The organism is Polyangiaceae bacterium (assembly GCA_016715885.1).
In the GTDB taxonomy this organism is placed as follows: Bacteria; Myxococcota_A; Polyangia; order Polyangiales; family Polyangiaceae; genus Polyangium.
In genome coordinates this window covers 1-230,686 of the sequence record JADJXL010000026.1, presented here as the reverse complement: position 1 = coordinate 230,686, position 230,686 = coordinate 1, and the positions used below count along the sequence as shown (strand labels likewise).

General features: G+C 60.5%; 188 protein-coding genes and 8 pseudogenes (1 of these 196 cut by a window edge). 91 read left to right on the top strand and 105 right to left on the bottom strand.

The annotated features are described in order from the left end of the window. The 8 genes from IPM54_40815 to IPM54_40780 all read right to left on the bottom strand — a co-directional run. On the bottom strand, positions 1-407 hold the 5' portion of the coding sequence (locus IPM54_40815) for a response regulator (protein ID MBK9266117.1). It extends 31 nt beyond the left edge of the window; only the first 407 of its 438 coding nucleotides appear in the window; its start codon is at positions 405-407; its stop codon lies off the left edge, out of view. An 89-nt stretch (positions 408-496) separates the two neighbouring features. Next, the gene (locus IPM54_40810; protein MBK9266116.1) at positions 497-1,843 is read right to left on the bottom strand and encodes a hypothetical protein; all 1,347 of its coding nucleotides are present in this window, start codon (positions 1,841-1,843) and stop codon (positions 497-499) included. A gap of 31 nt (positions 1,844-1,874) precedes the next feature. Next, positions 1,875-2,111, bottom strand: coding sequence for a hypothetical protein (locus IPM54_40805; GenBank protein MBK9266115.1), 237 nt, complete (start codon positions 2,109-2,111; stop codon positions 1,875-1,877). Between the two features lie 2 nt (positions 2,112-2,113). Continuing rightward, positions 2,114-2,971, bottom strand: a complete 858-nt coding sequence (locus tag IPM54_40800; protein MBK9266114.1) for a hypothetical protein — start codon at positions 2,969-2,971, stop codon at positions 2,114-2,116. Between the two features lie 61 nt (positions 2,972-3,032). Continuing rightward, complete coding sequence (locus tag IPM54_40795; GenBank protein ID MBK9266113.1) at positions 3,033-3,932, bottom strand: hypothetical protein; 900 nt, start codon at positions 3,930-3,932, stop codon at positions 3,033-3,035. 47 nt (positions 3,933-3,979) lie between these two features. After that, positions 3,980-5,938 carry a hypothetical protein gene (locus IPM54_40790; GenBank protein MBK9266112.1) on the bottom strand — a complete coding sequence of 653 codons (1,959 nt, stop codon included), beginning with the start codon at positions 5,936-5,938 and terminating at the stop codon, positions 3,980-3,982. Between the two features lie 282 nt (positions 5,939-6,220). Continuing rightward, on the bottom strand, positions 6,221-6,457 hold the full coding sequence (locus IPM54_40785; GenBank protein ID MBK9266111.1) for a hypothetical protein: 237 nt from the start codon (positions 6,455-6,457) through the stop codon (positions 6,221-6,223). A 2-nt stretch (positions 6,458-6,459) separates the two neighbouring features. After that, entirely contained in the window at positions 6,460-6,912 is a 453-nt protein-coding gene (locus IPM54_40780) for a hypothetical protein (protein MBK9266110.1), read from the bottom strand. A gap of 66 nt (positions 6,913-6,978) precedes the next feature. On the opposite strand from IPM54_40780, the gene IPM54_40775 reads away from it, so the two are divergent. The 3 genes from IPM54_40775 to IPM54_40765 all read left to right on the top strand — a co-directional run bounded on the left by IPM54_40775 (position 6,979) and on the right by IPM54_40765 (position 9,036). Beyond that, positions 6,979-7,965: an HNH endonuclease gene (locus IPM54_40775; GenBank protein MBK9266109.1), complete on the top strand. Its 987-nt coding sequence runs from the start codon at positions 6,979-6,981 to the stop codon at positions 7,963-7,965. Between the two features lie 10 nt (positions 7,966-7,975). Next, the gene (locus IPM54_40770; GenBank protein ID MBK9266108.1) at positions 7,976-8,476 is read left to right on the top strand and encodes an SMI1/KNR4 family protein; all 501 of its coding nucleotides are present in this window, start codon (positions 7,976-7,978) and stop codon (positions 8,474-8,476) included. 62 nt (positions 8,477-8,538) lie between these two features. Continuing rightward, a complete protein-coding gene (locus IPM54_40765) occupies positions 8,539-9,036 on the top strand; it encodes an SMI1/KNR4 family protein (protein MBK9266107.1) in 498 nt (165 codons plus the stop codon). 267 nt (positions 9,037-9,303) lie between these two features. Here IPM54_40765 and IPM54_40760 read toward each other — a convergent pair whose 3' ends face one another. Then, positions 9,304-9,789 (bottom strand): hypothetical protein, encoded by a 486-nt coding sequence (locus IPM54_40760; GenBank protein ID MBK9266106.1) that lies wholly within the window; start codon positions 9,787-9,789, stop codon positions 9,304-9,306. Positions 9,790-10,400: 611 nt separating this feature from the next. Between IPM54_40760 and IPM54_40755 the strand changes: the two genes are divergently transcribed. Next, on the top strand, positions 10,401-11,408 hold the full coding sequence (locus IPM54_40755; GenBank protein ID MBK9266105.1) for an HNH endonuclease: 1,008 nt from the start codon (positions 10,401-10,403) through the stop codon (positions 11,406-11,408). 13 nt (positions 11,409-11,421) lie between these two features. Then, entirely contained in the window at positions 11,422-11,922 is a 501-nt protein-coding gene (locus IPM54_40750; protein ID MBK9266104.1) for an SMI1/KNR4 family protein, read from the top strand. Between the two features lie 520 nt (positions 11,923-12,442). Here the strand turns inward: IPM54_40750 and radC are convergent. The 4 genes from radC to IPM54_40730 all read right to left on the bottom strand — a co-directional run bounded on the left by radC (position 12,443) and on the right by IPM54_40730 (position 16,856). Continuing rightward, positions 12,443-13,192, bottom strand: coding sequence for a DNA repair protein RadC (gene radC, locus IPM54_40745; GenBank protein MBK9266103.1), 750 nt, complete (start codon positions 13,190-13,192; stop codon positions 12,443-12,445). A gap of 506 nt (positions 13,193-13,698) precedes the next feature. Continuing rightward, a complete protein-coding gene (locus IPM54_40740) occupies positions 13,699-14,427 on the bottom strand; it encodes a competence/damage-inducible protein A (protein MBK9266102.1) in 729 nt (242 codons plus the stop codon). A 15-nt stretch (positions 14,428-14,442) separates the two neighbouring features. After that, positions 14,443-14,709: an exodeoxyribonuclease VII small subunit gene (gene xseB, locus IPM54_40735; GenBank protein MBK9266101.1), complete on the bottom strand. Its 267-nt coding sequence runs from the start codon at positions 14,707-14,709 to the stop codon at positions 14,443-14,445. Further along, a complete protein-coding gene (locus IPM54_40730; protein ID MBK9266100.1) occupies positions 14,706-16,856 on the bottom strand; it encodes a HEAT repeat domain-containing protein in 2,151 nt (716 codons plus the stop codon). Before IPM54_40730 ends, xseB begins: the two co-directional genes overlap by 4 nt. Positions 16,857-16,994: 138 nt before the next feature. Between IPM54_40730 and IPM54_40725 the strand changes: the two genes are divergently transcribed. The 3 genes from IPM54_40725 to IPM54_40715 all read left to right on the top strand — a co-directional run bounded on the left by IPM54_40725 (position 16,995) and on the right by IPM54_40715 (position 20,909). Next, positions 16,995-18,893 (top strand): radical SAM protein, encoded by a 1,899-nt coding sequence (locus IPM54_40725; GenBank protein ID MBK9266099.1) that lies wholly within the window; start codon positions 16,995-16,997, stop codon positions 18,891-18,893. 316 nt (positions 18,894-19,209) lie between these two features. Further along, a complete protein-coding gene (locus IPM54_40720; protein ID MBK9266098.1) occupies positions 19,210-20,361 on the top strand; it encodes an ImmA/IrrE family metallo-endopeptidase in 1,152 nt (383 codons plus the stop codon). 95 nt (positions 20,362-20,456) lie between these two features. After that, entirely contained in the window at positions 20,457-20,909 is a 453-nt protein-coding gene (locus tag IPM54_40715; protein MBK9266097.1) for a hypothetical protein, read from the top strand. An 82-nt stretch (positions 20,910-20,991) separates the two neighbouring features. On the opposite strand, the gene IPM54_40710 is transcribed toward IPM54_40715, so the two are convergent. Beyond that, positions 20,992-22,203: a thrombospondin type 3 repeat-containing protein gene (locus IPM54_40710; GenBank protein MBK9266096.1), complete on the bottom strand. Its 1,212-nt coding sequence runs from the start codon at positions 22,201-22,203 to the stop codon at positions 20,992-20,994. A 209-nt stretch (positions 22,204-22,412) separates the two neighbouring features. Here IPM54_40710 and murA point away from each other — a divergent pair, with 209 nt between their 5' ends. Together murA and IPM54_40700 are read left to right on the top strand one after the other, a co-directional pair. Continuing rightward, positions 22,413-23,684, top strand: coding sequence for a UDP-N-acetylglucosamine 1-carboxyvinyltransferase (murA, locus tag IPM54_40705; GenBank protein ID MBK9266095.1), 1,272 nt, complete (start codon positions 22,413-22,415; stop codon positions 23,682-23,684). 17 nt (positions 23,685-23,701) lie between these two features. After that, positions 23,702-24,310, top strand: a complete 609-nt coding sequence (locus IPM54_40700) for an ATP phosphoribosyltransferase (protein ID MBK9266094.1) — start codon at positions 23,702-23,704, stop codon at positions 24,308-24,310. A 3-nt stretch (positions 24,311-24,313) separates the two neighbouring features. Here the strand turns inward: IPM54_40700 and IPM54_40695 are convergent, their stop codons facing one another. The 7 genes from IPM54_40695 to IPM54_40665 all read right to left on the bottom strand — a co-directional run bounded on the left by IPM54_40695 (position 24,314) and on the right by IPM54_40665 (position 30,777). Continuing rightward, positions 24,314-24,589 (bottom strand): hypothetical protein, encoded by a 276-nt coding sequence (locus IPM54_40695; GenBank protein ID MBK9266093.1) that lies wholly within the window; start codon positions 24,587-24,589, stop codon positions 24,314-24,316. 393 nt (positions 24,590-24,982) lie between these two features. Further along, positions 24,983-26,212 (bottom strand): AAA family ATPase, encoded by a 1,230-nt coding sequence (locus IPM54_40690; GenBank protein MBK9266092.1) that lies wholly within the window; start codon positions 26,210-26,212, stop codon positions 24,983-24,985. Between the two features lie 72 nt (positions 26,213-26,284). Continuing rightward, complete coding sequence (locus IPM54_40685; protein ID MBK9266091.1) at positions 26,285-27,322, bottom strand: hypothetical protein; 1,038 nt, start codon at positions 27,320-27,322, stop codon at positions 26,285-26,287. Then, complete coding sequence (locus IPM54_40680; protein MBK9266090.1) at positions 27,319-28,200, bottom strand: cytochrome c; 882 nt, start codon at positions 28,198-28,200, stop codon at positions 27,319-27,321. The genes IPM54_40685 and IPM54_40680 overlap by 4 nt, the downstream gene beginning before the upstream one ends. Further along, on the bottom strand, positions 28,197-28,868 hold the full coding sequence (locus IPM54_40675) for a hypothetical protein (protein MBK9266089.1): 672 nt from the start codon (positions 28,866-28,868) through the stop codon (positions 28,197-28,199). The genes IPM54_40680 and IPM54_40675 overlap by 4 nt, the downstream gene beginning before the upstream one ends. A gap of 61 nt (positions 28,869-28,929) precedes the next feature. Continuing rightward, positions 28,930-29,889: a hypothetical protein gene (locus IPM54_40670; GenBank protein ID MBK9266088.1), complete on the bottom strand. Its 960-nt coding sequence runs from the start codon at positions 29,887-29,889 to the stop codon at positions 28,930-28,932. Positions 29,890-29,892: 3 nt separating this feature from the next. Then, positions 29,893-30,777: an SPFH domain-containing protein gene (locus IPM54_40665; GenBank protein ID MBK9266087.1), complete on the bottom strand. Its 885-nt coding sequence runs from the start codon at positions 30,775-30,777 to the stop codon at positions 29,893-29,895. Positions 30,778-31,173: 396 nt separating this feature from the next. On the opposite strand from IPM54_40665, the gene IPM54_40660 reads away from it, so the two are divergent. Together IPM54_40660 and IPM54_40655 are read left to right on the top strand one after the other, a co-directional pair. Further along, positions 31,174-33,939, top strand: coding sequence for a CHAT domain-containing protein (locus IPM54_40660; GenBank protein ID MBK9266086.1), 2,766 nt, complete (start codon positions 31,174-31,176; stop codon positions 33,937-33,939). Next, entirely contained in the window at positions 33,936-35,201 is a 1,266-nt protein-coding gene (locus tag IPM54_40655) for a metallophosphoesterase (GenBank protein ID MBK9266085.1), read from the top strand. Before IPM54_40660 ends, IPM54_40655 begins: the two co-directional genes overlap by 4 nt. Positions 35,202-35,209: 8 nt before the next feature. On the opposite strand, the gene IPM54_40650 is transcribed toward IPM54_40655, so the two are convergent. Together IPM54_40650 and IPM54_40645 are read right to left on the bottom strand one after the other, a co-directional pair. After that, a complete protein-coding gene (locus IPM54_40650) occupies positions 35,210-37,222 on the bottom strand; it encodes a hypothetical protein (protein ID MBK9266084.1) in 2,013 nt (670 codons plus the stop codon). A 237-nt stretch (positions 37,223-37,459) separates the two neighbouring features. Further along, on the bottom strand, positions 37,460-38,686 hold the full coding sequence (locus IPM54_40645; protein ID MBK9266083.1) for a cytochrome P450: 1,227 nt from the start codon (positions 38,684-38,686) through the stop codon (positions 37,460-37,462). A gap of 439 nt (positions 38,687-39,125) precedes the next feature. On the opposite strand from IPM54_40645, the gene IPM54_40640 reads away from it, so the two are divergent. Next, positions 39,126-40,985, top strand: coding sequence for a beta-lactamase family protein (locus tag IPM54_40640; GenBank protein ID MBK9266082.1), 1,860 nt, complete (start codon positions 39,126-39,128; stop codon positions 40,983-40,985). 102 nt (positions 40,986-41,087) lie between these two features. On the opposite strand, the gene IPM54_40635 is transcribed toward IPM54_40640, so the two are convergent. Continuing rightward, the gene (locus IPM54_40635; protein MBK9266081.1) at positions 41,088-44,075 is read right to left on the bottom strand and encodes a DNRLRE domain-containing protein; all 2,988 of its coding nucleotides are present in this window, start codon (positions 44,073-44,075) and stop codon (positions 41,088-41,090) included. 590 nt (positions 44,076-44,665) lie between these two features. Between IPM54_40635 and IPM54_40630 the strand changes: the two genes are divergently transcribed. The 4 genes from IPM54_40630 to IPM54_40615 all read left to right on the top strand — a co-directional run bounded on the left by IPM54_40630 (position 44,666) and on the right by IPM54_40615 (position 48,747). Continuing rightward, positions 44,666-45,970: a hypothetical protein gene (locus tag IPM54_40630; GenBank protein ID MBK9266080.1), complete on the top strand. Its 1,305-nt coding sequence runs from the start codon at positions 44,666-44,668 to the stop codon at positions 45,968-45,970. Continuing rightward, complete coding sequence (locus IPM54_40625) at positions 45,967-46,740, top strand: hypothetical protein (GenBank protein ID MBK9266079.1); 774 nt, start codon at positions 45,967-45,969, stop codon at positions 46,738-46,740. Before IPM54_40630 ends, IPM54_40625 begins: the two co-directional genes overlap by 4 nt. A gap of 40 nt (positions 46,741-46,780) precedes the next feature. Then, positions 46,781-47,599, top strand: coding sequence for a hypothetical protein (locus tag IPM54_40620; GenBank protein MBK9266078.1), 819 nt, complete (start codon positions 46,781-46,783; stop codon positions 47,597-47,599). Positions 47,600-48,018: 419 nt separating this feature from the next. Further along, positions 48,019-48,747: a hypothetical protein gene (locus IPM54_40615; protein ID MBK9266077.1), complete on the top strand. Its 729-nt coding sequence runs from the start codon at positions 48,019-48,021 to the stop codon at positions 48,745-48,747. A 15-nt stretch (positions 48,748-48,762) separates the two neighbouring features. On the opposite strand, the gene IPM54_40610 is transcribed toward IPM54_40615, so the two are convergent. Then, positions 48,763-49,347, bottom strand: a complete 585-nt coding sequence (locus tag IPM54_40610; protein MBK9266076.1) for a hypothetical protein — start codon at positions 49,345-49,347, stop codon at positions 48,763-48,765. 3 nt (positions 49,348-49,350) lie between these two features. Here IPM54_40610 and IPM54_40605 point away from each other — a divergent pair, with 3 nt between their 5' ends. Continuing rightward, the gene (locus IPM54_40605; GenBank protein MBK9266075.1) at positions 49,351-49,728 is read left to right on the top strand and encodes a VOC family protein; all 378 of its coding nucleotides are present in this window, start codon (positions 49,351-49,353) and stop codon (positions 49,726-49,728) included. Between the two features lie 19 nt (positions 49,729-49,747). Here IPM54_40605 and IPM54_40600 read toward each other — a convergent pair whose 3' ends face one another. The 7 genes from IPM54_40600 to IPM54_40570 form a co-directional block, all read right to left on the bottom strand. Beyond that, positions 49,748-50,968 (bottom strand): exo-alpha-sialidase, encoded by a 1,221-nt coding sequence (locus IPM54_40600; protein MBK9266074.1) that lies wholly within the window; start codon positions 50,966-50,968, stop codon positions 49,748-49,750. Further along, complete coding sequence (locus IPM54_40595; protein ID MBK9266073.1) at positions 50,965-52,848, bottom strand: hypothetical protein; 1,884 nt, start codon at positions 52,846-52,848, stop codon at positions 50,965-50,967. The genes IPM54_40600 and IPM54_40595 overlap by 4 nt, the downstream gene beginning before the upstream one ends. A 274-nt stretch (positions 52,849-53,122) precedes the next feature. Continuing rightward, on the bottom strand, positions 53,123-54,739 hold the full coding sequence (locus tag IPM54_40590) for a response regulator (protein MBK9266072.1): 1,617 nt from the start codon (positions 54,737-54,739) through the stop codon (positions 53,123-53,125). Beyond that, positions 54,714-56,216: a circadian clock protein KaiC gene (locus IPM54_40585; protein ID MBK9266071.1), complete on the bottom strand. Its 1,503-nt coding sequence runs from the start codon at positions 56,214-56,216 to the stop codon at positions 54,714-54,716. The genes IPM54_40590 and IPM54_40585 overlap by 26 nt, the downstream gene beginning before the upstream one ends. 232 nt (positions 56,217-56,448) lie before the next feature. Beyond that, a complete protein-coding gene (locus tag IPM54_40580) occupies positions 56,449-56,832 on the bottom strand; it encodes a hypothetical protein (protein ID MBK9266070.1) in 384 nt (127 codons plus the stop codon). A gap of 360 nt (positions 56,833-57,192) precedes the next feature. Beyond that, positions 57,193-57,348 (bottom strand): hypothetical protein, encoded by a 156-nt coding sequence (locus tag IPM54_40575; GenBank protein ID MBK9266069.1) that lies wholly within the window; start codon positions 57,346-57,348, stop codon positions 57,193-57,195. Positions 57,349-57,731: 383 nt separating this feature from the next. Further along, positions 57,732-58,979 carry a sigma-70 family RNA polymerase sigma factor gene (locus IPM54_40570; protein ID MBK9266068.1) on the bottom strand — a complete coding sequence of 416 codons (1,248 nt, stop codon included), beginning with the start codon at positions 58,977-58,979 and terminating at the stop codon, positions 57,732-57,734. A 126-nt stretch (positions 58,980-59,105) separates the two neighbouring features. Here IPM54_40570 and IPM54_40565 point away from each other — a divergent pair, with 126 nt between their 5' ends. Continuing rightward, the gene (locus IPM54_40565; GenBank protein ID MBK9266067.1) at positions 59,106-60,023 is read left to right on the top strand and encodes a hypothetical protein; all 918 of its coding nucleotides are present in this window, start codon (positions 59,106-59,108) and stop codon (positions 60,021-60,023) included. A 669-nt stretch (positions 60,024-60,692) separates the two neighbouring features. Next, positions 60,693-61,367, top strand: a complete 675-nt coding sequence (locus IPM54_40560) for a hypothetical protein (protein ID MBK9266066.1) — start codon at positions 60,693-60,695, stop codon at positions 61,365-61,367. 154 nt (positions 61,368-61,521) lie between these two features. On the opposite strand, the gene IPM54_40555 is transcribed toward IPM54_40560, so the two are convergent. After that, positions 61,522-61,860 carry a hypothetical protein gene (locus IPM54_40555; GenBank protein ID MBK9266065.1) on the bottom strand — a complete coding sequence of 113 codons (339 nt, stop codon included), beginning with the start codon at positions 61,858-61,860 and terminating at the stop codon, positions 61,522-61,524. 161 nt (positions 61,861-62,021) lie between these two features. On the opposite strand from IPM54_40555, the gene IPM54_40550 reads away from it, so the two are divergent. After that, positions 62,022-62,726 (top strand): hypothetical protein, encoded by a 705-nt coding sequence (locus IPM54_40550; protein ID MBK9266064.1) that lies wholly within the window; start codon positions 62,022-62,024, stop codon positions 62,724-62,726. A 600-nt stretch (positions 62,727-63,326) separates the two neighbouring features. Here IPM54_40550 and IPM54_40545 read toward each other — a convergent pair. Beyond that, on the bottom strand, positions 63,327-64,235 hold the full coding sequence (locus IPM54_40545) for a transposase zinc-binding domain-containing protein (protein MBK9266063.1): 909 nt from the start codon (positions 64,233-64,235) through the stop codon (positions 63,327-63,329). Positions 64,236-64,490: 255 nt separating this feature from the next. Between IPM54_40545 and IPM54_40540 the strand changes: the two genes are divergently transcribed. After that, positions 64,491-64,877, top strand: coding sequence for a hypothetical protein (locus IPM54_40540; GenBank protein ID MBK9266062.1), 387 nt, complete (start codon positions 64,491-64,493; stop codon positions 64,875-64,877). Between the two features lie 97 nt (positions 64,878-64,974). On the opposite strand, the gene IPM54_40535 is transcribed toward IPM54_40540, so the two are convergent. The 5 genes from IPM54_40535 to IPM54_40515 all read right to left on the bottom strand — a co-directional run bounded on the left by IPM54_40535 (position 64,975) and on the right by IPM54_40515 (position 72,384). Then, a complete protein-coding gene (locus IPM54_40535) occupies positions 64,975-68,271 on the bottom strand; it encodes a type I restriction endonuclease subunit R (protein MBK9266061.1) in 3,297 nt (1,098 codons plus the stop codon). A 66-nt stretch (positions 68,272-68,337) separates the two neighbouring features. Beyond that, positions 68,338-68,826 (bottom strand): hypothetical protein, encoded by a 489-nt coding sequence (locus IPM54_40530; protein MBK9266060.1) that lies wholly within the window; start codon positions 68,824-68,826, stop codon positions 68,338-68,340. A gap of 139 nt (positions 68,827-68,965) precedes the next feature. After that, positions 68,966-69,652 carry a restriction endonuclease subunit S gene (locus tag IPM54_40525; GenBank protein MBK9266059.1) on the bottom strand — a complete coding sequence of 229 codons (687 nt, stop codon included), beginning with the start codon at positions 69,650-69,652 and terminating at the stop codon, positions 68,966-68,968. 26 nt (positions 69,653-69,678) lie between these two features. Continuing rightward, positions 69,679-72,006, bottom strand: a complete 2,328-nt coding sequence (locus IPM54_40520; protein ID MBK9266058.1) for an SAM-dependent DNA methyltransferase — start codon at positions 72,004-72,006, stop codon at positions 69,679-69,681. 168 nt (positions 72,007-72,174) lie between these two features. Next, on the bottom strand, positions 72,175-72,384 hold the full coding sequence (locus IPM54_40515; GenBank protein ID MBK9266057.1) for a hypothetical protein: 210 nt from the start codon (positions 72,382-72,384) through the stop codon (positions 72,175-72,177). Between the two features lie 116 nt (positions 72,385-72,500). Between IPM54_40515 and IPM54_40510 the strand changes: the two genes are divergently transcribed. Together IPM54_40510 and IPM54_40505 are read left to right on the top strand one after the other, a co-directional pair. Next, the gene (locus IPM54_40510; protein ID MBK9266056.1) at positions 72,501-74,555 is read left to right on the top strand and encodes a hypothetical protein; all 2,055 of its coding nucleotides are present in this window, start codon (positions 72,501-72,503) and stop codon (positions 74,553-74,555) included. Positions 74,556-74,595: 40 nt separating this feature from the next. After that, positions 74,596-75,417 (top strand): hypothetical protein, encoded by an 822-nt coding sequence (locus tag IPM54_40505; protein ID MBK9266055.1) that lies wholly within the window; start codon positions 74,596-74,598, stop codon positions 75,415-75,417. A gap of 81 nt (positions 75,418-75,498) precedes the next feature. On the opposite strand, the gene IPM54_40500 is transcribed toward IPM54_40505, so the two are convergent. The 4 genes from IPM54_40500 to IPM54_40485 form a co-directional block, all read right to left on the bottom strand. Beyond that, complete coding sequence (locus tag IPM54_40500; GenBank protein MBK9266054.1) at positions 75,499-75,876, bottom strand: hypothetical protein; 378 nt, start codon at positions 75,874-75,876, stop codon at positions 75,499-75,501. Continuing rightward, complete coding sequence (locus tag IPM54_40495) at positions 75,873-76,310, bottom strand: hypothetical protein (GenBank protein MBK9266053.1); 438 nt, start codon at positions 76,308-76,310, stop codon at positions 75,873-75,875. Before IPM54_40495 ends, IPM54_40500 begins: the two co-directional genes overlap by 4 nt. A gap of 322 nt (positions 76,311-76,632) precedes the next feature. Continuing rightward, the gene (locus IPM54_40490) at positions 76,633-77,058 is read right to left on the bottom strand and encodes a hypothetical protein (GenBank protein ID MBK9266052.1); all 426 of its coding nucleotides are present in this window, start codon (positions 77,056-77,058) and stop codon (positions 76,633-76,635) included. A 158-nt stretch (positions 77,059-77,216) separates the two neighbouring features. Further along, positions 77,217-78,824, bottom strand: a complete 1,608-nt coding sequence (locus IPM54_40485; protein MBK9266051.1) for a sulfatase-like hydrolase/transferase — start codon at positions 78,822-78,824, stop codon at positions 77,217-77,219. Between the two features lie 305 nt (positions 78,825-79,129). Between IPM54_40485 and IPM54_40480 the strand changes: the two genes are divergently transcribed. Beyond that, on the top strand, positions 79,130-81,463 hold the full coding sequence (locus tag IPM54_40480) for a hypothetical protein (GenBank protein ID MBK9266050.1): 2,334 nt from the start codon (positions 79,130-79,132) through the stop codon (positions 81,461-81,463). 122 nt (positions 81,464-81,585) lie between these two features. On the opposite strand, the gene IPM54_40475 is transcribed toward IPM54_40480, so the two are convergent. The 4 genes from IPM54_40475 to IPM54_40460 form a co-directional block, all read right to left on the bottom strand. Beyond that, positions 81,586-81,891 carry a hypothetical protein gene (locus tag IPM54_40475; GenBank protein ID MBK9266049.1) on the bottom strand — a complete coding sequence of 102 codons (306 nt, stop codon included), beginning with the start codon at positions 81,889-81,891 and terminating at the stop codon, positions 81,586-81,588. A 106-nt stretch (positions 81,892-81,997) separates the two neighbouring features. After that, complete coding sequence (locus tag IPM54_40470; protein ID MBK9266048.1) at positions 81,998-82,492, bottom strand: DUF3368 domain-containing protein; 495 nt, start codon at positions 82,490-82,492, stop codon at positions 81,998-82,000. Further along, positions 82,489-82,743 carry a UPF0175 family protein gene (locus tag IPM54_40465; protein MBK9266047.1) on the bottom strand — a complete coding sequence of 85 codons (255 nt, stop codon included), beginning with the start codon at positions 82,741-82,743 and terminating at the stop codon, positions 82,489-82,491. Before IPM54_40465 ends, IPM54_40470 begins: the two co-directional genes overlap by 4 nt. Positions 82,744-82,840: 97 nt before the next feature. Beyond that, positions 82,841-83,893, bottom strand: coding sequence for a phosphoribosylformylglycinamidine cyclo-ligase (locus IPM54_40460; GenBank protein MBK9266046.1), 1,053 nt, complete (start codon positions 83,891-83,893; stop codon positions 82,841-82,843). A 94-nt stretch (positions 83,894-83,987) separates the two neighbouring features. On the opposite strand from IPM54_40460, the gene mutT reads away from it, so the two are divergent. Together mutT and IPM54_40450 are read left to right on the top strand one after the other, a co-directional pair. Further along, positions 83,988-84,404, top strand: a complete 417-nt coding sequence (gene mutT, locus IPM54_40455) for an 8-oxo-dGTP diphosphatase MutT (protein MBK9266045.1) — start codon at positions 83,988-83,990, stop codon at positions 84,402-84,404. Positions 84,405-84,479: 75 nt separating this feature from the next. After that, positions 84,480-85,853 (top strand): flavin monoamine oxidase family protein, encoded by a 1,374-nt coding sequence (locus tag IPM54_40450; protein ID MBK9266044.1) that lies wholly within the window; start codon positions 84,480-84,482, stop codon positions 85,851-85,853. Between the two features lie 5 nt (positions 85,854-85,858). On the opposite strand, the gene IPM54_40445 is transcribed toward IPM54_40450, so the two are convergent. From IPM54_40445 to IPM54_40435, 3 genes are all read right to left on the bottom strand, one after another. Next, positions 85,859-86,242 carry a hypothetical protein gene (locus IPM54_40445; protein ID MBK9266043.1) on the bottom strand — a complete coding sequence of 128 codons (384 nt, stop codon included), beginning with the start codon at positions 86,240-86,242 and terminating at the stop codon, positions 85,859-85,861. A gap of 66 nt (positions 86,243-86,308) precedes the next feature. Further along, positions 86,309-86,641 (bottom strand): DUF2325 domain-containing protein, encoded by a 333-nt coding sequence (locus IPM54_40440; protein ID MBK9266042.1) that lies wholly within the window; start codon positions 86,639-86,641, stop codon positions 86,309-86,311. A gap of 138 nt (positions 86,642-86,779) precedes the next feature. After that, positions 86,780-87,673, bottom strand: a complete 894-nt coding sequence (locus IPM54_40435; GenBank protein MBK9266041.1) for a LysR family transcriptional regulator — start codon at positions 87,671-87,673, stop codon at positions 86,780-86,782. Positions 87,674-87,779: 106 nt separating this feature from the next. Between IPM54_40435 and IPM54_40430 the strand changes: the two genes are divergently transcribed. The 4 genes from IPM54_40430 to IPM54_40415 all read left to right on the top strand — a co-directional run bounded on the left by IPM54_40430 (position 87,780) and on the right by IPM54_40415 (position 89,534). Beyond that, positions 87,780-88,454: a YceI family protein gene (locus IPM54_40430; GenBank protein ID MBK9266040.1), complete on the top strand. Its 675-nt coding sequence runs from the start codon at positions 87,780-87,782 to the stop codon at positions 88,452-88,454. Positions 88,455-88,540: 86 nt separating this feature from the next. After that, positions 88,541-88,747: an addiction module protein gene (locus IPM54_40425; GenBank protein ID MBK9266039.1), complete on the top strand. Its 207-nt coding sequence runs from the start codon at positions 88,541-88,543 to the stop codon at positions 88,745-88,747. Between the two features lie 137 nt (positions 88,748-88,884). Further along, the gene (locus IPM54_40420) at positions 88,885-89,124 is read left to right on the top strand and encodes a hypothetical protein (protein MBK9266038.1); all 240 of its coding nucleotides are present in this window, start codon (positions 88,885-88,887) and stop codon (positions 89,122-89,124) included. Continuing rightward, entirely contained in the window at positions 89,121-89,534 is a 414-nt protein-coding gene (locus tag IPM54_40415) for a type II toxin-antitoxin system VapC family toxin (protein MBK9266037.1), read from the top strand. The genes IPM54_40420 and IPM54_40415 overlap by 4 nt, the downstream gene beginning before the upstream one ends. Before the next feature lie 44 nt (positions 89,535-89,578). Here IPM54_40415 and IPM54_40410 read toward each other — a convergent pair whose 3' ends face one another. The 3 genes from IPM54_40410 to IPM54_40400 all read right to left on the bottom strand — a co-directional run bounded on the left by IPM54_40410 (position 89,579) and on the right by IPM54_40400 (position 93,763). Then, positions 89,579-91,189: a HAMP domain-containing protein gene (locus IPM54_40410; GenBank protein MBK9266036.1), complete on the bottom strand. Its 1,611-nt coding sequence runs from the start codon at positions 91,187-91,189 to the stop codon at positions 89,579-89,581. 96 nt (positions 91,190-91,285) lie between these two features. Further along, positions 91,286-92,536: an adenosine deaminase gene (gene add / locus IPM54_40405; GenBank protein MBK9266035.1), complete on the bottom strand. Its 1,251-nt coding sequence runs from the start codon at positions 92,534-92,536 to the stop codon at positions 91,286-91,288. A 66-nt stretch (positions 92,537-92,602) separates the two neighbouring features. Continuing rightward, on the bottom strand, positions 92,603-93,763 hold the full coding sequence (locus IPM54_40400) for a thioredoxin domain-containing protein (protein MBK9266034.1): 1,161 nt from the start codon (positions 93,761-93,763) through the stop codon (positions 92,603-92,605). 173 nt (positions 93,764-93,936) lie between these two features. On the opposite strand from IPM54_40400, the gene rnr reads away from it, so the two are divergent. After that, positions 93,937-96,282 (top strand): ribonuclease R, encoded by a 2,346-nt coding sequence (gene rnr, locus IPM54_40395; protein MBK9266033.1) that lies wholly within the window; start codon positions 93,937-93,939, stop codon positions 96,280-96,282. A gap of 9 nt (positions 96,283-96,291) precedes the next feature. Here the strand turns inward: rnr and IPM54_40390 are convergent, their stop codons facing one another. Together IPM54_40390 and IPM54_40385 are read right to left on the bottom strand one after the other, a co-directional pair. Next, the gene (locus IPM54_40390; protein MBK9266032.1) at positions 96,292-97,299 is read right to left on the bottom strand and encodes an FHA domain-containing protein; all 1,008 of its coding nucleotides are present in this window, start codon (positions 97,297-97,299) and stop codon (positions 96,292-96,294) included. Between the two features lie 42 nt (positions 97,300-97,341). Continuing rightward, positions 97,342-99,282 (bottom strand): chemotaxis protein, encoded by a 1,941-nt coding sequence (locus IPM54_40385; GenBank protein ID MBK9266031.1) that lies wholly within the window; start codon positions 99,280-99,282, stop codon positions 97,342-97,344. A gap of 847 nt (positions 99,283-100,129) precedes the next feature. On the opposite strand from IPM54_40385, the gene IPM54_40380 reads away from it, so the two are divergent. Then, positions 100,130-101,848 (top strand): HAMP domain-containing protein, encoded by a 1,719-nt coding sequence (locus IPM54_40380; GenBank protein ID MBK9266030.1) that lies wholly within the window; start codon positions 100,130-100,132, stop codon positions 101,846-101,848. 81 nt (positions 101,849-101,929) lie between these two features. After that, entirely contained in the window at positions 101,930-104,635 is a 2,706-nt protein-coding gene (locus tag IPM54_40375; protein MBK9266029.1) for a hypothetical protein, read from the top strand. An 8-nt stretch (positions 104,636-104,643) separates the two neighbouring features. On the opposite strand, the gene IPM54_40370 is transcribed toward IPM54_40375, so the two are convergent. Further along, the gene (locus tag IPM54_40370) at positions 104,644-105,882 is read right to left on the bottom strand and encodes an aminotransferase class V-fold PLP-dependent enzyme (GenBank protein ID MBK9266028.1); all 1,239 of its coding nucleotides are present in this window, start codon (positions 105,880-105,882) and stop codon (positions 104,644-104,646) included. Between the two features lie 838 nt (positions 105,883-106,720). Here IPM54_40370 and IPM54_40365 point away from each other — a divergent pair. After that, a complete protein-coding gene (locus tag IPM54_40365) occupies positions 106,721-107,059 on the top strand; it encodes a helix-turn-helix transcriptional regulator (protein ID MBK9266027.1) in 339 nt (112 codons plus the stop codon). 13 nt (positions 107,060-107,072) lie between these two features. Here IPM54_40365 and IPM54_40360 read toward each other — a convergent pair whose 3' ends face one another. Next, positions 107,073-108,020: a radical SAM protein gene (locus IPM54_40360; GenBank protein MBK9266026.1), complete on the bottom strand. Its 948-nt coding sequence runs from the start codon at positions 108,018-108,020 to the stop codon at positions 107,073-107,075. A gap of 1,959 nt (positions 108,021-109,979) precedes the next feature. Here IPM54_40360 and IPM54_40355 point away from each other — a divergent pair. Then, positions 109,980-111,326 carry a hypothetical protein gene (locus IPM54_40355; protein ID MBK9266025.1) on the top strand — a complete coding sequence of 449 codons (1,347 nt, stop codon included), beginning with the start codon at positions 109,980-109,982 and terminating at the stop codon, positions 111,324-111,326. Between the two features lie 55 nt (positions 111,327-111,381). Here the strand turns inward: IPM54_40355 and IPM54_40350 are convergent, their stop codons facing one another. The 3 genes and pseudogenes from IPM54_40350 to IPM54_40340 form a co-directional block, all read right to left on the bottom strand. Continuing rightward, positions 111,382-113,979, bottom strand: a complete 2,598-nt coding sequence (locus tag IPM54_40350; protein MBK9266024.1) for a radical SAM protein — start codon at positions 113,977-113,979, stop codon at positions 111,382-111,384. A gap of 13 nt (positions 113,980-113,992) precedes the next feature. Then, positions 113,993-115,371 (bottom strand): annotated as a pseudogene (locus IPM54_40345) (DUF1552 domain-containing protein). After that, on the bottom strand, positions 115,368-117,062 hold the full coding sequence (locus IPM54_40340) for a DUF1592 domain-containing protein (GenBank protein ID MBK9266023.1): 1,695 nt from the start codon (positions 117,060-117,062) through the stop codon (positions 115,368-115,370). The pseudogene IPM54_40345 and the gene IPM54_40340 overlap by 4 nt, the downstream one beginning before the upstream one ends. A gap of 292 nt (positions 117,063-117,354) precedes the next feature. Here IPM54_40340 and IPM54_40335 point away from each other — a divergent pair, with 292 nt between their 5' ends. Together IPM54_40335 and IPM54_40330 are read left to right on the top strand one after the other, a co-directional pair. Then, the gene (locus IPM54_40335; protein MBK9266022.1) at positions 117,355-117,600 is read left to right on the top strand and encodes a hypothetical protein; all 246 of its coding nucleotides are present in this window, start codon (positions 117,355-117,357) and stop codon (positions 117,598-117,600) included. 35 nt (positions 117,601-117,635) lie between these two features. Then, on the top strand, positions 117,636-119,507 hold the full coding sequence (locus tag IPM54_40330; protein MBK9266021.1) for a hypothetical protein: 1,872 nt from the start codon (positions 117,636-117,638) through the stop codon (positions 119,505-119,507). A 4-nt stretch (positions 119,508-119,511) separates the two neighbouring features. Here the strand turns inward: IPM54_40330 and IPM54_40325 are convergent, their stop codons facing one another. From IPM54_40325 to IPM54_40300, 6 genes and pseudogenes are all read right to left on the bottom strand, one after another. Then, on the bottom strand, positions 119,512-119,907 hold the full coding sequence (locus IPM54_40325) for a hypothetical protein (protein ID MBK9266020.1): 396 nt from the start codon (positions 119,905-119,907) through the stop codon (positions 119,512-119,514). After that, positions 119,811-123,452 carry a protein kinase gene (locus tag IPM54_40320; protein MBK9266019.1) on the bottom strand — a complete coding sequence of 1,214 codons (3,642 nt, stop codon included), beginning with the start codon at positions 123,450-123,452 and terminating at the stop codon, positions 119,811-119,813. Before IPM54_40320 ends, IPM54_40325 begins: the two co-directional genes overlap by 97 nt. Before the next feature lie 145 nt (positions 123,453-123,597). After that, positions 123,598-124,226: pseudogene (locus IPM54_40315) on the bottom strand (glutathione S-transferase N-terminal domain-containing protein). 79 nt (positions 124,227-124,305) lie between these two features. Continuing rightward, positions 124,306-125,418 (bottom strand): serine/threonine protein kinase, encoded by a 1,113-nt coding sequence (locus IPM54_40310; GenBank protein ID MBK9266018.1) that lies wholly within the window; start codon positions 125,416-125,418, stop codon positions 124,306-124,308. Between the two features lie 42 nt (positions 125,419-125,460). Next, positions 125,461-126,873, bottom strand: a complete 1,413-nt coding sequence (gene glnA, locus IPM54_40305) for a type I glutamate--ammonia ligase (GenBank protein MBK9266017.1) — start codon at positions 126,871-126,873, stop codon at positions 125,461-125,463. Between the two features lie 159 nt (positions 126,874-127,032). Further along, complete coding sequence (locus tag IPM54_40300; GenBank protein MBK9266016.1) at positions 127,033-127,371, bottom strand: P-II family nitrogen regulator; 339 nt, start codon at positions 127,369-127,371, stop codon at positions 127,033-127,035. Positions 127,372-127,651: 280 nt separating this feature from the next. Here IPM54_40300 and IPM54_40295 point away from each other — a divergent pair, with 280 nt between their 5' ends. Together IPM54_40295 and IPM54_40290 are read left to right on the top strand one after the other, a co-directional pair. Then, positions 127,652-130,348 carry a protein kinase gene (locus tag IPM54_40295; GenBank protein ID MBK9266015.1) on the top strand — a complete coding sequence of 899 codons (2,697 nt, stop codon included), beginning with the start codon at positions 127,652-127,654 and terminating at the stop codon, positions 130,346-130,348. Beyond that, complete coding sequence (locus IPM54_40290; GenBank protein ID MBK9266014.1) at positions 130,276-130,935, top strand: GNAT family N-acetyltransferase; 660 nt, start codon at positions 130,276-130,278, stop codon at positions 130,933-130,935. The genes IPM54_40295 and IPM54_40290 overlap by 73 nt, the downstream gene beginning before the upstream one ends. Positions 130,936-132,480: 1,545 nt before the next feature. Here the strand turns inward: IPM54_40290 and IPM54_40285 are convergent. Beyond that, complete coding sequence (locus tag IPM54_40285; protein ID MBK9266013.1) at positions 132,481-133,998, bottom strand: exo-alpha-sialidase; 1,518 nt, start codon at positions 133,996-133,998, stop codon at positions 132,481-132,483. A gap of 306 nt (positions 133,999-134,304) precedes the next feature. Between IPM54_40285 and IPM54_40280 the strand changes: the two genes are divergently transcribed. From IPM54_40280 to IPM54_40265, 4 genes are read left to right on the top strand one after another with little or no spacing between them, the layout of a single operon-like run. After that, positions 134,305-135,771 carry a HAMP domain-containing histidine kinase gene (locus IPM54_40280; protein ID MBK9266012.1) on the top strand — a complete coding sequence of 489 codons (1,467 nt, stop codon included), beginning with the start codon at positions 134,305-134,307 and terminating at the stop codon, positions 135,769-135,771. Beyond that, a complete protein-coding gene (locus IPM54_40275; GenBank protein ID MBK9266011.1) occupies positions 135,768-137,672 on the top strand; it encodes a HAMP domain-containing histidine kinase in 1,905 nt (634 codons plus the stop codon). Before IPM54_40280 ends, IPM54_40275 begins: the two co-directional genes overlap by 4 nt. 54 nt (positions 137,673-137,726) lie before the next feature. Continuing rightward, positions 137,727-138,755, top strand: coding sequence for a Holliday junction branch migration DNA helicase RuvB (gene ruvB / locus IPM54_40270; GenBank protein ID MBK9266010.1), 1,029 nt, complete (start codon positions 137,727-137,729; stop codon positions 138,753-138,755). Between the two features lie 3 nt (positions 138,756-138,758). Next, entirely contained in the window at positions 138,759-139,919 is a 1,161-nt protein-coding gene (locus tag IPM54_40265; GenBank protein ID MBK9266009.1) for a GHKL domain-containing protein, read from the top strand. A 2-nt stretch (positions 139,920-139,921) separates the two neighbouring features. On the opposite strand, the gene IPM54_40260 is transcribed toward IPM54_40265, so the two are convergent. From IPM54_40260 to IPM54_40225, 8 genes are all read right to left on the bottom strand, one after another. Continuing rightward, positions 139,922-140,575 (bottom strand): M23 family metallopeptidase, encoded by a 654-nt coding sequence (locus tag IPM54_40260; protein MBK9266008.1) that lies wholly within the window; start codon positions 140,573-140,575, stop codon positions 139,922-139,924. A gap of 71 nt (positions 140,576-140,646) precedes the next feature. Then, positions 140,647-141,141 carry a hypothetical protein gene (locus IPM54_40255; protein ID MBK9266007.1) on the bottom strand — a complete coding sequence of 165 codons (495 nt, stop codon included), beginning with the start codon at positions 141,139-141,141 and terminating at the stop codon, positions 140,647-140,649. Between the two features lie 17 nt (positions 141,142-141,158). Next, positions 141,159-141,899, bottom strand: a complete 741-nt coding sequence (locus IPM54_40250) for a hypothetical protein (GenBank protein MBK9266006.1) — start codon at positions 141,897-141,899, stop codon at positions 141,159-141,161. After that, positions 141,896-142,630 carry a sigma-70 family RNA polymerase sigma factor gene (locus IPM54_40245; protein ID MBK9266005.1) on the bottom strand — a complete coding sequence of 245 codons (735 nt, stop codon included), beginning with the start codon at positions 142,628-142,630 and terminating at the stop codon, positions 141,896-141,898. Before IPM54_40245 ends, IPM54_40250 begins: the two co-directional genes overlap by 4 nt. 227 nt (positions 142,631-142,857) lie before the next feature. Next, positions 142,858-143,991 carry a trypsin-like peptidase domain-containing protein gene (locus IPM54_40240; protein MBK9266004.1) on the bottom strand — a complete coding sequence of 378 codons (1,134 nt, stop codon included), beginning with the start codon at positions 143,989-143,991 and terminating at the stop codon, positions 142,858-142,860. Between the two features lie 50 nt (positions 143,992-144,041). After that, on the bottom strand, positions 144,042-144,260 hold the full coding sequence (locus IPM54_40235; GenBank protein ID MBK9266003.1) for a DUF1844 domain-containing protein: 219 nt from the start codon (positions 144,258-144,260) through the stop codon (positions 144,042-144,044). Positions 144,261-144,316: 56 nt separating this feature from the next. After that, complete coding sequence (locus IPM54_40230; GenBank protein ID MBK9266002.1) at positions 144,317-145,075, bottom strand: hypothetical protein; 759 nt, start codon at positions 145,073-145,075, stop codon at positions 144,317-144,319. Between the two features lie 47 nt (positions 145,076-145,122). Then, positions 145,123-145,713, bottom strand: coding sequence for a peptidylprolyl isomerase (locus tag IPM54_40225; protein MBK9266001.1), 591 nt, complete (start codon positions 145,711-145,713; stop codon positions 145,123-145,125). Positions 145,714-145,960: 247 nt separating this feature from the next. Between IPM54_40225 and IPM54_40220 the strand changes: the two genes are divergently transcribed. The 4 genes from IPM54_40220 to IPM54_40205 are packed head-to-tail and all read left to right on the top strand — an operon-like array spanning position 145,961 to position 150,385. After that, positions 145,961-147,163: an efflux RND transporter periplasmic adaptor subunit gene (locus tag IPM54_40220; GenBank protein ID MBK9266000.1), complete on the top strand. Its 1,203-nt coding sequence runs from the start codon at positions 145,961-145,963 to the stop codon at positions 147,161-147,163. A gap of 11 nt (positions 147,164-147,174) precedes the next feature. Next, on the top strand, positions 147,175-147,939 hold the full coding sequence (locus tag IPM54_40215; protein ID MBK9265999.1) for an ABC transporter ATP-binding protein: 765 nt from the start codon (positions 147,175-147,177) through the stop codon (positions 147,937-147,939). Continuing rightward, complete coding sequence (locus tag IPM54_40210; GenBank protein MBK9265998.1) at positions 147,936-149,159, top strand: ABC transporter permease; 1,224 nt, start codon at positions 147,936-147,938, stop codon at positions 149,157-149,159. The genes IPM54_40215 and IPM54_40210 overlap by 4 nt, the downstream gene beginning before the upstream one ends. Continuing rightward, entirely contained in the window at positions 149,156-150,385 is a 1,230-nt protein-coding gene (locus IPM54_40205) for an ABC transporter permease (GenBank protein MBK9265997.1), read from the top strand. The genes IPM54_40210 and IPM54_40205 overlap by 4 nt, the downstream gene beginning before the upstream one ends. 186 nt (positions 150,386-150,571) lie before the next feature. Here IPM54_40205 and IPM54_40200 read toward each other — a convergent pair whose 3' ends face one another. The 4 genes from IPM54_40200 to IPM54_40185 form a co-directional block, all read right to left on the bottom strand. Further along, the gene (locus tag IPM54_40200) at positions 150,572-152,383 is read right to left on the bottom strand and encodes a 30S ribosomal protein S1 (GenBank protein MBK9265996.1); all 1,812 of its coding nucleotides are present in this window, start codon (positions 152,381-152,383) and stop codon (positions 150,572-150,574) included. A 128-nt stretch (positions 152,384-152,511) separates the two neighbouring features. Then, a complete protein-coding gene (locus IPM54_40195) occupies positions 152,512-153,621 on the bottom strand; it encodes an Mrp/NBP35 family ATP-binding protein (GenBank protein ID MBK9265995.1) in 1,110 nt (369 codons plus the stop codon). Positions 153,622-153,747: 126 nt separating this feature from the next. Next, entirely contained in the window at positions 153,748-154,938 is a 1,191-nt protein-coding gene (locus IPM54_40190) for a hypothetical protein (protein MBK9265994.1), read from the bottom strand. Between the two features lie 31 nt (positions 154,939-154,969). Beyond that, positions 154,970-156,268 (bottom strand): hypothetical protein, encoded by a 1,299-nt coding sequence (locus IPM54_40185; protein ID MBK9265993.1) that lies wholly within the window; start codon positions 156,266-156,268, stop codon positions 154,970-154,972. Between the two features lie 425 nt (positions 156,269-156,693). Between IPM54_40185 and IPM54_40180 the strand changes: the two genes are divergently transcribed. The 8 genes from IPM54_40180 (at position 156,694) to IPM54_40145 (ending at position 166,258) form a co-directional block, all read left to right on the top strand. Continuing rightward, complete coding sequence (locus IPM54_40180) at positions 156,694-157,164, top strand: TlpA family protein disulfide reductase (protein ID MBK9265992.1); 471 nt, start codon at positions 156,694-156,696, stop codon at positions 157,162-157,164. 94 nt (positions 157,165-157,258) lie between these two features. Further along, entirely contained in the window at positions 157,259-157,774 is a 516-nt protein-coding gene (locus tag IPM54_40175) for a TlpA family protein disulfide reductase (protein ID MBK9265991.1), read from the top strand. Between the two features lie 96 nt (positions 157,775-157,870). After that, entirely contained in the window at positions 157,871-159,922 is a 2,052-nt protein-coding gene (locus IPM54_40170) for a hypothetical protein (GenBank protein ID MBK9265990.1), read from the top strand. 108 nt (positions 159,923-160,030) lie between these two features. Continuing rightward, a complete protein-coding gene (locus tag IPM54_40165; protein MBK9265989.1) occupies positions 160,031-160,975 on the top strand; it encodes a hypothetical protein in 945 nt (314 codons plus the stop codon). Between the two features lie 13 nt (positions 160,976-160,988). Beyond that, positions 160,989-161,375, top strand: a complete 387-nt coding sequence (locus IPM54_40160) for a DUF4280 domain-containing protein (protein ID MBK9265988.1) — start codon at positions 160,989-160,991, stop codon at positions 161,373-161,375. Then, positions 161,372-164,017 (top strand): type VI secretion system tip protein VgrG, encoded by a 2,646-nt coding sequence (gene tssI / locus IPM54_40155; protein ID MBK9265987.1) that lies wholly within the window; start codon positions 161,372-161,374, stop codon positions 164,015-164,017. The genes IPM54_40160 and tssI overlap by 4 nt, the downstream gene beginning before the upstream one ends. Positions 164,018-164,045: 28 nt before the next feature. Then, positions 164,046-165,575: a hypothetical protein gene (locus IPM54_40150; GenBank protein ID MBK9265986.1), complete on the top strand. Its 1,530-nt coding sequence runs from the start codon at positions 164,046-164,048 to the stop codon at positions 165,573-165,575. After that, complete coding sequence (locus IPM54_40145; protein ID MBK9265985.1) at positions 165,572-166,258, top strand: hypothetical protein; 687 nt, start codon at positions 165,572-165,574, stop codon at positions 166,256-166,258. The genes IPM54_40150 and IPM54_40145 overlap by 4 nt, the downstream gene beginning before the upstream one ends. Before the next feature lie 258 nt (positions 166,259-166,516). Here IPM54_40145 and IPM54_40140 read toward each other — a convergent pair whose 3' ends face one another. Together IPM54_40140 and IPM54_40135 are read right to left on the bottom strand one after the other, a co-directional pair. Beyond that, the gene (locus IPM54_40140) at positions 166,517-167,848 is read right to left on the bottom strand and encodes a carboxypeptidase regulatory-like domain-containing protein (protein ID MBK9265984.1); all 1,332 of its coding nucleotides are present in this window, start codon (positions 167,846-167,848) and stop codon (positions 166,517-166,519) included. 342 nt (positions 167,849-168,190) lie between these two features. Continuing rightward, positions 168,191-168,838 (bottom strand): hypothetical protein, encoded by a 648-nt coding sequence (locus tag IPM54_40135; GenBank protein ID MBK9265983.1) that lies wholly within the window; start codon positions 168,836-168,838, stop codon positions 168,191-168,193. A gap of 163 nt (positions 168,839-169,001) precedes the next feature. Here IPM54_40135 and IPM54_40130 point away from each other — a divergent pair, with 163 nt between their 5' ends. Further along, positions 169,002-169,505, top strand: coding sequence for a hypothetical protein (locus IPM54_40130; GenBank protein ID MBK9265982.1), 504 nt, complete (start codon positions 169,002-169,004; stop codon positions 169,503-169,505). A 163-nt stretch (positions 169,506-169,668) separates the two neighbouring features. On the opposite strand, the gene IPM54_40125 is transcribed toward IPM54_40130, so the two are convergent. Further along, on the bottom strand, positions 169,669-170,088 hold the full coding sequence (locus IPM54_40125; GenBank protein ID MBK9265981.1) for a hypothetical protein: 420 nt from the start codon (positions 170,086-170,088) through the stop codon (positions 169,669-169,671). A 126-nt stretch (positions 170,089-170,214) separates the two neighbouring features. Then, positions 170,215-170,394, bottom strand: a complete 180-nt coding sequence (locus tag IPM54_40120) for a hypothetical protein (protein MBK9265980.1) — start codon at positions 170,392-170,394, stop codon at positions 170,215-170,217. Between the two features lie 333 nt (positions 170,395-170,727). On the opposite strand from IPM54_40120, the gene IPM54_40115 reads away from it, so the two are divergent. Together IPM54_40115 and IPM54_40110 are read left to right on the top strand one after the other, a co-directional pair. Beyond that, positions 170,728-171,087 carry a hypothetical protein gene (locus IPM54_40115; protein ID MBK9265979.1) on the top strand — a complete coding sequence of 120 codons (360 nt, stop codon included), beginning with the start codon at positions 170,728-170,730 and terminating at the stop codon, positions 171,085-171,087. Between the two features lie 401 nt (positions 171,088-171,488). Continuing rightward, positions 171,489-171,992 (top strand): hypothetical protein, encoded by a 504-nt coding sequence (locus IPM54_40110; GenBank protein MBK9265978.1) that lies wholly within the window; start codon positions 171,489-171,491, stop codon positions 171,990-171,992. A gap of 599 nt (positions 171,993-172,591) precedes the next feature. On the opposite strand, the gene IPM54_40105 is transcribed toward IPM54_40110, so the two are convergent. Beyond that, complete coding sequence (locus tag IPM54_40105) at positions 172,592-173,251, bottom strand: transposase (protein ID MBK9265977.1); 660 nt, start codon at positions 173,249-173,251, stop codon at positions 172,592-172,594. A gap of 1,041 nt (positions 173,252-174,292) precedes the next feature. Between IPM54_40105 and IPM54_40100 the strand changes: the two genes are divergently transcribed. From IPM54_40100 to IPM54_40080, 5 genes are all read left to right on the top strand, one after another. Continuing rightward, positions 174,293-175,141 carry a transposase gene (locus tag IPM54_40100; protein MBK9265976.1) on the top strand — a complete coding sequence of 283 codons (849 nt, stop codon included), beginning with the start codon at positions 174,293-174,295 and terminating at the stop codon, positions 175,139-175,141. A gap of 447 nt (positions 175,142-175,588) precedes the next feature. Next, positions 175,589-179,263, top strand: coding sequence for an IPT/TIG domain-containing protein (locus IPM54_40095; GenBank protein ID MBK9265975.1), 3,675 nt, complete (start codon positions 175,589-175,591; stop codon positions 179,261-179,263). Between the two features lie 137 nt (positions 179,264-179,400). After that, on the top strand, positions 179,401-179,769 hold the full coding sequence (locus tag IPM54_40090) for a hypothetical protein (GenBank protein ID MBK9265974.1): 369 nt from the start codon (positions 179,401-179,403) through the stop codon (positions 179,767-179,769). Positions 179,770-179,777: 8 nt separating this feature from the next. Beyond that, positions 179,778-179,996, top strand: coding sequence for a hypothetical protein (locus IPM54_40085; protein MBK9265973.1), 219 nt, complete (start codon positions 179,778-179,780; stop codon positions 179,994-179,996). A 106-nt stretch (positions 179,997-180,102) separates the two neighbouring features. Next, positions 180,103-180,717 (top strand): DUF938 domain-containing protein, encoded by a 615-nt coding sequence (locus tag IPM54_40080; protein ID MBK9265972.1) that lies wholly within the window; start codon positions 180,103-180,105, stop codon positions 180,715-180,717. 91 nt (positions 180,718-180,808) lie between these two features. Here the strand turns inward: IPM54_40080 and IPM54_40075 are convergent, their stop codons facing one another. From IPM54_40075 to IPM54_40060, 4 genes are all read right to left on the bottom strand, one after another. Continuing rightward, a complete protein-coding gene (locus IPM54_40075) occupies positions 180,809-181,627 on the bottom strand; it encodes an NAD-dependent deacylase (GenBank protein MBK9265971.1) in 819 nt (272 codons plus the stop codon). An 89-nt stretch (positions 181,628-181,716) separates the two neighbouring features. Continuing rightward, entirely contained in the window at positions 181,717-182,697 is a 981-nt protein-coding gene (locus tag IPM54_40070) for a hypothetical protein (GenBank protein MBK9265970.1), read from the bottom strand. A gap of 113 nt (positions 182,698-182,810) precedes the next feature. Beyond that, positions 182,811-183,149 (bottom strand): hypothetical protein, encoded by a 339-nt coding sequence (locus IPM54_40065; GenBank protein ID MBK9265969.1) that lies wholly within the window; start codon positions 183,147-183,149, stop codon positions 182,811-182,813. Further along, the gene (locus IPM54_40060; GenBank protein MBK9265968.1) at positions 183,103-184,143 is read right to left on the bottom strand and encodes a hypothetical protein; all 1,041 of its coding nucleotides are present in this window, start codon (positions 184,141-184,143) and stop codon (positions 183,103-183,105) included. The genes IPM54_40065 and IPM54_40060 overlap by 47 nt, the downstream gene beginning before the upstream one ends. A 190-nt stretch (positions 184,144-184,333) precedes the next feature. Between IPM54_40060 and IPM54_40055 the strand changes: the two genes are divergently transcribed. Then, positions 184,334-185,275, top strand: a complete 942-nt coding sequence (locus tag IPM54_40055; protein MBK9265967.1) for a hypothetical protein — start codon at positions 184,334-184,336, stop codon at positions 185,273-185,275. Positions 185,276-185,278: 3 nt separating this feature from the next. On the opposite strand, the gene IPM54_40050 is transcribed toward IPM54_40055, so the two are convergent. Continuing rightward, complete coding sequence (locus tag IPM54_40050; GenBank protein MBK9265966.1) at positions 185,279-185,746, bottom strand: CBS domain-containing protein; 468 nt, start codon at positions 185,744-185,746, stop codon at positions 185,279-185,281. A gap of 316 nt (positions 185,747-186,062) precedes the next feature. Here IPM54_40050 and IPM54_40045 point away from each other — a divergent pair, with 316 nt between their 5' ends. Beyond that, positions 186,063-186,899 (top strand): acyl-CoA desaturase, encoded by an 837-nt coding sequence (locus IPM54_40045; protein MBK9265965.1) that lies wholly within the window; start codon positions 186,063-186,065, stop codon positions 186,897-186,899. A gap of 97 nt (positions 186,900-186,996) precedes the next feature. Here IPM54_40045 and IPM54_40040 read toward each other — a convergent pair whose 3' ends face one another. Then, the gene (locus IPM54_40040; GenBank protein MBK9265964.1) at positions 186,997-188,685 is read right to left on the bottom strand and encodes a CTP synthase; all 1,689 of its coding nucleotides are present in this window, start codon (positions 188,683-188,685) and stop codon (positions 186,997-186,999) included. A 242-nt stretch (positions 188,686-188,927) separates the two neighbouring features. On the opposite strand from IPM54_40040, the gene IPM54_40035 reads away from it, so the two are divergent. After that, positions 188,928-189,845: a fumarylacetoacetate hydrolase family protein gene (locus tag IPM54_40035; protein ID MBK9265963.1), complete on the top strand. Its 918-nt coding sequence runs from the start codon at positions 188,928-188,930 to the stop codon at positions 189,843-189,845. On the opposite strand, the gene IPM54_40030 is transcribed toward IPM54_40035, so the two are convergent. Beyond that, the gene (locus IPM54_40030) at positions 189,846-190,325 is read right to left on the bottom strand and encodes a hypothetical protein (GenBank protein ID MBK9265962.1); all 480 of its coding nucleotides are present in this window, start codon (positions 190,323-190,325) and stop codon (positions 189,846-189,848) included. 6 nt (positions 190,326-190,331) lie between these two features. Continuing rightward, positions 190,332-190,841 carry a hypothetical protein gene (locus tag IPM54_40025; GenBank protein MBK9265961.1) on the bottom strand — a complete coding sequence of 170 codons (510 nt, stop codon included), beginning with the start codon at positions 190,839-190,841 and terminating at the stop codon, positions 190,332-190,334. A 215-nt stretch (positions 190,842-191,056) separates the two neighbouring features. Here IPM54_40025 and dacB point away from each other — a divergent pair, with 215 nt between their 5' ends. After that, positions 191,057-192,514, top strand: a complete 1,458-nt coding sequence (gene dacB, locus IPM54_40020; protein MBK9265960.1) for a D-alanyl-D-alanine carboxypeptidase/D-alanyl-D-alanine-endopeptidase — start codon at positions 191,057-191,059, stop codon at positions 192,512-192,514. A 176-nt stretch (positions 192,515-192,690) separates the two neighbouring features. On the opposite strand, the gene IPM54_40015 is transcribed toward dacB, so the two are convergent. The 4 genes from IPM54_40015 to rpmI form a co-directional block, all read right to left on the bottom strand. Continuing rightward, the gene (locus IPM54_40015; protein MBK9265959.1) at positions 192,691-194,382 is read right to left on the bottom strand and encodes a sigma-70 family RNA polymerase sigma factor; all 1,692 of its coding nucleotides are present in this window, start codon (positions 194,380-194,382) and stop codon (positions 192,691-192,693) included. A 954-nt stretch (positions 194,383-195,336) separates the two neighbouring features. Further along, on the bottom strand, positions 195,337-196,371 hold the full coding sequence (gene pheS / locus IPM54_40010) for a phenylalanine--tRNA ligase subunit alpha (GenBank protein ID MBK9265958.1): 1,035 nt from the start codon (positions 196,369-196,371) through the stop codon (positions 195,337-195,339). A 157-nt stretch (positions 196,372-196,528) separates the two neighbouring features. Further along, positions 196,529-196,879 (bottom strand): 50S ribosomal protein L20, encoded by a 351-nt coding sequence (rplT, locus tag IPM54_40005; GenBank protein ID MBK9265957.1) that lies wholly within the window; start codon positions 196,877-196,879, stop codon positions 196,529-196,531. A 40-nt stretch (positions 196,880-196,919) separates the two neighbouring features. Continuing rightward, positions 196,920-197,117, bottom strand: a complete 198-nt coding sequence (gene rpmI / locus IPM54_40000) for a 50S ribosomal protein L35 (GenBank protein MBK9265956.1) — start codon at positions 197,115-197,117, stop codon at positions 196,920-196,922. Between the two features lie 171 nt (positions 197,118-197,288). On the opposite strand from rpmI, the gene IPM54_39995 reads away from it, so the two are divergent. Together IPM54_39995 and carB are read left to right on the top strand one after the other, a co-directional pair. Continuing rightward, positions 197,289-198,824 carry a DUF4445 domain-containing protein gene (locus tag IPM54_39995; GenBank protein MBK9265955.1) on the top strand — a complete coding sequence of 512 codons (1,536 nt, stop codon included), beginning with the start codon at positions 197,289-197,291 and terminating at the stop codon, positions 198,822-198,824. 76 nt (positions 198,825-198,900) lie between these two features. Beyond that, positions 198,901-202,266 carry a carbamoyl-phosphate synthase large subunit gene (gene carB / locus IPM54_39990; protein MBK9265954.1) on the top strand — a complete coding sequence of 1,122 codons (3,366 nt, stop codon included), beginning with the start codon at positions 198,901-198,903 and terminating at the stop codon, positions 202,264-202,266. Here the strand turns inward: carB and IPM54_39985 are convergent. Together IPM54_39985 and IPM54_39980 are read right to left on the bottom strand one after the other, a co-directional pair. Continuing rightward, positions 202,263-202,496 (bottom strand): hypothetical protein, encoded by a 234-nt coding sequence (locus IPM54_39985; protein ID MBK9265953.1) that lies wholly within the window; start codon positions 202,494-202,496, stop codon positions 202,263-202,265. The two genes, carB and IPM54_39985, sit on opposite strands and share 4 nt — an antisense overlap. After that, a complete protein-coding gene (locus IPM54_39980; protein ID MBK9265952.1) occupies positions 202,493-206,233 on the bottom strand; it encodes a DUF3857 domain-containing protein in 3,741 nt (1,246 codons plus the stop codon). The genes IPM54_39985 and IPM54_39980 overlap by 4 nt, the downstream gene beginning before the upstream one ends. A gap of 436 nt (positions 206,234-206,669) precedes the next feature. Here IPM54_39980 and IPM54_39975 point away from each other — a divergent pair, with 436 nt between their 5' ends. The 6 genes from IPM54_39975 to rimI all read left to right on the top strand — a co-directional run bounded on the left by IPM54_39975 (position 206,670) and on the right by rimI (position 211,814). Next, positions 206,670-207,152: a roadblock/LC7 domain-containing protein gene (locus IPM54_39975; GenBank protein MBK9265951.1), complete on the top strand. Its 483-nt coding sequence runs from the start codon at positions 206,670-206,672 to the stop codon at positions 207,150-207,152. Positions 207,153-207,163: 11 nt separating this feature from the next. Next, a complete protein-coding gene (locus IPM54_39970) occupies positions 207,164-207,754 on the top strand; it encodes a GTPase domain-containing protein (GenBank protein MBK9265950.1) in 591 nt (196 codons plus the stop codon). Between the two features lie 422 nt (positions 207,755-208,176). Next, positions 208,177-208,686 (top strand): hypothetical protein, encoded by a 510-nt coding sequence (locus IPM54_39965; GenBank protein MBK9265949.1) that lies wholly within the window; start codon positions 208,177-208,179, stop codon positions 208,684-208,686. Positions 208,687-208,977: 291 nt separating this feature from the next. Next, on the top strand, positions 208,978-210,126 hold the full coding sequence (gene alr / locus IPM54_39960; GenBank protein MBK9265948.1) for an alanine racemase: 1,149 nt from the start codon (positions 208,978-208,980) through the stop codon (positions 210,124-210,126). A 36-nt stretch (positions 210,127-210,162) separates the two neighbouring features. Further along, on the top strand, positions 210,163-211,353 hold the full coding sequence (locus tag IPM54_39955) for a VWA domain-containing protein (protein MBK9265947.1): 1,191 nt from the start codon (positions 210,163-210,165) through the stop codon (positions 211,351-211,353). After that, positions 211,329-211,814 (top strand): ribosomal protein S18-alanine N-acetyltransferase, encoded by a 486-nt coding sequence (gene rimI, locus IPM54_39950; protein MBK9265946.1) that lies wholly within the window; start codon positions 211,329-211,331, stop codon positions 211,812-211,814. Before IPM54_39955 ends, rimI begins: the two co-directional genes overlap by 25 nt. A gap of 115 nt (positions 211,815-211,929) precedes the next feature. On the opposite strand, the gene tssM is transcribed toward rimI, so the two are convergent. The 3 genes from tssM to IPM54_39935 form a co-directional block, all read right to left on the bottom strand. Continuing rightward, a complete protein-coding gene (gene tssM / locus IPM54_39945; protein MBK9265945.1) occupies positions 211,930-214,836 on the bottom strand; it encodes a type VI secretion system membrane subunit TssM in 2,907 nt (968 codons plus the stop codon). A gap of 66 nt (positions 214,837-214,902) precedes the next feature. Beyond that, positions 214,903-215,235 (bottom strand): hypothetical protein, encoded by a 333-nt coding sequence (locus IPM54_39940; protein MBK9265944.1) that lies wholly within the window; start codon positions 215,233-215,235, stop codon positions 214,903-214,905. Next, complete coding sequence (locus IPM54_39935; protein MBK9265943.1) at positions 215,232-215,639, bottom strand: hypothetical protein; 408 nt, start codon at positions 215,637-215,639, stop codon at positions 215,232-215,234. Before IPM54_39935 ends, IPM54_39940 begins: the two co-directional genes overlap by 4 nt. Before the next feature lie 250 nt (positions 215,640-215,889). Here IPM54_39935 and IPM54_39930 point away from each other — a divergent pair, with 250 nt between their 5' ends. Continuing rightward, positions 215,890-216,627: a metallophosphoesterase family protein gene (locus IPM54_39930; protein ID MBK9265942.1), complete on the top strand. Its 738-nt coding sequence runs from the start codon at positions 215,890-215,892 to the stop codon at positions 216,625-216,627. Positions 216,628-216,672: 45 nt separating this feature from the next. On the opposite strand, the pseudogene IPM54_39925 reads toward IPM54_39930, so the two are convergent. From IPM54_39925 to IPM54_39915, 3 genes and pseudogenes are all read right to left on the bottom strand, one after another. Then, a pseudogene (locus tag IPM54_39925) lies at positions 216,673-217,499 on the bottom strand (class I SAM-dependent methyltransferase). A gap of 86 nt (positions 217,500-217,585) precedes the next feature. Then, the gene (locus tag IPM54_39920) at positions 217,586-217,828 is read right to left on the bottom strand and encodes a DNA-directed RNA polymerase subunit omega (GenBank protein ID MBK9265941.1); all 243 of its coding nucleotides are present in this window, start codon (positions 217,826-217,828) and stop codon (positions 217,586-217,588) included. A 61-nt stretch (positions 217,829-217,889) separates the two neighbouring features. Beyond that, positions 217,890-218,656 (bottom strand): annotated as a pseudogene (locus tag IPM54_39915) (UMP kinase). 129 nt (positions 218,657-218,785) lie between these two features. Here IPM54_39915 and IPM54_39910 point away from each other — a divergent pair. From IPM54_39910 to nusB, 12 genes and pseudogenes are all read left to right on the top strand, one after another. Further along, positions 218,786-219,853 (top strand): peptidyl-prolyl cis-trans isomerase, encoded by a 1,068-nt coding sequence (locus IPM54_39910; protein ID MBK9265940.1) that lies wholly within the window; start codon positions 218,786-218,788, stop codon positions 219,851-219,853. Between the two features lie 76 nt (positions 219,854-219,929). After that, positions 219,930-221,501 (top strand): annotated as a pseudogene (locus IPM54_39905) (acyl-CoA carboxylase subunit beta). A gap of 119 nt (positions 221,502-221,620) precedes the next feature. Continuing rightward, positions 221,621-222,115, top strand: coding sequence for a hypothetical protein (locus IPM54_39900; GenBank protein MBK9265939.1), 495 nt, complete (start codon positions 221,621-221,623; stop codon positions 222,113-222,115). 85 nt (positions 222,116-222,200) lie between these two features. Then, the gene (locus tag IPM54_39895) at positions 222,201-222,659 is read left to right on the top strand and encodes a hypothetical protein (GenBank protein MBK9265938.1); all 459 of its coding nucleotides are present in this window, start codon (positions 222,201-222,203) and stop codon (positions 222,657-222,659) included. Positions 222,660-222,783: 124 nt separating this feature from the next. Next, positions 222,784-223,011, top strand: a pseudogene (locus tag IPM54_39890) (Rne/Rng family ribonuclease). 577 nt (positions 223,012-223,588) lie between these two features. Further along, positions 223,589-224,803, top strand: a complete 1,215-nt coding sequence (locus IPM54_39885; GenBank protein MBK9265937.1) for an Rne/Rng family ribonuclease — start codon at positions 223,589-223,591, stop codon at positions 224,801-224,803. Further along, complete coding sequence (locus tag IPM54_39880; GenBank protein ID MBK9265936.1) at positions 224,800-224,946, top strand: hypothetical protein; 147 nt, start codon at positions 224,800-224,802, stop codon at positions 224,944-224,946. The genes IPM54_39885 and IPM54_39880 overlap by 4 nt, the downstream gene beginning before the upstream one ends. 7 nt (positions 224,947-224,953) lie before the next feature. After that, complete coding sequence (locus IPM54_39875; GenBank protein ID MBK9265935.1) at positions 224,954-225,325, top strand: PilZ domain-containing protein; 372 nt, start codon at positions 224,954-224,956, stop codon at positions 225,323-225,325. A gap of 30 nt (positions 225,326-225,355) precedes the next feature. Continuing rightward, on the top strand, positions 225,356-226,069 hold the full coding sequence (locus tag IPM54_39870) for a riboflavin synthase (protein MBK9265934.1): 714 nt from the start codon (positions 225,356-225,358) through the stop codon (positions 226,067-226,069). 10 nt (positions 226,070-226,079) lie between these two features. Further along, positions 226,080-227,237 carry a 3,4-dihydroxy-2-butanone-4-phosphate synthase gene (gene ribB, locus IPM54_39865; GenBank protein ID MBK9265933.1) on the top strand — a complete coding sequence of 386 codons (1,158 nt, stop codon included), beginning with the start codon at positions 226,080-226,082 and terminating at the stop codon, positions 227,235-227,237. Between the two features lie 11 nt (positions 227,238-227,248). After that, positions 227,249-227,757 (top strand): annotated as a pseudogene (locus IPM54_39860) (6,7-dimethyl-8-ribityllumazine synthase). Between the two features lie 10 nt (positions 227,758-227,767). After that, positions 227,768-228,258: pseudogene (gene nusB, locus IPM54_39855) on the top strand (transcription antitermination factor NusB). Between the two features lie 395 nt (positions 228,259-228,653). Here the strand turns inward: nusB and IPM54_39850 are convergent. Next, positions 228,654-229,271 (bottom strand): hypothetical protein, encoded by a 618-nt coding sequence (locus IPM54_39850; protein ID MBK9265932.1) that lies wholly within the window; start codon positions 229,269-229,271, stop codon positions 228,654-228,656. A 57-nt stretch (positions 229,272-229,328) separates the two neighbouring features. On the opposite strand from IPM54_39850, the gene IPM54_39845 reads away from it, so the two are divergent. Beyond that, positions 229,329-229,514: a hypothetical protein gene (locus IPM54_39845; protein MBK9265931.1), complete on the top strand. Its 186-nt coding sequence runs from the start codon at positions 229,329-229,331 to the stop codon at positions 229,512-229,514. A gap of 325 nt (positions 229,515-229,839) precedes the next feature. Then, positions 229,840-230,571, top strand: coding sequence for a hypothetical protein (locus tag IPM54_39840; GenBank protein ID MBK9265930.1), 732 nt, complete (start codon positions 229,840-229,842; stop codon positions 230,569-230,571). The last annotated feature ends 115 nt before the right edge of the window (positions 230,572-230,686 follow it).

Sequence of the window (230,686 nt, the reverse complement as noted above, 5' to 3'; positions counted from 1 at the left end):
CGCAGCTCGCTCGCGAGGGTTTCGCGTGTGACGGGTTTTTGCAGAATAGCGGCGATGCCCAGTTCTTCGGGAGACGCGTCGCCCAGCGCATCGCTGAAGCCGCTCATGATGTAAATGGGCATATCGGGTCGCAATTCGTGTAGTCTCGCGGCCAATTCGATACCGTTTGGAGCTGGCATGTGCAGGTCGACGAGCGCAAGGTGGAATTGGGAGGGATCTTGCTCGAAGACTTCGAGCGCTTCGGTCGAGCGCGTTTTGACCGTGACGCGATAACCAATGCTGTGCAGCAATCGGCCGAGAATGCGCGCCAAACTTTCTTCGTCGTCGACGATCAAAACATGTTCGGCCTTGCCATGTGGTAATGCTGATGCCTTCACCACGTCGCCGTTTTTTTCGCTGGCGGCCATGGAATTTCCTACGTCGCCCTCATCACGGTTGCCAGCATCCGCGGACGATACACGAGATGGGTGAAAAAGTCGCAATTTTCCGTGCGGAATCAGCGTTTGGAACCAATGCCCCAAAGGCTCCAACCATCGCGTAAAAAGATGCGATCACGGCCGCCGGTAATGGCCGGCTCGCTCAAGAATCGATCCACGGCGCGAGGCCGAAACGCTCGACATGGCGCAGGAAGCGTCCACGTCCACAACTTCTCGAACGGCGCATGGATGCGCTCGGCAATAAGTGCCTCGGGACTCGCCCACAAAAGAACGTCTTCGTCCATGTCGACGATGGTCGGCAGCTCGGTGGACCAAAGATCGAACGAAGCACGCGTGCTCCACGGATCGAGCGGCGATACGGGCCATCCCGCGCCGAGCGACGTTGCTGCGAGCAATGTCCCCGTCGCCAAATCATGACGATACAGCGTCGCCGTGGTGCCTTCGACACCCACCAGCGCGAGCACGTTGCCGTTTGTCCCGATGGACACGATCTCCCCCGGCACGAGCGCATTCCAACGCTCGGCACCCGTGAGCGCGCTTCTTGCCGAAAGCCGCGTCGGCGTCTGCAAGGGCCGCTGCGACAAAAGCTCGCGCTGCAAACGGTCGAGCGCGGCTCCCATGAGCCCCGGTTCCTCGGCAATGGCATTCATGAGGTCTTCTTCGCACGCAATGCGCCGCGTGACGTGCTCGACGAATCGCGCCGAGCGATCGATCACCATCACGAGCCCCGCGTACGCTGCGGCCACGGTCTTCTGATGCGCATCGAGCGTCCAAAGCTCCGTGCCGTCGTCAATCGACCGAGCCACGATCGTTCCGCGTTTGTCCGTGCCTCGCACGGGAGCCGTCACGCCCACGACGACCCCGCTCGTCGTCGTCAACATGGCTTCGTCACTGCCCCAGCGTAGGCCCGTCTTCAGCGAACGACATTCCGTCCGGAAAAACCTGACTTGACGATATATCCACGAAACGAGGTAATCGTTTGAGCCCAAACCAGTTGCCTTTGCGATCGGCATGAGGAAGAACTTGCAGCCCGCATCGTGCGTCACGATGCGCATGTCGTTGCCCAGCGCTTGTTCTTCGGAGCCCGGGGAATCGGACGCGTCGATCGTTCCATCGGGTGCGATCACGAACACGCGAAACCACGCGTCTTTTTCGTAGACAGGCATCAGCGTCCGGCCGTCGCTCAGCGGAAACGGCAGGCCGATGTAGCTCTCTGCGCTCGCGTGCTGCACCGAAACGGTGAAGATGGGTTTGCCCGTGTCGAGCGACAGGCGCGCGTACGTGCCGCTTCCAGCCACGAGGATCGCATCGTCCGTGACGACGGGGCGTTCGACGAAACCCGCCCAAGGGCGCGGCGCCTTGACCGAAAAGAGCAGGACTGGTTCGGTCACGGGCAGGCGAGGCATCGGGGGCAGGACAAACAGGTCTCTTTACGCATCATCCCCCGGCGAGCGGCGAAGGGCTAGGGGAAAAGTAGTGGGATATCGGGTCGCATGCCGAACGACTGCTGGTCGACGACGAAATATTGCGAATCAGCGTGACATGACCGACGGTCGCTGCCGCATCGAGTGCGCACGCAGCTCGGTTCCAGATGGTGGCACGACTCGCCGTGCATGACGATTGCGCCTGATCACAAGGGCCATCCGATGTCAAGAGCGTTTTATCCTTCATCACGCTCAGAGGCTCGTTCGATGGCTTCGCGCGAATGAATCAACGTCCTTCGGCGGCGCATAAGGGTTGTTCTCATCAGCGTGATCGATGCGCCCATCCGTCGGTTTGTCGGACTCGATTGCTTCCTTTGTGCATCCGAGCTTCGGACCGGATCGAAGTTTTGCTAGGACGACCACGACCAGCACACCGCACACAACGAAGGTCACCGTCAATTTGAGGAGATCCATCCCTTGAGGAAGCCGATTGAGGTAACCGATCGTGCGAATTGTAGAGGGCAAAAGCCCTCCGACGAAGAACACGGCGTATCCGTGGACCAATCCCCAACGACTTACCAAATCGGCCAAGAGTTTGACGAATATGGAGCCGGCTACGAGCGCACCAAATACGCACATGGGCGCCGGAAAACGCCACAGCGACCCGCTATATGGAACATAAAACTCCCAAGCAAACCCTTCGGCGATGATCACGCCATCGGAGATCAGCGTCGTTAACGAATAGGCTGGGAGTACGACGATGAACAGGCCCAAGATGTTCGTCGCCCGCCGAAGTTCGGCACGTCCGCTCCATCCTCCCTGACGAAGGTGCCGACACCCGGGAACGACAATGGCAACGAATTCAACCGTCGCGGCGGCGATGATCCAGGGCAGGATCCCTACTGTGACGACGCTGCACGATTCGAGCAACACCCATGGGAGGATGATGACGTTCACGGTACCGATGGTCGGCAAGGGGATGCGTGCCGCGAGCATGTAAACGAAGAATGGGAGAATCGTGAAAGCAAGACCGGCCCATCGGCCGCGTGGGTTGGCGGCAGTCGTCGTGGGGAGCTCGTTCCCTTTTTGGGTCGGTCGAGTATGGGTCATGAGATTGATTTATGTGTATCTGGGTTGTGGCGATGGTTTTTCTCGCATTCGCGGACACGCCTCAATGCACGGCGCCGGGGTATTTTCTATCAAGGGCGGTGAGAAAGCTACCTTGCGCGTGAAGTTGGCCAGAGGTCAAGTCCTCGTACGTGTCATACCGATTCTTTTGATATGCAATCAGCTCGCCTTCAATCACGCCGGGTGATTTCAACCAGTCTCGATGCTGCAAGTCCTTTTCGATGTCGACACAATCGCGCAGGCGCTTGACCAAACGGTCCCAGATTTGATCCTCGGACGCCGCGCCCATCCGCTCCATCGCCGTACGAAGATCGAGCCGGATGTTCCACGTTGGGTGATCCACCCACATGCCCACATGCCCCTCCAAATAGAACACCATGAGCTCGGTAAACGATATGGGATGGGGAAAAACATCAATGCATTTCAGGGTGTCGAGCGCATCCCAAAACCGTAGTACGCCTTCGATGCGCGGAAGCGTCAATTCGATGGAGTTGAACAAGCACCGCTCTGTAGCCGTGGAAAGCGCCCCCCAGGGATACCTGCACACGAACGAAAGGTAGTCCCGACGAAAGGTGAAACGTTCTTCAAAGGGCACCCCCGCAGCTTCCGACGTATCGAATCGCAGCTTACAGAGCATGTAGACACGCCACTGGACATGCCGTCGCTCTTGCTTCGCGTCGTCGTCGACCCAGACGGTGCTCAGATCGCTGCTGTACGAGAATCCGTCGGCGATGAAATGCGCACTGCTTTCCTCCGTGAACACAACCGAGCCCGGCGGGATGGGGATGAGCTTCGGTTCGGGAAAATCGCGGCCCTCCACGTAGCATTTGGCCCACTTCTTCGCTTCGGCTTTCATCCTCCGTCGGCACGTGGTTCTGTCGCCGTAAATGAAGGCAGGGAAAAGCAGGGAGGCTTCGGGGTTGGTCGCAGCTCGGTCGGACATGGGCAAACCCGACGTTCCACAACTTGCCGCAAATAGCAAGTGCGTTGCTACAGGGAGTCGCCGACACGCGCCCCGGATGGTGGGCGCGGCAGCTCCGGCGGCGAACGCGGTGGCACCTGCGGCGGCCTCGGTGGCGACATGGGACCTGGCAACGGCGAACGTGGTGGCGATGGCGGAAGCGATGACCCAGCCTTGGGGGATGCGCCCGGTTGTATCGGTTTGCCCGGTGCGAGTCCGGGACTGATGTAGATCATGGCGCCATTGCCAACGACCATCACGACGACGTTCGTCAGCCTTTGGAGGAGACTCAAGCGATCAGCCCGTTTGACCCAATTGTCGACGAACTCGTCGAGCTTCTCTGCGTACTGTTGCATCTCCGCCGCCGTCAAATCCACCCACCGACCTGCATTGATTGCCTTGTTGATGCTCGCGTCGGTCCAGTCCGTGGCATCGGGCTTGGTCCACTCGTATTGAATAACGCCCGGGGCCGTCGTATCCCACGAAAGCCGCCAGGGCTCGTTGGTGATGCCTGGCCTGAACCTCACCCAGACTTCTCTTTTCCATGCGAGGCCATGGGTGAAGAGCGTCGGCGGCATTCCGCGGTTGATCGCCGCGATGTCTTGCGCGACCTTGGCTTGGCCCGCCTGCAACTCGCCTCGAGCCGTGGACTTGATTTGGTACACCCACCATTTTTTCATGTCCGTGATGTCGGGCTGGAGCACGGCTTCATGCGCGAGAAGAAGCGACTTTTTGCCTCCCGCTTCCTCCACGATCGTTTTGATCGTCACGTAGTTGGTGAATACCAAATGACCAGGATGCATGACCTGGTAGTCCTTCCCGATGACTTTGTGCGCGGCACTCCCCATGAAAAGTTGCCACGGCATGTTCCCTGGTCTTCCCTTGACATCGTACCCTTCGGGGCCACCCGTCACGACGAGGCCACCACCGCCACCTCGCGTCGCTGTTTGCCCAACGAAACGCGCGTCCCGACGCACCTGCGCGGGCGGCGGTGGCGGTTCGCGCATCACCGGGAGCAGCCGCGCAACATCGTCGTCGTGGGCGCTCCACAACGTCACCGACCGCAGGTAGTCCGCTATGGTTTTTCCGGGTAGAATCGGTATCGTCGCTTCGGCACGCGCTCGTCCCAGCTCCTCGCGTGCCTGGACCAACCGCTCCACCACTTCGTGCAGCGCCCGCCCCAAGCGCGATATCTCCCGCAACGTCGGCTCGCGCCAGCGATTGCCCACGTACGCATCGCCATGGGACTCTGCGGTTTGCTGCTCCGCGTCGAGCACCAGCCATTGGTATTCGACCACCCCCGGATCCGTCGTAGCCCACCGAATAACCCATGGCTGGGTGCGTTCGGCGAAGCGCACACCTACCTCGCCCGCGTAGCCCGTCCCCAATTTGAACTTCGGAACGCCGAGCATGGCGCCGTTGATCACGCGCAAATGCCAATCGACCTTGTTGTTTGCCGCGGACCGGTGGGTTTGTCCTCGCGGAACGACTTCGAACAAAACCCGCCCCTCGACATCCGCGAGATCAATGTGCCGATCCCTGTCGAAATCCGCTATGATGTGGACATTTCCGCCAGCCTCGTCGACAACCTCCTCGATATTGCCGTTTTTGGGCACGCGGTACGCCGGATGAGCGGCCGCATAATGCTCGCGAATGAGCCTCAGCGCGGCATATCCCAAGTGATATTCGGAAGGCCAAACCCCGGGTTCGTCATCTTGGGTGTACGGTTCGGGGAGCTTGCTGTCCTCCAAGACGCCGATCTTGTCGGGCGGACGCCCACGCACCCATTGCCCCATCATATGCGCAGAACGCCGCGCCTCAGCGCTCACTTGGGCATTGGTTATTTGCAGAAAGGCCGCCGAATCCGGTTGCACGACGTGGACGACACCAGGGCCACAGCCCATGAGCAGCCACGCAAAGCCCAAGTTGGTCAGTATAATCACGACGATGCAAAGGCATTGCGCGACGAAATGGCGGGCAGCTTGCATCGTTCGAAGGCATCAGACTGCGGCTCAGGTGTCAATCGTATGCCATTGGATCGGGACACCCACCGGATCTGGGCGTCATCGTGATGAAGGAGGTGACGGATGCTCCGTCCGGTTTCGCCGTCATCGACGTGAATTGAGGACGCATTCGGCTACTCGTGCAGCCGTAAGTGTCGTTCGACGAAACCCGCCCAAGGGCGCGGCGCCTTGACCGAAAAGAGCAGGACTGGTTCGGTCACGGGCAGGCGAGGCATCGGGGGCAGGACAAACAGGTCTCTTTACGCATCATCCCCCGGCGAGCGGCGAAGGGCTAGGGGAAAAGTAGTGGGATATCGGGTCGCATGCCGAACGACTGCTGGTCGACGACGAAATATTGCGAATCGTCGTGACATGACCGACGGTCGCTGCCGCATCGAGTGCGCACGCAGCTCGGTTCCAGATGGTGGCACGACTCGCCGTGCATGACGATTGCGCCTGATCACAAGGGCCATCCGATGTCAAGAGCGTTTCATCCTTCATCACGCTCAGAGGCTCGTTCGATGGCTTCGCGCGAATGAATCAACGTCCTTCGGCGGCGCATAAGGGTTGTTCTCATCAGCGTGATCGATGGCCCTCTGCAGATCCGTGCGGATGTTCCCCGTCGGTTGGTCGACCCACATCGCCACCTCTCCTCGAAAGCGCAATGCCATCAAATCGGTCAATGACATTGGTTTGAGCCAGACATCGATATAGCGTAACGTGTCGAGCTGGTCCCAGAACGACAAGAGCGCTTCGACACGACGCGTGACGACGGGGATCGTGTTGAAGAGCAAGTGCTTCATCACGACGGATAACACGCCCCAGGGATACCGACACAAAATGAGCTCAATGCTTGCTGTGCACTGGTCGAGTTGGCATTGATCGGCATCGTTGTCACAGGTTTTCGCAAGGTCGGCACAACCTGACGAAATCACCCCGGCCACGAGTGTGACGAACACGAGCATACGACGTGGCCCCCACCATTTCCGTTGATCCGCGTTACGCCGTCGTCATACCATCGAAACATGAATCAATCGCCATTTCGAGCCTTGGCTTTCCTGAGGTTCATCGTATGCGCGTGTCAGCCATTTCGAGCCTTCGTTTCATTTTGGCTCATTGTCTGCATGTTGTTCTCGCTCACGCCATTGGGCTGCCATTCGGTCAAAGTGCGGCATGCGATGGGATGGCCCGGACAACCGCAGGTGCCCGAGGATACGGCGGAACGCCTCAAGGAATGCGGCGAGTTGATTCAGGAAGGCATCGACTCGGTACGGCATCCAGTGGACGCCAAGGTCGTCCTCGACGAGAACGGCCACGTTTTGGATGTAACGACGGCGGGTGAGCCCAATCCGGATGTCGGGATGTGCATCCGCGTCGCCTTGCGAGGCATGAAGGTCGACAAGGACGTCATCCACGAAGCTATGCTCCGACGGCCTCCATCTTTGTCTTCGTGGCCGAACTCGCAGACGATGCCGGATCGCGCGCACATTGGAGAGGTCGTTATCGTCACGGTGGTGGTCGTCGTCTTCACCGAGGTCATCATCGAAGTGGTCGCGGTGGCCCTCGGGGTCGCGGTCACGGCAACCGTCGTGTCGGGGGCGGCCAAGGCAGCGCAGGCGAAATCAGCGCAGGCCAACGCGGCCGCCGCACGGAAACCACACCAACCAGTCCGGGAGAAGTGGGAGAAGAATGGCGGGACGGTGCGGGACAACCCCGATGGGACAACGACGTACACGCGCAAGGATGGGGTGGCCGTGACGTACGACAAGGATGGGTTTCCGGATTTTAGGCCGTACAGGCACCCCACGGTGAAAGATGTGCAGATCGAGTTTACGGGAAGCTACCCGAAAGACTTCGCAGCCGCTGACAAAGCCGCTGGCATCACCGAAGAGATGAGAAAAAGAGAAAGATATACCTGGCATCACCACCAAGACGGAAAAACCATGCAGTTGATTAAGGAGAATGTGCACAGAGATTTTTTTCACACCGGCGGCATGGCGGGTGCACGATAGGAGCGGGACAATGCGAATGAAAATCGAAAACCCTCACGGGGCTACATCTCGCAAGGCGATCGCCCAATTCGAGACACGCCGAGGCGTGTTACTCCCTGCCGAATACAAGGCGTTTCTGCTCAAGTCGAACGGTGGATGGCCTACGCCCAATGTGTTCGAGGTCCCGGAGTGGCATGGTCACGGGAATGCGGTAATGTCCTTCTATGGCATCCATGACGGCGAAAAGGTTGATCGCCTGGAGTGGGCATGTGAGGTGTACGACGAGCGCATCCCTGCCGATCTCATTCCAATCGCCGATGATGCTAACGGGAATGCGATCTGCATCGGCTGGAAAGGCGAACGCGAAGGGAAGATCTACTTCTGGGATCACGAGGACGAGATCGACGAGAATGGCTGCTTCCGACAGGACTACCGAAACGTGTACCTGATGGCGAATAGCCTTCAGGAATTCCTCGATAACCTCATGACCCACGAAGATTATGACAAGAGGCCGCGGCCCAAGCGAACGTAAAAGATACGAGAACTTCTAGCACACCGGCAGTATGGCGGGGATGCGATAAGGAGATCGGGACGATGCAAATCAAGGAAGCGAATCCGTTTGGCGCGACATCTCGAGAGGCGATCACCGAATTCGAGGCACGCTGGAGCGTATTGCTACCACCCGATTACAAGCAGTTTCTGCTGAATTCGAATGGTGGATACCCTACTCCCAATGTGTTCGAAATCCCGAGGTGGCATGGTCAGGGGTCTGGGTTGGGTATATTTTATGGGATTCACGACGATCCGGACTATCGGCTTGACGCTGTCTGCGAAACATATGACGAGCGTGTACCACCAGATCTCATTCCAATCGCAAACGACGCCTTCGGTAACAACGTCTGCATCGGTTGGAAAGGCAAACGCAAAGGGAAGATCTATTTCTGGGATCACGAGGATGAGATCGACGAAGGTGGCTGCTTCCGACAGGACTATCGAAACGTGTACCTGGTGGCGAATAGCCTTCAGGAATTCCTCGACAACCTCATGACCCTTGAAGATTTTGAAATGAAGCACCCTACCAAGGGTACGTAGAAGATACGAGAACTTCTACAACCCTGGCGGCATGTCGGGGACGCGATAAGGAGAACGAGACGATGCAAATCGAGGAACCGAATCCGTTTGGCGCTACATTTCCAGAGGCGATCGCCCAATTCGAGGCACGCCGGGCCAAGGGGATGCAAAAGAGACATGCGCATCGAGTTGGAAATGCTCGGTGACGACGCGCCGCTTTACGGTGTCGGTTATTGGGAGGGGGCACGCATTCGGCTGCTCGTGCAGCCGTAGGTGTTCATCTGGCGCTCATTCGACGCCTTCTTCATTGGTCGCAGCGTTCTTCTTTCGCGTCGCGACGGCCTTGTCCGCGATTTGCGAATAATACTTCAGCGTCTTCTCGAAATGCGCCTTCGTACCCGCATCCAGGTGTTGGGCAGCCGTCTGTGCCCCCCGCGCAACGATGGCAATGTCGCCTTCGCGTGCATTTTCGAGATCCGCTTCTGTCTCCCCAAGGACTTCATAAATCTTCCTCGCAACGGCTTTGTGTTTGCGGATTTCGTCGATTGTCACGGTTCGCGACTCGATGCGCGTCACGATTTCGGTGGATATGCCCGCAGCCGCCAAGGGTCCGTTCTTCGCTTCTTTGAGCTCGATGAGCACGTCGCCGATTCCAGGCTTCTCATGCTTCAGTCCCACTTGCGCGCCAGGGGCATAGTCGACGAGATGATCTTTGAGCGTCGTCACGTCGACAACGAGCGGTCCGACGTAAGGTGACTTCGTTCCCGTACTCATTGCGTGTCAATCCTTTCGTAGAGTGCTTCGCTTGAACGCGAACCCATAGGCTACGCGCATGGACGGAGCGAAGTCAACACCGTTCGTGGCATGGTGACCACAACGTTTCCGTACCGTTGCCAGGGCTCGTCGACGCATCCCGTGAGCTTGTCGACGGTAAGCTCGGCTGCGACGACGTGCTCTACAACCACGTCGACGTGCTCTACAACCACGTCCGATGGCAGCTCGGGCACGTCGACGCGGCACCCAAGCGTGTGCACGACTTGGTTAGGGCACGTCGACAGGCCGTAGGAATGCGTCGACAGGCCGTAGGAATGCGTCGACGGGCGGTTGGGGCGCGTCGACGGGCGGGCTTGGGTGCGTCGACGGGCCGTAGGAATGCGTCGACGGGCGGTTGGGGCGCGTCGACGGGCGAGCTTGGGTGCGTCGACGGGCGGGCTTGGGTGCGTCGACGGGCGGTACCAATGCGTCGACGGGCGCTTGGAGCATGCGTGGTCGCGATATACGTGAACGTCCTGTCCATACGACCGTTCCGCGCTAGGCGTTGTGCGATGTGGTTGGATAAGCCATTTCCGTTGATCCGCGTTACGCCGTCGTCGTACCATCGAAACATGAATCAATCGCCATTTCGGGCCTTGGCTTTCGTGAGGTTCATCGTGTGCGCGTGTCAGCCATTTCGAGCCTTCGTTTCATTTTGGCTCATCGTCTGCATGTTGCTGTCGCTCGCGCCACTAGGCTGCCATCCGGTCAAAGTGCGGCATGCGACGGGATGGCCCGGACAACCGCAATTGCCCGAGTATACGGCGCAGCAGCTCGAGGAATGCGGCGAGTTGATTCAGGAAGGCATCGACTCGGTGCGGCATCCAGTGGATGCCAAGGTGGTCCTCGACGAGAACGGCCACGTTTTGGACGTAGCGACGGCGGGCGAGCCCAATCCGGATGTCGGCATGTGCATCCGCGTCGCTTTGCGAGGCATGAAGGTCGACAAGGATGTCATCCACGAAGCCATGCTCCGACGGCCTCCATCTTTCTCTTCGTGGCCGCACGCGGAGACGCAGCCGAATCGCAAGTACCTTGGCGAGGTCGTGATCGTCACGGTCGTCGTGGTCGTCTTCACCGAGGTCATCATCGAAACGGTTGCGGTTGCCCTCGGGGTCGCGGTCACGGCCACCGTCGTGGCGGAGGCGGCCAAGGCAGCGCAGGCGAAATCAGCGCAGGCAAAAGCAGCGCAGGCCACTGCGCCTGCCGCGCGGAAACCGCATCAGCCCGTTGCAAAGAAGTGGTTGGACAAAGGCGGCTCAATTGACCAGAAGGCCGATGGAACGACCACCTACACGCGCAGCGATGGAGTGTCCGTGACCTACGACAAGGATGGGTTTCCGGATTTCAGGCCGTACAGGCACCCCACGGTGAAAGACGTGCAGATCGAGTTTACGGGGAGTTACCCGAAAGACAACGCGCTCGCCGACAAAGCCGCAGGCATCACCGAAAAAATGCGTCAGGATGAGGAATACAGGTGGCATCACCACCAAGATGGAAAGACGATGCAGTTGATCAAGAAAGATGTGCATGAGGACTTCTTCCACACCGGCGGCATGTCGGGGACGCGAAGGCGATAAGGAGATCGAGACGGTGAAAATCGAGGAACCGAATCCGTATGGGCCGACATCTCCAGAGGCGATCACCCAATTCGAGGCACGCCGGGGCGTGTTGCTGCCACTCGATTACAAGCAGTTTCTGCTGAAGTCGAATGGTGGATACCCTACCCCCAATGTGTTCGAGGTCCCGGAGTGGCACGGTCAGGGGAATTCGGTGATGTCCTTCTATGGCATCCATGACGGCTCCAAGGGTAAGCGACTGGATCGGGCGTGCGAAGTGTACGACGAGCGCATCCCTGCCGATCTCATTCCGATAGCCGATGATGCTAACGGGAATGCGATCTGCATCGGCTGGAAAGGCGAACGCGAAGGGAAGATCTACTTCTGGGATCACGAGGACGAACTCGATGAGGACGGCGACTTCGTCAAGGACTACCGAAACGTGTTCGTGGTGGCGAATAGCCTTCAGGAATTCCTCGACAACCTCATGACCCTTGAAGATTTTGAAATGAAGCACCCTACCAAGGGTACGTAGAAGATACGAGAACTTCTTTCACACCGGCGGCATGTCGGGGGGGGCGAAGGCGATAGGAAGATTGAGACGATGCAAATCGAGGAACCGAATACGTATGGTGCGAGTATGAAAAGAGGCCGCGGCGCAAGCGGACGTAAAAGAGACATACGCACGCAACGCGCAGCCCCACCGCCCCCGATAACCTGCCCCAGCGGGACCCGAACGCCACGAAGGCTCAGACGATGCAAATCGAGGAGGCGAATCCGTATGGAGCGACATCTCCAGAGGCGATCGCGCAATTCGAGGCACGCCGGGGCGTATTGCTACCACCCGATGACAAGCAGTTTCTGCCGAATTCGAATGGTGGATACTCTACCCCCAATGTGTTCGAGGTCCCGGGGTGGCATGGTCAGGGGTCTTCACTCCTCATGTTCTACGGCATTCGCCTTGTGATCCCCGCGCGTTCGATTGCGTATCCGGTGCATTGTCCGGGGAAGGGCACACCATGCTGACCGGGCGCCAATTTATCTTCAATCACTCATTAGCTGCTAGGCAGCATACCCAGGTCCAGCATTGACGAGTATCTGCCGGTGCTCGAAACGATGACGTGATCGATGAGCGGCATACCGATGGCCCGTCCAGCAAGGGCGACTCGATGGGTCATTTCGAGGTCTTGCGTCGATGGCATCGGATCGCCGCTCGGATGGTTGTGCACCAAAATGATCGCCGACGCCGCGTCTTGCAAACCAGCCGTGAGCACGTCGCGCGCCGTCAGGTGAACTCCGTGCAGCCCACCTTGAGCGATTCGACGCGCGCTACGCATGCCATTGCGACCGTCAATCGATAACGACCACAATTCTTCCTGATCCCTCCAGCCAATGCGGCTCGTGAACCATTCGGCAACCGCTGCCGACGTAATGAGCTCGAGCTTTGGCCGCAGCGCGCTCACGACCGCACGTTTTCCTGCTTCGAGCGCTGCGGCCACACGCAGCGCCTTGACCATGCCCACCCCAGGATGTTCGGCAATCGCTCGAGCTCCAAGCCGCGATAGGCCCTCCAAGCCCCCAAACCGCGCAATGAGCGCATACGAAAGTTGCACGACGGGACACCCCGTCAAACCCGTGCCCAGGACAATCGCCAAGAGATCCGCATCCGATAATGCCGCGATTCCTTCGTCGAGCGCTCGTTCACGAGGACCTCGCAAGAGCGATGTCGATAGTTCATCCAGGCTCATGTCGATTGGAACATGAACCTCGAGCCCGTCTTGTGTCGTTTCAATCAGCGTCTGCATGCCCGGACGTACAGCACGTTCCGCGCCAATCAAATTCCCGCAGTTTTATGCGGATCGAGGGTGGCGGAATCGCCCCTCCGCCACCCCTCCGCCTGGCGGCCGCCAGGTGATGTAATACGGATCGCTCGTCGTAATGAGAGCGCACCGTGCCGGATCGCACCTCACCCCCCATCCCCATAAGCGCTAACATAACGCAATTGTCGCCCCGCCCCGGGTTGAAGAGATCGTCTCATAACTCGAGCCAAAGTGCGTCACCGCACGCCCGCGCGGGGTTAAAACCCCGCGCTACATTACAAGAAGTCCTCGCGCTACCGCGCTCGGACTAGCGTCATGCTGCATCGTGAGAAGTGGTGTCTGCTGCGAAATCGTTGGGGGTTGTCGATAATGATCCGAAATCGCACAACGCCAGTCCCGAACGGTAGTGAGGGACTTTTTATCGTGTAGCGCGGGGTTTCAACCCCGCGCGGGGGGTGTGAGGTGCGAGAGTACAGACCTGGGCCCGCTATCTAGTCAATCTTCACAATCGATTCCGCGGGCAAACTGGACGCAAATGCATCACGCGCCCGGCCCACTCGTTCCGCATCGACGCCATCGAACGTGAGCTTCGTTCGGTAGTCATTGCCACCCCACCGCGGATACGAGCCGATTTCGACATCCGTATGATCTCGTACGACCTCGTCGAGCATCGGCTTCAGGGTGCCTTCGTCCAGCGTCGTGTAGACCGCAAACGATACGAAAGGTTTGTCCGAGCCAATGAGCTCGCGAACGAGCGGCATTTTGGCTTGGAAAATCTCCGGTACGCCCGGCAAAACCCAGACGTTGTGCATGATGATCGCCGGCCAAGGCATGTGCGGATTCGATGCGAGGCGCGCTCCTTCGGGAATACGCGCCATGCGCAAATGCCCTTCCGTCAGGCGATCTCCGTAATATTCGCGAAGCATCTGCACCATCGCTGGCGACGAAATTGCTTCGACGCCAAACGAACGGGCGACGGCATCGATGGTGACGTCGTCGTGCGTTGGACCAACTCCGCCGCTCGTGAACAAAAAATCGTGCGATGACGACAGTGTCCGAACTTCGTCCGCGATGACGTCGATCTCGTCGAGCACCATGACGACGCGCCGGAATACGATTCCAAGCGAACGCAGTGCTCGCGCGAGCACGACGATGTTGGAGTCGGCGATTTTGCCGCTGAGCAGCTCGTTGCCAATGATGAGCGCCGCCGCCGTTCGCATGCTCGTACCCCCGTTTCACCCCTCGAAGTTGCGTACGACCGGTTTGCCTTCGGGGTCGACCCGCAAGAGCTCCTCGACACGTTGCTCGGCTCGATCGAGGCGCGCTTTGGCCGCTCGCGCAAGGCGAATGCCCTCCTCGAAAAGCTCGAGCGATCGTTCGAGCGGAAGCTCCCCACCCTCGAGCTGCTCGACGATCGCAGTGAGCCGACGCGTCGATTCCTCGAACGAAAGGGCTTGTCCCGCGGCACCTGCCGCTGCGCTCGAAACTGCCTCGTTGCTCATGGGGACGGAGCGTCCCCCGAGACGGCCTCGGGCGCAAGTGTGAGCCCAGCACGACCCTCCGGCACGCCCGGAACGATGAGCACTCCATCGGGATCCGCAACCACCGGGATGGCCAGCCCGTCTGGCCGGACAAACCGCGCCGCTCGCCCGGCAATGGACGAAACCGCCGATGGAGCGTTCGCAACGAGCGACACCCAGACGACCGTGCCCGCAGGATCGGTGACGGGCGGAAGCAGCGAACGTCCTGCGAGCGCCGCGCGAGCGAGCGCGCGAACGGCGTCGTCCGGATCGAGGTCGCGGGCAAGCTCGAGCGTGCCGATGCGTTGCTTTTCGGTACGTGCTGACAGCGCGCGAACGATGGCGCGACGCACCGACGCGTCTTCCTCGAAACGATACGCCCGTGCGAGCAGCGAGACGGCGTCGGGCTCTTTGTCGGCTGCAAGGCCCAGCGCCGTGTGCGCTCGAATCACCGGATCGGTGCCTTCCAAGAGTCGCTCGATGCGACTGCGTACGGCTTCACTGTCGCGACTCGGCAGTGCGCGCGCCGCAAGCGGTGCGATCGGCCCGCCCTCTTCGGCCAAGCGTGCAAGCGTCTTCGTGGGCAAACCCTCGCCCTGCGTGTCCGCGAGAAGCGCGATGCCCGCCGAATGCGCGACCATCGGCATCAACCCGAGTCCACTGCATGCGGTGTTCAATGCCTCCGTGAACGCCGACAGATCTTCGGGGCCTCTCGTGAGCGAAGCACGCGCGATGGCAGCGAGAACCGCTTCCAAAGGAACCGCGCTCATGCTCTTGTTGGCTTGATCGAGCGCGCCGCGCACGCTGAGGCGCCCCGTTGCAACGAGCCCGAAATATCCGACCGCAAGGTCTTCCGGCGCTTTCTCCACCGCCATCGCACGCAGCGCTTCGTCGAGCCCCTTCGGTTCGTCACGCAAGAGCAGCGCTCGCACCGTCGACGCTCGCACGACGAGCCTTCGCGGCGCACCCGTTTTTGCCGACGCGCTCGCAAGCGCTTTCTCGAGCGCAATACGCGCGTCGTTCCCAGGCAAACGCGCCAGCGCAAAAGCAACCGACGTCGCGAGCTCGGGTTTGTCGAACTGTGCCACGAGCACGTCCACCGCTTCCGCTCCGCCCGCTCTTCCGATCGCAGCGATCGCCTTGTCTCGGTCGTCCCGCGCGAGCGAATCGAGCACGTTCGCAAGCGGTTTGACGAGCTCCTTGCGCGGCGCTGCCAGCGCGAGCCGCACACCTTCGCTTCGCGTCCCACTCGACGCGAGCAGCGCGGCAATCGCCTCGTCCGCGTCGTCCGTGCCAAGCCTCGCGAGCACCTCGGCACCCGCTCGACGTTGCCGATTGTCCTGCGACTTCACCCATGCTCGTGCGAGCGTTGCGGGCGTCGAATCACCGAGCCTCACGAGCGCGAGCGCTGCCGCCGCTTGAACCGCAGGATCGGTTTCTGCAAGCGCCAAACGCAGCTTTTCTTGGCCTCGCAAGTCGCCCATCGTGGCGAGCAAATTCGCGATCTGTGGCTCGATGCGACGCCGTCCTTCGAGCAGCGGCGACAGCGACGATGGTGGGTGTTCGACGAGCGCCGTCGTGGCCGCTTCCGAGCCGCCTCCGCCGTGAAGAACGGCACTCATCAGCGCAGTGAGAGCTTTTTTTTCGCCACCACGAGCAAGCGCGAGCGCCGCTGCGCCTCGCGTGAGGCTCGACAGCGGCGACGAGCTCGCGCGACCATCGGGCCCGTCGGACAGCTCGCGGATCAACAGTAGTCTCACGTTTTCTCGCGTCGCGTGCGGCGCGAGCGCGCGGATGGCTTCGAGCCGCGCACGTGGATCACGCATGACGATCGTCGATTGCTCCAGAGCACTCGTCAGCGCATCGATGGCTTCGGGCGTACCGATCGCTCCGAGCCTCACGACGCCTCGTAGTCGATCCTCCTGCGAGCTCGATGTGAGCAATCGTTCGGCAACGGGCACGCCAAGCAGACCGCGCAGCGAAGTCCGTGGTGGCGTCGAGCGTGCATCGTCGTTCCGGTCGCGAGGTTCACGGATCGTACCGATGGCGATTTGCGCGGGCGCCGGCGAGCTGCAAAAAAGCACGGCTCCGGCCGCGAGTGTCGCGATGGATGAGATGAACCGGCGCACTGCGCCACATTATCGACGGTCGGCTATGCTGTCACGCGAGTCGTTTCGAAGGTGCATGGCGGACGAAATTCCTGGCGGACACCCTCTGGAATCACCTACGTTACGTGAGCTGCTTGGTCGTATCTTTTGAGGAGGAACATGCTTTTCGTGCGGAATTTGGAGAAGTTGATTACCGTTTCGGCGAATGTCGTGTGGCCGCTCATGCGAGAGCTCAGCGAGCTTGGTCCACGGCCGGCTGCATTTGCGCCCAAATGGAGTGACAAGCCCATACCGCGAGGCAAGGAGCGATCGAAGCCGCCGCTTGGGTGGCCGCGAGAGACCGACAGCTTGTGTCCGACGTGCGTCAAAGAGGCTCGGGCGGAGATTTTGCGAGGCGATGCGGACTGGACGAAGCTCATCTCCGACAAACCTGGTGAAATCAAGGCGCGTATCGTCGAAAAAGACGGTCAGATTCGGATGGAGAAGACGTGTCCGAAGCATGGTCCCGTCAGTGACGTGATTTCGATCGATCCGCGATTTCTTCAGCGCATCGAGGGTCTTTTTCAGGGGCGCGACGTGGCGATGACGCCGGATGCGTTGCACCAGCATGGTTCGAGCAGCATTCGTTATGGGCGCGGCGCGGTGCTCACGGTGGACTTGACGAATCGTTGCAACATGATGTGCGACCCGTGCTTCATGGATGCCAATCAGGTGGGATATGTCCACGAATTGTCGTGGGAGGACATCCAGCGCATCTTGGACGATGCCGTGAACGTGCGGCCGAAGCGGCAGATGTCGATTCAGTTTTCGGGCGGGGAGCCGACGCTTTCACCGCATTTCATCGATGCGATCAAGTATGCCCGTAAAAAGGGATACTTTGCGGTGCAATGCGCGACGAACGGGCTTCGCTTTGCGCAGGAGCCGGGGTTTGCCAAAAAGTGCAAAGAGGCAGGCTTGCGCATGGCGTACCTGCAATTCGACGGCGTCACGAACGAAGCGAACGCGCATCGCAAGATTGCCAATCTTTACGACGTGAAATTGCGGGCCATCGAAGAGCTCGCGGCCGCCGGCATCGACGTCATCTTGGTCGTGACGGTGGTCAATGGCATCAACAATGACATGATTGGTCCGATCATCGAGTTTGCCATTCAAAACGCGGACAAGGTGACGGTCGTCAGTTTTCAGCCGGTGAGTTTTACCGGGCGTGACGAAGACATTTCCGACGAAATGCGCGAGCAGCAGCGTTACACGTTGAGCCATTTGGCGCACGACGTGGCCGAGCAGACGGGTGTGACGAATCCCTTGCGTGATTGGTTCCCGCTCTCGGCACTTTCGCCCTTTGGTGATGTCGTCGATCTGATGGACGGACCCGACAAGGACTTCGGACAGCTCAATTGCGGGTGTCATCCGAATTGTGGCATCGGCACGGTTCTTTTCGTCAACAAGAGGACGAAGCAAATGGTTCCGCTCTTGGATTTCCTCGACATGGAGGGAATTTTGCGGGACTTCCGCACGATATTCGATGCTGGGCGGAGCCGAGCGTGGACGAAGGCGCAGGTCGTGGCGAGCATTTTGCGGCATTACAAGCCGGAAAAAGCCCCGAAGGGCCTCGACATATCGACGCTATTGCGGCAATTCATGAGCCAGACGGGCGCAGCGCACGCGGGCGAAGCGGACGCGAAAAACTACGAATGGCGCGTGCTCTTCGTCGCGGGCATGTGGTTTCAGGATTTGTTCAATTACGATTTCCGGCGCACGGAGATGTGCATCATCCCGTACGGCACGCAAATGGGGGAAATCAGCTTTTGCGCCTACAACACGGGTGTCGGATGGCGCAACGTGCTCGAGAAAATCAAAGCCAATGCCACGGTGGCCGAATGGTATCGCACGCACGGTAGGCATCCGGTGTACGCGAAGAACAAGGATTTGCCATTGCCTGCGTTCGACAATCCGCTCACGGTGGTCGAGCACGAATTGGCAGCGGCCGAGCGGGTCAGTCACGAGAAAGACGCGCCGCGGCCGAAAAAGAAAGCGGTCAGGTTACCGATCGTGCCTTGATGGTTTTGCATCGGCCCGTAATTCCTGCGTACTCTTCATGCAGTACGGCGTCTGTCACCATGCTCGCCTATTCACGGTGTCCATGCCCCACACGAGCATTGTTTCGTTCATGGAAACGAGCCGCTCCCGCGATTGCACAGCCGTGGGGCTGTCACGGACGCATGTGTCATGCCGACGAACGCACTTTTGGATTGAGCGCCGACGCGACAATGGTGCACCGTGCACTCAGTGGCGAACACGTTCGACGATCCGGAAGCAATTGCGTCTCGCCGTTGCAATTGGTAGGATGCCTTCGCCTAGGTCGTGCGGTCTAAACATGAAAGAGCTCGTTGGACAAATTTTGCAGGCGCATCGGATAGCGGTACGACTGTCGTGCGAGGAGGTTGCGGAGCAGGCTCGCGTGCCGCTGGCGACGTTGGTTGCCTTCGAAAGCGGGAGTGGGCACATCACTGCCGCTGCGCTCGATCGAGTGTCCAACATTCTGGGCATCGATCCACACGCGCTGCGACAGGGGCGTATCGAGAGCACGCCGACCCTCACGATGTTCTTTCGCCAAGGGGTCTTTGCAGATTTTCGCGACACCGAGGACCAACCGAAAATCATGAATGCGTTCGAGCGGGCGCTCTCCCTCGTTGAGGTCAACGCGATTCTTGGCAAGCGCGCCAGCCTTCGCGAACGCTTTGTACCTGAGGAACCGACGCCAGAGGCATCGAAGGACGGGTATCGTCTCGCCCAAACGGTGCGTCGCGAGCTGAGCAACGAGGCTGATGCCATAAACGAGGCTGATGCCATAGGGGATATGATCGAGCTGCTGGAGGAGCAATTTCATATCCTTGTGCGCATAGAAAAGCTCGCTAGCGGGCGGATCGATGCGTTGTCATTGAAAGAAAGCAAAACGGGCGCGGCCGCAACAATTCTCAATGCAGCGAGCAAGCGACGGTTGAATGCGACAACCGATCGCGTCGACCTTGCGCATGAGCTTGGTCATATTTTGTTCGACTCATCGAATGAAAAAATCAATCTCATCGTCGATGAATACGATGACGAAAGCAAAGGCATGTTGCATGCTGAACAGCGTGCGCGTGCGTTTGCTGCCGAGCTGCTCATGCCGGCAGAAGGATTACGAAGAGTTTTGGGCCGTCCGAGCTATGAAATGACGCTGTCACGTTCCCTCGATATGGTCGACCGCGTCTGGCGCGAATTCGATACCCCCATCGAAATTGCGGTGAATCATTTAGTAAACCGTGAGTACATCGTGCACTTTCAGCGAGAGGCTTTAATCGATGAAGCACGACGGCGAGCTGCTGCAAAAGGCACGGTCTGCCCATCGACCATGCCAAGGGTACATGACTTGCTCACGCGACGTGTCATCGAAGCTCTTCGTCAGGGCTTGATCTCTGTCCGACGCGCACGCGAACTATTAAATCTAACTGTTTGGGACGAATTGCCTATCAATTGCGACGTGTGAGTATGTTTCGATACCTCCTTGATTCCGATGTGGTTATTCCATTTCAGCGAGCCAGTTGTCTTGATGACTTGGCGTCGGCTGCCACGCAGGTTCCGATGGCGATCGTCGACGACGTGCTCGACGAGTTGACGCAACCAAGAAGGCATATTGATCCCCTGACGAATTGGATGAAGGAGGCGGATCGAGTATTGAGAGCAAGCGCGATCGAAGTAATCGAAATTATCGCCAATACTAACGAAGATGCCATACGCACCCTTTTGAAAGCATCGGTCGGCAATGGTGAGGCGGCATCGATATCTGTTGCATCGCATCGATTGGATTTGATTTTTGTGACCGAAGACAACAAGGCCGTGCATGGCAATGCGAAGCTCTATCGACAATTGCCGGGTGAAGTGGGACGAATCATGGGATTGCACGCATTTCTACGGGTGCTCGTCGAACGCGACGCCCTTGCCCCTGCGCACGCCAAGACCGTTGCCACAGTGCGTGATCCGGCCCTGCCTCATTGGTGGACATCGTGGTTTGGGAGTATCCGCATCACGCAGTGACATGTTGTGGAGGTCGAATACCAACGCAGCGATTCAACCAGCAATCGGGAGGCGGGCAGCTTCTTGATTGCGGGGAGCGCATTCACGTCCCCCACGCTCGCTCCGGGCACCCGTCGTCGTCGTCAATCCCGTCTTCATCCTCTTTCTGCTTCGGACACTGATCCTCGCCATCCGGCACGCCGTCATTGTCGTTGTCCCCGTCCGGACAACCATCCTGATCTTCAAAACCGTCCTTGTCCTCGGGCAATTCACGGCATTGATCATCTTCGTCCGGCACTCCATCACCATCTTCGTCCCGCACGCGCGGGGCATACCCAAGCGTGAGCATCGCGCGCATCTGCCCCGAGCCAACGCCAAAAACGCCGCCCGAAATGCCTCCCGTCACATACATATCTCCAAGCGCAAGACGCGCTCCGGCGCCGATTTCGAGCGCCCTGATTTGAGGGTCGGTGCCAATGGGTCCTATCGGATAAAGCGGGAAATGCCCCTGACCTTCCAGCAAAAATGTCCAGCGCCCGCGAGGATCGATGCCCAACGCCTGAGGTCGGAAAGACAAACCAAACGAATAGGGAAGCTCGTGACCAAAACGCTGCGGACACTCGTCCTCGGGATCCAACGGAACGTTCGCGCAAGCAAAGCGCTCCGACTCTGCACGTAGCTTCACGCCTCCAGCCAAGTGCACGCCGAGCACCAAAAAACGCAGCTCCGCCAACAACCTGGCCGTGTTGGTGATGTGACCTTCGCCAAGAAACGACCCGCGATCGCCCGTCGGCACCGTGAATCGATCGTGTAGCGCCAGGGCAAACCCCCCCATCTTGCCCGCCGTCGGTTTGACCAAGACCAACTTGGCCGTGAACGCGACGTCGCCGAACGCGCGCTCCGGAATGTTCGTCGGTCCAAGCGCGTACGCCGAGCGATCGGTCGGCGTATCGCCCGTCTGCGCGATGATGAACGGCAAGTCGGCGCCCAGCGACAAACGCCCGAAAGCTCCGATGCTGCCCACGAGATCACCCGTGAGCTGATGCGTGATCACGCGAAACCTCTCACCCGTGTAGATTTCGCCGAGCTGCACGGGCAGGTACGCGTACGACAGTGACAAACCCACGTTGGCGTCGCCGTGTGCGGGCGTCGAAACCGGCTCGATGAACAGCCCTCCCGCAGGATCCGTCGATGGGCGAAAGCCGCGCAGATCGAGCGACGGGACGGGTTCCGGAGGTACGGCGCGCGCTGGGTTCGCTACGACAAACGCAGAAGTTGCGAGCAAAACTCGCAAGAAAGAAGGCAATTGACGCATGGTAAGCAGCGAAGGTTAGTACCGGTGAAACCACGAGGCAAAAGAACGAAGACGCATGTTGTATACCGAAAAAGCTGTACCGGGAAGAACCCCGTGGCCGTTTTTCGACGTGGACGCCGAGAACGCGTCGTGCACATGGATCGCGCTTTTCCCAAGCTCCTTCCGCCAAACGTTCGCCTTTCCGCAGAAACCGTGCGAAGAGATGCGCCATGGACGTCATCCGAGTTCGCGGCGGAAAAACGCTCTCCGGCAAAATCCGCATCAGCGGCGCCAAGAATGCCGCGCTGCCCATCCTGTGCGCCACCCTCCTCTCCGAAGGCGAGAGCATCCTCCGCAACGTGCCCGCTCTGCGCGACATCGAAACGACCGGTGAGCTCCTGCGCGTGCTCGGACGTCACGTCGTCGTCGATCCTCCCGTCGTACGCGTGCGCGGCGGCGGCGAAGCGAACCCGGAAGCTCCCTACGATCTCGTCAAGCAGATGCGCGCCAGCGTCCTGGTGCTCGGTCCTCTCGTCGCACGTTACGGGCGCGCCAAAGTGAGTTTGCCCGGGGGATGCCAAATCGGCTCGCGCCCCGTCGATCAGCACCTGAAAGGCCTCGAAGCGCTCGGCGCCACCATCCGTTTGTCGGGGGGCTACATCCACGCCGAATGCCAGCGTCTCAAGGGCGCCGAAGTCGTCTTCGACATGCCCACCGTCACCGGCACCGAGAACATCATGATGGCCGCCGCGCTCGCCAAAGGTCGCTCCACGCTCGTCAACTGCGCGCGTGAGCCCGAGGTCGAAGAGCTCGGACGCGTCTTGAACAAGATGGGCGCGCGCGTCGATGGCGCAGGCACCGACGTCATCCACATCGAAGGCCGCGATGACCTCGACCCGTTCGATCACGCGATCATCTCGGACCGCATCGAAGCGGGCACGTACATGGTCGCAGCAGCCGCGGCGGGCGGTGACGTGCTGCTCGAAGGCGCGCCGCTCGAAGACCTCGAAGTGGTGGTCGCCAAACTTCGTGCGACAGGCGTCGAGGTGGGGCGTGAAGGCGACTCGGTGCGCATCAAGCGTGACCCGGACAAACCGCTCAAGGCGGTGGACGTGCTCACGGCGCCGCATCCTGGGTTTCCCACGGACATGCAAGCGCAGTTCATGGTCCTCATGTGTTTGGCCAAGGGAACGTCGCGCATCGTCGAGACCATTTTCGAGAATCGATTCATGCACGTGCCCGAATTGCGGCGCATGGGGGCAACGATCGACATCGATGGACACACGGCGCACGTGATTGGGGGCAATCCATTGTCTGGAGCGAAGGTGATGGCGACGGATTTGCGCGCCAGCGCGTCGCTCGTGATTGCAGGAATGCTCGCGACCGAGGGCGAAACCGAAGTGCTTCGCGTGTATCACCTCGATCGCGGCTATGAATACATGGAGCGGAAACTCGCGGCGCTCGGGGCCGACACCGTGCGTATCAAGGGGCAAGCTGGGTGAGCGTTTTGCCGCTTTCGATGGCGGTGCCCAAGGGGCGCATTCTGAAGGTGCTCGCGCCGCTTTTCGAGCGCGCGGGGCTCGATGTTGCGCCTCTTCTATGCGACGATCGGCGTCTCGTGCGGGATTCGGCCGATGGTTCCATGCGGTACGTTTTTCTGAAGCCCGACGACGTGCCCACGTATGTCGAATATGGTGCGGTGGACTTGGGCATTGCGGGTCGCGACACGCTGCTCGAAAAGAAAGCCGACGTCTACACGCCGCTCGATTTGCGGATTGGCGTGTGTCGGCTCGCTGTCGCGGGCCCTCGAGGGAAAACCCCGCCGGACTTGCCGCGCGTCGCGACGAAATATCCAAGCGTGACGGCAGCGCATTTTGCAAAAAAGGGGATTCAGGCGGAGGTGATCCCGGTATCCGGCTCGGTCGAGCTCGCGCCGCTCGTGGGTTTGGCGGACTTGATCGTCGATGTCGTCGAGACGGGAAAAACGTTGCAAGAGAACGACCTATACGTCATCGAGGACGTAGCCGACGTGAGCACGATGTTGATAGCGAATCGTGCGGCGTACAAATTGCGAGCGGCGGAGATCCGGCCGCTTTGTGAGGCGATTGGCAAGGCGGTTGGCGCGTGAGTGCTACTTTTTCCGCGTCGGAGCGCTCATCGATTGGGTTTGTGCCAATGAAACCGGCGGGTAGACGCCGGGACTGCTCGTCGAGCCGAGGAACTTCAATGCGCGCTCGAGCGTTCCGAAGGACCGAACGTTACCAGAGCGAAGCCTCGAAAAATCGACCATTCGAGTCAGCGCAACCTGATCCAAAGATTCCTTGTACGCTTTGTTCTTTGGATACAAGTTGTCCGTGAGCCACCCTTTGGCATTACGAACCTCTTCGGCGTCGCCCTCCCAGTGCACGTCGGATTGAGTTGCAAGCCATCTCGAATTCGCTTACCAGCCATGTTCTTCACGCACGGCAGGAACCACGCTTCGAATTCGCGTCGTGCGAGCACCACTGCGGTGGGAAACGGCAAATGCAACGAGGCAATCCAGCTCGAGGTCAAGGGGCCATTCGTCGCGGGGCAATCGTCCGCGTCATCCGCATCTCTGAGTATCAGCGCGGCCGAACATTTCTTTTCGCTGCGTAAAAGTTCGCACATGCGTTCGATGCTGGTTCGCTTGTGCAAGGAATCGAATGCGCGTTTCGGTCTCTCCCAGTGCAATGTTGGGAGACCCAAATCGCGCCAAAGTCGATCGACCAATATCCGAGCAGCCTCGATTTCGCCATGTCCCTCGACAATGATGAACCCTTTATTCATCACTTGCCGATCCTTCGGGACGAAGCCCTTCGGCATGGAGCAGCTCACTCGTCGAGAAAAGGCGTTTTCGCACCAATTCCCGCTGGCGTTCTTCGACGGCGGCAACAGTGGTGACTCCACTTTTCCGCTCCACCACGCGAATGCAATCGATATCGAATAAATCCATCAATTCGGGACTGTGGGTCGTAATGACGATTTGGCTGCGTTTGGATGCTTCGACGAGATAGTCGTAGAGGATCGGCAGCGCACCCGGATGCACGGCAAGCTCGGGTTCCTCGAAACCAATGAGCGCCGGGGCAGGTTCTTGAAACAATGCCGTCAGCATCGCGGCAATGCGCAGCGTACCATCCGACTCTTGCGCTGCGCCCCGCCAAATGCCTTTCCCACCACGTCCTTTGCCGTGGCGAAATTCCGGAATGACGTAGCCGCCTGCTTGCACGACGCGATAGTCGTCGATATCGCCGGTGATTTTATGCAGCGCCGCGGAAAGCTCGGCGCCCCATTCTCTTTTGTTCAGTGCTTTGAGCGTGGATGCCCAATTGTCGCCCGACGACATCATGGGTTTGACGGGATTCGGGTTTTGGGCGGCACGAAGCGTGTTGGGGAAGAGAGAATAAACAGCAATGCGCTGGAGTTCGGCGGACAAACCGTTCATCGTGGAAACGCTGGTAAGGACGAGATCAAGGCCTGCGCTGGCGGCGAGAAATGGATCGCGCATTGGGGGTCGAATTACACTGCGGGCGTGATAAAAATTCTGCCACTTTTTGGCGGAAAAGAAGCGATTCGCTAAATCACTGCCGTCCTTCGATCGCAAGAAATCGTTGAGTTGCGGACCCTGGGCGGGCTCCGGTGAAGGCACAAAGCTGGCGAATTCTCGCCGCAAATAATAGATTTCTGCATCTGGATCGCGCTCATCTGCATCTTCATTCGCCCGAAATGAAAAGCCCCAGAAACCCGATCCAGAATCGTTCGCGCATTCGATGGCGAGCTCAATCTCGTGACGCTTGCCCGGACTCCATCGAGATAGGCCCCGAACTCCTAACCGTTTGGCAACTGCATCCGACAAAGAATTGTTTACGCATTCGTGCAAAAACCGCAGCACATCGATGATGTTGCTTTTGCCCGATCCATTCGGCCCCACCAGCACGGTAAGCGGTCCCAACCGAAGGTCGAGCCCCTCACCGATGCTCTTGTAGTTGCTGGCGTACAGCCTCGTGATCATCGCCGTTCGCTCTAGCACCTTCAGGCCCTCGTGGGAACCCCCTGTTCGAACACGTTTGCAGCTCGTGCGGGCTCAAGGGAGCCGGTCAAGCCCATACAGCGGCCCATCGCATCCTTTTCCCGGCCACGTGCCCAAATCCCGCGGATGCTTCCGCAAATGCTCCATCACCAGCGCATGCACCGCCGCCAAATGCTCGAGCGTGCTCCAGGGGCGCGGCAACTCCGACGATACGTCCATCAACGAGTGCCGAGTTTGGCGCAGCATATCGACGAGCCTTCCGCGCAACGTTTCGATCGCCGCATCGTTTGCCGCCCGCGGAAGGATCAATGTGCGAGAACCGTCAAAAATACTTTGAAACGGTCCGTGGGCAAACGACAACACATCCCATACCGATGGGTCGTGCATGTCGAGGCATTCGAGCAGCGTCCAGCGCAATAGATGACTCAGCTCGGCGCCGTCCAGCCCATACACCAAAAACGCCGGCGGTCGCTCGATCAAGTCCACATCGCGTATGGGCCTTCCGAGTCGCCTTTCCATCGCGTCTGCGCACTTTTTCAAGTGCTCGCCAATCTCTGCGGGCCTCTGCTCCGTCGTAGAAAGCGTCGCCAGCGCCAGCGCCACGGCGGATGCGACAGCCGGCCCCGTCACGCGCAACAAAAACCCCGCTTCCCCTTCCGGCGGATGTCGTATCACCATCAATCGCTGAAGACCTCGCGATGGAGGCTTTTCCTCGATGGGCACATCCGGACCACATACGAGAATGGTCGTCGTGAAATCTTCGCCTGCTTCGAGTGCCATTTGCGCATTCGGCGAAAGCGCTTGCGAAAAAACGACCAGCCGCGAAGCGTGGCGCCCCTCCGTCATCGCTCGATGATCCCCCGCCAATAGGCCCGAAAGCGGAATGAACTGGGCTTGTCGATGCGGTCCCGACAAACGCGACGCCAAAAGCCTGGCCGGCCCTTCGGATGCACCAATGCCAGTGACGCAGATGGTGCTCGCATACTGCAAAGTCGTCGCGACCGGACGCAACCTATCCACGTCCAGTCCACGCACGAGCTCGGGCACCGCGAAACACCGACGCTCCAAAAGCGCCACGGATTCATGCGTCAATGGGCACCCCCGTTTTTCTGTGCATCGGGATCGTGTTTATGCGCTTGCATGACGCGGAAATAGGCAATGAGACCATCGAGATCCGTTTTCGTGAGCTGCAAATGCGCCGGCATGTTGCCATAACGAAACGTAGCGGGATTGAGGATGTATTCGCGTATCTGTTCTTCCGGACGATATTCGACGATGCTCTTCGGCACGTTCAGCTCCGGACCCACGCGCCCGCCTTCGCGATTGATGGCATGACAACGAATGCAATACGTCTTGAAAATGCCATACCCGTGCGCTGCCGGATCGTCTTTCGCAACCTTCGGATCGGTATGCGGAAACGCCGTCTCGAACGAAACGATGTCGAACGACGCCAATTGCCACGGCCTTGGATGCGTATCCAGCGACGTTTGCGTTGGTTTGCTCCAGACCAGGTAAAACGGACCCGGATTCGCCTGTTGCGGACCAATCGGATCCCACCCGCTCGGTTTGTCCAAATCCTCGAACGCAATGCACGCTCCCCCTTCCAAAAGCCGTTCTCCCGATAGCGGTACGGTATACCCATCCGCCGCTCGCAGCAGCCAATGGTGCGTGCGTAACGATGCAACGTCTGCTGCGTACGCCTTCGTGAGAATGCCTTCGATGGGCAATGCGCGAAAACGCCGCACGTTTTGGTAATACGGATCGAATCCTTCGACGACCACTGGAGGGAAACGTTCGAGCAGCTCGAAAAGTGACGACCGCCCGATTTCATTCCCTTCGCGTTTGAATGTGAGTATCGACGAGCGCTGTTGTTCTGCGCTGATTCGCGTCGTTTCCGTTTTATGCTGACAACTCGGCGCGAAAACACCGAGCATCATGCACAAAAGAGCCGCCGATACGCGACATTTCATGGCCGCAGTTCCTTGGGAGCCGTGAGCGCGACGAACCACACGAATCCCACGTAATAGAGCACATTCGGAACGATGCGCAAAAGGTGCCCCCAATCATGTCCGCTGAGAATCACGACGTCCGCCGTAGCCCAAAGTGCATAAAAGACCAGCTCGAAGAGGACGATGCCGCGTAACCATCGTTTTTGCTCTTTGGATGCGTCACTCGGCGGAAGCACGCGCCAGGCGAATACGGATGCGACCACGATGAACAGCGATTCGTACAGCAAAAACATCCAGCGCACATCGGCTTTCGGAAAAAAGCCTTGCTGCGCAAAATACGACGTTGCCGGAACGATCAGGCTCACCAAAAAGGTTTTACCGAAAACTCGGGAAATCGTGCGTTGGCTCGAGAATGGTCGCGAATACCTCTCCACGAGAAAGAAAAACCGCGTGTCGCCAAGGATGATGAATGGAAACGGCACGATGGAGAGCATCGACGCGGACAAGGGCGAGAGCCCACCCGTGATGATGCAATCGGCCATGGCGAGAAACGCATAGGCAAAAAGAAGTTTTCGTAAGAAGGCATCGCCGCCTTTACGAAAAACCAAATTCAATACAAAAAGCACGTTTCCGAGCAGCAGTAGCCCCGGATTGTGCCACGGTGATTGGTAAATGCTCGAGTAGGGCATGACGCAAGGCGGAGTGCCTAAGTGCTTCCGACGAAACGTGTAAAGAACCCGGGCGTCTCCGTCAAGATCGACGCCCCAACGCTTCCGATAACACGCGAAGAACCTCGACACTTGCCGCTTCCACCGCATCCGGCGACTCGATCGCTCGGTCCGAAAGCCGCAAACGATCGACTTCCATTTCGTCGGACTCGATGGATTTGGGCTTCTTGAACCACTGCTTTGGCGAGCCTTTCGTCAATTCGAGCAGCGCGAGTTTATCTTGGTATACGAGCGCCAAAAGCGTTCGCTCGTCGTCCCGCGCGATCGGGACGGTCACCACGTTTCTCCGCTCGAGCGACTGCACCAGCAACGCCTCGGGTCCAGGCGCAGAGTGCGTCTCTACGAACCGTACCCCCAAAAACACCGCCGTCGTCGTGTCCGCCGCCGTCACCGCCGCACTCCGCACCGCGCGCATCAGCCGATCGCCAAAGGCAGGATCCCGCTCCGCCTTCGCAAAATCCGGCGCGTCCAGCCTGAGCACGAATCGCCGCACGCTGCGCGCACCCGTCGCCACGATCGCATCTTCGAGCGTCGCGCGTTCCAGCGCACGCGCAGAAACCTCGTCCTGCTCCGCCCAGCAAAGCGCCACGGCACCGCCCAGCACCGAGTCTGTCGCGGGCGCCTCGGGCAAACGCACGGGTGCGTCCCGGTACCCGCGGTGAAACCCAAGTTGTGACGGCGGCAGCGCGAGCACCAAGTACAGGTTTTCGAGCTCCGTTTCAGGCGTGCGCACCGCCGCGGCGAACGCATCTCGCAGCGTTTCCAAACGCGTCGTCGACGACGAAAGCATCACGTGATCCGCTGCGGAAACGACGAGCGCGATGCGATGCGCCGCGACGTCGCGCGCGCCCATCGTCCAGCGTTCGGCTCGCCCCGCGACTTCGACGACGCTCCTGCGCACGAGCGCCCCGATTTCCCGCTGTCCGCGAGCTTCCAAGAGCGCTGCGACACCCACTGCGAGTGACTGCTCGTCGACGTGCACGGCTCAGATCTTCCGACCCGCTGCGTAGTTCCGCTGCGCTTGCACCACCGCTTCTGCTTCGGCGATCGCTTCCGCTTCGTATTGGGACGCTGTTTTCAACGCTTGGTCCCCTTGGTTGTCCACGCGCAGCTTCGCCGGCTCGGTCACCGCTGCTTCCGTCATGGCCGCCGCCGTGTGACGTACCTCGTCGTAGGGTTTGGCGAGGTCGAAGATCACCTTCGTTGTGCCTTGCGCCAAGTTTGCCAGCGCTTCGAAACGCCGCAGTTCCATGGCTCCCGGCGACTTCGACAAAATGCCCGCTGCCTCGGCGAAGTTCTTCGCGCTCTCCACATCCGCTTCGCTCTTGATGATGACGTACTTCCGATCGCGTTCGGCAATGGCCACTTTCGCGAGCACTTCTTGCATCTGCGGCGGGAGCTGCACGTCTTGGAGACCGATCTGCTCCACGTGCAATCCCCACTGCGACACCGTCGATTCCACCTGACTGCGCACCTTCGCCGCGACTTCTTCGCGATGCGAAAGCAGCTCGTCGAGGCGCGTTTCACCGACCACGTCGCGCAAGACGACCTTCGCGCGATCCTTGATCGCCGCCTCGTAGTTTTCCACGGCGAGCGTTGCTTTTTCGGGATCGACGACTTTGTAGTACAAAACCGTGTCGATCATCGTCGTCACGTTGTCGCGCGTGATGACCATCTGCCGCAGCAAGTCTCGGTTTTTCGTGCGTGTGTCGATGACGCGCAGGTTCTGAAAACCAGGCAGAAACAGCGTCAATCCTGGCTCGACGCGACCGCTCAATTTGCCCAGCGTGAAGCGCAGCGCGACTTCCCATTGGTTGACCTGCTTCAGCCCTTTCAGCAGGTAGATGAAACCCAACATGCCAAAGACCATGCCGACTGCGGTGAGCGCTTCCATGGGCGCAATGTAACCGGCAAACGCGCGCGCATCACCGTCTATCAGCCAAGCCGAACGCGGTCTTCGAAGTTCGCGCCCGAGCCCATGTCGATGACGAGGGATTTCGACCTTCCCGGTGCGGACATTGCGCCTGACACGCAGGTTTTGCGCTCGCAAAACCCGCGCAATTCTCCAAAGCGTAGCAAATCCTGCGCGGCACGACCCTTGCTCCATTCGCCCGCGTCGCTGGCACCTCGAGCTTACTCAGCGTCTGACTGAGTCTCGAGCCACGTCGTGAGAAGAAGCATTGCTTCTTTTCGCTCCTTCTGCGTCGTTCGTTCAAGTGGAAGGTTCATTTTTGTGCGATTCTCTTTTCATCAACCGATCGTCGACATGCGCAGCCCCATGGCGGCGCAACCGCAAGACGCACGACTTACCGCACCGCGCTGGCCCGAGCCCGCGGATTCGTCGTTCATTCGTGGCTTTGGCGGTGTCGAGCGCCGAGCGCCGAGCGATATCGCCTGGTTTGGCGAATCGCATGTCGTCAGCGCGCACGGCGTCGCGCGTTTTCCCATCGATAGCCTCGCGGGATTGGATAAATCGGCGAGCGTCGATTTCCGCCAAGTTTCGTCCGATGGTCGAGCGCTGGTGCGATTCGACGTGGGCTTGTCGCTCGGCACCCATGATTCGAAGACGCCGCATAAGCTCGCTGCACTCCTGAGCATGTTGATTGAAGTTCATCGGTGGGGGCATGTTCGGCCCGTTCCCCTGGGCAACTCGGGTGCATTGCTCGCGCGAGAGTACGCCCGAGCCACGAGTCTCGAGAAGCACGCACCGAAAAGCACCGAACGTGTCATTGCAGGAAAACCGCTTCTTTATATCGAGTTATACGATCCGAAAGTCCAAGAATTGGATTTCGGACCTTTCGAAGTTACCCAGCGCATGAAGTTTCCGGGCTTCGACATCGAATGCATCGATGCCGCGGTGGATGGGCAACCCGTCGCCGTCTTCGTATGCCGCTACCAAGCGAACGCGGACACATCGAAAGGCCGGCAGGCACGCAATTGCATCGTCAGAATGCACGCTCGAGTCGAGGGACTGCGTGGAATGCTGGGTTGGCTTCTCCGCCGCGCCGAGCCGCATTACGCGAATTTGCTAGACGCTGCCGCTCCCGCGCTTCCGCCGCCCGATATGCCGGAAGCTCAATGGATTTCGACGATATTGTACAAAGGAATGCGCAAAGTCCGCGAGGGGTGTCGCGAGGCCGAACGTTTGTCGATTCCATCCGAGCCCATTCTCGGCGGGCTTGGCCGCGCTCCGGCGACGCCCGAGCAAGTCGCCGAGATTGGCAATGCCGTAGCATCGGTTCTCACGCAGATTGCCACGCCGCAAGGCTCTCGCCTTTCCATCGTAAAAAGCCTCTCCGAGCACGCCACGATGCTCGCCCAGGAAGCCGCGCCCATCGAGCATTTTGCGCAGCCACCGCGGGTATTGGAGCCCATGCCGCAGGGGTTTCTTGCTTGGAACACGCGTCTCGATGGCGCGCCGGAGGCCGAAAAAAAGCGCGAGCTCGTCGCCAATACGATTTATCGGCTGCGCACCGAGCTATCGTCGAAGCGCGATATCGATGGACTGACTCCTCTCGGTGTCGCTGGCATTCAAATCGCGCCCGGGGGAGAGCAGGAAGTTCCCGTGCGTTTTCGCATGAGTGCTCGTGGCGCGGGTTTGCGTGCGGTGGGTCGGAATGCCGAATTCGCGTCGGAGGTGGAGAGCGAGCTCATTGTGTGTTCCTTATCGGAAGGAACGCCGCCGTTCGAGGTGGAGCTGCGACCCGATGCGGGTGATAAGGTATCGATTGACCTCATTTTGGTTGTCCGTGGCATGATGGTTTTGATGACCAACGTGAGCTTTCGCGTCGGATCGGCTGCTCAACCGCCTGCGCCCGTGCCCGTGCACGTGTCGTTCAGCGCAATCAGCTCGGCGCCAGGCGTTGATGTGGTTTTGTTTCATGGCAAAAATGGTGACCTGTTCTCCAGCATGAAGGGCAAGGCAGGGGGAGCGACGCCAACGGCATGGGCTTCGAACATACTCGGCCCAACGGTAGCGGCATTGCGTGGGCAATTGAATGAGCTATCGCGCAGCTACAGCGCGCGACTCGACGAGAACGATCCGTTTTGGGGCCTTGCCATTGAAAAGCCGCAGGACATGCTTTTCGAGTTTGCCCGTGCGGGAAGCGATCTTCACAGGGCGCTATTTCGGTGTGCTCCGACGCCCGATGACCGAGCAAAGCTCGAAATGCTGCGCGAATCGCTCGAACAGTTATCGGGATACATGCAAATCTACGTCCCCGACTTCGTACCGTGGTCCATTTTATATGACGGTCCCAAACCCAAGAAGGCGGAGGATGTCGATGTTCGCAGATTTTGGGGTCATCGATTTCGCATTTGTCGTGCCTGGGATTCGACGCTTCGGGCAGTACCGCCCGCGATATTGGGTGAGGGTGCGCCGCTTTCGATGCGCGCCTGCATCGATCCGCATTTGGCAAAAGAGCAGGGGCCCGTTTGCGTGGAGAATCAGGTGAGTTTCTTCGAGAAACTTGGTGGAGCGCTCATCGGGAACGAGACGGAGCTTCACAATTTCCTCAAAACTCCCGACGATCCTTGCAACTTCCTCTATTTCTTCTGCCACGCGGACGTGAGCGGGCAGTTGGACGACCTGAAGCTATTCAACAGCGGCGTCGATGTGCGGGACAGCAAGATTTGGCTCGATCAACAGGCGATTTCGGTGGACGATATGCAAGAGTATCGCAAGAGCAATCTGCCCGGAAAACCGCTCGTTTTCATGAATGCGTGCTCTTCGGCAAAGCCTGGACTGCTTTACATGAGCCCCTTCATCGAGCTCTTCATGGGTAAATGGTCCGCGGCGGGGTTCATCGGGACCGATTGGAAGGTTCCAACCGTATTTGCCGACGCATTCGGACGGCTCGTCTTGACTGAGCTATTGAAAGAGGGCAAGACCATTGCCGAAGCATTTCATTGCGCACAAACCATCGCGTTCGAAAAATATCACAACCCGTTCCCGCTCATCTATGCCCTCTACGGGCGCCCGGATCTCGTCGTGCGCCGAGCCATGAGCGGACTGCAAGGAGACATGTCGTGAATTTGGAAGGTTTTGTGGTCAGCGACCTGCATCTCGGTGACGGTCAAAAACCGCTCGAGGATTTCCGCGATGACGAAAAGCTCGCAAGCTTCGTCGAATCCATCGCGAAACCAGGTAAAACGCTCTTCATCAATGGGGATTTCATCGATTTCGCACAGATCCCACCATTCGAAGTGGCCGAGCCGAGTTACCTGCTCTGGGACGAAGAAGCGTCGGTGAAAAAGCTCCAACTCGCGCTCGCTGCGCATTCGCAGTCATTCGATGCGTTGCGGCGTTTCCTCGAGGCTGGGGCGGATTTGCGCATTCACATCGGCAACCACGACCTCGATCTTGCATGGCCCAGGGTGCAAACGCTCCTTCGGCAGCGATTGGGGGCCGAGCAAAACGAGCGATTGCAATTCGAAATTCGCGGCAGCCTGTATCATGGCGTTCACATCGAGCATGGTCATGCTTTCACGCCGGAGAATGCTCCGCGCGAATTGGAGAAGTTCATTCACGAATGGCCGAACGGAAGTGGCAAGCAATGGCTCGAACGCGTGTGGGGCACGGACTTCATGCTCCGGTTCTACAATGACCTCGAGCGCCGGTATCCGTTCGCCGATTCGGTAAAACCCATGGCCACCGTGCTTTGGCATGGTGTGCGAAAAAAGTGGATTGGTGGAGCCGAAGTCGTGCATTTGCTCAAGTTTCTGAAAGCGCGTGGATTGCCGATTGGTGCCATTGCGGGCGCGGTGCTCGGGGAAGAAAGCACGCCGACGCCACCGATGGTTGCTGCAGGATTCGCCGAGCCTGCGTGGCAGAAGGTCATTCTCGAACGAATGTCTCAGGATCCGCAGTTTCGCGACGAAATCAAAAACAGTCTCGATGCGCTTCCTCGTGAAGACAAGGCGGTGCTCGCGCAGGGCGGACGCGTCGAGGTGGGTGTGCAGACGAAGCCCGAGGGTGCGGTGCTCGGGATTTTTCGTGAAGATCGCGAATTGCGAGCGGCGCGCGAGCACCTTGCGAAGCCAGGCGTGACGCACGTCGTTTACGGTCATACCCACGCCATCGTCAATGGAGCGCTCGATGGAGCCCTGTACAATCCGGGAACGTGGCTACCCGAGCTCGATTTGAATTCTCCTGCGGTGAAGGAAAAAATCAGCGCCAATGGGCTATCGCTGGAGATGCTCGAAGATCAGTCACTTTATCGGGTGAAACGAACGGTCGTGCATATCGAGCCGCAAACGCCGAATGCATCGCGCGTGTCGCTCGTCGAGGTATGAATTACGCTCTAGAACAGCGTATGCGCGCTCGATATGGGGCTGAAGCAATGCGTGTCGGAGCCTGCCGGCCCGTAGATCGAACCTCCCGAACGATTGCCGTAGCCATCGTGTGCGGAGTAGCGTCCGACCCACCAATCGAAGTACACGCCGTTCATGGAGCCCGCACCCGCCGCGGCAAACGTGTTGACGAGAACTCCCGCGGCGGTGTACACGATATAGTTGAGGCTCGAGCTGCTGCCCTGGTGCGCGGCGAAATAATAATATGCGCCGTCGAACGCAAACGTGCTACCATAACATGGATTGGCGGGAGCACATTGCGCGGCGGTTGGCAATGGTGCGCTGAGACTGACCGAGCCGAGGTAGGTCAAGGTCGCTGAGCCGGCGGTCGTGCCATAACGACGGATTGCGGTCCCGTCGTAACACAAAAACTCCGTTGCCGAGGACGACGTCAATCGGCACCCCGATGCAAATCCATCACTGAAGACGGCTTGCACCCCGGCGGTGAGCAAGCCCGTAGCGGCATTGATGCTGACGACGGAGAACTGGCTCGAATTGGCAGGACCGACGCCGTCGACCGAAGGCGCATTGCTGTAAACGACGGTCGCCGTGGCCGGGATCGACACCATGCGTGCGTGGATTTGCGTTCCGTTGTTGGGCGAACTTGGGTATACGTTGGTGGCTTGGGGGAAAGCCCAATACCCATTGGTTGAAAACTCGCCGGTCAAGATGACATTCGACGGACGATGCCAAATGCTGTTGGTGAGGTTGTTCGGGAATCGGTATGTTTCCGCAATGGTGTCGAAGACGGTGGCAGGGTTTGGCGTGCCGGTCAAGACGTAGTATCCCGTAGGAGCTGTGCAGGCGCCAGCGAAGCAGGTATTTCCCAAAGGACAAACGTTCCCGCAGGTGCCGCAGTTGTTCGTATCGGTGCTCGTGTCGACACACGCCCCATTGCAAAGCGTATTGCCGCCGGAGCAAAGCGGAATGCATTGACCGCTCACGCAATCCGTACCGGCCCCGCATACGGTATTGCAAGCGCCGCAGTTGTTCGGATCGACGTCCGTGTCGACGCAGGCGCCATTGCAGAGCGTCGTTCCACCGACGCAGCTCAGGGTGCATTGACCCGCGGAGCAAACCTGTCCGTCGGTGCACGCGTTTCCGCAAGTGCCGCAGTTGCTCGGATCGACGTCCGTGTCGACGCAGATACCATTGCACGCGGTCGTTCCACCGACGCAGGTCAATCCACATTGACCCGCGGAGCAAACCTGTCCATCGGTGCACGCATTTTCGCACGTGCCGCAATTGCTCGGGTCGACGTTGGTGTCGACGCAGATACCATTGCAGAGCGACGTTCCGCCGACGCAAGTCAATCCGCACTGACCCGCGGAGCAAACCTGTCCGTCGGTGCACGCATTCCCGCACGTGCCGCAATTGTTCGGGTCGACGTTGGTGTCGACGCAGATACCATTGCAGAGCGACGTTCCGCCGACGCAAGTCAATCCGCATTGACCCGCGGAGCAAACCTGTCCATCGGTGCACGCATTCCCGCACGTGCCGCAATTGCTCGGGTCGACGTTGGTGTCGACGCAGATACCATTGCAGAGCGACGTTCCGCCGACGCAGGTCAATCCGCATTGACCCGCGGAGCAAACCTGTCCATCGGTGCACGCATTTTCGCACGTGCCGCAATTGTTCGGGTCGACGTTGGTGTCGACGCAGATGCCATTGCAGAGCGACGTTCCGCCGACGCAGCTCAGCCCGCATTCACCTGCCGAGCAAACTTCACCGGGTGCGCATGCCTTATCACAAGCTCCGCAATGGCTAAGATCGTTGCTCAAGGTCACGCAAACACCGCAATCCACCTGACCCATTCCGCACGTCACGGTTCCTCCCGAACCGGAGCCCGTCGTCGTCGTCGAGCCATCCGAGCTACAACCGGCTGCAGTCGTGAAGACCCCCGTGAACATCATGGCAATCGCGGCGCTGGCGATGCGGCACATCGTTGATTTCGTATACTTCATCGAGATCTCCAATTCGAAAGCACGTGGTGGGTTGGGATGCTGTCTTTACCCTTCTCACGAGACACACTGAATTGCTAGTGCAAAATCTGGGCGTTTGAAAGTCACATGTCCGTGCCTCCAAAACCTGATCGATTTCCTCGAACACCGAGTCGATCAAATGCGCAGTGCCAATGAAATGGCGCCCATTTGCTTCGAATGCGGCCCGTGAGGTCGCGCTCGAACGCCGCGCAAGATTCGTCAAGCCGAGGCGCTGACGCGGAGAGGCAGGGTGTCGATGTTGCGAAGAATCGGCTGTGATCCGTAGACCGGCTCGCCGGCGAGCTCCACCTTGGCATAACGCTCGAAGAAGCCCCGCAATGCAATTTCGGCCTCCATTCGGGCAAGCGATGCGCCGAGGCAGAAATGGGCGCCATGACCGAACCAGACGGTCGTTCCCGGAACCTGGCGACGGATGTCGTATACGTCGGCATCCGCAAGGTACTCGGGGTCGCGAAGCGCAGACAACAGCGAGAAAAAGACCGGTTTGCCGCGTTCGAGGTGAATGCCCTCGAAGGTGAAAGACTCTTTGGCATAACGAACGAGCGGCACGCGCTGAATGCCATCGTAGCGCAGCGTCTCTTCGAATGCATTGCGGAGAAGAGCGGGGTTTTCACGCACGAGCGCAAGCTGGTCCGGGTTGCGCAGGAGCGCGAGAATCGTGTTGTTCGTCCCGTGCACCGTGGTGTCCGTGCCGCCCGCCAAAAGGGCGCCAACGAGCGCGACGAGCTCGGCGTCGCTGAGCCGTTCACCGTCGTCACAAGCCGTGACGAGCTGGCTCAAGAGGTCGTTTTCCAATGGCGCGGCGCGGCGCTCGGCGACGCATTCGCGCACGATCGCGCAGCCCCGCGAGAAGGCCGGCATGTATGACGCAAACAGCTCGGGCGGCAGCCCCGGCAGGGCCGTGGCGATGAGGGCGTCCGAATAAGCGATGAAATCGTCCTGATAATGCTGAGGAATGTTCAGAACGCTCGCAATCACTTGCACGGGGTAGAGTCGATTGAAGTCCGCAGAAACATTGATTTCGCCCTCGCTCGGGAGTTTGTCCAGCAGCGCGTCGATGATCGCCTTCACCTTGGATCGATGCACCTCGACCGCACGCGGGCCGAAGACGGGGTTCACGAGCTTGCGAAGGCGCGCATGCGATGCCCCCTCGGCGTAAAACAGACTATGTTCAATCTGCGCCGCGAATTCGGGAAACGACGTTTTCATGTCGGCGTGAAGGCCAGCACCCAGCGTAGGATCGTTTCCGAGCCTGGGATCCTTCATGATCGCGAGGCAATCGCGATAGCGGAAAAATATGGGCCCACCACCCAGCTCCCAGTGAAGCACGGGAGCCTCCTTGCGAAAGCGGGCAAACAGTGGGTACGGATCCTTCACGAACGAAGGATCCATGGGATCGAAGCGTAATTCTCGAGAAGGTGTCATCGTCATGGCCCAGCTTCATACCACACCATGATTTCCTAGAAGTACACAAAAGCGCTCGAGGCAACAAACTGTCGGCACGCTCGGCTCGAGTTTGCCATGGGGTCAATGGCCGGTGCGCTCGCGGCCGACGCTGCCGGCGTCGGGAGTATCGCTTCGGATCTCGACGTTCCAAGCTTGGAAAACGTGCCAATCGCCTTACCAATCCCCTTTGCATCGAATACATGCTGGTGTATGAAACCGCATGCGCTCCCTCTTGCCACTGACTCTCGTCGCCGTTGCGGCCTGCGGCTCACAACCTTCGCCATCCAATCTCGTCCCCACGGCAGGTGCCGCGCCATCTGCTGCGGCAACGCCTTCGCCGACGCCGTCGGCAAGCCAAGCAGACGCCGCTAAAGCATCGGCTCCGGAACGAATCACCGCCGATACGCCAAAAACCACCATGGCGGGCAATGCGTTCATGGCGCCGGCGGGTTGGAGCATGGTCGTCAAGGGCTCGGCAACCATTCTGGAGGCACCGGAACCAGGCTCGCGCATCGTCATCGTCGACGTCAAAGCTGCTGATGCAGATGCAGCCGTCAAGCTCGCGTGGGAAGCTTATGGAAACGACAAGAAATGGCCCTTGAAGTCGGCGGTCGATGCGCCCGATCGCGACGGGTGGACGCGTATTCGTTATTATGACTATCGAACATCACCCAATGAGAAACGCGGTGTGGGCGTCGGCGCGCGTTTTGCGAACGATACATGGACCGTAACGATTTACGACATGGACGACGCCGTCGGGGAAAAACGCGGGGCCCAAGTGGGTCTCATTTTCAGCCGCCTCTTGCCCAAAGGACGCACACGTGAATCGTTTGCCGGAAAAACCGCCAAGCAGCTCGACCAGGCACGCATTGCAGAGCTTGCAAAATTCGTCGAGACCGCGCAGCAAAAACTCGGCGTACCCGGCGTCTCCATTGGGATCATTCAAGCCGGCAAAGTGGTATTTTCCGGGGGATTCGGGGTCCGGGAAATCGGCAAAAAAGGAGCCGTCGACGGCGACACCAAATACCTGATCGCTTCGAATACCAAGGCGTTGACGACGCTCATGCTCGGCAAACTCGTCGACGACAAGAAATTCACGTGGGAAACCAAAGCCACGAGCCTCCTGCCGACGTTCAAGCTCGGCGATGCCGATACGACCGATCGCGTCCTGGTAAAACACCTGATTTGTGCCTGCACGGGCCTCCCTCGCCAGGATTACGAATGGATCTTCCAATTCGCCGGCGAAACGCCGGACACGGCATTGAAAACATTGGGGACCATGCAACCCACGACCAAATTCGGAGAACTCTTTCAGTATTCGAATCCGCTCGCCGCGGCTGCCGGGTACGTGGGCGGACACGTCGCCTTCCCGAAGCTCGAAACGGGCAAATCGTACGACGAGGCCATGCGCACGCTCGTCTTCGAGCCGCTCGGGATGAAAAACACGACATTGGACTTCAAGCGTGCTCAAACGGGGAACTTCGCGTCCCCGCATGCGAAAGACATCGACGGGAAAACCGCGCGTGCCGTCATCAACGTGAATGATGCCGTCATCCCCGTACGACCCGCAGGAGGCGCTTGGAGCACGGTGAACGATGTCCTGAAGTACGTCCAAATGGAACTTGCCGAGGGCAAACTTCCCAACGGAAAAGAATACATTTCGAAAGACGTCCTTCTTGCGCGCCGCGCCCCGCAAGTCGCGCTCAATGCCGACGCTAGCTATGGCATGGGCCTCATGGTCGACAAGACATGGGGCGTGACCGTGGTGCACCATGGGGGCGACATGATGGGTTTTCATAGCGATATGATGTGGCTCCCCGAGCATGGAGTCGGCGCCGTCGTGCTCACGAATGGCGATCAAGGGCAGGTCATTCGCAACCAATTCCAGCGCAAGCTGCTCGAAGTCCTTTTTGACGGCACGCCACGAGCGGACGCGAACGTGGCCGCGCAAGGCAAGAATTTCCTCGAATACATAGCAGCCGAGCGCAAATTGCTCACCGTCCCCGCCGACGGTGCCGAATCGGCCAAGCTCGCGCCGCATTACAAAAACGCAGCCCTCGGCGACCTCGAGGTCATCAGAAAAGGCGCCGCCACCATCTTCGATTTTGGCGAGTGGCAAGGTGAAGTCGCGTCCCGCAAAAATCCCGATGGCACGGTGTCGTTCATTCCCACGACCCCCGGTGTTGTCTACTGGTTTGAATTCGTCGTCGGAAGCGGCTCGAAACGAACCCTCGTCGCGCGCGATGGACAACACGAATACGTGTTTCAAGAGCAGTGAGGCCTACCGGTCCAGCACTATTCTCGAGCATTTTCGGGTTGCGGTAGAATGCGTCTGGGCGACGCCCTGGTGAGAATGAGGAATGCGAGGGCAGCGCGATTGCTACTGCTCCGGGGCTCGATTCACATAACAAACATCCAGTCGTGGCCGGATCGCCTTTTCGTTGTTTTCACTGCTCGCGAATTTCGTAAACGACGCGGCTCCTTGCGATAGCAAAATCCCATGGGAATCTCCCGTGTGATTCACCCACGCCTCCACGATCGCCGTTTCGAGCGGCACGCTCACCGGACCGACTCCACCCGGAAATGGCTCCGCGATGTCCGTATCCAGCACGTTCGGGAACGAGCTTGCCGTTACCGTGTTTTCGCTCCACTGGCTCCCCACAAGGTTCACCACAATCTCGCTCGCCTTCGCGCCGGCACCAAGCCCGAAGAGCGTCAACTTGGCCGATTTCACGGGTGCATTGGGAGGAATGACGCCGAGGTCGAAATCGAGCAGCGACCAGGTCAAACCAACTTGCGACAACCGGCCCACCAGAAGCTCCTGCGCGCCGCCGAAGTTGCTCGTCAACGCATTGCTCGATAAGAATGTGTCGAATACGTCACCCTCGATTCCACGCTGAATGGTGACGCAGACGTCTTCACAAGCATCACCCACGTTGTCCTGATCCGAGTCTTTTTGGGATTTGTTGGACACGTCGACACAATTGTCGCAAAAGTCGCCAATCCCATCGAGATCACTGTCCGGACCACACTTGTCCTCGAATTTGCAGGAATCAGCCGTGAAAGACACATTCCGCAACATGTGACTCATCCAAAGCCCGCCGCCGCTGCCGTCGGCATTCGTGGGCACATAGGCCCGGATCCGGACATTGCCCTTGCTTTCGGCCACGCCAATCAAACGAATCGGATGCTCGATTTTCGATTCCGGCGATCCCTTCGAGCTGGCGTAATAAACGCCCTCGCCTTGCCCTTGCAAGGCGTAGCCATAGGGATATCGCGACGAGCCGACGTACGCGGAAGGGTTCGTGAATGGCCGCAATGAACCGTCTTCATTGAGGACGCGCACCAGAGCCTTGATTTCGCCAGTCGTGAATACTCGCGTCGGCCCTTGCACGGCATTGCCGTAGCCGGGCGTGAGGTGGTAGGTCGCCGGATTGCGCACGCGTGCACCGAGCGTGCCATGGTAATGATTCGAGTCATCCGGGCTCGTTCCGCGCCGAAGATTGACATGATAGCCGCCCTCCCTCCAAGGGCCCTGCGAGGCGGCAATCTCATAATTCCCCGGGCTCGAAAATATGCCCCTCGCTGCGCCTCCCGTGGTGCCCGTCCGCGCGTTGCGTTCGTAGCCTCGTTCATCGGTGAACTGCGCGGGAAGGCCGTCGTCTTCGGCGACCCCGGAGACGTGTGCATTCCCAGCGTGAATCGACGTTTCGCCAATGCAACCATCGAGGCGAATGGTTCCGGTGACATACGCCATCTGCGTATCGAGCGCGATGATTTCTTGTCGCATTGCATAAGGCAGTTCGGGACTCGAAATCAGTGGATCGTGCGCGTCGACGAACGTGAACGCGTCGCGATCGAGTCCGCTGCTTGCATCGTCTGCCTTGTCGACGGGGTGAATCGTTTTGATTCCCGGCGCTGGCCAGCGGAACCATCCTCGAGCACCGGACGGCCATTCGAGCCATGCACGTGGCCCCGGATTGCATACCGACAGTCCCCAGCGACCCTCCCGGATCGCTCGATGGTCGTATTTCACGGGCTCGTCATTGCTCGTGTAAAGCAGCCTTTCCTTCCCGTGGATGTCCACGCCAGCACGTTCGTGATTGTACACGTTTTCATTGGTTGCCCCGGTATAGGGAACGCTGTATTTGCGCACCCTTGGTCCCGAATTCGAGGGCTCGGACGGGTCGCGCCGGAAAAATACACTCCCCGACAAACGTCCTTTCGGTGGAACCAGTGTCGTTTGGGCCGTATACGTATCGCATTTCTGTTTTACTTGCAGATCGGTGGAAGGAACGGTCACCACGCTGAGCGGAGCACCCGTGGAGTCCGCCAATTCTACGGCGGCGTCCTCGAAGCGATAGGTTTTTCCGGGCAGCAGCAATACTTCGCCCGTGACCGTCACGCGGCCGTTTTTCCACGTGGACACGAATCCTCCGACGCTCGCGGGATTCGGCGCGATATCGCCTTGCACGATGGCCCCGTCGACGTTTTCATCCGACACGAATTCGCCCTCCACCGAGCCATCGAGCGCCCGTGCGCGGAAGCGTAATGCCGAAACGCCGACATTTGGCGTATGGATCGTGACTTGAAAACGCACGCTCACGAAGTCGGTGCGCACGAGGTCGAGCGTCATGTCTCCTTCTTGCGGAGCAGCAAATGGGTTTGCCGGATTGGTCGCAAGAGGAGCGGTGAGCGTCGTGCTTTTCCGCCCGCGGCTCGATGCTTGGTATTCCCACGTCACGTCCTGGAAACGATAATTCAAATATTGCATTCCGCCGGGTGTATGGACGAATCGCTGCAGGAGCACGGAATAGGTGCCTTCTTGCGGATTGACGCGAGTATTGCCGTGAACGGCATCGAAGTCGGTTCCGCCGAAATCGAAGGCTGTGAGGTTGGTATTCGACACGGGAGCAGCTCCGCCGGCGAGTTTTCGCAGGTTGAGCGGTGGAATGGTGCCCTTGGGGGGTTTTTTTGGATTGCATTCTCCGATTGCGAAGGCGCCTTCGAGCAGAAACGGGCGCAGCTCGACGGAATAGGCATCGATTTTGGGATCCACCTCGGACTTGATGTCGCCGTCATCGCAGGGCGCAGCGGGATCAGTGCATGTATTGGGTCCCCAGCCTTGCCGTGGCCCGCCGTTTTGGCATACGGGATTGACGGGAGGTGCCGGCTGTGTGTCGTCCCCGATGTCGTCAGGGTCGGGTTCGGGTTCGGCCTCGATGTTCGCGCCGATGGAATCGACGTGCCCGTCGTGGACCTGCGATGCGTCGTTGCATCCGCCTGGCAAGAGTGCTGCGGCCCCGAGGGCGGTTGCAGCCGTCCATGGAATCAATGACGCGAGGTTGGTAAGGTTGCGAGGGTTCATGATGCGCGGCATCTTAGGGAAAAAACGCGCGCCGGAAAAATAGATAAATTTTTCAAGAACTTGGCGTCGGTTGCTCGTGTCTCGGGTTGCCTTGCTTCCAGGCTTCGAGCTGGCCAAGTCGGGCCGAGCGTGAGCTTGTCGAGGGTCCCAGACGGCTCTGGGGAATCGCCACGGGCGTTCCCGAGGGTCCCGGACGGCTCTGGGGAATCCCCACAGGCGTTCTCGAGGCTCCCGAACGGCTCTGGGGAATCCCCACAGGCGTTCTCGAGGCTCCCGGACGGCTCTGGGGAATCCCCACACGCGCTCTGGACCCTCGCGAAGGCGTCTGTCCATGCGCCAGACGCGTCGTCGAGCCTCGTCAAGGCGTCGTGTTATGGTCCGGGTCGCTTTCGGGAGCCTCATCGGCGGCTGTTTGGCCGCGCCGGCGGCTCGAAGGGCGCACGCGGTCGGCGAGGGCCGTCTCGCCTGCCAATCGGAAGATCCCCACGAGGAACGTCGCGACGCGACTGAAACGTTCATCGTATGCGGCGATTGCATCGTTTTTCGCGCCTCCCCTTGACAGCGCATTCCCAGCCTGATGCCCTCGAAGGATGCAAGCTGCCCGCCATTTCGTCGCGCAATGCCTTCGCATCGTCGTGATTGCCCTGACCAACTACGGGGCAGCATGGTTAGCGTTTGCATGGGCGACCCTTGGCTGCGGACCTGGCGTCGTCCGCGTCGTGCAACCGGATTCGACGGCATTTCTGCAAATAACCAATGCCCAAGTGAGCGTTGAGGCGCGGCGTTCTGCGCATTTGATGGGGCAATGGGTGCGTGGGCGTGCGCCCGACAATATCGGCATTTTCGAGGACAGCAAGCTCCCCGAACCGTACACCCAAGATGACGAACCCGGCATTTGGCCTTCCGAATATCACTTGGGATACGCTGCGCTGAGGCTCATTCGCGAGCATTATGCGGCCGCTCATCCGGCGTACCGCGTGCTCGAAGACGGCAGTATCGAGGAGATTGTCGACGTAGCCGGCGGAAACGTTCACCTCGTAGCGGATTTCGACAGGGATCGCCGCCCTGATATTGCGGATGTCGAGGGGCGGGTTTTATTCGAAGTCGTTCCGCGAGGACAAACACACCGTTCCGCGGCGAACAACAAGGTCGATTGGCATCTTCGGGTGATCAACAACGCCATGCTCGGCGTTCCGAAGTTCAAACTCGGTACGGGTTATGGCGGTGAGGTTGGGGTGCGCTTTGCGGAAGGCGCAGCGCCGTGGAAAATCACGTGGGAAACGACGGATCCGGGGGTTGTCGAGTACCGATGGCTCGTGCTCGGCGCGGAGCAGCAAACCGCAGAGTCCCATGGCGATGCGTACGTGGGCAATCGCTGGCGTGAGCCGACGCTGCGGGAGATATCGCGATTGGGGCGGGCCCTCCATGAAGTGGTGGAACGGTTGGTCCAGGCGCGTGAGGAACTGGGACGAACGCGTGCCGAAGCGACGATACCGATTCTGCCTGGAAAATCGATAGCGGACTACCTGCGGTCGGTGACGCTGTGGAGCGCCCACGACGATGACGTTGCGCGGTTGCTGCCGATCATGCGCGAGCCGCCTCCGGCACCGGCGCGTCCGGACCCGCGCCTTATGGCGGACACGAAGGGCGGTTCGTCCGGCGCGGGTTCGTCTCCGAAGATGTACACCGGTGCGACGAAGCCCGACGGTCCCGTCGTTCCACCGCACCCCAGCGCACCCGAGGCGTACACGCTCCCTGGCCGTTTCGGGAACATGCCTTGGCAGTACTTCATGGGGTATTCGGCCCATCGCGCGATCGCTTATCACTACCAGGCCCGTTATCAAGCTCTAGGCGAGCTTGTCTTCAAGAACACGTCAGCGTTGGAAAGATCGTGAAGGAGGCTGGCGGTGAACCGAAGCTGCTTCACTGGTCCGAAGCGGACCTACGTCCTGACATCACCCACGTCAGGAGACCGACCGAGCAGTTTGTCTTCGAGATCAAGCCTGAAGGACCCAAGCATTTTGTGAAAGGCAAGGAAAAACTTGCGCAGTACATCGGCGTCCTGAACGTCGGCATGGTCGGAAAGCCCAAGGTCTTCGTTCCGGGCTCCAAATATGAGGGCGAATTGTGGATACGCTTCAAACGGGGCACGCGCCTCTGGGCCGTCAAATGGCATTCCGCAGCGCCTGGTTTGTTACTCTATAGGTGGATCAAGCCCGAGGTTGCCGAATCCGGCAAGGACATGGCCACCTTGGAAGAAGAATGGCGACAAGCCATCCAAGACGGTCGATGGCGGGACATCTCTGAAAAGGAGATGGCGGCGGATGCGGAAGATCTGTTCCTTACCGTCGACATGCTCGTAGGGCTCCGGGAAACGCTGGGGCATTTCCGCAACGTCGTGACGCTGCCCATTCATGGCGTGGGTCTGGCTGCGGAGGTCGTGCTTTCGGCGAGACTGTGGGACCAGTTGGACGCGACGCCGCGCGTGGTGCCCATTGTCCGCGTGCCAGCGCCAGTGAAGCAACCAGCCGTGCCCCCCAAGGCGCCGCCTCCGGTGAATGCGCCGTCCTTGGGGTCCGATATCCATCCTCCACGCCCGACGCCCGCGCGTCCTGCCGCGCCCGGAAAAACACCCTCGGGTCCCAAGACCGTGTCCCCGAATTGACTTGCCATCGTCGTTGGCCTGTGCGAAGGGCGTGGGCACCATGTCCGACAAGGTAGCCTCGACAGACCCGAATGCGCTGCTTTTCCCGGCGTTTCTGTACGGCCCCCACGCCTCGTGTCGGCGCAAGATGAAAGCCGAAGCCAAGAAGTGGACGAAACGCTACGAGGAACGCGGGGAATTTCCTGAGCCGAAGCTGATTCCCGTGCCACCGGGATCGGTGATGATTTGCCTTGGTGTAGAAGCGGACATCGTTGCATTTGGCACGGACACACATAAGCCGTGTTGGTTTTTCTATTTGATGGATGAGCTGCGGATGGAAGTGCGTCCGAGCTCTGGCCCTCAATATGCGGTGTTCCAGTCCAAATTCGACGCTTTCTCGTGTCGGTATCCCTGGGGCGCATTGGCTGTCGCCACGAGCCCGACGGAAAGCACCATCGACCTCGTCTCGCGCCGGTTGGAAGCGGTGTTGTCGTTTTGGGAACAGCTCGACACGTTGCGGTATCTTCGTATCCGCCAGTTTACTTTGGCGAGTCTGATGCACTTCCTTTATGAAGGAACCATTCGGATGTGGGTGGATGCCCCCGCGGGAAGCGTCAAGGACGTTCTGCGCGCCGCCATCGAACGAATGCGCAATGCATCCGAAGACGAAATCCAAACGCGCCTGATGAGGCGCTTGCACGAATTTGCCGATACAGAACCCGAATTGAAACATCGCGAATGGCTCAAGTCGCAAGGTGTCATCGAGGCGGAGCTGGTGCACACCAAAAAAACGTATCCGGAGCGGCTCGAGGACATGAAGGCAATGGGGCCCTATGCAGGTTTCCTGAGCGATCTCGAACGCAAATACCCCGGCGATTGATACGAATTCGTTGCAACCACGCAAAGGCTCGACGATGCCCGAAACGACAGCCTCGACAGACCGACAACTTCGGCTCCCAACCCCGCCGGTCGATGGATCGGACTCATTCGCGCGAAGCAATCCAATGAGCCTCTAAAAGCGCGTTGCAAACTTGCCCCGTTACCGATGCATGATCGCCCTCGGCACTTCGCCCGTCGCGTTCCCGAGGCTCCCGAACGGCTCTGGGGAATCCCCACACGCGCTCTGGACCCTCACGAAGCCGTCTGTCCATGCGCCAGACGCGTCGTTGACCCTCGTCAAGGCGTCGTGTGCTCGTCCGGGTCGCTTTCCAGAGTCGTCAGATTGTGTGTTGGAACATGTACATGGGAGGAGAACTCTCCACTTGCGTGCGTCCGCGCAATAGGCGATGTTGACATGCCGTGCTGAAACTCAACAAAACCTTTATCGCCAACCCTGCGGCATTTCTAAAAAAGTTCGTCATCGAGTATTCGGCAGCGCTGAGCGCAGCAGAGGGCGAGCTCGGCAATATGGTGCGCACGCTCGCCCGCGGCGTGCATGATTTCGATCTCACCCAGACAAACGCACACCTGGGGGGCGTGGTATTGAGGCCTTGGAGCGAACGAGGCACGCGGAGCACGTGGTTTGCCAATCGTATCCGTGCATTTTGGCTACCGTGGCGGCTGGGCAAGACGGTGTCGGTTGATCTTGGCTCGCTGGAGGCAAACGGCGCTCAGTTCTTTTTTACCAGCCAGTTTGATGGGTGCCGATTCGAAATCGGGCCCGGCTCCGCACCGGTCGTCGCGCACATTCCTGCGAATACCGACGGCGTGACGAATCCCAGCAGTACGGCGAAAGAGCGCGACGCTCTCGCGTGGCGGGACAAGGAGAGCCGCCGCATCTTCGGCGACGACGCCCGACCCAGGCGGTTTTCGCAGACCCGAGACTACAAAATTTCTCGCATTGCCAACGTCGTCGGCAAGAAGGGTAGCAACGGACGGTGGCAGTTCTGGGCACAGGGCATCAACTATGAAATGATAGAGCGCAAAGGAGAGCGCCCGGCAGTAAAGGTGATTCCGGGGCCGCTCGATGAGGAAGGAAACACCGTGATCGAGCTGTCCAACGACCGGAGGCGAGCACGCAGCTTGTAGTCGAGGCGTTACGCGTCAATCCACTTTGGCGGTGCGCAACTTCGCGTCCAAGCACGTGACCCTTTCTTGCGCGTCATCCTTGCTCGTCGTGCATTTGAGCACTGCATCATTGAGCGTCGTCGTATCGAAAAAAGCCACCGCACGATCGAGGCACGCCGCATGCTCGCTCCATCGAGTCGCCTTCTTGCATAGATCGCGCGCATGGGTTCGCATCAACAATTCGCCATCCACCGTCATGGCCTGTAACCTTTTCTCGTCCTCGGCGCTGACGACGATTCGATCGGAGACATGCTTTCCATCCCGGTAAGTCTCCTCGATCGCGTACTTGTTGTCCATGCTCGTCAAGAAGCTCTTGTACATTTCATTCGCATGATCTTGCGATGCCTGAGCCCGGAGCGCATCGATGAATTTGCGCGCATTGTACCGCGACAGCTCCGCGATTTTCTTCTTCAATGCGCCTTCGATGCACCTTGCAACCCCCTCGTAGGCCTCATGAGCCGAATGGCATTGGCTGCGCGCCACCCTCAAGTCGACATCGTCGACGAAGTCGATCAAGTTTCTCTGGCATCGGAGGATCGTCCCTTCATGTGTTACAGTCATCCTATGGCCATCGAACTCAATCACACGATCATCCATGCCTTCGACAAGCACAAGGCGGCGAACTTCATGAGCGAAATCCTGGGTTTGCCGCCGCCCGAGCCGCTTTGGCATTTCCTCGTCGTTCGCACGGCCAACGGCGTGAGTCTCGACTTCATCGAGACCAGCGAGAAGTTTACGCCTCAGCACTATGCGTTCCTCGTCAGCGACGACGAGTTCGACCAGATCTTCGGCAGGATCAAGGCGCGCGGCCTGACCTACTGGGCCGACCCGAGGCAAAAGATGCCCGGACAGATCAACACGAAATTCGGCGGGCGCGGGGTGTACTTCGAGGATCCCTCGGGCAACTACCTCGAGGTCATCACGCGACCCTATGTCGCCTGATCGGGTGGCCGAAGGAGCCTCAGGGCACCGTAACCCGCACCAGCACTTTATCCGGTGTGGGCATCAGGTGCTCGGAGGTCTGCAATTGTATGTCATTCTGCGAAAACCCACGCATGGACGCATTGTCGCCCATCAGCAAGAGCAGATCTTTGCCATTCGACGTCGGGTCGACGCTCAATCCCCATACATGCTGCCCATAACCGCCTCGAGGTCGCACCGGCACGGGGGCATCCCAGGTCACGCCACCGTCCGAAGACACGCGAATCGCCGCCTGCCATCGATCGGGGCCGCTATTGCGCTGCAACGCGAATACCAAGCGCCCGTCGGGAAGAGGCACGAGCGACGTGAAGCTGAGCCACGGGTCGTCAATCACCGATACGACCGTAAAGGAAGTGGCGCCCGGTGACCATTTCAATATTCGGATGAGGTCGTTGCCGCTGCGTTGCATGAGGAGCAAATCGTCGCCGTGACGCGCGAGTTTTTTGGGATAAGTCTCCCAACCGGCGCCCATCGGCAGGGTGGCTTTGACGTCGTCGAGCTGCGTGCCGTCTTGAGCAAAGCGAAGTATGTGCACGTCGCCGGTGAATTGCAGCGCGAGCACGACCACGTCGGTCGCGCTGCCCGCAAGACCTATTTGATCATCTATCGCCGTGACGTTTTTCGATGCGAGAAGATCGGTGAACACGGGCGCGGCAATGTCGGGCGCACGCCACAATGCGAGCCGATTGGTTTGGCGCTCCAATGCAAAGAGCGAAGTGCCCACGAGCGCCGAGGCTTGCGGCGGATATTGCACCGGAGCACCGCCGACCAGCGGTGTGAACGACTTCGTCGCGTCGGACCACTTGTCGACCTGAAGTTGCGTGGCGCGCACGACGAGCTCGTACAGCGCGCCGCCCGACGTGTGAAAGAGGGGCAAACGAACCGCGTCCACTTCGGCGAGCGTTTGAATCGGAGCGCCTTCGGCAAAGTGGAAAAGCATTTGGTTCGTGTACTGGGTGCTTGCGGCCGTGTATTGCCCCGCGTTGTTCGTGGGTTGCACCGAGGCGAGCATGACGAAGCGGGTGCCCCCGGGCGAAACGGTCGGCGCGCCCAGCCCGACATAAGGCTTTTTGCCTGTCGCCAACAATCGCCCCTGAACCTCGGTATTCGTGTCCCGAGCCTTTTCGGGCGGGGTCGTGCTGGCGAAGAACACCGAGTTGTCGTCGCGTCGCACGATGGCGTGAATGCGGCTTTCATTCACCGCAATGCCTTGCACCTCCCAAAGGTGATGCGCCTTGTCCCACTCTTCGATCTCCGTGACGGGCGGAGCCCAGCGCGCCGAAAGGTCATCATGAAACGTCCCTTCGAGCGGGTCGATGCGGAGCAGCGGGCCAAGGGTCGTATCGCCAATCCATGTCGTGTCGCCGACGCGAAATGCAAATGGATATTGCACCGGCGGGCTCGCGTGCAGGTACTTGATTGGGTAAAACGAATAATTCGCCCCATCGAGCACGTGTGCGCGGGTCGCGTCGTCGGTCGGGCGCCAGTTTTGCCAGCTAATGCCCGAAGGGATTCCCGCGCCAGCCATTGCGAAAAATCGGTGGGCCGAATCGAGCTCGGGTTGGCCAGTTTTGGGGTCTTGTGGCGCGATTTGGGTTTCATTCCACTTTCCGTTTTCGGCGTGATAGCGAAATGTTTCGACTTCGGCGCGGAGGCGAAAAATCGCTGGACGACGACGTCGGGCTTCGCGCCTCCGTCGCTTGGCCACACCAGACCGAGCCCCTCGATTTCGCGAACGATTGATTTCGTGGGCGAAGAACATATGCCGGTGACTGGGTTGAATGGGTATTCGATCACGAGCACCTCTTCGGTATTCAATGCGTCATCGGTGGCTTCGACCAAACGTACGTGCGTACGACAAATGAGCTCCTCGCTCGTTGGTTCCGAGCTCATCGCGTACGCGACGAACGCGCCCCCGCCTTTGCGTGGCAAAATCGCGATTTCGGTGCTCGTTTGATCTTCACCAACCCCCCCTACCCAAAGTTTTTGCTCCTGCTCGCTGTCGGTCATCAGATTTCGGCGTATGGGCAATTCTCGGTGTCGAAAAACGCCCGAAGCGTCGCGGTCGGCGAGCACGAACTGAGGCAGTAGCCAGCCGCTCGAGCGATACGCGACATAAGGCAGCCCGCGCTCGTCCACGGCAAGCTGGGGCGAAATCACCTCTTCACCAAAGCGTGAGGCGACTGTCGCGCCAAACCCGGTACCCGTCCACTCGGCGAGCAAGAGCGGCTGCCAGTTCACCGTATCAGTGCCGTCATTGGGCAGCGGTTGGGCGAGCGTGAATGGATAACCTTTCGGGTCGAAGGTGAGGCGTTGATAAAGGCGCGGTTGGTCTTCCCACGTGCCGCCCGTGAGCGAGCGTAATCGCGTCGAAAGAAGCGGGTGCGTGCCGTCGGCGGGAGGGGCGAGTTTTTCATCGACGACTTCGACTTCAATGGGGGATTCGAGGCCGTTCACCCGCAGCGTGATGGTCGTATTACCGACCGAAACGCCCGTGATGCGCCCCCTTTCGTCGGTACTTGCAATCGACGGCGCGGCGCTCGTCGCACTCACGCCCTCGGCCGTGTGAAAGGTGCGCTCACCGCCGATCTGGTGACGTGCCTTCGACAGCGTATACGCTGGTATCGAGCGGGTTTCGCCGATTGCAATGCGCAAGGCCCCTACGTGTAGCGGCACGAGCTGCGTCGCATAGGGAGGAGCGACGACCACATCCCAACTGACTTTTTCGTGTTTCCCGAATGGCTCGCGCGCAAATTCTAACCCGAGAAAGGATGGCCCCATGACGTTGATGGTTACGTCGACCTGGTAAACGCCCGCCGAGGGGTGGCGATGAACGACGGTACCCATGTCGGGCGTGACAGGGAAGTTGAACGACATGAAGCTCGTCCAATTGAAATAAGGTGGGTCGGTGGGCTCGTCGTTTTCGTTGAAAAACCGGGCCTCGTAGCTGAGTTTATCACCCACGCGCACGAGCTTCGTGCCGGTGTCGCCGCCCTCCCAACGCGCGATCGTAGTGGATTTCTTTTCGGAACACCCTGCAGCGACGAGCGCTACGACAGCGAACGGCCAGACGTTACGCATGCTTACCTCCTCACCGACAATGACCGTATCCCGGCCCCATGCTCATGTCCAGTATACAATTTTGCCGGCGGGGCAGCTCGCATCGCCCGTATTGGGGTGCAGAAAATCCATCGCGCCCTTGTTCAACAGTAGCATGATCATCGGGTGTTCAATGATTTACCAGCGATGATGCACATGATTGACGCGAGGGGAAACTTCATCTCGTCAACGAGCGCTGGTTGGAAATACGCAGCAGCCGCATTCGTGCGAATTACGCAACGACACCAAACGGCTATCAGCTCGGCTGGTCGCGCGACATGGGATTCGTACACGCCGTAATGATGTTCGCCAAGGTATCGGCATCCACGGGTTTGGTTATGTGATTCACAAAACCAGATTGCAATGCCCGCCGCTGGTCCTCCGGTTGGCCGTAACCGCTGAGCGCGATGAGTTTCGTCTTGAGCGCCGGATTGGTGGATAGCGCCCTCTGCGCCAGCGAATAGCCATCCAGTCCCGGAAGCCCCACGTCGATGAGAGCGACATCAGGCTCTTTCTCGAGGAGCTCGCGCAATCCGATTTCCCCATCGGGCGCCACATCCACCGAATGTCCGAACAATGACAGCATCATCTGTAGCGATTCGCGGTTATCGTCGTTGTCCTCGACGACCAAAATCCGGCACGTGATTCCCGTTGGTCGGTGGTGCACATCGGCCGCTGTGGTCGGCGCTCCTGGCCGCAAGGGGAGCACCAGCGTAAATGTGCTGCCTTGCCCAAGGCCGGGGCTCGTTGCCGAAACCGTTCCGCCATGCAATTCGGCCAATTTCTTCACCAGGCTCAGACCAATCCCGAGTCCTCCTTCGCTGCGGTCGAGCGACGTCCGCACCTGCGCGAATATATCGAAGACCTTTTCCAGCATGTCGTTGGCAATGCCAAGACCATTGTCGCGTATGGCGACGATTCCTTGCGACCTTTCACGCCGGATCTCCACCCGAATGCAACCGCCCGGGGCCGTGTACTTCAATGCATTGTTCAGGATATTGGAGATCATCTGTTCCAAGCGCGTGGGATCGGCGTCGATCCAAAGAGGTTCGATGTTCAGCGCGAGCTCCAATTGGTGGTTCCGGGCTTGAATGCTCGCCCGGCAGCTCTCGACTGCGTGCGATACGGCGTTGGAAAGCTCCACGGCCTCGAAACAGAGCTGCACCTTGCCGCGTTCCACGCGGGAGACGTCGATGAGGTCGTCGATGATGCGGACCATGTGCGCAATCTGCCGCTCGATGATCTCGCGCGGCCGTGCCGTGCGCTTATCGGCGGGAGAAGCCAACTTCATGATGTGCAATGCATTGCGGATGGGCGCCAGCGGATTGCGCAGCTCGTGCGCGAGCATGGCCAGAAACTCGTCCCGCGCCCGCACGTCCCGTTCTCGCTGGCGCAGGTCCGACTCGCGCTGCTCCAAGAGCTCGCGTACCTGATATTGTCGCTCGCGGGCGCGCAGCGCCGCTCGGATCGCGCTCGTGAACGTATGGATGTGAAGGGGCCGTTCGAGCAGCGTGATATTGCCGTCGTTATTGATTCTCTCGCTCGGCTTCCCCTTCATCTTATGGGTCGTTGACAGCAGCACCACCACCGGGAGATCCGACCACGCGGGCTGATGGGTCAACAATTCGGATAATGTGCGCGAGTCCGAGGCGAGTGCTTCTTCGACGACGATCAGCACGGCCGCGCCTCGGCGTGCCTCGTGGCAAGCTTGCGGCAGCGTGTTGCATTTTTGCGCTGTTATGTTTTCACCGGCGAGCACCTTGCAAATCACGTCTGCGTCATAGCCGAACGGGGCCACCACCAGAGCGCGTTCATCCAGCCGAGCGCGTTCATCCAGCCGAGCGTATTCATCCGGGCTGAGTAGTCGACCCATCACCTTCCCCTTCGTGCCCATCAAGGCGGTTCGGTCCTGCATTTCCCATGAATGCCGGCGTGCCGGTCAGAATGCCCTTGAAAGCCCGCAATGGCTCGCCCACCGAAATTTTGCTGCCTGAAAAACTCAGCTCGCGAATGGTCTCCTCATGTGCGCCCGTGCGCTTTTTCACGACGGATAGCGCTTTCTTGAGCGCTCCGCCGTGTTCGAAAAAGCGGAGCAGCAGGACCGCATCGCCGAGATAGGTCAGGTCGACCGGCGAACGCGTCGCGATTCCCAGCATTCCGATCTGCGCGAGCGTCAATATCGTCACCACGCCTTGCTTGTTCAAATACGTCAGCAATTCATGCAATTGCAGCATCAGCATCCGCTCTTCGGTCATCGCATTCAGGTAACCATTGAGGCTGTCGATGATCAGCAATTTCGTATTCGCCTGTTCCACCTTCTGTCGGAGCATCGCGACGAACTCACCCGGCGACAATTCTGCCGGATCGACCTGTCTCATCGAAATATTGGGTGTGCGCATGTTCATGCCCAATCCGGCGGCTCGGCCCACATACGTTTCGATGGTTTCGTCGAAAATGAAACTCGCGACATTTTCACCGCGCTCGGCGGCAGCGACCGCAAAACGGGCCGCAATGTTCGACTTCCCCGTGCCGGACGGTCCCATGATGATCGTGCTCGTCCCGCGGTCCAGACCGCCTCCCAAGAGCGTATCCAGCGCCGGAACGCCGCTGGACACCGCCGAGCGATCGAAGTCGTTCGCATGCTCGGCCGCAATCAAACGCGGGAAAACTTCCAGCCCCCCGGTTTGTATCGTGTAGTCGTGTTTACCCGCGCGGAAATTCACCCCGCGCAGCTTGGTAATCTCCAGCCTGCGCCGCGTGATACCATAATCAGGAGATACCTGATCGAGCGAAATGACGCCGTGCGCGATGCTTTGCACGTGATGATCGATGTTGGCGGTCTTGTCATCGAGCAAGAAGACCGTGCACTTGCGTCCGGCGAAATAGTGCTTGAGCGCCAGCATCTGCCGGCGGTAGCGCAGCGGGTCCTGCGCCAGCAGCCGCAACTCCGACAAAGAATCGAAGACGATACGGCTCGGCTTGATCTTCTCGACCTCCTGCAGAATCACCTGCATCGTGTGCGCCAGCTCGACCTCCGACGCATAGAAGACCGTGTTCGGTAGCGGATTGGCTTGCTGCTGCTCCGCCGCCGACAACTCGAATGTCGCAATCGTATCCAAGTCCCAGCCGTGCGACGTGGCAACCTCGACCAGCTCTTCCTGCGTTTCGGACAGGGTGATGTACAACCCGCGCTCGCCGCTCTTGGCTCCTTCGAGCAGGTATTGCAGCGCAAGCGTCGTCTTGCCCGCGCCGGGATGGCCTTCCACCAAATAGAAGCGGTTCCGCGGCAAACCTCCGCGCAGAATGTCGTCGAGTCCTGAGATTCCGGTAGAGCAGAGGTTGGTGTGCATGTGGGTGTTGGCAAATGGTGACGTTGCGTAGCGTTCCCAGCCGAGAATACTCGATTTGGCAGGCGAAGTAAAACAACGACGGACGATATTTTCCTGAATCGTGCCGTGAAATACGGTTGGTCCTGCTCGTCCGAAACGCAATGTATTGCGCCCACGTTTTACCGCTCGCTGTGATAATGTGGTAAGGACAGCACAATCGAGAATCGCGCGAGCAAGGGCTGGAAGCATTCCGTCATGCTTGCAGCAGGCGCACGGGCGTCCGTGGGGCCTTGCGCGCTAGCCAAGCGCTCTCCATGACCGTCGCGACCACGCAATAAATTTTTTGAAATAAAAACGGGACCCCGAACGAATAGGCGCGCGTCATGCGCTCGAATACGGCGGAGAGCCGTCCGTAGTCATCCATTCTGCGAAACATCCTCGTTTCGGTCGGACATTTCGTGTCCCGCTCACGAGCCACTTCCGTGGCTTTTTTCGCCATTTCTGATAAAATGAGCCGCTTCTCGCTGGACGAAGAAAGAAACGTCGTCCCGAGAGCGCGTAACCCAACGGACCGATCAAAAGTTCCTGGTGACAGGTAGTGCGCATTCATGCGCGCAGGTTGATCCGTCCGCAGCATGAGGAGGCATTTGTGACGCAAACGATGTTGCACGTCGATGGCGCTCGAACCCGCATGCCGCTGGTATGTACTGTCATTTCAGTGCTCGTCTGGACGGTGTGCATTGCGATTTTTATCGCGTCATGGTTGCTCGAGACAAACGGTTCGGCCCCTGATTCGCAGGGTACGAGCTTCGAGCATGCTCCGCAAACGAACACGTCGGCGACCAAACCGCGTGATCCGTATGCAGTGGAAAGACCCGGACGTAGGTTCTGATCGGGGTCGGTTTTCCCGCGGGCGCAGGGCGCTTGAAATGGCCCTGCGCTCGCGGCTTTTATCGTCTATTGGTCGTGAGCCCCTGGTGGGTGTTCTTTGTCTGTTTCAGGCGTTGCAGTTCAGATTTCCATACGTTTGGCGAATTTGACCATCTTTGTCGAACGCTACCGTAATGTTGTCAGCATCATGACCTGCGTCAGCAATGAGCAGTTTTCCATGGCCGCTTCCTACGAACAAGAGCTCGACGTTCGGCATTTGCATCGATACATCCAGCTCGGCTAGCCATGCCCGCACGTTCAGGAATAGAAATCGAACGCATGGACCATGTGCGTGTTGCCGCCCGCTTCGTCGACGACATCCAAAAGGTCGTCACGCTCGAGCTCGCGGTACCCCGGATGAGCCTCAGAGTTCTTGTCGAACACGCGCAAGAAGAGCGCAAAGTAGCGGGACGCGCCGATTCCGACGTAATGAAGGATAGGCTCAGGCTATCTGAGTCAAGGCAGGCGCAACCTCGACGGATGTACGGTCTTCAACGCTGACAATCCCGGGTTCCGTCTGGGCATCTCCCCATGCTCATGTACCACTCTTCCCTCGTGGGGCACCGCTCGCCGCGCGCTTCTACGACCTGGCACATAGCCTCATAGTTATCCAAGCCGCCAGATTTCTCCTCCGGTTCTTGCCGCGGTGGCGTTTGCTGCCCGCCCCACCCCCCCCACCATTCCTCTTCTTTTTCCCGCGCCCCAAACACCCCCCCCCCCCCCCCCCCCCCCCCCCCCGCCCGCCCCCCCCCCCCCGCCCCGCCCCCCCCCCCCCCCCCCCCCCCCCCCCCCCCCCCCCCCCCCCCCCCCCCCCCCCCCCCCCCCCCCTCCCCCCCGGCGCCCCCCCCCCCCCCCCCCCCCACCCCCCCATCCCCTGTGCTGCCCGCTCCCCGCGCATCCCAGTTGGGTCACTACCGGCGCAACGAGAAACGCGAAGGGGACGACGGCACCCTGTAGATAGCTCACAATCTTGGTCGTTTTCATGCGCGAAGCAGAACACTCCGCTTCGGGTTTGTCAACGCCAAACGGTTTTACGGGCGCAACCTCCTTGGGCGTCGGGGGCGGCGGCGTCTCGGGCACTGGTGGCTCCAGCGGCATCGCCACAACGGCGATGTCCGGAGGCGTCGGCGCCGACTGCACCACGGCCGTGGGCTCGTGTTGCACCGCCGTTGGTGCCGAGCTCGCGGGCAAAATCGCGCCGCATGTCATGGTCACGGTCAGTGCGCACGTCGTCTGCGTGACGTGCGTGAGCAGTCGCGAAGCGCGCAGGGTCCACCGAGCGCCTTGCGCGCGCGCGTTCTTCGTAATGAGCAGAACGACGGCCGCGATGGTCGACTTCACCGCCGCGCGAAGAATGCTCATGGCCTGCGCATGACGCGAATACAACGTTGATGGAGCTCGATCCAGCTCACGCGCGATCTCGGTAATGGTTTTACCGCCGACCTCATGCTGCAGAACGAGCACCTGATCCTCCGGATCGAGCGCCGCAAAGGCCTTCCGCAGCACTTCGCGAGCGGCAACGGCTTCCGCATGCCCCGATGTGGACAGCAGCCTCCCCAGCTCCGACTCCGATGTGCCCTGGCCAAGAAGCACCCGGTGTTTGGATTTCCGGCTGCTCAATGCGGCGAATTCCGCCAGCGCACACATCCATGCGATGAACCGTTTTTGGTCCGTCACAGGGGGCCGTTCCGAAATGGGCTTGCACATTGCCGTGACGAACGCATCATGCACGACCTCCAACCGATCAATATGCTCATCACAACCTACGCGCCAAACCACGGCCAACATGGACTGAATCACTTCTTGAAGCTCGGCGTTCGACAAGCCAAACGCAGGCGGGGGCGGACAGCTCATGACGAGGTGGGGTACGAGCGTAACAAAATTACGAAAAAATCGTCCGCCCTTCGGATCTTTTTTGTGACGACCGTCGTGTGCGGGGTTTTCCTCTCCAGAACCGCGCTCGCGCACGATCCCCCACCCATGGTTCCTACCCGGGTCGACTTCGACGCGAGCCAAGCGCCCAAGAGCTGCAACGACGTTTCCACGTTTACGCGGCTCCTCACGAACTGGGTGACGGCTGGCACGGTTACGCCCAATGCGGATCGTCGGCTGGTGGTGCGCATCCGTCGATCTCCGACGGGGGGCAAGCTCGTCGACGTGACGCTCCTGGACGCGGACGGAACGACATTGGGCGAGGAGCACACGCCGTTTGCCCGCAACGACGAGTGTCACAGAGTGCTTTACGAAACGGCACAGGTTGCGGCGCTACTCATGGGCGCCTTCCAAAAACCTCCGCCCCCCGAGCCCATCTCGTGCCCCGAGCCCATCTCGTGCCCCGAACGTCCCGCGTGTCCCGATCCCGTCGAATGCCCGAGTTATCCCGCGCCGGTTCCTCCACCTCCACCGATTGCCGCGTCCGTCCCCCCAATACCTCCACCACCATCATCTGCACGGCATGCATTCATCGGAGCGGGCGTTTTTATTGGAAGAAGTTTTGCCTCCGAATGGGACGTGGGGCCGCTGGTCTCGCTCGGCTTCGTCCTGTCGCCCCGCGTCCCGCAATTTCAGTTCGAGCTCGAAGGTGCCTGGGTGCCGCAAACGTTTGCCAATGGTCCTTCCGCGTATGCGGTTCCGCTCTTTGGCTCGCTCTGCTATTCGCCTTCCATTCTTCGTATTTGCAGCGGTATTGCGACGACTTTTTTTGATTCGAGCCATGACGATATCCATCTTGGGCTTGCCGCATCATTGCGCCTCGGCACGGAATTCATCATTGCAGGCCCACTCTCGCTCCGCGTGGACGCGTCTACGCTCCTGCCTTTATGGCAACGGGCGAACGGCCACGCATTGGCCTCGTTTGCTCTGGGAACTGCCGCCCTGGGCGTGTTGTCGTTCGATTGATTTTTGGTTTCGCAATGGGCAGATCCCAACGAATTCAGCGTGCTGCGCGATTTGAAATCGCAATCTATTGGTCGTGAGCCTTTGGCGAGCGACTTCATCACGCTGTCTCGCACAACCGCGACCGTCAGGTAGTCCAATCCGGCGATTGTGTGGAGCGTATTTGCGATGGTTCCGGCATGTTTCAACCCGTGAGCCGGCCGCGGTCGAGTCCCAAGTCAAGCCGATCTGGGAGCGCGAGCGCCCCAGCATAGCCAGCCTCGAATGACGAACTCCACACTCCTTCGCCGGGCCAGCCCACGTCGCACGCTCCGCAATGCCAATCCCAATGGGCATCTGCTCGTCCCGCAGGCGCGGAGGCGCCAACCTCAATGGGCACCCGCACCTTCGGCGATGCATCCCGCGGCGACCTCGTATGGGTTCGGCGCATCGCCGCGCGCATGAACGCGCCAAGCCCAATGGGTCCCCGCACCTTCGGCGATGCATCCCGCGGCGACCTCGTATGGGTTCGGCGCATCGCCGCGCGCATGAACGCGAAAGGCCCAACGGGATCCCGCCACCCCAGCGTGCGCCGAGCCGACAAAGCACGCGTCACCCGCATGTCCGTGCAAACTGGTAGACATGTCCACAATGCGCTTGTCATCACAACGCGTGGCGAGTAACGTGGCACTCATGCTTGCCAAGAAAGACAGCACCGCCTCTACCATGCTCCGCGCGCTCGCTCTCACCAGCAACGCGCTCGATGCGGCACATGCGCTCGATGTCGACCGCTCCGATGCCGATCGTGCCTTTTTCCAGGCCGAGAGAACCATCATCGATGGGCACTTCGAGAAAGTCGAAGCCGCGCACCGCGCCACATTCCTCCATGACCTCCGCGAACAGCAAAAGCACCAGGCGCGAGTCGTCGTGGGTGATGCGGTTCTGGACCGGGGAGTCCGACGGGGCAAGAAGCGCGTGACATTGGAAACCAATGTCGCCACGGCCGATCGCATTTTCGGTGAAGACATTTCTGAAATTGTCGACGCCGAACGACACCTCGAACCGGGGCTCGTGTTGGATTGCGTCAATCGCTTGGTGAAGGACGCCGATTTCAACGGGAAAAGCGAGCTCGTTGGGGATTTGACCGGACGGGCCGATCGCCAAGCAAAAAACTTCAGCGACCGCGAAGCTGCAACGCGTGTGGAAGCGAGCCTCGACACGGACTTGGCGAATGCCATCGAGCAAGCCGCTGATGCACTCTATGCTTTGGAAAAACGACTGCTCGAACGATTCCCGCGCGACAAAACATACGTGCGTGCGTTCTTTTTCGATGTTGGAGCGAGGAAGAAGAAATCGCCGTCGGAATGAATCGTCCTGCCTTGGCTGCTCTCCATGTTGCGCAATCGTTGCCAAGAGTGCCTGGTACTGGGACGGTGCGGTGCGAGCGGGCCATCGTCGAGGTGCCTCCGGTACCAGCGGGGCGAATCGATTACGAGCGGGATGCCCACTTCGCGGGATCAACTCACGCAGCACGCGCCGATGGGAAGCGGGTGAACGCGGCGCCGCGTTCAGCATGACGACGATAGGTTGTCGGCTCATCTTCGTTGACTTCTGCTCCGCTCCTCGGCGAGCGCATCCACAAGAGGAGAGAAGTCGGTCCACCGAGCCCTCCGCACGGCTTGTACGCGAAGGCGTAGTCGCGCTCCGTTCCAGCGCCGCCGCACGCCTCGCAGTCGCGCGCCGCCGGCGGCCGCCGCGGCAAAAGCCGCCGCAGCTCGGGAAAGCGCGGGGACGCGCTGACGATGGCATAGGTCCGCTGCGTGCCGGTGGCCTCGTAATGCGGGTTGATTTTCCTATGCACTTGATGCCGTCCGTTTGATTGATGGCCAGGGCTCAGCAAGATATTTGCCCCGTTCCGGTGCCCCATGGCACAAGCAGCGAACGATCGTTCGCGGCTTGCGTACGACGACGCTGAGGGGCAAGGGGATGAAGTCAATCCGGCGAATACGTTCTGTTGTGGCAATGGGAGCTTTGGGCTGTTCGAGCTTGGCGATCACGCCGCTTGGATGTACGAATTCCATCGAGATGGCGCCGGTCAGATACCGCGCAGAGGCCAAAGGACCGCGTCTTCCGGACATCTCGGTCGAGCGTTTGCAGGCGTGTTTCGAAGAACATGGCGGGCAGTTCGACGCGGATTCGCTTCGCGTTCTGGGGAACGTGAAGGTGGATCCGGAGGGTCGTACGCGAGAGGTCACGGTGGCGGGCATACCGGATAGCGCGCCGGATTTTGCTGCGTGCGTGCGCGTGACGTTGAACGACATGGCGGTGCCGATGTCGATGTTCCCATTGCGGCCGCGGCAAATGGCCGAGTTGACGGACGGACAAGCGGCGCCGAGGGGCAATGAGCTTGCCAACCCGATCGTGGTGTGGGAGCTTGGCGCTGCTCTGGCTGAATTTGCCGCGCAACATGGGAATCGCGTGGTGCTCTACGCGGTGGCCGTGGAGGTGGTGACGACGGTAGCGGTGGTGGCAACCAAGGAGTATCTCAGGAGGAGGAAGAAGAAGACGTGCACGGAGCATCTGCAGGATTGTCTGGGCACACCTACGAACGATTTGCCGGGGAACCATATGGGCCAGCGGCGATGCGCTGCATGTTTTCTGAAATGCAGGGATGGCAATTGGCCACTCAAGATCGATTTGCCGGATGGTGGATCTTGTGCCTGCTGACGTCCAGCGACCAGCGGAGCGACCATGAGAATCGATAACTATACACGCGACCTCAACAGCCCCCTCGATCCGAAAGAAGTCGCTTTCTGCAGAAAATTCGAAGCCATCCTCGTAGGAGCGCTGGAAATGGAGTATGGGGACGTCGTTCGTGCATTCCGGCAACTCGAGGATGAATTCGTGCATCGCGTCGACTACAACGAATGGGAAGTTCTGGAGACGCAACGACGCATTGCCGAAGGAATTCTTTGCGTGGCGCATGACGCTGAACAACCATTCGACGTCTGCCGTAACAACTGGAATGCGCTGGTCGAGCTCGGCTTTTCGAGCATCGAAATGTTTTGTAACATGGCGTGGTTCTATGCGGACTGCTGCTTGCTCAATGCGCAATACGATACCGGACTCGAGGTGCTCGACATGGTTGTCGAAGAAATTCATCGCCGCCTCGAAGTGCCTGGCCTCACTAGCCACGCCGAGAAGTATTACGACACAGAACTGGACCATCTCGGAACGCTCCGCGAGGGACTCAACGCGTACAAATCCAGCGAAGCGGAGGGTAATGCGTGGGACGAACGTCGAGACGCGGAAAGCGAGGCGCAAGAATCAAGCGCTCAGGAGCGACAGAAAAACGAGATCATCTGCAAGCTCTTCAGCGCGACGAAGCCCCTTCGAGCCACGTCGTCCGACCGGGGTTTTGATGAACTGGTTGCCGAATACCGAAGGGCGGAAGCGGGCTTCTTGGAACGCCTCGAAAGCGGCGACGAACTCTTCGTACCGGATGTGCGCCGCCACTTCGCGACCACCATTCTCGAGGAAGCCCAGCAGCGTCACGCGCCATTGGAGGTATGCAACGCCGCATGGAATGAATTGGTTCGATGGGGGTTCGGGGACCTCGAGCATCGGTGCGCCGTGACGCGGGTTTATGCCGAATGCTGCCTGTTCAATCAGCAACCAGACGCGGGCCTCGCTGTGGTCGAACCACTCCTTGCGAAAATCCAAAACGATGTCGATGAAGGTACGGACAAACAAATGTCCCGGCAACGTTACTCGCGAAAAATCGCCCACCTGACAAAACTCCGCGACGAGCTGTTGGCGCTGAAGACCTAGAAAGCGACGGACGCATCGCGCGGGCCATGGCAAGGTCGGGCAAACGTCCCATTGCCGCATTTGCACTGTCGGCAAGACGTGCTCGGTCAGCCAAACCGCCGTGTCGCTCATCCGGCGGCCCAAACACGACGGGCAAAATCCTCGATGCTTGCACGAAAATGCCACGAGCCTGCAACATCCACACGATTCGCAAACCGCTCGTATGAATCCGTATTCGAGGAGCCCGCACCGGAGATACTCGTCGACTTCATTCACGACGAACTTGGGCAAACTCCCCAATCCCTCGACACCCTCGCGAAACGACGACCAATGCTCACGCACCACCCGATACAGGACGCTCTCCTCGGGCCGATGCCGCTCGTACCGGTACCCCTCGTGATGCGCATGTCGGTCGGGAGCAAGCATGCGCGCGCGTCATGCGCATGCCATGCCAAATGATTTTCGTCTCGTTTGCTCGAAGGTTTTACCGGTCAGCCCCTGGCGAACCCCTGGCGGCCGCCATGGCGGCGGGTGGCGGCCGGCAGACGATTGGCTTACGAAGCCGCGCACCGCGCCACATTCCTCCATGACCTCCGCGAACAGCAAAAGCACCAGGCGCGAGTCGTCGTGGGCGATGCGGTTCTGGACCGGGGAGTCCGACGGGGCAAGAAGCGCGTAGCATTGGAAACCAATGTCGCCACGGCCGATCGCATTTTCGGTGAGGACATTTCTGAAATTGTCGACGCCGAACGACATCTCGAACCGGGGCTCGTGTTGGATTGCGTCAATCGCTTGGTGAAGGACGCCGATTTCAACGGGAAAAGCGAGCTCGTTGCGGATTTGACCGGACGGGCCGATCGCCAAGCAAAAAACTTCAGCGACCGCGAAGCTGCAACGCGTGTGGAAGCGAGCCTCGACACGGACTTGGCGAATGCCATCGAGCAAGCCGCTGATGCACTCTATGCTTTGGAAAAACGACTGCTCGAACGATTCCCGCGCGACAAAACATACGTGCGTGCGTTCTTTTTCGATGTCGGAGCGAGGAAGAAGAAATCGCCGTCGGAATGAATCGTCCTGCCTTGGGTGCTCTCCGTGTTGCGCAATCGTTGCCATCTTTCGGCGTGGGTCGATGGCAGCCAACCTTCACCGAGGTGCGTATCGGCAGCTAATCGGTGGTGTCGCGTATGTCCGGTCGTTGCCCGGTCTTCATCTGCGCCACCAGCATATCAAACACGATACGCCCAAAACCCGCAGCGATGTTCTTGTCGTTCAACACTTGGGTCATGAGATTCCGATGCACCTCCCCGCTCTCCATCACCGCTTCATCAAGTGCCCCTGCGAAATCGCCTAACATCGCTTGCTCTCGCGAGTTGTTCTCGATCTGCTTCATCACCGCCTCGTTCTCGCGGACCTTGTCGGATATGGTCATTGCGTAGTTCAACATATCATTGTCCGTAAGCCCGTCCGTCACAAACACCTCGTTCAAGCGCTGAATGATCTGCGAGAGGTATTCTTCCATTTTGCTTTTTGCTTTGCCGCTCCCCATCTCCGAACCTGGCGAAAGGCCTTCTCCCGCTCCCTTGACGAGCTTGAGATCCTGCTGCTTCAGTTTGCTCAGGCGGTAATGGCTCAACTCCACGGAGCTGAGATCGATGGGATCCTCCTTCGGCGTTTTCTCTCGCAACAGCGGCGCCAGATGCCGAGCGTAAAGGCTTAGCTTCTCCAGGTCCGTGCTGTCGTAATCGACGATTTGGCTCATGAACTCGTAATACCGGGTGAAGCTCACGAGATCGGCCTTGAACATGCCCAGCGCGTCGAGCTCCTTCTTCGCTTCTTTCAGATCGCTCTCCGCATTGCCAACAAGCACCGCGTCGCCCGTTTTCTTGATCCGCTCGAACATGTCGCGCCGTTTCTGATGCTGCTCATAAGCCTCGGTGTAGCGGTTCTGCCACCGTTCGACGGCGGGCTTGCAAACGTTGCCAATGGCGGCATTGCCCTTCGATTTGGTGAAAAACACATCGGCAAACAGGTTCACCTCGACCATCGTGAAAATGCCCGCCGACTGGATTTTCTCTTTGAGATCCCAGATCAGGTTCGGATCCGAAACGTCGAGCAGCTTGGCTGTTTGGTAGTATTCCTGGAACGATTCCAAGATTTCTTCGGGGTCATTCACGAAATCGAGGACGTAGGTCTCTTCTTTGCCGGGGTGTATCCGGTTCAGGCGGGACAACGTCTGCACACACTCCACGCCGCCGAGCTTCTTGTCCACGTACATCGCGCATAACTTGGGCTGATCAAAGCCCGTTTGAAATTTTTGCGCCACGATCATGACGTGATAATCGTCGCCATCAAATGCCGTGCGCATGTCCCGGCCCTTCAGGTCGGGATTCATCTTCGTACTCGTTTCGGTGAACTTCTCGCCGAGCAATCCTTCGACATTGGGATCGCTCGCGTCAAACGTAACCTCGCCGGAAAAAGCCACCATTGCGAAACAATCGCGGTAGCCTTTTTCCTTCACATACTTGTCAAACCCCAATTTGTACCGCACGGCTTCTTTGCGCGACGCAGTGACGACCATCGCTTTGGCGTGTCCACCAAGCAGCCCCATCACCTTGTCGCGAAAATGCTCCACAATGACTTGGACCTTCTGCGCGATGTTGTAATCGTGCAGGCGCACCCATTGGACGAGTTTGGTTTTCGCCTTCTTGCTATCGACCTCGATATCCGCCTTCGCCACCTTTTGGGCAAGCTGATAGGCTACTTTGTAACTCGTGTAGTTCTTGAGCACGTCGAGGATATATCGCTCCTCAATCGCCTGCCTCATGCTGTACACATGAAACGCCTTCGGTTTATTGGCTTTTGACCGCGGCTCTTCGGGATTGGGCAGGCGTCCAAACAATTCCAACGTCTTGGGTTTGGGCGTGGCGGTGAATGCGAAATAGCTAATATTGGGCGAGTTGCGTTTGGCGGCCACGGTTGCCGCCAGCATATCCTCGGCGCTCGGTGTGTTGTCCTCGCCTTCGGTTTCTGCTTTGGTGTCCAATTGGAGGACTTCTTTGAGCTGGTTCGCGGTCTTGCCCGATTGCGACGAATGCGCCTCGTCCGCGATGATGGCGTAGCGGCGTTCTTTCAAGCGTAGGCTATTTTCGATGGCTTTCAGCACGTGCGGGAACGTCTGAATCGTCACGATGACAATGGGCTGGCAGCTCTCGAGGGCCGCTGCGAGCTTCTCCGATTTGGATCCTTGTCCCTCGTCGCGGTTGATTCGCCCCACGACGCCGTCGGCGTGTTCAAATTGATAAATCGTGTCCTGAAGCTGCGCATCGAGCACCGACCGATCGGTCACGACAATGACCGAATGGAAAACCTTCTCGTCTGCGTCGTTGTAAAGCGACGAAAGTTGGTGGGCGGTCCACGCAATCGAATTGGATTTGCCGGATCCTGCGCTGTGTTGGGCCAGGTATTTGAACCCCGGTCCTTCTTTGCGGGCTGCGTTGAGCAAGCAGCGGACGAGGTCCCATTGGTGGTAGCGCGGAAAAATGAGCGCTTCTTCCTTGTATTTGCGACCGTTCCAATCCTCTTTTTGTTTGATCTCCAGATGCACGAAGCGCCCGATGATATCCAAGACGTTGGCTGGAGCGAGGACTTCTTTCCACAGATAACTCGTGGCGTAGTCGTGTACGTCTTCGGGGACGTCGTTTCCTGCGCCGCCTTCGGTCGTGCCTTTGTTGAATGGCATGAACCGAGTTGCTTCGCCCTGAAGGTGCGTGGTCATGTGCACCTCGGATTGTCCGACGGCAAAATGCACCAATGCGCCACGTTTGAAGGTGAGCAAAGGTTCGCTTTTGTTCGTCGCGGGATCTTTGGGCAATCGTCGCTGTTTGTATTGGGTGATGGCGGCGTCGAGGCTTTGTTTGAACTCGCTCTTCAGCTCCATCGTGGCGATGGGGATCCCATTGAGAAACAGGACCAGATCGATACGCCAAGGTTTGGCTTTGGCGCCTGTTTTTTGGAGGTGTGCTTCGGTGGCGTAGGGGCTGTAGACGAGCTCGGGGACGACGCGCAGGATATTGGCTTTGTAGTTGGCCAGCGTTTCGGGGTTCAGGCCGTGGTCTGGTTTGAATTGGCAAAGCCGAAAGGAGACCGATTTGTCTCGTACCTCGTGTCGGAGCACGCCGAGGGTGCCGAAGGTGCGCAGGTGTTTGTCCGTGGCTTGGGGATCCTGTTTGTTGAGCTGCGCGGCGATTGTTTTGATAAGGGTGGGCTCGGGATTGGAGGGATACAGGGTTTTGTATTTGTCCCAGGCTTTGCTTTGGGTGTTTTTGACGAACGCGAGGCAATCTTCGACATAGAGCGCGTTTTCGCGGTCGTACTTGGCGGAATGACCGAGGAGCCAGCCGCCGGCGAGCATTTCGTTCAGAATATCTTGTTGGAAGGCGGCTTCTTTGGCATCGGCGGTCATGGTTGTGGTGCTCCTCAAAGCACGAAACGAAGTCGAAGTTCGTCGGGTCGAACGTAAACGTAGGGCTTATGGGTTCGAGGTGGCCGAAACAGGGGGTTTCCAGCCGCGTACGTCGATTTTGCCGGTGACAGCCGCGGAGATGAGGGCAGCGCGGCGTTCTTGGAGGAGTGTGTTTTGCTCTTCTGCCAACTTAATCGTGGAGTTGTTTCGATCGAGCACGTTCTGGATGTGGGCGAGGATTGCGGCACGCTCATTGGGCGGCGGCACTACGAGCGGTGTCTCCATGAGATTTGTTGATGAGATGGAGGCTAAGTTCGTGCTCTGCTTCGCTACCTGGAAGAAGTGAAACTTCGCGTAGTCGGCACGCGTGACGTTATCTAGCCACTCCGGCTCAATGGTCAGTGGTCGAATTGCAAACACATGATTTTGATGAATGCAGTTCGGCACTTCATTGCGCCAAATCGTACCGCGACCTAACTTATCTCGGTCGCCGCCTTCGTTCATCAGCACATCCCCTTCGCGCAATAAATACCGAGCAACTTGGTCTCGCTCCACCGGAATACGATGAATTTCTTCGAGATTCAGCCAGCCATCTTGAAGTTCGCGACCCTGAGCATCGGCATCTCCATCGTGGTCGCTGAAGGAGGTTTTCCCTCTGGCAAACCCGACTGGATTACTGACGTGTGCTTATGCTTCACACCTCCCAATGCGCCGGCACCTTCCCCAACCATTCCACGCCCGAATCGCGCATCGGGGCATCGGGGTTCAGGCCCTTGGTCACCGCGTGACTGATGACGGCCTGACGCTTCTCTTTGAGTAAGGCGATGAGTTGTTGCTGCTTCTCGATCAGCGCATCAATCTTCGCGGTTTCGTAGTCGAGGAACTTGGCGATTTGGGTTTGTTCTTCATCGCTAATCAGCGGCAGGCTCACCTGTGCGAAGTTTTGAAAGCGCAGAGCCTGTCCATCGCGAACAAGATTTGAAGTACTTTGCAATGCTCGAATGTATGGTCTGCTTTTGAACAGATACCTAAAAAAGCCTGGAACGACGCTCTTGATAGGGGTGAGCCCGACGTAGGCAGAACTCACGCACCCAGCGTAGCCGCACCACTCCAGACCGCCCTGAAAGCTACGCATACTGATTACAAAATCACCCGGCTCTACGTGCTTTAGTATGTCCGCTCCGGTAAAAACTTGCATGACGCTTTGATCTTCAAGTCGCATGAAATCCTTTTGAGGAATCACACCATACTTTTGGGATGCGGTGAGCTGTTCATCTCCAGAACGCATCCGCTCCTTGCGTTGTTCAAAGAGTCTGCGGCTCTGGATTACGCCCCAATGGGCGGGGATTGCCCCGAGCCACCAGATTCCAGATTCCGTCATTTTCGAATAGGTCGAATACCTCCCGCTCACGACCGCACCTCGCTCAACATCGCCACGATCTCTTTGCTCAGAGCCTCCAAATCCGCATCGATCTCGGCGAGATCCCTTGGCGGCTCATATTCATAAAAGTGGCGATTGAATGGGATCTCATACCCCACCACCCCGACGCCTTTGTCCTTCTCGTCACGCTTGGTCGCATCAATCCACGCATCCGGGACATGCGGCGCGACCTCCTTGCGGAAATACGCCTCGTTCTCCGCATCCACCTTCGCGCCACGCGCCGTATCCGCCGTCAGCGGCACATCCTCGTTGTCCCGCAACTGGCTATCCGGCTGAAACTCGACCACCTGGCCCTTGTACGCAAAAGTCCCGTACATCGGATTCGGCTTGCCCTTGACCACCTTTTTGATCACCGGCTCCGCGTTGGGATTCGTCCAGGTCACGGCCTCCAAAAGCTGCTTTTTCTCCTTCACGTCCCATTTCACGCCGGTTTTTGGTAATGCCGCATCGAGGGACGCCTCGAAAACCTGATAATCGTCGCATTGCTTCTTCCCGAGCACCTTTTGCAGCATCAACGCCTTGTCCAAAAGCTCTTTTTGCGCCCGCCAGATCTTCGCATCCAACAGGTCCTTGATCTGCTTCTCTTTCAAATCGCCAAAATCGGCCTTGACCAGCGTCCGCACCTCGGCCGCAACATCCGACAGATCGCCGTAATTCTTGGCCGTCCAGCCCTGGCCATACAGCTCGTAGACCCTGGCCATGGCCGCATTGAGCGCTCCCGGGTCGAATCGCAGCGCCGCGATACGCTCGTCCGACAAACACGCGGACAAACGCAAGGGCCGCTCAATCGTGATGCGACGATAACCAAATTCATGGCTGCGGAAGATCTTCGCGCCAAACGTTTTCTTTTCGTCCTTCTTCGTCGAAGGCCGACCACGTGTCCCTTTCGCATCGGGCTCTTTGTTTAGCTCGTAGGTATCGACGGCCTTGAACGCGCCAAAGGTCTGCGTGATCAACTTGATGTCCGCTTCCCCAATCTCTTGACGCTTGGAGCCTAATGACTTGCGCATCTTCTGGTACAAATGCACGGCATTGATGAGCTGCACCTTGCCGCGATGCGCTTTGTCTTTCTTGTTCGACAAGATCCACACGTAGGTGGCAATGCCAGTGTTGTAAAACATGTCCGTTGGCAACGCGATAATGGCTTCGAGGAGATCATTCTCGAGCACATGTCGCCGAATCTCGCTTTCCCCGCTGCCCGCGCCGCCCGTGAACAACGGCGAGCCATTCAAGATGATGCCAATACGCCCGCCATTCTTGGTGGGATCCCCGGGATCGTAATCGCGCATCTTGCTGAGCAGATGCATCAAAAACAAAAGCGACCCATCACTCACCCGCGGCAAGCCAGGACCAAAACGCCCGGCAAGCCCCTTTTCTTTATGCTCCTTCGTGACCTCGGCCTCGACCTTCTTCCAGTCGACACCAAACGGAGGATTCGAGAGCATGTAATCGAATTTGTCCCCGTAAAGCTGGTCGTCGCTCAACGTATTGCCCAGCTTGATGCGGCTCACGTCCTGGCCCTTGATGAGCATATCGCCCTTGCAAATGGCGTAACTCTCGGGGTTGAGCTCCTGGCCGAACGCGCGCATCGTCGCGTTCGGGTTCAGCTCGTAGACGTACTCCATGCCGCTCGAAAGAAAACCGCCCGTACCCGCCGTGGGATCGTAGATCGTGCGGATAATGCCTTCGCCCGTGAGCGCTTTGTCGTCCTCCATGAACACGAGCGAGGTCGTCAGGCGCACGATATCCCGCGGCGTAAAATGCTCGCCGGCCGTCTCGTTCGAGCTTTCTGCGAAACGCCGAATCAGCTCCTCGAACACGAGCCCCATTTCATGGTTGCTGATGGTTTCCGGGTGCAAATCCGTCGTGGCGACTTTTTGCACGACCTTATAGAGAAGATTGGCGTCGTTCAGCAGCCCCACGAATTCGGCAAACTTGAAATGCTCGAAGATCTCGCGAGCGTCCCGCGAAAAACTGTCGACGTATTGCAAGAGATTGGGCTTCAGGTCCGAGCTGCCGAGCTTGGCCAGATCCATCGGCGAGGTGTTGTAAAAGGATTGTTTCGCCGCCTTCAACAAGAACTTCTCGCGCGCTCCCTCTTCGAGCTTCATGGTCTTGAGCTTCTCGACCTCTTTCAGCACCACGCTTTTGCGCTCTTCGAGGACGCATTCCAGGCGGCGAAGGATCGTAAACGGGAGAATGACGCGGCCGTACTGGCTTTGCTTGAAATCGCCGCGCAACAGATCGGCGAGGCTCCAGATATAGGCGGCTGTTTGGGAGAAGTTGATGGTCATGACGCTCGAATCAGGGGTAGGCCATGCGGGGCGTGTTGCCTCGCGATCGCGCATTCTTTCAAGGAGTTCGTCCTATGTCAACAATAAAGCTGTCGCTATCTGGGACGCGCGTGTGCCTAGTCCGAATAGTCCGGCAAATTCGCCTTGACGCCGTTACGCCGCCTTACGTCATGCCCGGCGTTCCGTGTGTTCACGCGCGGTGCTCTCAATGCACCCGATGCCCTCGACGTCCGCCGCGACGAAATCGCTATGGATTGCATACATCAAGTAATGATAACGAAACGTCGCCGTCGGTTTGACCGCATGCGCGAGCGCCAGGACGGCAGCTTTCCGAAATTCCGTCTGAAATTCGAGTTCTTCGAAGCCTTGTCTCTGCAATTTTCGTTGGTTCGAGACCGCGGCGACCTATTACCTGCACATCGAGGAGTAGCCGGATCTGCGAGGGCCCGTGGCATAGGATTGACAGCCGGGCTCCGACCTGATGCCCTCGAAGGATGCAAGCTGCCCGCCATTTCGTCGCGCAATACCTTCGCATCGTCGTGATTGTATTGACCAACGCGGTGCTCGTGGGGTTTGCATGGGCGATCCTTGGTTGTGGACCTGGTGTCGTCCGCGTCGTGCAGCCGGATTCGGCGGCATTTCTGCAAATAACCAATGCCCAAGTGAGCGCTGAGGCGCGGCGTTCTGCGCATCTGATGGGGCAATGGGTGAGCGGGCGTTCGTCCGACAAAATCGGCATCTTTGAGGACAGCAAGCTCCCCGAACCGTACACCCAAGATGACGAGCCCGGGGCTTGGCCTTCCGAATATCACTTGGGATATGCCGCGCTGAGGCTCATTCGCGAACATTATGCGGCTGCTCATCCAACGTACCGCGTGCCCAAAGACGGCAACCTGGCGGAGGTTGTCGACGAAGCGGGTGGAAACACCCACATCGTAGCGGATTTCGACAAGGATCGGCTCATTGATCTCGCGGATGTCGAGGGGCGGGTTTTATTCGAGGTCGTGCCGTGGGGACAAACCCACCGAGCGGCGGCGAACAACAAGATCGATTGGCATCTTCGGGTGATCAACCACGCCATGCTCGGCGTTCCGAAGTTCAAATTGGGGACGGGCTGCGCGGGCGAGGTGGGTGTGCGGTTTGCCGAGGGAGCAGCGCCGTGGAAAATCGCGTGGGCTACGACGGATCCGGGGGTTGTCGAATACCAATGGCTGGTGCTCAGCGCGGAGCAGCACACCGCGGAAGCTTATGGCGATGCGTATGTGGCCAAGCGATGGCGTGAGCCGACGCTGCGCGAGATATCGCGATTAGGGCGAGCATTGCACGAAGTGGTGGAGCGGTTGGTCCAGGCGCGGGAGGAGCTGGGACGAACGCGAGCGGCCGCGGAGATGCCCGTGTTGCCGGGCAAAACGTTGACGGACTACCTGCGGTCGGTGACGCTGTGGAGCGCGCACGACGACACGGTTGCGCGGCTGCTCCCGGTGATGCGCAAGCCGCCGCCGGTGCGTCCCGACCCGCGCCTTCTCGCGGACAAGGCGGATGGTTCGTCTCCGCAGATGCACCCCGGTGCGACGAACCCCGACGGTCCCGTCGTTCCACCGCACCCCAGTGCACCGGAAGCGTACACGCTCCCAGGCCGGTTCGGGAACATGCCGTGGCAGTACTTCATGGGGTACTCGGCCCATCGCGCGATCGCCTATCATTACAAGGCCCGTTACGAACGTCTAGGCGAGTTTGTCTTCAAGAACCACGTCAGCGTTGCGACCATCGTTGACAATGCGGGTGGTCAGAAGAAGTTGCTTCACTGGTCCGAAGCCGACCTGCGTCCCGACATCACACACATCACGCGTGCGACAACGAAGGAGCACTATGTCTTCGAGATCAAGCCTGAAGGACCCAAGCATTTTGTGAAAGGCAAGGAAAAACTTGCGCAGTACATCGGCGTCCTGAACGTCGGCATGGTCGGAAAGCCCAAGGTCTTCGTTCCGGGCCCCAAGTACGAGGGCGAATTGTGGATACGTTTCAAACGGGGCACGCGCCTCTGGGCCGTCAAATGGCATTCCGCAGCGCCTGGTTTGTTACTCTATCGATGGATCAAGCCCGAGGTTGCCGAATCCGGCAAGGACGTGGCCACCTTGGAAGAAGAATGGCGACAGGCCATCCAAGACGGTCGATGGCGGGACATCTCCGAAAAGGAGATGGCGGCGGATGCGGAAGATCTATTTCTTACCGTCGAAATGCTCGTGGGGGCCCGGGAAACGCTGGGGCATTTCCGCAACATCGTGACGCTGCCCATTCAGGGCGTCGGTCTGGCTGCGGAGGCCGTGCTTTCGGCGAGGCTGTGGGGCCAGATGGACGCGACGCCTCGGGTGGTGCCCATTGTCCGCGTACCTGCGCCTGCGAAGCAACCAGCCGCGCCCCCCAAGGCTCCGCCTCCGGTAAATGCGCCGTCCTTGGGGTCGGATGTCCATCCTCCGCGCCCGACGCCCGCGCGTCCTGCCGCGCCCGGAAAAACACCATCGAGCCCCAAAGCCGTTTCCCCGAATTGACTTGCCATCGTCGTCGGCCTATGCGAAGGGCGTGGGCACCATGCCCGACACGACAGCCCCGACAGACCCGAGTGCGCTGCTTTTCCCGGCGTTTCTGTATGGCCCCCACGCCACCTGCCGGCGCAAGATGAAAGCCGAAGCGAAGAAGTGGGCGAAACGTTTCGAGGAACGTGGGGACTTTCCCGAGCCGAAACTGATTCCCGTGCCGCCGGGCTCGGTCATGATTTGTTCTGGCGTGGAAGCTGACATGATCGCGTTTGGGGAAGACACGTACGATCCGCATTGGTTTTTCTATTTGGTCGATTTCCTGCTGATGGAAGCAAGTGCAAGCTCTTCGCTTCCACGGGAGGTCTTCAGACCCAACTGCGAAGCATTCGCGTGTCGGTATCCCTGGGGTGCATTGGCCATTGCCATCACCCCGTGGGAAACCACCATCGCCCGCATGTCACAACGGTTGGAAGCGGTGTTGTCGTTTTGGGAACAGCTCGACACGTTGCGATATCTTCGTATCCGCCAATATACGCTGACGAGTCTGATGCACTATTATTATGAAGGGACCATTCGGATGTGGGTGGATACCCCCGCGGGAAGCGTCAAGGACGTTCTGCGCGCCGCCATGGAACGCATGCGCAATGCATCGGAGGATGAAATTCATGCGCGCATGATGAGGCGCTTGCATGAAGTTGCCGACTCGGATCCCGAATTGAAACATCGGGAATGGCTCAAATCGCCCGGTCTCCTCGAAGCGGAATTAACGCGCACCAACGCAGATCCGGCGTGCTACAACGAGTTGAGCACAGGCATCACGGGATCCTATTCAGATATCTTGCGCGATCTCGACGCCCAATACCCCGGCGGTTGATGCAAATTCGTTGCAACCACGCAAAGGCTCGACGATGCCCGAAACGACCGCCCGAAGTACGAGCGTAACAAAAATCGCAGTCTATCGTTCTTGAGCTCCTGGTGGCCCTTCTTTGCCAAGCACGAGATCTGCATAGTGCAGAAACTGAGGCGTTTGATCTTTTCGGTGGTCTTCGAGCATTTGTGAGAGCTGCCCGCGCAGCTTCATGGGCATTCGCGCGTCGAAGGCTCGAATCAGCGCTTCTTTGGTCAGCGTTGATCGGTCCTGCATGTCCGCCCATTTCCAAAACGCATCAATCATCTCCACTTCTTTTGCCGTGAGATGATTCAAGAGCGCCGAAATTGCATAATGGCCACGCGGCGGATTGACGGTATACATGAGCGAGCGTAAAACCTCGTCGAGGAACGCATTACGCGCCTTGATGTCCTCGATGCGTCGCTTGAGTGCTTTTTTTCTCATGGTTTCGACTCCGGCTCGTTCAATTCATCATCGTCGGGCTTGCGATTGGGATCAGGACCGAGAACGATATTGGCCCATTTGTGCCAAACTCCCATCTCGCCATCCGATCGATCCACGCGAAGAATTTCCTCGAGCTTTCCTTTTCGCGACGGAACATACTCGTCGAATGTCTCCAGCATCTCTTCGCGCGTCAGCGGTCCTTGAACCTCGCGTGAAAAATGAGAGTCCTCACGCTTGAATGCCCAGCGAAAAAAATTGTCGATGCCCTCGACGTCTGCCGCGACGAAATCGTTATTGATTGCATACATCAAGTAATGATAACGAAACGTCGTCGTCGGCTTGACCGCATGCGCGAGCGCCAGGACGGCGGCTTTCCGGAATTCCGTCTGAATTTCGAGCTCTTCGATCATTTGGAGAAGCTTTTTCTTTTTCATCCTGCGGCTCCTCGTTTCATGGCACGATCGTCAGCACCTGCTCGATCCAAAAACCAGTAATTCGTGCTGTTTCTCTGGCAACACCTGCCGCAACGAGCGACTTCATCACGCTGTCTCGCACAAACGCGCATTCCGAGCGGAAATCAGGGTCGCGACGCCGGTTGCCGAGCTTCCAACATGCCCCGCGTGGCTCCGTAGATGACCCGGATCGTCGACGCAGCGGCGCAACCCCCTCCGCAGTAGGCGTCGAGGGTCCGGTCGGCGAGATCCTCCGGCGGGAGCTTGCCGGCGGGGAGCGCCTTGCAAAACTCCTTTTCGATGATCATCGCCGGGACGCTGGATCCGAACGGACTCTCGCCACCTTTTTGCGCGGCGGCCTCGCGGCCTTGCCCACGGGCTGGCACTTGCCGAAGAGCTCCTTGGCCGCGGTGATCTGCGCGGCGGGTAGGCCTTTTTTCGCGAGCGCGTCGAGCGATGCGTGCTGCTTGGCTTCGATCTTCGCGCACTGGGCGCTCACGGCCGCGGCGTCGACGTCGGCCATGAGCGCCGGCTTTTCGGGCGCCTTGGGTCCGGCCGCCGGGGCCGCCGCGCTCGCGGGAGCCGAGGCGGCAGGCGCGGATGCCGTCGGCGCGGGCCGGGCCGAGGTCCCCGGGGCGGGGGAAGGTGTTGCACGTTGCGCTGGGCCGCAGCCCGCGAGGAGGGACATCGAGCCGAGAGAAGCGAGCAGGCGAAGGCGGGAGGTGGACATGAGAGCGAGCTCCTTGGACGCGCCGACGATAGGAGGAAGGCGCCGCGCTCGTCCAGCGCTGAATGCGAGTAAACCGTCATTTTCGACAATTCCCACGCAGCCGAGGGGCGACGTGCGCGGGTTTTCATGGGCGCATGAGAAAGCGGCCCATTTCGACGTCATCGACGCTGCGGATGCAATGCTTTGCGCTCGCGTACTTCAGCCAGGAGACTTTCGAGTTTGTCTTCGGCAGCGCGTGAATCACGGGTCTTGTGCCCGAAGTGCGCCAAGTTGTTCTTTTCGGTGGGATCCGCATCGAGATCGTACAGCTCGTATTCGGACTTGTCCCGCTCTTCGGCCTTCGTCGTGGGATCACCGATGAGCGAATTCTTGTACGACCGCGCGTATTTCCATAACCGTCCTCCCGAACCATCATCGAGCCGCGTAATGATCGCTTCGACTTTTGCCGGTTCGGCGACGGCTTCGTACGATCGTCCCGTCACCGTGGTTTGATCGAGCCCTTCGGAGACTTCGTCTTCCGTAATGAAATAGATGGGTTCGTCCGGGATATTGCCATTTTGCAGATGGCGCGACAAATCTCGCCCCACGAGCGGCTGCGCTTCGGTGTGCGTCGACGCCAATGCTTTGCGCACTGCGTCCGCATCGATACCTGCCAATCCGAGCAGCGTCGGCAAGAGATCGACATGCGATGTCGGCTGTTGAATTTGGCGGCCAGGTTCGAGCCCCGGAGCACTGATGAGCAGCGGAACACGAATCGCTTCGTCGTAGGCATTGTGCCATTTCTGGTGCATGCCTCCATGCGCGCCCAGCATATCGCCATGGTCGGACGTATAAAGGACGATGGTATTGTCCCCAAATCGCGATGCGCGCAGCTTCTGGTAAATCCGCCGCACTTCCTTGTCGACGAGCTTGTGCAGATAATAGTAGAATCGCCGGAAGAGCGGCAATTGTGGTTGAGGTAAAAACACGCTGCCGTATTTCTCGACGTAATCAGCTTGGCAACTCGGCTTCGACCGCAACGATTCATCTTGGGTCGGAGGTTCGGGAATTTCGGGCACCGTTTCGTCGTCGAAAACATATCCCCACGAGCGCCACAAAATGCCGAAAAGAACGATGTCGTGTGGATTCACGAGCGGCGCGACGAGCAGCCACGGCGTTTCATCGGTGCTGGCATGCAGCTCGTCGAGGCGCGCGACGACTTGGTCGGCGAACAGCGGATCGCGCAAGAGGCCACAATTGGATTGGGCCGCGCCATGCGGATCGGGTCCAATCCAACCATCGAACCCATACGAAGCGAGGCGATTGGCATTTTTGTAGAGCGTATGATTGGGCTCGACGACTTTCCCCGCAGCGTCGCTCGATGCAATCGGCGTTTGCGTATCGGGCGTCATCAAGTCTGCATGGGAAACGTGCCACTTTCCATGGTAAAACGTCCGGTATCCTGCGGCACGAAAATAATGACCCATCGTCGGAACGGTGTTCGGGTCGAGCCAAAACATGGCGGGGTCACGCGCTGATTTCGCCGCACCATCGGTCGCTCGAACACCATGAAGCGTGGGATAATGACCGGTGAACAGCGACGCGCGACTCGGCACGCACGCGGTGGATGCTGTATAATGGCGATGAAATTCGACGCTACGGGCACGAATTTCTTGTTGACCGGGGAGCTGCTCCCGGCGATAGCGCGCGATTTCGTCGGTCTCGTACACCGGCGGATACCGCTCTTCGTCAGTCATGATCACGAGTACGTTGGGACGTCGTTGCATGAATCCGAGAGTATGCTGAACCAATACGAAAATGGAAGCGCCTTGGCGAAGCGCCAGAAATTTCATCGCTCGGTCATGTGAAGGGCGGAAGGAAAGGGCATTGGCAAACGCACGCCATTGGGGAGGGTCTCGAACGGCTCTCGGGAATCCCCACACGCGTTCCCGAGGCTCCCGAACGGCTCTGGGGAATCCCCACACGCGTTCCCGAGGGTCTCGAACGGCTCTGGGGAATCCCCACTCGCGCTGCAGACCGTCGCGAAGCCGTGTGTCGATGCGCCAGACGCGTCGTCGACGCTCGTCAAGGCGTGGTGTTCGCGTGCGGATCGCTTTCCGGCGGGATGCTCCTAAAGCTAATCCGCTTCCCCGGGTTTTTGCAATGCGGTCAAAAAGGGTTAGGGGAATGGCCGGCGATGGGGGGCGAGGCGATTATGAAAAACGCCACGCTCTTGCCCATTCAACCCAACGCTTGTTACTCTTCTCTTCCCGCCACGGAAAGGGCAACAATGAGGGTCTGGGTTTCTCAATTTCCAGTGTCAGGCGAGCCGCGCGGCACGCCTGAAGATAGGCTCGCGTATCAGGCCCTCAAGCAGCTTGGGATCCCGAACCCCTGCAGGACGCATACGCAGGCCCTCGAGGAGCTGGCCGACAAGTTACGTCGCGGCGTGTTCGTGGTCGGTTGGGAGGACGGCGGCTACTGCGCGAATATCAATTTCCCGGAGCAAAAACAAAAACACAAGGAGGAGATCTCCCCTGACCTGCCGGTGGTAAAACCCTGCCAGATCAAGATCACCGCGCAGAAGCAGCAGAAACGCACGGCGCTCTCCAAGGGCATGTTGGAACTCCTCGAGGCGCTCAACGTGTCCGGCGCCACGACCGAGGAGGATTTGGCGACGACCATCGCGCGAATGCCGACGTTCTTGCTCAATAGTTTGCTCAACATGCTCACCTCGAAGGACATCGCATCGAAATTCTCCGAAAGCGATCGGTCCTTGCTGTACAATGCGTTCCTCAATCAGATTCGAGCCCACGACCTCATCAAACAGGAGGTGGAGCGGCGCAAACAAATCGCGAAGAGGAAACGACGATTCATCCTCTCAATGGGGATTCGTCTGACCGAGATCGCCGACATGCTGCTGGCTGGGGAGCACGACGTCGCGATGCTGGAAGCTTTCGAGTCGCTCCGGAAAGACTTCAGCGACCTGCACAGCAGCTACGCGGAGTACAAAGACATCCACCTCCTCTCGATGGAGACCTCCAAAAAGAAGCGCGACAAGATCTGGGATCGAGCGATCGATCGCGACGTCAAGGCGGTTATCGGCTCCGTTTCCCTCGAAGACAAGATCACCAAAACCGTCGCCAAGCAGCTCCTTCCCAGCAATCAGAGGGGCAAGGAAAAGTATTTGGGTCTCCACCACCCGAGCTCGTACATGAAATCGCTCAACATCCATGTCTACGATTACTTTTCGTGGCTGTCGGCGATGACCAAGCTGATCGTTTTCCGTCGTGAGATGCAGGACGACACCATGCGGACGTTCATGCACCGGGTTACGGGCGAGACCTTTCATGCGTTCACGCAAATCACCCTGGGCTCAAATCAATATCCCTCCGGCGTTTGGATACACAACACCAAGTCGATTGCGGGAGAGGGCGCGACGCGCGTGATTTCGTTCGTCGACGGGCAAGGCAACATCATCAACCCCGACGTCCACGACAGCAGTACGGACCTCAGCGCGCTGAGCATTGTCGACATTTCCTACGAAGAGCTCACCGCCACCATCAGCGAGATCCGTGATGTCCACCTGGAAGGCAGCGACGTCAAGCTCGCCGAATTGCTCTGTAATGTCATGGGTTTCCGGGACAGTGGCTACCGGCTCAAGCTCCGGACCTTCGAGCTGCCGCTCACGTACAAGCCGAAGATCAAGAACCTCCTCACCGGCGAGCTCGTGAAAATGCAGCCGAAGACGAAGCTGACGCTCGGGAACATGTGCATTACCTTCCTCTCGATCCTATTTCTCACCGAACCGCGGCACGCTCTGCCCATGTGGATAGCAAACGTGGATACATTGGAGTGTGTTGCTGCAGGGCAACTCACATTCGATCACTTGCTGCAGGCGTCGCTGATCTGCTCGGTCAACGCATGTATTGGCAAAGCAACACTGCGTCTCGTGAATGAACCCACGGCCGACCTCACCTCCATCGGGAACCTGCTCGCCTCGGGCAATACCGCCGCGAATACTTTGAGCCCCAAGCTCAGGCACACCCGCAAGCTGAAGGAGATGATCATGCCGGCGTGCACGCTTTACTTCAAGGGCCACTCCCCCGACGGCGTGCAGACAGTACTCCGACGGATAGAGATCGACATGGGCGGGAGCATTTACCAAAACCTCACGATATCGCCCTGGTTCGTCGAGGAGCTGGATTGGAGCAGCGATCAGCCGGATGTCTCCAAGTTCGGGAAGGGACTGAAGAACAAAGATCGGCGGCGCTTTATCATCGAGCCCAACCAGAAGCTCTCAAGCGACGACGAGGAACTCTTGATCAAAGCGCGTATGCTCACGTTTGTCGCCCCAATTGCGAAGATGCTCCTGCTCCGCGAGATGTATCTGGAAATCGGCATCTTTCGGCGCAATTGGCTGTGACACCAAGTCGGCATGGGCTCAGGGTACGCCATACGTCGTGTACGTCGCGCTGCATGGGTCGTTTCTGCAACGGTTTTCTCGAAATGCTCAGTTTGGTAAGCGAGCGATGTGCAAAGCAAACGTCACGGCGCTGGCAACACAGTAAACCCCGCAGCGACGGCTGCGCTGCTGAGCTTCGCGTCGAAGCAGACGAATGCACGATTCCGAGGTTGCTCATGACACAGCACGAGCGCTGCGGCGAGCTGCAGCGCGTCGGCGGCCCGCAGGCCATGCTGCGCCAGCAGGGACGAAGCGATGGACCGGACCAACTCTGTGGGTATTACTTCCAATGCCGCTTCGCTCATCGCCGCGAGCCTCGTCTGAGCTGCCGACAATTCCGCCGAAGACAACGCCTGTTCACGATGAAGCCGCTGAAGGGCACTTTGCACCTTTAACGCGGTTCCGCCCGCGCCAAACCTTCGCGTATCGCGTCGGGCGTCAGCGCGACCCGTCGCCATTTCATCGACCCGGCGCACTCTGGGTAAACGTTGCAAACTACTCCGCTTCCCCGGCTTTCTGCAATACGGTCAATCGAATAGGTGCAGCGAGTCGAAACCCGAACCCTTCGAGGCGGTCGAGCTCTGGGCGAAGGTATTCAATGACGCCTCTTTCCTTCGCAACAAGAAGTACGCCAATCGTACCAGATATTCGTAATCCAAGCGCAGTTGCAATGCGCCGCGCTTGACCATCATCGAGAAGCAAGAGCGCATTCTGCGTCGTGCGAGCAAGCGCAATCCCCTCGGTTTCGCCACTGCCCAAGCCCTCGATTCCTTTGAGCGCATTTGCCGAGGGCGCTCGCAGCTCGATCCAGGGAAGTGTCGCAATATCTGGCAGATCCCGTCCTAGGCGAATGCCCAAATTGATCTCTGCCACGACGGCAGGCGGGACGATGACCCGTCCATAGAATTGCCGTAAAATTTCCAGCCGCCCAAGTCGATGTAGATAGCTCAGTGGACCCGTGTCACTTATGACCGTCGTCGATGCAATCATTTTATTCCGATTTTAGCGGTTTCGGTGTCGGCGGGCTCATACGTGGCCGTCGGAACACCTGCATCGGCAAGCCGAGCCGCGAACCCGAATCGCTCCATTCCAGCGACTTCAGCAGCCTTGGCCAGCGATACGCGACCCTCCTGATAGAGCCGCACCGCCGCGGCAAAGGCCAGTTCAGAAGCCAAGCCCTCTACCGAAACATGCAGTGCGCTTGGGAGATCGTCCGGTACAACCAGTGCTACGATGGCCATACACGTTTGTTACTGCGGTGAGGGCTTCGTGTCGAGCGCCCAGGCGGTTTGTGTCGTCGTTTCCAACAGGCACGTGCCAACCACGCACCCCCACCACCTACCCCCCAAACCGCACCCGCTCCTCGAATTCCACATCCGCACCCACGTCAATCACCTCACCCAATCGAAATGCCTTTTCCCCCGCCGCGTGAAGCACTTCGAGCGCCCGCGATTCGCTTTCCTTCGCTGCAATCACGCACAACCCCACGCCCAAGTTGTACGTGCGGCGCATTTCAACCTCCTCCACCGGCCCGCCTTCCGCAATGACACGGAAAATCACCGGCCGCTCGAATACACCCATATCAATGCGCGCCCCAAGCCCCTCCGGCAATACGCGCGGCAAGTTCCCAGGCAAACCTCCCCCCGTAATGTGCGACAATCCATGCACGCCGTCCCCCAATGCAGCAAGCAAGTCTCGCACCGCGCGCACGTAAATGCGCGTCGGCTCGAGCAGCGCCTCACCAACCGTGACATCCGTGCCCGGAAGTTTGTCTTGGACACCGAGCCCCAAACGCTCGAACAATACTTTGCGTGTCAACGAATATCCGTTTGAGTGCAAACCACTCGAAGCGACGCCGATCACCACGTCTCCTGGACGAACACGCGTTCCATCCAGGATCTTCGCACGCTCGACGACGCCGACGGCAAACCCCGCAAGGTCGTACTTTCCAGGCTCGTACATGCCCGGCATCTCGGCCGTTTCGCCCCCGAGCAGCGCACAACCAGCTTGTTTGCAGCCCTCCGCGATGCCTCGAACGACCGATTCACCAACGTCCACTTCGAGTTTGCCCGTGGCGAAGTAGTCCAGGAAAAACAGGGGCCTCGCGCCGCACGTGATGATGTCGTTCACGCACATCGCGACGAGGTCGATGCCGATCGAGTCGTGAACGCCCGTCGCAAATGCGACTTCGAGCTTCGTGCCGACGCCGTCGGTGCCGCTCACGAGGATCGGATCGACAAGGCCACTCGGAAGCGCACACAGGCCCGCAAAGCCGCCGATGTCGGTGACGACTTCGGGGATTCGCGTGGGTTTTGCGAGTTTTTTGATGCGCTCGACGAGGGCATCGCCGCGATCGATGTCGACTCCCGCTTGGCTGTACGTGATGGGCATGCTGCGGTGGATGTCACATCTTTCAGCGCGCGCAAATTGTCTGTACAGAACGCTTGCTCGCCGCACCGTTGTGCTACGTTTGCCGCGCCGAACCATGCCCACCTTGCAAACTCCAGTGATCGTCGCAGCAGCCGTGCTCATCGAGGGCGGGCGTGTGCTCATCACGCAACGAAAAAAAGGCACGCACCTAGCGGGCGCGTGGGAATTTCCCGGAGGCAAGGTCGAGCCCGCCGAAGACCCGCGCGATGCGCTCGTGCGTGAGCTGCGCGAGGAAATCGGCATCGAAGCGGTCGTGGGTGATCCGGTCGAAGTGACGTTTCACAAGTACCCCGAAAAATCGGTGCTGCTCTTGTTTTTTGCGGTGACGCGACGTGACGGATCTCCCGAGCCGCAGGCGCTCGATGTGGCGGCGGTGAAGTGGGCCGCTGCGGAGGCGCTCGATGAGGCGCTCTTTCCGCCGGCCGACGTGCCGATCCTGGCGAAAGTGCGCGCTCTGCTCGGCGCGTCCTGATGTGAAAAAGTCGAGCCATTTCGTGGCTGTTTTGCGTACGATGTGCGGCTGAGAAGTGGTGTCGAGGAGAGGACCATGAGCATGTCTGCGTCGCGCGTCTTGGGAGAAGCTCGGGTGGCCGTCGTGGGAGCGGGACTGAGTGGGCTCGTGGCTGCGCGAAGGCTCGTGGATGCGGGCGTGAGCGCGCTGGTGCTCGAAGCGCGAGACAGGGTAGGGGGCAGGACGCTGAGTCACGATGCGGGGCATGGGGATCGCATCGAGCTTGGGGCGCAATGGCTGGGTCCGACGCAGGACCGCATGTTCAAGCTGGTGAACGAATTCGGTTTGTCCACGTTCGCGCAATACCACGAAGGCAAAAAGGTCCTGGCACTTGGCAACATGGTATCGACGTACAAGTCGTCGATTCCGACGTTGTCGATGGTGGGAGCGGTGGATTTGGGCGTGACGATTCAGCGTATCGAGTCGATGGTGAAAGACGTGCCGCTCGACAATCCCTTGGCTGCTGGAAAAGCCGCCGAATGGGATGGAATGACGGTCGAAACGTGGAAGCGTCGGAACGTGAAGACGCAAGGCGCCAAGGCGCTCATCGATACGGCCGTGCGTGCGATATTTGCGGCGGAGCCATCGGAAATATCCTTTTTGTTTTTCTTGCATTATCTGCGTCATGGCGGGGGCCTCATGCGCATGAGTGAAATCAAAAATGGCGCGCAGGAAATTCGTTTGTCCGAAGGATACCAAGAAATATCCAAGCGCCTCGCTCAAAAGCTCGGTGACCGCGTCATCTTGAAGGCGCCCGTGCGGCGCATCGAGCAAGACGACAGCGGCGTGACGATATCGACGGATGCTGGGACGGTGCGCTGCGAGCGGGCCATCGTCGCGGTGCCTCCGGTGCTCGCGGGGCGAATCGATTACGAGCCGGACATGCCCACGTCGCGGGATCAGCTCACGCAGCACGCGCCGATGGGCAGCGTCATCAAATGCATCGCAATGTACGAAACGCCATTTTGGCGGAAGGCTGGATATTCGGGCGAGGCGATTTCGGATCGAGGTGGAGTGAAGCTCGTATTCGACGATTCGTCGAGGGACGGGACGCGCGGGGCGCTCGTGGGATTCATGCTGGGCAAGGACGCGAAGCATTACAGTGGCAAAGGAATGACAGCGCGTCGAGATGCGGCGGTGGAGAGCTTTACGAGGCTGTTTGGGCCGCAGGCATCGTCGCCCATCGATTACATCGATCACGATTGGCCGGCTGAACGGTGGTCGCGCGGGTGTTATTCGGCGGTGATGGGTCCGGGCGTGCTGTCGGCGCACGCGGCGGCATTACGAGCGCCGGTGGGGCGACTGCATTGGGCGGGCACGGAAACGGCGCGCGTGTGGATGGGATACATGGAAGGCGCGGTCGAAGCGGGTGAACGCGCGGCGGATGAAGTGACGGGGGCATTGAAGTAACGAGCTTACGCCTTCGTTTTGCCCTTCTGCGCAAATCCCACCGCAATCGCAATCCCCGCGACGACGAATGGCAATACTCCAATCGATGCGCCCACCGGCACGCATTGTCCCGCTTCGTCGTAACCAGCTTCCCGAATTTTTTGCTTAAATTCGGGAGATATCGACGGCCCGCTCAATGCCGCATCCGTCTGTTGCCGGCCCCAAATCATCCCTGCAAAGCCGACACCCGGAGCACCGAGCGACATGGCCAGCGCGAGCACGCCAAGCAGAATGCTTCCACGCGGCTTCGCGACTGCCAATGCCAGCGCCGTGATGGCCACGAGCGTCGCCAAGATGCCCGCAGCCAGCGCCGCAAACGCCGGCCAACCACACTCACGAAAACTCTCCATGCTCGAATGCCTTCCTTGGTGCGTCCGAGCATAATCGAAGAAACGTTCGGCCGTCGCGTGAAATCGTCAAGCCGCGAACTGCTCGAGCGCCCCGCGCAGCGCCGATATCGACGCACTTCGCAAATAGAGCACCGGCGCTCCATCGATTCCCAGGTTGGCCACTTGATCGCGCAGCGCGTGCGAGACCATGTTCACCATGATCACCACCAGCGCGATTTTGCCAGCATCTCGCCGCGCACCTGGCGGCACCTTCGTCTCGTAATGACGCAGCGAAAGCCCGTGGCTCTGCGCTACGTCCCGATACCGACCGGAAAGACCCCCATTGCCGCCAATGACGAGCACGGTCTTTCCACCTCGTGAATCCTTCTCGACGCTCTGGGCATGGGTTTGTTGGTTCATGCCACAGACCCTGAGCAAGCGCTGGGCCAAGCTCTACCTTGCCGAAATCCACGGGCTTCTCGCAGCCCACGGTTCTATTCCCCGCCAGAATGTCGCCGTCTTGTCAGAATGTGCTGCCAACTTGACAAAGGGCCCAGTTCAGAGCTTGAACCGGCTGACGAACACGTCGATGAAGGCCCGGACCTTGGTCGGCATGTGCTTGCGATACGGGTGCACGACGAAGATGGACGGCTCGCCGAGCGCATGGTCAGGTAAGATGCGCTTCAACCGATGGGCCTCGATGTCCGCGGAGACGATGGACATGGGCAATCTAGCCACCCCAACGCCATCGATGACCGCTTGGCGAAGCATCACGATGTTGTCGGTTATCAAACTGCCTGAAATGGTCATTGTCAATGTTTGCCGTCCCGAGCGGAATGTCCATGTTCGTCCGAGGGACCCGAGGCGCAGGCAATTGTGTTGTGCGAGGTCGTCGGGAGACGCTGGTTCGCCGTGCTTTTGTACATATGCGGGCGAGGCGCACAGGATCATGCGTTCGCGACCAATGCGCCGGGCCACGAGCGTCGATGGTTCGAGACGTTCGGCGACGCGGATTGCGACGTCGAAGCCTTCGGCGACGATATCGACGTGGTGATCCGATAATGACACGTCCAGCACCAGGCGCGGATGTAGGATGTGCAGTTCGCGCACCAAGGTGGGCAAATGCCACAAGCCCATTCCGACGGGCACCGTGACACGTACCACCCCCTCGGGCTCGCGGAAGGCACTGTCGAGCGCCCCTTGGGCTTCGTCCGCGGCAGCCACGAGCCGAGCACACTGCTCGTAAAGGTGTCCACCATCGGGTGTGAGGGAAAGGCGCCGCGTGGTTCGGTGCAAGAGGCGCACGCCGAGTTTTGCTTCGAGCGCCGAAATGCGGGCGCTCACGACCGACTTCGACAAACCCAGCGTGGCGGCTGCGCCGGTGAAGGAGCCTGCTTGGACCACGCGGGCAAAGACCGCCATCGAGACCACATTGTCGAGCATCGCACTCATGATTGTTCGTTCTGCCGAACAGTCTTACCTGATGTGGGCCCCTAATCAAGAGGCGCAACATGAAGCATGTTACGGCCGACGTTTGACCGAAAGGAACCTTTTTGCGATGAAGACCATCCGTTACGCGCTTTTTGCCGCATCTTTGCCGCTTGTGCTGTCACTTGCTGCTTGTGAGGACCCGGCGAAGGACAAACCCAAAGCGACCGTCGAGGCGCCGAAGACCGAGGCCAAGGCGACACCGTCGGCGGCTCCTGCGGTTGCGGCGGTGCCGGCCAAAATGGAGACGCTCGAGGTGGATGCTGCCAATTCGAGCATTGGTTTCATCGGTTCGAAAGTGACGGGCAAGCACGAAGGCAAATTCGAGAAGATCAGCGGCAAGATTACGCTTGCGGATGGCAAGGCCGAAGGTGGTTCGGTAACTTTCGAGGTGGACACGGCGTCGGTGAAGACGGATGCCGAGGACCTCGACAAACACTTGAAGAATGCGGACTTTTTCGAGGTGGAGAAATTCCCCAAGGCCACGTTTACATCGACGGCGATCAAGCCGGGCGGTGAGAATGGCGCGACGCACATGGTGACGGGGGATCTCGATTTGCGCGGCACGAAGAAGTCGATCACATTTCCGGTGACGATTGCGATTACGCCCGAGGGCGCGACGGGTACGGCCGAGTTTTCGATCAATCGAAAGGACTTCGGCATTACGATTGCGGGCAAAAAGGACGATTTGATTCGCGACGACGTGTTGATGAAGATTTCGCTGAAGGCGCCGAGGAAGAAGTGACGAACGGATAGACGTTGCGGACGAGCGCCCGATGCGTTTTCATCGGGCGCTTTGCATTAGCGAGCGGCTTGGTGTAGCGTGTTTGCATGCGATCGGATCGTGAGGAGAAATATCCCCTTTGCGGTACGCCCTACCGCCTCGACGAACCAACCGAGCCTGCTGTGCCTGCGGAGGACTGGGATGCGGTTATAAGGCAGCGCCTAGAGGATATCGATGCGGGCGAGGTAAAACCAGTTCCGTGGTCTGAGGCCCGCGAGCGTATCTTTGCTGCCGCACGCGGTAGCCGCGGGTGAATGATATCATTCGCGGGTGGCGGGGGCGTCGGCTTTTCAGCAATCGGCGAACACAGCGGCTTTCCAGCGTTTTCGTCACACCTTCAGCCGATCTAGACAACCACTCGAAACGAGGTAGTCTTGGTGACGAGGACATCATGAGCATGACTGCCACATCGTTGGAAGAGGCCATTCAGCGGCTTCGGCTCGACCCAGGTCATCCGGTTGAGGCGGTCGTTGGCGACCTTCGCGTCGAAATTCGCGTGAAGGCGCCGCCGTCCGCGGCAGATTTGTTTCGCGAGATCGGGCCGTGGGAGGGCGAATCAACAGAGGAGTTGCTGCACATTCTGGATGAAGAGAGGCGGCGTGGGGGGAGCGGGGAGCCTCCAGCGTTGTGAAATACGCACTTGATACGAATATCGTGGTTGCGGCGCTGAACGGGCTTGGGTTCGTGCGAGTCAAGCTGGCGGCGCTGCACGCGCAGGACGTCGTTTTGCCGGCGCCAGCCGTCGCCGAATTGTACTTTGGTGCGCGTGCATCCAGTCGGGTGAACGAGAACGTGGCGCGAGTCGATCGTCTTGTTGAACGATTTGCCGTGTTACCATTCGATGAAGCTGCGACGCGTCGGTTTGCTGAAATCAAGGCCGCCTTGCGTACCATTGGGCGCGCGAAATCCGATTTTGATTTGGCTATTGCCAGTATTGCGTTGGCCCATGGGGCTACGCTCGTTACCCACGATGCAGCGCTGCTCGATGGCACAATTGCTGGGCTTCTCGTGGAAGATTGGCTTGCAGTGAAATCTTTGTAGGCTAATAATCCGGCGTTTGGCCGAATGACAATTGAATGATGAGCCTACCCCGCGCCCGATTCCTCCGCTGACGCCGCCCGCGCGGACCTATCGAGCGCTGCCAATGCTTCGGGCGTGCCTTCCCGAGGCAATCGCACCTCGAAACGAGCGCCCCCGAGCGGCGAAACCAATGCGTCGATCGTGCCACCATGATCGACGATGATTTTCTTCACAATCGTCAGACCAAGTCCCGTTCCGTCGTGTTTGGTCGTCACATAAGGATCGAAAATCTGATCCCGCACGGCGGGCGCGATGCCGGGGCCATCGTCGTCGATGTCGATGACGTGCGTCGCATTGTCGGATTTCACCGACACCGCAATCGTTCCCAGTTTGCCCTGGTGGTTTTTCCCTTTTGCATCGCGCAAGGCTTGAGCTGCATTCTGCACGATGTTCACCAATACTCGGTGCAGCATCTCGCGATCGATGACCGTGGGCAATGGTTTGTCCGGGATGTCGTAGCGAAGGTCGACCCGTCCGAGCAGAGCTGCCTCGTCATCGCGTCCTTCGGCGCTGGCGGCAAAATGATCACGCTGTTCGCGCAAAAATTCCCCTAGGTCCGCACTGGCAAGCTCGGCTTGCGGCAAACGCGCGAAACTGGAAAACTCGCCCACGAGCCGCCGCAATGTGCCCACTTCTTCTTCGACCACTTCGAGCGTCGTTTGCAAAATGCGGCGATATTCCGCATCTTGTCCGCTATAACGCCGGTGGCATTCCTGCACCGACAATTGAATGGGCATCAGTGGATTTTTGATTTCATGCGCCAAGTGCCGAGCAATCTTTTGCCATTCGCTCACGCGGCGCAAAAATTCGATGCGTGCCCGGCTTCGCTCGAGCTCCTCCAGCATCCGATTGAATGCGCGCCCCAAGTCGGAAACTTCGTCTTCTCCTGTGACGTGCACGCGCACGGTGAGATCTCCCGCCGATACCGGACGCATGGCTGCTCCGAGCGCCGCAATTTTTCGTGCAACGGGCCGAGCCACGACGAGCCCTGCGCCAACCGCCAGCAGAATCAACATACCAAAGAGCAGCCCGAAAGCCCGCGTGTACGTCGTATCGACGTATTCCTCGCGATGATGCTTTTCAATTTGATGGTATGCTTGGACAAACGACTGCGCCTCCTCCATTTCTGCAAATCGAGCGTTTGGCGTGGAGAACGTCGCGACGAGCGACAAACCATTTTCATCGACCGCATCCCCCATCGGCTTTCGCACGGTAAAGACGCGTTCTACGGCCGGATCGACGGGTTTTTCCCGTTCTCTCCTCCCCAGGACACGACCATCGGGCGCTTCGACGGCGAGCGATACCAGCGACGCATGCTCGGCCATTGCCCCGACAAACTCCGTTTCGATCGCACCCTTGTCGGAAGCTCGCGCGGCTCGTTCGAGACCCGGACGTAGTGCGATGGCATCCGCTTCGTACCGCATCGATTGCTTCGTGACGCGCGCAAGGTCCGCATACAGCCCGAGCGCTCGGTCGAGGTGCACGCCGAATTCAGGCTGAAAGGCGACAGCACTGACCCGAGCCACCATCGCGCGCGCCATGAAGAGCGCTGCCACGAGCGGAATGACCGCCGTGACGAGCACCGCGAATACGACGCGCCTTTCGGTACGGCCCATCGTCAACGCTGCTGGTTTGTCAGGGACTTCCGCTGGGACTCGTTTGTCGGGGTGGGTGCTTTTGGCTGGTTCGTCGGGGCCTGTCACGCCCCGATTCTAATTCGCACTGCTCGTGATTGCGCGATCGACCGACGACGGCGCTGCGTCGTCCGGGCACAAATCCACCGGATCCAAGCTGCTTAGCATCATCGCCGGGCCGCTGTCTCGCGGAGACCAAGCGTCCGTGCCACGTCGCTGCGACGTTTCCGAGGGCTGTGGCGACGACGGCAGAATCCGCCCGTCGGGCAAGAACCGCTCGAGCTCTTCCGTGCAGCGGCGCAAATAGGACTGCTTGATGTGAAACGGCATGAACGCGCTCTTGAAGCCCGAAACGATGATCGACTTGATGTCGGGCAACGCCATTCCCATCTTCGCATGGCAGATCCACAGTTCGTTCGAAACCGTAGTATCCGTGACGAGACGGTTGTCCGTGTTCACCGTCACGCGCAGCCCGAGGTCGTAGTAGAACTTGAGCGGGTGTGATGCGAGGCTTCGTACGGCGCCCGTTTGCACGTTCGACGACGGACACGCTTCCAGCGGGATGCGATGGTCGTTGACGTAGTGCAAGAGGTCACCGTTTTCGCGAAGGCGACACCCATGGCCGATGCGATGCGCGCCGCAGACGTGAATCGCCTGGGCGATGGATTCAGGCCCGTACGCCTCGCCCGCGTGGATCGTGCAGTTGATGTTGTTGTCGCGAACGAGCTGAAACGCTGCTTTGTGATGCTTGGCCGGGTTGTCGTATTCAGCGCCCGCCAAGTCGAATCCAACGACGCCGCGGTTCTTGTACGCCACGGCGAGCTCCGCCATTTCCAGCGACGAGTGCGGCGAGATGTTGCGAATGCCGCACACGATCACGGCACTCTCGACGCCGAGCTCCTCGTGCGCCGCGCGCAACCCCGCGAGCACCGCTTCGACGACGCTCGTGAGCTTCAGGCCGCGCCGCGTGTGCAGCATCGGCGAGTAGCGCACTTCCATGTACTTCACGTTCTCACGCGCCGCGTCTTCGGCAAGCTCGTACGCGCATCGATACAGCGCTTCCTCCGTCTGCAAGACGCGCAGCGTGACGTCGAACGCCTTGAGGTACTCGACGAGCGAGCCGGTGTTTTGGCCGAGCCGCATCGATTTGCGCAGCTCGACGGGATCTCGCGAAGGCAGCTCGACGTTCTGCTTTCGCGCTAAATCGATGATGGTTTCCAGCCGAAGCGATCCGTCGAGGTGAACGTGCAGATCCGTCTTCGGCAGTTGCTGGAAGAACTCCAAAGGCAGCGTGGTCGAGCTGCCTGCTTCCGTCGTTTCCTTTTCCATGTCGGAGTGTTGCACGTTCGGGCGTCGTGCGGGAGCCCGATCCTCGAAGTCAGCAAAAGGCTGGCATCACGCTGCGGGTTCTTTTGCTTCAGGCTTGTCTCGGCGGGCACTCACGTCCGCGGCGATCGTCACGCCAATCGCCGTCGCAAATGCGGCCCCGATGAGGGCAAACATCGACCACAAGGGCAGCGCCGGATGCGGACCGCTCAGCTCGGATTGCACGGCTTGTTCGAGGCGCTCGGGATTGAAGCCCAGCACGACGCGTTTTCCTACGAAGTTGAACGGTAATCCGCGCCCTCCGAGGTCGACGAAGAGTTTCTTGTCCGCCTCGAGTTTCGCCTTCGTTTCGGGTGACTTCACGCACGCCAGCATGGCCGTGGCGTTGGCACCGGCACTCGCCGCGAGCGCGATGGTTCCATCGGGTGTGAGTTTGTCCGTGGGCGCTTTGTAAAGTTTGTCCGCGACCGCTTCACGCAAAGACTCGGGCGCGCACAGGTACGCGAGGGCCGCTGGCTCGGCGCCCGGATGACTCGAAAGCGGCATCATTTTGCGGACGAGGCGCACGCGACCTTCATAGCGCTCCTCGATGCCGTGAATCACCGGATGCATCTTGCGGCAGAACGGACATTCGAAGTCCGTGAAGCCTACGATCGTGAGTTTGTTCGGGACTTGCTCGGCTTTGATCGCTTCCGGAAGCGGCGGTTCCTTCGGAAATTTCCCCCAAATGTACGGCGCAACCATGCCAATCAGGGCGGCACCGATCCACGACAAGGTCACTCCCCGTGCCGCGGGCAAACGCACCGATGCTTCGTCTTTGCGCGCGTTCAGCCACACCCAAGTTGCCGCGATCGCTGCGACGATCGCCGACGTATCGACCGCGACGCACCATTCGCAAAACGCGCCGATCGCCGACTGTTGTAGCCAGAGCAGGTAGAGCGCAAAGAGAGCTCCGAGGCCCGTCAGAACAGCAAGTACCGCGTGCTGCAGGCGTGTCTTGGCCACGAGCGCCAATGCGAAAAGAGCTGCGTACGCAGCACGTCCCAGATCGGGCAGCGGAAGGTAGCCAAACAGGTACGCGTAGCCGGACGTGCGCACGGCAAAACACCCCGACTGCACGCCGCAAAAGGCGGGATCGCCCGCGTTTGCGTATTCGACCACGAGAGCCGTGGACGCCGTGAGCGCCACGAGCAATGCCAGGCGGAGCAGGAGGACGGGCAGGAGACGCATCGCGCCTCATGTTTCGCACAAGCACGGGCCTTTCGCAGCCTGCTTGGTGCAATACGTGCTACGAGCCCAAACCACACAGTACGCCCAAGTAGCGATTCGTACCCAATGACGCTCGTAATTCGTTTGCTCCAGCCAAGTCGCGACCCGAATTGTCCGGGAGCGCGTGTTTTCCCATGACCCAGATCGGACGTGCAGCCGTTGCCGATGTGCTCGCTCAGCAGAGCCAACCCGTGCACATCCACGAGATCGCCACGCGGCTCGGCTTGACAGAAGGTGCTTACGAGGCGCTTCGTCGCGTGCTCGATGATCTCTGCTGGGATGGAAGCGTCGTCGCCCTTGCTGGACAACGGTTTCGTCTCGCAAAAGCGGCCCGTCCGACGGAGCGGCACACCGAGCACATAGGCATCCTCAACGCCAACCCGCGAGGTTTCGCGTTCGTGTCGGGTGCCGGCTTGGCGGATGATGTTTTCATTCCGGCCGAAGGGCTGCGTGGAGCGATGCATGGCGACATGGTGGCCATTCGCATCGTCACGAGGTCGCGACGAGGTGCGGAAGGCGAGGTGTTGCGCATCGTCAAACGCAAGCACACGCGCGTTGCGGGCTTGGTGCGCAAGCGCGGCCGAAGCTTGTGGCTCGAACCCGATGACACGCGCATCCGCGGGCCGATCGTGCTCGCCAAGGAATCGATGATCCGCGTGGAAGACGGATGCGCTGCCGTCGTCACGATCACGCGCTTCCCCGAGCTACACGACGAAAATCCCGAAGGCGTGCTCGAAGCCGTGCTCGGAGAACCCGGCGACCCCAACGTCGAGGTCGCGAAGATTCTCGTGCGCGAATCCATCGAAGAAGAGCACCCGGCCGCATGCATCGCCGAGGCGCAAGCGTACGGAACCGAAGTACCCGAAGAAGCGCTCGTAGGGCGCGAAGACCTGACGCACCTGCCGCTTCCGACGATCGACCCCGAAGATGCTCGCGACCACGACGACGCCGTGTCGGTCGTGCGTAACGACGACGGTACGTATCGAGTCTGGGTCGCGATCGCCGATGTTTCGCATTACGTGCGACCAGGAACGGCGCTCGACGACAACGCAATGCAACGCGGCAACTCGATCTACCTGCCCGATCGAGCCATTCCCATGCTGCCGCGAGCGTTGTCGTCACATCTGTGTTCGCTCCTGCCGCATGTTCTTCGCTTGTGCCTGTGCGTGGAGATCGACCTCGATGCGACCGCACACGTGACGAAGGCGCGTCTGTTCGAAGGCTTCATGCGCTCGCGTGCGAAGCTCACCTACGGCGGAGTTGCTCGTGCGCTCGGGCTCGTCAAGGAAGGCGCGAAAAGCGAAGCAGCCGAAGCCATGCGCGAAGACCTCGTCGTGATGTACGAGCTGACGCGTCTACTTCGAGCGCGGCGGCTTCGTCGTGGAGCGCTCGACTTCGATTTGCCCGAAGCAAAAGTGGTGCTCGAACCGGATACGGGCGCGCCGATCGATGTCGTCAAACGCGCGCAGGATCCGGGAATCAAGAAGGCATACCAAATCGTCGAAGAGCTGATGCTCCTTGCCAACGAGACCGTGGCGCAGCAGCTCACGTCGCGCACGGTTCCCGCGATCTTTCGTTGCCACGCGCCGCCGGATCCGACGCGGCTCGAACGCTTCGTCGCGATGTGCACGGTGCTCGATGTCGCCTTCGAACCGGAAGATGCTTCCGATCCAAAACGTCTCGCGACGTTCTTGAAACGCATCAGCGTTCATCCGCGCAAACAAGTGCTCCATTCGCTCCTGCTTCGAGCGATGAAGCAGGCGCAGTACGACGTCGTGAACGTGGGCCATTTTGGTCTCGCATCGAGCGCGTATCTGCACTTCACGTCGCCCATTCGTCGATACCCGGACCTCATCGTTCATCGAGCCGTTCGCGCCATGCTTCGTCGTGAGCCCGTCGACGAAAGCGATGAAGCCGCGGAACGACTGCGCCTTGCTGCGACGACGGCATCCGACTGCGAACGAAAAGGCATGGAGGTCGAGCGGGAGGTGGTCGATCTCTACCGCGCGCTCTACATGCGGTCGCTCACGGGTTCCATTCACGAGGGCGTCGTTACGGGGCTCGTGGGCTCCGGCGTGTTCGTCACGCTCGAGCACCCGTTCGTCGATGTGATGGTGCGTTTCGAGTCGCTCGGAAATGACAGCTACGCGCTCGACGAGACCGGCCTGTACGTCGTGGGAGGTCGCAGCGGCGAACGCATCACGTTTGGCGACACGATGCTCGTGCAGATCGAGGACGCCTTGGTTTTGCGGCGTTTGGTCGTGGCCAAACGTGTCCTCCGCGCAGACGACGAAGAGGGCGCCGGCGAGGACGACGAGCGTGCGCGGTTTGCGAGCGACAAACCGAAGCGTCGCACGAAAAAAACCAGGTCAACCGTACCCGACAAACCTTCTCGCACAGCTCGCCCAGAGAAGAGCACCACGAAAACGAAGACCAAAACGATCAAGAAACAGGCGGGCAAGCCGAAGAAAGCGCGTTGATGCGGCGCTTCAGTGGCGAATGAGCCACATGAAGCCGACGATGCTCAGGACGAGCACGGCGGCGGCGAATAGAAAGACGAGCGCATCCGTGATGCTCCAGCTCGTATCGGCCGCCGCGGTTGGTTGCGAGGATCGAGGCATCGGCTGGATCGGTTCGGATTCGGATGATTCGGGCGGGGCAGGGGTCGCGTCGCTTTCCGTTCGAGGGCACGGTGGCGCATCGCCCGGCTGCATGACTTCGTCCGCGCATCGGGACAACTCTGCCAGCGCGACCGCCGCGGGGTACTCGAAGACCACGACGTTCTTGCCAAGCTGCAACTTCTGTCCGACGCGCCAAGGTGCGTCGGTTTGTCCGAGAACCGCGCCTTCGAGGGACGCCGTGTTCGATCCAAGATCTTTGACCAGCAACGAATCGCCCTTGATGCCGATCTCGACGTGTCTTCGTGCTGCACTTTCGTCGTCGAGCACCAAGTCCACATCGGGCGCACGTCCCACGACGTAGCGCCGCGATGCGTCACCGATGTCGAGCAACTTGCCGGCATCGGGACCTTCGGACACCACGAGCTTCGGGCCGCCGTCTTCGCCTTGTGTTGCGAGTGCACGCGTGATGAGCCCGAGCGCCAACGCTTTGGAGGCCGCTGGAGTTGCGTTCGCAACCAGCAGCGGATCGATCCGAATTTCCAGCCACACACGGCCTACGCGAACCAAGTCGCCGGAGCGCACGACGCGTGGTGATTGCGGCGCGAGCAGCACCGAATCGAGCGCTGTTCCATTCGTGCTGCCTTCGTCCACGATCACTAGCTCGTTCCCACGCTGGCGGAGCGATGCGTGTCGCGCGCTGACGCTCGGATCGGGCAGGCGCAGCTCCGACCCTTCCCCTCGACCGATGAAGATCCGTGGCATGTCGAAGACCAGCGACGCTTCCGCGGTCTTCGATGTCTCCAAAGCACGTGCGGCAAGCCTGTCCGCCTCTTGTTCGAGCGCGTCGGCTTGCCGCACCGTGATCTTGACTGCCATGGGACCTTGGGTCGTTCGGCGCGGGCATTTCCGCGCCGAACGCTACGCGGCGACGCTCCGCCGCAATCGCTCGAGTGCGTTTCCGAGTTGGCGGAGCGTTTGCTCCTGAGCGCGTGCTGCTTCTTCGATCTTCTTGGCTGCGTCGAGGATCTGTTCGCCCTTGTGGCTCCAGGTGCGCTGCGACGTGTTCAGGTTGTTGATCATCGCCGAGATCTGCTCGATCGAGCTGCTCATCTGCCTGCCGCCGCGAGCCTGCTCCTGGCTCGATCGCTCCACGTGTTGCGTGATGGTGCGCATCTTCTCGGCGCTCTTCATGATGAGCTCCGAGCCGCGTGCTTGTTCGGCCGTTGCTGCAGCGATCTGCTGCACGGTTTCCGCGATGCGACCGATCGCATCCGTGACCTGCTTCGATCCTTTCGCCTGCTCGACCGTTGCACGCGCGATCGCGCGCACCATGTTCGTCGACTTCTGCGAGCTCTCGGTGATCTTCTTCAGCGCGCGCTCGGCTTCATTCGAAACCTCGACGCCGCGATCGACGTTGTGCGCACCGCGTTCGACGGCGGCGATCGCGTTCTTGGACTCCTGCTGAATCGTCTTGATCAGGTCGGAAATGTCCTTGGTGCTGGCGCTCGAACGATCCGCGAGCTCTTTGATTTGTTCTGCAACGACTTGGAAGCCCTTGCCGTGTTCACCTGCCTGCGCCGAAAGGATGGCGGCGTTCAGCGCGAGCAAGTTCGTCTGTTCCGCGACTTCGTCGATGGTATCGAGGATCTGACCGATGGCTTCGATGCGGAAGTTCAGGTTCGAGATGACGCTGACGGCTTCCTGGCTCGATTCCTTGATGCGGTAGATCTCGCTGATCGTCTTCAGAATCGCTTCGGCACCCTTTTCGGCGTCCATCGCGACTTCTTCGGACAGACGCGCCGTCTCGTTCGCGTTCGACTGCACTTGGTCGATCGACACGTCCATCTGATTCATCGACGAGCTGGTTTCCTCGGCCGTGAGGGACAAACCGTCGACGTTCTTGGCCACTTCGCGGATCGAGTAGGCCATCTCTTCGATGGACGAGACCGTTTCACGGACGCTCGCGGCAAGCTCACCGACGTTCTCGGCAACTTCGTCGCTCGTGGCGGTCATCTCCAAGATGCTGGAGCTCGACTCTTCAGCGCTCGTCGCGAGCATCTCGATCGCCTGCGCAAAGCCGCTCAGCGAGCTGTTGAAGTCACGCGAGTTGGCCGCGGTTTGCTCGACGGAGGCCATCACGGTGCCGAGGCCGTCGCCAAGGCGCGGCAAGTAATCTTCCACGACACCGAGCACTTCGCCGAGGTCGGCACGGCGCTTCTGTTCACGTTGCTCGGCAACCGCCATGCGTTCACCAAGCCCGCTCAGCTCCATGAAAATGCGAGCAACTTCGGGCTTGGCACCCGAGGGCGGACGCACGCGCTCACCCGTTGCAGCGCGTTGCACGGCATCCACCAGCTCGCCTTCCAGCATGTGCATCGCTTCGGCGAGCTCGGCACGTCGTTGGTGGTCGCGTTGCTCGGCGGTCGCGAGGCGTTCACCGATTGCCGCGAGCTCCATGTAAATACGCGCAACCTCAGGCTTGGCGCCGGCCGGCGGCCGCACGCGTTCGCCTGCGACCGCACGCTGCACGCCTTCGACCACGTCCGCTTCGACGGCCGCGAGCGCTTCCACGAGCTCATTCTTACGTTGCGCCTCACGCTGCTCCGCCGTTACAGCACGCTGCTCGGCTTGATTCGAGCGCTGTTCGGCTGCCGCAAGGGACTGCTCGGCAAACATCGCGCGCTGCTCTGCGCCGGCGATGCGCTGCTCGAGCGATGCGAGACGTTGTTCGGCCGCATTCGCTTGTTGCTCGGCTGCACGCGCGCGTTCTTCGGCGACGAGCGCCTTCTTCTCCGCGGCACTCGAAGCATCGCGCACGGACTCCGCTACGCCCGAAAGCTCCGCATAAATGCGCGCCATTTCGGGCTTCGTCCCCGCGGGCGCTCGCACGCGTTCGCCCGTCGATGCACGCTGCAAAACCTCGAGCAACTCGTCGACGTTGATCGCATTCGCGCCGCCGCCCTCTTCGAGCTTCTTGACTTCGGCGTCGAGCTCGTTGGTGCGTTTGGCGAGCCGAGCGACCTCGTCGTACACATCGGCGAGCTCGCCGGTGACGCCTTCGGGAATGCTGGGCTTTTTGCCCCGTGCCGCTGCCTTCAGTGCATCGACGAGTCCGCCGAGACGAACCGCTGCACCTTGCGACGAGCTCGCGATGAATATCGCGATCGCGGCGCCAAGGCCCACGAGGTAAAAAAGTTCAGACGTGTAGTCTTTGAGCAAAGACTTTGATCCCATGCCGAAAAATGACAGCGGCAATGAGAACGACTGCGGGGGGCCCGAGCTGCCTTGAGTTCATGATGGACGCGGCCTGCGGGTGAGGCACGACGCGCCTCGATCCCGCCCGTAATGAGCGGTGGCTTCGAGCGCGAGACGCGAGTGCTTGCCGAGGTTAAGAGCGCCAGGGGGGCGCGTGCAAGGAGGCGGTTCATTTCCCGCACGATCGTCCCGCGCCGGTGCCCCTGGGGATGAACAGAAACTCAGCAGTCTCGGCGTTCTCGTGAGTGTAAGATCGAAAACGGTATTTGTGCCAATACGCCAGAAGTCCCTCCGACGCGCAGCGTCGGCGGCGGTTGTCGGGTGAGGGTTTGATGGGAAAAACCGGAACGATGTGGCGCTCCGTCGTGATGACACAGCCTCGGACGCGCTCGCGTAGGAATCGCTTCCGCGTCATCGTCGTTGCACCGTCGTGACTCTTGCCGCGCGATTGATGATCGCATTCAGCTTCGTCGCCATTCTCGCAACGGCGCTCGTTGGCGTGTCTTTGCGACGTTCGACGCGGCAGACGATCGAGAGGGATTACGATCGTCGTGTCGACGCGGCTGCGACGAGCGTGCAGCGTGAGTTCGGGCGGGAGGTGCGCGCGCTAGGTGCGTTGCTCGAGCCACTTTGTGCTCACGATACGTTCGTCGATGAAGTGCGCACGGCGCTCGAGAAAGAGCGTGGAGATGCGACCAAGATCCATGCAGGCAAGCGGTCGGCATGGACGCACTTCGTACCGAACCAAGCGCAAGCGCTCGCGCTCGACGAACTGTCGCTCGTCACGGGTCAAGGGTTTGTCTTGGCAGCATCGGATGTCGCGCGGACGAGCACGACGGATGCAAGATTGGGCAAACTGCTGCGTTCCAACGCGGGATCGGCTGCGTCGTGGAGAACCGATTCGTCGGGCGGTGCGGGCTTTCTCGAAGCGTTTTGCACGCACGGAGAGAAGGGCCTCGAAGTGGGGCTCGTGGGGGCACGGAGCGTCGGTGCGATCCTCGATCGAATCGGCCTTTCGTATGGGGTCAAACTACGCCTGGCGGGTGACGATCGTTCACCCAAGAAGGTTGCCGATGCCGTCGTGCGTACGGTCGACGTCAAGGACGTGCCGGGCATGCGCGTGGTCATCACGGCAACGAAAGAAACGCTTCACGCGGCGCTTGCCGAGCTGGATCGAGCTGTTCTCACTGCGGGTGCAGCGGCGCTTCTCATTGGACTTGGTTTGGCGGTCATCCTGGCTCGAAGTTTGTCCCGTCCGATCGTCGAGTTGGCGCGTGAAACGAGAGAAGTCGTCGTGGGAGAACCGCGGACGATCGTTGGACGGGGCAGCCGCGAGCTCGGCGAGTTGGCGAATGCGTACAACCGCACGATCGCCGAGCTGGCATCGATCCGTAAGCGACTCGCGGCCGCGGAACGCATCTCGGCTCGTCGCGAAGTTGCGCGGCAAGTCGCGCACGAAATCAAAAATCCTCTTGCTCCCATCCGCGCTGCGGTCGAAACGCTTCGCCGCCTTCGAGCGCGCGACGATCCGGCGTTCGACGAATACTTCGAAGAAGCCACGACGACGGTGCTTCAAGAGGTGCATCGCATCGCCAACATCGTCTCGGAATTCACGAAGTTCGCTCGGCTTCCGCCGCCAAAACCCGAATCAATCGACCTCGTCGAAGTGGCCAAAGGTGTCGTCACGCTTCACGCCTCCGCAGGCGAAGGCCTCGAAAAGACGGGAACCAAACGCGTGGAGCTCAAGGCCGACAAGATCCCGAACGTGATGGCCGATCGTGATCAGATGGTCCAGGTCCTGACCAACCTCGTCCAAAATGGTCTCGACGCTGCAAGCGCGGTACGTCCCGATCCGCGCGTCGTCGTGACCATCGATTTGGCAGCGGATGGCAAAGTGCGCATCGTCGTCCGGGACAATGGCCCGGGTGTGCCGCCAGAGATCTTGCCGCGTCTGTTCGAGCCATACGCGACGTCGAAAGAAAAAGGCACCGGTCTGGGACTGGCGATCGTGCATCGCATGGTGTTCGAGCACGGCGGCGAAATCATGTATCGCGAGGCCACCAAAGGCGGCGCGGTCTTCGAGATTCTGCTGCCGATCACGGGACCTCCGCTTCTCGACAAACCTCCCGCCATCGACACGACATTCCGTCAGGACAAGAGCCCGTCGTAGAGATCGACCGCTCGGGGCGTTCGTCTTCCGTGAAACGTCCAAGAGGTGGCCGTGCTCGGCTGCGTCTGGCATGGTCCAGCCATGCGAAGCTCGCCGGCTCGTGTAGCGTTTGTCCTCACGCTCGTCGCCTCGTTGTCCGTCGGTATTGGTTGCGGCAGCGCGACTTCCAAGACAACCGCTCGCGGCAGGACACGGCCCGCCATACCTCGCGTCGAAACTGTCGTTCCGAAGGATACGGCAGCGCCACCACCTGCGTTCTTGCCGTCCCACGTGATCGCTCGATTCGACGATGAACAGTCGGTCCCGTACGTCGCGCGTCGAGGCGATGAAATGCTCCTGGTCTTCAACGCCAAGGGCAAACTTTTCTCACGCCTCCTTGGCGCCGACGGCGCGCCGAAGGCCGAACAAGTCGACCTCGGCGTAACCGTTGGCGAAGTCTTCACGGCCGCAGTCGCTCCCGTCGGTGAAGGTTGGCTCGCGACTTGGGTCGAAGGCACCAAAGGAAACGCGACCGTACGCGCCGTATCGCTCGATGCGTCGGGTCGTCTTCGCAGTGGCCCCTATCTCCTGGCGCAATCCGCCGACGACGTGAGCTTCATCGAGATCGTGGAAGGGACAAACTCGGCGCTGGTCGTGTGGGAAGTCCCGCGCGATGCGTACTTCGACGTCATCGCCGTGCCCGTCAAGCTCGGACAAACTCCGCCCCCGAGCATAGTGCTTTCGAAGCGCGTGATGAGCTGGGGGATGGCTCCAACCGATGGCGGCGCAGCCATCGCGACGCTCGTCGACGCGGCGACGGAAGCATCCGAACAGGGTCGAACGGGCCGCGTGCTGTATGCCGACGTCGGTTTCGACGGAAAGGTATCGCCGCCCGTCACGGTGAGCGCTGAAGCAACGGCGCACGGCGATCTCATCGTCACACGCGTGGGAGCACGCACGCTGCTTGCGTGGACCGACGTGCGCGAGATCGATGCGAGTGTGTACGTTGCCGCCGTCGAAAAAGGTGGCCGCATCGCAACGCCACCGCGGCGAGCAACGCCGCCCGTGGGCGAGCAAGCCCTCGTGTCCGTCGTGGGTGGTGCAGGCGCGAAGCCAAAGGCGCTCCTTGCGTGGGAAGATCTGCTGCGTTCCCCGCGCGAAGGACGGCTCATTCACCTCGGCATCCTCGATGCAGACGCGATGCTTCAAAGCGAACGCGCAACGCTCGTATTCAGTGCGAGCGGTCCGCCGGACATCACGCCCGACGGTGACGGGTTTGCCGTGACAACCCTCGCGCCCATCGGTTCGGCATCGCTTCCTGCGGCGGCGGAACCGCCCATCTGGCCCGCGTTCGTGCGCTTCGGCCCCGACCTCTCCGTGCGCGCATCCGAACCGCTACGCGCCGAACCGTTTGCCGCGACAGACGGAATCCCCGAATTGACACGGTCACTGTCGTGTCACGGCGGTACGTGCACGACGCTTGCCTCGATACCGGGCCCGCCCGCGACCGTCGCGATGCTCGGTTTGCCCGTGCGCTCAACGTCTTGGCAATCGCCCGCATCGCGCGATCCCAGCGAATCGCCGCCCTTCGCCCGCACCGTGACCAGCATCTACGACGGCGAACACTTGGCAAAAGTGTCCTCCACCGAGCTCTCTGGCGGCACGACACTCGCCGCGTGGGTCACCTACTTCATCGAAAGCAACGACGTCGCCCAGGGCAAACCCAGCAAAAAAGCCGAACCGCTCGCGGTCGTCGGTGTGCGCTCGGTGTCACCCACCGGTGAGCTTGGAAAAACCCAAATCCTGTCGGATCGAGCCGTTTCGATCGGCGGCGTTGCGCTCGATGCAGCACGCACATCCAAGACGAACGAAGCAGCCATTGCCTGGGTTTCCCGCGACAAGGGCGAGACCCAAGTGCAGCTCGCCAAACTTGGGCCCGATGGCGCCAAAATCGCACAAAAAGCCCTCACCACCGTCAAACGCAAAGCCAAAAAAGGCGACGTACCCAGTGAAGCGAGCGACGTGGCCATCGCATACGCCCCGCCCACCGATCCGCAAGGCGGCGCCGACGACGGATGGATCGTCGCTTGGGTCGATACGCGCGACGGAAATGCCGAAGTGTACGCCGCACGCGTGGATCGTTCCTTGCGCAAAGTCGTCGCCGATCGGCGTCTCACCGACGCGCCCGGCGATGCCGCCGAAGTGCAGATCGTCATGCGCGGCAAAGAAGTCGTCGTGGTTTGGAGTGACGCACGGCAAAGCACCGAAGAAGGAAACGGCGACATCTACGCCGTTCGTCTCGACGCACGCACGCTGCGCGAGCTCGGTCCGCCCATGCGCCTCTTCGCCTCGCCCGGCCATTCCCGCTCGCCTTCGGTCGCTCTTGCAGGCAACGACGTCGTCGTCGCATGGATCGAAGACGCAACCACGGACGCCGCAACGGCCGATGCCGGCGTTCGCATCGCCGTCATCGACAGTCGTGGAGCCCTCGCCGGCGCGCCCGTCCTCATGCGCGCCGAAGACCGCGGCACCATCTCCTCCATCGCGCTCACGTGCACGGCCACGCAGTGCCGAGGCGCAGCCGCATCGGCGATCCGCGACAGCATGCAAATCGACGCGTTCGAGCTGAGTCCCGGTGCGCCACCGGGTCCTCGCAAGACGCTCGTGGCCCTCTCCGGCGGCGCCAATGCCGATGTTTCTCCAGCCTTCGCCAACGCGTCCGCAAGCACGCTGCTCTTCGGAGACGAATCCGTCGGCGGCAACGGACGCGTCCGGTTCATGTCGATCGGCTGGTCCGCTCCCAAGTGAACGTTTGACTACCAATCATCCATTCGTGGACGTGGCGCCCCGCGCAATTCCGCAAGCGCATCGTCCATGGAAGCGAGCACCTGTTCCGCTTCGTCGACGTTGTTCGGCCAATGTGGACTGAAACGAAGCACGCCGTCGGGCAAAGCGCATGAGACGCCACGCGTCGCCAAGGCCTGGTGCAGATCGACCACGGAAATATCCGCGGGCGGCAGAAGTCCCAAGATGCCGCTTCGGCGATGCTCTTCGGCGGCTCGAAGCGATGTGAACCCACGCTCGACGAGGCCCGGTTCGACAGCGTCTGCCCAGCGCATCACGTGCGCCAAAATCTTCTCGGGACCAAGCGCTGCGACGAGATCCACGGCAGCTTCGAGTCCCACGAAGCCAACGGTGTTCATGCAGCCCGTCTCGAACATCGCCACACCCTGCTTGATAGGCGCGCCGTAACGCATCAGGTTCGGTCCTTCGGCGAGAAAACGAAGGCCGTCTTCTTGGCTGAGCCAACTCGCAAGATTTGGCACGAGCCCCGCGCCTCGCTCCTTGCGCACGTACAGAAACCCGGTGCCCTCGGGCCCCATCAGCCACTTGTGCCCACCCGACGCCAAGTAATCGATTCCAAGCGCACGGACGTCCATCGGCACGATGCCCACCGCCTGAATGGCGTCGACGAAAAGCTCTGCTCCATACGCGTGACACAGCTTCGCGATCGCTTCGATGGGCATGCGCAGCCCCGATTGAAATTGCACGGCACTGACCGCAACGAGACGCGCACCATGGGCCAGCGTTTCCTCGAGTCGCGACAAACCCCGCTCGTCGCTCTCCTGAAAATCCCGCACCTCGAGCATCACGGGCTCGAGCTCGAAGTGCTTCGCCGCTTGCAGCCAAGGCGTCACGTTCGCCGGGAATTCGCCCTCGAAGAGGACCACACGATCGCCTGCGCGCCATGGAAACGAAAACGCGATTGCGGTCACCCCGTACGAAGTATTCGGCACGAAGCCGATTTCATCCGCCGATGCAGAAATGAGCTGCGCGAGTTTCCCACGCAGGCGCGCGCGTTGAGCGATGTACACGCCATACGCCCCCACACCTCGACGCCCAAAGTCGACCAGCGCATTTTGCATCGCTCGCCGCACGGGCCACGACGGAGGCGAGATGGCGGCGTGGTTGCAATAAACGAGCGGTTCGAGGTCTGGGAAGAGCTCCCGATCGCCGAGCGTTGGCGCAAATGAAATGTCACCCGTGCGGCTCATCGTTTTTCCACTCCGCCAGTGCTCGCCTTTGAGCCGCCAGAGAATGAGCATGCCAGGATGCCCGAAGCAACCGTTGCCAACCGGACGAGCGAGCAGGGCATCGCAAAACATGGAGCGGGGCCGAAAAATTCGGCGCCCGCGCGACCCTCCGTCGATCTTGATCGTCAATGACACGTCATGACGTCGAAAATGGTCCCGTTCTTTGCAACTGCGGGTCAATCCTCGCCGTCCCCGCATGGTGTTGAAGGACGAACCCGATTTGTCATCGGGGACTTTCCGGACGCACCCCCGGGGCGAACCACTACGCGTAAGTTATTACGCGGCAAACGGAAAAAAGATTTACGCGGCCCTTGTCAATCGTCGTGAACGAATGACTCGTGGTTGTCTTGGTATACGGTGCTGCACCGAGACGAACGGCACCATGCTTTCTAACGGTTTGGCGCTCTCGCACGTTGCTTTCGATTGTCGTGGGCGGTTCGAACGCGCCTCGTGTCGACTGACTATTTTTCGACGCCTTGGGAAGACGCCCCTACCACATCGGCGTTTGATCGGCTGAAGGTCGCAGATCGCTGGGCAGGAGCATTGGCCGACGGAGACTTTGGCGCGCGAGAAGTATGTAGTCGTCATAACTGTAGCCAACTTTCGACAAACGGATTCCCGTGCGCGAGGGTCCGTGTGCAAATGGTTCGTTTTTCTAGTACACAGGTTCGTCGGAGTCATGCATCATGACTCGAGTGCTTGCCCAAGCATTCGTGGGGGGCGTGAAAAACGTCGCTCATGAAACGTAACAGCCCGACAAACACCAGGTTCAAGACCCGGCACGAGGAGAATTCAAAACATGCCGCGACGAACTGTTCCCGATCCTTTCGCTTCTCAGGTAGGTACGCGCATTCGCGAGCTTCGCTTGGAGCGAGGCATGTCTCTCGCGGAGCTCGCCGATGCGAGCGAGCTGTCGAAGGGGCATCTGTCCAGCGTCGAGCACGGGCTCGCAGCCATTACCATTCAAACGATTTCGCGTTTGGCCAAGGGTCTTGGCTTGCCGCCGCTCTACATCCTCACGTTTTCGAGCGACGACGAACGAGCCCATGCAACGGAGCTCGTTCGCAAGCTCCCGACGGATCAGGTGCGCAAGCTTCGCCGTCAGCTCCAGGTCCAGCTCGGCATCAAGAAGCGCTGATCCAAGCGTCCTTTCACGCCCACGTGTCCAATGGCGACACGCACGCCTCACCGAACAATTCCACTTCGATATGACGCACGCCAAAGCATGCCGATCGTGCGACGCAGCGCTCGCACGCGGGCACGTGTCGCCTGAAGTCCACCATTTTCGGCACGGGTTTGCCCGCAATGACGCGCCGGTCTCCGCCGAATGCGCATAGAGGTGGACCGCAGGGGCCATCGAGTCCTTGCACGGTGATGCCCAGGGCCAGGGCCCGATCGATCGTTTTGCGAAGGGCCAGCCGAGCTCGCGCAGGATCCGGCACGATCGCAGGCAAAAGCGTGCGATCGAAAGGCTCGGTCGGTTGCGAAATCATCAGGCTGGAAAGAAGCGGATGCCCGCCAAACGTGTCGTGAATGAAGTCTGGCAACGAGGCCAAGTGATCGATGCCTTCGGCCGTCATCACGGCATTGAGCACGACGGGAATGTTTGCTTCGAGCAGCGCGTGGATGCCTCGCACGGTGCGTTCGTGCGTGCCCGGCGCGCGCGTGATCGCATCCGAGATGGCCGGATCGCCGCTGTGCAGCGACACGAATGCTTGGCTCACGCCCGCTTTCGCAAGGCGCTCGGCATGCCCCGGTTTGGCCGCTTGAATGGCGTTCGTTTCGAGCGTCACGTTGGTAAAACCCAGCGCACGCGCGTGTTCGACGTACCGTACGAGGTCCGGATCGAGCGTGGGTTCGCCGCCGGAAATGATGAGACACGTTGCGCCGGCGGCGCGCAAATCTTCGATCCAGCGCAAAATTTGTTCGGCCCCGTATCGGCCCCAGTCGCGACCTTGCCAGCACATGCCGCAGTCCTGGTTGCACGAAAATCCCGTGCGCACGAGCCCTTGAGGTTCGTCGAGGCCTGCCACCAGTTGTCGAAAAAAACCAAGCGGTACGGAGACGGGCAAGCGTGCAAGTTCTCGGGCGTGCACCATCGCCCGTTCGAATCGTTCGGCCGTGGTCGACTTGGACAAACGCGCAATCATCACGTCGAACGCCCGCGCAAAACGTTCGGCGCCGGGCGCGAGCTCCGATGCTTCGACCTTGGCTCGACCCGCCCTTTTGTCCCATTCGATGCGTAACCGGGTCACGGGAGTTTTCGTTCCAAACAGAAGATCGATTCCACGTTTGTCCGCATTGATATCGAGCAGGGACAATCCAAAAGCTGGAAGTGTGACGGGCAATGTCGGCGCGTTTACGAGCGCTTGTGCGATGAGGCGCTTTTTCTCGGCAGCTTCACCTTCGACGTTTGGAGGATCGCGAAATAGCGTTCCTTTTGGCCGGTTCGAATCCTGGTTCGCCGGGCGTTTGTCTGCCATGGCACGGATGACGTCGTCCACGGTCACGAGCGTTTCGTCGGCGGCATTTTCGATGAGATCGAGCAGTGCTTCGAGGAGCTGCGGTTCGTCTCGGCCACCCTTCTGGGCGATGTATTCGGTGGCCAATTCAGCGATTTTGGCGACTTTGGGGTGACGAAAACGAAAAGGTTTGGCCGGCAAGTACCCATAACGAGCGCTCGCGTCGTCTTCGGGTCTAGCATAATCATCCGCCAAGAGCCCATCGCGTTTGGCGAGCCAGTACAGGGCGGTGTCCGGATAGAGGCGCACGCGGGACAGCAGCAGGTGTCCGCGAAATCGATCCATGCGCGTTTGCCGGATGCAGTCGAGGTTCGTCCGCAGATCGGCAAGGGTCGTCCACGGCGTGAACATGATGAACCCGAATGCTGCGTGGGACAAATCCACGGCGGGAGCATAATCGGCATGCCAGCGGTGAAGTGCACCCAAGAATTTGATGAGCGTCTCCGATGTCGCTCCTTTGTTGAAGCGATCGAGCTCGGTTTGCGAAAAGTTTTCGATACCGACGAGAAATGGGGCAAGCTTGATGGACGAGCGTTTTGCGGCTTCGAGCGCTCGGACGAATCTGCCCGAATTTTGCAGCCACCAATCTGCGCGGGATTCGATGAGCAACGTAAACGGTCCGAGGCGTTCTTGTTCGGCGGTTTCGATGAATTCGGTGAGATAATAAAAAGGATTTTGATCGCGCAAAACCAGCGTATCGAGGTCCGGGGCATTCGTACGCAAGTACCGGAGCTGTAGCAATGCCCATTCGAGCGCTTCTTCTTTGGGCTTGTATTCGTAATGGTTTCCCGTCGTGCAAAACCCGCAGCCACGACCGTATTCTTTGGGAATGTCGACGCCGGAAAAGACAGGGTTCGACCGAGCATCCGTTTGGTAAGGACAACCGATGTTGCCCGTAATCGGAAAAGAAGGCGCTTTGGGCCGCGAGTCGGGCGTCACGTACACGGGTTTTACGTTGGGCGCATAACGTGGCAATTGCCCCGCGAAAGGCGGGCGCCCGGCCATTTCATTCAACAAATCCACGACGGCTTTGGGATCGGCCGGACAAACATGGTGCGCCGGGGCTTGGGACAAATCATGCTCGCCAATCAATCGCACGAGCGTGGCGTTTGGAAGTTCTTTTGCAATGCGCGTGACGAGCGCCGGATCCCAGAGGCGTTCGTAGAGAATCGTGGGATAATCGCGCAACGTGGCTATCAATGCGTCCCACGCGACATCGACGTCCGGTGGCACGTAAGCGACGACGAGGTCATTGTCGAGGCCCGCTGCGCGCAAGGCGCCCGATACGTGATGGAGGATGACGTCGTCGAGGAATGACCGGTCGCGATGGCTGTGGAGGCTCAGGATGGCCGCCGGAAGCACGGCACCAGGCGGCGCAATGCGGGCAGCCATGGGTTGCGGCGGACGGCCCGCCTCGCGAATGAGCGGCAAGGAGCGCATCGAGGGTTGCGAGAAAGTACGCTACATGCGGCGGGGGCATGGGGTCAAATGGATTTGTTTTTACGTCAGGGTCTCGAATAGAGTACAGTGTTCGCGGTGCGCGCTCCCGTCCTCGTTCTCGGCTCGAATCCCGTACATCTTGGCGAGGACGCGCTCGTCGAACCGCCGGACGCAACGCTTGGCGACATTGAAGCGCTGCTCGAAGCAAAACCGCGCGCAGCGCTCATAACGTCGGGCGGTGAAGCTGGGTTTTTCCGAGCCAGCTTGTGCCTCGAACGCGGGGTTTTGCGCGTGGTGCTTCGTCGAGGGGCATTCGAAGACGCTTGGGAACGCGAGCTTTCGGCGCGAGCGGCGACGTTCGGTGCTGAGCTTTTCGTGCACGATGATGCACGTGGGTACGGTCGAGTCAAACCCGGGGCGCGTTTTTCAGTGGGCGCGCCCGATGCGACGACATGGACGCGGAATGCAAGCGGCCTCGTCATCGACGCAGCGTGGGAAGAAATCGCGCAAAATGCCGTGCCGCTCGCGATGGACCCAGACATCGAAGGATTGCCCTCGAACCTGGAAGAAGTCGCATTCGTCAATGGCGACAAACCCGTTTTGTACCTCGTCGTGCCGACGCATGACGTAAATGCTTTGCGCTCGAAATATTCCACCGCTATGCTTGTTTGTCATGAAACACCATTGTACGTCGAAAGCGCTACGGGCAGGCGCGTGTACGAAGTTGCCAGTCGTGAAACGAATTCTCACGTGTTCATTTCGAATGACGCAGCTCTTGCGCAACGTGCGGCGCGGCTTTGGGACGAAGGGTCGAGCCGAAATGCGGTGGCCATTGGTGAATTGATGGGCTATCCGCCCTGCTGCGTGGCAGCCTTCGTGGCGCTCGGGGAACGAGGCAACAACGCGGCGCTCACGTACGTCACGGCAGCGCGCAGCCGCGCCCTCGGTGCAACATTTCACGCGTATCTCAATTCGGCGGTGAGACACGTCATCCCGTGTACGCCGTGTTCGTTTGGGTGTTCGAAGGCAATTCGGTTCGCGGGACGAGTGCTCGAAGCGTTGGAAAGCAGCGTATCGTCGGCGTTATGCAAAGCGCTCGGGCGCCCGGTGCTGTATTTCGACGAGGCACGGGCGATTGCGTTCGAAGGAGCGCGAGTGGATGCAAAGGGAATCGAATACGAGGAGGCGCGGTTTTTGCCTGCCTCCGCGCCGCTCGATCCGGACGAAGAATTGCGCGCACGACGGCTCTTCGGGGCGCTCTTGGCTGGCCCGGGAAAGTTTGTCATGAAAGACGATGTCTTCGAGGTTCACGCCGGAGGGACGGTGCGACGAATTGCTCGGACAAACCCGAAGCTCGGTGTGCTGTTGCCGTTTCCGGTGGAAGAGATCGCTCAACCAGCATTGAAACATCGGCTCAGAACGGACACCCAGTCCGAACGGTAGTGAGGACTTTTTATCGTAGCGGGGTTTCAACTCCCCGTGGTTCGCGGTGGCGCCGTCACCAATCCCTTTGACCGCCCGGCAAAAGCGCAGCTTGATTACGCCGCCCAATGGGCCGACGCGGCACCTCGAGCAAAAATCGCGTCACCGTGGCCTTGTCGTATTTGCGCGACAACCAAAATAGATCATATTCGTTGATTTTATCGAGCGTTCGAATGTGAAGGTCGTTCATCCGGGCCAAAATGCGATTGCGAGACGCGTCGATCTTGTCGCGCTTCTCCTCCCACAGCATACCACCAATTTCGTCATAAGCGAGCGTCGCTTGTCCAGTCTTCAAACGATCGAGACCAGGACGAAGCACGATGCCCGCGTCTTCGGGGACGACGCCCATGCCCGGGAAAAGGTAAAACCCTTGAAAACACCCCACGATGTCGATTTCTTCAGCCAAGGTTTCGACGAGCCCAATCGTCGCATCGACGTCGGCGTCGGTTTCGTGAAAATAACCGGCAATGAAGTTGACTCGGTTGATGATCCCCGCGCGATGCGTGTTGCGGAGCGTTTCGACGATGTCGCGCGACAAAAGACCCTTCTTCATGAGCTCGAGGATCTTGTCGCTACCAGACTCGGCCCCATAATTGAGCAGTAGACAACCCGATGCACGCATGAGCGACGCAAGATCCGCGGAAATGTCCGTCGGTCGGCATGAATCCGTCCACTGAATGTTCGCCTTCGAATCCACGAGACGCCGGCAAAATCGCTCGAGTAGCCGGGGGCTCGGATTGACGAGGTTGTTCAGGAACATGAAATCACGCACGCCATATCGTTCGGTAAAGGCGAGCAATTCATCGACGCTCTTTTCGGGCGCCTGAATGTCGAGCCATTCCTTGGCGCTGCAAAATTCACATTTCGCCGTGCAGCCCTTGATGAATCCATAAGGCAAATATGCAAATGGCTCGATGGGCTCACCGTGATAAAGACCCGCGTGCGTCAAGGCGTCGAGCAGTTCGGCCGTGGGTTTGCCCAGGTATTGGCCAATGTCCACATCGTCGAAATCGGGCCGCGGCATGGCATTGAGGTGTGACCGGATGAGCTTGTTTTTTGTGATCGTTTCGCCACTGCGCGACCAGACGCCGGGGATGTCTTTGGCACGCCTGTCCCCGTACGCTTCGAGGTGCAAAAGACCCAAAAGCGGAACTTCTCCGTCGCCATCCACCACGTAATCGAACGCGTCGGGCGTGTCGAGCGCCCTGTCACCATCGACTTGGTCTCGTTCGCCGCCGAGCACCGTGGGAAACCCAGTATTCGTTTTGACGAGCCGCGCGAGGCACGTCGCGATGTTCATTTGAAAATGACCAAAATAATCGACAATGGACAAACCGACGAGAATGCGGCGGCCGGATTGTTTGGCGCCCAAAAGATCCAGGCCAAAAGATGCCCAAAGTTTATCGATGGCCGCTGCAATGGCCGCAGCAGTCTTTCCTTCGAGCCACGCACGCACCTGGTCGTCATCAGCAAATTCTTCGAGCGGATCCTGGCCGTGAAGTATCTGCAAATCGACGACGCGCGTGACGAATCCATGGCCCCGCGCAAATGCAGCGAGGCGCGCGGCCGCGAGCGACGGCAATTCGAGCTCGTCGTAACTGTTTCGATATCGCGGAACATGAACGAGCAATAGCTCGATGGGCCGCGCGGGACCTCGCTGCGCATAACGCGACAATGCCGCGAATGCCGTGTTCGTGCTGCGTGCAAGCCCCTCGAAGGACGCAGGAGAGGGCGCCGCGCGCTCGAATGTGGCAAGCACGTGTCGCACGGCCACTTCGAGCGGGCTCGGCACGGTGTCCAAATGCACCGGCCCGTCGCGAAGCATTGCCTTGCGCGTGAGCGACGAACTTGTTTTCCCCCACCGACAAACCAATGCCCCTCGACGCATGACCACTTCGATTTCGAGCGATCCTTCGCCTTGCATTTCTTCATCGAGGTCCACTTCGACGACGACGTCACCGACGCACGCATTGCAAACGAGTCTATCGGCTCCGGGCGCAGAGACGACTTCGGTCACTTCGAGCTTTTCGGCAGCTCCGGGAAGTACGGCGTCGAGCACGGAGAACGCGTTCGTGGCGAGCTTTGCAATGCGCTGCTTCGCTTCTGCGGAAATGTCGAATGCAATGCGACCATTGGCAGAAAATGGCGAGCGCGTCGAAGCGCCGCGGGGAATTCGACGACCCGCCGGAGAACGCACCGCAATGCCGACGACGTTTCCCATGGATTCGCGGCGGGTTTCTTCGACGAGCGCGAGGAAATTGGGGTCGAGGACGCGGGCGCCGGCATCGACGACGGATGCATGTGGATCGCCGGCGAATGCAGCAGCAAGCCCGGGTGCTGCGACGACGCGAACGCCAGATGCAGCCACGGAGGCACAAAGCGCGCGCGCGTCGTCTGGCGAAATGTCATCGCCAAGAACGATGCAGCCCGGTTTGTCTTTCAAGCGGGCCGCGAGGTCGGAGGCTCGGCGCAACGCATCCGCGACGGCGGTCGGCACGATGAGCGCGGCGTGCGCGAGACGCGACAGCGGCGCGGTGAGAGCTCGAGCGGAGGTGGGACGCGCAGCGACTGCAACGATGATCGGCTGCCGTTTGTGCTGCGCGTCCTGCATCACGATATTGTATCGATCAAACCATGATTTCCGTCAAGAGGCCTTTCGCCAAACTCGAGTCGCCGAAATCATCGAGCGGTCCTCCTGCGCCGTTTTTGCAGCCCATGGCCGCGCCGATGGTGCTCAGGAGCTTGTTGTTGGCTACGCCGCCGACATCGACGAATTGTCCGGTTTTCAAAAACCCGGATGCACCACCTGCAAGAATGTACGGCACGTCTTGGTAACTGTGGTAGAGGTTCGACAAATCGTTTAGCCAAACCACGACGCCGAAGTCGAGCAGCGGACCCGAGCCCAGGTCGTAGGCGGAGAGTTTGTCGAGCAGGTACTTGAAGTGCCGCGCGTGAATGCGGTCGATTTCGTGGTGCAAGAACATCGCGCCGTCGATCGGCGGCCCTTCCGAACCGTCGCTATCGATGCGATGCGATATCTTGTGAAAGCTCTTTTGTTTTACGCCATTGATGGTGTATTCGGTGGAATCGTTTCCATCGCCGATTTGCAACGTGACCGCACGCGTAACGCCGCAAGCCATGGCCAGGGCGATGATGTCCATTTGCATGCGCGTGACGGTGGGGATGTTGTCGTTGGCCCTGCATGCGGCCGCAATTCCCTCCATGAGCCCCACTTCGGAATCCGACAACTTGCACGCCAATGACACCTCGAGGTCGCGAATGCTTTGGAAGTGCAAGTCGAGACGATCGCGATCGGCTTTGGCAAGGTCGGTGCGCGAAAGCAGCGCTGTCATTTGATCGCGCACGAGGTCGTTGACGCTGGCGCGTTGCGTGGCGAGCTTTTGCAGGGCTTCCTGATCGAGGTTTGCCAAGCCAAACAAGGCCATGTAAGCGCTGTGCGGGTTTTCCTGGGCCGCTCGGAGCTGTTTTTCCCCGCGATACGACATGACTTCATTGATGTAGCCGCCCTTTTTGCCCGCATACAATGCAAGAGGCTCGACGCCGGGCGCATTGAGCTCGCGGGCGATGCGGTTGTCGATGGATTCGCCCATCGCGAGGGATTCATTGCCCGATGGATCCAGCGACACTTGAGCCGCCGTGAGGCATTGGTTTCCACCGCCAGAATGGCCACAGCCGTTGCCCGGAAAGGCAAAGTTGACGCCTTTGACGAAAATGAGCTTCGACGCATAATCGGCGAGCTCGCTGAGCGTTTTGTCGCTCTCGGCAAGCAGGGATTCTTTCGTGATGATGCCCGTTTGCGCCGGCCAGAACATTTCCGGCTCGTCATTCGTCTTTTGCACGACGCCATTGGCTTGGCGAATGAAAATGGCAAACGGAGGGACGTCCCCCGGTCCCGCTTCCGCCTTTTTCGGCGACAAACTTTCGAGGAATGGGAGCGCCAGCGTGGCTCAAAGAGACCTTTGAGAAAACGGCGACGCGACTTCATTGGGCCTCCACGGTGCGGCGAGTCAGGAAAGCATCGGCAAGAATGAGGTCGAGGACGAGTTGTCTTGTGGGCGCTCCATCGCGTGACGCAGTGGCCAATCGATCGAGCAGGGGTTTGTCGTCATCGGTGGCAGAACGGCCATAAGCAAATTCGAGCCAATGTTGTGAAAAGCAGCGATGTGCTTCCGCGCTTTCGGCCAGAAGTTTGCTGAATTCGACGGCGTTGGCGAAGGGGACCATTTGCCCCCCGAGCGGGTAGCTGTCGGCTGCATTCACGGGGAATGAATTGTCGGTCATTCGGTATGCGCCGATCGCGTCGTAATGCTCGAAAGCAAAACCAGCGGGATTGATGAGCGTCGCGTGACAAGACGAACCGCAGGTCCCTTTGCCCGTGTGCGCATCGACGAGCTCGCGCGTGGTCTTGTTTTCGCCTGGCGGCAATGGCTCGATGTTGTTCGGTGGCGGCGGGAGCTTGGCGCAGAGCATGCGCAGATTCACGAATACGCCGCGATGAATCGGGTCGGATGCGCGAGCGGTCCCATTGGCTGCGAGGAATCCGGCGCGTGTCAAAATGCCGCTACGCTCGACGGGATCGAGCTCCGTTTTCACGAATTCGGTCGTGAACGTGCCGGTTATGCCGTAGATCGGTGCAATGCGCTCGTTGACGAACGTGGTACGCGACGTCAAGAGCTCGGTGAGACCACCGTCTTGTGTAAAAATCACATCGTCGACGAAGAGCCGTGCTTCCTCCGCCAAGTCGGCTTTCAGGTCGGCCGTGAAGTTGGGGAAAACCGCGGGATCCTTGTAGAGATCGCCATAATGATCCCAATCGAAGAGCTGGCTGTGAAACGCCGTGACGACAGCTCGCGCTCGCGGGTCTGCGAGCATTTGCTCGGCGCGTGTGCGAACGCCCTCGATCGTAGCGAATTCACCGGCGGCGGCGGCGTCGAGAAGCGCGTCGTCGGGCATCGTATTCCAAAGCAAATACGATAGCTTCGACGCAATTTCGTAACCTCCGAGCGGAATGAGGCCATCGGGACGAGCTTTGCCGCTTTTCTCGACGCGATACACGAAATGAGGTGATTGCAAAAATGCTTGCAAAACGATTTGCACCCCCGCCTCGAACGGCGTCCCTCCCAGCACGGCTGGACCTTGCGCAAAAATGGCAAGGTGATCAGTGATTTCTGTCTCCGTGAGCGGCCTTCGATAAGCGCGGCGGCCGAACTCTTCAATGAACGTTCGCGCTCGGGCCGCATCGCCCTGACCCTCATCGGCAGGCACGATGAGCGCGAATTTCGCCGGATCGGTAACGACCATTGCGGCGAGTTCTTCGGCAGCTCGTTGATAATCGGCCCACAATCCAGGCGTAACGGCGAGTACGGATTCGTTGTTGTCGAATATACCACCGAGCGGATCGCCGGTGAACGAAGCCGACAATCCGGGGCGATCGGACAACCGCAAGAGGTCACGCATCGAATTTTCCCACTGATCGTGCGTGAGTCGCGGGAATGCGCTGCGCAGCGCCACGGTTTCAACGCCGGATCCCGCAATGCCACCGGGAGGCTCGTCACCGATTACACCGACGCAGGAAATCGTTGCGAATGGCAGGATGCATGCGAAGGCGACGGTCGCCGCATGCAGACGCGAAGTTTTACGGCGCGTCGCTCTTTCAAGGCCCGGGGGAGGTTCCATCTTGGCCATCTCCTTGTGATTCCAACGCCAGACTAAATAACGTGACGCTACGTTGTCTAGTGGAAAGCATGGAAATATTCGTGTGTTGTTAGTACAATCTCTACGGAAAATTCTTTATGAGGCCCTTCGCACGGATTGCCGAGCGCTTGTGACGCCGCGGCTGATTCTGTTGCCCCACGTTCGTGGTGTGCTGCGACCCGAATCGTGCAAGGCACTTGTCCAGTCTGCCAAATGCGGTTTATCGTGCTCCCGGGGGATCGCGCGATACGCAAGATCCCCCAAGGAGCCACGCATGATCCCCTCGAAAGTTCGCTTTGCCTCGGCGCTCGCGTCGTTGCCGCTCGTTCTTGGCGCAGGTGTTGCACTCGGAGCCGAGCCGAAGACCGAGGGACCGGACAAACCTGCATCGCCGAGCGCGCCTGCGGGTTGGGCCAGCGAGCTCGATGCATTGTCGAATGGATCGCGCAGCGCGACGGTGGCGGCAAATGCATCGCTCGATGCTACGCGCTCGAACGATTGCGCCTTTCCGGCAGCGTAGGCGAAGGGCCCCTCGAATTCGAATTGGTTGGGCGCGTGCTCGCCGACGGCGCCGTGGACATTCCGCTTTTTGGTCCACCCAAAGACGTGCGCCTCGAAGACGTCACGGAAAACGACAAGGACGCGAGCATCGGTTTCGAGCAGGATCGCTATTTTTTGCACACATCGGCACGCAAGTTCGTGCTTCGAGGCAAAATGGTGCTCGGCAGCGACTTGGCGCTCATGATTCCCGGGCCGCTCAATACGCTCGAAAGCAACTTTTCTGCCGGTGCCGTCGTGGAAGGGTCGCGTTTGTCCGGGTTATCTGGCACCACGATTCACTTGAGCCGGCAAGAAAAAGCCGTCGAAACAGGTCCGACCGTATTTCAGCTCTCGCGGGCCGTGCGCGTGGGGCGCGAAACGACATTCGAATATCGACTCGTGATGCGTTCGGGCAAAGACTTGGGCGTCGTGCGCTTACCGTTGTCGCTGGGCGAAAAAGTGCTCGATGTGACGAACGCGGCGGGATTTCGCATCGAAGACGGGGAATTGGTCCTGCCCACCTCCGGTCGCAGCGCCGAAATGACCATTACGGGAACGCTCGCCAAGTTCGATTCATTGGTCGTCGACGCTCGTTCGCCTTATGAATGGTGGCTCGTTGAAAGCGATCCGGAGCATCGCGTGATCGTTTCGGGAGATGCTCGGCAAGTCGATTCGGCCGAATCGCCCATTCCGCGTACGCAGCCCACGTCGCGCCTATTTTTATTGCAAAAAGGTCAAAAAATGAGCGCCAACGTGACCACATTGGCCGCCGTGGACGCGCTCGCAGCGGTCGTGCAATCGCATCATCGCACGGTGGTGCTCACGGCACGTGGAGACGTCGTTGCGGACGATCGCGTGCATTACGAAAACAATGGCGTCGATTATTTGGCGTACAATCCGTCGGGCCGACCGATTTACCTGGCTACGTCGGGCAAAGCGGAGCGCATCATGCGCCAAGGGACGGAAAATGAAGAAGTTTTGATTCCGCTTCGAACGGGAAGCCAAAGTGTGCACGTGCAATCGCTGGCACAAGCGGGCTGGAAGCCCTTTTTCGGTTCGGTGACCGTTCCCATGCCATCGTATGCGCTCACGTCGAGCCGCGTGGACTTGACGGTGGGTTTGCCCATGGGATACTTTCCGCTAGCATTGCTAGGAGGCGATCGGCCGAAATGGGCCGTCGGAGGAAGCGATCTCTTGGCAGCGGGCATTGGCGTCGCCGTAGGCGCTGCCGCGGTTCGTCCGGGTACGGAGACGAATCCGAAACGCCTGCGTGCCATTCGAATTCTTGCAGGTTTGCTCCTTGGTGCATTGTGGTTTTTATGGCAGCCGGGGTTCGTGCTGACGCTCGTGGGATTGGGCATCTTCGCGATGATATGGCTCGTCGGGCGGTTCTTGAAAGGAGCGGCGCGCGTGGCCACGACGGTCCTTTTGTTTGGGGCCCTGGGGTTTGTCGCGTTGATTTCCCTTTTTGCCGTCACATCGCGAGCTCCAATGAAGAGCGCGAACATCGATTACGAGCCTTCGCGCGCTCCAGCGTCCGTCGACGCGCCCAAGGCTGAGGTCGATGCGCGCACGGGCAATTTCATGGGCGGAAAAGAGGGCGGCGTGTTGCAGGGCGTGACGCCCGTGCCATTGCCGCTTCCGAGCTACAAGCATTCGATGTCTGCGAGTCGGGAGCTTGTGACGAAGGATCGTCCGTTTCGTCCGGTGATGTATTACATGACGGACATGGTGGCGCTGCCGGTGGGGCTTTTGTGGCTGGCAGGTCTTGGCGTGGTGGCGGCTGCGCACAGGCGACGCATTGCGGAAACGTATGCGCGGATCAAGGCGAAGTTGTCGGCGCCGGACGAGAAGGCGGACGAGCCGGAAAAACCGCGCGACGAATGAGCCGTCAGGCGCTCGTCAATCCAATGCGCTCGCGCACGTCGATGTCGCCGAGCCATTCTTTTGCGAGCGCAAACAGCCGTGCGTGTGGGGGCACGTTCGTCACGTAACGCTCGCGTGCCGATGCATCTGGGATGTTGTTCATGCGCAGGCGTAGCTTGTCGAGCGTAACGAGGAGAGCGCCGCGAGCGGCTTCCGGTTTGCCTGCGGCGTGAAGCGCTTCAGCGTGTGCCAGGCGCAGGTGAATCTCGCCCACTCCGCCGACACCGAGCGTTTCCAGTCGCGAAATCGCTTCCTGCGCGATTGTCAGTGCCTCGGCTGGGCGATTGGCTTCGAGCAGAATCGAGACGAAGAGCGCGACGATATCCCACGAATACGTCGCGAAGGGGTAGGCTGCTTCCACCGCTTTGCGCGCTGCATCTTCAGCGGCCACGATGTCGTTGCGCCGTCGTGCAACGTCCGCAATGACCCCGTATGCCAAACCCGTAAGTGATTGGTTTTCGTTGCAATGACTTGTTCGGCAAGGGCCAGCGGTTCGTGCAGCGATTCCAATGGGCCGTGGCATGCGAGCAGGCGCGCGAGGTACAATCGGGCGTACGCCCAACTCATGGCTTCGTTGCAGCGTTCTGCTGCTGCGAGGTTTTCCCTGAGGAGCACTTCGGCCTGGGTGATTTCACCGAGGTCCATGAGCGCTTTGGCATGATACACCGCCGAGAGTATTGCGACTCGCGTGAGGCCCGCGTCTTTGCACGCATCGAGCGATTCTCGATTTCGGAGGAAACACGTATAGGGAGCTTCTTCGATCAAATGGGCGTGGTTGCCTCGAGCGCTTTCGTAATATGCCGCAGCCCTTCGTTCACTGGCGGGCAGGGTTCGGATGATTTGCTCGGCGCGCCCCAGAAAGGCTTCGCAAGCCGCTCGTTGCCCCATGATTCCGCAAGAAATCGATAACCAACACATAGCGGCTACATAATGAGAAGCTGCGTCCGAATGCGGGTTGGCACCGGCGAGACGCGTGCCGAGTTCGAAAACCAGCTCCTGCTTTCCCGTCAATGCCGCCGCGGGCAGGAGCTGCTGCAGCAGATGGCACCAGCGTTTGCTTCCCACTTCGAGTAGCTCGATGGCTTCCGTGCCGATTTGCAGAACGTCCGCGTATTGTTCCCGCCATACATACGCGTCGGCTTTTGCCGCAAGCAATGCCCCGCGGGACGTTGGATCGGGATCGAGCGCGAGCCCACGTTCGGCGATGGAGATCGTGGCTTCCGCGTCGCCATTGTCACAAGATTGCTCGGCTGCACGTGCAAAATGCACGACGGCACGCGCCGGATGCTTCCCTTGCACGAAGTGTTCTGCAATGACCAGCGTATCCTGCTCGTGCATGGCTTCCAAGTATTCGCCTGCCAACCGATGCCCTTGAACGCGGTCGTCTTCGGTGAGCAGGCCGTACGCTGCATCGCGCGTCAATGCGTGACGAAAGCGGTATTCCGGTTCCTGGGGAAAACGGCTTTCGCGGCGCAATTCGAGAATTTCGGCCGCCACGAGTGAACGGAGAGCGTCGTCGAGACCGGAATGCGGCAGCGTTGCGCCGAACAACGTGCGCATTCCACCGAGCCACGAGGTTTCACCAAAAATGCTCGCGCACCGCAAAACTCGTCGCGTGTGCGGTCCGAGCCGCCCAATGCGCGCCTGAAGCATCGCAAGCACCGTCGCCGGCGCCTCGTCACCATGTCCTTCCGCAACGCTTCGAATGAGCTCTTCGAGAAAAAGCGCGTTTCCCTCGGATTGGCTCACGATGCGTAAAACGACGTCCGTTGCGACGTCTGTACCGAGAACTTGTCGCACGAGGCGTTCACCCGCTTTGCGGCTCAGCGGGCGCAATACGACCACTTGTGCACGGTTGTTCCAGAGCTTCGGAAATACCTCGTTCACTTCGGGACGCGCCAATGCAAGAACGAGCAGCCGCTGCTCGTTCAGCTCCCGCAATGCAGCTTCGACGAGTTTGACCGTGAGCGAGTCGCCCCAATGCAAGTCCTCGAGCACGAGCATGACGGGCGCGGCGTCACATTCGGCACGTAAGAAATCAAGAAATGCCATGGTGATTTGATCCGCCATGGCGACGGGATCCTGCCGTGCAGCGCGCAATTTGAGATTGTCGTCGGAGAAAGGAATGCCGCACATTTCGCCCAAAAATGAGGCGACTCGCAATTCGTCCGAAGGAACGTTTTTCGCAATGCGCCGCGCGAGTTTGCTCTGACGAACGGAAAGCTCTTCGCCTTCGGCAATACCTGCACATCGTCGCAATGCTTGGCCCACGATGCCATAGGGCGAACCAGCGCTCATCGGATCACCCTGGCCAAGCAGCACGAGCGGCGGATCGTCACGACTTTCCGCGCGTCGAATGAATTCATGCCGCAATCGAGATTTGCCCGTACCGGGTGGCGCAATGACCAATACCGCACGCGGCGACGCTTCTTCGATTGCACTCGTCAGGGCCAGGTCGAGTACCCCAAGCTCCGATTCGCGACCCACACATGGCGTGGGTTTGCCCAAAAGCGGCCGAGATGGATCGAGCGTCGAATCTTCGCTCGTGAGCGCGTATGTGCCCGACGCCATTTCGTGAACGCGAAAACGCGCATCCAAGAGACCCCGAGTCACGTCGTCGAGCAAAATGTGTTCGGACGAATTCGAATGCCCCGGATGATGCAATAACATTGCCGCTCGATCGAGCACTTCGCCGATCGGCAAAGCTCCGTGAACGCGACCGCGCCCCGTGCAAACCGCAATGGATGCTTCGGGCCAGAGCGATTTCAACAAAAGGGCCGCTCGAGCCGCAAGCGCCGCTTGATCGGTAGCTGCTCCACGCGTGTGCACGAATGCAGCGACGAGGGATCCGTCTGCCATGATTTCGGCACGAGCGCCAAATTTCGTCAATTGATGCGACAGCTCGAGCAGGCGCGCGTTCGTCGTTCCATCGGCCACGGATCGGACGGCACCACTTGGCCCCGAAGGAGGCGAGGCAACGAGCACACTGGTCAGGACACGTTCGTCATCGACCGGCTCCGAAGCCTTTTTGACGTCGACATGCGTATGCCCAAGCGGATCGATCACCGTCAAATCAATCGATGCAATCGCTGCGGCGACGGCACTTCCATGGGGCAAACGATCGGCGGGATTGCGGCTGAGCATTCGAGAAAGCAAGACGTCGACGGCATCCGGTATGTCGGGACGAACGTCACGCAATCGAGGTGGATCGGCAAAAAGTATTTTTGCAAGGACGGCGACCAGGTTTCCGCCGCTGAATGGTGGGGTGCCGGCGGCGCATTCGTGTAGAATACATCCGAGCGAAAACACGTCGGCAGCCGGCCCCAATTCCTTGTCGGCACGAGCTTGTTCCGGAGCCATGTACGCGGGCGTTCCCACGATGACGCCGGTTGCCGTGAGCGGACGCGTCGCTGCATCCAGTTGCGCAATGCCAAAATCGAGGAGCGCGGCATCTGCGACGGATCCGCCGCGCAAAAACACGTTACTCGGTTTGACATCGCGATGCACGATGCCGCGAGCGTGCGCATAAGCGAGCGCTTCGGCCACGCAGCGCACGAGCGTGAGCGTTTCCGACAAACTCAACGGGCCCCGAGCGAGACGCTGCGCGAGATCCTCGCCTTCGAGCCACTCCATCGCAAGATACGGCTCGCCCGACGCGGTCACTCCATGCGCAACGTGCTGAACGATGCCCGGATGGTCGAGCTCGGCAAGCACATTTGCTTCACGCGTGAAGCGTTCGAGCTGCTCGGTGCCGCCCGATTGCTGAAGCAGCTTGATCGCGACCGCTCTGCCGCTTCGTTCGTCGCGAGCGCGATACACCGCCCCCATGCCTCCCGTTCCGGCGATGTATTCGAGGACGAATCGATCATCGACGCGGGTATTCAACAGAGCTTGTGACGCGGGCACACGACCTCCATCGACCGTTCCCTGGCGGCGCAGAGTATCAATGGATGGGCAAATGTGTGGGATGCTCTGGCTATCGTGTGAAGGCGGATGCCATCAATGACGGTAGGAGTGTTCCATTACGAGGTTGCGAGACCACGCAGTGGTTTCAAGCACTCGTGCTCTTGCCGAGCGCCTTGAGCCACGACGGCCGCTCGAGCACCCGCGACGCCCAAGCGCTCACGTTCGGACGCTCCGCAATGATGTCGCCCGCCTTCGTGTCGAAAAGGTATTGCAGGTAGGGCGCGTAGCTGATGTCGGCGAGCGTGAAATCGCCCACGAGGAAGTCTTTCCCTGCGAGCGCTCGTTCGATCACGTCGAGGGCTTTCGCCGCCTCCGCTTTGCCGTTCGCGATCACGTTGGGATCCGGCGTCGCGCCTTTCATCGGTGCGAAAAGACTTCGAGGATCGCCTTCATCGCAGGCGGGCTGAAGTACGACTGCTCGACGCCGATCCACTGCTCCATCCGCGCGCGGTCGCGAAGATCCTTGGGCGTGAGGCTCACGCCAGGCAGCTTCGCATCGAGATACCGAATGATGGCGCGTGACTCGTACAGCTCGAAGCCGTCGTCGTCCAAGACCGGAACGACCCCAAACGGATGCCGCGCGAGGTGATCGGCTCCTTTTTGAGCACCCTTGAAGATGTCGACCATGACAAACTCGGCGGAGACGCCTTTTTCAGCGAGCGTGCACAGCAGCTTGCGCGTACACGTGCTCGCCGGATGACCGTAAACCTTCATGCGAAACCTCCTCCCGCGGACAAACGGGTCCTCGTGGTTCCGCTTCAATACTCGCGTGCCGCGGCGACGTCCATGACTGCTAGCGGAGCAGGAATTTGCTCAGCGCAAACAGCGCCACCATGCCGAGCGCCACACCCACGGCGGCAGCGATGACCAAGACAAACCTGCCCTGCCACGGATCGGATGACGCGCCATTGAGCTGATACCGCTGGCTCGTCGCCGTGCGCGCATGTGGCGCGGCTGCTGGCAATCGTGACACGACGGGCATCGGTGCCGGCATCGGCGCGGCCGTGGGCGCGATGGGGTGATTGCCGGTCGGGATCACCTGCCGCGCAGGCTGCATTTCGAGCAGCGCTGCTTCGAGGCGTGCCGCAAGCGCAGTCGTCGTCGGACGCCGTTCACGTTCCCGACGCAAACAATCGTCGATCAATGTCGCGAGCGTTGGCGGCAAGTCCGCACGACGCGACAGCGCAGGGTCTGCATCACGCGTCATGATTCGAACCATGAGCGCGTTGTAATTCGGTGCTTCGTGCGGCAGCGTGCCTGTGAGCGCTTCGTAGAGCACGACACCGAGCGACCAGACGTCGGCGCGACCGTCGATGTCTTCGCGCCCAGCCGCTTGCTCGGGACTCATGTACGCCGGCGATCCGACGACAGTACCCGTGCGCGTCAGCGTCATGTGCTCCGCCGCGTTGCCCTCGACCATCTTGCTGATGCCGAAGTCCAGAATCTTCAGCACGAGCTGTCCCGTGGATCCGCGATGCGCGTAGAGGTTCGCGGGCTTCAGGTCGCGGTGGATGATGCCTTGTGCATGCGCGAGCTCGAGCGCGCGGACGACACCGATCATGAGCTCGGTGAGCACGCGTGGATCGAGTGTCCGTTCACGAGCGATCCATTGATCGAGCCCTTCGCCGTGGAGCAGCTCGAAGACCAGAAAGGGCGAGCCGTCTTCGGCCTGACCGAGGTCGAGGATCTCGGCGATGCTCGGACTACGGACCCGTCCGCTTGCCTTCGCTTCGTTGAAGAAACGCTGGAGCTGGACGGAGTCCGTCGCCACATCGGGATGAAGGATCTTGAGCGCGACTTCGCGGTCGATGAGCTCGTTCTTTGCAGCCCAAACGGTTCCGCTCGCGCCTGAGCCGAGCAGGCGGACGAGCCGATAACGAGACTGGAGCAGATCACCCGGATTCAAAGCAGGTCCGCGCGAGGATACCCCAGCTTGGGCACAATCGCGTCAAGTGTCGTAGTAGAGGAAGAACTCGTGGGGAACAGGCCGGAGCCTGACGGCATCGACCTCACGTTCACGCTTGTATTCGATCCACGTCTTGATGACGTCACGCGTGAAGACGTCGCCGCGCAGCAAAAACTCGTGGTCCCGTTCGAGGGCCGAGAGGGCTTCGTCGAGCGACCCGGGGCACTTGGGGACGCTTTCGAGCTCTTCGGGTGAAAGGGCATAGATGTCTTTGTCGAGCGGATCGCCGGGATCGATGCGGTTCTGGATGCCGTCGAGGCCGGCCATCATCATCGCGGCGAACGCGAGATAGGGGTTGCACGAAGCGTCCGGGAAGCGGACTTCGATGCGACGACCGTTTGGCGAGTTACCTGCGGCGACGGGGATACGGATGGCGGCCGATCGATTGCGGCTCGAATATGCAAGGTTGACAGGAGCTTCGTAACCAGGAACGAGGCGCCTGTAGCTGTTGGTCGTGGGGTTTGTCAGGGCCGCAAGAGCTTTGGCGTGCTTCAGGATGCCGCCGATGTACCAGCTCCCGACATCGGACAAACCCGCATATCCGTCACCTGCAAAGAGCGGCCTGCCTTCCTTCCAAAGCGATTGATGCGTGTGCATGCCGCTGCCGTTGTCGCCGAAAAGAGGCTTGGGCATGAACGTCGCCGACTTGCCGTTGCGCTTGGCGACGTTTTTCACGACGTACTTGAACCACATGAGGTTGTCGGCCGTGGACGTGAGCGTCGCGAACTTGAAGCCAATTTCGCACTGCCCAGCGCTCGCCACTTCATGATGCCCAACCTCGACGTTGATCCCCGACTCGATGAGCGTCGTCATCATGTCGGCCCGCACGTCGACGAGCGAGTCGTTCGGCGCGACCGGGAAGTAGCCTTCTTTCGAGCGGATTTTGTGACCGAGGTTCGGGCCGGCTTTGCTCATGTTCCAAGAGGCCTCTTCCGAATCGAGCTCGAAGAAACCCGTGCGCGGCGAGCTTTCGTAACGAACGGAGTCGAAGACGAAGAACTCGGCCTCGGGGCCCATGAACGCCGTGTCGGCGATGCCCGTTGCCCGCAGGTGGTTTTCAGCTTTCTTCGCGATGTACCGCGGGTCGCGGCCATAGGGCTGACCCGTGATCGGATCGGAGATCTTGCAGATGAGGCTCAACGTTTTTTGCGCGGGAAACGGGTCGATCCGTGCGGTCGTCGGATCGGGAGTCATGAGCATGTCGGACGCGTTGATCGGCTGCCATCCGCGCACCGACGAGCCATCGAAGCCGATGCCCTCTTCGAACATGTCTTCCGACAGTCGGTTGGCAGGGATCGTCGTGTGCTGCCAAATGCCGGGCAGATCGATGAACTTCAGGTCTACGAACTTGCAGTCGTGATCTTTTGCGAATTGAATGACGTCTTTCGGTTTCATGACTCTTTCCCAACTTCTCGTGCGTCCACCACGAACAACTCCGACGTGCGGGGACAAGCGCGTGGCGTTTGTCTCGCCTGACCCCCAACCTGCTCAGATGGCAAATGTCGACTTTCCGCGCGCCCGAAATCGTCGGTCGCGACGTTCGACACACGCCACCTAGATCGCGTCTTCGCCCCGCTCTCCAGTGCGGATGCGGATGGCTTCATCGATCGAGCTGACGAAGATTTTTCCGTCGCCGATACGGCCCGTTCGGGCGCTTTTCTCGATGGCGTCGATGACGTTCTGGACGAGGTGAACCGGCACGACGATCTCGAGCTTCACCTTGGGAACGAAATCGACCACGTACGCGGAGCCGCGATAGACTTCCTTCTTGCCGCCCGTTCGCCCGAAGCCTTTGACTTCGGTGACCGTCATGCCCTGGATGCCCACCTCGGCGAGGGCGTCTTTGACCTCGTCGAGTTTGAACGGTTTGATGATTGCTTCGACCTTCTTCATGGCCCGACCTGCCCGTGTCTACGCCGCCGTGCGTTTCGGGAATGTTTCGAGGTCGGGTGCCGATGAAAAAAACTTCCCCGGTGCTCACGTCCCAATTGCAAGGGTTTTCCGCGGATCTTGCGAGCGCGCGGACTACTTCCCGCAACGACAACGGCAGAGCTCTTCCCCTCGGATGCCTCGCTAGACACAATCGGCATCGGCGATCGACGTGTAGTTGTGTGCGCGACCCGCCTCGCCTACGATTCCGACGCTACGTTTCGTTGCTCGACCCTATGATCTGATGGCCTCACCGACAGCGACGAAGATCCCGGTAGGTACCATCCTGTCGGAGAAGTACAGAGTCACACGCGAGATCGGTCGTGGCGGCATGGCTGCCGTCTACGAAGCCGAGAACGTCGACATCGGCAAACGCGTCGCCATCAAAGTGCTCGCGCAGGAACTGACCACGTCGATGGTCGTCGTCGAGCGGTTCTTCCGTGAAGCTCGTGCAGCCGCCGCGATTCGTAGTCCCTACATCTGCGACGTATACGATTCGGGACGTCTCGACGAAGGCCCCCCGTTCCTCGTCCTCGAACTGCTCGAAGGTGAATCGCTCTACGAGCGCATGACGAAGGTTCGGTACTTCGACATTCCGACGACGCTCGCCATCGTCAGCCAAGTATGTCGAGGTCTGACGAAGGCTCATGCAGCCAACATCGTTCATCGCGATCTCAAGCCTGAGAACATCTTCATCGCCAAGGACGAAGACGGCGCGCTGCTCGCCAAGATTCTCGATTTCGGCCTCGCCAAATTTTACACGCCGCTCGACGGATCCGGCGATGCCAAGCAATCGCGGCTCACACGTGAAGGCGCTGTCTTCGGAACACCTGCGTACATGAGCCCCGAGCAGGTTCGTGGACAAGGTGCCGTCGATCATCGCGCCGACCTCTGGGCGCTCGCGTGCATCGTGTACGAGTGTTTCACCGGACGAACCGTTTGGCAGACCGAGCAAGGTGTGGCGATGACGTTCGCGCAGATCGCCAGCGCACCCGTTCCCGACCCGCTCGTCTATCGCCCCGACTTGCCGCCGTCGTTCAAGGACTGGTTCGACAAGGCTCTCGATCGTCGTATCGACCAACGATATCAAACGGCCCGCGAGTTCTCCGACGAGCTCATCGCGGCGCTCGATCCGTCCGCGCGTCTCGATACGTCCGGAGCCTTTCGCGTCGATGGAAGCGGTTCGAGCGGTCTGTATGTTCGCGTCACTGCGCCGGGGCCTGCGTCACCCGAACCCGACGGAAGCGAGCTGTCTCTGTCGCAGCCGCCGCCACCTCCGCCGAACCCAGCGCTTGCGGTGCCAGTACCCGCAGCGGGGGGCGTGCCGGAAATGGCTCCGCGAGGGACGACGGCGACGTTCGAGGCGCCTCCGCGTGCACCAGACGTCAACAATCGCAAAGCGGTACAGGTTTCAGACGAAAAACCGACGCAGACGAGCACGTTCTTGCTCATCGGTGCGCTCGTCGGCGCGCTGATTGGTGGCGGGTACGTCGTCTGGTCGAAGATGCAGGCGGATCCGAAGACGCCTGTCGTGGCGACGTCCGTATCTGCACCCGTCGCGAGCGCGCCGCCTCCTGTATCAGCCGCGCCGAGCGCAAAGGCGGTGCCCGAAACGCCACCGGCGCCCGTGCTTCCATGGCGTCCGTTTGTCGCGGAAGCTCAGGAAAAACTGGTCACGGGCGACCACAAAGGCGCCCTCAAGTCCCTCAAGGAAGCGTTCGACAAGGGCGGCCACGGCGTACCGAGAACGATGCTCGATCACGTCCAAGTGGCCATCGCGAGCGCTGCGGCGAAATCATCGTGCACGCTCACCGGGCTCGGTCGTCCGCGTACGTACGATCTGCACTCGGTGACGTCACGCCGCGTATCCGCCGGTCGTCCCTACATTGCTTTGGGCACCAACGGTCCGGTGGTCACGTGGACCGACACGCACGAAGGGCTCGAACACGCGTACACCGCGGTGCTCGACAATGCGATGCGCACGATCGCCGAACCGATCGACATCACGCCCGAAGGTGGCCGCGTCCAGCTCCCCGTCGTCGTGTCGTACGGCTCCGATCTGCCGATCATCTACACGGATGGGCGCGGAAACGACGCGGGTGTGCATGCGCGATTGCTCGCTGCGGATGGAACGATCGGCAGCCCGATGGTGAACATCGCGCCGCTCAAGGAGCCGAATTCGGGGTCAGCGATCGCAAAGGCCGCCGATGGAACCTATGTGGCGGTGTGGACAGCGGAAGTCGAAACGGGGAGCGAAGAGCTCTTCATGCGCCGTTTGTCCGCGAAGCTCGAACCTCTCGGTGAAGTCGTGCGTGCGACGGACTTCGCTCCCTCGGGGCTTCAGAAGCCACGCGTGCGTTTGCCTTCTGTTGCAGTTGCTGATGAAGCCGCGCAAATCACGTTCCGCCTCGAAAGATCCCCTCAACAGATCATCTACCGCATGCGCGTACCGCTCGCTGATCTCGGCAAGGGTGTCGAGCCACGCAAGAAGGGTGAGAGCACCGATCGGTGGATTGGTGAAGCCGTCGTCGTGAACACCGACAGGTCACGCGGTGATACGTCGTCGATCGCGTGCTCCAAAGAAGAATGCTTCCTCGTGTGGGACAACGAAGTCTTCGGTGGCGTGTCTGCAGCGGCGATCGATCCGGCCACCGCGCAGCCGCTATGGCGTGACAAGTTCAGTCGCACGGGTGGGCATCCGACGGTTGCCTTCGATGAAGCGGGCAACGCTCGGATCGTGTGGTTCGAAAAGGGTGGCATCATGACGGCTCCGGTGACGCGCGCGAAAGTCGGAGCACCAGCCAAGATCGCTCGCGTCAGCGGTGCGCAACCTGCGCCGGCAGTCATTCCCGGAAAAACCCCCGGCGAATGGCTCATCGCGTGGCTCGACTTCGAAGCCGGTCTGCTCGAGCCCTACGTCGCACGATTCGTTTGCCCGTGAACCAGACGCTCATCGTTCCACCTCGAGCTGACCTTCGCGCTCGACCCATCGAGACCGAGAGGCTCACGCTCGCCCCTGTCGATCCGTCGGATTCGCAAGAGGTTTGGCTCGCCGTACACGGGTCGCGACCGCTCTTGTCGAAGTGGCTTCCGTGGGTTCAGTACTACACGGAGCCTGCATCGAGCATGCGCTTCACCGAAGCGTGCGTTGCGGACTGGGATCAAGGTCGCGCGCTGCGCTTCACGATTCGCGAGCGTGCGGGTCGAACGTTCGTCGGTGTCGTTGGCCTCGAATCGTGCGTGCACATTCATCGCCAATGCGACCTTGGCTATTGGCTGCGCAAGGAAGGCATGCGCCGCGGGCTCATGACGGAAGCGGCCCGAGCGGCCATCGAGTTTGCTTTTCGCTACATGGGCGCGCATCGCGTGCGCGTTGCAGCAGCGACCGACAATCACGCATCGCTGCGGGTCATCAGCCGTTTGGGGTTCCGCTTCGAAGGCATCGCGCGGCAAGCGGAATGGTGTGACGGACGGTGGCTCGACCACGGCGTATTTGCGCTTCTTGCGACGGATCCGCGTCCGGGCTGAACATTGTTTCACGTCAAAGCATCTCCAGATTTTCGTGGGACTGAGCCGTCAAGGACCACCGTTGTGTTCGTTCATCGGATCGGAGCTGGCGTTGGTGGTCAGCGCCAGACGTTGAGGTGCTCGACTACGTGACAGGCGTGCAACATCAATTCGTACGAGATCAAATCATCGGCATGATGCGTTCCGAGACAACCCCGTCGGATCATTTGGCTATTTTGTATGCTCCCATGATTGATACGAACTCGTAAGAAACTTGGTCGAACCTAGCGATGCGGATCATGCACGTGCGACGTTCCTCGCGGCGCATGACAACGATGCATATACGTCAACTGTGCGATCGGTTGTCTAGGTGGCCGCGCCGCAGAGCGCTGTTCCGTGTCGCAAATAATTTGTCCTCATACAATTTAGCGTCGAGCGTCTTCACCAGTTCACAATCGACGCATCGACATGTCGCAGCCAAATCGAAACACGCAACTGTTGGTATCGCTCAGATGAATTCATCCCACCGATGAGCAGCTCACGTACGGCGCAGGTACAACAGTCATGTGCCCATCGCTTGCACATGACACCGAAGGCATGCCAGAGCTGAGTATGTTTGTGGACAAACGATATGCAACGTCACTTGCCGCGTTGCACAGCAAGGCGCAGGGTCGGATGCTCCACACAGTGGCTGAGGCATCGATACTGAATGCCCGGACGTGATCGACGGGAAACCTCAACGGAGCGCTAGAACGGTGACTCGTGGCAGCCCGAAATCGAAACGACGCAACTGACTACACCTGCGGGCGCACCCAATGGCCGACAGCACACCTGTGTCAAGTTGCAGCCGGGTTCGTCGCCACACATACAGACGTTATCGTTTAGTGTGCCAGTGCAACAATAGCCACTTTGGCACGTTGCCGTTGGGTTAGGACACTCTTCGGACGACTCGCACCATTTGAGTTGCGGCCCTCCCACGCCGTTTGTTGCGCCGCCGTCTATTGTGCCGGCATCCTCGCCGTCGCCACCGCCGTCGCCTGATTCCTGCGGATTGGTTTCGCGTGGCGGATTGGACTCCCGCACTTCGCTTGCGCAGCCGCAAGCCATTGCAACCGCTATCAGGATGGTTGGACTGATTCGTGTCACCATTTCGCCGGACACTCGTCGATCGAGGGTACACATTCGTAATCCATCGCGCCGGGAAGCGCGCAGCAAACTGAGGGGGGTTGGCATCCAAGCGACGCGCCACAGACGCATCCTTCTAATTCTGAAAACCCACTACAACAATAGCCTGTTATGAAGTCGCAACTGGCATTGGGTCCACATGGCGGGCAGGGACCATCGGCCGGCGCGTACTCGCCAGGAAAGGGTGGCAGAAATCCGTCGAAGACAGGGGCATCGGAGAGAACCTCTGCGTCCATGTCACCGCCATCATTTTCTGTAGTCATCCCCCCGCCACTTGCGCCTGATGCACTCGCGTCATTGCGAGGGACCTGAACGTCTGCAGCGCACGATGCTGGGCCTATGCAAAGCCATATGATCGCGTGGATTATGTTTCGCTCCATGTCACCACACCGTTGCTTGTATATGCTGGTCGAAGGTGACTTCACCGAGATCCGCACACCCGGCATCTGATGCCGTGAAACCGGTGACGATCCATGGGTGCGCATCCACGCCGTATTCCAGCGGAAGAATCGCGGATTGAAAGTAGTCCCCAATTGAGCCAGGGCTGCTCTGCGTTGCGGCTGCATTCGGACATGGCTCCCAGTATTGCCGTTCCGGTCGGATATTGTAACGGGGCGACCATGTGGTACCACCATCTCTTGAATATGTGCCAACAACTAAAATGCTTACGCTATCAGGAAACGGAGCTTCCTCATACCAAGTAAGTGCGATTGTCTCGTCATTGACGATGCTCGATGCAGTGACGCCCGGCTGATATTGCGAAATGCCGGGTGTACCCGGTCGAAAATTCTGGGTCCGCCAACTGACGTTGGTACCCGCGGCGTGTGCACATGTACCCATCGGAGCGTCTACGCAATCCGCCAGCATAACGAAAGTATCTCCCTGCAGCTTATTGCGGAACGCAACGTAAAGGTGGGTCCCATCGCTCGAAACATCGAAGCTTACAGGAACCGTATCACGCCAATATCGCGGCCCAATATTGGGATTAGCCGTTGCTCCCTCAATGAAGGGGTCGATCTGGAGATTTTCTAGCGCGAAAATGCGAGTTGTTTCCCACGTTGAGGATCCGGCCTGTCGACTCAGGCGAACGACCCGCAAATCATAAATGCCATCGCTGCTCATGGAGTCAAGCTCCATGTAGCACAAATAACCTGACGTTGCGCTCGTCAGGCGTACGATCGGGTTCTTTTTTATATTCAATTGAGGAACATTCAAAACAGTGAGAGGCATCCAGCTATCGCCTGCGTCGTCGGACGTAGCAACCAATATGGGCCATGTAGTCTGACCAACAACACGAATTGCTGCAATGACGGCAGCATTTTCGAATAATGCGATAGACGATTTATCAACGAATTGGCCTGGGTCATGCAAGGCGACGCGCATCGGTGACCACGTCAGCCCACCATCGAGTGATTTGGAGACGGCAACCGCATCCGGATCGTCGTTATCGAGCGAAGGGGATGTCTTGGTGATTGCGAGATGCGAGTACAAGATTCGCGATGAATTTTGGGCTAACCACGGATCTGCTCGGAGCAACGTCGGACAGACGGGATCGCCACAATTCGGGTTGGGAGGCAATGGCCCGTGCCGAATCCAATCAACCCCAGCGTTGAGCGAATAAGATAGCCCCGCGTTGCTTTGGCTTAGCTTGGGTGTTAGCTGCCCGGTACCAGGACTAGGGGTGTAGAAACCGGATTGGTCATTATACGCGAAGATCACGCGATCCTGTCCGGCCGCTCGCACATACAGCGCACTCACCTCATTTTTGAGCGTGTACAGTACGGATGCAGGCGCAGGAGGCGGATCTGAGGCGTTGCTGTCATAATAATCCGGCTGACAACCTAGACTGAACATTACGATACACAGAAGACAAGATTTCAGCGCTTGAGGTGAGGGCATTGTCAAATCTCCGTAGTTGCAAAGCGAGTGTGATGTGTTTTTTTTTACATATGTCAACAAATTTCAGGATATTGTGCTGAGGCTCGTTCGTTGTGTGCCGCTCCTCTCGTGATTCGCGTGTTGCCAAGCCGCCGGCTAATCGACGGTGCCATGCCACTTGCGAGGTCTTGAAGGCCGGCTCGTGGCGGACAATGCTCGCCTGCGGGGGATCTCGTCCTTCGACAAGTCCCTCCGGAAACGAACGTGCGGCGTACTTCGCTACGACTTTTCCGCGGGGGACTCCCGCTTTTGCCGGTGGCGCCTGCCATGGTGCTCCTCATCGGGATCGCCACGGCGCTCGCCATCGCGCTCGTGGGCATTCGGCAGCTTGGACGATTGGGTGACGACGCTTCGGCGCTTCGAGCTGACGCGATTGCGGCCACGATCGCTGCGCGCATGCGTCTCGCGGCGCCGGAGGAGCAATCTGAAATCGTCGGCCGAGCAGCTCGTCGCAGTGGCACGGAAATCCTCGTCGTCGATCAACGCGGGCAGATTGTCGTCGACGAAAGTTTCGGCGCTCCAAGCAAGGCTGAAGTTCAAAGACTCGTGGCTGCCGGCAGTGGCGAGACGCGCACGGCGCTCGGTCGCGTACGTTTCTCCGCGCGAGCGCTCGATCCTCCAAGGCAAAACACGTCCGTGCTCGCGTTTGTCTCGGCACCGAATCCGCCTCCGGGCTACGTACGGCTCGTCAATGCCGTCACGGCACTCACGGTGCTGCTGCTCAGCGTCGCCGTCGGTGTGGCGCACGCGTTTGCCAAGCAAGTGAACGACGACGTCGACTTCGTACGAGAACGTATCGTCGACATGGCCCGGCCCGACGCGGCTCCCACGGGTCAGCAAATTCCCATTCGATCGCTCGATCAAGTCGGCATGTTGACCGCAGCGTTCAACGTTCTCGTCACGCGGTTTGCCGCAGCCGAACGCACGTACCGCGCCGACCTCGCGCAAGCGGCCGACATGGACAAGGAACGATCGGCCTTCCTGGCAGGACTCAGTCACGAGCTACGCACGCCGCTCAACGCGATCCTGGGCTTTGCTCACGTGCTCGAAAGCGAAGTCGACGGTCCACTCAGCGACGAAGCGCGTGAATCTTTGGCGGTCATACGAACGAGCGGCGAGCACTTGCGGCAGCTCATCGACGACATCCTCGAGCTATCCGCGCTCGAAACGGGGACGCTCCAGCTATCGCGCAGTCCCGTCGACGTGCATCAAGTCGCCGAGCAGGTCGTTCGTGAAGCAACGGCCACCGTGGCGAACAAGCCCCTGACGCTCGCGGTCGATGGAGTGGGTGGGCTGTACGCGTTCGCGGACAAACGGCGCGTGCGACAAATTTTGACGAACCTCGTCTCCAACGCGACCAAGTTCACGACACGAGGATCGGTCACGGTACGTGTCGAGGCACTGGGCTCGTTCGTCGTGATCACCGTGCGGGATACGGGTCCGGGCATTCCGCGCGAGCAAACGGCGGCGATTTTCAAAGAGTACACGCAGCTCGGCGATGCGCGTTCGCGTGGTGGAACGGGGCTCGGTTTGGCCATCACCAAGCGGCTCGTATCGATGCACGGCGGCACGATCGACGTCACGAGCGAAATGGGGCGAGGCTCCACGTTCACCGTGTCGTTGCCGCGTTGTGAAGCGAACCAACCACCCGATGGAGCCAATGTTTCGGATTCGAACGATTTGGGTTCGTACCCGCCGCCGTCGCGTGGAGAAGCGCCCGAGGTGAGGGGATGATCGATCCGGCGCGCACACTGCTTCGTGACGTGATCGTTCGTCAGGTCCTCACGGGCCTTGGAGGTCACGCCGCAATCGCTCTTCTTGCACCGACTCTCCTCTTGCTCGATCGGTCGACGACGAGCAGCGTGCTCGTGTTGGTCCTGGAGCTGACGGCTCTCGCGCTCGTCATCAGCACGCTCGTCGTGATGTTTCGCTTGCGCAAGCATCGTTCGATGCTCGCGGCGTCGACGACGCAGGCGCAGTCGATTGGCGCGCGCGAGATTCGAAGTTTCGTGGGGTTACCCAGCGCCCTCACGCTGCGTTTTTTCGTTGTGTGCTGCATCGTTCATGCGTTCGGCCTCATGCCGCTCGTGCGTCCGGAAAAACTGGATCAGGGTCGAGCGATCAGCTTGCTCACCTTGTCGATCACGATCATCGGCGCATCTTCCCTGATTCATTACGTGCTCATTCGAGCGTCCACGGTGCGCCTGCTCGATGTTGGTCCCGTCGAACCCATCTCGACGCTCCTCGAATCGCAGGACTTTCAGCAGATACCGCGCCGTCGTTTGCTGCAGAAGTTCTTGCTCGCCGTCGTCGCTCCCGTGACGCTCGTGGGCGTGGGCGCCGTGCTCATCACGCATGCTCACATGCGCACGCTCATCGAGCAGAGTCGCAAGAACACGGCCGCGCTGCTCGCGCGCATCGCGCTCGATCCGGGATCGACGCAAGGCAAGAAAAACGTCACGGAAGATGCGGTTGCGGCAGCGGCGCAATACGGGTTTTTGGGTCGCATCACGGGGCCTCGTCGCGAAGGCGAATCGACCTTCACGCGTGAAGCCGATGGCGAGCTTTTGCTCAGCGTCCCACTTGAAACAGGACAAGCGGACGTTCGCTTCACGGCCGACCTCGACCCGACGATCACGATGGAAGGAGCCGTGATCGCACTCGCGTTCGGCGTGCTTGCAGCGCTCGTGGGAGCGTTGATTGGTCGTGCGTTGTCGGAGGACCTCAAGCTCGCTACGCATCGCGTGCGTTTGCTTGGTACAGAAAGTGTTCTACGCGGTGAAACCCGCATCGCTCGTCCCGTTTGGTTTCGCCTCGTGGAAAATTTGGGTCGCGCGATCGAAGTTTTGGCGGAACGATTTCGCATCTTTGCGGGCGCTCAAGAGCGCGCGCTCGAAGCTCAAGAAGCAGCGCAACGCATGCGTGGGCTGCTTTTCGCCAGCGTCAGTCACGACCTGAAAAGCCCACTCAACGCAATCCTGGGCTTCACCGAGCTCGTGGGGCGAGAAGAGCTCACGACGAGTCAGCGCGAGAGTTTGGCGCTCATCGAAAACCGCGGACGCGAGCTTCTCGCACTCATCGAATCCATCTTGGATACCGCGCGCGTCGAAGCCGGACAGCTCACGCTGCTGCCTCGACCCGTCGACGTCGCGCAGCTCGCAACCGAAGCCGTGCGCCGAGCACGTGAGCTTGCGGCGGACGCGCATCATGAAGTCGTCGTCGAAGTGGCCGAAGGACTGCCTGAAATACCTGTCGATCCGGCATACGCGGCGCGTGCGTTCGCACTCATCATCGGTCATGCGATTCGCACGGGAGCGGCCGATCCAGCGGCACGTGGCGTGCGTGTTCGAGCAACCAGGCCCGCTGGACCCGAGCCCGGAGTCCGCATCGACGTCGAGCTTGGCGGACGCACCACGACGCCTGCCGAAGTCGATGCGCTGTTCGCGCGTCGAGCGACATCCCGCGGCAAAAGCCTCACGCTCGGCTTGAGCCTCGCGCGATCCATCGTCGAGCTGCACGGCGGCTCGGTCACCGTCGAAGGCACACCCGACGGAGCACCGCTCGTGCAGTGTTGGTTGCCCCTCGTCATCCCCGGCAGGCGGCCGCGTCTGTCGTCCAAACCGGCCCTTGGCTGACCGCCGTCACGTGCGCGGCTTCCCTTCGAACAGCGTACGAGCTACGTCCTCGTCATGTCCGAGCGCGTGATCACTCCGGCGTCCGTCGATGACGATGACCGTTTCGATCGGCTTTTTCGCCCCGATTCACTCGACGAGTACGTTGGTCAGGACAAACATCGTCAAAACTTGAAGGTGTTCGTCGAAGCGGCGAAACGGAGAAATGAGCCCGTCGATCACACGCTTTTCTGCGGGCCGCCGGGCCTTGGGAAAACCACGCTCGCGCATATCGTCGCGCGAGAAATGGGCGTCACGCTGCACGCGACGAGTGGTCCGGCCATCGAGCACAAGGGAGCTCTCGCTGGGCTGCTCACGAAACTCGAAGCGCGCGACGTGCTCTTCATCGACGAAATTCATCGGCTCACGCCTGCGGTCGAAGACAGCCTCTACCCCGCGATCGAAGCTTTCAAGATCGACATCATGACCGGCGATGGCCCTTATGCGACGACCATTCAGTTGCCACTCAAACCATTCACGCTCATCGGCGCAACGACCCGCACCGGCCTCCTCACAGCACCGCTCCTGTCGCGTTTTGGATACGTCGTTCGCCTCGATTTTTACCCCGTCGAGGACCTCGAACGCATCATCACGCGGAGCGCTCGCCTGGTCGAAGTGCCCATCGATCCCGAAGGCGCGCGCGCCTTGGCCGCTCGTGCACGAGGTACGCCGCGCGTCGCCAATCGATTGCTACGACGTGCTCGCGACTTCGCCGAAGTGCTTGGAACGGGCCGTATCAATGCACAGATCGCCAACATCACGGCGGACCGTCTCGAGATCGACACCGCCGGTCTCGATGAAATGGACCGGCGGCTCCTCGGCGTGATCATCGAGCATTACGACGGCGGACCCGTTGGGATCGACACGATCGCGGCAGCGCTCAGCGAACCTCGGGACACCATCGAGGACGTCTACGAGCCGTATCTCTTGCAGCAGGGGTTTCTTGGACGGACGCCTCGAGGGCGCATCGCAACGCGTAAGGCATACGAGCACCTTGGTCGCCCCATGCCCACGAAGAACACGCCTCAAGGCGATCTATTCTCTTGAGTCATGCGCAACATCGCTGAGCTTTTGGATCGACTGCTCGTCGCATCGTGCGAGATGTCGCCTGATGCAGACGTTTCGAAAATCGTCGAAGCGTTCGTCGCGATCGGAAGAGACGCGTTTCCAGACGCGGCGATCGGCATTCACGTGCTGCAAGGCGACGGCGCTCCGGTCATCGTGCGGCATTCGTCACGCAGCTCCGATGCACCCAGTGACGATTGGGCCCGTCTTTTCCCGGGCTTGGCGCACGAGCGAATCATCGCCATTCCAGCAAGCGAGGACGCGGCTTTGCATCTCGCGTCCGACGATCGAACGCATGTTTTTCCTGACGCACCGCTCGAATCGTTCTTGTCGAGGTTTGTCCTAACGATCGGAGCAGCGCTACGTCATGCCCGGGCGCACGCGGAGCTTCGCGCGCGGCATGCGCGGCTGCACGACTTCGATGCGAAATTCGTTCACACGAGCAGGCTCGCTTCGTTCGGTCAGATCGCAGCCGACATCGTGCACGAGCTCAACAGTCCGCTCACGTCGGTCCTCGCGTATTCGGATTACCTTCATCAGAAAGCGCTGCGACAAGGCGCCGATCCAGCGGATGCCGAGCGCCTCGGGCGCCTGCATCAAGCAGCCGAGCGCATCCATGCGTTCACCCGCGATCTTTTGGCCTACGCGCGACCGAGAAACGCTGTGCCGACAGCCGTTGCGATTCATGACGTGATCGAACAAGCGCTCGTTTTTTGCGATCACGTGCTCAGCGAACTGGATGTGAACGTGGAGCGGGCCTTCGGCGATGTGCCCGCGGTACGAGGAATCGCCGATCAACTCACCCAAATCTTCGTCAACCTCTTCACGAACGCAGCTCATGCGATGCGCAAACACGGGGGACGTTTGACCATCCAAACCAACCTCGTCCCTGAACCATCGATCGTGCGTGTGCGGGTGGAGGACGAGGGGCACGGCATACCACCCGAGCATCTCGAAAAAATATTCGAGCCTTATTTCACGACGAAACCAGAGGGTACGGGGACGGGTCTCGGGCTCAGCATCGTGCGCAGCATCGTGACCGCACATGGCGGACACATTCGCGCGTATGCCCGGCCAAACCAAGGCGCCGTATTCGAAGTCGACTTGCCGGCGGAAGTTCGTCCGAGCGAACCTGCTTCGATGTGACGTTATTTGGCGAGCAATCGATCGCCACTTTGCGGCAAATCCGCGGATATCGCGCCGTTGCGTTCGTACGCCATGTACCGCGGCGCGATGCCCGTAGCGCCCGTTGCATGCATGCTCGACATGACCTGCCAATGCAGGTGCGCCATCGTCGAATGACCTGAATTGCCGCAACGCCCGAGCTCGGTGCCCGCATTGACGAAGACGCCGGGACGCACTTTCAGCGAGCCGGGAATGAGGTGCGCAAAGAGCGAGAACTCGCCATTTTGGTGGTCGATGACGACGAAGTTGCCGTGCATGTCGTAACGATTGACGACGCCGGGAGGATTGTCGGGGATGCCATCGACGGCAATGACGACGACGCCTGGCGCGTCGGCGAGGATGGGTTGGTTGTACGAGGGGTAATCGGCGTTGTTTGGCGAGCGTGGCGTGGGTGCGTCGACGACGAGATCGAGCGCGTAGGCTTGGTCGTTGTTGCTGCCGTAGTGCGTTCGGTGCACGCGCCACTTGCCCGCGACTGGAAGGCGATAAAAGACGGTGCCTGTGGGCTTTCCGGCGACGGCCGGTGGATATTTGGGGACCGGGGGAGCATCACCGCCGCAACCGGTGAGAAAAACGGTGGCGGCCATGGCAGGCGCAGCAAGGAAAAGCGAACGCATACCGGATATTTACACCGGCGATACGCTCAATAGGCCGTTGTTTTGTCCGCGCTCGACAATTCAGCGGCTCGTCAGGGGTTGACCTTGATCGCGATGACGAGAATGCCACCTTTGTAGGTCTGTCCTGCAACGAAGAACGTTTCGCCCGCTTTCGCGTTGACCTCGAGCAGCGGGAGAAACGTGTTTCCGCCCGGCTTTTGAATGCTCGCGCTCATCACGTAACGCTTGGCTTCGCCCTTCTTTTTGGGCTCGACCACGTCCTTCAGCGCGACTTTGAGCACGCCGCCATTGGGAAGCTTGGTGGTCGAAGGTTTCGATTTGGAGGACGACGCGGTGGAGCGTTCGAGGAGTTTGTAGCTGTTGTAGGCTGAAAAAGGCGGCTTGGTGAGCTCGGGCATCTTGCCGATCTTCGAATCGATGCCGGTGCCGTCATTCGTCCCGTGGAGAACGGTGAATTCGGCAGCGACCGAAGCTTCGGCTTGAGCGGGCGCTTTGGGCGCAGCGGCTTGTTCGGCAAGCGCGACGGAGGGAAACGGGGCGAGTGAAACCCCAGCAGCCAAGAAAATACCAAAAAGCGGAAGCCTCATTTTTCTTCTCCATCGGGGTCAGTCAGCCACACGACCGTGGTGGTGTGTTTTGACGTCGCAGCTTCCGTTGGCACGTAAAAGATTGCTCCAACTCTGGAGCCAAAGTCGACGGCGGCGACTTCCACGCCCATCTCTTCGTCCTGCGCGACTTCGGCTTCCACGTCGCTGCTCGGCGCGGGTTCCATTTCCGTCGGAGCTGCGGCGGGTGCGACTTCGGGTGTCGTGACCGCTGCAACCGGTGCCGTGGGTGCCGTGGAGGGAGCGGGCGCAAACCGGCCCCAAATCATCAAGCCCGCTGCGGCAGCGACGGCAATCGCTGCAAGCGCAAAGATTCCACGCGCATTGTCGTTCGATGGTTTCGTTCGCTGGCCGAGTTTTTCCAAACGAACCGCAGAAGCGTTTGACGTGAGAATCTCGGGGGCCGCCTGCATCACCGGCGCCTTGTCCCGTTCGTCCAATGAAACATCGCTCTTGTCGGCAGCGATTTGCGCCATCACGGCATCGGCAAAATCGATGTTTGCCGCGGCATCCACTGCCCGCTCGCGCACGATGGCCGATGAAAGCTCGAGCGATTCGAGTTTGCCTCGAAGGACCTTGTCACGCGCGATCGCTCGACGAACCTCTTCATGGCGATCGCTCTCGAGCTCCCCATCGAGATACAGCATCAAATCGAGGTCCGAGACGGGCGCCTCGACGTGCCGATCGTGGGCTGTTCCGTTCATGCTCTTCGTCGTCACGGCGCCTCCTCAGGCTCGACTGATTCTTCGACGGCGCTTCGTGAACGCCCTTCTTCTGCATAACAATCCGCCAAAGCGCGCTGGAGCTTCTGCCTTGCGTGGAAGAGCCGACTCATGATCGTTCCTTTGGAAACGTTCATGGCAACAGCCATTTCTTCGTACGACATGCCTTCGACCTCACGCATCAAGATGACGCCTCGGTGATAGGGGGGAAGAGCTTCGAGCGCGGCCTGGATACGGGTCGCGATTTCTCGGCGACGCATGACGTCGATCGGGTCGGCGCCATCAATGCGAGATACGAGGGGAAAGTCCGTGGCTTCGTCCGGTACGGCCTGGCCCTCCACAAGCTCGACATCTCGCCGGCCGGGCTTGCGCATGAGGTCGATCGCCAGATTGGTGACGATGCGATAAAGCCAAGTGAAGAACGACGAACCGCCCTGGAAGGAATTGAGATTGCGATACACGCGTAAGAAAGCATCCTGAACGAGTTCTCGGGCGTCGTTTTCGTCGCGAACGAGCCCCATGGCGATCGCGAAGGCTCGGCGCTGGTGACGTTCGACGAGACGTCGAAACGCCGCCTGGTCACCTTTTTGCGCCCGAAGAATGAACTCACGGTCTTCCTCTGCTTCCCGTCTTCGGGCCTCGTTGTTGGACGCCCGCGCAAAAGGCCTATTCACTGGCGCGAGACGTTCGATCGCGGCGTCGGGAAGCGGTGCGGCATCATCCGGCAAGTCGTCGAGCGCCCCGTCCGGACGGTCTTCGACCGGATCGGCAAGCTCGGGCCGGTGAGTCTCATCCGCAGATGTGGGGATGGAGGACACGTCGAACCTCTACTCTAGGCGATCAGACCAGCGGCCGAAAGCATGCGGTCGTCTTTCCAGCAAACGTGGGGTTTGGGGCGCAGGGCGCCGAGGCGACCCGAAGCCCCAAAGGTTCGAACGAGGCGCTCCGTTGCCATTCAATCATCGCTCGAAGGTTCGGAGGTCAAGGCTTCGAGGTCCCCAAGGGTGACACGAACCTCGAAGACGCGTTCGAGCCTCGCAATGCGAAGCGTGACGGTCTTGTTCACCCCAGCGATGCTCGCGAGCCACCGAAGCTCGTTCGGGTCCGTGATCGACTTGCCGTCGAAGCCAATGATCACGTCGTCGGCAGCAATCCCGGCGCGATCACCAGGCCCGCCGGGCGTCACGTTGAGCACCCATGCGCCTTTGCGATCGGGGCGTTTCAGCCGCCCAGCCTCGATGCTGTTGAGCGAGCCGACGTTGATCCCAATCGCACTGCGGTGGATTTTCCCGTCACGAAGGAGCACCGGCAAAAGCTCCTTCACCATGTTGATCGGAATCGCGAACCCGATGCTGTTCGCATTGGCCCTGACGGCCGCGTTGATCCCGACAACCTCTCCGTGCACGTCGAGCAAGGGGCCGCCGGAATTGCCCGGGTTGATGCTCGCGTCGGTCTGCAAAAAGTTGAAATACCCCGTCGGATCGAGGCCTTTCACGTCGTCTCGCGTCCGGCCCTTCGCGGACAAAATGCCCGCCGAAACCGTGTGCGAAAGGCCAAACGGATTGCCAATCGCCACCACCCAGTCCCCGACCTCGATCCGATCCGAGTTTCCAAGCGGTAACGCAGGGAGCCCTTCCTCGTCCACTTTGAGCACCGCGATGTCCGTTTGTTTGTCGCGACCAACCACCGTGGCTCGTAGCTCGCGTCCATCAAAGAACCCCACGAGAATGTCCGTGGCTTCTTCGATGACGTGATTGTTCGTGAGCATGTACCCCTTGGGGTCGTAGACGAACGCCGTTCCAAGCCCTTCGGATACCGAACGCCGACGTCCCGTCGGTCGCTCCTGCACGGTGCGAGCTTTCACGGTTGCTACCGCCGGATCCGCTCGTCTTGCGAGCGGCGCGAACGACAGCGGATAACCGTTGGTGCCCAAAATAGCTGGGGGCGGCGCAGGCGCCTGTGTTGCAGATGTCGGCGGGGCCGATGGAATGGGGATCGAGCCGGGGGGAATTTGCGTGACGGGCTCGGAGCTCGAAGCCGTGCTGCTCGACGAACCACTGCTGCTCTTGCCGCATGCGCCTGCGCCCAAGAGCAGGCATGTGGAGACGGCCCAAAGCCGCAGCAGTGATCGCCCGGCCGTCACGTTCCCTTGGACGCTTCTTCGAAGCGTTGTCGGAGTTCATCGAGCGCCCTCGAAAGAAGGCTCTCTTCATCGCCGGTCAGGTTGCCCTTGGTCTTTTCTTCGAGCAGCGCCAAGAGCTCGATGTCCTGCTGAGCGAGCGCGATGTTGCGCTCCGATTGGCCATCGGGCCCCGGCATGTCTCCGAGATGAACATGCGCCGACCCAATGATCGACATCACGAAGATCGAAAAATCGAGCTTCGGAAGGTCGGCATGGGGTTTGTCTTGGGCGCTCACCCCGCCTGCCCCTCGGTCGATGGGTTTGTCGTTTCGATCGGAGCTGCGGCATCCGCAACGGGTTCCGGCGCTGCGGCCGCGGCCGTTTCGGGCTCCGCCGGCGCAGCCGCTTCGGGTGCGGCCTGCGCAGGCGCGGCCGCTTCTTCTTGCACGGGCGGCGCGCTCGTTGCGACTTCGACAGCAGGTGCTTCTTGCACGGGCGCGGCTGCTTGCACGGGCGCGGCTTCTTGCACGGGCGCGGCTTCCTGCACGGGCGCCTCTTGCACGGGCGCCTCTTGCACAGGCGCGGCTGCTTGCACGGGCGCGGCTGCTTGCACGGGCGCGGCTGCTTGCACAGGCGCCTCTTGCACGGGTGCGGCTGCCTGCACAGGCGCGGCTTCCGCTATTGCCGCAGGCTGCGCCGCAACTTCCTCGAACTCGTCTTCGTCCTCGTCTTCGTCCTCGTCGTCGATCAGAGCTTGCACGCCATCGGAAGCCCCAACGCTTGCCACCGGCGCAGCGATCGGAGCTGCGGGCGCATGGGCCGCAACACGCACGGGAGCCGGCGCCGGAGCGGCAACTGGAGCCGGCGGCTGCGGAGTCACGAGCGCCGGTTGAGGAATGCCCAAAAATTCGCTGTTGCTTTCATGGTCGGCAAGGCCCGCCAGGTATTGCTCAATGTCGGCAGGCGAAACGACTCCACTTGCAAGCATTCGCTCGCGAACGCGGAGATCGTAACTCAGAGGTGCGAAGTATCCTCGGTCGGAGGCTTTCATCGGTTTGTCGTGTCTCCCTTGGTAAAACTATTCACGACCCGTGCTGCTCAGTGTTTTCGCGAAATCTGCACGAGAGGCGCGGCGTGGTGGTGATCATGGTCGTGGTCGTGGTCATGGTCGCAGCAGCCACCTTCGTCGTGCGCGGCGGCAGCGCGTTTTTCGAGATCCATCTGTGCGTTCGAGATCTCGTCGTCAGTGGCTGCACGGACCTCATTCACCTCGACCTGAAATCTCACGGTTTGGCCTGCGAGCGGATGGTTCGTATCCACGACGAACGCATCGGGAAGTACCTCGATGACGCGCATGGCCATCGTGCTTCCGTCAGGACCTTGTGCGACGAATTCGTCTCCGGGGGCAACATCCTCGCCGCCTTCGAAGTCCGCTTTGTCCACTTCGAAGACGCCTTCGTCGTCATGATGCCCGAAAGCATCGTCCGGAGGCACCGTGATCTCACGCCGTTCCCCCGCACGCATGCCCGTGAGCGCACGTTCGAGCCCCGGGATGATCTGCGCGTAGCCGTGGATGTACTGCAACGGTTCCCGCGCAGTCGCGCGATCCGCCGTGTCGCCGTCTTCATCGAAGAGGACGTACGTCAGCGTAACGTGCGTATCGGGACCAATGGCGAGCGATGACGACATGAGGGTCGACGGTGTGCCACGCTCCTCGGCCGCCTTCAAGCCTGCTCGAGTCGTGCGCGTCACGTGAGATGTTCCCAGGGCGTGGTATGTAGCGTCCGTCATGGGCAATCCCGGAATCGGCCTTGGATCGAGCGAGCAGATCCAGGCACCTAGCCAACAGCCAACCGCGCGGGGCAATGCAAGCTCGAAGGAAGCCACGGGGCGGCCCGAACTGGAAAAGACGCTTTCCCGGGTCGAAGGCAAAGGCATGTGGCTGCGACGCGCCATCGTCTTGCTGGTGCTGGCGATCATCGCCGGGGGCGCTGTTATTTGGTTCAAGAAAAACAAGCCGCCGCCAGCGGCTCGTTATGTGACGTCGACCATCACGACCGGTGACATCTTCGAAACGATCCAGTCGACGGGACAGGTGAAACCCGTCACCGAAGTGCAAATCGGCGCGCAGGTTTCGGGCCGCATCACGAAAGTTCACGTCGACTTCAATTCGGTCGTGAAAGCCGGCGACTTGCTCGCGGAGATCGATCCGCAGCTCATTGGAGCTCAAATTGATGAAAATCAGGCGCGTATTGCCGCCGCCGCCGCAAGCGTGAAGCGGGCCGAGGCGAACTTGGAAACGGCGCGCGTGCGGCTCGAACGCGCACGCAAAGTTTTTCAGGAAGGCGTCGGTTCGCAGCAAGAGCTGGATTCCGCGCAAGGCAACTACGACGTCGCCATCGCCGACGTTTCCGCATCCAAGGCCCAAGTGTCGCAGCTCAGCGCGACGCTTCGTTCTACCAAGACAAACCTCGCGTTTACGAAAATTTACTCGCCCATCGACGGCGTCGTGATCAACCGAGCAATTGATCCGGGACAAACCGTCGCTGCGAGCTTTCAAACGCCCACGCTTTTCGTGATCGCGCAGGATTTGCGAAAAATGCGCGTTCTCGCGGACATCGACGAAGCGGACGTCGGGCGGCTGAAAGAACAAATGAAGTCCGACATTCGCGTGGATGCGTTCCCGGGCGAAACGTTCGAAGGCATCGTGAGCCAAGTGCGATACAGCCCCGTGAACCAAGCGGGCGTCGTGACGTATGCCGCGGTGATCGAAGTCGAAAATCCCGAGTTGAAACTGCGTCCGGGCATGACGGCGACCGCGACGATTCATTCCGCCGAAGCCAAGGGGACCAAACGCCTTCCCAATGCGGCGCTTCGTTTCAAGCCATCGCCGCCGAAAGACAAGGACGGCAAACCCCTGCCGCAAGATCCACTTCCACGGCTCGCTCCAGGAAAAGGGCGCGTCTACGTGATCACCGACGCGACACCCGGCGCGGAAAAGATCGAGATGCGCGAGGTCGACATCGGCATCACGGACGGCGTGAGCACGGCGCTGCAAAGTGATGTCGGCACGTTGGAAGTCGTCACCGACGAGACTGACGAAGCCATGCGACAAGCGGGCGGCCGTCGAAGCTTCTAGGCGAGATCGTCATGGAATCGAGCCAGCCGCTCATCGAACTGAAGCAGATCGGCAAGGACTACGTCACCGAAGCGGTCACCGTGCGCGCTTTGCGTAGCGTGAGCTTGACCATCTTGAAGAGCGAGTTCGTCGCGATCATCGGTCAAAGCGGTTCGGGCAAAAGCACGATGATGAACATCATCGGTTGTCTCGACAGACCCACGCGCGGCAAGTACGTGCTCGATGGAATCGAAGTGGGAATGCGCAGCAACGACGCTCGAGCTGTCGTGAGAAACCACCTCATCGGGTTTGTCTTTCAAGGTTTCAACCTGCTGCCGCGCACCACGGCTCAAGAAAATGTGGAGCTGCCGCTCGTGTACCGAGGGGTTGGAGCTTCCGAACGAGCTCGTCGCGCCCAAAAAGCGCTCGAATCCGTGGGCCTCGGTGGCCGCTTGCATCACACGCCGAATCAGCTCTCGGGCGGGCAGCAGCAACGCGTGGCGATCGCGCGCGCTCTCGTGACCGAACCACCGCTGCTGCTCGCCGACGAACCCACCGGGAACCTCGACACGCGCACGAGCCTCGAAGTGCTCGACCTCTTGCAGCGTTTGAATCGAACGCAAGGCATCACGATCGTGCTCGTGACGCACGAACACGACATCGCGGCGTGCGCGAGTCGCGTGATCGAGATGCGCGACGGTAAGGTTCGGCGAGACGAACGGAATACGCACCCGACGAACGCCGCCGAAGCGCTCGCCAATTTGCCCACGGACGAAGATCAGGTGGCGGCGCCATGATGGCGATTCTGGCTGCCATTCGGCTCGCTTTGCGGGCCATCGTGCGCTCCAAACTCCGCTCGACGCTGACCGTGCTCGGCATCCTCATCGGCGTTGCTGCCGTCGTCATCGTCGTAGCGCTCGGCACGGGCGTGCAGCAGCAGATCCTTGGGCGCATCTCGAACCTCGGCGCCAACGTCATCTTCATCTGGCCGCAAGCAACGCAAAGCTCGGGAGTGCGCAGCAAAGACAGCGGCAACCGCATCACGGAAAACGATGCCCGCGCGCTCGTACGGGACGCATCGAGCCTTTCGGACGTGGTGCCGTTCAGCTCGACCGGCGCGCAAGTCATCTCCGGCGATCAGAACGTCGTCACGCAGGTCATGGGAACCACGCGCGGATACCTTGACGTGCGAGGGTTCTCCGTTGGCAAAGGACGCATGTTCACCGAATCGGAGGAGCTGCTCAAAGCAAAGGTTTGCATCATCGGAGAGGTCGTTCGGCAAAAGCTTTTCGGCACGCAGGATCCCGTCGGCCAGTACGTGCGTATTGGGCGCCATCCGTACCGCATCGTGGGTCTCTTATCGGAGAAGGGGCAATCACCGTTCGGGGAAGACCAAGACGATCGTGTGATCATGCCCATCGGAAGTTTTCGCGCGCGGGTGCAACCATCGGCACCGGGACGCGTGCAGATGCTCATCGCGTCGGCGAAAGACGAAAAGCTCGTGGATCGAGCCGTCATGCAGATCGACTCGATCTTGCGTCAGCGACACAAGATTGGACCCGGCGAAGAACCGGATTTCGGCGTTCGTACGCAGTCGGAGATTCGTAAGAAGTTCGAGGGCATCGCCGTGACCCTCACGATTTTCTTGTCTTTGATCGCTGCAATATCCCTGTTCGTGGGCGGCATCGGCGTCATGAACATCATGCTCGTGAGCGTCACGGAGCGAACGCGTGAGATCGGCATTCGCATGGCCATCGGCGCGTCCTTCAGCGACATCCTCACGCAGTTTCTCGTAGAAGCCGTGGTGCTCAGTTTGATCGGTGGCTTGATCGGGCTCGGCATCGGTGCGGGCGCAATCGTGCTGTTGGGCAAGGGTCTCGGTTGGCCTTTGTCGCTCCCCCTTCCTGCCGTCGTTGCAGCGATTGGAACGAGCGCCGGGATCGGGGTACTTGCTGGGTTTTTCCCGGCATTACGAGCAGCTCTGCTCGATCCCATCGTCGCGTTGAGGCAAGAATGAATTGGCTCTTCCGCCTCTTGTCGTCTGTCGCGATCGCGTTCCGATCGGTTGTACGAAACAAACTCCGGGCCTCTCTGACGATCGTGGGAATCACCATCGGGATTGCTGCCGTCGTCACGATGACCGCGCTCGGTACCGCAGCACGAGCTCAAATCGGCGGCCAGATCGCGAGCCTCGGCTCGAATGCGCTCATCGTCTTTCCGCAGTCGTCGCGTTCATCGGGTGCAAAGACGACGACAGGGTCGAAGCTATCCGAAGGCGATTGCCAGGCGCTCGAGCGCGAGTCGACCAGCATTCGAGCGGCCGTGCCGTTTCTTCGTTCGAGCGCCCAAGCCGTCTACGAAGGGAAAAACGTCAAAGTCGAAGTGATCGGTTCCCGCAGCACCTACCTCGACGTGCGCAATTGGAACGTCACGCGTGGCGAAGGCTGGACGCCGTCTTCGGAGAACGTCTCCGAAAAGGTGGTGCTCATCGGAGCAAACACATCGAAGGAGTTGTTTGGAACGGCAAACCCCGTCGATCGAACCATACGGATTGGCAAGTATCCGTATCGCATCATCGGCGTACTCGAAGAAAAAGGCCCGTCACCGTTTGGGCAGAGCCAAGACGACGTCGTCGTCATGCCCATCACGACGATGCGTTCGCATGTGCGTTTCGCGCGGCCGGGTGAAACCGACGCCATCTTCATGAGCGCCACGGCGGCGGAGACGACGGAACGCGCAAAGAAACAAGCGGAGTCGATTCTGCGCCAGCGTCACCGCATCCAGGAAGGCGAAGAGGACGATTTCATCATACGTAGCCAGGCCGAGATCAAAGAGCTGCAGGAGTCGATTACAGGGAGTTTGTCGACGCTGCTCATCGGCATTGCCGCGGTGTCGCTCATCGTCGGCGGCATCGGCGTCATGAACATCATGCTGGTGAGCGTCACGGAGAGGACGCGCGAGATTGGCATTCGTATGGCCATTGGTGCGCGCGAAGCGGACATCCTGACGCAGTTTCTCATCGAAGCGCTGGTGCTGACGACGATCGGCGGCTTGACCGGAACGGCCATCGCGTACGGCGCGACGATCGCGATTGGCAAATTTGCCGCTCTGCCCATGGAGATTTCACCGACGGCGCTGGTCGTCGCGCTGGTGGTGAGCTCATCGATCGGGCTCGTCTTCGGGTTTGTCCCGGCCTTTCAGGCAGCGAAGCTGGATCCCGTGCAGGCTCTCGGACGGGAATAGCCTCACCCCCCAACCCCCTCTCCCCTCGCGCCTACGGCGCGGCGGAGAGGGGGCGAAGGCCTCACCCCCCGGCCCCCTCTCCTAGAAGGAGAGGGGGAGTAGAAGGAGAGGGGGAGAAATTGCGCACGCGTAGACGCGTCTTCTTTCCCCCTCTCCCTCGTAGGGAGAGGGGGCTAGGGGGTGAGGCTAATTCTGGTTTTTCTTCATGAGGTCGGCGAAGGTGCCGAACTTGGCTTCGCGCGCAACGCCCGAGCGGTACGCCTGGTACGCTTGCTTTTCGGCGTCTTCCTTGAGCGCGCGGATCGAGAGCTTGGCTTCTCCGCGACGAGGGTCGATCTCGAGGACCTTGGCATCGAGCTTCGTGTTGGGCGGGAACTCCTTGCGCAGATCCGTTCCACGAGCGGTGCCCGTGTGGCCTGCGGGGATGAATCCACGCGCAGCACGACCCGTGACGCCAAGGATGCGTACGGCAAGGCCGCTTTCGGTGATTTGTACGACGGCAACTTTGACGGACTTGTACTGCTGAACGCGTTGCCGAGGTTCGTCTTCACCGGCTGGAAGGGCAGGGTGGAGGCCGATCTTGTGCGCGCCTGCATCGCAGCTCGAAACGACGACGTCGATCTCGTCACCGACCTTGACCACCTCGCTGGGATGCTCGACGGCTTTGAAGGCGATGTCGGCGGTGTGGCACAAGCCGTCGATCCCTGGCTCGAGCTCGATGAAGGCACCGAAAGGCTGAAGCCTTGCGACCTTGCCCTTGTGACGCGTGCCGACGGCGTACTTCTCTTTCACGGCGTCCCACGGATCGGCCGTGGTTGCCTTGTGTGAGAGCCAAAGTTTGCCCTTGTCGTCGATCTTCAGGACTTTGACGTCGATTTCGACGCCGGGGCGGAAGAGGTCCGTGAGTTTGGCGCTGCGATCGTGGCTCGCTTCGGTCATGTGAATGAGGCCTTCGACGCCGCCCGCATCGGGCAGAGCTACGAAGACGCCCCAGGCAACGACCTTGCGCACGATGCCCTTGTGCACGCTGCCCGGCGTGACTTTGCTGAGCGCAGACGTGCGCGCTTGGCGAGCGTCTTCGTCGAGCATTTTCTTGCGGGACACGACGATGTCGCGGCCCTTCTTGGCGTATTGCGTGATGAGGAAGTCGAGACGTTGGCCAACGAGATGCGACAAGTCGGCGCCGTGTCGCAAGTCGACGTGCGACGCGGGAGCGAATGCCCGCAGGCCGCCCAAGTCCACTTCGAGGCCACCTTTGACGGTGCCCGTCACGAAGCCGAAGACGACGTCTTCGCTCTTCGCTGCAGCTTCGAGCTGTTGCTTGAGCTCATCGAGGGGGCGAGGCGTTCCGCGGCAAAGCATGAGCATGCCGCCGCGCACGCCGGTGCTGGCAACCGTCGCGATGAATTGATCGCCATCGGTCGGAATGCCTTCCTCTTCGGGGAGTTCGTCGCGGTTGAACAGACCGATGGCCTTGCCCGCGATGTCGACCCAGATGACCTGATCGGTCACCTTGCAGACTTTGCCGAAGACTTCTTCGCCTACGCTGAAGGCCGGGCGTTCTCGCTGCGCAGCGGCGTGCTGTTTGTCGCGGTGCTTGTCGCGACGTTTGCCTTGCGCGGGACCTTGCGCCTCGGGTTGCTGTTCACCCTGAGCAGCGTCGTCGGTCGATTCGCCCTCGCCTTCGCCTTCGCCTGCGTCAGCGGCAGCTTCGACGTCACCTTGCGGCGCTTCGGTTTGTCCCTGCGCACCAGGCGGCCCCTTGCGCTTCTTGTTGCGCTTGCGCTTCTTCGCGTCACCACCGGCGGCAGCCTGTGGTCGCGGAGCTTGACGTGGCGCGGCGCCTGGAAGGCGATTGCCGATGTCGTCTCCCGGCTGTTCGTCCCAATCTTCGTCGCTCGATTTGGCGATCTGCTCCGGCGCGTTGCCAGAAAGCTGAGCGTTGCCAGGGGCCTCAGTCTCAGCCTGATCGTTGGTGTTTTGTTCGTCCGTGTTCATCCGGGATCTCGGAACGGCTCACGATGCACGATGCTCTTGAGCGAGCGTCGTCGCGCATTCGCGTAGCTCGGAAAGGGGCGGAAACCATAACGTACCTCGCACGCTTGCGCGAGGGTTTGCGACCGTCTCTAGCGCACGATGGGCAAAAATCGTTGCTGCCCGCCGCTCCGGTCGATTCGAAGCGAGCCGCCGCGCGAAAGGTTGTGCACGCTGACTTTGGCGGCTAGCTCTTGCGCAACATCGATGAACGCACGGCCAACCGTGCTGTCGGGAGCTGCTTGAACCACCGGCGTACCCGCATCGCCCCATTCGCGAACGGACGGATCCAGCGGAATTTGCCCAATGAGCGGCGCTCCTGCAAAGTCGGCAATCTTCTGACCACCTCCCGAACCGAAGAGCGTGTGCCGTTTGTCACAGCCATCGCACACGAAATAACTCTCGTTTTCCACGACGCCCAAAATGGGAATGCCCACCTTCTGCGCCATCGACACGGACTTGTAGACATCCTGCAGCGCCACTTCCTGCGGCGTCGTCACGATGACCGCTCCGGTCGTCCGCAACTTCTGCGAAATCGTCAGCGCGATGTCACCCGTTCCCGGAGGCAGATCCAGGATCAAATAATCGAGCGTGCCCCAATCGACGTCGTTCATGAACTGCATGAGCGCGCTCTGAATCATCGGGCCACGCCAAACCACGGCACTCCTCGCATCCTCGAGCAAGAAGCCGATCGACATCAGTTTGACCCCAAACCGTTCGAGCGGCGTGAACCTCTTGCCATCGAGCGAGGTCGGACGACCCATCACGCCGAGCATCGTGGGAATACTCGGCCCGTACATGTCGGCATCGAGCAGCCCGACACGACATCCAAGACGGCTCAGCGCGAGCGTCAGGTTTGTCGCGACCGTACTCTTTCCAACGCCACCCTTGCCGCTCATCACGAGCACGATGTTGCGCACGCCAGGGCAGGGGTCGTCGGGAAGGATGTTCCGCTCGGGAATGCTCACGTCCCACGAAATGTCGACGCTCGACGCGCCCGCTTTGCGGAGCGCCGCGGTGACGTCGTCCTGAAGGCGCCCCTTCCATGAACAAGCTGGCGTGATGAGCGTGATGCTCAGTGAAACGGCGTCGCCATCGACGCGGACATCCCCAAGCATGCCCGCATCGGCAAGCGAACGCTGAAGCTCGGGATCCAAAACGTTCCCGGCCGCCGTCCTGGCGGCTTCAACAGAAATGGCCATGAAAGATCCTCGGATGATGACGTGCCGGGACTCTTTAGATCAGGGAAAGACGCCGTCAATCCAAAATATTCCGTAACGTTACTTTGGAAATCGGAGTTGACGGCGTCGCGGGCGGGCTGAGGCGTTTTACGGAGACGTCGTACCGGCAGCTTTGCCACCGATGCTGGCGCTCGCTTCGACGGACACCTTCACTTCGACGCTGGCATTGACGGCCGCCGTGGCCGCGAGCGTGGTGCACACGAAGGCTTTGCCGCTCGAGGTGATCGCATCGTCGAGGTTCTGACCAACGGTCACGAGCGTGTTGGCTGCGTCGAGCGTCGCTTCGCCGCGCACGCCGATGTTCTGGATGAGCTTGGGTAGGTGCGTTTCGAGGGCTGCGACGAGGTCCAGGAAGTCTTGTGCCGCGCCGCCGACGACTTCGATCTTCACCGTGGGCGGCGTGCAGCTCGCTTCAGCTTGGATTTGCGCGCGACAGCTCGCTTCGCAGTCCGCGTCGAGGTCGCACTCGGGCGGCGTGAGTTTGCCCTCGCAGTGCGGCGCTTGGAACTCCACCGAGCACTCGCCTTTGCACGTGCCATCGCACTGCGCCATCGCGCCTGCTTGAATGTCGCACGTGCCCGAACACGTGCCGTTGCAGGTGCCGTCGCAACGACCCGCGCAGTCGCCGTTGGGCGCGGTGACCGCGCAGGTGCCGTTGCAGGTGCCGTTGCACGTCGCGCTGCAATTGCCGTTGCACGCGACCGTCGCTCCAGCGCTTGCCGTGCACGAACCCGAACATTGCGCCGTGCACTTGCCGGCGAGCTGGCCGGGTTCGCACTTCGCTTCGAGCTGCGCGGGCGTGCACGTGCCCGTCACGTCGCACTTCGCGTTGCAGTCCGCGGTTGCATCGAGGCTCGCTTGACAGCCGCCGCCTTCGACGAGCACGCCGATGGTCACCATGGCGTTCGCCTTGAAGACCTCGTCCATGCCGGCTTCGGCTTCCGCGCACGCAACCTTCAGTTGATCGGCGCCTTTGTCGAGCGACTGCCATTTCGCAGGATCACGCTTGGTCGCCGTCGCGATGCCGATGCATGCGTCCGTGACGTCTTGCACCATGGCGTCCGACAGCGTCACGAGCGCGCCAGAGGCGCCCATGAACGACTTGACGCGGTAGTCGATGTCGAGGTTTGCACCCCACTGAGCTTCAGCCGTGAAGTCGTTGCTGCACGAGATGGCGTCCGCGACATCGCTGCATCCGCTGGCGGAGCTGAGGCCGACGATGCCGAGGACGGTGACGAGAGAAGCTACGGTGTGGAAACGTGAAGTTCGGTTGTTCATGTTGAAAACTCCTTGAAGCAAAGCGTCTTGGTCACCAACACGTCGCCTTGTCGAGCGCGTTGATGGCAAAGATGTAGCAGCGTTGGTGAAGAGGCGAGCCCGGGTCGTCGACACAGTAGGCAGGAAGCCCACTTGGGGACTTGGGGCAATCCGCGCTGGTCGTACACTGATCAGGGAACGCGATGTCCCCGCAACCGCGCTGCCCATCGTTGTGGGTGAAGCACACGGAAGTGCCGGTGAGCGGGCCGCAATCGGTGTCGTCGAGGCACGGCTCACAGAACTTGCCGCTACCGGCGCATGCGCCGAACTTGTGAACGCACATGTTGCCGACGCCCGCGACGTCCTGACATGCGAAGTCACGACCGCAATCCGCGTTCGACCCGCACTCGCGCGCGCATCGCTTCGTCGCTTCGTTCGGCATCGTGATGCAATGGTTGGCGATGCCCCCCGAGCAGTCGAGGTCCGTTTCGCACGGAGCACATTCGTTACGCTTCAAGCACGCTTTGCGCAGGATGCACCCTTGGCCTTCGAACAGCGTGTTGCCGTTTCCAAGGTCGCTCGCAGGCACGCACGGCGTGTTGATCGACACCTTGCCGCAAAGGTTGTTGTTGCCCTTCTGCGGCATGCTGTCGCAAAGCTGGCGCGGGTCGCGCATCGCGCCGCAGTAGTAGCCGCCAGGGCAGTCCGTGTCGGATTCGCAGTCGTTCTTGGTGCAATATGCGTCCGCGTCGCCTTCGCCCTTCGTCACGCACGCAAGGTTCGCGGTGCACTCTTGCGGCGAGCACGAGAACACGGTGCACGGCGATCCGTCGGGGCACTTGCCGATGTTGCAGTTTGCCCTGGCGTAACAGCGCTCCTCGTCGACCTTGCACGTATCCGGGGCGCCACCACATTGCTGCAGGTCGCACTTCTCGCCCGTCGTGCTGCACGAGTACAAGCTCGCGCACTCGTCCTCGAAGGGACACTTGGCGCCCACGCCCCAGTTCTTGCCGTTGGGCTGGCAAGCCATGATCTCGCGATTCGTCCCATCTTCGACGGCAGGCGCGCAGTTCTGCGTCCCGTCGTCCAAGCAGTCGTTGTGCGAGTCGCACTCGAGGATGCAACGGTTGCCAACGCACGTGTTGCCGGCAAGGCACTTCGTCGGGTCGCACTTGCCCTCGCACGCGCCTTCGGGCGTCACATAACCACCCTCGCAGAAAGGCGGCGCCGGCGCCTCGCATGCGCCGAGTCCTCCGAGCATCGTGAAACCAAGGAGCGAGAAGGCAAAAATGAACCGCAAGGCCCCGGGCCGAGCGTGACGCGAAGATGAAGTGACGTGATCGTGCTGCATGGTGACCTCGGCCTCGGGGGCCGTCCTCCGAACGAAGAGACGACGCGGTTGCGCCTCGTCGGCGATCGCGTTCAGGCTAAAAATCCATTCGTCTCGAAAGCGACTTCTCCACACGTGGCTGCTTGACGCGCGGTGAAGGCGCCCGGACACTTTCGCCAGTACCTCATTACGGACCCGGTGGCATCATGCGAAACGATTTACTCTTGCGATGGATGGCCACGACGCTCGTGGCGTTTGGCTTGGTCGGTTGCGCGGAAGAAGTGGACATCGTGCCGGTCCCGGTCTTCCCGAGCGACACGGGACAAGTCCCGCGCGGAAGCGCGGCGATCGAATACGCAGCAGGTCCCTTCGGCATCAGCAAGGGATCCACCGTGCAAAACTTCGAGTTTGTCGGGTTCCCGAACTCGCTCGAAGACACGACCGAGATGAAGCCCATCCAGCTCGCCGACTTCTACAATCCAACCGGCGAAGCAGTCTTTCCCGAGGGCTCTCCTTACGGCGCAGGAACGCCCAAGCCCAAAGCCCTCTTGATCGTCGTGTCGGCCGTCTGGTGCGGACCCTGCAACTACGAAGCAGACGAAGTCCTACCGGGCCTCTACAAAAAGTACCAACCGCAAGGCGGTGAGTTTTTCCTGGTACTCGGTGACGGCCCGACCCCAGGCGTCCCCGCCGAGGCCAAGAACCTCTATCTCTGGGACAAGAAGTACGCCGTCGACTATCCGTCGGCGATCGATCCTTCCTCGAAGCTTGCCGCCCTCTTCGAAGCCGATGCCTACCCGGCAAACCTGATCATCCGCACGAAGGACATGAAGATCATCGACGTCACCTCCGGCGCTCCCCCCGTCGGATCGACGTTCTGGAAGACGTACGAGAAGGTCCTCGCCGGCACGCTCTAAGCGTCTCGAGCAAGAGGAGCTCTGAGCGAAGCGGGTCGTGCGAAGGCGCTACCCGCTTCGCTGCTTTCAGGCCAAGATGCGCCTCATGAAATCGATGTTTCAGCGAGCTCTGGGTTCTGCATTCGTCGCGCTCGTCGTCGTTGCGTGTGGTGGCACGACGCCGGGGGCAAACTCGCCGGGCGGAGCAACGGCGCCCGACTTCACGCTCGCAACGCTCGACGGCAAACAAGCGCGTTTGTCCGACTACAAGGGCAGCGTCGTGCTCATCGACTTCTGGTCGACGACGTGTGACCCGTGCATGATCGAGATGCCGCACCTCGTCGAGATGTACAAGAAGAACAAGGACCGAGGGTTTGTCGTGCTCGCGGTTTCGGCGGACGGACCAGAATCTCGTGCGCAAGTGAGCAGCGTCGTGCGGTCCAAAGAGATGGTCTTCCCCGTGCTGCTCGATGAAGAAACGGTCGTGACTGCGCGATACAATCCCAAGCGCGAGCTTCCCTTCACGGTGCTCGTGGGCAAAGACGGGTCGATCATTCACAAGCGTGGTGGCTACACGTCGGGCGACGAAAAAACGCTCGCTGCAGAAGTGGAAAAAGCGCTCGCCAACTGATCGCTCGAGTGCGCGGCGTGTGTCCCAGCCGCGGGGCTGTCGTGATACAAGGCGCCGGTGAAGTCTTCTTGGCGCCGTGTCGCTAGCTCGTTTCTTTTGGTTCTTGGCGCGTTTGCCGTAACGAACACCGCAAGCGCGCTCGATGTACCCGGCCCCAAGGGGGAACCCATTGGGCTCGACATCACGAACACGAGCGTCCTCGACTACCGCTGGGACAATCGCAACAACGATCGCAACGCGTTCAACCCGCGGCCCATCGTCGACGATCACTACGGCGAGTGGATCGATCGTCTCAACATCCAGGCAAGCTGGTGGCGCTTTCGGTTCGGCCTGCGAATCGATTCGGCCGTCTACTTTGCGACGCCGTCGCGCAACGACGCGCAACGCATGGCAACGGACCAAATCGCGGACGTCTTGAAACGCAATCCCGACGCGGCCGTCCCTGAAGTCGTCGACTACACGAACCGGTTCTACAAGGAGCTCAATACGAGGTTCCTGAACAGCGTGTATCCGGCCAAACTTTGGATTGGTTACAACCAACCGGGCATCGACGTCACGGTGGGCGACTTCTACGCGCAGCTCGGGCGCGGGATGGTCTTGAGTGTCCGGAAAATCGACGAGCTTGCGATCGACACGACGATTCGCGGCGGCAAGGTGGTGCTCGACAAGAGTTTCGGCAAGGTTCGTCTTGGCGGAACATTGCTTGCGGGTCAAATGAATCCGCTGCGATTCGACGAAGTGAGCGGCCGGAGGCTTCACGGCGCAGGTTCGCCGCTGTTTTTCGGGTTTCCCTCGGGGCAACCCGTCACGACGTACACCCAGAGCGCGCAGCCCATACAGGATGCGCCGCGTCCGAGCTACCTCGAGGACACCATCATCGGCGGGCGTGTCGAAGGTGGCATCGACGCGGTGCAGATTGCGGCAAACGGTTCGGTGATGCTCCGCAAGAGTTTTACGGAGCAGAACCTTGCGTGTCGTGAGAGCTGCGATCCGAGCGATTCCAAGTGCATTGACAATTGTTTTGCGACGTACCCCGAATTCACGCTCCTCAATGGCGGGCGCACGCACAATGAAATACGCACGTTCAGCGGATCGGTGAACATTCCTTCCATTGCCGGCGTGGGCGACCTGTATCTCGAAGCTGCGGGACAACAATTGCGGCAGGGGCACGTTGCGGAAATCGATGCCAATGGCAAGGCGACTTCACGAGCGGCGGACATTTCGGGCTATGCGCTCTATGGGAGCGCGAACTTTGGCAAAGGCCCCATTCAAGTTTCGCTCGAAGGAAAGCATTACCGGCGCTTTTTCCCGCTTGGGGCAAACATCGACATCACGACGCCCGGGCACAGCGCGCCCGAATATGCCGTCGTCGCATACAGCGCGCCGCCCACGGCAGAGCCGATTTACGTGGAGCCCATCGAGGCTCCGAACGTTTGTATGACGGGTGGTCGTGGTCGTGTCGATTATAAATTCAACGACCATACTGCCGTTTATGCGTGGGCTGGGAAATATCGCAGTTGGACGGAGACGCCGACGAATGAATTGTGCTCGTCGCTCGACGACAAGCTACGCACCGATACATGGGACACGGCGGTGGGTATCGATTTCAGTCGAGAGGGTGGCAAATCGCATGCGCGCGCGTGGCTCGGCATGCGTATGGCCGAACGAGCCATACCGACGGGCGGGACGACGGTGAATGGTGACACGGATGTGCTTTATTACGAGGGGTACCTTCGGTACGACCTGGTAAAACATTTGAAGGGCCCGTTTTCATTGCAGTTTCAAGGGTTTCACCGCAATCGATATTTGCCTGCGTCGCATCCGCGTCCGTGGAACGAGGGCGAGAATTACACGGCGCTGCATTGGTCGCCGCATCTATCGGCGGTCGTTGGTTATGAATATTCGACGCGACCTGGATGCAATCCCGCGCGGTCGACGAACGATCAATTCGAGGTGGTGCTTTGTCATTACGTAAGCGGCGGGTTCACGTATCGTTCGGGTAGCACGTCCAAGCTGCTCGATCAGATATTCAATACGGTGAACGTATTCGTGGGACAACGCCGTGGCGCGATAAGGTGCGTATCCGGGGTTTGTCGCTTGTTTCCGCCGTTCGAAGGGGCGAGGGTGGAGCTGGTGTCGAGGTTTTAGCGGATGAGATTTGAATTTTTGCGTGGGGGTTGAATCCGCGGCGTCATGCGTGGCCGTTTTTTTTTCTTTGCAAAGTAGCGCGATACTTTATCATCGGCCCTCGACGCGATGAGCGACGACTCCAGCGATGCAGAAGAGGACCGGCTTCGCAAGGCCGTGCGGCTCGACCGCTATGCCGACATCCTCGCGCATGTCGTGCACTTCGGGACCGACCGGGCCGAGGAAGTCGTCGCGCGTTTCGGACTCTCGCTCGAGCGATGGCGGAGCATCGACAAAGCGTGGACGAGCGAGCTCGCGCTCGGCATGAAACGACAACAACGCGAACAGGCGCTCCGCTTCTCCGCTGCATTTCATGGTCGAAGGCAGCGCCTCGCGCGGCAGCTTCCGCCCCTCGACTCGATTGGTGACGCGCCCCAAAAGGCGGACCTCGACCTGCCGGAGTCCCCGCCGCCAAACGTCGCCACCCAACCCTCGGGTGTGCCCTCGTTCATGCTTCAGCCCGCAACGCCGCCGTCCGCGCCGCCGCCCGCATCGTCCTCCCCGTGGGCCCGCGGCGTGCCCATCACGATGCCCGCCGTTTCCCCCGCGATCATACCCGCTCCCGCGCCAGCGCCGTCGAGCAAGCCATTACCGTTTCTCGAAGGCATCCCCGCGTCGGCCGCCCTGCAATCAGCCGTCGAGCATGCCCACGCAATCCAAGGCGCGCCTTCCCCGGCGCTCGTCCCAATCGGGATGACGGCGCCGGCGAGCGACGACATTTCTGCCATTGCACGAAAAATCCTCCCTTTCACCAAGCAATCTCCCAGCGAACCGCCGCCGTCCCGAGAAGTCGAGCTCACCCTCGAACAGCACGCCTCGCTGCACGTCGATCTCGAAATGGTGCCCGAGCAGGAGGCGGAGACGCTCCGCCGTTATGGCCTGAGCGCCAAGCAGCACGCACGTCTCGACGAAGACTGGGAGGCACGAATCGCCCTGGATCCGAGGCTCGCAGCGGCCTGGCAGCAGGCCATTGCGCAATATCGAGCCTGGCTCTCGAGCACACGCGCACGCTGAGAGGAGCAATTCAATGCCGAAGCTCGTCGTGAATGGTGCGAAGCTCAAATGCGGCGAGGGGATGGCGCCATCGACGTTGACGATTTTGCCGTCGAATAAGGCTGACGCGACCGACCTGCCCGTCGCGACGAAGCTCGATAACAAAGCCATGGTGAACATCGCGCCGTTCGGGATGTGCAAGACACAGGCGAACCCGCAAGTGGCGACCGCGACCTCGAATGCGGGCGGCACGCTGACGCCCCAACCCTGCGTGCCCATCATTCCCGCGCAATGGTCGGACGGCTCGGACGGGGTAACCCTGAAAGGGGTGAACGTGCTCACGGACTCGTCGACGTGCACGTGCCAATGGGGAGGCAAAATCGAAATCACGGATCCCGGCAATCCAGTCGAGGTCGAGTGAACATCGCGTCATCCACCGAGCACCCCATTTCAATCCGAGCCATGGCGCTCGGGTCGGATCCGCGCCCCGTCGTGAAGCTCTCCGGCGTCGAGGAAGCGTCCCGCCCATTTTGTTTTGTCGCCCACGTCGTCGTCGACGAACCCTCCTCCCTCGTCGCTCGCCTGCTCGGCAGGCCCATCACGCTCACGCTGCGCGCCTCCGCGGGCCACGAACGCCGCATCCACGGCATCGTCGAGCGTGCATCGGTCGGCACGTACCTCGCGGGTCACATCGCGGGCCACGAAGCCGTCCTCGAGCTCGTCATTGTCCCGCACGTCGCGCTCCTCGGACAGCGCACGCTGAGCCGCGTTTTCCAGGACATGACCATGCCCGCCGCTGCATCGGCCGTCCTTGCCGAGCACCATATCGCGCACCGCTGGGACGTCGCGCGCAAATACCCACCGCGCGAGTATTGCGTACAGTACCACGAATCCGATCTTGCGTTCGTCGCGCGGCTCGCCGCCGAGGCGGGCGTGCATTACCACTTCATCGACGTGGGCGAGGCGACCATGCTCGTCTTCTGCGACGCCGCAGCCCTGCTCTCGCCCGTGCCGAACGTGCGCGAGCTTCATGCGCGGCCACACGAAGACGAAGCGGGGAGCACGGCCGGCGATCGCCCGTTGCGCGAGGATCAAGTGGCCGGCTTCCACGTCAGCCGCCGCGTGGCACCGGCGTCGGTCCTCATGCGCGATTACGACTTCGAACGGCCGCTGCTCGACCTCCGGGGCGCCAGCGCGCCGCTCACGGCCCCGATCGACCACGAGCTCGCGCCCGTCCCCTCGACACCCACGCCCGGTTTGTCCTTTTACGAACACCACGGCGAATACCAAGAGAGCGACGTCGACGGCACCAACGCGACCCTCATACTCGAGCAGCTCCGGCGTGACGTCGAGGTCGGCGAGGGCGACACGGGTTGTCGTCTGCTCGCGCCGGGTCATCTCCTGGAAATTCACGAGCACCCGATCGCCGGGCTCAACGAAACGTACGTCGTGACGCGCGTCGAGCATTCCTACACGCAGACGCGTTACCAGGCTCGTTTCCAGGCCGTTCCGCGGCGCCAGCCGTATCGACCCGCGCTGCCGGAGCGGCGCATCGTGCAGGCGCTCGAGAGCGCGACGGTGACGGGACCCGTGGGGCAGGAGATCCACACGGACGAACATGGTCGCGTGCGTGTGCGGTTTCACTGGGACCTCCGACGCGGTTTGGAGGACCGAACGAGCTGCTTCGTGCGCGTCGTGCAACCGTGGGCCGGCGTCGGCTGGGGCTCGCAATTCATCCCGCGCATCGGCATGGAGGTGCTCGTGTCGTTCCTCGGCGGCGACCCCGATCGCCCCGTCGTCCTCGGCTCGCTCGTGAACGCGACGCACCCGCACCCGTTCGCGCTGCCGAGCGCCACGCGATCGGGCATCCGCACGTCGAGCACGCCACACGCCACGGGCTACAACGAGCTGTCGTTCGAGGATACCGCGGGCGCCGAAGAGCTCTTCTTGCGCGCCGAGCGCGATTTGCGCGAAAACGTGCAGAACGACCGCATCACGGACGTCTCGCGCGACCGGCACACGCGCGTGGGACGCGACGATTACACCACCGTCGAAGGGCTCGAGAGCACGCGCATTCGGGGCAATGAAAACCGCGTCATCGAGGGCGACTTGTCCGTCAGTGTAAGCGGGAGCTCGACCCTGTACGTAGCGGGAAGACGCAATACCATCGTGGAAGGAGATCATGCGATCGTCTCCACAGGCTCGGTCGCGGTCGACGCGGGCGGCGACGTGCGTATCGCGAGCGATGGCTTGCTCGCCTTCAGCGTCGAGCACGGCGAGATCACGACCGACGTGGACGGCTCGGCGCGGACTTCGGCGACGCGCGAGGTGCTGATCCGCGGCGAGGAGCGCGTGCGCATCAAGTCCGGGGACACCGAGATCCTGCTCACGCCCGACGGCATCACGCTTCGCGCGAAGGAGATCCGCATCGAGGCGCAGGAGAAGCTCGACCTCACCGGGAAGGGCCCCGCGCTGTCGCTCGGCGACGAGGCCGAGCTCGTCGCGAAGAAGGTGCGCATATATGGCGAAAAGAGCGCCCTCGAGCTCGATTCGAACGCCAAGATCTGGGGAGACAAACTCGAGCTTCAGCCGCCTTCGTCGCCCGCGCCCGAGCGTGACGAGGAAACGAACGAGCCCAAGACGAAACCGATTTCCATACGTTTCCTCGACGAAAACCACGAGCCCTACGACGGTCGTAGCTACCAGCTCGTCGCTGGGGGACAACGTTTCCGCGGCGAGCTCGACGACGATGGCGTTTTGAAGGCGGACGTGCCCGAGGAGGCGGAAACGGCCGACGTGATGATTTGGATCGATACGTTCCCCGAGGGGCGGAAGCGTCGGTATTCATTTCAAATTGGCGAAATCCCCGGGGCGAATACGCCACGCGGTGCAAAACAGCGGCTAAAGAGCCTTGGCTATTATTCCGGGCAGGTGAATGATATCGCCGACGAGGCCCTGCGGCGCGCGGTAAAATGGTTCCAGGACGATTACGAGCTCGAGACGAGGACCGGCGAGCTCGACGCATCGACGGTCGGCGAGCTCGAGAAGCTCTACGGTCAATGAATGGCGCATTGCGGAGGGGACGACAGCGATGGGTAAGCCGAAGTTCACCGTGACGAATGATGGCATATTTACGTCGGTCTCGGTCACGATGGAAACGGAATTGCCGCCGATGATCTTCGTGGGGATCAACGAGGCGCTCGCAGAGGTGCCGCCCAATGCGACGTGGCTGTCGAAAACCGATTACAAGTTCGAGCACGTCATCGATGCCGAGGAGATGAAGACCGCGCAATTCATCGAAGAAGTGCTCTCGTGGATCTCCCTCCGCCTCCAGACATGCGACTGGCAGCGAATGTCGAGCCCGGATGGGCCATGCCATGGCGCTTTGACGGAGGCCTGGAAGAGCCAGGAGTCCATCATCATGGATTGGTCCGAGGATCCGATGGGACTCGACGAGCAATGGGCGCAGGTTTATTCGGAGCTCTTCGCGGGCATTACGTACGACGGCCTCGCTGCATACTCCATGGGGGATGGTTTTGGCGACGCCTGGGAGGAATACATTTATTCGCGTCTGCAGACCGAATACCTCGAGCACGCGAAGGTGACGAAGCAGGTCGTGGTGGACATAAAGACCAACAAGTTCAAAACGGTGACGACGGGCCGCAGCGTCATTTCTTGGGAGGATCCGAGGCAGCGTGTCATCGTCGACGAGGCGGAGGACAAGGCGCGGGTCTGGAAAATGAACGATGACCCGGCCTCGCCCATGGTTGCCGCGTGCCAGCATCTCGCCACGCTCGGGCTCGTGACGCGAGGGTTTCGCATTGAGCTTGCAAAGAACGAGCTGCAACCCTCGATTGACATGATGGGCCTCTCGGCGGCGCCGGCGTTCGGTTCGCCTGTCTTCGGTTCGCCCGGCAAATGGCTCTGGCGCGGAGATAACGACGTGACAAACGTCGCAAAGATGTGCGCGGAATCGCCGCCTCTCGCGCCGGGATCCGTTTACACGTACCATAGCCACCATCAACTAGCGTTCACCGAGGTCATCGTGGGAAAAGCGCTCGTGAAGGACGGGGCGGACCCCAGCGCGAGCCTTCGGGCTCGGATCGAGGCTGCGACGGGCAAGGTAAGCAGCAAGGTCCCGGACGCGATCAAGGGCATTGAAAAAAAGGACCAAGCGGACTTCGACGCTCTGCCCGACAAGACGGGCTACAGCATTCAACCCGTGACAGTGAAGTGGCAAGGTCAAGGGAAAGGCTCCCACATTTTCCACGTGCTGCGCGTCCACAAGGACAAGACGCGCGTGCAGCTCTTCGACGCCGGTGGCGGGGGCAATTCGAGAGAGCCGATGGAGAATGAGAAGGATGTCAATGGCCGCTCCCTCGGCCGCGGGCTCGTCCTCGAAAGCGGATTGGGATCCAACATGGATACGTGCGCGTACACAAAAATTTACAGCAACGACGCCGGGCCGCCGAACGGCGTGGGTATCTCGAAGCCGGCCCCGGATCTGCAAAAACAAATCGATTTAATGAAAAAAGCCCGCCCCATTGGCCTCGCGCGTCTGGTGCTGACGGAGCGAACATCGAGCCGGCGGAGCTCACGCCGGAGCATGTCCTTTTCGTGAGCAAGCTCCTGCGGACGTACCGCGACGGAGACGATCAAAATTACACAGTGGCTCGTTATCTCTGGTCGCTCAGGAACACGCCGGGTTTTTCCTCCGTGCAACCGTGGTGGTTCCTCTTTTTACCGACGGGTGTGCTCGCGCGGTGCATGTGGGCCGTCGGCTCCCGGACGATGAAGCTCTCGGATTTCATGGCAAAACACGCCCCCGACCTGGCGACGATAAAGGAAAAGCAGAATCAATATAAAAGCAAAGATAAAAACGATTGGTTCCTCTTTGGCGACGATGGCGACCTTTCGATGGATCTCAACTATAGGGAATCGCTGATCCTCACGAGCATTGCCGACCCGTCGTTTCCGGGGCGCGTGAAGATCGTCCGGCGCTTGAAGAGCAAACCCGTCAACGATGGCGCAGCGCACGTGGCCGAGGGAATGACGAACGTACCGACGGCTTTCACGAAACCCTTGCCTGGCGTACCGGGGCCTCGAAACGTCATCCTGCCGGTCTATCAAAAGAGCGTGAAAAGGAAGACCGCGATGGGAAAGGAGTATTCGGTGACCGATACATTCCATCACGGCCACACGATCCTCGGGTGGAACTTCGTTTACGTGAGGGAAGACTTCGACGACCCCGACAAGCTGCGCAACCTCGAAGGCCAGGCGCTCGATTACTTCAGGGAAGGCTGAAGCGTGGCATCATCACGACCGTGGCTCTGAAACCGCTGGCAGAATGGGAATCCGAACCTGCGAAGCCTCGCAAAAGCCAGCCGGAACGCGAATTCAATCAATGAGTTCTTGCGCCAACTCAGGGAGTAAGGCAGCGTGTACTATGCCATCAGGACGGAAATACCATGCAGGAGGGTGAGCGGCTAGGCCGCCGGTAGCGATGGATCGATTGGCGGAAATGGGTCAAGGGGAGTGTGCGGTCACGCCACGAGCAATGCATCAATCATGCAAGTGGAACATGTCCCATTTGACCGATCCACTATTCGTCCCGGATCGGATGATGCCGACTTGGCGTTCCTGAACGACAACGCCGGGGGCCGTGTACACATCGATCCTTGGCGTTGCTTCGTCGCTCCAATACCCCTGAATGCGGCTGCACGGGTTTGTCTCGGTGCAACCATTCGCGCTGACTTCCTTGCTCACGACCACCTCGAGGCGATGGTATTGCTCGGGTTGATTGTTTTCTCTCCAATAATTCGTCACCGGCGCGGCGCTTTGCGCCGACACGCATCCGGGCACGGTGCCCACGCAATCGAGTTTCATGCGCGTTTCATTGGTGCCAGCTTGATTGCACGCGCCATTGAGGTGAAGCCTCCAGTATCCCGATGTGCTTCCCTGCACGTAACCGAAGAGAATTCCGCCGCTCCGCGTGAACCACGAATGGCAATACGGACCTTCGCCGAGAATGTCCGTCTCGACCGTGAAATTGACGCGCTGTCCCTGCTCGGGCAAATATATGAACGAAGGGCTGAAGTTCGACCCCGTGGTATATGCCTCGACCGCGGTGCCCGTGCGGGTCCATGAGATATTCGTCCCTTGCGCGCCGCCGGGTAGCCAGGGGCTCCAATCCGTGCCATCGAACGGGTCGTAAAAGTCCGCGCCGCATTGGCCATCGACGGCGACGTCGATTTCGGTTTCATCATAGCCGCGCTGCAAATTGAGCATTGGAGTCGACCCGCTACAGCCCGCGCCGTCGATTTGCACGGCATAGTTTTCCCCCGTGACGGGAACGTCGTACACCGTCATCGCGTAATATCCGTTCGCGTCCGTGTAGGCGACGTCGGCATTGGGCAAATCGGTGCGGTACACATAGCGCAGTTCGACGGGCGCGTTGGAAACGGGTATGCCATGGGGATCGAGGACGCGTCCGCTGACGCTGACGACGGGATCCACGCTTGCCATGCGGAGATCGACTTTGCCGAGATGCTGGCCGGGCTGCAAATTGAATCCGGGTTCCTCGACCATTTCATACCCTGGGAGGACGGCGTACGCGGTATAGTTTTCGCCGGTCTTGGGGACGTCGAAAACGCGAACTTCATAGGAAATCCAGGGGCCGGGCGTTGCGGGCGAATACGACGGCAAATCGGAGCGATACGTGTATTCGACATGAACGACCGCGTCCATGAGCAATGCGCCTCGCGGGTCCCGAATGGTACCCGAGAAGGACGTCGTCGGAACTTTTGCCTCTGCGGCCGACGCGGCGAGAAGCGTGGCGAATGCGGCGGTGAGCGAAAGCGAACGAATACGGGAATCGAGCGGTATACGAAACATGGTGTGTCTCCTGGGTTTTTCCGCGGAGTGAGTTGCGGTGCAGGAGCTCATGGCAATCGGCGTGCCGAGCTGGAAAAACGCAGAAAAGCGCATTGGGCGCAGAGGAAGCCGGTGCGATTGATCGATGGATGGATCAGGTGATCAGATCAGGTGATCAAGTAACGATCTCGATGGTGTCGAGACGGGGCCTCGGGGCTCTGCGGAGCGGACCCTGGCGGCGCCTGGCGACGAAGGCAGTTGCGATTGCCGCATGGCATGCGTCGGCGAGACCTCTCCGTTGAACGCATTCGCGTGCCTTGCGCTTGGCGTGGTGGATACAATCATTCGAGAGTTACAGCGCAGTCATCGATGGCGAGCGGGTGAGGACACTGTGCTCCCAGCGTCACAGCGCCTGATATCTTCGTTGCCGCGCTCTCCCCCTGATAACGCTCGATTCTGCACGAGCGTGCCCTCAGACGCCCGATGCCAAATGACACTCCAGCCGTGCCAAACCTCGGATATGCGTCGAGGTACACCAGCGACATCCGTTGCAGTCCAGTAGTCGACTTGTTTTGTTGTTGCATCGATATGGAATCCTCCTTTGGGAAAGCTATTTTCGAGCCATTCGTCCAAAGGAACGCATTCTGCTTCATTCGAGGATTGAACCTGATTTTCGAGGCTCGGTCCGGCGAAAAGATAGTCTTGGACGTCTCCAGCCAGCGGAAATAGATGCAGCTTGCCGTCGGAAGTGTGGAATGACCCGACGAAGTCCGTCCAATTCTTTTGCTCGGGAGGTGCAAGTGAAATAACCGCGGCGCTGGTGGTTTCCCTCGAAAGCACCTTTTCTCTAGGGTACCCCACATAACCTGCGTGCGAATGAGTGCCCCCGAGCTCGATGGGAATGCCTGCCGCAACGAGCGCTTCGTTCATCCGGCCAACCACGGTCGCTGGGCCATCGGCACCCGGAGCACCTTCGACCAACCAGTGATAAATGGCATCGACGTCGATCATGAAACGTAAGGGAGCGATAACGCAACGAGGGAAAGAGCGTATCTGCACAGCCATTGCATGGCCGATCATTTCGTCTGGTTTGGACGATCGAATCGATTTGCATTTGCGTCGTCGTTCGACTTTTCTGCGCGCCTGCCAGCCGCCGATTTGCTAGGCTGCGAGGATGAACGCCGCGGTCGTCACGGTCACGTGCCCCAAATGTGGGGGTGAAGCGAAAGGAATCAAGCCATCGGGCACGGCTCAGGTAATCCCGTGCACGTATTGCGGTATGGAGTTGCATATTCCGAGGATTGGCAAGCGCGAATCGAGCGAGATCCGAGTTCCGTACGAAGAGACGCAGACAGCGGTCGATGAGCAGAGCCGGTCGACGACGGGGCTGGTGGTCGTCATCGGCTGCGTCACCATCGTGCTCGGCGTTTTCGTCTTTGCTGATGGGCGGCAGGATTCGCGCTCCACGAACGTCGTCGAAGATTTCGATCGGCGTCAGGTGGCGCGGGAGAAGTGCATCGCGGAGTGCAAAGACGCGTGCAAGGACGCGCCGCGGCAAACGCAGAAAAGTGCGCCCCGATATGGAGTCGATCCGGATTCGAACCCGACGATGCAGAAGGCCGAAAGGATGCTGTGCGAATCCGAGTGTGAACAGCGATGCGAAATGCCCGCCAAATAGCGCCAACTGGACCGGATCTGGTGGAGCGTCCACGTTTGGCGGAACATACGGCCGCGCTGACGCCACGACTTGCGATCCGAACAGCAAACGATGGTTTTACCGGCGAAAGCCTGGCGGCCGCCAGATCTCCGACAGGTAGGTCGACCTCTTATTGAACCGCGCTTCACCATCGGTCCGTCACAATCCACATCAATAACGATCTCGTCACAGCAAATCTCGGACGTGTTGCTGGCGCAGCCCTGCCGAAAACGCCCTCGCCCGCATTGCACCGCCGCGCAGCCCTGCCGAGCGCGTCCGCGCCCACATTGCACCGCCGCGCAGCCCTGCCGAAAACGTCCTCGCCCACATTGCACTGCCGCGCAGCCCTGCCGAGCGCGTCCTCGCCCGCATTGCGCCGCCGCGCAGGCGTGCCGAGCGCGTCCTCGCCCGCATTGCGCCGCCGCGCAGCCCTGCCGAGCGCGTCCTCGCCCGCATTGCGCCGCCGCGCAATCGTTCTGGAACGAGCTCGCCGGCATTGCGCCATGGCAAGCTGTTCGGTACTTCGCACTCCGCAACAGCGCATACGCGCGTCCTGCGTCTTCACGGCCGCTCCCCACCTTGAGCCGAGCCCCTCATCCCGGTATCCTCGCCCTTCTTGCATTCTTCTGTCCCACGAGGAGGTACACGATGAAACGTTTTCGCTGGTCTCGCCCGCTCACGATGGCCTTCGTCATGAGCGTCCGCTCGCTGCACTGTCGAGCGGCTGCTCCGATGACTCGTCCACCACGACGGGCGCGACGAACCCCACGGGCGATGCGTTCGGAGGCGCGGGCGGGATGTTCGGATGGCCGAGCTTCACGCGGTTTTCGCGGTCCTTGGCATACTCGTCGGCGGGCGGGTTCTTCGTCACCGAGCGTCGATCGTTCGGGGTCGGTGATTCGTGGTCAGTGTAGCCTTGTTCACGATCCAGCTCCCATCGGTCGTCGCAGAGCCCTCGGGACATGTCCGGAGTTGCGCGACGGGGAGCTTGCGACTCTCGAGCTCATCGTGGCAGAGTCAAAGTTGGGATCATTGGTGGTCGTCACTCGGGGAGGATCCCGAGCCGTCTTCGTTCCCTCACGCGCGGAATCCCTACCCTCTCGCTCGCATGCCAACGCACTCGCCCTACTCCCGCGTCGGGTATTGACGCGCGGACGAGGCCAGGCGATAGTTCATCTGAGCTAAGCCCCGGCAGGATAGCACCGTGACACCCAACCTCGACGACCTCTACATCGTGTTGAGCCAATGGGCAGCGGCGGGAAAGCCGCAAACTTACAAACAGTTGTCGCGTGCATACCAGGCGAGAACTGGCGACTGGGTAGAGTTCTATGGCGGGTGGGACGCACCACTTGGTGAGCTCAACAATCGCCTTGCCTCGATTGGCGCTCCGGCAATTTCGGCACTCGTCATCCTGCAGGGACAAAACGAGCCGGGCGGAGGATTTTGGGGCTCCGCGCCAAATGTTCCGCCGCGGCCCAAACGATACGACGACCGAATTGCGGAGTGGTCTCGAATCTTGAGGGATGTCCTCACGCATCGCTGGCCGCCAATGCTCCCACCCTAGGTATCGAAGCGCACGCACAATTGCACAGAACTGCACACCGACACTCGATCACAACAATCATGGGACCTATCCTCACCCCCGATGCTCCACTATCTCGCCTTCCAAGGGGCCTGGATGCGGCTCAGCGAAACTGGCTTGAGGGTATCAGATATTCAGTCGAAATAGTTGATCTTGCATATCATCGACTCGCCGCAGTGCTTGGCGAGCTTAGTGATCGGATCAGCGGTCCTGGCGAAGTTCCGGTCGAGTCATACATCTATGCTTCGGTCCTGCTCGACGCCTGGACGGTTGTAGATGCTTCTTGGCGGCTCAAGCGCTTCATACTGGACAGCCGAATGCCGCGACCACCGGGACCACCGGCCGCAAAGGAAGGTGCGCAACCCAAAGCTATTCGGGCTCGCATGTTCGCGGAAGCGGTCAAACCCATGAAGCAGTTGCGCGACGGCTTTCAACACCTCGACAACAAGGTTCTTGAAGCTGCCGGAGTCAGGCAGCCGGTATGGGGATACGTCAACTGGGTCAAGATTTATCCGCTGGACCACCGTATGCATTCGTGCTCCCTCGTGCCGAGCGTTCCAGGCATTGGCACGAGTAGATTTGACCTTATAAATCCCGTGGGTCGTCGTTTCCATTCCGAGGTCGACCACGTGACGCTCAGCGCGTTTCAAACGAGTGCCGATCTCTCTGCGCTTCACAGGATTATCAGGGATCTCGCTGGTCAGCTCAATGAGATGCTGCGCCCCTACGTTCAAGGGCTTCCCGCAGGCGGCGATAGTTTCATTCTCGGGCTCACGCTGCGCGCCACAACCAACTCGTTCGCGGAGTCGCATGCGCCGATTGACGACGGCGGCCCCGAGTGCAGTGAGACCTCAGACCCGTCCGATGACCCCGACCGCCGCCGGTGAGCGGCTGGCCGTTAGCGGCCAGAGAACAATGCATGTTGGTGTCGTTTGCGAAAATCCCCAACCACCTTGGCGGTTTGGATGGAAAAATCCCCAACCACCTTGGCGGTTTGGATGGCGCAACACTGGCGGAGCCTGACGGGAAAAACTCGTGCCACCTCACGATCGCCATATCCCGTGGGCGCAAGTGGATCCGAATCGCGCCGCCAACGGCACCCGAACCGCATTGCGAGTCGATCTGAATTTTGTTCGAAAGTGGATCTGATTTAGAACGCCGCTGATGCAACCAGGCCGGTAACGGATTCAGCGCGCTGGCGCGACTGACGAGTTTCCCGACGCATGACAGCTCGTCCACCGTGAGCGTGGTGGATTTGCTGGGCAATGGTAGCACCTAGGACGAAAAAACCGGCAAATTCGGTGTTGCATCGTCTGCCCTGGTTTACCCCAACCCCAACGCTGCGTATCCCTTCCCACAGCGTGAAGACGACTCGTCTTCGGCGTTCACGGAACGCGCAGCTCGTCGTCGAATTTCCCGGGCCTGCGACACACGTATGCATCGGCGCCAGCCAATACGAGCGCAGCATCACGCAAAACGCATCGGTTCACGCCCGACGCATCTTCGGAAATGGCAGCACGAGTTGCCCAAGGGGCACTCGTTTACGTTTCGGCAGCCCGCGCGCCCATAGCCCCGCACGCGCCAAACCTTCGCGTATCGCATGCGGCGTCAGCGCAACCTGTCGCCATTTCATTGGCCCTGCACACTCGGGGCAAACATTGACATCCACCGCGAATACATGTCTGAGCAACCACGCCCATGGCTTGCGTCGTGCGTGCGTCTGTTCTGCTTCGTCTTTCTCGAAATGCTCGCCAAATAGCGCCAACTGGACCGGATCTGGTGGAGCGTCCACATTTGGCGGAACATACGGCCGCGCTGACGCCACGACTTGCTCGCGCAATGCCGAATTCGGTGCCAATACCCCGTGGAAACGGATCATGTGCAAGCGCGGAGGCGGCACCATTGCACATATCCGAGCAATCAATTCGTACGGCTCCAGCGTCACGAATCTCGTTCCGTCGCGCCAAGCCTTTTTGAGCTCGTAACGCAAGTCCGTACCCACTTCAGTCAATCTCACTGTCGCAATCGGAGGTCTCGCCAAATACCGGCACATCCGCTCCACTCGCTTGCGATCCCGCCCATCGATCGCATCCCCCGCATACACGTTGAAACCCTGCACCACCACCGCGCATTCGCCCGTGCCCATTGGTGGTGCTTCTACGCGACGTGTCTTTGGCGTTTTGGCCGCTACCTCGTAACACGCCCCAAGTGCCGGATCGATAGCGCTAGCCTCTTCTCCAATATCCTCAATACCCGTTTGGTTGTACGTTCCGCTACTTCGTACACTTCCTCCACCGTCGGATGACCCCAGGAGAGCGCGCCGGCAGGGGGTCGAAGAACCGGTCGACGGCTTCCGGAACCGGTCGATGACCTTCGGAAACCGGTGCGCGCGGGGTCCTTGGACCGGTCGATGGCTTCCGGGGACTGGTCGATGGCGTCCGCGGCGTGGTCGATCATCTCCGTTTCATGGTCGGCGGCTTGCGCTGCTCGGTTGGCGACGGCCTTGCCGTCCGGAATGAGCCTCCGAGGGTGGATTGGGGGGGCCTCTCTTCGAGATTGGGCACTTGCTGTGATCGGTCGGTGGCTCCCTTCACCAAGTCCGCGCCCTTCGTCGCCTGGGCGTCAAGGCTCATTCGACGCTTGGTGGCCTCCGTGCGCCGGACCGGAGGGCTCGTCGCGAGGGCGGCGCGGTGCCGACCGTTGGGTCGCGAGTCGATGTGACGCACGTCGGCCCTGCGGAGGTCGTCAGTTGCGCCCGATCATCAGATTGTGCGCTGCCGACGGACGCAAAGTTGAATGTCGTCACGTGGGTCGTCGGCGGGAGTTTTCACATCGCGGGAGTTTTCACATCGCGGGAGTTTTCACATCACCGCGGTCGCAAGGAATATCCTCAATTCGTCGACTTTCACGGCGTTGCGATTGCCACTCGGATCCGTGACCAGCACCGGCCCGAGCACCCAGTAATCGTTTTCAATCTCGACCGTGCTTGCGAGCGGATCTTAGACCTCGGTTACGACCATGCAATGGCTGCGGTAAGATTTGCCACATTGCCTGGCGGCCGCCATGGCGAAGGGTGGCGGCGGGGCGAATCCGCCAACCCCGGAAGTGTGTAACATATTGAAATTGTTCAGTTCCGGTCACGGCACGGAATTCGCAATGTGCAAACCGGACCAAGCTGGAGCGAAACATGTCATACGCTCGAAAGATTCTTCCCGGCAAGACTTATATGGTGACGCGACGCACCATATGTCGATATTTTTTGCTTCGTCCCGATGATGAAATGAGGGAGCTCGTCGAGTATTCGTTGGCGCTCGCTGCGCGCGATTACCGCGTGAAGGTGCATGCATTTTGCGCAATGTCGACGCACATTCACCTCGTCGTGACGGATCCGCACGGAGTGCTCCCGTTTTTCCTGGCCTACTTTCATCGATTCGTCGCAATGGGAACGAAGGTGCTCCGCCGCTGGGAAGGCTCGATTTGGGATTCCGACGCACCGAGCGTCGTGGAATTGTTGACGCGAAAAGCGATTGTCGAAAAAATCGCGTACGTGCTCGCGAATCCCGTCGCAGCGGGGGCGGTGCTCGATCCGGATGAATGGCCAGGGGCGAAAACATATTTCGACGCAACGAAGTGGCCGGAGGTGGTGGAGTTGCCCATCGACCTACCGCCGATGATTGCAGAAGCGGATGCGGAAGCATTTCGGGACGACGTTGCGCAAGCATTGGCGCGTGAAGTGGAGGAGGCTCGGAAAACCATTGCGCCTGAAAACGTGCTGGGGCCAAAACGAGCGGCAACGATTTCGACGGAAACACGGTCGAAGGCGCCCGAGCCAATGCGCAAGCTGAATCCGACGTTTGCGGCAGGTCGAGGTTGCGGCGCCATTGCGGCTGCCGCAGCGCGCGCGGTGAAGGCGTTTCGCGCGGCCTATCGCGCAGCGCTCGAGCGGTGGTGCATGGGAGACCGCGACGTGGCGTTTCCTGAGGGAACATGGTGGATGCGCGTGTTCCATTCGGTAAACATCGGCGGCAGCAGTTGATCGGCCAGCATTGCACGCCATGGCGTCATGAGCTGAACGATCGGTATTCAGCCAATGCAGACGTGTGTCCTGCGGCGGCTCTATTTTCAAGAAAACGTTAGTTTTTGTACGGCAAGGTGCGGCATACGTGCCGTGCGCATTGCGAGGCGCTGACGCATGTGATTTTGCATTCGGTTTTGGTCCGCGATGGCGAGGTCGGCTTTGGGACCGAGGCCGGTCGATCGGTGTCGTGGAATATGTCGAAAACGGGTGCGGAGCAATTGCCGCACTTCGTGGCGCTTCGTGATGATTGAGCAGAGCGGTGTTTGTGGGGGATTTTGAGAAGTGGGTGGGGATCCTTGCCTGGCGGCCGCCAAGGTGGTTGGGGATTTTCCCACCTTGAGCCGAACCCCTCATCCCGGTATCCTCGCCCTTCTTGCATTCTTCTGTTCCACGAGGAGGTACACGATGAAACGTTTTCGCTTGTCTCGCCCGCTCACGATGGCCTTCATCTTGAGCGTCCCGCTCGCTGCACTGTCGAGCGGCTGCTCCGATGATTCGTCCACCACGACGGGCACGACGAACCCCACGGGCAGCGGCGGAAACGGTGGCACGGGCGGCTCTGGAGGCGACGGCGGCTCCGGCGGGGCCATGGGCGGCTCTGGCGGCGCGGGCGGCCAAGAGGTCAAGCGAGGCCCCGTTTCGTTTACGACCTCCCCCGTGCTCACCGCTCGCGTCGGCGACCTTTATACCTACGCCGCAACGGCAGAGCAAGAAATGGCCCAGCCCGGCGACGTCATCACGTATTCGCTCGCCAAAGCGCCAAGTGGCCTGACCGTCGCAGCAAACGGCGAATTGACGTGGACACCCGCGACCGGGCAAGAAGGCCCGCACGACGTGTCGCTCGTGGCCACGGGACCCGATGGTCAATCGGCAACACAAGATTTTTCAATCGATGTCGCGGCCGACGTCGGCATCGTCCACGTTTGGCCCGCCGCAGGGAGCGCCGCCGGCAACGAGTCCGTCAAGATCGGCGGATACGGATTCGTCGGAAACGTCGACGTGTTTTTCGGCGATATCCCTGCGGGAAACATCACCGTCGTCAGCGACACCGAAATCGATGTGACGACACCGCCCGCCATTGCCAAGACCCGCATCGTCACCGTCACCATCGATGGCATGCCGCTCGCCACGTTTTCCCCCGGATTCACCCATCTGCCCCTCGTCACGTCCACCGACGTTTCGTCCGCCAAACTCTCCTCGACGCTCAAGGTGCAAGGTTTTGGCTTCGATACCGTCGCCACCGATCCCGATGTGCTCGCCATCCCCGGCCGCTCCGGCACGCGCCGCAAGATCGTCACGAGCAGCGTGTCCCCAAGCGAGCTATCGTTTTCCCTCGGTATTGGCAATTCCGAATCCACCATCACCACCGGCGCATTCGCAGTCGAAATCAATGGCTTGCGCTCGAACCATTGGCCGCTCACCATCACCGACGCCACGATTGCCGCCGAGCCCAGCGTCACCAGCTCCGATGGTCCCCACGCGCCCGGTGAATCCATCGTGCTCGGCGGCGCCGGCTTTGGCACCAATGCGGCGCAAATCATGGTCACCTTCGCCGGCTCGGCGGCTCCCGTTGCAGCCTCGAACGTCGATGCCACCGGCACGCAAATCACCGTCCCCATTCCCGCTGATGCCGTGACCGGTCCCGTCTCGGTCAGCGTTGCCGGCGGCGCGGCCAAACGCAGCTATGTCGCCGCTTCGATCACCGGCACCACACCCATACTCACCGTGCTCGATGCAACCCCCGCAGGCGGCGCCCCCGGCAGCGCGCTCGTCCTTCGCGGCGTCGGGTTTTCCACCGATCCGGCCGGAAACCTCGTCACCTTCGACGGCGTCGAAGCAAAAATACTTTCGGCCGAAGCCAATCGATTGGTCGTCGAGGTCCCGGCCGTCGCATTCGGCCCCGCCGATGTCGTCGTCGATAGCGGTGGACAATCGACGAGCGCCGGCGTTTTCGGCGTCGTTGGCGATTACGAAATTCTCGCGGGCGGCGGCCCCGAAGAAACCGACATCGGCGACGGCGGCGACCCGAAGCTCGCCACGATTGCGTCCGGATACGTCGCGACCGATGCGCAAAACAATTACTACCTCACCGATGGCACTCGCCTGCGCGCCATCAACACCGGCAATGCTTCCATTACGTTGTTCGGCAAGACCATCATGCCGAACACCATCCAAACCATCGCGCAAGCTGCGACCAACCTCGGCGCGGTCGCCATTCACCCCGTTTCGCAAGACGCATATTTCGCGACGAGCACGCAGATCCTTCGAGCATCACGCATTGACGGGTCCATCACCGTCGTGACCGGAAAAACCACGGCCGGCAATTCGGGCACCACCATCACCAGCGCTTCGTTCGACAGCATTACCGATTTACAGTTCGCCGCCGGTGGCCAGCTCTTGCTCGTCGCGGACAACAACAACGGCCTCGTTCGAGTCGTCAATCTCACGACGCAACAAATCGACCTTTGGGGCTTGTCGATTGGCGCAGACGCGGTCTTGCAGGTGCTCAATCTGGGCGGTCCCATGAACCCCATCGGCATTGCGGTCGATGCGGAAGGCAGCATTTATGCATCCGCATTCAATCAAATTCGCAAGGTTCCTTTCGACAGGTTGCCCCTGGGCGCGCCGGGATATGCCGAATTCGTCGTGGTCGCCGGAAATGCCGGATCGACGAGCTTGCCTGCGGAAGGTTGCCCCGCGATATCGACGAGCCTGGGTGTCAACAATGGCATCGTGATCGATCCGGTGCGGGGAGACGCCTACATCGGTAGCCGTCATGCGCTCGTTCGCCGAATGAGCAGGGTAGGGGGCAGCTCGCCGACGACGCTCGACGCCGACGATTGCATCGATTTCGTGGCGGGAAATTGGGAAATGGGCAAACCGATTCCAAATGCTGGATATGCGGGCGACGGCGGCTCGGCCAAAGCTGCTACGCTCGCGCTTTTCTCGCGTCCCTTCGTGGATCGCAAAGGTGACCTGCTCATTCCTGCCGAAGGTCGTTTGCGCCGCGTGAGCTTCGATGTCGACGGCAATCCGCTCGTCATCGATGCCGTGGCTGGTGTTGGTCCGGCGAACATCGACAATTTGCCCGGCAAGGCGCTGCGTAATGTGGGCATTCTGAGCAGCGTTCGAGTCGATGGGGCGAACAACCGGTATCTCTTCACGGACGGCGCACGCCTTTTGGGTCTCGATCGAACGACCGGACTGCTCGACGTGCTCGCGGGCACGGGCCATTTGGGCAACACCATGGGAATGAACGGCATGGCGACAGCGTCGGACCTTGCGAGCGCGCGGGGTTTCGAATTCACGAGCGGATCGGTGTATATGCTGGAAGCGGTGCTTCCGCGCATATCGAGGATCGACTTGGGGCTCGGGACGCTCGATGTCGTCGCGGGCGACGGCGTGATTGCGACGCTGGCGGAGCAGCAGGTTGCAGGTCCGGCCAATACGTCGCGCGTGGCGATCAACACGGGTGGACCGAAGGTGGTCGTGGGTCCGAGCGGCGGGCTTTATTTTGCCGATCAGAACCTATTGCGTGTCGTCAATCCGACGAACCAGGCCATCGATACGTTTGGCGTGACGATCGCGCCAGGCGAGATCGACGACATTCCGGTGGCCGGTCTTGGAGGCAACTTGAGCGGCCTTGCATTCGATGCCAATGGCGACCTTTACATTGCATCGTACGACACGAATCGAATAAGCCGCCTGCGCAGCGCGGCGCCGTACATGCGCGAGGATGTCGTATTGGGTGATGGCCAGCGTTATGGTCATGCAGCGTCGGGGCTCGTTTCGTCGTTGCAAATCAACAGGCCGGTGGACCTTGCATTCACGCCGAACGGGCATTTATTGATTGCCAACGACTTCGGCAATACCATCCTTGCCGTCGAGCCCGATGCGAATGGTGTGATCACCGGATCGAGTCGGTTTGCCCATGTATTCGGCAGCGGTGCACCGGGCAGGATCGGCGCGGGTTACACGTCGCTTTCGACGACGCCTCGAGGTGCGCGGAGTGTCACGGTGGATGGCCAGCGTATGGTCATCATCGTGGGTGATCGCTTGATTTCCGTCGTCATGCCTTGAAAAGCGGGCATACGGTACGCTTCGCATGAGAGGCCCTTTGCTCAGGGGGAAGACGGACTTTCGCCACGGAAAATTTCGCATCGGTCCTCTCCTTCAGATATGTTCGCGCCTCGCCACCAAAAAGGAGATGACTCGACATGATGCGTTCGATGCTTGGCCTGACCCTCGTTCTCTCCCTCGTCGCCGTCGGCTGCGAGGATAAGCCTTCCAGCACCGCGCCGGCGACATCGGCCGCGCCAGCTACATCGGCGTCCCCCACGGGCGCGACGAAGCCCGCGAGCACGGCAGCCACGCCCGCCGCAGAGGCGAAGCCCGCCGAGCCGGCGTCGGCTGCGGCCTCGTTCCCCGCCACGGCCCTCCCCGCGAAGGATTTGGCCGACTTCACGATCGGCCTCCCCACCGGCGGGAAGCTCGACCAGAGCGGCGACGACAAAGCGTCGCTCGAAACGCCCGATTACAAGCTCATGCTGAAGAAGCCTGGCCCCAGGACACCATCGCGGACTTGAAGCCCCTGATGCCGAAGATGCCTGGCTTCAAGGCGATCACCATCGATCAGCCGGACGGCCTGGTCGTCGAGGTCGAGGAGAAGGGCGCCCCGCAATTCTTGATCACGCGCCACGTGAAGGTCGGCGACGTGACGCTGAGCTGCGAGAACGCCCTCACGAAGCCCCCGAAGGACAAGGCAAAGGCCCAGGAGGCCTTCGACGTGTGCGGCACGATCAAGAAGAAGTGATGGCCCTGGGGCGGGTTGAAACTGGTTTCGGCCCGCCCCGGAGTCGCTTTGGGATTCCTGTTTTACGAGGTTGACGTAGACGAGGTCCAATTGTACGAATCGAATTATGAAATATCACGCCCCCGCCGCGGATCGCAACAAGGGACCGATTTTCGAGATTCTGCGCGACTTTTTGATCGATGAGCCATTTTTGACGAAGCCCGAGGTTGTCTTGACCATCGCCGAGGGGTCGGGGCAACATGTCGTGCACTTTGCCCAAAACCTGCCTCACGCCACGTTTCAACCGACGGATGTCGATCCGCAAGCTTTGTCGAGCATTCAGGCATACGTCGACGAAGCGCACTGCAAGAATGTTCTTCCTCCACTTGCGCTCGATGTCATGTCGGACGATTGGCCTGTGAATTACGCGGATCTGATCGTGTGCATCAACATGATTCACATTTCGCCATGGGCGGCGACGGAAGGGTTATTTCGAGGCGTCGCGCGCATTCTTCGGCCGGATGGATATTTGGTCACGTACGGTCCTTATCGTTTTTCAGGAAAATTTACTGCGCGGAGCAACAAAGAATTCGACGAATCGCTGCGAGCTCGAAATCCCGAATGGGGCGTACGCGACGTGGACGATTTGGAAAATGTTGCGCAATCCGTGGGCATGGTGCACGAAGGGACGATGCCGATGCCCGCGAACAACCATTGCCTGATTTTTCACAAGCCGGGATGACCCCTTCGCGCTCGGATCGCATCGATGCCGCTCTGCTTCGCACCCAGCGCCCGGCATCGTCGGTCGTATGTTCAATGCGCGAGAGTGGCGCTCATCCCCACGTGGGCTCGACATCGAGCAGCGAGGGCAGCATTTCACCTGCCTTGCCTTCGAAAAAGTAGTCGCACAGGTCATTGACGGCGCTCGCTTCGATGTTCGCTTCGGCGATGGTCGTGCCAAATTGTTTTGCCACATCGACGAAGCCTGCCGCTGGGTGCACGACGGCCGACGTGCCGACGACCAACAGGAGGTTGCATTCGTCAATGGCATTCGCTGCAGCAATCAAATTTTTCGACTCGAGCATTTCGCCGAACCAGACGACGTGTGGCCGTTGCAGACCACCGCAATGACAATGGGGCAAGTCAGCCTCGGTAAAGCGGCGCGAGCGGGCTTCCGGATCGGGTGAACCGCTGCCTTCATATGCGGCTGTAATCGGGATATTTCGATTGGGTTCGACTTCACCGCACGCCAAGCAGCGCACGTGCCATATCGACCCATGGAGGTGAACGACACTTTGGGAGCCCGCTTGCTCATGCAAATCGTCGATGTTTTGTGTGAGCACCGTAAACGTGCCGCCCGCATTGCGCCAGCGGGCTTCGAGCATGGCAATCGCTCGGTGCGCGGGGTTTGGCACAGCGTCGCGAGATGCGGAGCGTCGATAATTGTAAAATTCCCAAACGAGCCCTGGATCGCGCTCCCAGGCTTCGGGTGACGCGAGGTCTTGCGCTTGGTAACGACGCCAGAATCCGCCGGCACCACGAAATGTGGCAATGCCTGACTCGGCGGAGACTCCCGCCCCGGTGAGGATGGTGATCTTGCGGGAAGAGCTGAGTTTGGATTGAAAGTTCAATCGATCCGATTGAGAAGTCATGAAGCATTCCCCCTTGCGCAAGTGCTCGCGGTGTGGCGCCGCAGTAAACGTAGTTAGTCGCACAATACTGTGCCCAATCGCAGCCGATCTTACTTTGCCTTGCGGCCCTTCGAGCGATGTCCGTTGAGCGCGAGCCACGCGGCGAGCTCTTCGCGGGACAAATCCAGGATCGCGTCGCCAACGAAGTCCGGCCCGTGCTTGGTGAGCCGCTTCGACACTCGTTTGCGCTCGCTTGCCGTGAGGCTCCGCGTCAGGCGTCGCTCGAGAAGGTGCATGAGCGCCTCGTCGCGCCCTTTCGCGAACCCTTGCTCTTTTGCTCGCTGATAGTACGGGTGCAGACTCAACAAATCCAGCACGGGTTCCTCCGCTTCCGTGAGCGATAGTATCACCTCTTGCAGGCCCGGGAAGTCCCTGTTGAGAGGTGCAAGCAAAATCATGGTGGCCTTCAAGTCCTCGAAGTCCTCCGGTTCCGTCTGTGCACGAAGCGACTTCAGCACGCGCTCCAGTTTTTCCTGGTCCACATCCATTGCCAGCGGGACGAACGCGAGCCAAAAAACACTGCCCATAGCCTCGATCTCGGCAACTGTTCGCTGATAAATCGCCTCGATACGAAAACGCACGCCCGAAAACCGCTGATCCTTCGATGAAGTCCGGTATCTGCCGAATGTTGGCAGCTTCTTCTTGGGCCCCGACAATACGACGACGACGCTATCAATCGATATCGGCTTTGGCAAAGGTTCGCCCCTTTTGCGTTTGGCACGAGCGTCCATTTCGTGCGCCATCGCCAAAAGATGGTGATATTCGTGCACTCGCCGCCGAATCGCCCGATTCAGCCGCAACGTCCATTCGATATGCAAAATCCGCGACCCGCGGACCATTTCGATCCGTAATCCGCGGTCGATTCGCCTCTGCCGCGTTGCCAATTGCGTCTTGATCCACTCGATCTGCTCAATGGGTTCGTCATGGTCGAGCAAAAGCCGTGATAATGCCGTCGGATGACGGCGCGACGTGTGCCGCAAAATGGTGTCGATGTCGTGCGACCTGCGACGTTTGGACTTGCGTCGAGCCATGGCGCGCTCCGCCCTGCCGATGTTGCGTCTCGCAGCGGAACGTCCCCGCTACTTACGTACATCGTTTGGCGAACCAGCCAGTTGCGTAAAAAGTGACCCGCGGCGCCCGATTCCTACTTCGCACTCCGCAACAGCGCACACGCCACGCCCGTGCGCACCCGCACGTCCTGATCGGCCGCCAGCAAAGCCGCCCTGCCATATTCGCCCAGCACAATGAGCGACGACCCCGCCGCTTTACGCGCCTGCTCATTGTCCGACTTCGCATCACCCTTCACGAGCGGCAGCACCTCACGCGCACCAGCTCGCGCAAGCGCACCGCGCGCCAAGAGCGACCGAACTCCCGTGGAGTTGGCCATCACCAAAAGCTTCCGCACAACCTCGGCTCGCTCCTTCGGCTTCGCCCCGTCACCACTCGCCGGATACAGCTCCAGCGACCGCTCGAGCGCCGCCAACGCGACATCCTGATCCGTGTCGTCCTGCGCCTTCACCACAGCCGCTCGCACCATCGCAAGGTCGAGCAGCGCTGCACGGATCGCAAACACCCGCTCCCGCGTCGACCCCGTCTCCACCGCGCGCGCCAGTACACTTGCAGCTTGCTCGGCACCCTTGCCAGGCCGCCGCACGAGCACCCCCGCCGCCGCAATCTGCGCAGGACCCTGCTCCGTCTCCGCGATGCGCACGAGTTTTGTCTCGTCCGCCTACCCCGATGGCCCGCGGCGACGCCCACGCTCCAATGATCGTCAGCCGTTCGTCCTCGCCCGCTTGGACAAACAAGTCACCCAACGCATGCACCACGCGTTCTCCGCCAACGTTTCCCGCCGCCGAAATCGCTACCGTGCGCGCAGCGGGATACGGATCGAGCCTCGCAGCTTCGAGCAGCCCCTCGATGTCGGCCGCATCGACCGCGTCGAACGATGCTTCGAGCGCTCCAACACGCACCGCCTGATCCCCATCGAGAAACAAGCCCCGCCGACGAACGGCGTCCTCGGGCGCAACGAGACTCCGAGCTTCCACCGCACGCCACGCAGGCGACGCTCCCGGAACGGCTAGCGCCGTGCGCGCTGCTTCGCCCAGATCTTCGTGATCGATCGCGCGCGTGTCGAACCGCATCAGCGTCGCAACTGCCGCGACCTCGTCACGCGCAGCGCCTCGAGCTTCGAGCGCATCCTGAAGCTGCGCCGCGCAACTCGGCAGCTCGCGAAGCTTCTTCACTCCATCGTCGCCCTTCGCGCTTTCGACTTCTCTGCTCAAGACCGCGTGCGCAATGTCCCATGCTTCGTCGGCATCGATCGCTGCTGCGGCCGCATCGCTTCCGAGCACGCGACGAACACCCGCGAGATCCCCTTGCTCGGCCGCGCGCAGCGCAGGACCACCCCCGCACCCTGAAGCAAGAAGGACAAACAAGCTGGCAAGAGCTGACGTTCGGCGTAGAAGGCGAGCAATCATCGGGCGTCCATCCGAGCTAGCCGACCTCGCGCCGACCCGCAAAGGCTTCTCCATGACTTGCGCATTCAAGCTCCCTTTTCCGCGCGCCGCGTGTAGGTCAGGCTGGAGCCGCGTGCTCGGGCCTGCATGCCGGTTGGGTTTCCATCCTGCGCGGATGTGCATGCGTGTCACAACTTCGGTCGTCGCCCACATGCGCATTGACGTCATCGCCAACACCAACGCGAGAGCATATCGAAAAAAGCCCTCGCTCCTCGCAGACATACGTCGAGCGTCCGCGGGCGCCGCGAACGTGCACGCAACGGCTCACGTCGACGAGCTTGGTGCGGTTTGCGATGCGATCGCTGCTCGAGGCTCCGACCTCATCGTCCTGTCCGGAGGCGACGGCAGTTTCATGGCTGGCGTCACCGCGCTCGACCGCGCATTCGGCGAGCGTCCCCTTCCTCGCATCGCGCTTCTTCCTGGCGGAACGGTTGCGACGGTGGCGCGAAACTTCGGCTTGAAAGGTTCTCCCGTTGCGCTCTTGAAGCGTCTGCTTTCGAGCCCGAGCGCCTTCGCGACGACACGCAGCGCAACACTTCGCGTGCGACAAACACTTGGAGCTGAAACGATCGAGCGCGTCGGTTTCATCTTCGGCACGGGTCTCGTCGCGCGTTTCTTCGACCTCTACTACAGCGATGGAGCCCGCGGATACGGAGGCGCCGCGCGCATCACCGCACGCATCTTCGTCGACTCCTTCTACGGAGGTCCTTACGCACACGTCCTCACGCCGATGCCATGCTCGATCGATGCAGACGGCGAGCAGCTCGATGGCGAAAGTTGGTCACTCGTTTGCGCCGCTGTCGTCAAGGACCTCGGCATCGGCATGAAGGTCAACTACCGCGCTGGTGAAGACGTCGAGCGCGTGCATCTCGTCGCGAGTCGCCTTCCACCGCACTTGCTCGGCCGGCGAGCACCCTTGGTTCTTCTGGGCAAACGCATCGGAGGCACGGGGCACGTTGATCGCCTCGTGCAGTCGTTCACGGTGCGCTTTTCGCCCGACGGTCCCTACGTGCTCGACGGCGACATGCTTCGCGCATCGGAAATCAGCGTGAGCGCTGGACCCGTGATCGACATCGTAACGGCCTCGCGTTGAGGCTCAGCGTTTCGCCGTGACCTTGGTCATCACCACCGGAGTTCGCGGCACGACGATGCCCGTTGCGAGCGCTTCGCGTGCGATCGACACGAAGTCCGATTCGGTCACGATGCCCATCAGGTGACGTCGCTCGTCGATGACCGGGAGCGATCCGACCTTTTGAGCGAGCAGAATGTCTGCTGCTTTCACCGCGTCGTCGTCGGGGCCGATCGTTTCCACATCGTGGCGCATGACATCGTCGACGCGCACTTTGCGCTTGGCCGCGACGTCTTGCTCCGTCGATGGGTCGCTCGTCGACGGAATCGCGGCCGCGAGAATGTCACGATGGGAAAGAAGGCCCACGAGCACGTCTCCATCCACGACGGGCAAGTGACGAACTCGCTCCACGGTCATCAGCTCTTCGGCGAATGCCAAGTTGTCGTTTGGTTCGAGCGTCGTTACGGGCGTGGTCATCATTTCTCGCACCTTCACGCCATCCCTCCTCGCGCGTGCGCCATGCGTCGTGCGCACGTTGCGCGCTCAGCGTGCACGCCACGCGCCATCGCATGGCGCATGTGGTCGAGGTCGATTGACGCGGCGTCGAGCGTGTTCAGGCGTGACGGAATCATGACCGGACACAAGAGAAGCACTGAAGCCAGTTTGAGACAGTCAGTGCGTGCAATCCGAGCAAACGCAGAACGTTCGAACACCAATTACCGTGCCTTCGGCATCGAAACGCCTGACGACCGATCAGTGGTTCAACATCATTGCGCTCGTGGCGATTCACGTCGGTACGGTGCTGACGGTGATGCGCGGCGTGAGTGCCAAGTGGGTGCTGCTTGCCGCGGCGACCTACTTCATCCGCATGTTCGCCATCACGGGCGTGTACCACCGCTACTTCTCGCATCGTTCGTACAAGACGAGCCGCGTCTTCCAGTTGATGCTCGCGTTTCTCGGAACGACGGCGACACAAAAGGGACCGCTCTGGTGGGCTGCTGCGCACCGCGTGCATCACAAGCAGTCGGACACCGAGCGTGATCTGCACAGTCCGATGCGACGTGGATTTTGGTACTCGCACATCGGCTGGTGGCTTGGTCGCGAGCACGAGCGTACGCGCACCGAGATGATCCCCGACTTCGCGGGGTATCCCGAGCTGCGATGGATCGATCGTCATCACCTCGTCGGGCCGTTTGCCCTCGGCATTGGCCTCACGCTCGCGTTCGGGCTCGACGGCTTCTTGTGGGGTTATGTCGTGTCGACGTGCGTGCTTCTCCACGCGACGTTCACCATCAACTCGCTCGCGCACGTTTGGGGAAGCCGCCGCTACGCGACGAAAGACACGAGCCGCAACAACTTTTGGCTCGCGCTTCTGACGATGGGCGAAGGCTGGCACAACAACCATCACCACTACATGTCGAGCACCAACCAAGGCTTCTACTGGTGGGAAGTCGACGCGACTTATTACATTCTCAAAGCAATGGAAAAACTCGGTCTCGTGTGGGATTTGCGCCGCCCGCCGGAACGCGTCCTACGCAAGGACCTCATTGCCGACGTTGGTGAACGCTGCCCGCTGCTCACGAACAAGCCTGCAAGCGCGAACGACGACGACGCGACGAGCGCTACGCCTGCGATCGATGCAGCTTGATTGAGAACTAGGTTTGCCCCCCCATCGTGAACAAACTCTCGCGAAGCGCGCGTCCCACGCGCGCGAAGCGAGCGATCAAATCAAGACCCGCGTTCAGTCAATTCATGTTCGGATTCGACGCAGGGGTCGTCAGCGTGCCTTGCGTGCTGCTCGCAGGCTCAGTCTTCGCTTTGCGTTGATCACGTTGCCGTTCGAGTGCCGCGCGCACGAACCGCAAGAAGAGCGGATGCGCTGCTTGAGGACGACTCTTGAACTCGGGGTGGAACTGACAGCCCACGAAGTACGGATGGTCCGGTAGCTCGATCATCTCGACGAGCCTCTGATCGGGTGACGTGCCCGAAAGCACGAGCCCCTTCTGCGACATCACCTCGCGATACTTGTTCGACACCTCGTAGCGATGACGATGTCGTTCACTGATTGTCGTCGTCCCATACGCATCGGCGGCGATGGTGTTGCGTTCGAGGACGCAGGGATAGGCGCCGAGACGCATCGTGCCGCCTTTGTCCACGATGGTTTTCTGGTCGAGCATGATGTCGATGACCGGGTGCGCAGGACTGCGATCGAACTCGACGGAGTTTGCCCCGACAAGCCCGCAAATGTGCCGCGCAAACTCGACGACGGCGAGCTGCATGCCGAGGCAGATGCCAAAGAACGGCACTTTCTGTTCACGCGCGTAACGAATCGCGTCGATCTTTCCTTCGGTACCGCGATCGCCGAATCCACCCGGAACCAAGATTGCGTCGAGCCCCGCGAGCGCATCGGCGGCACCAATCTTCTCGATCTGCTCCGAATCGATGTACTCGAGGTCCACGCGTACGTCGTTGTGCAGCCCGCCGTGTACGAGCGCCTCGTGGAGAGACTTGTACGCGTCGCGCAAGTGCACGTACTTGCCAACGACGCCGATTTTTACGGTGCCTCGAGTTGGTCGCTTGAAACGTTCGACCACCCAGTGCCACTGCGACAAATCCGGCTGACGCGCCCAAATGTTGAGCTTCCCCGTGATCTTTTCGTCCACACCCTCGGCATGCAGCGCAATGGGCAATTCGTAGATGCATCCGACGTCGACCGCCGAGATGACGCAATCGACATCCACGTTGGAGAAAAGCGAAATCTTTTCCTTCATTCCGCGTGAAAGAGGACGATCGCAACGGCAGAGCAAAATATCCGGCTGAATGCCGATCTCGCGCATCTCCTTGACCGAGTGCTGTGTGGGCTTGGTCTTGAGCTCGCCTGCGGTGGGAATGAACGGCACGAGCGTCACGTGGACACTGAGAGCGTTTTGACTGCCGCACTCGACCTTGAGCTGCCGGATGGCCTCGAGAAATGGAAGCGATTCGATGTCGCCCACGGTTCCGCCAATTTCCACGATGGCGATGTCGACGCCTTCGGCCGCCGAGCGAACGCGTTGTTTGATCTCGTCGGTGACGTGCGGAATGACTTGCACGGTGGCGCCGAGGTACTCGCCGCGACGCTCCTTCGAGATGACCGCTTCGTAGACGCGTCCGGTCGTGAAGTTGTTTTGGCGCGTCATGCGCGCGAGCGTGAAGCGCTCGTAATGCCCTAGATCGAGGTCTGTCTCGGCACCATCGTCGGTGACGTACACCTCGCCATGCTGATAGGGCGACATCGTGCCCGGGTCGACGTTGATGTACGGGTCGAGTTTGATGTGCGTCACGCGGAGGCCGCGTGCTTCCATCAATGCACCGATGGACGCGGCACCAAGGCCTTTGCCAATCGATGAAACAACTCCGCCCGTGACGAAGACGAATTTGGTCCGCTTGCTCATGACCACCGCTCCGACCGCGCGTGGCGCGCTCTACGAGCCGCGCTCGTCTTTCCGTGATTGTCGGACCACGCTGCCCACTCCTCGGAGATGCGCGCTGCCCGACATGTTTCGGGCGCAGTCTAGGCGTCCACGGAGCCGAGTCAACGCACGAGACGCACAGCTCGTCATCTGCACGTTTGGCGCACCGTAATTGCTACGAAATTCAAGACCCTTGCTACACTTACCGGCCCCGCTCTGCGCCGATGCGACTTGCACGCGTTTTCCATCCATCGTCGCCGAATCCGCTCGTCGCCCTCGAGCGAGATGGCTGCCTTTACGATGCCGCCGAGCTCGATCGGCAGTTCGGCATTCCCCTGTCGCAACGCGTTCCCTTCGACGAGTCGGACTTTCACCTGCGCGTGTTTGCCCTTCGAGGCGTTGGGCTCGACAAACTCGACGATCACCTTCGCGGCGGTGATCGCCCGACCGAAGCGCGTTTGTCGAAAGGGAACCTCTTGTGGCTCCCGCCGTGTTCGCCCGACCGAGCGCTCTATGTGCAGCTCGATCAGTTGCCGAGCGCCGATGCCAAAGACGAGCTGCCTCGCTACCACATCGGCAACGCGCGCTCTTTGTTTGCACACCAAGAAACCGTCCCGTTTCCGCACGACGAACAACATCCCGAAGCCGATGTCGTGATCGCTGCGCTCATCGGCGAAGAGCTTCGATCGAGCACGCTCGAAGATGCCGAAGACGCCATCGTCGGCTACTCGATCCTCGTTCGCTGGATCGCCCCAAACGCTGAAAAACGCGCCGGACCAACGCACGGTCGTGACTTCGCTACGTCGCTTGGCCCGCTGCTCGTGACCAAGGACGAAGCTGGCGCCGTCGATGCCGCACGCGTTCGTTTGCGCGTGGCGAGCGACACGCGAGACCTCGTCGTGACACGCGCGACCGATTGGTCACTGCCGGAAGCCATCGCGTTCATCAGTAGACACGTGCCGCTCGGCCCTGGTGATGTCGTTGGTGGTCCACCGATTCCCGGCGCAAGGGAAGCCATTCGCGAACTGGGTTTGTCTTTTGGTACGACGCTCGAAGTCGTCGTCGAACGTCTCGGTAAGCTCGCGTCACGCCCCGTGCGCGGACCCGAGCCGCCCAATTGTCGAAGGCCAGCGGCGCGCTAATCAGAAGCGGCCGGCAAAGCCGAAACCAACCATGTTGGGAGAAACGATGGGCATCGGCGCGATGAACGCTGCATCAGCTTTCGGCTCCGGTGCTTGGGTTTTCATCACGATGGCTTCGGTGATGAGCGCCAAGCCGCCAAGCTGAGCGAGCCCCGCGATCCCGTAGATGATCGCTCGCCCCGCAAGCTCGGGCGTGCAGTCCGTCGACCCATACTCGACACACTTGTTTTCAGGGATCGCCATCCACGGCCCAACGACCGGATAGCGAAAATTAGCGATGCCCGGTTGATCCGGCGCGAGCTCCGCGACGAGAAAGCCTGCGCCGTAGGTGACTCCCGCCAGCGCAAGCCCTCCGATGATGAGCTTCGTGCGCACGGACGAAGGCGGATAACGAGGCGCTGGGGGCGCATCTTCCTGGGCCAAACACGGAGTCGACGCTAGCCCCAGAGCTAGCGCGACGAGCGACGCTGTACGCTTCATCGCGGGTTACTTCTTTGCAGGCAGCTTGATCTTGTGCCGCCTGACGAGCGGCTCTCCCTCGAACGGCAAGCAGTATTCGCCGACGAACGACCGCTTGATGCAGGTCTCGACGACCGTGCCCGCAAACGGCGGAAGCACTTCGGCTTCCGTTGCTTTGCCGATCTTCCCATCGAACGTGACCTTGACTTCGCCTTCTCCCGTCGGCGCGCCATCGACGACCTGAGAACAATTCGCGGCCTTCTTCTCGCCACGCGTCAGCGCAATGCTGATCTGCTTCTCCTGATCCTCGTTGAGCTTCATGGGCTCGGCAGCACCCGTCCACTTCGTCGGTTCCTCCACGGTCGTCGAGCTGCTGTCCGAGCTCGAGTCGCTGCTGTCCGACGACTTTTTGGGCGGTTGCGAGTCGAAGCCGTAGTCATCGCCAACTTGCTTCGGCTGCGCGCCGCATGCGCTCACCAGGGCCGAAACGGCCAAGGCGAGAGCGAAATTCTGTGAGGTCGAGGATAGAAGATTCACGGTGCATCCTCCCCATGAAGGTCGAGTACCCATGACCCTAGCAAGCAATTGGCCAAGCGCACAAAAGATGCACGCGCCGTGACGAACCCGCCCAAGTTGTTGGGACGACGGATGCCTACGAAAGGCCCGGACGTTGTAAGAACCAATCATGTGGATCGGCACGCGTACCGTCGTTCTTGCACTCCACGCATGGTGGCCCGCGTCGCCGGGGGATCATGCTCGCAGCGCTTCTGGCGCTGTCCTCCGTCGCATCGTCCGCGATTCCTGCGCCGGAGCCTGTGCCGAGCGCAGCTCCGCCGCCCGCGGAGCCCAAGACCGCTGCTGTCGAACAAGCCATCGATAAGCTCGAGACCCAAGTGAAGAGCTGGGGCGGGTCCGTGGGCGTGGCCATCGTGGACGTCGACTCCGGGAAAGCCATCGCGGTGCGTCACGAGGCGGACCCAAAGAATCCCGCATCGAACGCCAAACTGGTCACGGCATTCGCTGCACTGAAACTGCTCGGACCCGCGCATCGATACAAAACGGGCCTCTACGGCAAGCTCGATGGAGACCGCGTCCCCGAGCTCGTGCTTCGAGGTGAAGGCGATCCGTCGCTCGACGCCGGGCATCTGTGGACGATGACGCGCGAGCTTCTCACGGCGGGCATCAAGCGCGTCGGCGCAGTGCTCGTCGATCAAAGCTACTTCGATGAAAAGTTCGTCCCGCCCGCCTTTGACGAACAGCCCGGTGAATGGGCGCCTTTTCGAGCGCCCGTGTCCGCCGTGGCGCTCGATGAAAACACCGTGACGCTATCGGTACGACCGAGCAGCAAAGGCAAGGACGCAACCGTACGCGTCGACCCGCCAGGGTTTGTCGACATCGTGGGTACGGTCAGGACAACCAAGAAGTCCGACCCGGAAAAACTCACGCTCGACCTCGTTCCCAAAGGCGATCGGCTCGAAGCTCGCGTCGGCGGGCACATTCCTGAGGGTTCGCGCGTCATGCGCGTGCGAAGGCGTCTCGACGATCCGCGTCTCGCGCCAGGGCATGCGCTGCGCGAAGTGCTCGAATCCGCGGGCATCAAGGTCGAAGGCCCCGTGAAGCTTGGTGGTGCGAAGGAAAAACGGCTGCTTGCATCGCATCGTTCCGAGCCGCTTGGAACGCTTCTCCGAGCGCTCGGAAAAGACAGCGACAACTTCTACGCCGAGATGATTTTCAAGTCGCTCGCCGGGGGGAAAAAAGGGCGACCTGCAAGCGCCGAGTCTGCGGCGCAAACGGTGACCGAAGTGCTCGAGGACGCAGGTGTGTTCGAAAAAGGGATTGTCGTGAAAAACGGTTCGGGCCTCTTCGATGCCAACCGGCTGACGGCATGGTCGACCGCGTCTCTTCTACGAACGGCGCTGCGAGACACTGCGATCGCGTCGGACTTCGTGGCGCAACTTGCCACGGGCGGCGTCGATGGGACGTTGCGCGGGCGGTATCGTGCGTGGGCAAACCGAGGAGCCGTGCGTGCGAAGACAGGAACGCTGAACAGCGTCGCTTCGCTGTCGGGCTACGTGTTGGCTCCCCCAGGGCGCAGTCCGCTAGCGTTCTCGATCCTGGTGACAAACGTCTCAGGCAAGGTGAGTGCTGTGCGGCCGCTCATGGACAAGGTCGTCGATGCTGCGGCGAAAGAGCTCTGGGCCGCTCGTTGATTGCGCGGCGGTTGCTCGAGTTGCGCTGGGTTCGCCCAAGAACTTCGAGGCCGCGCCTTGCGGCATGACATCCACGTCATGGTGTATGTAAACGAAAGGCCACGCCGGAATGGGCGTGGCCTTTTGATTTGGTGGGGATGAAGGCGCGCCGAGGAAGTTTGGCGCGCCGTATCGGCTCAGTAGTAGTCGCGCATTTGCTTGCGGATCTTCACGAGCGCTTGTTCTTGGAGCTGGCGGATGCGTTCACGCGACAGGTTGTACTTGTCGCCAATCTCTTTCAGCGTGAGCTCATCCTCGTCGTCGAGACCGAACCGCCAACGGATGATGCGCGATTCGATCGGCGTGAGCGTCGTGAGCAGCCGCCGCACTTCGTCGCTCCACTTGCGGTTGGCAAGGTGATCGAACGGCGAGAGCGCGTTTTCCTCCTGCAGGAAGTCGATGAACTTGCGCCCATCTTCATCACCCACGGGGCGATCGAGCGAGAAGGGAGTTTCAGCGTAGAAATCCTTGACCTTGTCGAGTTTTTCTCGCGGAACGCCGGTTTCTTTCTCGAGCTCTTCGATCGTCGGCTCATGACCCGTGCGAGCGATGATCGCTTGCGTGGCACGCGCGACGCGGTTGTACGTGTCGAGCATGTGGACCGGAATGCGGACCGCACGACCCTTGTCGGCAAGGGCGCGGCTGATGGCATGCCGAATCCACCACGACGCGTACGTCGAGAAGCGGTAGCCACGGTTGTGATCGAAGCGCTCGACGGCCTTCATGAGACCGATGTTTCCTTCCTGAATGAGGTCGATCAGCGGCAAACGACCTCGGTTGTAGCGACGAGCGATCGAAACGACGAGGCGCAGGTTTGCTTTGACGAACCGGTTTTTCGCGTCGTGCTGCGCCTGGAAGGTCCGATCGACGCGATCGAGGTATCGGCGATAAGCGCCCGACATCGGCAGCGTCGGTCGGGCCGGACGCAAGATGCCTTCTTCATCGTCGCCAATCGTGTCTTCCTCGAAATCCGGCTCGCGCACGAGGTCTCGAGCGATGTTGCCTGCGCGTGCCATCCAAAGCCTGTCCGAATCGGGCAAACGAATGACCGTCGCGAGTTCGCTCGAAAGCTGCGCCCACTGTTTGTCCTGCTCAGGGGCGAGCTTGTACTTTTGCTTTTTCGCATGTCGCACGAGCTTCTGGAGCTCTTGGACCTGCGGAGCCTTGACCTCTTCTTCACCTGCTTTGGTGACGTCTTCCGCGAGACCATCGAGAACGTATTCGGCAGCGGGCAAATACGAGAGCAGCGCGACCCAATGGTCGATCTCCGTGCGCTCGACCATGCGCGCCGTGTCGAGCTCTTCTTCGGGACCCATCACCGGATGCAGGGCCATGTCGCGGAAATACCGCGCAAGCATGGAATCCCCGCCGCCTTCCTCGATGTCCCGCAGTTCGCGCTCGTTGCTCTGTCGCGGCGTGTCGGGACGGCTCAGCGGACTGAACTCGAGGTCGATGAACTCGGCAGCCGTCGGCTCGGGTTCGAGCTCCGTCGGACGCGGCGGACGCAGCGCGGGCTCTTCAACCCCTTCTTCGTCGAGCAGACCGAGGTCCATGTCGCTGGCCGCGATCGGCTCTTTGAGCGTCGTGGCGGGTTTGGCGGTTGCAGCCGTTTCCTCTTGCGTTTCGTCGACGACCGCGGGTTTTTCCGCGACGTCTTGCTCCTTCGAGCGTTTTTCATTGGAAGCGCCTGCGCGGCGTGCCGGAACGGCGCCGGAACGAAGACGCGATTGCAACGAACCGGGGCGCGACGCCTTGGCCGCACCGACACGGGTCGATGTTTTGGTGGAGGGGCGGTTTGCTTCCGTGCGGCGGGCGGTCGGCGTGCTCATCGTGCTCTTCGTTGCGTTGGAGGGTTTTTCGTTCACTTCTTCGAGGTCACCTTTGCGAGAGTGAAAGCTCTCGCGAGGGTTGAGCAGAAGCCGTTTCGAACTCGTCGTCGGGGTTTCGGTGCTCGCCATGATTGCCTCGGATGCGCCGCCCCGCGGAGGGCACAACGGGGGACGGTGCTCGTTGATTCCAACTGATTTGCTTCGAAGTGAACGCCGCTTGCCAAAGCGACCGTTCACAGATGCAATGTGCGAGGCAAGATCAGTCGGGTTTGGAGATTTTTCTGCAAATTTCGTGCCGATATGATCTTCGCGACCGACATTCTTTATCGGTTGGTTCGCATTCTCACTAGACGAAATGGCGCGGGTACGCGTGGACGACAACGAAGCACGCGAGCCCTTTCGGGCGACGCGTTTTGCGTCGGAGGAACGACGGTTACCTCGTTGATCGCCTTTGTTCATGGTTTTCACGCTTCCCGAAAGGAGCCTTGGCGGCACCTTGCATGCTTGACGTGTCTTCGACGAACGACGCTCACATGTGTGAAACGTTTGGATCTGGATGATCCCTACGGCGGCTGGACCTTGGATGATCCGCCGCAATCTTTGCTTTCGACTGTTCGAATGTTTTCAGTACGTCGAGAAGAAGGTCGCAACTTGCGACCTCGATCCAGCTTGTCGAGCCCTGTGAAGAGCCCATGATCCTATTTTTCTGATTCCATCGGACTCGGAGGGTGCCGCGTAAAGCCCCCAGGCAATGCCTGATTCACATACGGCCAGAACCGACCGGCACTTCAGTGCAGAAATGCAGCTTCCCACCGAATGCAACGTGATGCGTCTTCGACGTGCGACCCGAGCGTTCGATCCACTCGGGACAGCCGCGCATCTCCTGGCCTAATAGGGATGCCCCGGGTGATGTGCAAGGGGCGCACATGAAAATGGAAGGCGCCGGCGAGGTGATCAGAACTGAGCCAAAAACCTCGGATCACTCTCAAAGAGAAGCCGAATGTTCGGGATTCCGTACCTCAACATCGCGAGCCGTTCGAGCCCGAGGCCGAACGCAAACCCCGTGTACCGCTCGGGATCCAAGCCGCATTGTCGAAATACATCGGGGTGAATCATCCCGCAGCCAAGCACTTCGAGCCATCCGGTGTGTTTGCACACGCGACAGCCAGCGTGTGTGCCGTCCGGGCGTGCACAAAACACACAGCCACAATCGACTTCCGCACCTGGCTCGACAAACGGAAAATAGCTTGGCCGAAAACGAATGGGAATCCCCGAGCCATAAAGACGCTCGGTGAACGCCGTTATGACTCCCTTCAGCTCCGCCATGCTGACGTGCTCGTCCACCAAGAATCCGTCGATTTGATGAAACATCGGCGAGTGCGTGACGTCGTCGTCGCGGCGATACACGGCGCCGGTCATCACGACGGCCAGCGGCGGCTTGCGAAGGGCAAATTCTCGCGGCTGAACGGTGGTCGTGTGTGTACGCAGAAGCAGCCCCGGGCCTAGCCAGAAGCTGTCCTGCATGTCGGTGGCCGGATGATCGGGCGGGAAGGCGAGCTTGCTGAAGTTGTTTTCCTCGAGCTCGATTTCCGGGCCCGCTTCGGCGACGAAACCGAGGTCCCGAAAAATGGCCAAAAGCTCGTCTCGAACCTGAGCAATGGGATGAAAGTGGCCACGACCAACTTCGATACGACCGGGCAAACTCAAGTCGTACGGCGATCCGCGAAGCTCGGCTTCGCGTGCAGCGCGAGCGATCGCGCGCAGGCGAGCTTCGAACGCCGCTTCGACCTCGTTCTTGAACGCATTGACTCGACTGCCGACGGCCGTTTTCTTGTCCGCCGGAACGTGGCGCATGAGCGCGAGGATGGCCGTGAGGTCACCCTTTTTGCCGAGCACGCGTGCATGCTCGACACGGAGGGCCGGTTCGCTCGATGCGGCCGCGAACGCGTCGCGATACCGCGTGCCGAGCGCCTCCAGGCCCTCCTCGATGGCCTTGACGGGATCTTTGTCGCTCACACTCCCTCCGCCCGTTGATTCATCTGCTCACGCCCGAAATCGTCGGTCGACATCGCTCAAAATCCTAGAGGATTCGTCGCTCCGTCGCCCCGGCTTTCGGGCGCTCGCGACGATGACTCAACGGGCTCTGCTAGCCGTTCGTCGCGAGTTTGACGACGGCGGTGAAGGATGCGGGATCGTGGATCGCAATATCGGAGAGGACCTTGCGATCGAGCGAGATGTTCGCCTTCTTCAGCGCATTGATCAGGCGCGAGTACGTGGTGCCGTTCGTCCGGGCAGCCGCGTTGATGCGCGCGATCCACAGCTTGCGGAAATCCCGCTTCTTCAGGCGACGGCTGATATAGCCGTATTCCCAGGCGTGCCGGAGAACTTCGACCGCTTGGCGAAAGCGGTTTTTCCTGCCGAGGAAATATCCCTCGGTCTGGTTCAGAACGCGGTTACGACGGCGACGGGCTTTGAACCCACGCTTTACACGCGGCATATCGCTTTACCTCTTCCTTGCTCGTGGAGCTTGCAGCGGCTCAGCGATACGGGAGGAGGAGCTTCACGCGCACCTCCATCGTGCTGTCGACCATGTCGTTCTTGCGGAGACGGCGGCAACGCTTCTTGCTCTTCTCCTGCATCCCGTGGTTCAGACCGCCCTTGCTGCGGCGGATCTTGCCCGAACCAGTCACCCGGAATCGCTTTGCAGCGGCCCGGTTTGTCTTCATCTTGGGCATGGCTTGCCTTCTCGCTCTACGAGTGGGCTCACGCTCTCCAAGGCCGCGGCTCGACCGTCGAGACGCTGTTGAACCAGGGAGATGCGCGGGGTCGCGTTTATGGCGGACGCGAGCGGGGGTTGTCAAGGCCAAGGCGACGAATTGCAGATCCTGATGCTAGGCTCGCCCCACATGCTCGTCCGCGCCACCTTCGAGGAACCAGGAAGCGACGGAGCGGCCGCTCGAACGACGGTGAACTTCCATGCAGGACATTCGCTGCTCGAAGTGGCCCGGTCGAAAGGTATCGCCATCAATGCGCCCTGCGGAGGACGCGGAACGTGTGGAAAATGCCTCGTTCGGCTGCTCGCAGGCAACGCCCCACCCACACCCGAAGACCGCGCGATCCTGAGCGAAGGGATGCTCCGCGAAGGCCTGCGGCTGTCTTGCCGCATTCGCCCGCGCACGCCCGTCACGGTCGAAGTGCAAAGTCGCTTCGATTTGCGCGCGGCGCCTGCCGTGACGCGCCTCGGCAATACGTCGCTGCCAAACCAAGCCATCGCAGCCGTGGACCTGGGTTCCACGAGCGTTCAGCTCCGAACGATCGATCCGGCGACGGGCGATGTCCTCGGTGAAGCATCGGTGCTGAACCGGCAAGTGCGCCGCGGACACGACGTGATGACGCGCCTGACATACGCGCTCGAAAGCCCCGCCGCGCGTGACGAGCTGACCCAGGATGCGCGGGAAACGCTGCGGATGCTCGAAGAAGCGGCGCGAGGGCGCATCTTCGCCAAGGATGGCGAAATTTCGCATTGGTTTGTCGCGGCAAACAGCGCGATGACCGCGCTGCTTTGGGGAGCCGACATCAAGTCGCTCGCCGAAGCTCCGTATTATCCACCGTTTTTCGAAGAGCGCACGGGATCGCCCAAAGACTGGGGTTTGTCCGGTGAGACCTTCACGACGTTCCCGCTCCTCGGCTCCTTCGTCGGAGGTGACACGGCTGCCGCGATCGTGGCGACGGATCTCGACAGGCTCGGTTCGTCGCGGATGCTGATCGACATCGGTACGAATACGGAGATCGTGCTCGCGCACAAGGGCGTGCTGTACGCAGCGTCGACACCGGCAGGACCTGCTTTCGAAGGAGGCAACATTTCGGTCGGCATGCGCGCGGAAACAGGCGCGATCGTGCGCATCGACGTGCGCGAAGACGGAGCGATACGGCCGACGACGATTGGCTCGGGAAAAGCAAAAGGGATCTGCGGAACGGGACTGCTGGAAGTGCTCGGAGAGCTGGTGCGCGCGGGTCTGGTTGCACGTGATGGAGCGATCGCGTCGGGGGATGATCGGATCACGCTCGCGCGAGGCGTGGATCTCTTGCAGATGGACATCCGCGAGCTGCAACTCGCGAAGGGCGCGCTTCGAGCCGCGACGAAACTGCTTTGCCGCGTGGCGGGGATTCGCGATGCAGACCTTGCGAGCGTGCTGCTTGCAGGCGCGTTTGGAGCGAACTTGCATCACGACGTCGCCATTCGGCTCGGGATGCTTCCCGAGGTGGATCCATCCGTGGTGCATGCGATCGGCAACGCCGCGCTCGACGGGGCGACGCACTTCGCGCGAGATCCAGCGAGCGTGCGCGCTCGGCTCGCAGATGTGCGATCGCGCCTGCATCACGTGGAACTGGCGATGCGCGACGATTTCCAAGAGGTCTTCGTGTCGAGTTTGGACTTCTAACGGAAGAGGCCGCTCTGTCATGTCGCACGGCGACTTCATCGACGTACCACGGCGAAGGTGCTAACCCGCCCGCCCGATGCCGCGACGCGACGATCTAAAGAAGATTCTGCTCATCGGCTCGGGGCCGATCATCATCGGTCAAGCGTGCGAATTCGACTACTCGGGGGCTCAGGGCGCAAAAGCGCTCGCCGCCGAGGGGTACGAGGTGATCCTCGTCAATTCGAATCCCGCAACGATCATGACCGATCCAGAGCTCGCGTACCGGACGTACGTCGAGCCGCTCGATGTGCCGACGCTGACGGCGATCATCGAAAGAGACCGCCCCGATGCGATCCTGCCGACGCTTGGAGGTCAAACGGCCCTGAACCTCGCGCTCGCGCTGCACGACGAGGGCGTGCTCGATCGGTTCAATGTCGAACTGATCGGCGCAAAGCCCGTTGCAATTCGCAAAGCCGAAGATCGACAACTCTTCAAAGAAGCAATGGCTCGCGTGGGTTTGTCCTGCCCGCGATCGGGACACGTGAAGTCCGTCGAAGAAGCACGTGCTCTTGCAGAAAAGTCGGGACCGTGGGGCGAGCCGCTCGGTTATCCCATCATCGTCAGGCCGAGCTTCACGCTTGGAGGCACGGGTGGCGGCATCGCTTTCAAGCCGGCAGAGCTGGAAGCGAAGGTTCGCTGGGCCATCGAGCAATCTCCGACGCGCGAGACGTTGATCGAAGAAAGCGTGCTCGGTTGGAAAGAGTTCGAGCTCGAAGTCATTCGCGACCGTGCCGATAACTTCATCGTCGTCTGCTCCATCGAAAACATCGATCCGATGGGTGTGCACACGGGCGACTCGATCACGTGTGCGCCTGCGATGACGTTGACCGATCGCGAATACCAGCGGCTGCGTGACGCGGCGCGTGCAGTGATGACCGAGATCGGCGTGGAAACGGGCGGATCGAATGTGCAATTCGCCATCAATCCCGCCGATGGGCGCGTGTTCGTCATCGAGATGAATCCGCGCGTGTCGCGTTCGAGTGCGCTGGCATCGAAAGCAACGGGATATCCGATCGCGAAGATCGCCACGAAGCTTGCCGTTGGGTATCGCCTGGACGAGCTCACGAACGACATCACCGGAACGAGCGCCGCGTTCGAACCGACGATCGATTACGTCGTGGTGAAGTGGCCGAGGTTTGCCTTCGAAAAATTCCCCGGAGCCGATCGTCGTCTGGGGCCGCAAATGAAGAGCGTCGGCGAAGCGATGTCGATCGGGCGCACGTTCACCGAAGCACTTCAGAAAGCAGCACGATCGCTCGAGATTGGCCGCGATGGCGTCGATTCGTTGCTGGACAAAGTAGATTATCGACAGCTCGGTGGTGACCCGAACTCGACGCGCGACCTGCTCATGGATGCGCCGCGCGAGCCGTCCGTTCCTGTGCAGTTGCCACCTGCAAGCCGCGAGGATCTCGTCGATGCATTGCGAAAGCTCGTAGGCGTACCGTCGGCGGAACGCTTGTTTCACGTGGCCGATGCGGTTCGTCTTGGCATCTCCCTCGAAGAGATCCACGCGCTCACGAAGATCGATCCGTGGTTTCTGCTGCAGCTCGCGCGGATCGTGGAGCTCGAGAAGCGCATCGAAAAAGGTCCCGTCGATGCAAGCCTCTTACGCGAGGTGAAACGGCACGGTTTTTCGGACAAAACCATCGCTCGTTTGTCGGGCAAGTCCGCGGATGAAGTGCGCGCCCTGCGCGTCGAACAAGGCACGCGTGCGGTGTTTGGCCGCGTCGATACGTGCGCCTCAGAGTTCGTCGCGAAGACGCCGTACCTGTACTCGACGTTCGAGCAAGAAAGCGAAGCGGCGCCGAGCGATCGGCGCAAAGTGATCATCTTGGGCGGCGGGCCGAATCGCATCGGGCAAGGCATCGAGTTCGATTACTGCTGCGTCCACGCAGCGTTTGCCCTGCGTGACCTCGGGTTCGAGACCATCATGGTCAACTGCAATCCCGAGACGGTGTCGACCGATTACGACACCTCGAATCGCCTCTACTTCGAACCGCTCACGTTCGAAGACGTCATGGCGATTTGTGACGAAGAACGACGAGACGGCGAGCTCGTGGGCGTCGTCGTGCAGTACGGAGGACAAACCCCGTTGAAGCTCGCGGTGCCTCTGTCACGTGCGGGCATTCCGCTCCTCGGTACGTCGGCCGATGCGATCGATCGCGCTGAAGACCGCGGCCGTTTCGATCAGCTCCTGACCAAGCTCGGTCTGCGCCGTCCACGCGCGGCGATTGCCGAAAGCGTCGACGAAGCGATCGCAGCGGCCAAGGACATTGGTTTCCCCGTGCTCGTGCGGCCGTCGTACGTGCTCGGCGGGCGCGCGATGATGATCTGTCACGAGCAAAGCGAGCTCGAAGCGTACATCCACGCGGCCGTCGAAGCTGCGCAGGAAGCCGGTACGCGCACCATCCTCGTCGACGAGTTCCTCAAGGATGCGATCGAAGTGGACGTGGACGCGATTGGTGACGGACAGCAGGTCGTCATCGGTGGCGTGATGCAGCACATCGAAGAAGCGGGGATTCACTCCGGCGACTCAGCGTGCGTGCTTCCGCCGTATTCGCTGCCGCTCGATGTGATCGCGTCGATCGAAGAGCAGACGCGGCAGCTTGCGCTCGAGCTGGGTGTCGTGGGGCTGATGAACGTGCAGTTCGCGGTCAAGGGCAACGTGATCTACGTGCTCGAAGTCAACCCGCGCGCATCGCGAACGGTTCCGTTTGTGTCCAAAGCAACGGGCCGCCCGCTGGCGAAGATCGCCGCGCAGGTGATGGCAGGAAAAACCCTCGCCGAGCTGGGCGTGACCGATGGCGTGAGGCCGGGGCACGTCGCGGTAAAAGAGTCGGTGTTTCCATTCGCGAAATTCCCTGGCGTCGACACGCAGCTTGGACCGGAGATGCGTTCGACCGGCGAAGTCATGGGCATCGCGACGAGCTTTGCGCACGCGTTCGGCAAAGCCTTGAGCGGGTCAGGGATGAAGTTACCCACGAGTGGAACCGCGTTCATCTCCGTGAAGGACGACGACAAACCCGGCGCTTGCGTGGTAGCGAGACGTCTTCATGCGCTCGGGTTCACCATCATGGCTACCGCCGGCACGGCTGCTGCCTTCGAGCGCGCTCGCATTCCGACGACGCGCATTCGCAAGGTCGCCGAAGGTTCGCCGCACGTCGTCGATGCCATCAAATCAGGCGACGTCTCGCTCGTCGTCAACACGACCGTGGGCGCTCGATCGATTCGAGATAGCTACGCGATTCGGCGGAATGCTTTGCTTGCAAACATTCCGTACTTCACGACGGTCGCGGCGGCGATGGCTGCCACGGAAGTCCTCGAAGCGAACGCAAACGACACGCAGGCCGCGTATCAGGTTCGGAGCCTGCAGGAGTGGAACGGCTCGTCTGCCGCCCGCTAGCGCTCTTCGTCGCTCTCGCCTTGTTCTTCCGTGCGCTCCTGACGTGCCTTGAGAGGCAGTGCAGCGGCGAGCGCCACGGCGAGCGCTGACGCAATCACGCTCCCGTAAAACAGAATGTCGATCGCGCTGCCTGCCGACGAGCAATTCGCCCCAGGGCCGATTCGCACGGCAAGCACACCTTCGGGAAGCGAGGGCGGACGAACCTGAACGCCCTCGTCATCCGGAGTCACTTACCCACCACGATGCGCTGGTTGTAGGCCCGATCGACCGCTTCGCAGAACGTGCGGAATTGCGCGTATTCGGCCGGGCTTATCCGCGGCTTCAGGAAAGACAAACTCGTTCGAATCGTAACTTTTCCGGCCGCTTGTTCCGCCGAAAGCTCGAAGCGCCCGAACGGTGAATCGATCTTCTGCGGCATGGGCACCTTTTGCAGCTTGGCCCCCGCTGGCACCTTCACGACCCACTCTTCTTCACGCGTCGTCAGCGCTCCAATGACCACGTCCAGCGTGCGCTTCGACGATGGTGCCAGCTCCGCAACGAGACGCGGCGCAATGCTTGCAGGAACGCTCAGCGTGTCGTCTTCGCGCCGTGCAAAGTTCGTCGCTTTGCCTTTCACGCGCAGGCGCACGGGCTGCTCGATGTCCTCGATGTTCGTCGCTTCCACGCCTGCACGTCCTGTAGCGACTTCCACCGGGCCAAAGTCGCCCGCGAGGTCTTGCTTCGCGCGATCGTTACGCGTGCCTTCCGCGAGATACCGCCGTCGCCAATCGGGCGCATAAGCCCCCGAGACTTGCATGTCCGTCGCGATCGCTGCCGAGCCATCCAGCGCGAGCGTCACGTCGACGTGACGGCGCGTGACCGACTGCTCCGGAGGCGGATCCGGCAGCTTCACGTACTTGGGTTTGCCCTCGTTGACGAGTAAGCCGATGGCGCCGCGATCCATCACGGGAAGCTCCGTCGAACCCGTGTGCTCCGCCGTGCCATCGAGGTACAAATCGAGCGACGGGACGTAGACGATCGCGTGATCGAACGGCGCGAGGCTTGCCGGCTCGGGCGCGATGTCGCCTCGCATGCGCGTGCGAAGCAGGACGATCGTCGACGGGACGCCGACTTCTCGCAGCATCGTCACGATGAGCGTCGCCTTGTCTTTGCAGTCGCCCCAACCTCGAGCGAGCGTTTGCGCTGCACGCCGCGGACGAATGCCTTCAATGCCGAACTCGAGCGCCACGTAGCGCGTTTCGGTGGCGAACTTGTAGATGGCGCGAACCTTCGCAGCGTCGTCCTTCGCGTTCTTCGTCAGCTCGCGAGCGCGACGCCTCACTTCGTCGTCGACGTCGAACTGCTCGCGCGCGAGGCCCCAATACCAAGCACCAACGGCGTTCCACGTGTCGAACGTCGACACGTGCACGTACCCGAGCACTTCAGGCCAAGGCGGCATGTTCGGCTCGGGCGTCAACGGAGGAACATCGTTTGCGGTGAAACGATAGATGCGTTTGTCCCCCTCGACCTTCACGTCTTGCGTGAGCCCATCGAGCTTGTTCGTACGAATGTAAAACGTTCGCTCTTTCGGCGTGACGAGGATGTATTCGCTGTTGGCGATGGGACTGTCTTCTTGCAGGTACTCGATTTCCCCGAAGTAATCCGAGATCTCGTTGCGTGGAGCGACATCTTCGATGCGGTAACGAAGCTCGACGACATCACCTGCGCTGAGGCGTGGAAAGAGCACGCCGAACGTTCGTTGCGACGTGTACATCGAGATGGCCGGGTTGTTCGCAGGCCCTTCACCACTCTCGATGGCTTCGTCGATCTTGCCGTTTTGGCGATACACCTTCGCAGCCCGTAGATCGACGGTTTGTCGCGCCGCTTCGTACATGAAGCGATACTGGCGACCCGACGCCGCGCTCTCGTCCGTGAGCGGCTGAAAAACGATCTGCCTGAAACGACTCGCAAGACCGTTCGGGTACACCGTGGTGACCGTGAGGTTTCGCAAAAAGCGCATCGGGTAGCCCTTCATCGCGGCCGATCGCATCGGCAAAAACCGTTCGGGCGCCCAGGCATACGCTTCATCCGCACGCGGCGCTTTCGGCTGAATGTGCTCGACGTACTCGCGCACGTCCTTCGCTTGCGGAGCGATCGTCAGAATTTGGCGCAGCAAATCGAGCTGCTTGTCCTTATCGCCGCTCTCTCCGTACACATCGCTCAGCGCCCGTAGCGTCTGGATATCCTCCGGCGCCATCGCGAGCGCCTGTTGGTACGTCGCAAGCGCGCGATCTTTCTGCCCGAGCGCGCGATACGTGCGCGCTGCGATCGAGCGAGCCCACGCTGACTCTGCCTCGATGCCGAGGAATCGTCCGAGCCACCGTTCGGCACCAGCGGCGTCGCGACGCGCAACGGCAAGGTCCACTTTTTGGCTGAGGAACGTCGCATCGTCGAAACGCAGCGACGCGTATCGCGCTTCGACCTCGTCGGCTTCTGCATCGCGCCCGAGCCCTCGAAGTTGTTCCGCGAGCGCCGACAAGAGCGACACCGATCGAGGGTGCCTTTGCACTGCCTTCTCGAGCATATCCAGCGCCGTGCGCTTGAGCCCCGCTTCGACGTGAAGCTCCACGAGCCCCAGCGTCCCTCCGAGGTTGTCCGGGTCGATCGCGAGGATGCGTTCGTAGATCGGAACGGCATCGCGCCAATTCGTACCCGTTCGTGCGAGGTGCGCTTCGGCGAGCAATACGTCGAGCTTTTCATCGTTTGTCTTGGCCAGCGCCGACGCTTTTTCGACCCACACGCGCCGTTGATTTCGATCTTCGGCAAGCTCACCTGCGAGCAATAGGCGCGCGACGGTCGGTTCCGCTTCGGCAGCGCGTCGTGCAAGGTCACGAGCTTTGTGATCGGCTTTCGGATCACCTCCCGTGATCGCCAAGTAACGAGCGTAAAGCTCGAGTGAGGACGCTTTCGGGGACTTGCCTGACGTGGCGATCTCGAAGGCTTGTACGGGCCCGAGCACGCGGTTTGTCTCGGCCGGTTGCGGCGTCTTTGCGCGAGCGCGTTCTTTTTCGCCTGCGGCGGCTTCGGCGCTCGCTTCGAGGTCCGCGCGCACGTCCACGTCGAGGTCGGGCTCGCCGACGGAATTACCGAGGCGAAGGCTCAATTTGGGCGCATCGGCATCGCCGCAAACTTTGACCGTGATGCGACTCCACGAGGGCCTGAGCGTGACCGTGGTCGCGAACCTGTCCATGTCGAGCTCGCGGTAGGCGAGGTCTTCGAGAACCTTTTTGCCTTCATAGAAGAGCTTGAAGGCACCAGCGGATCCGACCCAAATCGTCAGTGGGCGATTGGACTTGGTGCCGGGTTTGGAACGTACGAACGTCGTGGCGTACCCGCAGACGTCTTCGCGTGGACGCAGGATGTCGCCAAAGTCGAACCAGCCATACGACGACGCGACGGGCGGAACGCGCCACCTGACAGCGCGTTCTTTGCCTTCGTAGGCGCGGCCTGCGGGGATCGGCTCGGACAGCTCGAGCTCCGGGGCAAACTCTTCGTTGATGCCCGTTTTGTTGTCGTTATCGAACGGGCCGACGGTCATGTACCGCGAGACAAACCCGAGACGTTCGACGCGAGCGAGCGCGCCTTCGAGGTCACCGCGCCTGCGACGCGCATACGCCTCGAGCAGACCCGCGTACGCTCGAACGGGTGCGGGTTGCGCCTTGTTTTCCGTCACTGCGACGATGGCTTCTTCGACGTGCGTTGGATCGGCGCGGTCCCACGTGCGCCATAAATTGCGCAGCGCGGTGAATGCTTCCGGGCCCTTTGCGCTGGCGACGGTTGCGGCGTGTTTCAGCACGTCCCGATGAATCGGTCCTTCGGCAGCGTTTGTCTCGGCTCCTGGCACGAGCGCGCATGATGCTGCGGCGAAGGCGAGTCCCAACCGAAGCGCGTTTTTCGTTCGACCCAGAGCGCCGCGTTCACGAGGCATCGAAGGCCTATCCCGTGCTCTCGGCAGCAGGTCAAGGCATCGAAGTGGCGGAAGTGAGCCTCTGGCGCGTCGTTTTCTTCTCGTTCTCTGCGAGGCGGCCTGGATTTAGGCGTTGCGGCACAATGTTGTGATCAAGACCACTGGCGAAAGTGCCTCGTGGAGTGGGATCGATTGGTGTGAGTGGGGTGAGGGGAGACGTTTCCGTGCGCCCCTGACGAAGGTCACCTTGCTCCTCTGTGCCAGCTTCGGATAGAAACATCGCTGCGTGCGCCGAATGGGAGTTGTGCATTCGGTTCATGTGGATTGTGCGAGGTTGGATCTCTCGTTGGGATCAAGCGTATTGATGCCGAAATGGGTCAGTCGCTCCTCGGGTGGAACGAAAACGTAACGGACAACGAGACGAAGACCCCACCGCGGAAGCGCTGGCGGAGGAACGATGGTCAATCCTCAGATGGTGATGTACGAGGAGGAGTTCAATCAGATCCAGAATGTCGTGGATCGCCTCGTCAAGGACGCCAATGCGAAGGTCGTTTTCATCGTTGATAAGAATGGCCAGCTAATTGCTGCCAGTGGCGATGTGGACAATTTGGACACCACGTCGCTTGCGTCGCTGACGGCGGGCAACATCGCGGCCACTGGTGGCATGGCGAAGCTGCTCAAGGAGAACGAGTTCGCGACGCAGTTTCACGAGGGCGAAAAGGCGAACATCCACATTCAGCTCGTCGGAAATCGCGTCATCCTCGTCGTGATTTTCGACTCCAAGTCGAGCTTGGGTCTCGTTCGCTTGCGCGTGCGGCGAGCGAGCGAAGAGCTGAACAACATCTTCGAGGCTCTCTTGAAGAAGGTTGCGGATCCCGGTGCCGACTCACCGTTTGCCGAGATCACCGACGAAGACATCGACAACCTGTTCAACGACTAGGAGCGCGCCGGATGAGTTTCATCAACTACATGGCGCGGGAGATCAACTGCAAGATCGTCTATTACGGCCCCGGCTTATGCGGGAAGACGACGAACTTGCAGTACATCTACGAGCGCACGAATCCCGATGCGAAGGGGAAGATGATTTCCCTCGCGACCGAAACCGATCGGACGCTGTTCTTCGACTTTCTCCCGCTGGCACTCGGTGAGATTCGCGGCTTCAAGACCAGGTTTCACCTGTACACCGTGCCTGGTCAGGTCTTCTACGACGCGAGCCGCAAGCTCATCCTGAAGGGTGTCGACGGTGTCGTCTTCGTTGCCGACTCTCAGGTCGAGCGCATGGAGGCGAACGAGGAGTCCGTCGAGAACCTCAAGACAAACCTCGAGGATCAGGGCTACAAGCTCGAAAAAATTCCCTACGTCATGCAGTACAACAAGCGTGACTTGCCTGAGGTTGCGACGGTGGAAGAGCTTCGCCGAACGCTCAATCCGCTGGGCGTTCCCGACTTCGAGGGCGTGGCGCGTACGGGCGTCGGCGTCTTCGATACGCTCAAAGCCGTCGCGAAACTCGTGCTCACCGAGCTTCGCAAGGGCGGTCCCTGATTCGTTGCCCACTCCAACGTTCGTCTTCGTTACGCTCGATCTTCGAACACAAGCGTGTTCGTCGGTCGAGCGTTCGCGTTTGATTGACGAACGATCCCCTTCGTCGAGAAAGCTCAACACAAACGGCCGGGTAAACGGTTCATTCATGAACCATTCCCGGCCGTCTCGTCGAGCTGCAATTGGTCACGGGGCCGCTAAGCGAGCCCGGGACGCATCAGGCACGACAATAAATGCGGTTGCGGCGGGCCTTGTTCTTGGCCTTGAGCTTCGCGCGGTAGCGCTTCGTCTTCGTGCGGTTGGTCTTGCGAGGACCTTTCGAGAGCATCAGGAACATGACTGTTATCCTCTTGCCGAGCAGCGCGACAGCCGGCCGCTCCTATAGAGCGCGCGCAGGGTAAAGCATGTTCGCACCGAGATCAACCTTGTCCCGTGCAAACCCTGCCTCGATCGCCCGCCGCCCGGCGTGGGCCGTACGTCTTGGCCTGAGCGTGCTCGGCGTTTCCGGGCTTTCCGCGTGCGGGGCGAGCATCCATGCGCTGTACGAAGGCGACGTGCGGTTCGAACACTGCATGGCACTCGATGACAACCCCGACGTCAAGTCCACGATCCGGACGGCGTGCTGGGACGAGTGGCTCAAGTTCTACACGTTCGGACAAACCCGCGATCGGATCGAGTACGCGAAACTGCGCACGCGACAGCTCAAGGGCGGCTCCGACATGGACGATGCTGCCCTTGCGGCGAACGAATCACATCCGACGGAGGCCGTTCCAGAGCCCACGACGGCACTTGCTCCGCCTCCCATGATGCTCGTGGTGGATGCAGGCACAGAAGCGACACCCGTCAAGGCGTCCGATGATTCCACGGCTCCACCAGGCACCGATTGTACGAGCACTTGCGACACGTCAGGGCCAAGTGCAAAAAGGAATGCGTGACGCCGATGTGCAATCGGCAAACGTGCATCTCGAAATGCGAACGGACGTGCAAAGAAGAGCACGCGACGTGCATGCGCGGCTGTTTCATGTGACAAACTGCGCGCGAGCGGTTCAGGAATCGATTTTCGAAGGAATGTTGGCCCCATGCGGAGCGTAGAGGTATCGGCGAAGGACATGACTACGCAGCTCGCAGAACAAGGGCCTTTCGGCTTGGAGCTTGGTCATCACGAAGGCGGGAGTCGCGGTTCGGTGCGCGTTCTCCGTCCGCGACGAGCCGCTCCGGCCGACACGATTCGGCCCACGCGCGCCGAAGTGAACCTCGCGCATCTGCGACACAACCTGCGCGTCCTCGAACGCACGCTCGCTACGGCCAACTCGAAAGCGCCTGCGATTTGGGGCGTGCTGAAGGCCGATGCGTACGGGCACGGCGCGGCCGCGGTTGCTCGAACGCTGGAACGTGCGGGCATGCCGGGGCTGTGCGTGGCGCTTCTGGAAGAAGCCATCGAGCTTCGAGATGCGGGCATTCGCATCCCGATTCTCGTGATGGGCGGCTATTACGGCCCGCGTCGCGAGGGGCTCGAGGAGATTCTCGCGCGGGAGCTCGTGCCTGTCGTGTACGACGCGGGGCACATCGAGCGCATCGGCATGCTTGCGCGGTTCGATGACGATGGTCGCCCGGTGCGAGTGCATCTCAAGGTCGACACGGGCATGGGGCGACTTGGTGTGAGCATCTCCGAGCTCGACGACGTGCTCGATGCGCTCGATGCGCGGCCTCACGTGCGGCTCGATGGATTGATGACGCACCTGGCGTGTGCCGATGCAGAGGATCTCGATGCGACGCGCCATCAGCTCGGGCTGTTCCAAAAGGTTCTGGGTCGCGTGCGGGCACGAGGGTTTTCTCCGAGGTACGTGCACATGGCGAACAGCGCGGCGGTCCTCCGCATGCCGGAAACGCACTTCGATGCGGTTCGTCCTGGGATTGCGCTCTTCGGCGTCTCGCCCATGACATCGGTCGGTGCGGAACTGAAGCCGGTCATTCGAGTACGTACGGAAATCGTTTCGACTCGAACGATCGAGACGGGACACGCGATCGGGTACGGGCACACGTGGCGCGCGTCGCGTCCGAGCGTCATCGCGACCGTGCCGATGGGGTATGCGGATGGTCTCGATCGCAAGTTGTCGAACGCGGGTCACGCGCTCGTGCGAGGGCGTCGAGCTCCCGTCGTGGGCACCGTGTCGATGGACATGACGATGCTCAACGTGACCGACGTCGAGGGAGCTCGCATCGGTGACGAGGCGGTGTTCTTGGGTGCTCAAGAAGGACCGCTTGGTCGAGACGTCATCACGGCAGAAGAGATCGCGACGGCGACGGGCACGATTCCGTGGGAAGTGCTGACGAGCATTTCGCGTCGGGTGCCTCGGTTCTATCGCGAGCCCTGACGACAGGCGCGACACGCGTCTGGTACGATTTTCCGAATGGCTTCTGCGCGACTTGATGGCGCGGCGGTGGGTCGTCGCGGCTTTGTTTCGGCAATCGTAGTTCTCTTGGGGCTTGGCTTTGCTACGGCGGATGCCGGCTGTGGCGATTCGAATGAGCGTCCACGCGGGATCGGCGATGTGCCCGTTGCCGATGCGGGGGACGGGTTCGAAGCAGGTGGAGGTGGTGGCCCGCCAGCGGTCGATGCGAGTGGCTACTGCGGCAACGAGGTGCATCAACTCATCATCGACGCGCCAAACCTCTACTTCGTGCTCGATGCATCTGGGAGCATGGCCGAGGAAGTGCCGGGGGTTGGGAATCGTTACGACGCCGTACGAATTGCGGTCGTGGACTTGGTGCGTAACCTCGGGCCGCTCGCGAGAGTTGGCGCTGCGGTGCTTCCGAAGAAGGGAAGCGCTGATGAATGCGCCGCGGGAGCGCAGGTGTTTCCTGTGACGCAGGGAGATCCGGTCACGGGCAAAGACGGACCGACCACCACGGCGTTGCGCTTGGCCACGATCACCAAACCGGTCGGAGGTACGCCCATTTCGGCGACGCTGTCGGCGCTCACGCCGACGCTGCTTGGTTTGTCTGGCAAAACGTATGTCGTCATCGCGACCGATGGCGGCCCCAACTGCAATGCGATGGCCTCGTGCACGGCGGCCGACTGCTCGCTCGTCATCGACGCGCATCCTGCATGCGCGCCGGGCGTGAATTGTTGCGCGCCGGGACAAATTGGAGGACCAACGTTCTGTGTCGATCAGCCCGCAGCGCTCGCTGCCATCGACAAGCTCGTGCAGGCGGGGCTGCACGTCGTGACGGTCGGCATCCCGGGCAGCGAGGCGTACGCAGCGGTGCTGGATGCGATGGCCATTGCGGGCGGATTGCCGCGTCCAGAATCGCCCCAATACTACCGCGTCGATCAGCTCGAAGAGGTGGGTTCGGTTCTCGCAGAGATCGCCAAAGTTGCCGTGACGTGCGAGTTCACGCTGGTCGATCCTCCGGACGAACAAGGCATGACGAACGTCTATCTCGACGGAGAAACTTTGACCTACAACGTTCCGGATGGGTGGATTTGGAAGCCACCGGCCACGGTGCGTTTGCTTGGCGAAGCGTGCGACCGTGTGCAATCGGGCAAGGTGGCGAGCGTGCAGATCGTGAGTGGTTGTCCGACGGAAGTGCCGAAGTGAATGGTTGCGACATCGAGGTCGTTCGCGTGGCGCGAGGAGCGCCGGAAGCGGACGAGCTAGCAAACATCGCCAAGACGGCATTTGCGGGACCGTGGTTTTCGCCCATCGACGAGCTCGACAAACCTTGGGCGCGCGTGTGGGTTGCGCGAGACAAACAGGCAGCGCGAGCCGTTGGATTTCTCGTCGCGTGGCATGTGGTCGACGAGCTGCACGTGCTTCACGTTGCGACGGCCGTGGACATGCGGCGTCGCGGTGTGGGTTCGGCGCTCGTGGCTGAGGCGGTTGCGTATGCTCGAGCGAACGAAGTGCGCCTGTGTTTGCTCGAAGTCCGCCAATCGAACGACCCCGCGATTCGCCTCTACGAGAAACATGGGTTTGTCGTGGAGAACGTTCGCCCGAAGTATTATTCGGACAACGACGAGGACGCGCTCGAGATGTGGTTGATGTTGGGGAAGGCGTAAAAATCGGGGGCGAGCCCCCCCCCCCGCGCGCCCCGCGCGCGCGTCTCCCCGCGCGAGGGACAGATCCAGACTGGGGACGAATCAGCGCTTGAACGGATTCGGGAAGCGCTCTTTTTCACGGCGACGTAGTTGCCGCCGCCGGCGCCGCGAGGCGGCTACCCTGGACGCGTAGCGGATTGAGCAAGAGCGGGCGAAGCAGCGCTTTCGCTTTCTCGTCGAGCGGTTGCAGCAGCGCTTCCACCTTCTTTGCAGCGTCCGACAACTGCTCGCTCAGGTTGATCATGTCAGTGCTCGTGGGCGGCTGGTTCATGGCGTCCATCGTGCGTCGCAGCTCCGTCAGGATCTCGACGTAGGTCTGAAGCGGCGTGTCGGTGACGACCGTCTGTTTGGCCTTCGTATCGGATTGGCTGAACGAAACGAGCTTGGCGAACGTGGACGGCACGGTGCTTGGTCGCTCTCCGAGCTTCGTGACGTCGACATTGGTCTTGATGCGATAGCCGCCCGTTCGTTGCGCAAAGCTTTGGGCGAGTTTTTGGTTGAGCATCCGGTTGGCGGCTTCCTGGTCCACGCCCGCGCCGCCTTCCTTCTTCGACTTCTTCCACTGCGTGTGGTCCTCGAGCTCGCGAAGGATCTTCAAGTAGGGCCAGGGCGGACGTGTCAGCGTGTTGTAAAGATCGATGGCTTCCTTCACCGTCTTGGGTGGATCGACCGTGATGTCCACGAGGAAGTCGGTCCATTGCTCGATGTAGCGTTGGTCGTAGTCCTCGGACAAACGCTTCAAGTTGATCGGAATGCGATCGCCTTGTTCTTCGGGGCCGAGCGGGACGACCCATTGTTCGGATTCGAGCAGCCCCGCGGCGTTCGCCACGTTCAACGCCGCCACGTAGTGACCGTTCTCCGTGTACGGCCCCTCGACTTCCTTCATCCGACCTTCTTTGAGCTCGCGTGCGCTCTTGATGAACTTCAGCGCTTCGGGACGATCGAGGAAGAACGACTTGAGCGTGAGCGGCGGGTACTTGCGATTGAGCTGCGATACCTCGCTCGCCTCGTCGTACACCATGTCGTTGATGCTGTTGATGAACACGTCGTAGTAGCGCTCTTGCACGGGCACTGCCTTGAGCGTGTCGCGCACCTTCGTCACGAGAGCGACGTCCGCGGCCGGCGGCGTGACCTTCCCACTCTTGACCAGCTCCAAGTAGTACTTCACGTGGACCCTGAGTCGGTCCTTGAGGTCGAACTCCGCCAGGTTGCTCGTGGCCTTCAGGATGTCCGCCCAAAGGTCCGTCAGCCGTCGCGTCTCCTCTTCGAGATCCAAGTTCTTGACGTCGCTCATCATGAGGTACGTCTTCAGGTCCGTTCGCTCCTTCAAGTACTGTTTGCCCTTGGCCGCCCTGAGCCTTTCTTCGAGCTTGGCCTTGCAAGGCAAGACGAAGCCGTGGCTGAGAAGCTGCACGTAGGCCGTGACCGTCGGTCGCGCGATTGCTTCACCCCGGTACATTCCCCAGCCGTGTGAAAGCGGAAGCTCCGCGCGGTAGCGGTCGAGCTCCTTCAAGCGTTCGTAGAGCGGACCAATTTGGTCGAGCTTGGCCTCGGGTGGCTCGCCGTCGGCCCAGTTGATCTTCATGGCCGTCGCGACGCGTTGTTGCGTGCTGCTGAGCAGCTCGCGGTTCTTCGCGAACGACCGGATGCTCGGGATGGAAAGGATGAAACCGAGCGTGAACGCAGCCGCGCTGACGGCGATGCGCATGATGCGTTGACGCTTGATTTCGGCTGCGCTGCGCGCTGCGACATCACCGTCGGGGAACACGACGTTCATGAACACGTCGTGCAGGAAGTAGCTCTTCGATTCGGTGACTTGCTGGGCGGCTGCTTCCGGCGGACGAATGCCCATCGCTTGACCCATGCGATTGAGCACGCGGTCGAGAGGCCGGCCTTCCTGCGTACCGCTCGTGAAGTAAAACCCGCGGAACAGCGGCGTGCCTTGGAACGTATTGACCGCAAAGATCGTCTGCACGAGCTCGGTCAAGTTGCGCTTGATGCCGGCAAATTCGAGCGGGAACTGGTAGATGCGCTCGCGCGCTTCGCGATTGCGTTCTTGGCTGAGTCGCTTGAGGGACCGACCGTGAACCTTCTGCACGAGCACGTCGAACTCGCGTTCGAAGAGAGCGCCAGGGTTTGTCTTGTCCTCGGTCAACTTGACCGTCGCACCCCAGGCCTGGGCACGATCGCTCTTGCGGATGTCCCCGAAGAACTCGATGAAACCGGCAATGAGGTCGCACTTGGTGAAGAGCAAGTAGACGGGAACGACCATCTGAAGCTGCGTCATCACTTCATCGATACGCGCGCGTAATTTCTTGCCCGTCGATTCGATCTGTTGCTCGCTCGCGTCGATGAGCTCGGCGATGTTGATGGCAATCAGCACGCCGTTGATGGGCTTGCGCGAGCGATAACGCTTGAGCATCTGAAGGAACGAGATCCACTCGTCGTGATCGTCGCCTTCGGTGGTGTATCGACCGGCGGTGTCGAGCAGGATTGCTTCGTTGGTGAACCACCAGTCGCAGTTACGCGTACCGCCGACGCCGCGAACACCTCCGCCGCGCGGATCCGAGAAGGGGAAGACGAGGCCGGAGTGCTTGAGCGCGGTGGTTTTGCCAGCGCCGGGCGGGCCGATGATCACATACCAAGGCAGCGAATACAGCGCGGCAGCGCCGCCCTTTTTGCCTTTGCCGAGCTTGGAGGTTTTGAGCGCGTTGATGCCGCCCTGAACCTGCTTTTGCAGCTCCTGAATTTCAGCGCGGCGTTCAGGGCGCGCGTTGAGCGCTTGCTGCGCTCCTTGATGCGCGATCGCCCGCTCGAGTGCCGTTGCGGCGCGGCTTGCGCGAATCCTGGTCCAGAGCAGCCGTACCACGGCGGCAAGGACGACGAGGATTGTCCCGACAATCGGGAGCCACAGCGGCAGTTTGATGATGTACCAAAGTGCCCAGACGATGAGCGCGAGCAGCGCAGAAAATACCCACCACACAGCGGATCACCTTATCAACGATCCGCCGCGTCGTGTCAGCCGATGCGCTCGTTCGTTCGACGACGCTCAAGACGCATAATCGTCGGGCTCGAGATGTGCGTCGGGCTCCATGCCCGCAGCAATCCGGCGCGCACGGATCGTCTCGACAATCAGCTCCACGACCTCGAAGTGCGTCGATGGCGAGTGATATTGCGCGGCGGGCACCGGAGGCAGTGCAGCGAGTCGTTCGGCAACGGGAACGCGGTCGTCTTCATCCAGCTCGAAGAGCGCTGCGCGAAAGTCGTCTTCGGCATCGGGCTCCGCTGCTGCGTCGCGCTCGCTCGCGTCCTCTGCAGTCGTATCGTCCTCGCTCTCGACGTCTTCCACCTCGTCTTCGTCGTCGCCGCGTTTCGTCGTCACATCGGGAGCCTTGGGCTCGGGAGGCAACTCGAGCGAGCGTGCAATGAGCTCGATGGGGCGAAGCGCGAGATAGACGGGTTCGAGCTCGACGCGAAACGATCGAGGGTCGTCTTCGATGCGCCAGAAGCCGCCGTACTTTCGACGCGTGACTTCCCAAGGTACGCGCCGATGGTTTGTGCAGCGAGCAGCGCGGTTTCCTTGCGTTCGTTTGCTGCTGCGCGTGCAAGCTCGACGTAGTGATCGAGCACGGGGAGCGTTTCGGGTTCGAAATCGAGCGTGAAGCCGACGCTCTGCTTCACGTAGCGCACGCATGACGCTGCCAGGTCCGCGATGATGGGCGGCGGCGCGTCTTTCGTGCTTTCTCCCGCAGACTGCCCGTTGCTTTTGCCGTTTGTCCCGGACACGAAAGCCTTCCTTCCGCTGCATGACGTGGTCGATGGATCTTTTCGCGCGTGAGTTTGGCGCGCGTTTGGCGTCACGAGATGGTGAGACGACGCACCTTTATGCGCCAGAGCATTCGCCGAGGAAAAACCTTACGAGGTGACTTGACGGGCGCGTTCACGACCAAACGGCGCTGGATCAGCCCGCATTTTTTTTGATCAAAAGACTTCCGTAACGGGAGGTCGCTCATGCTACTCTCCGGACCTCACGCACATGCGGATTGGAGTCTTCAGCGATACGCACGCGAACTACGAGGCGCTCAGCGCTGTTCTGGAGGCGTATCGACGCGAGCGCATCGACGTCTACTACTGCCTGGGCGACACCGTAGGTTATGGCGGGTCCCCGAACGAATGCGCCGATTTGGTCCGAAAGATCGCAAAAAAGACGATCCTCGGTAACCACGACGCCGCGGTCGCGGGGCGAATGGACTACTCGTATTATTACGAGGCAGCGCGCCAAGCGCTTGACACCCATGCATCCATGCTTTCCGCAGAGAATGCGGCATGGCTGCGGGGCCTACCCTACCAGGAAAAGCTGCCCGAGATTGGCCTCGACCTGTGCCACGGCTCGCCCGTGAGGCTCGAGGAGTTCGAGTACATCTTCGCGCCCGAACAAGCGCGAGAATGCCTGCCGATGTACCACGAGCTCGGACACCTCACGCTCATCGGCCACTCGCACCTCTGCAAGGTCTTTGCGCTGACGCCGACGACGGTCGAGGAATTGCCCGCGACCGACTTCACGCTCGAGCCGAATCGCAAGTACATCGTGAGTGTCGGTTCGGTCGGACAACCTCGCGACTACGACAATCGCGCCAGCTACACGATCTTCGACACCGATGCGAAACGCTTCGAGTTCCGACGGGTCGAGTACGACATCGAGACGGCGGCCGAAAAGGTGCTCAAAGCCAAGCTCGAGCGCAACTTCGCACACCGCCTCTACATCGGCGTTTGATTCTTCGATTCCGTATCGAAACCCTTCACGCGCGAACGAATGCGATCACCGCCGCGTCGATCGTACTCGCGCGTGAATGAGCAGCGTCGACGAATCACTCGCGACCGGCCTTCCATCGAAGTCGCCCAAGAACGTTTCAATCTCGAACCCGTTGTAGTGGAGCAACGCCTCGAGCTCCTGCGGATAAAATTGCCGGTGCGCAAGGGGCGTCATCCAGGGTTCGCCTCCGTCCACGGGGGAAAACTCCATCGCCACGAAAAGCACCTGCCGTAGTTTGTCGTAATCGAAGCGCTCGGAGTACCGCACCAGCGTGCCGGGACTGCCGTCTTCGCCGGGATATCGAAAGCGCGGCGTGCTGTAGGCCCGATTCGGATCTCGCGCGAGCTCTTCGGGTTCGGGCATCGAGACGTCGAAGACGAACTGTCCGCGAGGTTCGAGGTGAGCGCGCACGCGAGCGAGAAACTGCTCGACGTCGGGGCGCGTGTAGAGGTGCAGGAAGGCGTTGAAAGGGCAGAGGACGAGGGAGAATCGGCGTCCGATTTTTGCGCTGCGCATGTCGCCACGTTTCACCGTGACGCGGGATCGGACGTCGTCGTCTTCGTCGCGCAGGCGAGCGCGCAGGTCGTCGAGCATCTCGGTGGAACGGTCGACGCCGGTGATGCGCGTACCGTTGCGAGCGACGGGAATGGTGATGCGTCCGTTGCCGCAGCCGTATTCGAGGACGGGGCCGTTTTGTGCTCGAGCGATGTCGACGTAGTAGCGGACGTCGTCGAGGCGCGATTTGTAGGTTTTGGTGTAGTAGGCGGGGGTTTTCGTAATGAGCCGACGCCCGCTTCGAGCTCGGGGTCGTTTTTCTGTAAACGTTTCGTCATGATCCCAAGCCGTTCATGCGCGTACGAATGGGGATCGCGCGCGGGCTATCGGGAGGAAGGTTCGCGGGGGAAACCCCGTCGAGCTTTCAGACCTCGATGAACGACGGTTGAGATCGGAGCCATTCGAGGACGACGTCGTTGGTGCTCCGATGAAAGTGCACTTTGCCGGCTGCGATTTCGCGCAAGCTGGTGACGGCGGCTTTGTTCTTCGTTTTGACGAGCGGGTCGTTGCCCTTCGCGAGTTGTCGGGTCCGGGCGGAAGCCAGGATGACGAGGGCGAAGCGGTTTTCTTCTCGCTCGAGGCAATCTTCGACGGTGACGCGTGCCATATGGGAGGGCGGAGCGTAGTCGGAGTTTTGATCCCGCGCAACTTGCGAACGGCTCGCAAGCTCAGGCTTCGACGATGGTCCCGATGTTCTCGCCTTTGCAGACGCGCAGGATGTTGCCGTGCGTGGTCAACTTGAAGACGCGGATCGGGAGCTTGTTTTCGCGGCAAAGTGTGACGGCGGTCGAGTCCATGACGCCGATGCGATCGACGAGGAATCTGTCGTAGGACAGCTTCGTGAACATTTGCGCGTCTTCGTGCCGGTTGGGATCGCGGTCGTAGATGCCTTCGACCTTGGTGGCCTTGAAGAGGGCTTGTGCCTGGATTTCCATGGCGCGTAGGGCTGCGGCGGTGTCTGTCGAGAAAAACGGATTGCCCGTGCCTGCGGCGAAGATGACGACGTTGCCTTTTCGAGGTGACGCATGGCGCGGCGGCGAATGTGGGCTCGGCGACTTGGCGAATTTCGATCGCAGTCATGACGCGGGTCGCTACGTCGTGTTTTTCGAGAGCATCTTGGAGCGCCAACGAATTGATGACCGTGGCGAGCATGCCCATGTAGTCGCTTTGCGACCGGTCCATGCCGGCGCTTGCGCCTTTGAGGCCGCGGAAAATGTTGCCTCCGCCGACGACGACGCCGATTTGTACGCCCCATCGGTGCAGTTCCGAGATTTCCGCGGCGACGCGCTGAAGGGTGTCGAGATGAATGCCGAAGTTGCCTTCTCCGCAGAGGGGCCTCGCCGCTGATTTTCAGCACGATGCGGCGGTATTTGAGGTCGGGTGCGGGGGCGGGAGGAGGAGGGAGGGTCGAGTCTTCGCGGCTCTCGTTGCGCATCACGCGCCGTGTCGTAGTCCCCTCGTGCCTGATCTGCAACGTACGCTTTTCGCGGGCGCTCGGCTGGTGTGCCCGGGACGGGCGGTGAGGCAGTCCCCATCGCGCGCAAAGAATGCTACACCCGCGCCGATGTTCTCGACGCTCCTTCGGCGTGGGCCGGTTGTCTTGACAATCGCCGCGGCGCTCTTGGCCGGTTGCAAAGAATCCGCCGTCACTCCACAAGAAGGGCCGGACGCGGGACCGGCCGCAGCGGGGCTTTCTGCCGAACAAGCTGCGCGCGTGGTGGCCAAAGTGGGCGATCGCGTCGTCACGCTCGGCGACTTCGCCGCAACGCTCGAACGCATGGATCAGTTCGACCGGCTTCGTTACCAAACGAAGGAACGTCGTCGCGAGCTGCTCGACGAGATCATCAACGTGGAGCTGCTCGCGGCGGAAGCTCGGCGGCTTGGCCTCGACAAACAGCCGGAGACGCAGGACGCGATTCGCCAAATTCTGCGCGATGCGATGGTCGCCAAAGCGCGGAAGGGTTTGCCCGCGCCGGGCGAAATTCCGGCGGCCGACGTGCGCGCTTATTACGAAGCGAACAAGGACAAGTTCGACGAGCCCGAACGACGTCGCGTCGCGGCGATCGTCTTTTCGGACAAGAAAGCCGCCGAAAAGGTGCTCGAAGAAGCCGTGAAAATCACGACGCCGGCGGCGTGGGGCGAGCTCTTCGAGAAACATTCGACGACGGCTCCGAAAACGAAAACACCCGCGGCACCGGTCGAGCTCGCGGGCGATCTCGGCGTCGTAGGACCGCCGGAAGATGCGCGCGGCAAAAATCAAAAAGTGCCGGAACCGGTTCGCGAAGCGGTCTTCAAAATTGGCAACGTCGGTGCGGTGTACGAAAAAGTCGTCGAGGCCGACGGCAAGTTTTTCATCGTGCGCATGAACGGCATCACGGCGGCGCACAAGCGCAGCTTGCAAGAGGCCGATCGGTCGATCCGCGTGCTGATTTTGCAGCAGAAGATGCAGGAGCAAGAAAAGGCGTTCGAGGCGGAGCTTCGCAAAAAATTCCCGGTCGAGATCAACGACGCCGCGCTCGGCAAGGTCGAGCTACCCGCGGGCGTCAAGCCCATGGAAAGTAGCGGCCCAGACCCTTGGGCCCTCCCCGGATTGGGACTCGATGCCGACGCTGGGCCTCGAGACGGTGGTTGAGTCGAACGCCGCGTAGACGCGGCAATTCACGGCGAAACCCCCCGCGCGAGCAAAGTCGTGATAGGCCCCCAGCGTCATGTCCGAAAGCCCGAATGCCCGTGCGGCCGCCTTGATCGCCAAGCTCGATGAAATGAACGCCCGTGCTCTCGAAGGAGGCGGTGCAGCGCGTATCGCCAAGCAGCACGAAACAGGCAAGCTCACTGCGCGCGAGCGGATCGAGTTGCTCCTCGATCCCGGGACGTTTGTCGAACTGGACCGGTTCGTCGTTCATCGATGCACCGACTTCGACATGGACAAGTCCAAGGTGCTCGGCGATGGCGTCGTCACGGGTTGGGGCCTCGTCGATGGTCGCAAAGTCGTCGTCTTCGCTCAGGATTTCACCGTCATCGGCGGATCGCTCTCCGGCGCGTATGCCTCGAAGATCTGCAAGGTCATGGACCTCGGCATGCGCATCGGCGCTCCGATCATTGGCCTCAATGACTCCGGTGGCGCGCGCATTCAGGAGGGCGTCGAGTCGCTCGCGGGGTACGCCGACATCTTCTTGCGCAACACGCTCGCAAGCGGCGTCGTGCCGCAGATCAGCGCGATCATGGGCCCGTGCGCCGGGGGCGCCGTGTATTCGCCCGCCATCACCGACTTCATCCTGATGGTCGAGCACACGAGCTACATGTTCATCACGGGTCCCGAAGTCATCAAGACGGTCACCCACGAAGACATTTCCCAAAGAAGACCTCGGTGGCGCATCGACGCACGCCGTCAAGAGCGGCGTTTGTCACTTGACCGCGCCCGACGATCGAGCAGCCATCGCGCGCGTTCGCGAGCTGCTTTCGTTCTTGCCGTCGAACAACACCGAAGATCCTCCGCGCAAGCACTCGACCGATCCCACGGATCGCGAAAATCCCCGCGCTCGATACGATGATCCCGGTCGATTCTTCTGAAACCGTACGATATCAAAAAACGTGGTGCGGGCGGTCGTCGACGATGGGTACCTGTTCGAGGTGCACGAGCGCTACGCGCAGAACATCGTGTGCGGTTTTGCACGCGTGGGTGGTCGTCCCGTAGGTGTCGTCGCGAATCAACCGGCCGTGCTCGCGGGGTGCCTCGACATTCGCGCGAGCATCAAAGCGGCGCGGTTTGTCCGGTTCTGCGACTGCTTCAACATCCCGCTCGTGACGTTCGTCGACGTGCCCGGCTTCTGCCCGGTACCGATCAGGAGTACGGCGGCATCATCACGCACGGCGCCAAGCTCCTCTTCGCGTTTGCCGAAGCGACGGTCCCGAAAATCACGATCATCACGCGCAAGGCTTACGGCGGCGCGTACGACGTCATGGCCTCGAAGCACATCCGAGCCGACTACAACTTGGCGTTTCCCACTGCGGAAATTGCGGTCATGGGTCCGGATGGAGCCGTGAACATCGTTTACCGCAAAGAGATCCAGTCCGCGGCCGATCCCGTCGCGGCCAAAGCTCGGTTCGTCGAGGAATACAAGGCGAAGTTTGCCAATCCTTACAAGGCCGCGGAGCTTGGCTTCGTCGATGAAGTCGTCACGCCGCGCCTCCTTCGCATTCGCCTCGATCGCGCGCTCGATCTGCTCCGCGACAAGCGCGACAAGAACCCGTCCAAGAAACACGGCAACATTCCGCTGTGATCGCTCGTGCGCGACGTCCTCGATCGCTCGATTTGCAGCGCGTCGCTCCCGCATGTACGCAGATCTCTTCTGCTCGTCGCCACTTGGAAGCTTGCGCGACGAAGATGCTTGGAGGTCAAATGAAGGGCTGGTTGTTCGCGATCGTCGCGGTCTCGTCCGCGTGTTTCATGGCTTGTGGTGCTTCGGGCGGCGGCACGACGGGCGGTGGTGGTGAAGGTGGCGAAGGGGGCGACTGGGGAACGGGCGGATCTGGAAATGCCCCCGTGACCTCTACGGCCAGCTCGGGTTCGGGCGGTGGCGGAGGGCAGATGAGCAGCAGCTCATCCAGTAGCGGCGGATCGATGTGCGACGCTTCGGGAAGCTGCATGACTTGTCAGCAGTGTGCCCTCATGACGCCTTGCAAGAGCCAGGCTGAAGCGTGTTTCGGCGATCAGACCTGCAACACGCTCGCGATGTGCTTGAACGGCTGCGGCGCCGACGCCAACTGCCAGAACAACTGCGCGATGACGGCCGGCCAGGCTGCCGTGCAGCTCTACAACGCGGTCGGCGCATGCGTCATCTGCCAGAACTGTCCGAGCGATTGCGCGTCGCAGGCTGGCAACTGTCCTCCCTGAAAGACGCGGCCAAATCGGGGGGTATGGTCGGGTGAGGCCCGCGCCTTTCGCCTGGCGACCTGTCCACGTATGCTTTTCCGGGCCCATGTTGCGTTTAGCTTTCACTGCGGCCGCCTTGATCCTGCTTGGTGCCTGTTCTCAGGCCGAAGACAGCGGAAATCCTGCACCTACGGGTGAAACCAGCTCGTCGAGCTCCTCGAGTACGTCCAGCGGAACCGGCGGTTCGGGCGGTGCGTCCACCGGAACCGGCGGCGCTACCCTCGCGCCCTGCGATGACGCTGGAACCTGCGGCGATTACGTGAACGGATGCACGGGATGCGCCGTTTCGACCACGTGCGCCGAACATTACGAGGGCTGTTTCGGCGACGAAACCTGCCTCGACTTCAATAAGTGCCTCGCCGCCTGCAAGGACGACTTGGCCTGCCGGGACAAATGCGCCGAGTCGAACCCTGTTGGGGCCGATCGCTACGGGGCGCTCGTGGCCTGCATCGTTTGCGACGCCTGTCCCAACTCATGCGCAGACTTCACCGACTTTTGTCTCTGAGCCTAGCTCCAGGCCCTGCTGCCGAGGGGAGCGGGAGAAAAACCTTACGAACCAGTCCTCCCTTCATGGCTCGTCCGTGTCGTGGTAACCCTTGCCGGCGCCTCGCAAGGGCCATCCAGTGGGCATGGGCAAGAATCTCCTCGTCATCAACGTCGACATCCGCGAAACGCGCGTCGCCCCTCATCGAGAACGGCATCATTGCCGAACTGCACATCGAACGAGATGCGCAGAAGGGAACTCTCGGGAACATCTACCTTGGCAAGGTCAGTCGCGTGCTTCCGGGCATGCAGGCGGCCTTCATCGACATCGGGCTCGAAAGCGAGCCGCGTTTCTCCATGTCGAAGATTTGATTCGTCCCGACGATTTCGACGCGTATTTGGCTGGACGTCATCAACATGTTTCAGGTTCGGAAGACGATGAACGTGCATCGTCTCCCTCGCATGAAGACGTACGCACCGAGCGTGAAGTGAGCATCTCGCTCCCGACTGCGCTCGACGTCGCTGCGGAAGCAGAAGCGGAAGTCGACGACACAGAGTCGCTCGACATCGTCGAATCACGAGACGAATCCGCTTCATTCGAAGCTCCTTTGGAATCACCTTCCGAAGAGCAGGCTGCAGATGAGCCAGCCGAAGCCGACGCTCGATTGGTCGACGCCGAGGACGCAGCAAGCGCTGCTCCCAGCGACGGCGACGTCGAAGATGCGGCGGAAGCTGCGGCCATCGTCGAGCCTCCCGATGCAACGCTCGAAGCAAAAGACGCTACCGACGTTTCGCCCACCGCGGCACGTGCAGGTCGTTCGCCTCGAGGTCGCGGGCGCGGCAAAGTGCGTCGGTCCGGACGAACTGCGGACAGGCGTCCTTCCATCGAAGCGGCCGCCGCTGCAGCAGCACCTGCTCTCCGGCTGCTCCGCGAACCATCCACGCAAGCGCGTGGTGGTCGCGATCGAGAACGCGGGCGAGGTCGTCAGGACAATCGCGATGCGCCGCCGCGTGGAAGCAGCCGCGGGCCGCACGAGTCGCGAACGACAATCGAAGCGGCAAGCTGGTCAGCACGAACCGCCGCGCGTGTCGAAGACGACGCCGATTCGCGAAGTCATCCGCGAGGGCCAAGAGGTTCTCGTGCAGGTGTCGAAAGAACCGATCGGCACCAAAGGCGCGCGCGTCACGAGTCACGTGTCGCTGCCCGGCAGGTACGTCGTGTACCTACCGACCGTCGATCACGTCGGCATCTCCAAGCGCATCGGATCGGAGAAAGAGCGCTCGCGTCTGCGTGAAGCGATCGATTCGATGAAGCCTCCGCAAGGCGGGCTCATCGTGCGCACCGTCGCCGAAGGTTTGACCAAAAAGCAAATGAAGGCCGACGTCGGTTACCTCGTTCGGCTTTGGGGCGAAGTGGTCAAGAAGCGCGAGAGCGTCGCGCGAGCTCCCGCGTGCCTCTACACCGAGCTCGACCTCGTGCTCAAAACGGCGCGCGATCTGTTCACGGACGACATCGAGAAGATCGTCATCGACAGCCGCGAAGAGTACGTGCGTCTCCGTCGCTTCATGGAGATGTTCATGCCCGAGCGCGTCGACGCCGTGCAGCTCTACGAAGGGCACGAGCCGATCTTCGACGCGTACGGCATCGAGGACGAAATTCACCGCGCGCTGTCACGCAAAGTGCCGCTCGCATCCGGTGGTCACCTCATCATCGACCAAGCCGAAGCGCTCACCGCGATCGACGTCAACACGGGCAGGTTCGTCGGCAAGGGATCGAAGGATCTCGAAGAGACGATCCTCATGACAAACCTCGAAGCCGTCGACGAAATCGCCTACCAGCTCAGGTTCCGCAACATCGGTGGGCTCATCATTTTGGACCTCATCGACATGGAGCGGGCGAGCAACCGCGAGAAGGTCCGCCGGCGCCTCGAAGAACACCTGGGCCGAGACAAAGCGAAGACGACGTTCAACCGCATCTCCGAGCTCGGGCTCATCGAGATGACGCGCAAACGCACACGCGAAAGCCTCGGCCGCATCATGCTCGAAAGCCGTGTTTCTACTGCGACGGCACCGGCCAGCTTCAGTCGAAGCAGAGCGTCGCGTACGAGATCATCCGGCAGATTCGTCGTGAACGCGCGAACTTGCCGGGCTACAGCATCGTCGTGAACGCGCATCCCGCCGTCGTCGATCTCTTGAAGAACGAAGAACGCATTGCGGTGACCGAAGCCGAGCGTCTCTTTACGCGACGTATCGAGCTCGTTCCGCGCAAGGAATACCACCTCGAGCAATTCGACTTGCAAGGCAGGTGAGCAGCTCATGAGCGCAACCGACCGTCACCCTGGTGAACCCGATTCGCATGGCGGCACGGATGCGCGCAGAGAAGAGCGCGTCACCATCAACAAGGAATTCGAATCCTACGACGCGTTCATCACCGAGTACGTGACCAACATCTCGCGCTCGGGCGTGTTTGTCCGGTCCAAGAACCCGCTTCAAGTTGGTACGAAAGTGAACCTTCGCTTCACCGTCATCATGGACGACGTCGAAGTCATCGATGGTGTCGGCGAAGTCGTTCGTGTCCACGACGATCCGCCCGGCATGGGGCTCGTGTTCACCGAGCTGCCCGAGGCGTCGCAGAAGATCATCGACCGTTTGCTCTCCGCCGAAGGACGCCGCGCTGCCGATAGGTAGCGCGGTTTGTCCTGGCACTCCCCATTTGCCATGTTCACAGGACTCGTCGAGACGATCGGCCATTTGCGGCACAAGGCTGGCGGCCCGGTCGTTCGCGCGCTCTTCGACGCGTCCCTAGGCAAGCTCGACCTCGGCGAATCCATCGCCGTGAACGGCGTGTGCCTCACGGTCGATCGCATCGTGGCAACTGGTTTCGAGGCGGACATGTCGCCGGAAACGCTCACGCGCACGACGCTTGGCGCGCTCGTCGCTGGAGCGCGCGTGCATCTCGAGCGAGCCACGCCGCTAGGAGGTCGCATGGGTGGGCACGTCGTGCTGGGTCACGTCGATGGCATCGGGCGCGTCACGGATTTGTCGCCGCGCGGAGATGCGATGCGTTTGGAAGTACAGGTCGGCGGGCACTTGGCGCCGTACCTTGCGGAAAAAGGGTCGGTTTGTATCGATGGCGTCAGCTTGACCATCAACCGCGTGGAAGATCGTCTTGCCGAGCGCTCGTCATCCGTCCTCTTCGAAGTCATGCTCGTGCCGCACACATTGAGCCGCACGCTGCTTGGAAATCTTCGTGCAGGGCAGGGTGTGAACATTGAAGTCGACGTGCTCGCGCGCTACGTCGCGCGACAGTTGGCGCTTGGAGTCACCAAGGGGCGGGGAGAAAGCAGCGGCCGAGCCGATGAACAGCATCACGACGAAAGCGGCGACGAACGTCTCCTTGAAAAGCTCCGAGCGGGCGGATTCGTACGATGATGGTGCCGCTATGCCGCATCGCATACTGATCGATACAGCCGTGCTTGCTCGCGTGAACCGGGCGCTCGATGCGATCCGTCAAGGTCGCATGGTCATCCTCGTCGACGACGAAGATCGCGAAAACGAAGGCGACTTGTGCATGGCTGCCGAGCGCGTGACGCCCGAAGCCATCAACTTCATGGCCAAGCATGGTCGAGGTCTCATTTGTTTGGCGCTCGATGAAGAGCAGGTCGAGCGGTTGCACTTGCCGATGATGAGTGCTCCTGGCCGCGGTGGACCTCCGCTCGGCACGGCGTTCACGGTCAGCATCGAAGCTCGCACGGGCGTGACGACGGGCATCAGCGCGGCGGATCGAGCGCGCACGATTCAGGTGGCGACGGCGCCGGACGCGAAGCCGAGTGATCTCGTGACGCCGGGCCACGTGTTTCCGCTGAAGGCGCGTCGAGGTGGCGTGTTGGTGCGGACGGGGCAAACCGAAGGATCGGTCGACTTGGCGCGGCTCGCGGGGCTTCGGCCGTCGGGCGTGATTTGCGAAATCATGAACGACGACGGCACGATGGCGCGCATGCCGGACTTGGAAAAGTTTGCCCAGGAGCACGACCTCGTGATCCTTTCGGTTGCGGACTTGATCCAGTACCGGATGCAGACCGAGCGTTTGGTACGTCGGGTTGCCGAGCGACAGATGAGGCTCGACCAGACCGGGACAGTATGGAACGCGGCGGTGTACGAGATTGTGGGAGAATCGCGCCAGTACTTGGCGCTGGTGAAGGGTGCGATCGACCCTACGAAGCCGGTGCTTTGCCGAGTGCATTCGGGGTCACTCTTGGCGGACTTGTTCAGTTCCACGCTATTCGACGGCGGGTCGAATTTGCGCGAGGCGATTGCGACAATCGAGTCTGCGGGTGCGGGTGTGGTGCTTTACATTTCGCCAAATGTCGATATTGGGCGGGAGCTTGGGGTGAAGGTTGTGGGGGCATCGGGCGAGCCGGTGGTATCGCGGCCGGCGACGTTGCGTGAATTCGGGCTTGGGGCGCAGGTCTTATTGGATCTTGGGTGTCACAAGCTGCGGTTATTGACGAATAGCCAAACGAAGATAGCGGGCCTCAATGGGTTTGGCTTGGAAGTGGTCGAGCGGGTGCCTTTGGTATCGATGCAGGGCGAAGCGTAAAGGATAAAGCAATGAGCACGAATGTGGAGCGGGGGACGCCGCGGCTCGTCGAGGGGCACTTGGTGGTGCCTGCGGGTGCGAAGTTCGCGCTCGTGGCGAGCAGGTTCAATCATTTCATCGTCGATAGGCTCGTGGAAGGAGCCATTGACGCCATTGTCCGGCATGGAGGCAATGCGGCGGACGTGACGATTGTGCGCGTGCCGGGGTCGTGGGAGATTCCGGTTGTGGTGCGTCGTATTGCGGAGAAAAAATCCGTCAATGGCATCATTGCCTTGGGAGCGGTGATTCGCGGATCGACGCCGCATTTCGATTATGTTGCGGCGGAGGTGACCAAGGGGATAGCTCAGGTATCGTTGCAGACGGGCGTGCCGGTGGCCTTGGGGTATTGACGACGGACACGATCGAGCAAGCGATTGAGCGAGCTGGGACGAAGGCTGGGAACAAGGGTTGGGAGGCGGCGGTGAGTGTCATTGAAATGGTATCGCTCGCGTCGGCGTCGACGTGGCAGCATTCTGAGTGAAATTGTAGGTATGGGAGCTCGAACGACTGGCCGCGAGGCTGCACTACAGATGTTATTCGCGCTCGAGAGTGGTGGGTCGATCGAGCGGGTGATGATGCATTTTTGGCGCTTGACGCCTGGGGATCCCGAGGGGCGCGACTATGCGGACGCGCTTGCTCGGGGTGTGGCGGACGAACTGACGCGCGTGGACGACATGATTCGCAAGGCGAGCGTGAATTGGCGTCTCGAGAGCGGATGGCGCGGGTGGATCGGAACATCTTGCGTATTGGTGCGTGGGAATTGTCGCACAGCACGGACGTGCCGCGCGCGGTCATCATTGATGAAGGCGTTGAGCTTGCAAAACGGTTTGGCACGGAAGATTCGTCGGCATTCGTGAATGGGGTGCTGGATCGGATTGCCGAAGACTTGGGTCGCATTGACAATGACCCTGGTGCGAAGAAGGAAAAGCGGTCGGAGCCGCCGCCGGGCCGGCCGGGAAAGCGGTCGGGGAAGCGGGGTTGAGGGGCGGGAGTCGCGGTGGTGATCGGTGTGCTGTTTCGTGTTATGCGGTCCCCGACTGCTTTCAATACGCGCATTGCTGGCAGAACTGCGGCACCCAATCGTGCAGCCGTGCTGGCAGGGCTTCACATCCGACATTCGCACGCCCACTTCGGAGTAATGCCTCCCACAACACGATCACGCGCAGTCAGTACGCGAAACGTGCGCACTGGATATGTCACGCCTGCGCAGTGGGTCTCCAGCCGTATGCAGTCGGTGGTTCGCACGTGATCATTGTGTGTCGAGGCACATGAGCTGCGTATGTTGAATGCTCGCAATGCGTATTCGAGGCGTGGGTATTGGATGGGAAGCGTGCAAGCACTGGCAAGACGGTGGATCGAGCTGGTGATGGCGACGCGTTAGGCTTCGGGCGCTAGGGGAGCGGCTGGAGCTGCTTCACTGGTGGCTTTTCGGCCCATGGAGAACATGCGTCGAGTGGCAATGGGCAAGAGTCGTGGAATCGAAGCGTCTCGTTCGTGTGCGCGATTGAAGATGCGCATGACCCGTTCCGTGTACGCGAGGCACGTTCCGTCTTGATGGTCGAGGTTGCCTTGGCTCACGGTGCCTCGGGTGCGAGCGCCGGAGGCTTGTTCGCCGGTCGATTTCACGGCGTTGGCAATGGTTTCGATGGCATTCAATTCACTTGCGGTGACGCCACCGTCCGTGAGCTGTCGGGCCGCGCGCGATTGCGGCGTCGATAGCACTTCTTGGGCGAGTTTGACCAGCGAATGGAGTGACGTGGCGAGGGATTCGTGGTCGGTGACGGTGGCGCGCGCGGCGATGATGCGCGCTTCGAGGCTGGGGACCAAGGTTTCGACGCCCTGGAGCGCCACGAAGAGGCGATCGCGTTCATCGATACCTTGGGCATAGGTTTGATCGGCAATGGCGATGGCGGCTGCGCGGTTGGCTTCGCGTTCTTCGGCATTCGAATCGCGGGCGGCGAGCATGTCGGCCAGTTTTTTGCCCGAATGGACCATGACTTGTAGCAATGGCCAGGAGAAACCCAGCAAATGCCGCTTTTGAGCAGGGGTTGCATGGTTCCAGAATTCGGCGGCGACACCACCAATGCGAACGAGATCGGTAAGGATCTTTTCGCTGCGAATTTTCGCTCCGCGTTCGACGAGGTCGCTCGAAGGCAGGTCGAGCGCATACAGGTCGGCATCTTCGGACGAAGGCGCCGGGACGATGGCGAGCAGCGAGGTCCAGGTGTGGGTTGGTGATTGGTATTACATGGGCGGACCCTAACCGAGTGTGGACAAGATTGCAAGAATGAAAAGTGCGTTTGCGAAGCGGTCGGGCGTTCCGGATTCGATGGGACGTGCGCGTGTGGATGTGGGGCATCATGCAACATGAATTACAACAATATTTCGTAGAACACCGTTCTCGTGCGTGGCGCATATTTGCAAGAATCCATCTTCTCGTTCGCCTGGTGCCATGGTATGCGCCAGCTGTTTTTACCAAACCAGCGTTCGCACAGCGAATGAGCGAGGGATGATGCGCCAAATGCTCAAATTACGATCGCCCAGCATCGAGATATCAACCACGATGCGAACTCACCGACTCAAGAGTCGAGTATTGGGTGGACTGATGCTGTCGTTGCTCGTTGGAGGACTTGCGACGGTCGCCGTTTCGTGTGCGGACAGTCCACTTGGGGGTGGTGATACGCCCGTCTCGGCTCAGGGCAGCGAAGCGACACCGGCAACCTCGCCGGCGCACGCGCCGCACGTGTCGGCGCCGCTCGACCTGGCTGGTGTCATGCGGCGCGTTCATTTCTCGTTTCGGCGTGATGACGCAGGTTCGTTTTCGGGTGGGCACACGTCGTACGAAGTTCGGACGTCGGCTGGAGGCATTTCGGTCACACCAGGGCGCACGGACTTGGCGCGGGATCCGAAGACGAATACGTTGCCCGCTGAGGCGATCGGAGCACCTGCATATTTCGAAACGGTATCGATTGGCCGGGGCGCGGCACTTCATGACGCTCCGCTCAGCGAACCACGTGTTGCCGAGGACGGGCAGTCTGGTCCTTCCGCGCGGGGACGTCGACGAGCAATTCGAGAATACCGAAGAGGGCGTCGAGCGGCGTTATGCATTTGCGAAGCGGCCCGAGGGCAAGGCGATCTGGTGATTCGCGTGCGCCTCTGGCGAGGAGTACACGGGGGAGACGGAGCACGGGCATCATTTCGCCGATCCTGCAACGGGCATTGGTTTGCGTTATGGTTTGGCGACGTGGATCGATGCGAAGGGCGAACGAAAAGCTTTGCGCGTCGACTATCGTGATGACATGGGTGCATTGGAGTTGACGGTCCCCGAGGAGGTGGTCGAGGGAACAGCGTATCCGGCGGTGCTGGATCCGGTGATTTCGCCTGAGTTTGCGCATGGATGAGCCGATTCA

Bases quoted from the DNA above. Each gene is read 5' to 3' on its own strand.
- IPM54_40810 (MBK9266116.1), bottom strand. From the start codon at position 1,843: ATGCCTCGCCTGCCCGTGACCGAACCAGTCCTGCTCTTTTCGGTCAAG.
- IPM54_40800 (MBK9266114.1), bottom strand. From the start codon at position 2,971: ATGACCCATACTCGACCGACCCAAAAAGGGAACGAGCTCCCCACGACG.
- IPM54_40795 (MBK9266113.1), bottom strand. From the start codon at position 3,932: ATGTCCGACCGAGCTGCGACCAACCCCGAAGCCTCCCTGCTTTTCCCT.
- IPM54_40790 (MBK9266112.1), bottom strand. From the start codon at position 5,938: ATGCAAGCTGCCCGCCATTTCGTCGCGCAATGCCTTTGCATCGTCGTG.
- IPM54_40775 (MBK9266109.1), top strand. From the start codon at position 6,979: ATGAATCAATCGCCATTTCGAGCCTTGGCTTTCCTGAGGTTCATCGTA.
- IPM54_40770 (MBK9266108.1), top strand. From the start codon at position 7,976: ATGCGAATGAAAATCGAAAACCCTCACGGGGCTACATCTCGCAAGGCG.
- IPM54_40765 (MBK9266107.1), top strand. From the start codon at position 8,539: ATGCAAATCAAGGAAGCGAATCCGTTTGGCGCGACATCTCGAGAGGCG.
- IPM54_40760 (MBK9266106.1), bottom strand. From the start codon at position 9,789: ATGAGTACGGGAACGAAGTCACCTTACGTCGGACCGCTCGTTGTCGAC.
- IPM54_40755 (MBK9266105.1), top strand. From the start codon at position 10,401: ATGAATCAATCGCCATTTCGGGCCTTGGCTTTCGTGAGGTTCATCGTG.
- radC (MBK9266103.1), bottom strand. From the start codon at position 13,192: ATGCAGACGCTGATTGAAACGACACAAGACGGGCTCGAGGTTCATGTT.
- IPM54_40740 (MBK9266102.1), bottom strand. From the start codon at position 14,427: ATGCGAACGGCGGCGGCGCTCATCATTGGCAACGAGCTGCTCAGCGGC.
- xseB (MBK9266101.1), bottom strand. From the start codon at position 14,709: ATGAGCAACGAGGCAGTTTCGAGCGCAGCGGCAGGTGCCGCGGGACAA.
- IPM54_40725 (MBK9266099.1), top strand. From the start codon at position 16,995: ATGCTTTTCGTGCGGAATTTGGAGAAGTTGATTACCGTTTCGGCGAAT.
- IPM54_40720 (MBK9266098.1), top strand. From the start codon at position 19,210: ATGAAAGAGCTCGTTGGACAAATTTTGCAGGCGCATCGGATAGCGGTA.
- IPM54_40715 (MBK9266097.1), top strand. From the start codon at position 20,457: ATGGCGATCGTCGACGACGTGCTCGACGAGTTGACGCAACCAAGAAGG.
- IPM54_40710 (MBK9266096.1), bottom strand. From the start codon at position 22,203: ATGCGTCAATTGCCTTCTTTCTTGCGAGTTTTGCTCGCAACTTCTGCG.
- murA (MBK9266095.1), top strand. From the start codon at position 22,413: ATGGACGTCATCCGAGTTCGCGGCGGAAAAACGCTCTCCGGCAAAATC.
- IPM54_40700 (MBK9266094.1), top strand. From the start codon at position 23,702: ATGGCGGTGCCCAAGGGGCGCATTCTGAAGGTGCTCGCGCCGCTTTTC.
- IPM54_40690 (MBK9266092.1), bottom strand. From the start codon at position 26,212: ATGATCACGAGGCTGTACGCCAGCAACTACAAGAGCATCGGTGAGGGG.
- IPM54_40680 (MBK9266090.1), bottom strand. From the start codon at position 28,200: ATGAAATGTCGCGTATCGGCGGCTCTTTTGTGCATGATGCTCGGTGTT.
- IPM54_40675 (MBK9266089.1), bottom strand. From the start codon at position 28,868: ATGCCCTACTCGAGCATTTACCAATCACCGTGGCACAATCCGGGGCTA.
- IPM54_40665 (MBK9266087.1), bottom strand. From the start codon at position 30,777: ATGGTCTTTGGCATGTTGGGTTTCATCTACCTGCTGAAAGGGCTGAAG.
- IPM54_40660 (MBK9266086.1), top strand. From the start codon at position 31,174: ATGCGCAGCCCCATGGCGGCGCAACCGCAAGACGCACGACTTACCGCA.
- IPM54_40650 (MBK9266084.1), bottom strand. From the start codon at position 37,222: ATGAAGTATACGAAATCAACGATGTGCCGCATCGCCAGCGCCGCGATT.
- IPM54_40645 (MBK9266083.1), bottom strand. From the start codon at position 38,686: ATGACACCTTCTCGAGAATTACGCTTCGATCCCATGGATCCTTCGTTC.
- IPM54_40640 (MBK9266082.1), top strand. From the start codon at position 39,126: ATGGCGGGCAATGCGTTCATGGCGCCGGCGGGTTGGAGCATGGTCGTC.
- IPM54_40635 (MBK9266081.1), bottom strand. From the start codon at position 44,075: ATGAACCCTCGCAACCTTACCAACCTCGCGTCATTGATTCCATGGACG.
- IPM54_40630 (MBK9266080.1), top strand. From the start codon at position 44,666: ATGCAAGCTGCCCGCCATTTCGTCGCGCAATGCCTTCGCATCGTCGTG.
- IPM54_40620 (MBK9266078.1), top strand. From the start codon at position 46,781: ATGTCCGACAAGGTAGCCTCGACAGACCCGAATGCGCTGCTTTTCCCG.
- IPM54_40610 (MBK9266076.1), bottom strand. From the start codon at position 49,347: ATGACTGTAACACATGAAGGGACGATCCTCCGATGCCAGAGAAACTTG.
- IPM54_40605 (MBK9266075.1), top strand. From the start codon at position 49,351: ATGGCCATCGAACTCAATCACACGATCATCCATGCCTTCGACAAGCAC.
- IPM54_40595 (MBK9266073.1), bottom strand. From the start codon at position 52,848: ATGCGTAACGTCTGGCCGTTCGCTGTCGTAGCGCTCGTCGCTGCAGGG.
- IPM54_40590 (MBK9266072.1), bottom strand. From the start codon at position 54,739: ATGGGTCGACTACTCAGCCCGGATGAATACGCTCGGCTGGATGAACGC.
- IPM54_40585 (MBK9266071.1), bottom strand. From the start codon at position 56,216: ATGCACACCAACCTCTGCTCTACCGGAATCTCAGGACTCGACGACATT.
- IPM54_40580 (MBK9266070.1), bottom strand. From the start codon at position 56,832: ATGCTGCGGACGGATCAACCTGCGCGCATGAATGCGCACTACCTGTCA.
- IPM54_40575 (MBK9266069.1), bottom strand. From the start codon at position 57,348: ATGCAAATGCCGAACGTCGAGCTCTTGTTCGTAGGAAGCGGCCATGGA.
- IPM54_40570 (MBK9266068.1), bottom strand. From the start codon at position 58,979: ATGAGCTGTCCGCCCCCGCCTGCGTTTGGCTTGTCGAACGCCGAGCTT.
- IPM54_40565 (MBK9266067.1), top strand. From the start codon at position 59,106: ATGGTTCCTACCCGGGTCGACTTCGACGCGAGCCAAGCGCCCAAGAGC.
- IPM54_40560 (MBK9266066.1), top strand. From the start codon at position 60,693: ATGCTTGCCAAGAAAGACAGCACCGCCTCTACCATGCTCCGCGCGCTC.
- IPM54_40550 (MBK9266064.1), top strand. From the start codon at position 62,022: ATGGGAGCTTTGGGCTGTTCGAGCTTGGCGATCACGCCGCTTGGATGT.
- IPM54_40545 (MBK9266063.1), bottom strand. From the start codon at position 64,235: ATGCTTGCTCCCGACCGACATGCGCATCACGAGGGGTACCGGTACGAG.
- IPM54_40535 (MBK9266061.1), bottom strand. From the start codon at position 68,271: ATGACCGCCGATGCCAAAGAAGCCGCCTTCCAACAAGATATTCTGAAC.
- IPM54_40525 (MBK9266059.1), bottom strand. From the start codon at position 69,652: ATGACGGAATCTGGAATCTGGTGGCTCGGGGCAATCCCCGCCCATTGG.
- IPM54_40520 (MBK9266058.1), bottom strand. From the start codon at position 72,006: ATGACCATCAACTTCTCCCAAACAGCCGCCTATATCTGGAGCCTCGCC.
- IPM54_40510 (MBK9266056.1), top strand. From the start codon at position 72,501: ATGCAAGCTGCCCGCCATTTCGTCGCGCAATACCTTCGCATCGTCGTG.
- IPM54_40505 (MBK9266055.1), top strand. From the start codon at position 74,596: ATGCCCGACACGACAGCCCCGACAGACCCGAGTGCGCTGCTTTTCCCG.
- IPM54_40500 (MBK9266054.1), bottom strand. From the start codon at position 75,876: ATGAGAAAAAAAGCACTCAAGCGACGCATCGAGGACATCAAGGCGCGT.
- IPM54_40495 (MBK9266053.1), bottom strand. From the start codon at position 76,310: ATGAAAAAGAAAAAGCTTCTCCAAATGATCGAAGAGCTCGAAATTCAG.
- IPM54_40490 (MBK9266052.1), bottom strand. From the start codon at position 77,058: ATGTCCACCTCCCGCCTTCGCCTGCTCGCTTCTCTCGGCTCGATGTCC.
- IPM54_40485 (MBK9266051.1), bottom strand. From the start codon at position 78,824: ATGCAACGACGTCCCAACGTACTCGTGATCATGACTGACGAAGAGCGG.
- IPM54_40470 (MBK9266048.1), bottom strand. From the start codon at position 82,492: ATGATTGCATCGACGACGGTCATAAGTGACACGGGTCCACTGAGCTAT.
- IPM54_40465 (MBK9266047.1), bottom strand. From the start codon at position 82,743: ATGGCCATCGTAGCACTGGTTGTACCGGACGATCTCCCAAGCGCACTG.
- IPM54_40460 (MBK9266046.1), bottom strand. From the start codon at position 83,893: ATGCCCATCACGTACAGCCAAGCGGGAGTCGACATCGATCGCGGCGAT.
- mutT (MBK9266045.1), top strand. From the start codon at position 83,988: ATGCCCACCTTGCAAACTCCAGTGATCGTCGCAGCAGCCGTGCTCATC.
- IPM54_40450 (MBK9266044.1), top strand. From the start codon at position 84,480: ATGAGCATGTCTGCGTCGCGCGTCTTGGGAGAAGCTCGGGTGGCCGTC.
- IPM54_40445 (MBK9266043.1), bottom strand. From the start codon at position 86,242: ATGGAGAGTTTTCGTGAGTGTGGTTGGCCGGCGTTTGCGGCGCTGGCT.
- IPM54_40440 (MBK9266042.1), bottom strand. From the start codon at position 86,641: ATGAACCAACAAACCCATGCCCAGAGCGTCGAGAAGGATTCACGAGGT.
- IPM54_40435 (MBK9266041.1), bottom strand. From the start codon at position 87,673: ATGAGTGCGATGCTCGACAATGTGGTCTCGATGGCGGTCTTTGCCCGC.
- IPM54_40430 (MBK9266040.1), top strand. From the start codon at position 87,780: ATGAAGACCATCCGTTACGCGCTTTTTGCCGCATCTTTGCCGCTTGTG.
- IPM54_40425 (MBK9266039.1), top strand. From the start codon at position 88,541: ATGCGATCGGATCGTGAGGAGAAATATCCCCTTTGCGGTACGCCCTAC.
- IPM54_40420 (MBK9266038.1), top strand. From the start codon at position 88,885: ATGAGCATGACTGCCACATCGTTGGAAGAGGCCATTCAGCGGCTTCGG.
- IPM54_40410 (MBK9266036.1), bottom strand. From the start codon at position 91,189: ATGGGCCGTACCGAAAGGCGCGTCGTATTCGCGGTGCTCGTCACGGCG.
- add (MBK9266035.1), bottom strand. From the start codon at position 92,536: ATGGAAAAGGAAACGACGGAAGCAGGCAGCTCGACCACGCTGCCTTTG.
- IPM54_40400 (MBK9266034.1), bottom strand. From the start codon at position 93,763: ATGCGTCTCCTGCCCGTCCTCCTGCTCCGCCTGGCATTGCTCGTGGCG.
- rnr (MBK9266033.1), top strand. From the start codon at position 93,937: ATGACCCAGATCGGACGTGCAGCCGTTGCCGATGTGCTCGCTCAGCAG.
- IPM54_40390 (MBK9266032.1), bottom strand. From the start codon at position 97,299: ATGGCAGTCAAGATCACGGTGCGGCAAGCCGACGCGCTCGAACAAGAG.
- IPM54_40385 (MBK9266031.1), bottom strand. From the start codon at position 99,282: ATGGCGCGCATTTATGCGGAGCTTTCGGGCGTAGCGGAGTCCGTGCGC.
- IPM54_40380 (MBK9266030.1), top strand. From the start codon at position 100,130: ATGATCGCATTCAGCTTCGTCGCCATTCTCGCAACGGCGCTCGTTGGC.
- IPM54_40375 (MBK9266029.1), top strand. From the start codon at position 101,930: ATGCGAAGCTCGCCGGCTCGTGTAGCGTTTGTCCTCACGCTCGTCGCC.
- IPM54_40370 (MBK9266028.1), bottom strand. From the start codon at position 105,882: ATGAGCCGCACGGGTGACATTTCATTTGCGCCAACGCTCGGCGATCGG.
- IPM54_40365 (MBK9266027.1), top strand. From the start codon at position 106,721: ATGCCGCGACGAACTGTTCCCGATCCTTTCGCTTCTCAGGTAGGTACG.
- IPM54_40360 (MBK9266026.1), bottom strand. From the start codon at position 108,020: ATGGTGCACGCCCGAGAACTTGCACGCTTGCCCGTCTCCGTACCGCTT.
- IPM54_40340 (MBK9266023.1), bottom strand. From the start codon at position 117,062: ATGGAACCTCCCCCGGGCCTTGAAAGAGCGACGCGCCGTAAAACTTCG.
- IPM54_40335 (MBK9266022.1), top strand. From the start codon at position 117,355: ATGATCCCCTCGAAAGTTCGCTTTGCCTCGGCGCTCGCGTCGTTGCCG.
- glnA (MBK9266017.1), bottom strand. From the start codon at position 126,873: ATGAAACCGAAAGACGTCATTCAATTCGCAAAAGATCACGACTGCAAG.
- IPM54_40300 (MBK9266016.1), bottom strand. From the start codon at position 127,371: ATGAAGAAGGTCGAAGCAATCATCAAACCGTTCAAACTCGACGAGGTC.
- IPM54_40295 (MBK9266015.1), top strand. From the start codon at position 127,652: ATGGCCTCACCGACAGCGACGAAGATCCCGGTAGGTACCATCCTGTCG.
- IPM54_40290 (MBK9266014.1), top strand. From the start codon at position 130,276: ATGGCTCATCGCGTGGCTCGACTTCGAAGCCGGTCTGCTCGAGCCCTA.
- IPM54_40285 (MBK9266013.1), bottom strand. From the start codon at position 133,998: ATGCCCTCACCTCAAGCGCTGAAATCTTGTCTTCTGTGTATCGTAATG.
- IPM54_40280 (MBK9266012.1), top strand. From the start codon at position 134,305: ATGGTGCTCCTCATCGGGATCGCCACGGCGCTCGCCATCGCGCTCGTG.
- IPM54_40275 (MBK9266011.1), top strand. From the start codon at position 135,768: ATGATCGATCCGGCGCGCACACTGCTTCGTGACGTGATCGTTCGTCAG.
- ruvB (MBK9266010.1), top strand. From the start codon at position 137,727: ATGTCCGAGCGCGTGATCACTCCGGCGTCCGTCGATGACGATGACCGT.
- IPM54_40265 (MBK9266009.1), top strand. From the start codon at position 138,759: ATGCGCAACATCGCTGAGCTTTTGGATCGACTGCTCGTCGCATCGTGC.
- IPM54_40260 (MBK9266008.1), bottom strand. From the start codon at position 140,575: ATGCGTTCGCTTTTCCTTGCTGCGCCTGCCATGGCCGCCACCGTTTTT.
- IPM54_40235 (MBK9266003.1), bottom strand. From the start codon at position 144,260: ATGTCGATCATTGGGTCGGCGCATGTTCATCTCGGAGACATGCCGGGG.
- IPM54_40230 (MBK9266002.1), bottom strand. From the start codon at position 145,075: ATGAAAGCCTCCGACCGAGGATACTTCGCACCTCTGAGTTACGATCTC.
- IPM54_40225 (MBK9266001.1), bottom strand. From the start codon at position 145,713: ATGTCGTCATCGCTCGCCATTGGTCCCGATACGCACGTTACGCTGACG.
- IPM54_40220 (MBK9266000.1), top strand. From the start codon at position 145,961: ATGTGGCTGCGACGCGCCATCGTCTTGCTGGTGCTGGCGATCATCGCC.
- IPM54_40215 (MBK9265999.1), top strand. From the start codon at position 147,175: ATGGAATCGAGCCAGCCGCTCATCGAACTGAAGCAGATCGGCAAGGAC.
- IPM54_40210 (MBK9265998.1), top strand. From the start codon at position 147,936: ATGATGGCGATTCTGGCTGCCATTCGGCTCGCTTTGCGGGCCATCGTG.
- IPM54_40205 (MBK9265997.1), top strand. From the start codon at position 149,156: ATGAATTGGCTCTTCCGCCTCTTGTCGTCTGTCGCGATCGCGTTCCGA.
- IPM54_40200 (MBK9265996.1), bottom strand. From the start codon at position 152,383: ATGAACACGGACGAACAAAACACCAACGATCAGGCTGAGACTGAGGCC.
- IPM54_40195 (MBK9265995.1), bottom strand. From the start codon at position 153,621: ATGGCCATTTCTGTTGAAGCCGCCAGGACGGCGGCCGGGAACGTTTTG.
- IPM54_40190 (MBK9265994.1), bottom strand. From the start codon at position 154,938: ATGAACAACCGAACTTCACGTTTCCACACCGTAGCTTCTCTCGTCACC.
- IPM54_40185 (MBK9265993.1), bottom strand. From the start codon at position 156,268: ATGCAGCACGATCACGTCACTTCATCTTCGCGTCACGCTCGGCCCGGG.
- IPM54_40180 (MBK9265992.1), top strand. From the start codon at position 156,694: ATGAAGCCCATCCAGCTCGCCGACTTCTACAATCCAACCGGCGAAGCA.
- IPM54_40175 (MBK9265991.1), top strand. From the start codon at position 157,259: ATGTTTCAGCGAGCTCTGGGTTCTGCATTCGTCGCGCTCGTCGTCGTT.
- IPM54_40165 (MBK9265989.1), top strand. From the start codon at position 160,031: ATGAGCGACGACTCCAGCGATGCAGAAGAGGACCGGCTTCGCAAGGCC.
- IPM54_40160 (MBK9265988.1), top strand. From the start codon at position 160,989: ATGCCGAAGCTCGTCGTGAATGGTGCGAAGCTCAAATGCGGCGAGGGG.
- IPM54_40150 (MBK9265986.1), top strand. From the start codon at position 164,046: ATGGGTAAGCCGAAGTTCACCGTGACGAATGATGGCATATTTACGTCG.
- IPM54_40140 (MBK9265984.1), bottom strand. From the start codon at position 167,848: ATGTTTCGTATACCGCTCGATTCCCGTATTCGTTCGCTTTCGCTCACC.
- IPM54_40135 (MBK9265983.1), bottom strand. From the start codon at position 168,838: ATGATCGACGTCGATGCCATTTATCACTGGTTGGTCGAAGGTGCTCCG.
- IPM54_40130 (MBK9265982.1), top strand. From the start codon at position 169,002: ATGAACGCCGCGGTCGTCACGGTCACGTGCCCCAAATGTGGGGGTGAA.
- IPM54_40110 (MBK9265978.1), top strand. From the start codon at position 171,489: ATGTTCGCGGAAGCGGTCAAACCCATGAAGCAGTTGCGCGACGGCTTT.
- IPM54_40105 (MBK9265977.1), bottom strand. From the start codon at position 173,251: ATGGGCACGGGCGAATGCGCGGTGGTGGTGCAGGGTTTCAACGTGTAT.
- IPM54_40100 (MBK9265976.1), top strand. From the start codon at position 174,293: ATGTCATACGCTCGAAAGATTCTTCCCGGCAAGACTTATATGGTGACG.
- IPM54_40095 (MBK9265975.1), top strand. From the start codon at position 175,589: ATGAAACGTTTTCGCTTGTCTCGCCCGCTCACGATGGCCTTCATCTTG.
- IPM54_40090 (MBK9265974.1), top strand. From the start codon at position 179,401: ATGATGCGTTCGATGCTTGGCCTGACCCTCGTTCTCTCCCTCGTCGCC.
- IPM54_40085 (MBK9265973.1), top strand. From the start codon at position 179,778: ATGCCGAAGATGCCTGGCTTCAAGGCGATCACCATCGATCAGCCGGAC.
- IPM54_40080 (MBK9265972.1), top strand. From the start codon at position 180,103: ATGAAATATCACGCCCCCGCCGCGGATCGCAACAAGGGACCGATTTTC.
- IPM54_40075 (MBK9265971.1), bottom strand. From the start codon at position 181,627: ATGACTTCTCAATCGGATCGATTGAACTTTCAATCCAAACTCAGCTCT.
- IPM54_40070 (MBK9265970.1), bottom strand. From the start codon at position 182,697: ATGGCTCGACGCAAGTCCAAACGTCGCAGGTCGCACGACATCGACACC.
- IPM54_40060 (MBK9265968.1), bottom strand. From the start codon at position 184,143: ATGATTGCTCGCCTTCTACGCCGAACGTCAGCTCTTGCCAGCTTGTTT.
- IPM54_40055 (MBK9265967.1), top strand. From the start codon at position 184,334: ATGCGCATTGACGTCATCGCCAACACCAACGCGAGAGCATATCGAAAA.
- IPM54_40045 (MBK9265965.1), top strand. From the start codon at position 186,063: ATGCGCGGCGTGAGTGCCAAGTGGGTGCTGCTTGCCGCGGCGACCTAC.
- IPM54_40040 (MBK9265964.1), bottom strand. From the start codon at position 188,685: ATGAGCAAGCGGACCAAATTCGTCTTCGTCACGGGCGGAGTTGTTTCA.
- IPM54_40035 (MBK9265963.1), top strand. From the start codon at position 188,928: ATGCGACTTGCACGCGTTTTCCATCCATCGTCGCCGAATCCGCTCGTC.
- IPM54_40030 (MBK9265962.1), bottom strand. From the start codon at position 190,325: ATGAAGCGTACAGCGTCGCTCGTCGCGCTAGCTCTGGGGCTAGCGTCG.
- dacB (MBK9265960.1), top strand. From the start codon at position 191,057: ATGCTCGCAGCGCTTCTGGCGCTGTCCTCCGTCGCATCGTCCGCGATT.
- IPM54_40015 (MBK9265959.1), bottom strand. From the start codon at position 194,382: ATGAGCACGCCGACCGCCCGCCGCACGGAAGCAAACCGCCCCTCCACC.
- rplT (MBK9265957.1), bottom strand. From the start codon at position 196,879: ATGCCGCGTGTAAAGCGTGGGTTCAAAGCCCGTCGCCGTCGTAACCGC.
- rpmI (MBK9265956.1), bottom strand. From the start codon at position 197,117: ATGCCCAAGATGAAGACAAACCGGGCCGCTGCAAAGCGATTCCGGGTG.
- IPM54_39995 (MBK9265955.1), top strand. From the start codon at position 197,289: ATGCTCGTCCGCGCCACCTTCGAGGAACCAGGAAGCGACGGAGCGGCC.
- carB (MBK9265954.1), top strand. From the start codon at position 198,901: ATGCCGCGACGCGACGATCTAAAGAAGATTCTGCTCATCGGCTCGGGG.
- IPM54_39980 (MBK9265952.1), bottom strand. From the start codon at position 206,233: ATGCCTCGTGAACGCGGCGCTCTGGGTCGAACGAAAAACGCGCTTCGG.
- IPM54_39975 (MBK9265951.1), top strand. From the start codon at position 206,670: ATGGTCAATCCTCAGATGGTGATGTACGAGGAGGAGTTCAATCAGATC.
- IPM54_39970 (MBK9265950.1), top strand. From the start codon at position 207,164: ATGAGTTTCATCAACTACATGGCGCGGGAGATCAACTGCAAGATCGTC.
- IPM54_39955 (MBK9265947.1), top strand. From the start codon at position 210,163: ATGGCTTCTGCGCGACTTGATGGCGCGGCGGTGGGTCGTCGCGGCTTT.
- IPM54_39930 (MBK9265942.1), top strand. From the start codon at position 215,890: ATGCGGATTGGAGTCTTCAGCGATACGCACGCGAACTACGAGGCGCTC.
- IPM54_39920 (MBK9265941.1), bottom strand. From the start codon at position 217,828: ATGGCACGCGTCACCGTCGAAGATTGCCTCGAGCGAGAAGAAAACCGC.
- IPM54_39910 (MBK9265940.1), top strand. From the start codon at position 218,786: ATGTTCTCGACGCTCCTTCGGCGTGGGCCGGTTGTCTTGACAATCGCC.
- IPM54_39900 (MBK9265939.1), top strand. From the start codon at position 221,621: ATGAAGGGCTGGTTGTTCGCGATCGTCGCGGTCTCGTCCGCGTGTTTC.
- IPM54_39895 (MBK9265938.1), top strand. From the start codon at position 222,201: ATGTTGCGTTTAGCTTTCACTGCGGCCGCCTTGATCCTGCTTGGTGCC.
- IPM54_39875 (MBK9265935.1), top strand. From the start codon at position 224,954: ATGAGCGCAACCGACCGTCACCCTGGTGAACCCGATTCGCATGGCGGC.
- IPM54_39870 (MBK9265934.1), top strand. From the start codon at position 225,356: ATGTTCACAGGACTCGTCGAGACGATCGGCCATTTGCGGCACAAGGCT.
- ribB (MBK9265933.1), top strand. From the start codon at position 226,080: ATGCCGCATCGCATACTGATCGATACAGCCGTGCTTGCTCGCGTGAAC.
- IPM54_39850 (MBK9265932.1), bottom strand. From the start codon at position 229,271: ATGGTCCATTCGGGCAAAAAACTGGCCGACATGCTCGCCGCCCGCGAT.
- IPM54_39845 (MBK9265931.1), top strand. From the start codon at position 229,329: ATGGTTCCAGAATTCGGCGGCGACACCACCAATGCGAACGAGATCGGT.
- IPM54_39840 (MBK9265930.1), top strand. From the start codon at position 229,840: ATGCGAACTCACCGACTCAAGAGTCGAGTATTGGGTGGACTGATGCTG.